Source organism: Streptomyces sp. JLSY215, assembly GCF_059682825.1.
Genome location: NZ_CM185022.1, coordinates 8,411,410 through 8,640,989, shown reverse-complemented (window position 1 = coordinate 8,640,989; position 229,580 = coordinate 8,411,410). Strand labels below are relative to the sequence as shown.

Below are 229,580 nucleotides of genomic sequence, written 5' to 3'. Positions count from 1 at the left end.
GGTGTACCGGGGCTGCCAGCTCTACGAGATTCTGGCGCGTCGGCGGGCCTGGAATGTGCGTGAGCGGGAGTTGGTGGTGCCGGAGGGTGGGGTGCAGCCGCAGGAGTGTACGGGGCGTGCCGGGCGGCCCTGTCCGCTTCCGCCGGGGCCGGTGGAGAAGGCCGCCGACCGTACCGCGCTCGGGCAGTTGCTGGGCGGCGCCGCGGTCCTGCTCAGCACGGGTGACCCCGGCGCGGCCGGGGACGCGATTTTGGCTACCGTCCCGAAAGCGGCCCGGTTGGGGCGTGAGGCGTTCGCCACGGTGCTCGGCCATGACCTCGCCCGGCGCGGTGTGGTGGTGCTCGATCCGGTCGCGTTGCGACGTCTGGACCGTATCGACGCGGTGGTCATCGACTCCTCCGTGCTGTGCAACGGGGAGCTGCGGCTGCTGTCCGCCGTCTCGACCAGCGATGCTTTTGACGACGCGAGGGTGTGGCGGCTCGCGAGCGGCCTGTTGGGCGACTGTGGCGAGGCCGGCCTTCGCGGCGACGGCCCCTGGCCGGAGCAGGGCGGCGTGTCCGAGGCTGGTGGCGGCGACTGGCGGCTGGTGCGGCCGCCGGACGTGCCGTTGGGCAGCGGGCCGGATGATCCGGCCGGAGTGACGCTGGATTTGGTGGACCGCGAGGGCCGGTGCGGCGGCAGGGTCCGGGTGGGCACCTCGCTCGACCCGCTGGCGGAAGCGGTGCTCTCGGCGGCACACGAGGCCGCGGATACGGTGGTTCTCACCCAGCACGCCAGCGTGGCCGAGCTGCTGGCCTGGGGTGATGAGTCCGCGCCCGAGGCCGACCAGCTCGCCGAGCAGGTCCAGACCCTGCAACGCGACGGCCACGGCGTGCTGGTGATCGCACACGACCGGCAGCGGGCTCTGGACGCCGCCGACGTCGGCGTGAACGTACTGCGCCACCCGGGGGCGACCGACTGGTGCGCCGATCTGGTGTGCGGGCCGGGCCTTGCCGAGGTGTGGCGGCTGCTCGGAGCCGTACCCGCCGCGCACCGCGCCTCCGGGCGGGCCGCCCGGCTCTCGCTCAGCGGCTCGGCACTCGGCGCGCTGCTCGTAGCCAGCCGAAGACGCCGCCACAGCCGGGTGCCGGTGCCGGCGGTTCCCTCCTGGCGTAGCCTCCCACCGGCACACACCGCCTGCCTGACCGCGATGCTGGCCAATGCGCTCACCGCCCGTCGGCTGGACCACCGGCCGCTGCCGCCGCCCGTGGTCCGTGACGCCTGGCATGCCCTCAGCGCGCAGGAGGTCCACCGCCGGTTGCACCACAGCTGCACGGTTGCGGCGCCCGACGTCAGGGGGACGTCGACGGCCCTGCGCGAGCGCGTACACCGGATCGTGGAGCAGGGCCGGGCCAATGCGGTGCTCGACCGCGCCGTGATCATTCCCGTCCGTGGTGCGGTGCGGTTGGCCGCCGCCGTGCAGCACGAGCTCGATGACCCGCTGACTCCCGTACTCGCCCTCGGCGCCGCGGCATCGGCCATCGTCGGATCCGGCATCGATGCGCTGCTGGTCGTCGGTGTGATGGCCGGCAATGCCGTGATCAGCGGAGCTCAGCGCCTGCGGGCCGAGCGGGCCCTCGGGGAGCTGATGTTCGGTCAACAGGTGACGGCAAGGCGGCTGCGCCCGGACGAGCGGCGGCCCGGAGCGGAACCGCTCGCAGATCTCCAGCACGCGCCCAGCGAACGCATCCCCTGTGAGTCGCTGCGGACCGGCGACCTGATCGCGGTGCGCGCCAACGACGTCGTCCCGGCCGACGCCAGGCTGCTGCTCACCGACGCCTTGGAAGTCGACGAGGCGGCTCTGACCGGCGAGCCGGTGCCGGTGGAGAAGACCGCCGAACCGGTGCCGGGCGCCGAGCCGGCCGACCGCTCCTGCATGGTCTACGAGGGCACCACCGTGCTGGCCGGCAGCGGCATCGCCATCGTCGTGGCCACCGGCGCGGCCACCGAGGCCGGGCGGGCCGCCACCGTTGCCGGGCGCATTGACGCGTCCTTGGGCATGCAGGCCCGGCTCGCCGAACTCACCCGGATCGCCCTGCCCGCCACCGGCATCGGCGGCGCCGTCGTCACCGGCCTGGGCCTGCTGCGCGGGCTGTCGCTGCGCCGGGCGCTGGAGTCCGGAGTGGCGGTGGCGGTGGCCGCCGTGCCCGAGGGGCTGCCGCTGGTCGCCACCGTCTCGCAGCTGGCCGCCGCCCGCCGGCTGTCCCGTATCGGCGTGCTGGTGCGGTCCACCCGGGCGCTGGAGGCCCTCGGCCGGGTGGACACCCTGTGCTTCGACAAGACCGGCACGCTCACCGAGGGCCGGCTCCGGGTCACCCGGCTGGCCGGGCCCTCCGGACCGGTGACGCCCGGCAGCCAAGTGAGCGAACGCGTGTTGCGCACCGCGGCCCGAGCCTGCCCGCCGACGGAACACAGTGCCCTGCCGCTGTCCCACGCCACCGACCGGGCTGTCGTGGCGGCCGCCCACGACACAGCCGAGGACACCACCTGGACGCTCGTCGAAGAGCTGCCGTTCGAAACCGGCCGCGGATACGCCGCTTCGCTCGGACGGGACGGTGATACGGCGGTGCTCGCAGTCAAGGGCGCCCCCGAGGTCGTACTCGCCCGCTGCACGCGCGTACTGGGACCCGGTCACGACGACCGGAAGACGCAGCCATTCACCGACTCCCGGCGCTCGGCCGCGCAGCACACCGTGGGTCGGCTGGCGGCCCAGGGCCTGCGGGTGCTGGCCGTAGCCGAACGGACAACCCCCGACGCCGACTTGGTGCGGGGCCGGCTCGCCGAGCACGTGGACGACCTGATCCTGCTCGGCTTCGTCGGCATCGCCGACACCCCTCGGAAGGCCGCGGACGACACCGTGCGTCAACTCGGAGAGGCCGGGGTCCGAGTCGTCATGATCACCGGCGATCACCCGGACACCGCCACCGCCGTTGCCACCGAGCTCGGCATCCCCCACGCCCAGCGCGTACTCACCGGCGCCGAACTCGACGCGCTGCCCGCCCCTGATCGCATCGCCGCGGTCAGCGAAGCCGCCGTCTTCGCCCGGGTATCACCCGCACAGAAGGTGCGGATCATCAAGGACCTGCGCAAGGCCGGCCGCGTCGTCGCGATGGCCGGGGACGGTGCGAACGACGCCGCCGCGATCCGCCGCGCCGACGTCGGCATCGCGGTCGCCGGACGCGGCTCCGGATCCGCCCGGACCGCCGCCGATCTGGTCCTCACCGCTCCGGACACCGGGCTCATCCTGGACGCGCTGCGCGAGGGCCGGGCCCTGTGGGAGAGCGTGCGGGACGCCGTCGCCATTCTTGTCGGCGGCAACGCGGGCGAAGTCGCCTTCACCGTACTGGGCACCGCCCTCAGCGGCCGGACACCGCTGAGCACCCGTCAACTGCTGGTGGTGAACATGCTGACCGACATGCTTCCCTCGCTGGCCGTGGCCCTCACCCCCGCCAGACGCGGCGGCGACCCGCAGGACGTCCGCCCGCTCAGCGCCGGCCCGGCACGCGGCTTCGTCGGCACGGACATGGCCCGCGCACTGGCCGTACGCGGCGGTGCCACCGCCCTCGCCGCACTGACCGCCTGGCAGATCGGCCGCCTCACCCGCCTCGTCCCCGGCGGCAACCGCCGCGCCTCCACCATGGGCCTGGCCGCACTCGTCGGCGCCCAACTCGGCCAGACGCTCCTCACCCGCTGGCACAGCCCCCTCGTCCTCGGCACCAGCACCGTCTCCGCCGTCGCGCTCCTGGCCCTCGTCGAGACCCCGCTGGTCAGCCAGTTCTTCGGCTGCACCCCACTCGGCCCGTTCGCCTGGACGGTCGTCGCCGGCTCCGCTACCGCCGCCACCCTCGGAGCGGCACTCGCCTCACGACTCCTGCCGCAGGACTGAGTTCCCATCGCACTACGTCGCGCATGAGGCACAGAGCAGGTACGAGGCACAGGGCAGGTACGAGGCACAGGGCAGGTACGCGGACTCGGCTGCTGAGCGCTCGCGAACCGGGACTGACGGCAGCTGGCCTGGTCGGTGGCGCTGGCAGGTTTCGGCCTCGACTCCCTCATCGAGATCGGCACATCCAGCGTGGTGATCCGGAACCGTCCGGCGTTGGTAAGGACCGTCAACCCGAGCTGCACAAGCCCCTCCGTGCTGTTCCCCTGCTGTCCCAGGTTCTCCGTGGCGCAGGGAGCCCAGCCACAACCGAAGCGCCGCTGAGCTCCGTCCTGCTGTCGCTTCCCCAAGGGCGTGCCTCACGCCACGTCGCCGAGACAGGCCCTGGGAACCGCCCGACGGCGTGGTGAATGCTCACCGCGGACGGAGACCTCCGCGTGCCCGTCCCGGACGAAGGGACCGTAGTAGGCGGCCAGCCTGAACACCGGCGCCTCATGCTTGTCCACGAGGAAGGGCGTTGCCGAGGCCGGTCCGTGACTGAGCTTGAAAGCGTGATGTCGTTGCAAGGAGGCGGCCCGGTCGGTCCGGGGCCGCCTCCTTGCGTGTTGTGCTGCGGCCGGTCGTTGTCGGCTTGGCCTAGGCGCCGAGGGACTTCGCGGCCTCACGGATCACATCGAGGACGAAGTCGGGATGCGAGAGCATGGGAACGTGGCTGCTGTCCACGGGACGGATTTTGGCGCCCATGCGCTCGGCGGCGGACCGCTCCAGGTCGGGGTGCACGGTGCGGTCGTTGTTGGCGACGATGTACCAGCTTGGCTTCGTCCGCCAGGCCGTGCCGGGAACCTGCTGGTTGAACAGGTCCGCCACTGGCACAGCGCCCGTCGCCAGGACGAGCTTCTGCTCCGCTTCCGGCAGGTCGCCGCAGAAGTGCGGGACGCCTGAGGGCTTGAGCCACACGCGGCCGTCAGCAACGTCGACGTGCTCGAAGATGGGCGTGCGGGGGAATTTGTCCTGCTGTTGCTGCGACGTCTCGTCCTCGTCCGGGGCGAGCGCGGCGATGTACACCAGAGCGCCGACGCGGTCGTGGGTGCCCGCTTTGGTGATCAGGGTCCCGCCGTAGGAGTGACCGACCAGCACGATCGGGCCGGGGACGTGGTTGAGCGTGAAGTTGACGCACGCGACGTCGCTTTCGAGCGAGTCGAGGCCGTGCTGTGAGGCGAAAACCTCGTGCCCTTCAGCCTGGAGCGTGGGGATGAGCTTGTTGAAGCACGACCCATCCGCCCAGAGTCCGTGGGCGAAGACAATGCTGGGCTTGCCCGCCATGACGCTTCTCCTCCTACAGAGACATCAAATATCCAATAGTGCACCATATTGTGCGGTCGGTGCCTATTTGTACGTGATGGCCAGGTGTGTCGCCCCATCCCCATCGTTGGTCCTACGAGGTTGAACGTGTTCTCGTGGTGGTCATGTGCTGATGATCAGGTCCGCTTCGGCGAGGCAGCCGTCTATGAGGTCGCCGCGGTACGGGATGTGGCGCAGGCCGCGTCGGATGCGCTGGATGAGGTGTTCTGGCGTGCTGAAAGCGACGTTGGAGAGCCGGCCCCGCCGCAGCCGGGACCAGATACCCTCGACGGGGTTGAGGTCGGGCCGTAAGGCGGCAGGCAGCAGATGGTCGGCCAGTCGCGCGAGGCTGCGAACTCCCGCAGCGCGGCGGCCTTGTGGACGTTGAGGTTGTCCCAGACGAGCACGATCGGGCCGCCGAGTTGCTGGTACTCACCCCGGGCGAACCGCTCGGCCGCCTGAAGCCGCAACTCCTCACGGAACTGCCGCCGTTCGGCGGTAAGCCCGCCTCCCTGTGGATACGGCCTCCCCTGGTGGTACCGCACGGACGACAAGCCGTCAGCACCTACGACTCCACGAGTTCAACCTCAGGAGTTGGTGGGGTCCTCGTCGTATTCGTCCAGGGTGGTGCCTTGTGCAGCGCCCTGGGACTGCTCGGTGACGTGGACGTCGGGCCAGTCCCGTTTGTCCTCTGCTCGCCGCCGTGCGCCGGATCGAGATAGCGGGTCGAGGTACCGGGGTCCTTGCTCATGATGCCGAGCATGTCGTCGACGGGATCCCGGCACTCCTGCGGCTTCGCATCGGCGGCGCCGTAGCTGATGGTCTGCGCTTCGTCCCAGATATCCGGGTGCTTCTTCTCGGCCTCGATGATGTCATCGGTCAGGCCCGTCGTCATGTGTGCCGGATAGTCCTCGGCATCGCCGTGTTCGAGCAGGCCGGTCAATGCCTGGTAGCCAAGGGTGTTGTAGGAATCGCCCGAGTCGTCGGTGACCGGCTCCGTCACGAGCCTGCGCATGTCCGCGCGCCACTTCCCGGAAAACTCCTCGTCCTTGTTGGCGGTCCCGATGCTGTTGGCCAGGCCCTGCTGGATGTTTCCGAACTGCGCGTCGGTACGGCCGTCGGACTTGGCGCCGCGCTCGGCCTGGTCGAGTTCGTCGGCGACTTCCAGTTGACGGGATCGCGGGTCGGCCCCAGCTTCGGTGACGCGCGGCGCGCACCTGCGCGAGCTGCCTGGCCTCCCTCGACGAACAGCGCTGTGGGCAGGTCGGACGACGCCTGGATCGGCATCTCACCGAGTGCGGGCGGGGGCTCGGCTGGACGGCGTCCCCAGGCCGAGATCAGCGGCGCGAGTGTCAGGTCGAGTTCGCCGGCGTGGATGGCGGCCAGGTGCGCGTCGATCTCGGCGTCGTCGGTCAGGCCGGCCGCGAGCAGTTCGCCGCGCACGTGCCGGATGGTCGCCGCCTCCAGCCGGTCGCAGGCCGGCCCGCCGAATGGGAAAGAGCCCTCCGCGGCGACATCTACCAAGCCGGCCTCACGCAATGCCCGCGGCAGTGTCCGGCCGTAGCGCAGGTCCGCGCCGCGGCGCGTCAGCAGCTCCCGGACCGCGTCGCGCAGCCGGTTGGCCCGCCGCTGCGCAGGGCCGCTGTCGTCCAGGCATGCCAGTGGCTGCAGAGCGGTATCGGCGTCCTCGACCAGCAGCCAGCCGCCGGGCCGTAGCGCTGCCGCCATCGTGGCCAACGCCCGAGCCCGGTCGGGTACATGGACCAGCACGAGCCGGGCGTGCACCAGAGCGAACGTCCCTGGCTCCGGGGGCGGATCAGCGGCGACGTCGTGCCGGCGCACCTCGTACCCGTCGCCTGTCTTCAGCCACGACGGGTCGATGTCCGTGACCAGCACGTGCCCGGTCGGACCGACGGCCGCCGCGAGTGCCTCCGGGATACTGGGGCCACCGGCCCCCACTTCCCAGCAGCGCGAGCCGGCCCCGACCCCCAGTCGATCGAAGTGCCCGCGCGTCACACCGTCGAACAGCTCGGCCAGCCAAACGAATCGCTCGCCCGCCTCGGCGCGCGCGTTGTCCAGCAGGTACCCGCGGGCGGGAGCGGACTCTCCACCGAGCGCGGTAGTCCCGTCCAACGGATCCGGTCGGCCACCGACGGGCGGCGGGCGGGGCGAGGAGGTCATCACTACATGGTCAACCTCCCCAGGGGACCAGCGCCACGACGGCGGGAGAGAGACATTTCACACAGCCGGCGAACCCCGCACGTCCTGCAGCACGGTTCTGCACCGTGACGCGCCGGAAGGGGTACATGCACTCGGCACCCACGGCCAGCGCACCAGGCGCGGTACAGCGCGCGGATCGGACTGTCGGCTACGGCCGGTTCGACCTCGTACCGGACGCCTTCGATCACGACGTGAAGTCGGGGCCAGCGGATCCAGCAGATGCACGTCCCCGTTCATGACGGGTGGCGCCTCTTCTCCAGTTCGGGATCCGGGCTGAGACCACACACCGACGCTGTCTTACTCCCAGGGCTTCCCACCCGACAGACCGTCATGAACCGGACACCATCCGGCTACGCCGAAGCCCTGGACCGCCGGCGGCCTCGCCGACAGTCCATTCCCGCACGCGTCGCTCCTCAATGCCCCCAATGTCCCCCGGCCCGGATCCTCCGCCATCACCCGATAGGCCGCAGAGCGTCAGAGCACCCCCAGAAGCGGCCTGAGGTAGCGTCAGAAACGTGCTGGCGCGGCTGCTCATAGGCGGCCCTCAACGCGCCCAATGGAGTCGGCGTCCGCCGACGGGCGATATCGGATCGGCACCTGCCACACCCGTCCAACGGGCGGTACCCAGCGGTCCCGTCCCCGATAGACCTGCGGGGTGTCTCGCACATGCCGGACCTTGCATACATCTGCCTCACGGTCCTCGTATTCGTCCTCATCGGCCTGGTCGCCAGAGGAGTCGGACGCCTGTGACCGGGGAAAACCTCGTCGGCCTGATCGTGGCGGTGAGCCTCGTGATCTACCTGATCCTCTGCCTGGTCTTCCCAGAGAAGTTCTAGGGAGGGATCCGGATGAACGACACGCTCGCGGGCTGGCTCCAGGTTCTCGCCCTCGTGGTTGCACTGGCCTTGTCCTTCCGCCCGCTGGGCGACTACATGGCGCACATCCTGACCACCGCCCGCCACTGGCGGGCCGAGCGCCTGATCTACCGGACGGGTGGGGTGCACGGCGACGCGGACCAGAAGTGGTCCGTCTACCTCCGCAGCGTGCTGGCCTTCTCCCTTGTCTCGGTGCTGTTCCTGTACGCGTTCCTGCGCCTGCAGAACCATCTGCTGCTGTCCCTCGGGATGAAGGCGGTGGCCCCGGATCTGGCGTTCAATACGGCCGCCTCCTTCGTCACCAATACCAATTGGCAGTCGTATTCGGGCGAGTCGACGATGGGGCACCTGGTCCAGATGGCCGGTCTCGCGGTGCAGAACTTCGTCTCCGCCGCGATGGGCATCGCCGTCGTTGCCGCGCTGATCCGGGGATTCACCCGCAAGAAAACCGACCAGGTCGGGAATTTCTGGGTCGACCTGACCCGGATCGTGGTGCGGTTGCTTTTGCCGGTCTCCCTCGTGTTCGCGACCGTTCTGGTGGCCGCCGGCGCCGTCCAGAACTTCCACGGCGTCAACGACATCGTCACGATTGCGGGCGGCCACCAGACCATCACCGGCGGACCGGTCGCCTCCCAGGAAGCAATCAAGGAGCTCGGCACGAATGGTGGCGGTTTCTACAACGCGAATTCCGCTCACCCCTTCGAGAATCCCAACGCCTTCACCAACCTGATCGAGATCTATCTCCTCCTGGTGATCTCGTTCGCACTGCCGCGTACCTTCGGCAGGATGGTCGGGGACCATCGCCAGGGCTATGCGATCGTCGCCGTGATGGCGCTGATCTGGGCCGCCTCGGTCGCGATCGTGACCGTCAACGAGCTGCACAGCGTCAGCAGCACGGCCGGTCACGCGGCTGGCGGGATGATGGAGGGCAAGGAGGCCCGGTTCGGGATCTGGGCGTCGGCGCTGTTCGCGGTGTCCACCACCCTGACGTCATGCGGGGCCGTCAATTCCTTCCATGACTCGTACACGCCCGGCGGCGGCGGAATGACGATCTTCAACATGATGCTCGGGGAGATCGCGCCCGGCGGTACCGGCTCCGGGCTGTACGGGATCCTCATCCTGGCGATCGTCGCGGTGTTCGTCGCCGGTCTGATGGTCGGCCGTACACCCGAGTACCTGGGCAAGAAGCTGCGCGGCCGGGAGATGAAGTTCGCGTCGCTGTACATCCTGACCACGCCCGCGGTGGTGCTGACCGGCGCGGGACTGGCAATGGCCTTCCCGGGCGAGCGGGCGGCCATGCTCAACTCCGGTCCGCACGGCTTCTCCGAGGTGCTGTACGCCTTCGCCTCCGCTGCGAACAACAACGGATCGGCATTCGCTGGACTGAGCGCGAACACCGTTTGGTACAACACCGCGCTCGGCCTGGCCATGCTTGTCGGCCGCTTTCTGCCGATGGTGTTCGTGCTGGCGCTCGCCGGATCGCTCGCCCAGCAGCAGCCCGTCCCGGTCACCGCCGGCACCCTGCCCACCCATCGGCCGCAGTTCGTCGGGCTGTTGACGGGCGTGGTCCTCATCGTCGTCGGCCTGACGTACTTCCCCGCACTCGCGCTGGGCCCCATGGCCGAAGGTCTGGAGGGTCTGCGTTGATGTCCACGACCGGCGTTCCCGCCCCCGCCCCGCCGACCGGGCCGTCCGCCGGCCTTCAGCGGCACCGGGTCTCGGGCGGGCTGCTCGACCCCACACAGCTGCTGAGGTCGTTTCCCGATGCCTTGCGCAAGCTGGACCCACGCACGATGTATCGCAACCCCGTCATGTTCGTCGTGGAGGTCGGGGCGGTCCTGACCACACTGTCCGCGATCAGGACGCCCAGTGTCTTCGCCTGGGTCATCACGGCCTGGCTCTGGCTGACGTCGGTCTTCGCCAACCTCGCCGAGGCGGTGGCCGAGGGCCGCGGCAAGGCGCAGGCGGAGACCCTGCGGCGGACCAAGACCATCACCATGGCCCGACGGCTGGTCGGATGGCAGCCAGGAACGGCCGACTTCACCGAGGAGGAAGTGCCCGGCGCCGACCTTAGGTTGAGCGACCATGTGATCGTCGAGGCCGGGCAGATCATTCCCGGTGACGGCGATGTGGTCGAGGGCGTCGCGAGCGTCGATGAATCGGCGATCACGGGTGAGTCGGCGCCGGTGATCCGAGAGTCGGGCGGCGACCGGTCGGCGGTGACCGGCGGCACGAAGGTGCTGTCGGACCGGATCGTCGTGCGGATCACCTCGAAGCCGGGTGAGACCTTCATCGACCGGATGATCGCGCTGGTCGAAGGCGCGGCCCGGCAGAAGACACCGAACGAGATCGCGCTCAACATCCTGCTGGCGTCGCTGACCATTGTCTTCCTGATCGCGGTGACGACGCTTCAGCCCTTCGCCCTCTTCGCGGGGGCCGAGCAGTCCCTCGTCGTCCTGGTGGCGCTGGTCGTGGCCCTGATCCCGACCACCATCGGTGCGCTGCTCTCGGCGATCGGCATCGCCGGTATGGACCGCCTCGTCCAGCGCAACGTCCTGGCCATGTCCGGGCGCGCGGTCGAGGCCGCGGGCGACGTCAACACCCTGCTGCTCGACAAGACGGGCACCATCACCCTCGGCAATCGCCAGGCCGCCGAATTCCTGTCGGTGGAAAAGGTGACCACCGAGGAACTCGCGGACGCCGCCCAGCTGTCGTCGATCGCGGACGAGACACCGGAGGGCCGCTCGATCGTCGTCCTCGCCAAGCAGCAGTACGCACTGCGCGGCCGGAGTGAAGGAGAGCTGGCCCAGGCGGAGTTCGTGCCGTTCACCGCTCAGAGCCGGATGAGCGGGGTGGACCTCTCCGACACCGGTGGCTCAGGGGAAACCCGGTCGCTGCGCAAAGGAGCGGCGACGGCGGTGATGAGCTGGGTGCGTGACAACGGCGGGCACCCCACCGCCGATGTCGGCTACCTCGTCGACGGCATCTCGGCAAGTGGCGGCACACCGCTGGTCGTCGGCGAGGTGATCAGGCGTCCGGACGCCCAGCCGGCCGCCCGCGTCCTGGGCGTCATCCGCCTCAAGGACGTCGTCAAGGAAGGCATGCGCGAGCGCTTCGACGAGCTACGGCGGATGGGCATCCGCACCGTGATGATCACCGGCGACAATCCGCTGACCGCGCGGGCCATCGCGCAGGAGGCCGGGGTGGACGACTTCCTCGCCGAGGCCACCCCCGAGGACAAGATGGCCCTCATCCGACACGAACAGGGGGGCGGCAAACTGGTCGCGATGACCGGCGACGGTACGAATGACGCCCCCGCCCTCGCCCAGGCGGACGTCGGCGTGGCCATGAATACCGGCACCTCCGCCGCCAAGGAGGCCGGGAACATGGTGGACCTGGACTCCAACCCCACCAAGCTCATCGAGATCGTCGAGATCGGCAAGCAACTGCTCATCACCCGGGGCGCGTTGACCACCTTCTCCATCGCCAACGACGTCGCCAAGTACTTCGCGATCATCCCCGCGATGTTCGCCGGCGTCTATCCGGGCCTGGACAAGCTCAACGTCATGCGGCTGCACAGCCCGACCTCGGCGATCTCCTCCGCGATCGTCTTCAACGCGCTGATCATCGTCGCGCTGATCCCGCTTGCGCTGCGTGGAGTGCGCTACCGGCCGTCCTCCGCCGCGAAGCTGCTGAGCCGGAACATCTGGATGTACGGACTCGGCGGTCTGGTCCTGCCGTTCGTCGGCATCAAGCTGCTCGACCTCGTCATCCAGTTCATCCCCGGCCTGCGCTGAGGAAGGCGACCCCACCATGCGCACCCACCACCTCCCTCCCCTCTTCCGGCAGCATCTGGCGGCGCTGCGGATGCTGCTGGTGTTCACCGTGCTCACGGGAATCGCCTATCCACTGCTCGTCACCGGTATCGCCCAGGTCGCATTCCCCCACCAGGCCAACGGCTCCCTGCTGACAAAGAACGGCAAGCCGGTGGCCTCCAGCCTGATCGGCCAGAACTTCGCGCTCCCGAAGAAGAACCCCGGAGACCCGAAGGAGGAACTGCGTCCCGACCCCAAGTGGTTCCAGCCCCGCCCGTCCGCGGGTGGGTACGACCCGCTGGCCTCCGGTGCTTCCAACCTCGGCCCCAACAACCCCGATCTGATCTCGACGGTCCGCGGACGCCGCGCCGCCGTGGCCGCTTTCGACGGTGTCTCGCCTTCCTCCGTCCCCATGGACGCCGTGACCGCCAGTGGCTCAGGACTCGACCCCGCGGTCTCCCCCGCGTACGCATACCAACAGGTCCACCGCGTGGCGAAGGCCCGCCACCTCTCCCCCGCCAAGGTCAAGAAGCTGGTCGCCGACCACGTCCAGCGCCGGGTCCTGGGATTCCTGGGTCAGGAAAGCATCAACGTCGTCGAGCTCAACCGCGGTCTTGCCCAGCTGATGTGACCATGGACCACCACCTGTGCCGCTCGGCCACGCGAGGTCTCCCTCGCAGCACCAGGCGGCGTGGGGCTGTGCAGGAACGGTGAGGTAGGGCTTTCGGTGGCGCCGAGGGTGGCAAAACCGGCGTCGGCCGAGTCCCAGGGGCTGGCGGAGATCTGCGACGTACTCGCGGATCCGCCCCTGCTGGGGCGCGTGATCGCCAACCTGGGGCTGCCGGCCCGCCTCGACCAGGCCGACCGGAACAGCACACTGGTGATCACCGTGCCCAGGCCGAGCCCGCCGTCGGCGGTCGGCTGGGAAAGGTAGTCGCCGATCGACGCACCCAGCGGCCGGGTCAGGATGTGCGGTCGGTGAGACCGCGGCGGACCCGCTCGATCCCGCCTGCCCCTGCGCCGATGGGGCCCGGCTCCCCGCGGGAGGCGGACCCATCGGCGTTTACGTTCAACCAGCACACTGGTAACCGCTGCCGAAGGACACACCATCGTGCATGATCAGACCGGGATCGCGTGGACAGAGGGTCGGACGGTAACGAATTTTCGGCAAGGGCGCAGACGCACCGAGGGAAGTCCCCCTCCCCCGCGCCTCAGCACGCGGTCCGTCATCTCCCCGCCGGGGGCCGCCACCGTTCGCCAGCGAAGCGTACGAGCGCGTCGTGCAGTTCAGGCGGGGTCGTCGCGTCGTCCGGGTCTTTGGTGGGGCTGTCCAGCGGCCACAGGGCGATCCAGCCCGTGCTGTTGACACGGATCCGCTGCCCGGGAGTGATTTCGGTTCTCAGCCGCAGGTGGAGCATGACGGTGCCGTCGTTGTTGCCGATCGGCGGTTCGTAGAGCCGCACCGCGACCTCAGCGGTGTCCCGCCACTCGAAGCGTAGCGTTCGTTTGCCCAGGGCGAACTCGATGCCGCCGTTGTCCAGGCGCAACTCGGCCCTGCGCCAGGTGAGTGGCGGGATCAGCAGGTCGGTGACCAGTGGAAGCGCCACGAAGAAACCCACGATCCGCCACGCGTCGGGATCGTGCCAGCCGTCCTCGACGGTGATGACGCCGATCCATACCAGTGCGATCGTCCACATCCCCACGTAGATGCTCGGCTGACCCCCTCTAGAGCGCCGGAGTCCGACGTAGCCGTGGATGCGAACGGACTGTGGGGTGTTGCTCACCGCAGGAAGCGGGCGGACCGGCCAGGGCGCGCGGGTGGTGTCGCGCCGCTGACGGGGCGCCGGGGCGCCGCCGCGCTTGTTGGCCGCGAGGCGTGCCTGGAGTTGGGCGTGGCGGAACTGATAGACGCCGCCGACCTGCCGCAGCAGGCCCACCCGGCGCGCGTCCTCGAGGAACGCCATGGTCGACCACGGTAGTCTCCCCATGCCCGCGAGCGTCACCTTCGCGAGCAGCCACTGCGTCCAGGGACTGAGCGCCACAATCACCGCAGCCGCACCCGCGGTTCCGGAGAGCCAACTGCCGAGCAGCACGGTGTGGTCGGAGGCGTGGACGATGGCCAGGGTGCCGATGGCCCCTATCACGGGCGCGACGCACAGCAGCATCAGCATCGTGCTGGCCCGCTCGCCGCTCAGCAATGCCCGCGGTCCGACGGCCTGCGCGGTGTCGGCAGGCGCGCCGACGACCATCATGAGCAGCGCCGGGACGATGAAACCCAGTGCCTGAATCGGTTCGTCCCGGGTCAGGAGGAGGGCGATGGGAGCCAGGAACACAAGGAGCCAGAACAGGCCCGGGATGCGGGAGCGGTGCCTGCCGAACGCGGCGAGCCGACGGGGCAGAGGCCCCTTCCACAGCTGCGAGAGCAGCAGGAGCATGCTGCCCACGAGCCCGAACATCGTGGCGGCCCAGGCTCCTGCGGCTACCTGGAAGGCCCGAAACGGATCGCCTTCGGTGAACCAGTCCTGGAACCATATGGAGCCTGCTTCCAGCAGCACGTAGCCGAGGACCAGTGCCGGCGCCTTGAGGACCGTTGGTGGCTTCGCGCGGTGCAGCTCCCACCAAGCGAACTCCCTTGTCTTTGCCGCGGTGAGGTGGGCTGCGAGGAAGCCGAGGGCGCGCTGCGCCTGCGCGTGCCCCCACTCACGTACAGGGCGGGGCTGGTGGGGCGAGGCCGGCCCGGAGGGGAACGCCGCGGGAACAATGGAGTCGAGCAGGTGCCGCTCGATGGCCGCCACGTCGGAGAAGCGGGACCCGTCGGCGAGTTCGCCGGGGTTGGCGTCCGGGCGGTCGTACACCGTGCGGGCCAGCCACAGCATGAGCGGGGACGAGAGGGCTCTGGCCGCCGTGGCTTCGGGGTGGTGTGTGAGGTGGTCGAGGAATGCCTGCCACTGCCGGGTGCGCTGCGGATGCGAGGAGCCGCGCAGGTACTCCGCCGCCGCGGCTCCCTCCACGGGCTGTGCCCTGATCACGGCCGCCGCCTGCAACACGGCCTCCTCTTCGACGAGTTCGGTGTACTCCGCTGTGCGGGAGGTGAGGATCAGCGGCGCGCCGTCGGCGCCCGCTTTGTTGAGCCCCGCCAGCGCCGCGGACCGGAGCGGGCGCGGGAGTTCGTCCAAGCCGTCGAGGACCGGTAGTACCCGGCGGTCGCGTACCAGTTCGCGGATCCGGATCCGGTTGAGATCCTTGGTCAGGCCGACGTATTCCTCGTGGATGCGGCGCGCGAGCCAGACGTCGAAGTGTTCCTTGCCCGCGTCCCAGGACGACACCAGCAGCGGGACGGGGACGGGCTTCATCCCGTCCTGCAGGCTCAGCAACTGCAGCGTGAGAAGGATCGCCAGGGATGTCTTGCCCGCGCCGGGAGCACCGATGATCACCAGGCGCTGGGCGGACAGAGTTTGGAAGGCAGCGACGAGTTCAGCAAGGCCCGCGGTGCTGCCCGTGACGTCGGCGCCGACGTGCTCGCGGTGGTCGGCGACCGTCCAGTCGGCCCTCCAGCCCACCGCGAGCCTGGCGCTTCCGGTCAGACCCAGGGACCCCGCCTCGCCCCGCCACTGGGCAAGCACCACGCGCGCTAACTCGGTGGCGGCACGGTCCTGCGGCGTCTGCGGCGGCGGCAGATGCAGGTGTACGCCCCCGAAGTCCCGGCCCTGGATCACATACGTCGCACTGCCGCCGGAGAACACATTGTGCACGTCGCCTCGTGCCTGGTCCGACATGGCCGCTCACCCGGTCTTGCCCTGCAGCCTGCAGGAAAGCTCCACCCCGTACACCCCCGTCACGCCCGCGTTGCGCTCGTTTCCCCGCCCCGACACCCGGCCTGGGCATGCCCGCACGGGGAGGCATGCTGCTGGTTCCATCTCAGAATGTCACAGCCCCGTCGAGCTGGCGATGCTTTTGTGTCATGGCTGGTTGAAGGTGATGGGGCCGTGGAAGTCCCGCCCCGTGATGACGGTACCCTGCGTACCGCCCGTGATCCGGCTGTGGACGTCTCCCCCACTGGTGCGCGCCGCAGCGTCCTCGGCAGCGCTTCGCCATGCCGCGAGGTCCTCGCGGAAGGCATCGTCGTACATGGCCCGCAGCACCAGCACACGGGCGAGCGTACGCGCACGCTCCAAGCTCTCGGCCTGCTCGTCCAGGGCCGCGAACTCCTGCTCCCCTGACGGGATTTCCTCCAGTGCGTCCGGCCTCGCGTCCGGTGCGGTGCGGCGCCGCACGAGGTCGCGCAGTGACGCCCAGGCCTGCTGTCCCGCCGCGCCTGCCGTGCCGCTGGCCAGGGCCATCAGAAGATCGCCCGCAATCGCTTCCATAGCGTCCTCCGTTCCCCGTCTTCCCTTCGGAAGCCCTCGCATTCACCGGAATTGAACCCGACGGAGGATATCTGGTCACTGCTCAAACGGCACCCGGCCGACCCTGGTTCTTCGGCACCCCGGCCCACACCACCCGGCGCCAGCAGGTTGCGCCGCCCAGACCAGGTACTTCGCGGCGCGATAGCGGTCCAGGACGATGTGCGTCACCACGATCACAGCCGGCGCGAGCGGAGACTGTGTGATCAGCAGGAACGGCAGTCCATAAGTGATGCCATGCACGATGGCAGGACACCAACGCTTGACCGCCTACCAGACCCCGGCCTACGAGATGGCCGTCTCAACCGCATGCGGCTGGCTCCCGGCGGCCGGTCCATGGACCTCGGCGTACGGCAGAAGACGTCAGACCTTCCCGATGCCGAGCGTGGTCTCGCGGGGCAGCATTCCTGAGCCGAGGACCTCCAGCCAGAGCGGGCCAAGGAGCTCAGCGAGCCGCGCGGTGTTGTCGGCGCCGAGCGCGTGCCAGGGGGCAGCGGCCAGTTCGTCAGTGCGGCGCTCGACCTCGGCGCGCAGAGCGCGGCCCGCGTCGGTCGCCGCGCCGTCGGCGTCCAGCAGCCCCCGCGCGATGAGCCGTTCGCGGGCGGCTGACCACTCATGCTTGCTCCAGCCGCGGCTCGCGAAGACCTCGGGCGGCGCCGCGCCGATCGCGGCGAAGGACACCAGCGCCTCCAGAGAGTCGAGTCCCGCGGTCAGGAGAGCGGCGAGATGGCCGTCACCGCGGTGCTCGCGCAGGATCGTCGCGGCCTGCCACAGCACGAGGTGCGGCGCCTGGGGCCAGGGCAGCGCGGCATTGGCGGCGGCGAGCGGGCGCCCCTCGGTGGGCACGGCCTCCGCCGCGCGGCGGGCGAGCGCGGCTGCCTCGACGAGACCGGGACTGCCCGTGCGCTCACCTAGGAGCGCGCGGTACGCCCGGTCGACGCCGCGTGTCCGGGCAGCAATCACCTCGTCCGGTGCGGCGACGTCCCAGGCGGCGGGGATGTGCTCGGCGACCATGCGCGGACTGAAGCTGTAGAACGCGGAGGCCACCTGACGGGATCCCGGTGCCCCGAGCGGCCCTGCCCGCAAGGCGAAGTAGCTCGGCCAGCGCTCGCTGGTGCCGTAACCGAGCGCCTTCACCTCTTCGAAGACCTCGGGAGCGTAATAGAGGACGGCGTGCAGAGGCTCCAGGAGGTGCCACATTTGCCGTACGCGTCCATTGTCGATACCCATGACGATCCCTCTTCCCCTGACCCGCACATCTTGACGCTGACTAGATTGCATTCGGCGGGCAAACTTGTCAACGGCTAGATTGTGCGTAACCTGCTGACCATGACCACCGAACGCGCCTACCATCACGGGGACCTGCGACGGGCCGTACTCACCGCGGCCCTCGACGTCATCGCCGCCGAAGGGCCGGCGGCCCTGTCCCTGCGCGACCTGGCCCGCCGAGCAGGCGTCTCCCACGCCGCGCCCGCGCACCACTTCAAGGACCGCGCGGGCCTGCTCACCGCCATCGCGGTCGAGGGTTACGGCTTCCTGTCCACCGCCCTCGGCGAGGCGGAGGACCTGCGCGACCTGGGCGTCCGGTACGTGCGCTTCGCCACTGCGCACCCGGCGCACTTCCAGATCATGTTCCGCCCGGAACTCCTGCGCCCTGACGACCCGGAGCTCCTCGCGGCGCGCGAGCGGACGCGGAGCCGGCTCCGTACGGTGGTGGAGGGCTACGGCGACGACCCGGTCATCGGCTTCATGGCTGCCTGGTCGGTGGCCCACGGCTTCGCGACGCTGCTGCTCTCACACAATCTGGACGGCCCGCTGGACGGGCGGGACCCCGGAGAGACCTTCCGGGCGCTGGCGTCCCAGATGTTCCAGCCTGCGGAGGACCCCGCGACAGGCTGACCCATACCTACAGAGCCAACGGAGCGACGGTCATGCAGCATGCGGTGTTCATGACTCGGCCGGGCATGGCGATCCTGAGCTCGTCGCCCGGGCGGCCCGAGCCTGGGGAAGTGCCCTCACTGCCCCATCTGCGCGGGAGATGGCCTCAGCAACCATGACGCGATGTGGCCGAAGCCCCCGGCGCACGGCCGTGGCCTGAGTGAGCGGCCGTCTCGGCGTGGCGTCGTTGCCGACCTATCCGCAGTGCCGACAGGAGCCGGCCGTGGCACTCGACCACCGCACCGTCAGGCAGGTGCCCGTTGCGAGCGAGCGATGCCCAACTCGGGCGGTACCGGGTGCTGTTGACCGGGTCGGCCTCGCTCTTTCCGCTGACGGGCAGGGGTCCAGGAACCAGGTACTGGACGTCGTCGCCGCCCAGCGCAATGCGCTGAAAGTGTGGGCTGCCCCGCTCGTTGACCTGGACGGCGAGGGCCGGCATCCGCCGCCGGCGTAGGCGCCGTGGTCATCGACGAGCTGCCGGAAACCCCGAACACTCCCTGCACCTGCTGGAGGCGGCCGATGACCGGCTCCGGGCCGTCACCGAACTCCTGCACGCCGATCCCGCCCGGCCCACGACCCTGGCCGAGCTCGGACGCGTCACGGGAGCCAGCGGTCGCACCCTGAGCCGTCCCTTCCACAGCGAACTCGGTATGAGCTTCCACCGGTGGCGCACCATCCTGCGCATCCACCACGCTCTGGCCCATCTGACGAGTGGCATGTCGGTCACCGATACCGCGATGGTGTGCGGGTGGTCGAACCCGTCCAGCAATCACCCCGGCGTTGTTGACGCCGTAGCCGGTCGACCAGGGTGACGGCGACGCCGCGGGCGGCGAGCGGCCGTGCCGTTGCCGCGCCCATACCGCTTCCGGCGCCGGTGATCAGCGCCACCTTGCCGGCCAACCGCGTCATGACCGGGCCTCCTGCTCCTGCTCGGAGGCGGAGGCGGGGAGATCCACCGCGTCCTGGTCGAAGTCGGCGGACCGGCTCACCGCTTCCCAGGTGGCCGCCTCGTCCAGCTGACGTCGCGAGTAGTCCTGTGCCATCCGGACCGCTCCGGCACCGATGATCAGGTGAGTGGGCGGGGTGGGGTGCTTGACGACACGGACGATGATCTCTCCTGCCCGCTTCGGATCGCCCAGGGCGGTGGCCCCGCTGAACAGGCGCGCCATCTCGCCGACCGTCGCGTCGTACTCCGGTGTGACGTCCGGTACCTGCATCGACGCTCCAGCCCAGTCGGTGGCGAACCCGCCCGGTTCGACGACCAGGTACTTGATGCCGAACGGCGCGGTCTCGGCCGCCAGTACGCGGGTGAAGCCGTCGACGGCGAACTTCGCCGCCTGATAGGAGCCGAGGCCGGGGGTGGCGCCGACACGGCCGCCGATGGAGGAGAACTGCACGATGGTGCCGCCGCCCTGGGCGCGCAGGACGGGCACGGCTTCCACCGAGACGTTGTAGACACCCCAGAAGTTGGTGTCGAACTGGCGGCGGAAGTCGTCCTCCGGCGTGGTCTCCACGGCCGAGGCGTTGGCATAGCCGGCGTTGTTGACCACGACGTCGACCCTGCTGAACCGGTCGAGGGCCGCCTGCAGGCCGGCCGCGGCGGCGGACCGGTCGGTGACGTCGAGGGCGATGGGCAGCACCCGATCGCCGTACTGCTCGACGAGGTCGCCGAGCTGTTCGGGCTTGCGTGCCGTGGCGATCACATTGTCGCCGGCCTCAAGGGCGGCGATCGCCAGATTGCGGCCGAAACCACGCGAGGAGCCAGTGATGAACCAGGAGTGGGTGTGTGCACTCATACCTCTACCAAAACACCGTTGCGTTATTACCACAACCCTGTTGCGGTAACGCCTCGCGCCTCGCACCGGCGATGCCGTCGTGGCATTAGTGCAACCTGGTTTCGTTAAGCTTGGCATCATGACCGGATCTGACTTCTTGCGGGCCCGCAGCCCCGAGGCCAAAGCCGCCCGGGAGACGGAGATCCTCGCCGCAGCGGCACGCCTCGCCACGACGGACGGCGTACGGGAGGTGACCATGACCGCCATCGCCGACGAGGTCGGCATGCACAAGTCAGCGATGCTGCGCTATTTCGAGACGCGCGAGGGCATCTTCCTGCGTCTGGCCGGCACCGCTTGGCACGGCTGGTCGGCCGAGGTACGCGACCGCCTCGAGGCGACCACCTCCTGCCCCGACGCAGGCACCGAGAACTGGCACGAGAGCGCCCGCTCCATCGCTTCCGTACTGGCCGGGTCACTGGTCGCCCGCCCCCTGTTCTGCGATCTGCTCGCGCACACCCCGCTGAACCTGGAACGCAACGTCTCCACCGGCACCGTCCGGACGTTCAAGAAGGGCGTGATCGCCGAGGTCGAGCGGACCGCCGACACGCTCTGCGCGATCACGCCGCTCGAGGCCGGTCAGGCGCGAGCCGTCGTCACGACCGCAACCTCGATGGCCGGCGCCCTGTGGCAGATGGCCGCCCCCGGCACCCAGCTGCGCGCCTTCTACGAGAGCGACCCCGAACTGTCCCACTCCGTCGTTGACGTCGAACCCCGCCTGACCGACATCCTGACCGCGCTGCTCACCGGCTACGCCACCGCCTCGAACCGGCCGGCGGAGAACTGAGGATCCCCGGAGCAGGCGCCTCAACCCCTCGTGCGACGGCGAACGGGGCGGGGCGGTGTAGGCCACGAGCATCTGGTCGGGGTGGGTGTCGACGGTGAACTGCTGGACGTCCAGGGTGAGTCGGCCGACGACGGGATGGAGGTACGTCTTCGTGAGCTGCCGCGGACCGCGTACCTAGTGACCTGCCCACCAGATGCGGAAGTCCGGGTCCCGTGCGGCCAGTTCCCCGACCAGCTGCGCCAGGGCCGGATCATGCGGCGCGCGGCCGGCTTCCATCCGCAGCACGGCGACACATTCGCGGGCGACCAGGGGCCAGTCCGCGTACAGGGAGCGGAAGGCGTCGTCGAGGAAGGTCAGCCGGATCAGGTTCCGCTCCCCGCGGGCAGCACGGCAAAGTCGGTCAGGAGGGCCGACGCTCCCCGGTTCCACGCGAGGACGTCCATGCCGCGACGCAGCACCAGGGCGGGCACGTCGTGCATGGTGTGGAGCAACTGCTCGAGGCGGGGCGCGACTTGATGTCGTTCGGGTGAACTCTGCGAGGTGGCGGGCACGGCGTCGGCCAGAGTGAAGACGTAGGCCCTCGCGTCCGGGGCGAGTTGCAGCGCGTCGGCCAGCTCATCCAGTACGGCGCGCGAGACCCGATGGGTGCGACCCTGTTCGAGCCGGACGATGTAGTTGACGCTGACATGGGCGAGCTGGGCCAGTTCCTCCCGGCGCAGGCCCGGCACCCTCCGCAGCCGCCCGTCGTCGGGGAAGCCTGCCTGCCGCGGGTCGCACTCCGCGCGTCGGGCCCGCAGGAAGTCTCCCAGCCCGCCGCCGAGATCCGCGGCGCCGTCGTCTGCCATGCCTCCGGTGTGGTCGCTGCTGCGGAGACCTGCCTGGTACTGGGCTCCATAGGCAGGGTCGTCCCTGGCGGGGCCATCCCGACGCGGGCGACGGTGAGTCCGAGGCCGCCTGATCCCGGCGACCGGACGCCCAGTTCGGGCACACATACCCACGTCTTCGACGGGAGTGCATCACCATGCGCAGCGACGTCACCTTCTCCGGCAACGGACTCAAGCTGGCAGGCCATCTCCACACGCTCGACGCCCCCGCCTGCGGCTCCCGCCCGGCGATCGTCGTCGGCCACCCGGGCAGCGGAGTCAAGGAACAGGCCGCAGGGCTCTACGCCCGGCGCCTCGCCGAGCGCGGATTCGTCACGCTCGCCTGCGACGCCGCGTATCAGGGTGCCAGCGAGGGAGAACCGCGCGGTCTGGAGGAACCGGGCCAGCGGGTGGAGGACCTCAAGGCCGCGGTCTCCTTCCTCTCCGCCCGCGACGAGGTCACCCCCGACCGGATCGGGGCACTCGGGATCTGCGCCTCCGGTGGCTATGCCCTGGCCGCCACGGCCACTGACCACCGCATCCGGGCCGTCGGCACTGTGAGCGCGGTCGACATCTCCCGGCAGTTTCGCCTCGGCGCGGACGGCACGCAGGCCCCCGACGCGCCGCAGAGCATGCTCGCCGCGGCCGCGGCGGCCCGCACCGCCGAGGCCCGCACCGCCGAGGTCCACACCGCCGAGGTCCGCGGGGAGGGCGTCCAGCGTTTCCCGCTCTTCCCCGCGACCGAGGCCGAGGCGCGCCGCGCCGGCCCGCACGTCCATGAGGGCTGGGAGTACTACTGCACACCGCGCGCCGAACACCCCCGCTCCGCCAAGACCCTGACCTGGACCTGGACCTGGACCTGGACCTGGACCAGCGTCGACCGCATCGCCGCCTTCGACGCCTTCCACGCTGTCGGACTCATCGCACCGCGCCCGCTGCTGATGATCACCGGACGTCAAGCGGTGACGTCCTGGATGAGCGTGGAAGCGTTCCAGAAGGCGGGCACCCCGAAGGAGCTGCACTGGATCGAAGGCGCCGTGCACAACGACCTCTACGACAAGGACGGCTACGTAACACCCGCCGTCGACAGGCTGACCGGCTTCTTCGAAGCCCATCTGGAGTCGTGAGCACCCTGACCGCCCCTGCCGGTCGGCCGCATGCCGCACAGCGCACCCGTCCCCGCGTGGCTACGGTGGATCCGCACGGCGAAGGAGGTCGGGTCGGTATGGGTGACGGGCGACTGTCCGGGCCGTCCGAGCAGCGCAGCAGAGCGCGCCCGGGGCGCCGAAGGCGGAGCGCGAGTGCGTCCTGGCCGTGTTCCGCGCCGCGTACGAAGCCGGGGAGCCGGCCGGTCTGGTGGGTCTTCTGCACCCGGGCGCCGTCTACGTCACTGACGGTGGCGGCGAGGTCGCCGCGGCGCGCAAGCTCATCCACGGTGGTGAGCGCGTGGCTGAGGTGACGGTGTGGGTGGGCCGCCGGTGGCGTCCGGACCGTATCGACCTCGTCGAGGTCGGCGGCGAGCTCGCCCTCGTCCTCCACCGAGCCGGCCGGGTCTACTCCGTGGACACGGTGCAGGTCACGGGCGGTCTCATCACCGCGTACCGCCACGTCGTCAACCCCGGACAAACTTCCCACCTCCGAGCCGTCACACCCTGAGGGGTCACCTCGTCTCCCTGATCAGAACGCGGCGGTCATGCCCGGTACGTGAACGGACCGCATGCCCGCCGACCGCCCTCCCAGTAAGGACTGTCATGCGAGCCATCACCGTTCGGGACCGTGCCGCCGGTCCCGCCGGGCTGTCCCTGTCGGACATGCCCCACCCCCACGCCGCCGAGAACGACGTCATCGTGCGGGTGCACGCCGCGGGCTTCACCCCCGGAGAGCTGGACTGGCCGGGCACCTGGACCGATCGCGCGGGCCGCGACCGGACACCGAGCGTGCCGGGACACGAGCTGTCGGGGGTCGTCGCCGAGCTGGGGTACGGAACCACCGGCCTGAGCGTCGGCCAGCGGGTGTTCGGACTGGCCGACTGGACGCGCAACGGCAGCCTCGCCGAGTACACGGCGGTGGAGGCCCGCAACCTCGCTCCGCTGCCGGCGGACATCGACCACACGGTGGCGGCCGCGCTCCCCATCTCCGGGCTGACCGCCTGGCAGGGTCTGTTCGACCACGGCCGTCTCGCCACCGGCCAGACCGTCCTGATCCACGGTGCCGCCGGCGGCGTCGGCTCGATCGCGGTCCAGCTCGCCCGCGAGGTCGGCGCCCGGGTCATCGGCACCGGGCGTTCCGCCGACCGGGAGCGGGCGCTCGCGCTCGGTGTCCACACCTTCCTCGGTCTGGACACCGAGAAGCTGGAGGACGCCGGCTCGGTCGACGTCGTGCTCGACGTGATCGGCGGGGAGATCCTCGACCGCTCGGCCGCCCTGGTGCGCGCCGGTGGCACGCTCGTCACCATCGTCATGCCGCCCACGGTCCGGCCCGCCAACGGGCACGCCGTCTTCTTCGTCGTCGAACCCGACCGCGCCCGGCTCGCCGACCTCGCACAGCGCGTGCGGGACGGACGGCTCGAACCGTCCGTCGGCGCCGTACACCCCCTCGCCGAAGCACCTGCCGCCTTCACGCCCGCAAGGCGCGTCTCCGGAAAGACGATCATCCGGGTCACAGAGGAGGAGACCGGGAGCTCCCTGTGATCGCCATACGGAGGACCCAGGACCTGCCGGCCGGGCCCCACAGGCCAACGCACCGTCCGTAATCCCAGCCGGGAAGATACACAAGTAACTTTGGCAAGTTACTTGTGTTGTTCTACGCTGGAGACATGGACAAGAACCCCGAGTCGCAGGAGTCGACCGCGACCGCACAGCGCCTCCATGACGCAATCAAGCGGCTTCGCGCGCGGATGCGGGCGGAGTCGGGCCAGCACGCGACTGGGCTGAGCGCCACGCAGTTGGGCGTACTGGCGAGCGTGGTCCGTGAGGGCCCGGTCACCGCCGCCCGGCTGGCGTCGATCGAGCATGTCAGCGGTCAGGCGATCGCGCAGAGCCTGGCGGTGCTGAAGGCCGCAGGGCTCGTGCACAGCGAGCCCGACCCGAAGGACGGGCGCAAGAAGCTGATGAGCGCCGACGCGTCCGCGACGGAACTGATCGACAGACTGCTCATGGGGCGCGCCGCCTACCTGGCGCGCGCCATCGACCAAGTGGTGGCACCGCACGAGCGCCCGGACCTGGACAGGGCGATCGAGCTGCTCGAGCGGCTCGCCGGCACAGACCTCGACGAGGGCGCCATATGAGGGCGGATGCTGCCGAGGCCGTGGCCCCGCCGACCGGGACCACCCGCCAGCCCTTTGCCTGGACCTTCACCACGCCGTTGTACGTGGGCGCGAGCCTCAACCCGATCAACAGCTCCATCATCGCCACCGCACTGGTGCCCATCGCGACCGAACTGAACGTGGCGGTGGGTGCCACCGCCGTACTGGTCTCCTCGCTCTACCTCGCCAGCGCCGTGGCCCAGCCGACGGCCGGGAAGCTCGCCGAGGTCCTCGGCGCCCGGCGCGTCTTCCTCACCGGGATCGTGCTCGTGCTGCTCGGCGGTGTCGTCGGCAGCCTGGGACGGAACTTGGCCGCGCTCACCATCGCCCGGGTCCTCATCGGGCTGGGCACATCGGCCGCGTTCCCCTGCGCCATGGTCATGATCCGGCGCCGCGCCGAACAAGCCGGAGCGGACCGACCACCGGGCGGAGTGCTCGGCGGACTCGCCATCGCGGGAATGGCCACCGCCGCCATCGGCCCACCCATCGGCGGCCTCCTCGTCGGAGCCGCGGGCTGGCGCTGGGCGTTCCTCATCAACATCCCGGTCACAGTCGTCGCCCTGGCCATGGCCGTACGGCTGCCCCCTGACCCGCCACGTGCCGTCGCGGACAGCGGGTTCGGCCTCGTGGCACGACGGATCGACCTGCCCGGCATCCTCGGCTTCGCCATCACGATGACGTCCCTGGTCATCTTCCTCATGGCCCTCCCCCACGTCCGGTGGGCTGCCCTCGCCGTCTTCACCCTGGCCGCGGTCCCCACCGTCCGGTGGGAGCTGCGCCACAAGGCACCCTTCTTCGACCTGCGCGGCCTGGCCTCGAACGGCACTCTGACCCGCACCTACGCGCGCCAGGCCCTCACCCTCCTCGGCGTCTACTCGATGATGTTCGGCCTGACACAGTGGATGGAGGCCGCCTACGGCCTGTCCGCCCTGCAGACGGGCCTGATGCTCCTTCCCATGGGCGCCGTCTCGGCCCTTCTCTCGCGCCCCCTGGCCCGCCGCAATCTCGTACGCGGACCACTGATCGCCTCCGCGCTGAGCATGCTGCTCGGCTCCATCGGCATCATGCTGCTCGACTCCCACAGCCCGGTGACCGCACTCATCCTCGTATCGCTGATCTTCGGTGTCACGACCGCGACCACGACCGTCGGCAACCAGACCGCCCTCTACCAGGCAGCACCTGCCGACCAGATCGGCACCGCCTCCGGCCTCTTCCGCACCTTCGGGTACCTCGGCACCATCACCTCGTCCGTGATCGGCGGCATCGTCTTCCGCGACGGCGCCGACGACCACGGGCTGCACAGCCTCGGCCTCGGCCTGGTCGCCGCAGGGGTCGCAGTCCTGCTGCTGACCGTCCTGGACCGCGGCCTGCTGCGCCACAGCCCCGCGGCCGCTTGAGCAACACCACCTCACCTTCCGGCAAGGAGAAGCACCCGCATGACCACCCCCTCCATCCCCGCCCTCACGCCCGCCCGGACCGCCCTGCTGGCCATGGACTTCCAGAACGGCATCGTCCCGCTCGCCCCCGAACCCGACGCGCTCCTGACACGAGTACAGAACGCGATCACGGCCGTACGGGCCGCCGGCGGCACCATCGGCCACGTCCGCGTGGCCTTCACTCCCGACGACTGGGGCGCCGTCCCCGACCACAACAGGACCTTCAGCGCGATCGCCGCTGCCAAGGCCATGCACCACGAACACGACACCACACAGATCCACGAGGCGATCGCCACTCAGGACGAGGACATTGTCGTCCGCAAGATCCGCTACGGCGCCGCCTCGACCACCGACCTGCACGAGCAGCTGGCGGACCGCGGCATCGACACCCTGGTCCTGGCCGGGATCAGCACCAGCGGCGTGGTCCTGTCCACGCTCATGGACGTCGCCGACCGCGACTACCGCGTCTACGTGCTGTCCGACGGAGTCGCCGACCACGACCCCGAGATACACCGCGTCCTGGTCGACAAGGTGTTCCCCACCCGCGCCCACGTCATCGACACCGCAGGACTGCACGTACTGCTGCAGGCAACCTGACAGCCGCCCCCGTACTCCATCGCCTTGGTGAACTCCGGTTCACCGAGGCGGCGTTCCATGTCCCGCGGGGACAGGTCCTCCACCCGGGTCTGGATCCAGTAGAGATTGCCCGGTGGGTCGCGCACCCAACCGACCCGGTCACCGAAGAACAGGTGGGTGACCTCTGTGACCGATGTGCCGTCGGCCGCTACGGCCTTCCCTTCCGTCCCGGCCCGCCGGGCACGCCGGCTCCTCCGCGCCGAACGCCCTCTTCATGAAGTCGATGAGCTGCACTTTCTCGTGAGAGCTGATCCACGGCGTCACGGTGTGGTAGCCCTCGGGGACCGGCTTGACGGACCTCTGCTTGACGGACATCTGCTTGACCTACATCCGAGTGCCTCCCGCGGTGCTAGGTCAGAGCCTGACCCAGACGGCCTGACGGACGCCTGCGCGTATTCCCATCGGATCAAGTCCTGCACCGGATGATGCTCGATGAACGACAGCGTTCGTCACATCGCCCGGGTCAAGACGCAGTACGTATCTGATCCTTCGGGTAGATGACGCGCAACTGCATGACCCGTCGGTCCTGGCGGAACATGAGCCAGGTCAGGGTCGGCGGGCAGTGGTGAGCGTCCGTGAGTGGCGTGACAGGATTCATGGGTACCCTCTCGCAGCGGCAAGATCGCGATGCCGTCAGGGAGTTGTGCGCAGACTCCCTGACGGCATCGGGGCAGCGCAGTCCCGGTGGGAGGGACTCCTCAGGCCGCTGCTCGTCCGATCAACGCGGCGACCTCATGTGGCTTGGACACGTACACGGCGTGTCTGCCACTCGTCTCCACGACAGTCGCCCCGGCACGATCGAGGGGCTGGTTCTGCCATGGGAGCACACCGTCCCATGACCGTGTCGGTGACGGTGACGGTGACGGTGGAGATCGTCTGCTTGGCCACCTCCGGCCTGCACATCTCGGCCGGCAGCCCAAATACGCCCTACGCGCCGGAGCCGACGGCACGATCAGCAGCACGCATTCTCTTCCACGGCGGTCAACGCGATCAGACTCGACGTGTACTGGACCGGCCAGCAGCCCCGCCGTTTGGAAGCCGTTGTCGTTCGGATCTTGAGGGGTGGCCGCCGAACGGGAGTCTCGATCGGGTGATCGCAGCTGGTTCCGGGCATGAGTGCAGGGCCTCTCGGTAGCTCGGGGTTGCGAAGCCAACCGAGATCCAGGAGACCCTGTTGCCGCAGATCCGCTGCCTGGTGGACAACGGCATCAAGTGGCGGCCGACGCCCGGGGACTTTCCGCCGTTTATGTGGAATCCGATTTGTCAAGATCATTTGCAGTGCCGACGATTGCCGGCCCGCACTCGGAGGGAAGGTGGGCGACGACCAAGGCGACCGCGTCACGCGGATCTTCAGCCTCTCCGATGTCTGCCGGTCCGTGAGGCGAGTGAGTCTTCGACCAGGCAACGTGGTATTTCCCGTCCACGGGAGTAATCACTGGAACGTCGTGGGTGTAGGGGAATCCGGTGCAGCGGCTGAAGTTCAGCGACTTGTGGCTGTGGAAGGGGAACAAGGCTCGCAGTTGCGGCTCAGCGTAGGCGGCCTCGATAAGGTCGTGTTCGACGTGTGACGCCGTGGTCTGACGGTAGATTTTCCACATGGTCTCGACCGCGGTGTCGCGCTCGTGGGCCTCGGCCAGCGGGCCATAGTGGACGAACGGGCAGGCGGATCGCAGATCTTCCAAGTTGGCGCCGGACTGCCAGACTCCGGTAGCTGTGGCAGCCTCGTTCAAATTGGTTGTCGCGCCCTTGGCCATCGTGACACCGCGCTCCCAGAAGCTCATGACGAAGCAGCGGTTCTGTATGCCCAGGTGAGCACTCGTCGTCCGGCTGTCACTGTCCGCCCGGGCTCCTGTCCGCTTCCACCCTGGAGCTCGTTCGGGGAGCACGTCGAACCGATATCCGGCCTGATGAACGGCTTTCTGTAGGGCGATCTGGAGCGTGCCGTCCTGGCCGAGTTCAGGATAGAGACTGGCCAGGTTCGGGGCAGGTTGAGACGTCACGCTTCGCCCTTCAGTTGGTGCCGCCGGTTGTGAACGGCTCTTCGTAGCTCTCAGCCGGCTGCTTGCGGTGCCGGACCTCGACGAGGGGAAGCAATGTGGCTGTCGTAGGTATTCCGAGCTGGCGGGGTGTCGGGCCGGCCGGTGTGGGGACGCCAGTGAGTCGTTCGAGGAGTCGTTCGAGGGCGGCCTGGCCGTCGTCGGCGGGGGCGCGTTCATCGTCGGTGAGTGGGAAATTGGCCGGCATCTTCTGCAGGTTGTCTTTCACCTCCAGCAGTTGGCCCTTGCTGGATTGCTCCGGGGTGTAGAAGTCTCAGCGTGCGCAGGCCATGCGGTGCTGGCGCTGTTCGAAGAAGGTTAGGTGCACCGGCCGTGGCCGAGGTCGTAGTACTGCCAGGGTTCGTCGCTGGCGGCTGTGCCGGAGGCGACCGCGTCGCGGTCGACGAGGACTTCGATGGTGCGTACGTTCCTGGCGAAGTAGCCGACCTCGTTGTAGGCCCCGGCCAGGGTGTCCGGGGTGAGCTTCGCGTAGTGCGTGGTCGCTTCCGGGGTCCGGTGGCCCAGCCGTTCCTGCGGCTCGAAGAGAGTCATGGGCTCCTTTCCGATCCGAACCATCACCAGATGTCCGGGGTCGGGATCGCTTGTCCGAAGTCGCCGGACCGGAGGGCTTGCGTAGGAATCGACCAATGCATCCAGCCACCGTCGCCCCCGATGCGCCACTCGTCCAGATCAGATAGCTGGAGCAGATGATGGTAGAGGTTTGGGTCCTCACCGTTGCGACGGATCGGCGAGCCTCCTGTTGGGAAGATCGGCCAGCCGAAAGCGAGGTTCTCCGCGAGGAGCGCTCCGGGCCGTGACGCCCAGTCGTTGTCCGGATCGAGGTTCGAGATGCTCGCATAGTCGCAGATGTACTCGATGCCCTCGCCGTAGGCGTCCGGTTCCGTGTAGAGCGTTTCCCACGCCGGGTCAAAAGTGTCGGGGAAGGCAAATCCGGGTGAGGCCGCCCAGGCTATCGGTGCGAATGCACTGGAGCGGGCGGGGTGATCCGCCTCGACGGCATGCCCGGAACGGGCGGCGATCACCGCGCCCAACTCCGGGGCGTCCCAGAAGAACTCGCTCGCCACCTCGACGGCGGCAGGGTCACACAGCTCGGATTCGGAATCGAGGTAGAAGAAGTTGAGCAGGCCCGTTCCGGCCGGAACGAGGCCATCGAGCCACGGAGCCAGGGCATCGGTGTCGAGGACTGCAAACAGACTCAGCGGAACGCCTTCGCAGGTAGGCCAAGGTGTTCCCGGCTCGAGCAGAGGACGACCACCGAATCGGCTGTTCCCGGCCGCCTCGCTCGGCGCGGCTCTGGTCAGTTCGAACCCAGGCCGGGCGAGGCTGACGACGCGGGTGGCGAGCTCCGCGCCAAAGCGAGCAGTGCAGAATTCGTGCAGTTCGGCCCGTGTTGTCGTTGGCTCCACACGGGCATCTAAGCATCCGCCTGTGACAACCCTCTCCCACCCTGCTGAGGATGCCTCCAGAGCCAGATCGTTGAGCTGGGCAATCAGGCGGTCCCTGCAGAAGAGCTGCACCCAGTCCGGTCTGCGCTCACCGGGTCGGCATCACCGGACGCAGGTGGGAATGCCCGCACTACCACCACCGATGGGCCCTGGATTGGAAACACGCACTAACGGTCGGCAGTCCGTGCGCGAGTTCAAACACATCGTCCTGATGAACCGGAGCCAGTATTCGGCGGGCGTGAACGGTTCGATGGTCACTTGTAACGTTCGACGCGCAGGCCGCACTGAGGAGTATGAGCCATGACGACCTGCGTGCGCTGTTCCTCAACTGCACGCTGAAGAAGAGCCCGGAGCGCAGCCACACGCAGGGCCTGATCGACCTCAGCTCGCGGATCATGGAGAAACAGGGTGTTCGGGTCGAGCACCTGCGGCCGATCGACCATGAGATCGCCACCGGGGTGTGGCCGGACATGACCGAGCGGGGCTGGGAGCGCGACGCGTGGCCGTCGATCTACCAGCGGGTGATGGCCGCCGACATCCTCGTCATCGCCGGGCCGATCTGGCTGGGTGACAACAGCTCGGTCACCAAGCTGATCATCGAGCGGCTCTATGCCTGCTCGGGCCTGCTCAACAACGCCGGTCAGTACGCCTACTACGGGCGGGTGGGCGGCTGCCTGATCAGCGGCAACGAGGACGGCGTCAAGCACTGCGCCATGAACGTCCTGTACAGCCTGCAGCACCTGGGATACACGATCCCGCCGCAGGCGGACGCGGGCTGGATCGGGGAGGCCGGGCCAGGCCCGTCCTGTCTCGATCCCGGCTCCGGCGGTCCCGCCAACGACTTCACCAACAGGAACACCACATTCATGACGTGGAACCTGCTGCATCTGGCCCGGCTGCTCAAGGACGCCGGTGGCGTTCCGGCGCACGGGAACCAACGGTCGCAGTGGGACGCCGGGTGCCGGTTCGACTTCGAGAATCCCGAATATCGCTGAGCCCGAATACTGCCAACTCACCAACGAAAGGCCGAACATGACCGTCGAAGCCGTCGAGACCGTCCCCACCTGCGCCTACCCGGGTTGCGCCAATCCGCCCGAGCCGGCCGCACCCGACGGGCAGGGGCCGGCTCCCCGCTATTGCCGGCACCCCGAGCACAACGCACTCGGTGCGTTCAGGAAATTCCGCGCCAAGCGGCAGCAGCGCAAGGAGGACAAGCGCGCGGCAGCCCACGCCAAGGAGGCGGCAAAGGCGGCCCAGGCACCCGTCGCCGAGCAGTCCTGGCCCGCCGCCTCCGGGCACGCATCCGCTGCCGGTACGGCGCACGGTGCGCCCGGCACCACGCCCGCCACGGAAGCGGTGCCCCCGGCGTCCGGGCAGGTCCCCGGCGCTGAGGTCGTGCCCCTGCAGCCCGGGCGGGCCCCTGTCGCCGATGCCTCCGAGCAGGCGCCGGCGAAGGCCGTGAACAGTCAAATGACGGCTACGGCAACGGTCGACGGCGACCCTGCCGCTCGGTCACGCGACGCCCTCGTCGCGCTCATCGAGCAGCTCGCCACCGATCTGCCCGCCTACATCGAGGAGTTGGCGATCATCACGGACTCCGCGGCGGCCGAGGCCCGGATCGAGACGGTCACCCGCGCCTCCGCGCAGCGCATCCTGGCCGCCGAGGAGCGCGCCACGCTCGCCGAGGAGGCGGGCGACATGGCCGTCGCCGCGCTCGATGCCGCACAGCAGAAGTTCGCCGAGGAAACCGCCTCGATCCGCGAAGAGACGGCCCGTCGGGTGGCGGACGCCGCATTCGTCCGGGCCGAGCTGGAGCGCTACCGCGAGCGTGTCGGCATGCTTGAGGTCCGGCTCGACGCTGTCCGCGACGAGGCCGATGAGCTGCGCCGCGCGAGGGCCACGCACTCCGTCGAACCCGAGCGGCCGCGCTCCGCTGAGGAGTGCTGATGGTCGTCGCCCCGCCTGATATCGGCGTTCCCGTCAAGACCTACGGCAGGCGTGGCCACGCCGTCTTGATGCCCGCACCCCTGCGGCGACAGCAGTCCCGCACGGGTGCGGCAAGCATCACCTCGGCGAAACGTCGGCCCGAGCCGGTCGTGTGGTCCGACGCGTCAGCGTTGATCCGTCCAGCGAGACGAAGGGCGATGAAAGGCGCCGGCGTTCGATGTGTAACGTTCGCCGCTCTCTCCGTCTCTGAGTGCGATGTGGCCAAGACGTCGAGGCCATCGCCGACACGTGCCTCGGCGCCACGCCCGGCCACCGGTCCGGAGTGAACATCAAACAGAAACGGAAATCCTCATGTGCCGAACCAAGCGTCCAGTCCTCTGGATCACCACCGCGGTGGTCGTCGTTGCGGCGGCCGTCGGGCTCTATCTCTTCCAGCCCTGGCGGCTGTTCACCACGGACCGCGTGAATGAGGCGGCTCCCGTGGCCACCGGTCAGCAGGGGGCCGCGGCCAAGCCGTTGGCGACCGGTAGCTTCATCTCCCACGAGCACGAGACCAGCGGGTCGGTGGAGGTCCAGCAGCTCGAAGGCGGAATGGCGACGCTGCGCCTGACGAATCTGCGCACCTCCGACGGCCCGGCCCTGCACGTGTGGCTCAGCGACCAACCGGTCGAGCAGGACGGCGGCGCCAACCTCGACGACGGCACGCACGTCGACCTCGGCGACCTGAAGGGCAACGAGGGCAACCAGGGCAACCAGAACTACGCGATCCCGGCGGGCACCGACCTGATCAAGTTCTCCACGGTGACGATCTGGTGTGAACGCTTCAGCGCGTCGTTCGGCGCGGCCGAGCTGAAACAGCGCGCCTGACGGAACCGGGTCACGCGGAGAAGCCGTGGAGTGGGTGGCGTCGCCACCCACTCCACGGCTTTCCGGATGCGGTCCGCCCCGGCTGCCCAAGGGCTGTCCTGTGGGTCATGGGTGACTCACAGGACAGCCCGGGACCGTAGCTCGGCGAGTCGCGCCAAAGCCTCGGAGGCCGACGCACGTTCCTCCTCGGTGAGCTGGAGCTCCGCGGCCTGCATCAGCAGCCGCCCGGCCAACGCGCCGTCGCCGAGCCGCTGCGCGATGTCCCCCCCGCCCCCCGCAGCACCAGCAGGCGCAGATGTTGTGCGGGCGTGGGGCGCTCGTCCTCCGATCGCGGAACACCATCTACCGCCGCGTCCGAGCCCGCGCCGAGCACACTCTGGCCCGCATGAAGAAGAACTGGAAGGCTTTGCGCGACTACCGCGGCGCCGCCCACACCCTGGCCGACACCGCCTCCGACACCGCCTCCGGCATCGCCCACCTCCACAACCTCGCCCTCACCGGCTGACCGACGACACCTTGAGCACCACCACAAGATCGATTGCGCGACGGCCCGTAGTTGCCGCCGGGACGGCGGCGCACTCGAATAGGTTGCCGCGGCGGTCAGTACATGTAGCGGCTCACGGTCTCCGGGTGGATGACGAGACGAACCCAGTCCGCGGCCAGGATCCCGGCGAGGTCGTCGGCGCGGGCTGGGTCGTCGAGGTTCCAGTAGCGAGCGGCCAGGCGGGCGGCCAGGTCGTGTGCTCCGTCGGGCTCCACCGTGGTGCGGCCGGCGATCGACAGCCAGCGCTCGCGTTCACCCACTGGGGCGGCGACGACGATGGAGGCGCGGGAGTCGCGGCGCAGGCGCCGCACCTTGAGCGTGTCCGGACCCGTGAACAGCTGGATCGTGTCCTCGGCGGTGACCTCGAACCACACCGGCCGAGGTTGTGGCGGGAGAGGCCCCCCGGCCACGGACAGGAACCCGTACAGGGGGCGTCGGAGAAGCTCCAGGTCCTGGGCGGTCAGCGAACTGGCATCGGTGCTCATCACGGTCCTTCCGATAGCTGGGGGAATGGTTCCGAGGTTGCTGAAGGAGGCCTCGACTCGTTCGGAAACAGGGCGGGGCCGTGGGACGTTCATCGCCGCCAGGCTCCCGCCGCCGCGGCCCGCACGACGTACTCCTCGAAGGTCCGAGGCGCCCGCCCCAGCACAGTGGCGAGGTCATCCGTCGTCGCCGCGATCAGGCCACGTTCCATCAGCACGAACATCTCGGCGACGTGGCGGGCGTCGTCCTCGCCGAAGCCCTGATCAACCAGCGTCCTGGCGTACTCGTCGGGGGAAATCTGTCGGTAGGTGAGAGGCCGCCCGGACGCCCGGGAGATGAGCTCAACGGCCTCACCGAAGGTGAGCGCACGCGGTCCGGTCAGTTCGTAGACCCGTCCGGCGTGCCGACCGGGTTCGGTCAACACCGCGGCCGCGGCGTCGGCGACGTCCTCGATGTCGATGAACGGCTCGGGGACCGTGCCGGCCGGGAGCGCCAGTTCCCCGGCGACCAGCGGGGCGTGGAAGAGGTCCTCGTCGAAGTTCTGGGCGAAATTCGACGGTCGCAGGACGGTCCACTCCAGTGCCGAGCGGCGTACGGCATCCTCGGCCGAACGCATGTCCAGTCCGAAGGTGGAGTCGCCCCAGGTGTCGGCGCCACGCCCGGAGAGCAGGACCAGCCGCTGCACCCCGGCGGACTCGGCCCGGGCCACGAAGTCGTGAACCGGGCCCGGCACGCTTGGGGCCACCACGTAGGCGACGGCGATGCCCCGCAGGGCCGCGTCCCAGCCGCCGGGGTCGGACCAGTCGAACCGGGTCGGGCTCGATCGGGAGGCGGCGCGGACCGGTGCGCCGCGCAGCCTGAGCCGGGCGACGATCCGCCGGCCGGTCTTGCCTGATGCACCGAGGACGAGAGTGATGCCGTTGTTGCTCATGCCGCCAATGGAACACGGCGGATCCGGACGATCCCATGGGTGAGGAGCCGGATCGCCTGTGTATTCGTCTACCCTCGCTGAGGTGGACGTGTTCAGTGACCTGATCCGCGGGGTGCGGGCCCACGGCTCGTTGTTCGGCAGCTCGACCCACTCCCCGCCCTGGGCCCTGCACTTCGTGGACGGGGCGCCGCTGACCCTGTGCACGGTCCTCACCGGGGCCGGTTGGATCGTGCCGGAGCACGGAACGCCCGAGCCCCTTCGCGCCCGCGAGACGATCGTCATCCGCGGTCCTGCGACGTTCACCTTCGTCGACGAGGTCGGCACGCGGGCCGAACCGATCGCGTGCGGCGAGCACTGCGCGACGCCCGAGCAGGGCGGGACCCGACACCGGCTCGGCTGGCACGACCCCGGCGGGGACGCCGGCGACGGCCGCGCCGCAACGACCCTGATCGTCGGCGCCTATCCAGTGCGCGGCGAGATCAACCGCCGACTGCTGGACGCGCTGCCCGTCGTGCTGCGCGCGGCCACCGGGGGCACGAGTGACGCCGTACTGGACCACCTCGCCGCCGAGGTCGCCGTCGACACGCCGGGCCAGCAGGTCGTACTCGACCGGCTGCTGGACTGGATGCTGGTCTGCACGCTGCGCGAGTGGTTCGACCGGCCCGGCGGCGAGCCCCCGGCCTGGTGGGCCGCCCAGCGGGACCCAGTGGTCGGCGACGCGCTGCGCCTGCTGCACGCCGAACCTGCGGCACCATGGACGGTCACCGCGCTGGCCGAGCACACCGGAGTGGCGCGTTCGACGCTGGCCAAGCGGTTCGCCGAGCAGGTCGGCGAACCGCCGCTGACCTACCTCACCCGCTGGCGCATGACGCTCGCGGCAGACCTCCTGGTCGAGCGGGAGACCGCAACCGTCGCGGACATTGCCCGCAGCGTGGGATACTCCGACCCTTTCGGGTTCAGCGCAGCGTTCAAACGGGTCCGAGGCGTCAACCCGAGCGATTTCCGGCGCACCGCCACCACTGCCTCCCCAGCGGCCGAGCGGCCCGTTTGAAGAGTGCGATCCACTCCGATCCGGAGTGCGCGGCCCATGGGATCCACGGCGGATTCGTCACGACCGCCACGATCGCCCCTGCGGGCAGTCCGGCGATGATGCCGAACAAGAGTCTTCTGAGCAGAGTCATGGACGTCTCCGGTAGTCGCATGACCTCTGCCCGGGGGGACGAGGGCGAAGGCCATGCGAAATCTGAGGGCTCCAGCGCCCGCTGTCGGACGTTCAGAGCGGACGCGCCTGCCGGGCGTTACAAGTCCCTTGGAGAGAAGGGCGCCGGCGAGGGGGTGGAGCGCGCGGAGACGTTTCGAGCACGCCGATCGGGCCGACCGGGCCCGGCGTAGGGAAGACCAGGTGGCATCCCGGCAGGAACCCGACGTGCGTGGAGAGTTGAACCCAGGCCCTACTGAGTACAGGGGATCACTGCCGCCGCCAGTCCCTGAAGGCGGTGAGCAGCTGCTGCCTGGCGTCTGGTGTGATGCTGTCCGGGGTCAGTTCGCCCGTTGCGGCGATCGTCTGACGGAATTGATCGAGGTAGCGCTCGCACCCGGAGCATTCCGCCAGGTGCTCGATGAAGCGCCGCTCGTCGTCTTCGGGCAGGGCGCCCTCGAGAAAATCGGTCACCAGCTCTACGAAGTCAACGCAGTCCACGGTCGTTCCCTCCCGCCGCGACATCATGGGCATCGGACAAGTAGACCTCCAGCCTACGACGTACGAAGGCTCTGGCCCGATGGAGGAGGACGCGTTGGTTTCCAGGCGAGATCTCCAGCAGGGAACAGACTTCCTCCGAGCCGTACCCTGCGACATCGCGAAGTGTGATCACCGTGCGGAGGCGGGGCGGGAGCTCTTCCAGCGCCTCCGTGATCATCTCGCGGACTTCGCCGCGCAGCACACGGTCCTCGGGAATGTGCCAGTGCCGCGGTTCCTGCCCGACGGCCCAGTGGCCGGCGTACCGCTCGCTCGGGCCGCGGAACCGAGCGGCGTCCACCGTCGGCCCTTCCTCCTCCGGCAACAGGCTGGCGAAGGGAACGGTCTTGCTCTCCTTCGCACCGCGCGCCCTGGCCGTGTTGACCAGGATCCGGTACACCCATGTCTTCAGGGATGAACGGCCTTCGAAGCCGCTGATCCCCTTGATGACCGCCAGCCATGTGTCCTGGACGGCCTCCTCTGCGGATGCCTTGGTCGACACGAACGACATGGCCAGCCGGAGCATGCCCCCTGACCAGCTGTCCAGCACCAGGCCGAACGCCTGCTCGTCACCGTCACGCAGCCGCTGGACCAGGACCTCGTCCGGCGGCAGTTCGCCTGCGCCCCCCATTCGCCTCTCCCCCTTGCCGGCCGTCAACTGGGAAGGTCAGCTTAGGGCAGCTCAGTGTGCGAGCTCTCATGCCGGTGCCCTCGTCATGTGCCGGTAAGGACATTCGCACCCGTGGCGATCGGGAGCGGGTGTGCCGGCCTCGCCGCAAGGCGCAGGAATTGCCCAACCGGGACCGTGTCCTCGAACCTGGCCCTCGCGCAGTCCAGCAGCGGACGCCGCCGACGCCGGCATATGGCATACCCGCACGACACCTCGACGTACGGCGCGGCCCAGTCCGCCGCGGTCGCTACTCGTCACCGCCGGTCAGCGGCATGACAGTCCGCAGTTCCCGCCGGTCCTGGAGGCATCCGGGTACCGCGAGAATCGCGCCTCCCCCACGCCGACGAGGCGTTCCCTGCACCATCCCCGAGAAGTCCGCCACGTCCGCAACCGCAAGAAGCTCGGCTCCCGTGGCGGCCGTCCTCCCGGCTTGCGGTCCGCTACCAGGCGACCGCGCTGGTTGCAGCCATCAACGAGTGGCTGTGACCGCCTGCCGTTGGCCAGTCGGGTCACGTTGCACTTGAACCATCTGCGGCCAAGGCTCTCGGGCGCCGGCAGACCGCCCGGCGGATCAAGCTTGGCGCCCATCTGGCCGCCAGCCGTTTTCGAGCAGGTCGAAGGCCCGCGTGATGGCCTGGCGGGCGTCGTCGTGGCCGCGGGCGGCACGAGGGGCTTCGAGTGCGAAGTGGGCCAGGGCGGCGCAGGCGGGGTCGCCCTCAGGAAGGCCGCTCTCCTGCGCGATGACCTGAGCAAGGGCTGCGGCATGCCGCAGCCACATGCCTTGGGCGTAGACGCATAGTGCCGGGGTGTTGTTGACCAGCTCGAAGAAGGCGGCGAAGTGGGCGTCGCCGTCGGCTGCGGCCATGCGGTAGCGCAGCGCGTGGTCGCGCAGAGCTGCCGGGATCGACTGGCCGCCGGGGCGTTCGCGTACGGCGGCGAGCAGTCGTGCCTCCTGGTCGGCGTCCTCGTCGAAGACAAGGGCTTCCTTGACGGGGAAGTGCTTGAACAGGGTGGTGGTGGACACGTCCGCGGCGTCCGCGATCTCGCGGATGCCGACGTCGTCGTAGCCACGCTCCAGGAACAGGCGCATCGCGGCGTCGGCGATGGCCTGCCGGGTGGCGGCCTTCTTGCGCTCACGGCGGCCTACGGGAGCGATCCCGCTGCGGGGGTCTGCCATGACTGCCATCCTACCGTCTTGGTTGAGCAGTTTAAAAAGTTGCATCGTTGCACTTATTGAGTTGGTGTGCTCTTCTGGAGTGGTGGCTGCGGGGCCTGCCGGGTCCCGTCCTCACTTCCCCCGTCCGAAAGGAGTGACCAGCCATGTTCACGACTGTGTCTCTTCCTCCCACCGCGATGCCCACGATCGTCAGCGACCTGGAGCACATCTCCTGGGTCGCGACCGCGTACACGCTTGCCACCGCCGCCATCACCCCGATCTGGGGCAAGTTGGGTGACCTGTTCGGACGCGAGCTCACGTATCTGGGCTCGATCGCCGTCTTCATCGCCGGGTCCGCCCTGCGTGGGGCGTCCCGGTCCATGGGCGAACTGACCGCCTTCCGCTTGGTGCACGGCATCAGTGCCGGCGGCATCGGTGCGGGCGCCTTCGCGCTGATCGACGCCCTCGTGCCGCCCGGCGAGCGCGGCAGGCACCTGGGCATGACCGCCTCCATGACGGCCAACTGACACCCCCTGCGCACCGCAGCACGCTGCCGCGCGACACGAACGGAGCACCACCATGACCACCACCCGCACCCCCCGCATCGCGATCATCGGCGCCGGTCCCGGCGGCCTGACCTGCGCCCGCATCCTCCAGCGCCACGGCTTCACCGCCACCGTCTACGACCACGAGACCGGCCCCCACGCCCGCAACCAGGGCGGCACCCTCGACCTGCACGAGGACAACGGCCAGATCGCCCTGCGCGAAGCCGGCCTCCTTGACGAGTTCTTCCGCCTGTCCCGCCCCGAGGGACAGGAGATGCGCCAGCTGAACCCGGCAGGCACAATCCTCTTCCACCACACCCCGGAAGAGGGCGAACGCTTCAAACCGGAGATCGACCGCGGCCACCTCCGAAATCTCCTCCTCGACTCGCTCCAGCCCGGCACCGTGCGCTGGGGCCACACCCTGCGATCCGTCAACGGCTCCTCCGAAGGTCCCCGCCGGCTGCACTTCTCCGACGGCATCACCGCCGAAGCCGACCTGGTCGTCGGCGCCGACGGCGCCTGGTCCAAGGTGCGACGCGCCCTCTCCGACGCCACCCCCCAATACAGCGGCGTCAGCTTCCTCGAAGCCTGGTTCCACGACGTCGACAACCAGCACCCCGACATCGCCGGACTCGTCGGACAGGGCGGCGCCGCCGCGGCCGACGGTGAGCGCGGCCTGTTCGCCCAGCGCAACAGCGGCGACCACATCCGCGTCTACATCATCCAGAGCGCCCCCGCCGACTGGATTGCCGCCGCCGGCCTGACCATCAAAGACACCGACAGCATCCGGACACTCCTCCTCAAGCAGTACCGCGACTGGTCACCGGCCTTGCGTCGCCTGATCACCGACAACGACGGCCGCTACGTCGACCGTCCCATCTACGCCCTGCCCGTCCCCCACACCTGGGACCACAACCCCACCATCACCCTGCTCGGCGACGCCGCCCACCTCATGCCCCCGCTCGGCGTCGGCGTCAACCTCGCCATGCTCGACGCCTGCGAACTCGCCCTCGCCATCGCCCACCACCACACCATCGACGACGCCCTCCGCGCCTACGAGAAGACCATGCTGCCCCGCTCCAACGAGATGCAGCGGCTCCTCGACCACGGCGCAGCGGATCTGCTGTCCGCCGAACTGCCGGACTTCGCCACCGCCGACACCCACTGACATCCCTGAAAGGGCGGATCCGGTCAGGCGCCGTCCGCGACCGAGCTTGGACTCTTGCCTGAGCCGGGCATCGGCATCGTGCGCACCCATCAGGAGCAGCGGGTCGCGCAGCGGGCGCAGGCCCTGGCCGGGGCCGCTGGCCTCGATGTTGCAGAGGTAGCGGCCCAGGGAGTTGATGTGCCGGTCCTTGAGCGGGGAGAGGCGGGCGACGTCCTCGTCCTTGATGTCGTGGCCCTCGACGCGGAGCTGCAACACCTACACCCGCGGCGAGGAGGTGCCTTGCGGTAGTTGCAGCCCGCGCAGGCCATCACGATGTTGTTGTCGTCCCGGCTCAGGCCACCTCGTGAGATGGGTATGACGTGATCGTTGGAGGTGCAGTTCCGCACTCGGCTCTGACCGGGAACGTTCACCGGGTCCGGTGATCAGGCTGTGGCCCTCGTGACCACTGGCCCCAGCGGATCCCCTTCTCACTGCGGATACGTGCGCGCTCGCGGCGCTGGGCGGCGAGGACGTCGGGGCGGCGGGCATGGGCGTTGCGCCGGCACAAATGCGGCCGGGACTTCGGCACGCTCCCGAACTCCCGCGGAGGGAGCGGGCGCACTGTCCGCCGATCAGCGGACTGCGCGCAACGAGGCCCACTCGGCGCCGCCCGCCCGCTCAGCTGTCGGGGGCTGATGACCGGGACGATCGCGGTCCGCCCCGTGGACTGCCGCGTGGGTCTGCCACCGTGGTCCGGCGCGCTCGGACCATACAGAAGCCAACTCCGGTCGCTTCCATCGCTTCCATCGCTTCCATCGCTTCCGACGCTCCCGTCACGCCTGCCCCCGTCACTCCCCTCACCCCTGACTCCCCTCGCCCCGGACGCTCCCGCCCTCATACGCTGCCCACTGCTCACCCAACGGTGGCTCGATGTGGCGTTCATCGACCGGTCCGTCGAACCGGGCGTCGTGGCGGGGCTGTTGCCGCCCGGGACGACGTCGGACGTGCAGGACGGGGTCACGTATGCCGGGCTTGTGGCCTTCCGGATGCGCCGGGCGGGCCGGCTCGGGCTCGCCGGCGTCGGTGGTCGAGGTGTCCTGAGCAGTGGTGCCGGCGCCGTCGACGAGGACGCACACCCCGCCGCCCCCCGCCTGGATACGCACCAATGACGCGGCTGCCGACGTCGAACTGCAGACCGCCCCGTCCGCTGACCACCTCACCGTTGGGAAGGACGGCGACAGTCTCGTGGATACTGAGGCTTTCGGCTCGGGGCGATGTCATGGCGGACCATCGGCGTAAATGCCCCTGCCGCAACGACGAACACTGACGGGCCGGGTGGTTTCGCACGTGCGGTACCAGACCGCCCCGCCGAGCAGCAGTGGTGTCAGCGGCTGCTGCCCGTCAGACCACCACTTCGACTCGCGAGTTCACGCCGTCCCCGCGTCCTCGGTGGTCATTGCCAGCAGGACCAGGGCGTCGTGCTCGGCCGTCCCAGGCGGGGCCTGGTAGATCAGCATGCGCTGGCCGTCGCCGGCACGGGTGAGCACCTCGTTGGCGAGCCTGATCGGACCGACCGCCGGGTGCCGGAACGCAGTCTCGCCCCCACGCTTGACCCACACCTCGTGCCGGCACCACAGAGCGGCGAACTCGCCGCTGGCCGAAGACAGTTCGGCAACCAGCGCGGCGGTGCGCTCCGGCGCGGTCAGTTCAGCGGTGTGCAGGTGCGCGACGCAGTTACGCGCCACCCGATCCCAGTCGGCGAACAGGATTCGCGCGGCCGCGTGCAGAAAGGTGTACCGGATCGTGTTGCGCTGCCCTGCCGGCCAGTCACTGAGCCCCGGCATCAATGCGAGGCCCTCAGGATTGGCGGCCAACACATCGTTGATCTCGTCGAGTACGTACGCCGGGCTGGGTCGGACCGACTCCAGCAGCAGCCGCAGGCCAGGGACGGCCTGTTGGGAATCACCCAGCTGGCGACGCGGTGTCCGCCCGGCGACCTGGTCGGCAAGACCGAGCAGGTGGGCGTGCTCGTCAGCGCTCAGGCGCAGAGCCCGAGCCAACGCGCTCAGTACCGCGTCGCTGGGCGCAGTCTCCCGCCCCTGCTCGATCCGGATGTAGTAGTCGACGCTCACACCGGCCAGCGCAGCCAACTCCTCGCGGCGCAGCCCGGGTGTGCGCCGGATGCCCGGACCGGTGGGCAGCCCGACATCGGCGGGGCCGATCTGCCCGCGTCGGACCCGAAGAAACGTGGCCATCGCGTTCACGGCTTCGATTCTGCCACCGATCGATGCGCGCCTGGGTGGCCGCGGCACGGCTAGGAACCACGCGGCCTCCCCGGAACCGATTCGGCGGTGCAGCCTCGCATCATGACCAACGCGATCATCATTGGTGGCGGCTCCGGCATGGGCCTTGCCCTGGCCCGGAACCTGCTCGCCGAGGGCATGGATGTAACCATCGTCGGCCGATCCGCGAACCGGCTCGCGGCGGCTCGGGCGGAACTGGAGGCTGCCGAACGCGGCGAGATCAGCACGTTCGCGGCCGACATGGCGCGGGAGGAGGATGTGGCCGAACTGTTCGCCCAGGTGGAGCGAGTGGACCACGTGGCGGTCACCGCCGCGGACGCGACGGGCGTGTACGGGCGGACCGCCGACGTCGCCACCGCAACCGCACGGTCCGTCGTGGACACCAAGCTGCTCGGTGCCTGGCTGATCGGCAAGCACGCGGCCGGGAAAGTCACCGGCTCGATCACCTACACCTCGGGCATCAACGCCTACCGACCGAACGGGTCGAACACGATCATGGCCGCAGCCAACGGCGCGCTCGCATCGCTGGCCTACGGGCTGGCGATAGAACTGGCGCCGGTGCGAGTGAACGTGATCTCCCCCGGCTGGGTGGACACCCCCATCTGGAACCAACTCGGCATGGACAAACAGGCAGCCTTCGCCGAGCTGGCCGAGCGACTCCCCGTCCGCCGTGTCGGCACCCCCGACGACATCGCCCAGGCATTCTTGTCGTTGATGCGCAACGGCTTCATCACCGGGACCGTGCTGCACGTCGACGGGGGACACCGCATCACCTGATCCGGCACCAGGACGCCCACACCCCGCGCCGCCCGCCCCCCCGGAAAGGGATTCACGCCAAGCTGTGAATCCCTTTGCGCGTAACGCTTCAACCCGCTGGTGAAGGTTTCGTCGGTGCCCTCGATCGTGGACCGGCTTCCTCCCCGAACCCGACAGCCCCCCCGCAGAGGGAGGGGAGCTTCGTGGCCAACCGAGTCCCTTTCGGTTTCTCCCGTCTCACGGGATCTGGTCTGGATCTCAGTTGATCTGGCCCCATTCCTGCATGCGCAGGGCCGCGGCGGTGCGGTCGGATCCGGGCTGCGAGATCACTGGGTGGGAACCGGAGCCGATCAGCGCCCGGAAGGGGGAGGGGCGGCTCGCCGCGGCCGCGTTGCAGAGGTCGCCCGCGATGACGTCGCCGGAGGCGAGCGGCTGACCGCGACCTGGGCGGCCAGGCTCTTCCATTCGTCGCCGGTCCGGTCGTACGCCCCGTTCCTCCGGGCAATTGACCCAACTTTCCGGTGCTGAAATGGCCTGGCCAGTGGGGCACTTCGGGCCGTAGAGTCATGATCATGACTGAGGAAACCACCCCCGCCACCACTCTCCCTGCGGTGCTGACCCGCCACGCGGACGCTGAGACCTGCGCCGACCCGAGCAGTGTGATGACCCTGCTGGCCGAATCGGACGCCACCGGCGCCGGCGGCTTCACCAGCTACCGATCCACCTTCAGCACGGGGGCCGTGGGGGCGCCGGCCCACTTCCACACCAGGGCCACGGAGCTGTTCTTCGTGATCAGCGGGTCCCTGCAGGTGCTGGTGGGAGACGAGGTCACCGTCCTGAACACCGGCGACTTCCTGGCGGTGCCGCCGCACACCCCGCATGCCTTCGCGGCGGCGCCCGGCGCCGAGGCCGACGTCCTGTTCGTATTCACCCCGGGCATGGGCCGGTTCGACTATCTGCGCCTGCTCGGCCGGGTCATGCGCGGTGAGGCCGACCCGAAGGAAATCGCCGAATCCGCGGAACGCTTCGACAACCACTACGTCGACAGCCCGGTATGGCGTGCCGCTCTGGAGCGCTCGGCGTGATCGACTCCACGAGCCACATCCGCGTGGCCCGCCCCTCGCGGGACCTCGCCGCCGCGGAACGCTTCTACACGGACGGCCTCGGACTCGAAGTCCTGTGGCGCACCACCGAGCACACGCCGGGCGAGCACGACCTCCTCATGGTCGGACTGCCCGGCGGGTCCTGGCACTTCGAGCTGACGCACGACCCCGAGCGTCCGCTGGAGCCCACCCCGACCGTGGACGACCTGTTCGTGGTCTACCTGGGGACCGCGGTGGACGAGGCCCTGATCGCCCGGCTGGTCGCTGCCGGCGGAGCCCGGGTCCCCGCGCACAACCCGTACTGGGACGAGCACGGTGTGACGATCAGCGACCCGGACGGCTACCGCCTCGTCCTGTGCACCCGCACCTGGGGCTAGTTCACCTGAAACGTGCGGCATCCCCCCACGAGGCTCTGAACCTCTTCCGGGCGGCAACAGCACGTTCGTCGCCACCGGCCCAGATCAACTGAGACCGGGCGGCGATCCATGCGCCGCAGACCAGATCAATCCAGATTTCCCAATGCCCGGCATCTCGGTTGATCTGGTCGTGGCCGGTCACAGCCAGGGGCTCGGACCGGATCAATTGCGATGGGACACGGTTCTCCCGACTGACACATCACGTTCTGCGTCACCACCCCGGTCGAGGTGCTGCACGGCATCCATCGTGGCTCGGCGAGGTGACAACTTCCCAGGCAGCCTCGCGCGGCGGCACGCGGCTGCCGACTAACTTGCTTCGCCGGCCTCTATCGCTTTCGTGGTCCGGGGCTCATCCCGGTGAAGATCGCTTGCAGGACACGGTCGATGTAGTCACGGGTGATCGGCTGCTGCGTGATCAGGAGTCTGTAGTACAGGGGGCTGGACAGGATGCCGAACGCCAGGTCGAGGTCGAAATCGGGCGCGATTTCCTCCTGCTCCTTGGCGGCTTTGAGGCGCGCCAGCGTGTCGGCGGTTTGCGGCTCGATGAATCGCTGGTTGAGCGCGGTGGCGAGCGGACATGCCCCGCGACGAGAACACCCGCTTCGGTTTCACCATCGAGACCACCGCACTGGCATCGCCCGAGCCGGGAAGCATCGAGGCCGCCTTCGCCGATGCCGAACTCGGGCTCAGCATCGCCGATCTTCACCAGGCACGCCCGGAGGTCCTTGGCGACGCCGGCCTTGCCCCGGGCCCCGATCGCATCCGGAGGGTCGGGCCCGTCGTGCCGCCTCCCCCACCAGCAGTGGCCCGAAGATGCCGAGCGCGCCGTGTTCGGCAAGGATGGGCAGTGCATCTTCTCGTGCACCTCCCCGCCTCCGGAACCCGCGCCGGCGGCGGGGAGAATTCTGCACGGGCGAGCGGAGGGCGCAACAGACTTGCCGCAGAGTCCGAGGCCCCAGACGCCTCCGGATCCGCACGTCGACGGCAAGCACCAGGGCATCGCTGCAGGCCCGATCTCGCCAACGCCAACGCCAACGCCCGCTCCGCCCGTCTGGCCGCCCGGGTCCAGCAGCTGGAGAACCCCCCGTCCAGACGCCTCGGGGAAAGGGCGCGGAGTGAATCCGGACTGGGTGCCTGCGCCGACGTTGCCGAACTGGGGTGAGGTGTACGTCCCGTGGGGGCGGGGTGGACAAGGTCATGGCCATGTCGAGGAGGATCATGGCCTCGTGGTCGGGGTACCGGGTTCGCGCCTCGGGCCGCTCCCGGGAGCGGGTACGCCCGGCCCTGCGTCGACGCGGTCGCCCGGCACCTCGCCGAGCGAGGCCCGGCCGCCCGCCGGAGGGGAGACGCCGTACGGACAACGGGAGGCCAACGGCATGAAGCTCCGGTTGGACGGAGCGCCCTGATCTGCCGCCTGCTCCGACCGGAGGTTCGCTGCGTACGGGCGGGCCGACGAAGGAGCGTCACATCCCTCGGCGCCGCGGTCAGGTCAAGACGGCTGTGCATGTCCAGCTCAAACCGGCCGTAGGGGTTCAGGTGCGTCCAGCACAGCGGGGACAGCGCCCGCCGGTCCGCGTCGGTGAGCACGTCGGCATGCCAGACCGCGCACGAACCTGACGAAGCCCCACTACTGGCTAGCTGAAGAAGGGGTCGTCCACCACGTGCGCCCAGCCGCCGTCCGGCTGGCGTCGGAGGATCTCCGTGGTGGTGGAGACGACCGGCTCGGGGCCGACACCGGTGAGGGTGGCGGTGTTCGATACCAGGGCGACGTCGTCCACCTGCCGGATCTCGCGCAGTTCGAGCTTGAGGCGGGCGCCCGTGTCGATCAGCTGTTGCAGGCCCTCCCGGATGGGCGCGGTGCCTACGAGGTGGGTTCCAGGGGTGGGGACGAAGTGGGCGTTCGGCTCGTACAGCGACATCAGGCCCTCGATGTCACCCGCCTCCAGGTACTCCGTGAACATGGCCCCCACCTGCTCGGGCGTCTCGGCGCGGCGCCGGGCCGCGGCGCCGACGGGCTTGTCGCCCCAGCCTGCCGCGGGGAGCAGGTCGTACCAGTCGGGGAGGACGCCATAGGGCAGATGGTGGCGGAGCAGGGAGCCCGGGAAGGTCATCGGGGACGCCTTGTGGGGCTTGGCCTTCGCCTGGGTGACGATTGCGTCGCTGAGCGCGTAGGCCAGGTCCATGCGGGGGAGCAGGGCGTGCACCTCGTCGGCGAGGCCGGGCGGAAGGTCCTCACGCCGGATTCCGAGGATGTCGGTGCCGATGCCGGCATGCGCCAGCGCCACCTCTGTGCCCTTCCGCCCGGCGATGCCTTCCGAGGTGTGCAGGGCGATGGCGTCCCAGGCGATGGCGATGCGCCGCTCCTCGACGCCGCGTTCGCGGAGGAAGGCCGCTGCGGTGTCGGCGCCGTCGACTTCGAATCGCTGGTCGCCGTTGCCCTCCTCGCTGATCCCGATGTCGTGCAGGACGCAGCTGAGGAACAGCAGTTCATCGTCGTAGTCGGTAGTGGCGTTCAAGCCCTGGCTCTGGGCGTGGGCTCGGGCGAAGACGTAGCTGCGCACGCTGTGATGGAAGACGAAGTCCGGCGTGGCCCTGGCCACGTAGGTGTAGGCGTCCCGGGTGAGGCCGGTGTCGGGGAGGCGGAGCTGCGCGAAGACGGGCAGGGTTGCGTCAGTGGTCATGGTGTGGCTCTTTCGTTCGGGCCGTGCGACGGAAGCGGAGTGCGTGCAGGCGGGTGGTGAATGGGCAGATCCGCGCGGCCACTTGTTCGGCGCGTCGATCGACGGCACGCCGGTCGGCGGTGCCGGCGTGACGAGCGTGGCCTACGTCCGGTGATGGCGGCGGATCACATCGTGCGGGTCCAGGCTGCTTCCTGGACCTCTTTGATGAGCTCCTCGGTCGCCGGGGGCCAGACGTTCCGGTACTTTCCCTGCTCGGCGCCGATGATCTCGACCATCTTGTCGATCATGTCTTGCGGCTCGTACTGGTCGGCCAGGATTTCCGCGAAACGGGCCCTCACGTCCTCGGTCCGGTTGAAGTTGACCGCGTCGTCCAGCCAGTGGAAGGTCGTGTCCGCGATGCGGTCGTTGAACCCGGTCAGGTACGCCCCGGGGTTGATGGTCTGAACGGTGATGCCGGTCGGCGCGAGCTCGTCGCGCAGGGTCGCCGCGATCGCCTCGAGCGCGTGCTTGGTCGCGCAGTACGGCCCAAGGTCAAACGCGGTGAGCATGCCTCCCATCGAGCTGACGATGACGACGCGGCCCGCCGTGCCGGCGTCCACCCAGGTGCGGATCACCCGCTGGATGAGTTCCAGGTTCGCGAAGATGTTCGTCTCGAACGTGCGCCGGACCAGCTCGACCGGGATCTCCGCCAGCGGCCCGCAGTCACCGATCGCGGCATTGCTGACGAAGGTGTCGAAGTCCCAACCGGAGACAGTCGCGATGTCGCGCGCGTCCAGGACGTCCAGATTGACGACCGTGACGCGGTCCCGCAGGCCGAGTTCCTCGATGTGCTTGCGCAGTTCGGTCACCTGCGGCCAAATTTCCGTGGTGGCGATGACCTGGTGCCCGGCTCGGGCCAGGCCGATGACGGTGCCGCGTCCCAGGTCGGTGCCGGCGCCGGTGATCAGGATCTTCTTCAGGACCGACCCGTCCATGCGGGCGAACGCGACCAGGTACCCGCCGCCGACGAGGACCGCGATGTTCATCGCGACGCCGGTCTCCACCGCGTGGGCGCTCGCCCTCTCGATCACGGTGAGGTCTCGCGGTGCAGGTCCGGTCATGCGTCTTCGACGACGCTGTGCACCATCACGGTGCCCGGGAGCGCCAGGCGACGTCTTTACCAGTCATGAAGCGACCGTAGGCGCGATCCGGGCGAAGGAGTCAGTGGCATGAATGCCATGTAGCGATAGAATCGTGCCATCGGCTGGGAGGTGAGATGTCAGGCGAAAAGCACCGCGTGGTCGTGGTGGCTCTCGAGAACGTCCTCGCACTCGACATCGGGATCCCGTTGCAGGTCTTCGGCAGCTGGCCGGATGGGCCCTACACGCTGACGGTGTGTGCGGAACAGCCCGGGCTCGTTGCGATGCACGGCGGCCCCGTCTTGTCGGTCGCCGATGGGTTGGACGCCCTGGCCACCGCAGACACCGTGATAGTCCCGGGATACCTGGAACCCGACACCCCCTCCGCAGCGGTCACCGCCGCACTCGCGGAGGCCGCGGCGCGGGGCAGCCGCATGGTGTCCATCTGCTTGGGCTCGTTTGCCCTCGCCGCCGCCGGCCTGCTCGACGGCCGACGGGCCACCACACACTGGCAGTACGCAGCAGCACTGGCGAAGCAGTACCCACAGGTGACCGTCCAGTCGGAGGCTCTGTACATCGACGAAGGCCAAGTGCTGACCTCCGGCGGCGTCACCGCCGGCCTCGACCTGTGCCTGCACCTCGTCCGCCGCGATCACGGCACCCGACTGGCGAACCAGCAAGCACGTCTGCTGGTCGCCGCACCGCACCGCGCGGGCGGCCAGGCCCAGTTCATCGACCTGCCGGTGCCCCCCGACCCGGATGACGGACCGGCGCCGGTGTACGAGTGGGCCCTGCACAACCTGCACCAGCCGCTCACCGTCGACCAGCTGGCGCGCCAGGCCGGGATGTCGCGCCGCACCCTTATCCGCCGCTTTCACGCCGACACCGGCCGACCGCCCATGCGTTGGCTGCTCGACGCAAGACTCGGCCTCGCACGAGAACTCCTGGAATCGAGCGACCTGACGGTGGAAGCGGTCGCACGGCGCTGCGGCCTGGGCACGCCGGCCAACTTCCGGACCCTGTTCAAAGCCCACGCCGGAGTACCACCCCGCGCGTACCGCGAGACGTTCACCTCGGCCCCGCTGAGCAAGGATTGATTCGCCGAGAACGACGTGCGGGCCTGACTGGAGCAGTGGCCCCGCTCGACTCCGGCAGCAGAGGACTCGATTCCTGGCCCGACGAGCCGGAGATGGAGCGGAACGTCAACTGCATGAGGGCCCCAGGTGCGGCCGCCCCGCGGAGCGGGGGCAGGCGGTGCGTGGGTCGGGCTCCCGGGCGCGGCCGTCGTCGCGGGCGCATGGCTTCACCCTTGGTCGCGGCGTTTCACATACAGGCGGTTGCCCTCGGAGCCGGTCCACTCCAGGCGTACGACGCCCGCGACTGCGGAGTCGGCGCGGCGCGAGGGGTCCGCCCAGTAGCCGTGGGCCGGGTTGCGGAAGAACGTCGCCCACAGGCCGCCCTCGTGGTCCTCGAAGAAGTTGTTGTGCCCGGCCCCTACGCCCGCGGTCCAGCGCCGCGAGTACGGGCCCTCGAAGCGGTCGGCGACCGCGACCACCGCGTCGTACTGGTACTGCGCGCGGCCGTTGCCGGGCGGGTCGTAGGCATGGCGGGTGCTGCCGTCCGTGTTCTTCGAGGTGCAGTCCCAGGCGGCGTGTACCAGGAAGTACTTGCCGCCGTGCTTGAAGACGTGTGCGCCCTCCAGATAGGGCTCGGGTGTGTATGGCTGCTGCTGGAACCGCGGCAGCCCCGTCGTCGGGACGATGTCCTCCATGTCGTCGCGGAACTTGGCGTAGACGTGGTTGTGCAGTACCAGCCAGGCGTCGTCGCCCTCGGTGTAGAGGCCGCCGTCGATGTGATGGTAGGCACCGGGCTCGACGAAGTCCGGGCCGCCGGGGACGACGTCCCCGAAGGGCTTCTTCAGGCTGCCCTCGATCAGCCGGTACGGGCCCGCCACGCCGCCCTCGCTGACCAGCATGAACGTGCCGACCAGCTTGGAGTGGTCGCCCATGCACGCCACCAGGTACCACCTGCCGCGGAAGCAGTGCAGCTCCGGGGCCCAGACGTCGCCGCGCTTGCCGAACTCGCCGTCGTCCTCCCAGTGTTCCTGCCAGGGCGCGACGACGGTGCGGCCCGGCCGGTTCTCCCCGACGAACTCCGGCGACCAGACCTTGCCCTTCTCCGCGCCGGGCCGGATACCGGTGGTGTCCGCGAGCTTCCATGGGCCGTCCACGGAGGGAGCCGTCCACACGAACAGGCCGTCGTTCCACGGGCCCGGCCCCTTGGTGCCGGCGGCGCGGGTGGTGCCCGTGGCGACGTACAGCGGCTTGCCGTCGACGACAAAGCAGTTGACGTACGTGTCGCGCATCCACACCCGGCCGAGCTCCTCGTCGCGGGGCCGGAGCTCCAGCGGCAGGATCCGCGAGTTGTCCTCCCGCGGCCATAGATCCTCGCGCGTGTCCGCCAGGCCGTACGGCTTGAGCTCGGGCCAGTTCGGCGGGAATGCCTGCCGCGCGTTCCCCGCGGCAGCCTGCGGCAGCACCCCCGCCACCCCCGCTACTCCTGCTACTACCGCCCCGGCGGCGCCGGCCAGCAGTGAGCGCCGGCCGACAGGTGCGCTGTTCTTGTCTTCGGTGGTCATCCGAGACTCCCATGACTATCCGTCAAATTGTTCACTGGTAGGTCAGTCGGTCACTGGTACGTCAGTCGGTCACTGGTTTTCATCCCGCGTGCTCCGGCTCCCGCTCCTCGGGCCCGAAGGCGGACAGCGTGGTGTCGTAGGCCATCTCGACGTCGCACATCGGCGCCATCCAGCAGTAGAAGTTGTCCTCCCGTTCGGGGAGCAGGTTGTACAAGCGCCGGGTGAGTACCGTGCGTATGCCGCGCATCTCCGGGTGTTCGTACTGGTTGTGCAGCTCATCGGGGTCTGTTTCAAGGTCGTGCGGCGCCGAAGAGGAGGTTCTGGCTGCCGACGGCGGCAGCGACCAGCAGGGCTCCGAACGCGGTCACAGCCAGGCCGATCGTGTTGCGGCGGCGAGGTCCATCCTTCGGTGTGGTGGGCGTGCCGCGGCTCCACCAAAATGCCGAAGCGGCCGCTTCCCTCCCTCGGTCGAAAGGCTGACGTGGCGGGCACGGCGCTGTCGTAGCGTGACCTGCCATGAACTCCTCCTTCCGGGACCGTCCCCGTACCCGGCAAGCCCTCTTGTGCCTGGTCGGCGCCGGCCTGGTCGTCCTCGTGGCGCTGGAGGGGCTGAACGCTCCGTACCTGCCGGTGGCTGCGGCGACGGCAGTCTCCGGGGTGCTGTGCCTGGCCGCCCTGGTCGTGCCGGAACGTCTGTTCGCACGGCAGGTCGCACTCGCCGCGGCCGTCTCGTCCGCCCTGACCGTGATGGAGACGCAGCTGCCCCACCGTCCCGTGAACACTCCGGGTCTGGTGGAGCTGTGCGCACTGCTGCTGCTGATCACCCGCGCCGTGCGGCGCCACCCTCCGCGGAAGGCGGTCGCACTGGCCGCCGGACCGGCTCTCGCCGCCATCCTGCTGCCGTTGCGGATTGCCGAGCGAGACCACCATCTCGTGAACCTGATCACCCTGATCGCCGTGTACGCGGTGCCGTTCATGGCGGTGCTCGGTTGGTGTCTGCGCCTGTGGGACACGCTGCGCGACAGGGAACGCGAGGCCATCCGGCAGGCCCAGCGCCTGGAGCAGGCACGGGAGTTGCACGACTTCGTGGCGCACCACGTCACGGCGATCGTCGCTCAGACCAAGGCCGCGCGCTTCGCGGCCGCGGCCGGCCACTCCCAGTCCCCTGAAGACCTGGACCGGATGCTCGCCCAGATCGAGCGGGCCGGATCTCAGGCGATGGGGTCGATGCGCGCCATGGTCTCCGAGCTTCGGGACACCACCGCACCCGCCGCGACCCGCCCCACGGGCGACCTGGGCGGGCTGCGCGACCTTGCGCAGGAGTTCTCCGCGGCGGGACCGCCCACGACCCTGACCCTCGATCCGCAGCTCGCCGACCGCCGGCTCCCGCCCGAGATCACCACCGCGGTTCACCGCGTGGTGCAGGAGGCACTGACCAACGTCCGCAAGCACGCAACCGGAGCCAACCGGGTCGAGGCGCGGGTCGAGGTGCAACCCGGCGCCCCGGACCGGCTGGAGGTCTCGGTGACCGACGACGGCCGGGGCAGCACTCCGACCGCCAGTGACAAGGCGGACGGCCGCGGCTACGGCCTGATCGGCCTCGCCGAGCGGGTCGAGGGACTCGGCGGGCGCATGACCACCGGGCCGCAGGACGGCAGCGGCTGGCGCGTCCTGGCCGTCCTTCCCCTGGACCCCGAGTCCTCCGCCGGCCGATGACCGGCGTACCTCCTGCGAACATGTCCGGCATGACGATCCGGGTTCTCATCGCCGACGACCAGGACATGGTCCGTGCCGCGTTCCGTATGATCCTCGACTCCCAGCCGGACATTCAGGTCGTCGCCGAGGCGGCGGACGGGGCCGCGGCGGTCGAGCAGGCCCGGCGGCTACGCCCCGACGTCTGCCTCCTGGACATCCGCATGCCCGAGCTGGACGGCCTGGAAGCCACTCGCCTCCTCGCCGGGCCGGGCGTCCAAGACCCGATGAACGTCCTCATCGCCACGACCTTCGACGTCGATGAATACGTCTACCGCGCCCTCCGCAACGGCGCCTGCGGCTTCCTTGTCAAGGACGGCGCCCCCAGCCTGCTCATCGAAGCGGTGCGCGCCGCGGCCGCGGGGAATTCGCTGATCTCCCCTTCGGTGACCGTCCGCCTGCTCGCGCACATGGCGCCGCGTCGCAGGCGGCCGACCGCCTCTGAGGTCCGTCCGGTCCGTGGGGGAGCGCGCGGACCGGGTGGGCTGGTCGAGCCTCTGACCCAGCGTGAACTCGATGTCGTACGCCTTGTCGCACGCGGACGTACCAACGAGGAACTGGCCGCCGAGCTCTACGTCACCCTGTCCACGGTCAAGACCCACCTCGGCAACGTCCAGCGCAAGCTCGCCGCCCGCAACCGGGTCGAGATCGCCGCCTGGGCCTGGGAGAACGGGATCTGCACCAGCGGCCAGGACTGAGGGTCTCCTACGGGGCTTGCGCCGCGACGACCGACCATGCCGTGACGGCATGGTTTCGGATGACGTGAGTCAGGGCGGCCGACCGATACCCGAGCAGTCGCCGATACCCGAGCAGTCGGAACGGAGTGCGGGCCATGGCATGGAGCACGCGTGAGATCGCCGAGCTCGCGGGCACGAGCCTGCGAGCGGTGCGGCATTACCACGAGGTCGGCCTGCTCGACGAGCCGGTGCGCCGCACCAACGGCTACAAGCAGTACGGCGTCGCCCATCTCGTCCGGCTGCTGCGCATCAAGCGCCTTGTCGACCTGGGGTTCTCGCTGTCCCGGATCGCCGAGATGGGCGATGCCGACGATCATCCGGAGGAGGCATTGCGTGCGCTCGACGCCGAACTCGCCGCCACCATCGAGCGGTTGCAACGGGCCAGGACGGAACTCGGCTTCATACTGCAGAAGTCGGTTCCGACCGACCTGCCGCCGGAGTTCGCCACGGCCGCGGCCGGCACTCCCATGCCCGAGGCGGAGCGCTCGTTCGTCACCGTGATGAGCAGGGTGCTCGGCCCGAAGGGCATCGCGGCCTACGCCGAACTGTTGCGAAACCCCGTCGAGGATCCTGCCGGCGACGCCTTCGCACGGCTGCCCGCCGACGCCGACGAGCAGACCCGTGCCGAGGTGGCCGAAGGCCTGGTCGCCTACGTGCTGGAGCTGTGGCGGCAGAACCCGGGGCTGAGCACACTGTCCGCCGACGCCCCGCGCGGCGAGAAGTACGCGAAGAAGACCGTCGGCAGCGCCTTCCAGGAGATCTACAACGAAGCCCAGGCGGACGTCCTGCACCGGCTTGGCGCCCTGCTGACCGAAGCGCGACGCACCCCGGCCTCGCGACCGGCGGACCCGAGCGAGGAACATGAGGCGACGCCGAAAGGCCGAGTGCTGAGTGCCGAGTGCCGAGTGCTGAGTGCTGAGTGCTGAGTGCTGAGTACGATGTCGGGATCGGTCAGTCGTTGTCTCCCGACTTGCCGAACTCCTCGATCAAATAAGCCATCGCGCGCGTCGGTCTCGAGCGCCGCGGCCCCGTCCATACTCCTTCCCGCCGACTCAGCCCCCGCTACGAGTGCAACTCCCGCAATTACCTCGCCTTTCTCGGCCTCGCAGCACCCTGTGCCGCTACAGGCGGTTCCTCAAACTGACCATGTAGCACACGGTCTGAGGAACAAGCTCAACGACCGGTGGCGAGCATCCAGATCCCGATGGCCGTGAACAGGGTGCCGCCCGCGAGACGAGCCGCGACCTCCGCAATCCGTCTCCTTGGGAGGTCGATTCGCGCGCTCTTCGGGGCCTCGGGAAGGTAGCGCACCGGGACCCCACCGCCCACGGGAAGGCCCTTGACTCCGGATGACCCGGCCTGGAACGTGTGCCGACTCCCCTGCGCATCAACGAATTCGACCACCGCGAAGTAGACAAGGCCACCATCATTTTCGGAGCCTTCCACGTGGTGGCGGACCACCAGGCCCCCGACGCGGATCCCCTCGCGCTGGAGGCGGTACTGGACCACGGCCTCATGGGTGCCGAACCCGAGGCAGGTGAGACCTGCCAGTAGCGACATCGCAACCCACACCGCTGCCTCCCCTTCCATGCTTTGCACGACCCTTCGGGTACCTCCTGTCGCAGGAGTGGACGCTACGTCGGCTGGGGGCGGTTCCTGGTGAAAACCCGGGCTGTGCGCAGACGCCGACGAGGCCATAGCGGTCCAGCATCCGCCTCACCACGTAGGACACCCCATGCGGCCGGCGGCCGAGCCGCCTGGTTGTGCGCCGGCCACGCGGAGGCCTACACCCTTCAGAAGACCCTCACCGCCTACGGGCAGCAGGTCTACCGTCTTCGTCCCGGCGACGACTCGATGGTCGACACCTGGAGCGGCGTCGCCAACGGACACCTGATCACTGCCAGCCGCTACGACGGGCTCGACCTCGCGGGCGACCTCTGCCATCTGGTCATCATCACCACGGTCCCGCAGGCCAGCGGCGAGTTCGAGCGATCCGTCGTTGCCTACCTCGGTGACGCCGGCTTCATGCGCCACCGCGTCGGCCAACGAGTCACCCAGGCACTGGGACCTGTCCTGTCGATCTTGACCACCCAGCGGTCACACCCCGATGAAGCTCACTGTTTCCGTCATGTCCGCCCGCCCGGTACGCAGCCGTGGCACGCCTTCCTTTTCGAACCCCACCGAGACACCGCAGAACAGTACGAGCCCGCCATCAGCTCCGACTGTCCGGCGGACAGTCTTGCGATACATGGTCCACATCACCTGGGGGCAGCTGTGCAACCCCTCCGCCCTCAACAGCAGCATGACCGTCTGCAAGTACATCCCCGCGTCAGCCCACTGTCCGGGCCCCATCGTCCGGTCGACGTAGCAGAACAGGACGACCGGCGCACCGAACGCCTCCGAGTTCAAGGCGGCGATCTTCTTGGGCCTATCGGGGTCGTCGCGCTCGATTCCCAGCGCTTTGTACCGCTGAGCGGCCGCGGCGGAAAAACGGTCCAGATACGGTGACGTCAGTTCGGCCGGGTACATCGGGTACTCCCGTTCATCACCTGGGTCTCCCCCCAGCGCCCTGGCCGTCGCGCGCCTCTTCAGTTCGGCCAAGGGCTCGCCGGTCACGACATACACATGCCACGGCTGGAGGTTCCCACTCGACGGAGCCCGCGTTGCTGCAGTCAGCACTCGTTCGAGTATCTCTTTGGATACCGGCTCATCGCTGAACGCCCGCACAGCCCTGCGACTGTCCACGGCCTCATATACGTCCACGTCTTCGCGTCCTCTCACTCGACCGGGCCCCGCTACCGTATTGAGCGGTCAGTACCGAGCATCGCCAGGCCCTGGGCAGCGCCCTGACGACCAGTCCAGTCGTTGGTAGGACTGTGGGAGACAGAGGTGACCTGACGGACGCTCAGTGGGAGCGGCTTCGGCCACTCCTGCCGGTGAGTAACGGCGTTGTGACAGGTGGCGGGATCACCAGCAGGTGATCAACGGGGTGTTGTACCGGATCAGGACGGGTGTGCAGTGGCGTGACCTGCCGGAGCGATATGGGCCGTGGAAGACGGTGCACGCGCGGCGTCGCCGCTGGTCGGCAGGCGGCACTTGGGAACTCCTGCTCGAGCGGGTGCAGGCCGAAGCCGACGCGGTAGGCGATATCGACTGGGACATCGCCGTGGACTCGACCTCGGTACGGGCCCACCAGCACGCGGCCGGAGCACGAGCTGCGCCGCCGCCGAGCCTCAAAGGGGGCCTTGCAAAGGCGATCAAGACTGCTCGGATCCGAGTGGAACTGGTCGACCTCCCGGCGGAGGTGGTGCAGAAGGCGAGGCACTCGGCCGCTCACGCGGCGGCTTCACCACCAAGCTCCACCTGAGTGCGGGTGGCCGCAGCCGCCCGCTATCGATGCTGGTCACGCCCGGACAGCGGGCGGACTGCACTCAGTTCGAGCCGGTCATGAATCGGATCCGTGTCCCGCGCGTCACCGTCGGCCGGCCCAGGACGACGCCGGACAGTGTCAGCGCGGACAACGGCTACAGCAACCACCACACCCGTTCCTACCTGCGCAGACGAGGCATTCTGCACGTCATTCCCGAGAAGGCCGACCATGCGGCGAACCGCCGCAGGCGCGGCAGCAGCGGCGGCAGGCCGCCTGGTTTCGATACGGAGCGGTACCAGAAGCGCAACACCGTCGAGCGGGCGATCAGCCGGCTCAAGAACTTCCGCGCGGTTGCCGCCAGGTACGACACACGTGGCGACGTCTTCCTTGGCACGGTAACCGCCACGGCCCTCACGATCTGGCTTCATTCATGATCGCCAGGACATTCCCTAGGCCGCGCCAGCCGCGAACGGACCAACCGTTCTCTCCACCTCGGACTGGACCCGAGTTTCGCCCAGGTGCTCGCCGACCCGGCCGCCCGCTGGTCGATCCCCGCAGGCACCGAACCCACGATCCGCAGCGCACTGGAGATCTACGACCAGGGCTGGGAAGGCTCACTGCGGGCCTGCGCCACCCTGTGGCAACAGGTCGCGCAGCCCTCCGCAGCGGCCGAAGCCGCCGCCCCAGCGGGCCCTCGTCGCAAGGCTCGGTCCGGCTGTGGCGCCAGCGGGAACAGCAACGTCTCCAGCGCCGGCTCCGAAGTCTCGGCAACGACCGACCCCTGGCTCGGCAACCACGCGGGAGCGGCCCAGAAGGCGGGCGAAGCAGCCGCCCAACTCGCCACGGCCGGAGAAACCGAACATGCAACGTTCTGGTGCTACGTGGCGGCCCACGCGCACTTCGACCCAGGACGCCCCCAAGACCTGGCCGCCGCGCGCAGAGCACTGTAGGACGCCATCGATGGCAGGCCGCAGACCACCTGGTTCCGCCGCCTGGCTCGCACCGTCGCCGACCTCGAAGGCTACGAACACACCGCTACCGGTCCGGGCGAGGAGCGTGGTGGGGCCGAGCGGGATGGTGTCGGCCGGATCCTCAGGGAGCGCTTGCGGGGTGAGGCCCGTTCGAGCCCTCCCGGATGCGCCTCCCGTGCGACGCGAACTGACTGCTCCTACGTGTCGGCTCAGCGGCGGACGAGCTCCCAGAGCGCGAGGCCCGCGAACAGACAGCCGAAAGCGAGGCATGGCACGATCCTGCTCAAGCTTCTCCAGACCACGTCGATCCGCGCGGTCCCCGGGGCGCCGGGAAGGTAGATCACCGGGGCCGGACCTCCCAGGCGCAGGCCCGAGCGCGCCGTTTCCCGGTCCGTAAACTCGCGCATGCAGCCCTGGTCGTCGACGAATTCGACCACCGCGTGTCGGGTGGCGCCACTTCCTCCTGCGCCGGAACGCGACTCGAAGCGGGCCACGAAACCTCTGGCGCGGATCCCGTGGCGCCGCAAGCGGTAGCGGAGTACGGCCTCATAACCGCCGTACCCCATGAGGGCCAGACCGATCACCAGGAACACCACATAACCCATCGGCGTCTCTCCTTCACTGCCTCGCGGCACTAGTGCCGCATCAGGCAACGTTCGCGCTGTGACGGTTGCACTCGCTCTGTCACCTCACCAGCAACCTGCCACAGATAGCCAGGGCGCCCGCGGCACACACCTCCGCAGGCGCCCCAAGACGCTGACCGAACCCCCGCATGACGGCAACCTGACTGCCACGATGCGGAGACCGGCGACTACGCCGCTACCTCCTGAGCCCTGGGCGCGCCGTCGGCTGCGGCTGACCGGGCACAGGACGGTCAGTCAGCAGGCCCGGATGCTGCTCGTCTTGTTCCGGTCCCTCACGTACAGCAGGCCCCCTACCCCCGGCTTGACCTTCTTCAGCATCCTCCCCCGGTAGTACTTGCCGTCGTACAGACAGAACGCGATGCGCCCCCTGTTCTGGACAGTGTCGATCTTGTTGTCGAAGTGCCCGAGAGTCGGCATGCTGTTGCCCGGGGCCATGTTGAACAGCCCGCGATCTTCTTCACCGAAGCACCAACTCATCTGCGTGCATGGGGGCAGGCCCTTCATGTCCACCTCTGCCGCCGACACCGCGGCGGGTGTCCCCGACGCGGCCGTTGCCGTCGGCGTCGCCAGGAAAAGCATCGGCGCCGCGGCCATCACGGCCATAACGCCCCGAACAGGCTTTCTCATCATGGGCACGCTTTACTCCGTCCTCGTTGAACGTGTGGACTTCCGCACGCGGCAGTAGGTGATCCGCGCGCAGCGGCAGAACTAGGGATCTACCCCCGTGCCCCAGTACAAACTGTGCCCTTGCGGCACAGTCAACACTCGGTGGGCTCTGCCTTCTTGACCGACTGTGGGTATCCGGCTGGGCGTCGGTCTGTCGGCGACGTTCCCGGGCTGCTGATGATGTCTGTCGTCGCGGCCTCGAGAAGATCGGCCGGACAGGGCTAGCACACGTCACCGACAACACCACCCCAAGGGGCCCGCCAGGAGCGGGCCCCTTTCGCATGTCCGCACGCGCCTGCCAGGAGCAGGCACCCACCGCATCGGGAGTGCACCATGAGCGACTCAGCGACGAGCAGCACCCCCGCCGCGGCGCCGCAGGGAGACCCGGCCACGCCGCCGATCAGGCAGCCTCCGACCGGCACCGCGCCGAACCCGACCGCGCCGCCCGCCCCGGCGCAGGGCGAGGACGCCGCCGCGACCATCACCCGACTCGAACCGAACTCGCCGCCGCCCGCGCCGAGGCCGGAATGAGCAGGGTCACGGCCAAGCAGCGCGCCGCCGACGAGGCCCGCACGCAGTTCGCCCAGGACATCGGCCACGCCCTCGGCATCATCCCGGACGGCCAGGAGGCCGACCCCGCGCAGCTGACAGCACAGCTGACCGCCTCGCAGGCGCAGGCCCGACAGACCGCCGTCGAACTCGCCGTCCACCGCACTGCGCCGGACGTCGGCGCCGATGCCGAGGCCCTGCTCGACTCCCGCGCGTTCACCACCTCGCTTGCCGACATCGACCCGATCGACGCCATACAGGCCGCGACCACCGCGGCGATCACCGCAAACCCGAAGAGGCACCGCAACGAGCCAGTCGAGGTTCGCCACATCGCACCGCTCCTGCACATGCGCCGGCGGCTGGTGAAGGTGGCCTCCGGAGCGCTCAGCGGGGTCCGCCATCGAGTCCGCCAGGGAGCCCTCTACGAGTCTCCGGCTCTGGGACGTTGTAGGGCAGGGAAGCCACCCAGCGACCTTGCACAGAGCCTTGCCCCGGCGCTTGCACAGGACCTTGCATCAGATTTCGCCGGCCACCTGAACGTCGGCTGCACCACCTGGGGTCCCGGACGTGTCGTGGGCCTGGGCGAACGGCCGCCGTTGGAGCCGGCGGCCGTGCGCTGTGGGGGCGGGGAGGAGGAGTGGGCGGGCGTGCGCTACGGGTAGTCCACCACGTAGGCCTGCTGGTGGTCCGTGTTCGCCGGGCCGCCCTGGTCGTTGATGACATGGTTGATCGTGCCCGTACCGCCGAGCGAGACCGCCACCATGTGGTGGAGCTTCACGCCGTTCGCGCGGGGTACCTGGAAGGCGCGGTCGGCGGCGACGGACTTGTTGACGTTGAAGTAGCAGTAGCTGCCCAGCCCGTACGCCTGGTGGTCGGTGACGTTGTCCGCCACCTTGTACGCGGCGTAGCCCTTGGTGTCGCCGTCCATCCAGGCCGCCTGGTCCGGCGGGTCGTAGGGCATCTCGTTCTGGAAGAAGTACGTCCGGCCGTGGTTGCCGTTCCAGACCACCTGGTCCTTCTGGTAGTGCTCGACGAACAGGCCGTACATCGTGACGTCGTCACCGTTGACGGTCAGTCCGCTGTCCGCGGTGTTCTGCGTCCAGCCGACCCCGTCGCCGTGGTCGGCCCGCCAGATCCAGGTGTGGTCGCCGATGACGTCCGAGCTGTTGACGACGAGGCTCTTGGTCGCCTTGCCGACGCCCGCGCCGCCGACCCGGAAGTAGACGTCGTGAAGGGAGGAGGGGTTGCCGGAGTGGTGCGCCGAAGCACCCTTCGGGCCCATCTCCATCAGCGTGTCCGAGCGCTCCCGGCCGGCGTCGATCAGCAGACCCGCGATGTTCGCTCCGTCGACGTCGGCGACCGAGAGGGCGGTGACCCCGCCGTCGGGGACGAGGGTGGCCAGGCCGAGGCCGAGCACCACGGTGTTCGGCTTCGTCACCTTGATCGTGTCGTCCAGGTGGTAGACACCGGGCGTGAACAGCAGGTGCTTGCCCTGGTTCAGCGCGCCGTTGATCTGGGACACCGTCATGCCTGGCTTGGCGATGAAGAAGTCGCTCAGCGGCAGGGAAGTGCCTTTCGGGGTGCCGCCGGACCAGCTGGTGCCCCGGGTGTCCGAGGCGACGTCGGGGACGAAGACCTTGTAGGTGTCGGCGTCATCGACGTAGAGGAACGGCTTCTCGCGGGACTTGGGAGTCTTGTCCACCGTGGTGTACGGCGGCTGGGGGAAGTTGCCGGCCGGCGGGTTGGTCGCTCCGACGAACACCATGTTCCAGTTGGAGCCGTTCCAGCTGCTCCACTCGGTGTTGCGGGAGAGGTACTGCTGCTGCGACCCGGAGGAGACCGAACCATCCACCTTGGTGTCGGCGAGCAGGCCGCCGCTGGACCAGCCGTGGTTCCGCGGATCCAGCTGCAGATTGCCCTTCACATGCATCCGGCGGAACGGCGCGGCCTGCGAGACGGCCCACCGGTCGGTGCCGTTCGCCGGGGTCACGGCCATGTTCTCGGCGTCGCGCCAGAAATTCTGCGTCGCATTGTCGCCGAACCAGTCGGCCTCGGCGTGCACATCGCCGTTGATGTCGGTGTCGTCGGGCGACAACCCGAGCCCGGCGATTTGTGTGGAGAAGCCGATGTTGGCATCCACGTCGTACTTCCCCGGCTTGAACAACAGCGCATGCCGTTCCTCGCCGAACTGGTTCTTCTCCTGCTCCTTGAAGACCGTGTCGAGCCGGGACTGGATCCGGTCCTTGGACATCGACGGGTCGAAGATGTCGACGTTGGGGCCGAGGTCCGGAGCGTTGGCCGCGGTGATGTGCTTCTGCGGTGTGCTGTGTTCGGGCCCTGCACTCGCGCTCTGGGGGGAAAGGAGGGCCACGGTGCCGGCCGCGAGGGCGAGGGCGGCGGCAGCGGCGGGCAGGCCGCGGCGCCTGCGATGGCGCGGCCGGCCCGACTCGTCGCGGGTCATGTTCAGCTTCACGATGCCTCCCTCAGCCCGTGTATCCGGCGAAGATCTTGGTGAACTGCCAGGGTTCCTGGTCCACGCCGGAGCAGGTGTCGTCGTTGGGATAGGCGCCGGGGCACGGGCGGTCGCGGTTGGCCGACCAGTAGGTGAGGCGGGCGAGGTGGTGTTCCTGGGCGTAGGCGCGGATGGCCTCGAAGTTCTGCGGTGTGACCCGCTCCTGGGCATCGGTGATGCCGTTCATCGACGAGATGCCGCTGTGCCGGTAGGCCGCGTCGTCGCTGTAGCCGTATGCGTCCTTGACCGTGTTCTTCAGACCCTCGGCGGCCTTCTTCGTCAGTTCACCCATGTCCTGACCGCCCGCGTCGCCGAAGTCGAACGGCATGATCGTCCAGCCATCCACCTCCAGACCGGAGCCCGCGGCCCGCTTGATCATGCTGTCGTCCGGGCCGTTCTGGGCGCTGGGGAACGTGACGTACGTCGTCAGGCCGGAATTGTGGGCCTTCACCTGCTTCAGCGCGTCGATTGTCTTCTGCTGCACCTGGGGGTCGTCGTAGGCATCGCCCTCGATATCGATGTCGATCGCCTTCAGGCCGTAGGCGTCGATCACCTTCTGGTACGCGCCGGCCAAGGCCGAGGCGTCCGGGCAGGTCTGTTCCAGCTTGCTGCCGCCGGCCCCACCGAAGGAGGGGACGACGTCGCCGCCCTTGGCGCGGATCGCGTCCACGGTCCGCGCATCGACGCCGCCGGTGAGGGGACGGCTGCCGTCCCACTGCGGATCGCATGTACCACCGCTGAGGACGAAGGCCAGGGTGAACCACTTGACGCCGGTGGCGTCCATCACCTTGCCGGGATCCGGCGGGTTGCCCCACCCGTTGTACAGGTACGGGGCCACGGCCTGCGGCACGTCGGTCGCCTTGGGCCCGTCGGACGGTGCGGCGCCGACCGCCGCGGTCGTGGTGCCGCCGATGAGCGCAGCGGCGACCACGCCGATCGTGCTTCGGCGGGCGCCGCGTATGTGCCGTGACCGCGATCTGCTTCCGTGCCGTGCTGGTGAACTCATAAGGGCTCCTGTGCGGTGGGGGGAGCGGGCGTCGGCCCGGGGCGGTCGTGCTGCCGTCAGAGGTGCGTGTACACCGGAGCGCTGAAGGGGCGTTGAAGACCTGGACGCTCAAGGCATGGCTGGCTGCCCTCCGAGAAGCGGTGCACAGTCGGATCGGCCGACCGGAAACGACGTCGGGACCAGAGCGGTTCAGGCTGGTCCAGACCTGTTGCAGGGCTTGAGTTAACTCGGCGTAAAGATGGGCGTCAAGACCGCTGGCATCACTTCAAAAAGTGAACGCAGTGGCCAACAACAGCCCCTGCACCGGAGAGACCAACTACAAAGCAATCGCAAGGCAATTGGGTGTCCTCAGCTATGCGGCACGGTCGCGATGGAGACGTGGGCCTCCGGTCACGACGCCCTCGCCCTGGAGCACTTCCGTTCCGCCTTCACTTCATTCACTGCCTCCACACCGACCGCTCCCCCGCCATCAGCAGCGAAGACTCCCGCGCCGCCCTGACATCACGTCCACCTCGGCGAGCGTCCGGTGGCCGGCCTTACCTCCTCCTCGCCTCGCCAGTTGCGATCACGGCTGCGGAGCAGTCGATCGGTACGCCACAGTCACCACACCAAAGTCCCAACGGCCCCCAGAACAGCAATCCCCACCACGTACGGCCAGATGGTCGATCAGAACGCCACCAGCAGAATGAGCAGCAGCGCATCCCCCACAACGGCCGACCGCTGTAATGCCTGACGTCGCCTGCGCGCCGCGGAGCGACGCCCCCGCCGCGTAGCCATGCCTCATCTCCCCCTCAGTCCCTCGGGAGCAGTGTGGGCAGCACATGCGGCGGCCGGAAGAACGCCGCATGGGGATCGTGGCGTGATCCTGACTATGACAGGCAGCTGCCGCACCGGCGATGGGCGACGAGAGTCGTATCGCCATCCGTGGCCTGCACCGGACGCGTTGCGTCTATGCCCTCCCACAGCCCCTTCGCCGGCCGTGGGATCCATCCCCAACCTGCGTCTCGATGGCTCTGCTCCGGATGGTGGTTGCAAGCATCCGGAAGGTGAGCCACCCCGCGTGGAGAGATCAGGATTCTGTCTGGAGGAGCAATGGGCTGTCGCCCAGCCTGTGCGGAGGCTGTTCCGGCATCGGCCCGTGGGACCGATCCGTCTGGTGGGCAGACGCAGCCTTCGCCAATGAACAGCTCACAACGGTCGCATCTCTTGGCAGCCATGCCGGCCATGGTGACAGCTGCCTCGCACAGCCACGCCACTTTCCCAACTTCGAAGCCGATTCCCCTACTTGAGAGACCGGTCCGGACCGCGAGCAGCGCAGCGACCAACGAAGATGCTGCGAGCGCGGCGATCGTGCCCGAACCACCTTCTGGCGTCGGTGTGAACGATCGAAGCACGCACCGGAGGTGACCGCGTGATGAGAGTCGGCGTGCTGGGAACGGGCAACATGGCGTGGCCGGCGGCGTCTCGACCGTGCGGGGCTCCTGGAGGCGACCGCCGCGCTGTTCATCACGCTGTGGGTCAGCGAGGGAGCGGACGCGCAGGCGATCGCACCTCCGCCGGCATACGCAGCCGGACCGAGCCGCCGGGAAACGGCAAGCGGCACCGGGTCATTCCGTTAGGGGTTCCCCTAACGGCTCGGCTCGACTCACAGTGGCTGCCATTCTCTCGGCACTCGGGAACTATCGCGAACCCCGATGGATTCCATGGGTTTTGCTGGTGACGGCGAGACTCCGCTGCGTAGAATGTCGCGCGCTGCTCGTGATGGCGGCGGCCTGTGAGGTCGGCGGTGGGGGGCGAGGGTGCCGTGATTGAGCTGCAGGAACACACCATGCAAGGTGATGCCGCCCGAGGCACTGAACGCGCGTTCGCTTTTCCCGGCCTGCGGTGCTTACGGCTCGCCCGCGAATTTCTCCAAACGATCAGCGCAAAGCGGTCCACGCAACAGCAGTGGGCCCTTTTTCTTTTCCGTGGTGCGCCAAAGGCGTTCGCGCCCGAGGCGCAGTGGACGTGCAGCGCGTAGCGGGGGCTTCGTTTTCAAGACAAGAGAAGTGTGGAGCGTGATGCCATGAAACGAGTTGGCAAGGACTCGCGCCGGTCGGCCCGGACGCTTGTGGAGCCGCTGGCGCGCATGGGGTTGTCTGTCCTCTTACTGGCAGGCGGCGCCGTGGGAGCGACGGCTGGACCGGCCGCCGCTTCGACCGCCGACGGCACGCTGACGGTTGAGGTCCTGCGCGACTTCTTCGGCACCGGCGTGATCAACGCGACGATGGACGTGCCGCAGCGGGGCATGAAGGTGGAGGTCTCCGACCCCGCTGGGCACGTTGTCACCGGCGTCACGGATGCCACCGGAAAGGTCGTGGTCGCGGGGTCGACCGTGCTGAGCGGCGGCCAATACCGCGTTGACGTCAGCATCCCGGCGCCGTACAGCAACTATCTGCGGGCGGCGCCCGCTTCAACGGCGGAGAACCACTTCGACAGCTTCACGTCGTTCGTGGATGTGTCGGACGGAAAGAACGCCTCGGTGGCGACGGGAGTGTGGGACCCGGCCGACTACGCACTGCCGGACTCCCGCTACTTCGCGCCGATCCACAACGGCGCCAACGGGACCGACAACCGGGCGTTGGTGGCGTTCGGGACGAAGACCCGGGGCACGTGTCCCACCGATGTGGCGTGCCCGACCACGCTGGCCACGCAGGACCAGGTGGGCACGACGTTCGGGTTGGCGTACGACCAGCACCGGACCCGGCTGTTCCAGAGCGCGTTCGCCCGTCGCTACGCCCCGTACGGGCCGCAGGGCGGGGGCGCGATCTACACGGTGCCGGTCAACGGCTCGGGTGCGCCGGAGCTGTTCGCGCGGGTGCCGGACGCCGCGGTGACGCGGCACGACACCGCCAACATGATCAAGGATCCCGGGTTCACCGACGTGCCGGGCAAGGAGAGCATCGGTGGCCTGGCCCTGTCGGAGGACGGCGCCACGCTGTACGCGGTGAACCTGCGGACCCGCAGCCTGGTGAGCTTCGACGCGACAGGGGCCACCGCCGCGGCGCCCAAGTCGACGGTCCCGATCCCGGACCCGGGGTGCGCGAGCCCCGACGACTGGCGGCCGTTCGGTCTCCAGGTCCACAACAACACGCTGTACGTCGGCGGCGTGTGCAGCGCGGAGAGCACGCAGCAGCGCGCGGACCTGAAAGCCTTCGTCTCCACCTACGACGGCAAGCGGTTCACCACGGTGCTGAGCCACCCGCTCACGGCCGAACGCGGCAGCGTCTTCGGTTCCGGCGACAAGGCCACCCACTGGAACCCGTGGAACACCAGCCTGGACACGTGGGACGACCGGAAGGCGGGCAACGTCTTCATCGATCCGCAGCCGGAGCTGGCCTCCCTCGCCTTCGCCCGCGACGGCTCGATGATCCTGGGTTTCCGCGACCGATTCATGGACGTGCTCAGCTGGGGAGGGCTGGACCCCCGGCCAGGGAACGACACGGCGGAAAACGGCATGTCCGGTGGTGACATCACCATGGTCTGCGCCACTCCCACCGGTGAATACCGGTGGGAAGGCACCGGGAGCTGCCCCAACCACGCCACCCCCGCCAACAATGGCGGCCAGGCCGCCGATGTCGTCGAGTACTTCCCGGGCGACTTCTACGCCAACGCGCACCAGGAGACCGCGCTGGGGTCGGTGGCCTATATCCCGCAGCAGGAGTGGGTGGTCAGCACGGAGTTCGACCCGGTCGTCAACGTCGCGACCTCAGGGACCGGTTACCACAACATCACGACCGGTCAGGGCCCGGGCAACAACCCGACCGCCAACGGGTTCCAGTTCGTCAGCCGGGAACAAGGCGGGTTCGGCAAGGCCGGCGGGCTCGGTGACATCGCGTACGCGGCGGCGAACGCGCCGATCCAGATCGGCAACGTCGTGTGGTTCGACGGCGACCACAACGGGATCCAGGACCCGGCGGAAGTGCTGCTGCCGGGGGCGACGATCAACCTGCTGGACGCGGACGGCAAGAAGGTCGCCACGACCAGGACCGATGCCGCCGGCGAGTACTACTTCGGTGGGGTCGGCGCCGAATACCGGCTCACGCCGGGTGCGAAATACACGGTGCAGTTCGACGTGTGTACCGCGGACACCGGCAAGGTGCCTGGCCGGCCCCCGACAAGCGAGGTGCGGTTCACGCTCCCGCGAACCGGTGCCAACCGTGCGCATGACTCCAATGTGACCCCGCCGACCACCGGGCGGTTGTGCAACGGCTACGCGCCTGTCACGGCGCCGGTCAAACCGGGCGGCGTCGATCACACGATTGACGCCGGCGTGTACATCCCGAAGGCAACGCCGACACCGACACCGACCCCCACCCCGACCCCGACCCCGAGCCCGACCTCACCCCCGGCCTCTACCCCGCCGTCATCCGCGCCGCCTGCCAACCCGGCCCCGTCCGGTGGGGGCGGGGGCTCGCTGGCGCACACCGGTCTGTCCGGACTGCCAGAGACGATCGCCCTGGTCGGTCTGCTGGTGGGTGCGGGCCTCATCGCGTTCATGAGCCGGAAGTGTCACGCCCGGAAACACTGAACGAACCGAACACAGTGATCTGCTCGCCCGCGGCCCGGATGGCGCGGTCGGGCGGATCACGTCCCGGCCGGTCCACGAGGGCCGGCCTCGGCGTCGTCCGTCACCGAACTGCCGAGCGCCGCAGCGACCGCACGGCGGCCGAGCAGTGTGGTGAGCGAGAGGGTGAAGCAGAAGAGTGACAGCGTCGAGCCGCGTGCGGAGCGTGAGAATCCAGCGAGCTCTACCGGGCCGTGCCGCTGAACGGCGCCAATGGCCGCGGCAGCGCTGGGCGGCAGCCGTCATCAGCACAGCTGCCGTCGCGGTGGCCGCGGTGGCAGCTGTGCTGATCGCCGACGGCGGCTCTGGCCCCGGCGGTCCGCGCGCACTGTCTTCGGACGAGGCGAACCGGCTGGCGATCACGCGGTTCCGCAACTACGAGGCGCACGGCCGCGCGGTGACGATCACGGTGCCGGGTACCGCCGGCCGGCTGATCGTCACCGGGTCCGTCGACTACCAACGCAAGCTCGGTTACGGCGTGGTGCACGGCACCGGGCGCGACACCTCCAGCGACGGGCTGATCAAGTGGACGGCCACCTCGGTCTTGGTCCACCCGATGGCGAACGCCCCGGCGCACGCTCCCGCGTCGCCGCCCCGCTCGGCCTGGTACAGCCGTCCGCTGCTGACATCCGGCAGCGCGCTGGACAGTTCGCTGGCCATCGCGCTCCGCCTCGGCAGCGACCGGCCGGACAACGCCGAACTGCTGCCGCAGAACGGCGCCGCCTGGCTGGGACGAGACCAGGTCGACGGGCATCGGGTGGACGTCATGACCGGACCGTCCTCCCCCGACCGCGCCGGTACGGCGGGCCGCGTGCGCTACTGGGTCGGCTCTGACGGCACCATGTACCGGGTCCGCGTCAGCGTGGGTTCCGAAACGCAGCCGGTGGTCATCGATTTCGACACCCATAAGTACGTTCCGGTCAAGCCGGCACCCGGAGTCACCCCGCTCCGGTAGCCGCTGTTCAGGACGTCCGCACCCGCGCGTTCCCGGCGAGCAGGGACGCTGACGGCAGCGCGATGCCTGCCGTCTTCGGCAGGACCGGAACGGCCGGGACGGCGGTGGCACCCGTAGTGGCGGCGTTGGGGAACTGCGGCTGTGGCCCGGGCGCCGCGACCTCGGTGAACGGGATGCCACCGGGCGCCTTCGGCGCCGCCCACCTGCCGCCCGGCGAGGACGCCCCGGCCGGAAGCGGGCAGGTCGCGGTCGTCGCGAGCCGGGCGGGCACGGTGGTGCGCAGATCGTTGCCCCGCAGGCAGTTGCCCCGCCCCCGTGTGGCGCTGGGGAACATCCAGCCGACGTCGAGGCCGTTGCCGGTGAACGTGTTGTCCACGATCTGGTTGCCGACCGGAGGCAGGTCGGCGGTGGCGGTGATCGTCAGCCCGGCGTTGCTGTTGTCGGCGATGCGGTTGCGGATGAACTGGTTGTCGCTGCCGCCGTCGATGCCGACGCCGATGCCCCACCCGCCGTCGGCCTGCTCCGGGGTGGCCTTCTGCTGGTTGGCCGCGACCAGATTGCCCGCGATGACGGAGCCCTGCTGCGGGAGCAGTTTCTCCTGGTGGTCGGAGTTGGTGGTGAGTCCGACCCGGTTGCCGACCAGGCGGTTGCCGACCACGTACATCTCTTCGCTGGCGTTGGTGCCTTCGTAACCGACCGCGTTCAGTTCGGCGATGTTGTCCCGCACGACGATGTGACAGGGCTTGCACTGGCCGACATAGATCCCCGAGTCGGCCGCGCCTGACGCGTACGAGTGCTCGATGACACCGTTCCGCGCGGAGAACGCGTAGATGCCGTACAGACCGTTGCGGGTCGCGGTCACGTGGGAGACCAGGAACGACTTCAGGAAGGTGACGGGCTCGTCGCCGGTGTCGTAGCCGCCGCTGTGCCCCGGCAGGCCGGTGGCCGCCTTCGCCGAACCGGTGACCAGGACCCCGTTTTGCGTGTTGTTCTCCACGGTCAGGTTCTCCACGGCCACCCCGGGCGCCGAGACGACGACGCCGTTCGGCTGCTGCAACCGCCCGTCGATGACGACCTTGTCCCGGGACGCACCGCGAAGAGTGATGCGCGCCGTGTCGATCTTCACCGACTCGTGGTACACGCCCGGCGCGACCAGCACCAGGTCACCGGGCCGAGCCAAGGACACCGCATCCGAGATCGTCGGGGCATCGGCAGGCACTCCGATCGTCACATGCGCACCGGCCGGACGCCGGCCTGCCCGCGATCCGCCATCGTCGCCGCAGCCTGCCACCAGTGTCAGCGTGCCCACTACCGCCGCCAACACGCGAAGAGCTAATCGAGGCATGATCCCAGTCTGGCATGATGCCCAATTCCCCGCCAGAATCGCGAGGTTGACCGTCACGCGCGATTCGGCTGTGGCACTCTGCACCCCATGCGCCGAGCCGATCACCACCCGTCACGCCGCACGTTCCTCGATGTCACCGGCGCCATGATGGCCGCCGGTCTGACCGCCGGGTGCACATCGGACTCCGCCCAGCACGCCTCTACCCCAGGGGCCACGCCAAAGCCGGTTCCGGCGACGGGCCGCCATCAGGCAGGCATCACACTCCCCCAGCCGGCCCAGCCCAACCTGCTCGCCGTGGTGGCCGACCTCGGTGCCACCGTGGCTCCCGGCCCGTTACTGGACGAGCTCGGCCAGGCCATCCGCACACTCACCGCGGGGACCGACACGCGGCTGCTGGGCCTGCCGCCGGGCGACCTCACCGTGACCGTCGGCGTGGGCCCCCGGCTGGTGCGCACGGCCGGTGCCTCACTGCCCGGCGCGGCCGACCTCCCGCGATTCTCCCGCGAGCGGATCGCCCCGCAAGCACGCGGCGGTGACCTGCTGATACAGATCTGCGCCAGCGACGCGCTGCTCTTACCGGTCGTCGCCGCCGCGCTTCTGGACCAGGCCGGTGACCGCATCCGCGAACGCTGGCGCCAGTCCGCACGCCGCGGTACGAACGTGTCCGTCGGCAGCGGCCTTACCGCGCCACGCAACCCGCTAGGTTTCATCGATGGCATCGTGGGCCCGCACACGGCCGCCGAACGACAACGCGACCTGTGGCTGGCGGGGCCCCCTGCGGTCGCGGGCGGCACCCTTGCCGTGCTGCGGCGTATGGAACTCGACCTGCCGCGGTTCGCCTCCCTGTCCGTGGCCGAGCAGGAAGCGGTCTTCGGGCGGCGCCGGGCCAGCGGCGTCCCCCTCTCCGGCGGCACCGCCGCCTCGGGCCCGGAACTCGGGGCCAAGACACCGGACGGGCGCTATCTCGTCCCTGCGGACGCCCATGTGCGCAGGGCGCACGCCACCGTGGTCGGGGTCGGGCTCATGCTCCGCCGCTCCTACAGCACCGACCAGCCCGCCCCCGGCCTGCTCTTCATCAGCTTCCAGAACGACCTGCGGACCTTCACCGCCACCCTCACGCACATGGACACCTCCGACGCGCTGCTGTCCTTCACCATCACAACCGCCAGCGCGACATTCCTGATCCTCCAAGGCTTCGACCGGCAACACCCGCTCGGTTCCCAGCTGTTCGTCTGAGCACGATCAACTTGAGGGCGGGGACGGACGGCGGTCCGAGGAATCCGCTTGCGGCGGTCTGCGTGCTGTTCAGCCGTGTATTGGCGCGTTGCAGCTGTGCAGGTTCCCGCTGGAGCAGTTCCGGCAGATATGCAGCGGCCGCGGTGTCGAACAGGATCTGGCCGATGCACAGCAGAAACGCGAAGACGATCACCAGCGGAACATCGAGAAAACCGGCCCAGAACGCGATTGCCGCCGCGACCAGCAGCGCGGCGCGCGCGGTGTCGGATATCCACATGGTGCGTCGCCGGTCCCAACGGTCCACGAGCGCGCCGCCCATGAGCCCGAAAAGCAACCACGGAACCCGGGAGGCCGAAGTGGGAGGAGAGCCGCAGGGCCGGCCCGCCTGCATGCGGTCGCGGCCGTGCGGATGCGGTCCGGGTGCGTGCCCCGCGAAGGTACCGCCTCGCCTGCCCCGAGCGGCGGGCCGAGCGATGCCCTGGCCACCTCGTCGATCTCGGACACGCTCTCCTCCTCTCCCCCAAACTCGCAGCATGCCCAGCCGCCGCCGGATCGCAGCCGCCGCCGGATCGAGCAATCAGGCGCCGCCCGGCCCGGCGGGATCTGCGCCGGGCGCGCCTCTCGGCCGCGCGCGGGCGGATGACGTCTGGCATCCGGCGGGAGCCGGCGGCCGGGACCCGCCCCTGACCGGGCCGGCCACGGGCGGTGACGAACGGTTCCCGCCGGACCGCCCCGGAGTCGGTCAGGTGCGCCTCGCGTATCCGCAAGCTGACGAGGACGCCGCAGGCCGCGCCAGGAGTCACCCGGTCCCGCACCATCGCCACCAGCACCGATCCCGACCCTGAGACGACGCTCACCCTCAGCGTCCGTTGAGGCAGCGATGTCCGTCCCTGCGCGTAGCGTTCAGCCCATGACCGACACGATTGGCTGGATAGGCCGGTACACCAACAGCGACCAGGCCGCGCCGGGCAGGGGCATGCTGAGCGGGATCTCCCTGACCCTGGCCCGCGGCTTCGACAGCCACGACGAGTTCCTCATCAGCCTCGGTGCGGACCTCGACGAGCTGGCCGCCCGCACCCCCTACCAGGACCGGGGCGCGCCGGCCGCCGACCAGCACCCGGCGATGTACGGGACACACGGTGAATGGCTGTACGTCCTTGAGGACTGGGGCCGGGCGACCTGGTACACGGGCTACCAGGGCGGCGTGAAGTCGATGCGCCCTTACCCGGACGAGGAGATCATCTGTGTCACCCTCAACGAGTTCAGCCCGCCGAAGATGATCGTTCACGCGCCCGGCGACGGGAACGCCTACCGGGCCGAGTTCACCACCGACACGGGGCAGGGATCCGCCCTTGACGCCGCGCTCCAGGAAGCCGGGGCCGTCCTGCCCCCGCGCCCCCAGGACGACGCGGACATTCCCGCGTACGAAGACCGTCTGGTGAACATCGCGGGCCCGGTGTTCGCTGCGGTGGGCGCCTACACCGGAGTCGTCATCGACCAGGGCGCCGTCACCGCCGGCACTTTGCCCTATGTGGCGCTGCCCGCCGTCTGACCTGGTACAACGAAGTCCGGCCCCACCCCCGTGCTCTTCCGTTCGAGCGGGGTGGGGCCGGTCTCCTTCTACGACGTTACTGCGCGGTCAGCTTGCAGATCACCGGCGTGCCCCCGCCGAGGCACGTGGTCCCGGGCGTGATCCGGGTATCCAGCCAGTACGCATCTTTGTCTCTCAACCGCATGTCCGTCATGAAGGTGGCGAAGTGCCCACCCATGGACTCCTGGTTCTCCTTGCCGGAGATCGCCGAGCGGCCGCACACTTCCTGGAACGTGGGATCCGTACCGTTCAGGCTGAACAGGTGCACCGAGGCGCCGAGCTTCTTCGCGAAGGTGCCCAGGCACGCGTCACCGGTTGGCGTGGTCTTGCCCGGCAGCAGGGCCGGGTTCAGGCCGCCCTCCGCCGACGACATGCCGCCGCTGTTGTACGAGGACGCGAACGCGAACTCGTCGCAGTTCAACTCGTCCGACGCATCCGTCAGAGCGGAAGCGTCACCGTTCTCCGCGGCCCACCCGGTCGGGCAGATGCGGCCACGGCTGCGGTCGTTCTGCGCCTTGTCACTCATGTAGTACAGCGGCTTGCGCTCGGCCTCCGAGCCGGGGTGCGTCGGGTTGTACGTCTGGATCAGCCAGCCGTGCGCCGCCGCCTGCGGGAACTTCTTCGCGTTGAACTCGTACGTGGGTGCGGAGTTCACGAACACGCAGCCCGAGGTCACACCCTTGTCGGCGTCCTTCGTGTCACAGCGGATCTGGTCCAGCTCGGACGTGTCCCCGCGGTAGTCCAATGACCACTGGTAGCCGGTCATGAACGGGCGGATCTTCCCGTCCGACGGCAGGATGCTCCCGTCGATCTTCACGTCCGGCTTGAACAGCTCCTGCGTGTTGACGCCCGAGGCGTCCCACGTGTACGGCGTGGTGATCTCCGCCGAGTGCATCTCACCGGGAACCCACCAGTTCTTCCCCTTCCACGCCGAGGCGTCCGGCTGGATGGGCTTGCACGATCCCTGGCAGATGTGATCCCCGAGGTTCAGGTCGATCTCGGCGAAGTCCAGCGGGATTTGCTGCGCGGGTTCGATCAGGAGGTGCTCGGTGAAATTGTTCGCTCCGTCGAGTTGCAGGGTCCGCACGAACATGAAGTACGCGGTGGCGTCGGGGACACCGTCGGTGCGGATGATGACCGGCACCGACCGCACGTCACACTGCGTCTGCCGGGTGGACAAGATGGAAGGGAAGTCCGTGTTACACCACGGGATTCCGGCGATCTCGTCGGATGCGGCGGTCATCTTTGCGGCGACCTTCTTAGGCGCCTCGTCCCGCGTGAGCTGCGTGCCGAAGCACACTTGACGGCCCTTGTCGTCCTTCGCGCTGCACTGCTCCGTGGCCGTCTTCGTCTTCGCGGCCAGCGTCGCGCCGGCCTTGTGCGGCTTCGTCTGAAGCCCGGACGGCGGGTTGTCGAACGCCGACGGATCCGGTGACGTGTAGTCCGGCGCCGGGAGTGTCAGGTCCACGGGCGGCTCCACCCGGAACGGCGCCCACGGCGACCACGTCGTTTCGTACAGGGATCCGTCGAACGCCGAGGTGTGGAACACGTAGTTCTGGTGCAGGGACAGCTTCCCCGCAGGAACATCCACGGTGACCAGGGATCCCGAGGCGACGTAGGGGGAGACGATGACGCCGTACTGGCTGTCGTTCAGCTTGACCTTGGTCAGCGGCTTGCCGACCGCGTCCGCCGTCCACACCTCGAACGTCAGCGTCGACTTGTCGCCGTCCGCGTCGGTCACCTTGTTCTTCAGCTGAACCTTCTGCGAGACGACGAGCTGAAACCCGTCCGCGTCCTTGCGGAAGGACGGTGCCGCCGTCGGGCTCTTTCCCGACACCGGACGGGAACCGGCCGCGGCGGCCGACCTCACCTCGGGACCGGCGGCCGGACGGCTGGACGGTGCGGCGTTCGGGTCCGGATCCCCCGTACCCCCCGCGCCGGCGGCGCTGGCCGCGGCGCCGGTACTTGCGAGCAACAGCATGGCAACGCCGATGGCTATTCGGGAAACCATGCGTTTTCTTCTGGATCTACCAGACAAAACGTGCCCCTTCTGGCCCTGCCCACTTTCACCCAAGGCAGGACTGGACGGTTGGATATGTCGCGCCACGGCAGTAGAACACGATCACCAACCGGCAACCTATGAACTCCCTGTACATATCGGCGAGTTAGTGCACTCGCACGGAAGACCCCGAAACCTTCTGTTCATCCTGCGACTTGTCAGTAACCCTGGATAACCAGGTCATACCTCGAACAGTGCCGCGTGATTCCGTCAGCGTTACTTGATCTTGTGCGGCAGGGTCTCTTGGTATGGAGCTGTCCGTTGAACAGGCCGCCGATTTGCGCGAGTTGGTGAACAGCACGGAGGTACCTGCGGACATAGCCACGCGGGGCCGGAACGTGCTGTGGTCGGGCGAGGGGCGTCGACGCAAGGACATCGCCGAGCCGCTCGGGGCATCGCTGCCGACCATCGACCGCTGGAAGGCACGCTATGCCGAGCGGGGCCTGGCGGGGCTGGACGGAGAGCGTCCGGGTGGCGCACGGGAACCCCCGCGTTCGCGAAAAAGGTGGCCAATGCGATCGGCCTGTATCTGGCCCCGCCGGGCGGTGCGGTAGCTCGCTCGATGGATGAGAAGACGCAGATCCAGGCGCCGGACCGGACCCAGCCGGTACAGCCGGTCGCCTTCGCGGCGTGCGAGAAGCGCACCGCCGCAGATTCAGATAACCGAACTCGTCCAGACAGAGAAGGTCGACTTTGCTGTAGCGGGCGATCACGGAGGACAGCCAGCGGGCCGCATCGGCCTCGGCGAGCCGTTCACCAGGGCCGAGGTGGTGGTGTAGCGGACGGTGAGGCCGGCCTCGGCGATCGCCGTGCCCACGCCGATCAGCAGGTGCGATTTACCGGTGCCAGAGTCACCGATCAGGACCAGCGGACGGCCCTCGCGCACCCATGACGGGCTCTTGAGGCGGGGGAATTTCGCTGAGCGAACCAACCACTAATGGCGGCGGAGATCCCGGTCGGCGACTTCGACCTGCAGCAGGTGCAGGAGGAATGTTGGTAAAAGGCCTGTTCACGCCGGGCGGCGGCCGATGTCCTCGCCGGCCCCCTGGACATCAACTGGCTCACCATCCGTCGGAGGTCCGGCCGGTGATGGTCGCCGCGGCCGCTCCCGGGGCACGCCGGCAGATCGGCTTCAACACCGAGCATGCGGGCTACCCGGACGTGGCCCGCGCCGCCTGGCAGGACGAGGCGGACCAGGGCGACCTCGACGGCGCGCACCATTGGTATCGCCGCGCCGCCGAGGCCGGCGAGGTCTTCGCCATGACCGGGCTCGGGGAGTTGCTCCACTCACTGGGCGAGCGGGAAGAAGGCCTGGACTGGGTCCGCCGCGCGGTGGAGTACGGCGGGCAGCCCGCCATGACCTCATACGCCCAACTCCTGCACGCCGAAGGCCAGGTCGCCGACGCCCGCCACTGGCTCGTGCAGGCGGCCGAGCGGCAGTACTCCCCCGCCCGCCAGTTGCTCGCCGCCCAGCTCTACCAGGACGGCGACATGGCCGGCGCGCGGCAATGACTGGCCCTGACGGCTGAGGACACCGCGTCATGACCGCACCGGTGAAAGGCTCCGCCAGCTACTTCCCGTCGATCGAAGAGAAATATGGCCGCCCGATCGAGCAGTGGAAAGACCTGATCCGCACCTCGCCCCTGACCAAGCACAGGGAACTCGTCGCTTGGCTCAAATCCGAGCACGGACTCGGCCACGGGCACGCCAACGCCCTTGTCGCCCACACCCTCGCTGAATGCGGCGAAAACTGACCCGGACAAGGGTGCTGCGCGGCCGATGTGCCTGCACAACCCGTGCCCGGCCCGGGTGATGTCGGATTTCGGGGGCGACGGTCGCCCGGAGCCGCGTACTACGCGCCCCCGCCTGCCCCGCACCGGGTCCGGCGCCCTCAGGTGCCCTGCACACCCAACGACACGTAGTCGTAGCTGCCGTAGGCGCCGGAGACATAGACGTTGGTCAGGCGCGGGCTTCGCCAGCTGAGGTATTTTCGGTGGATGATCGGGAGGTAGTAAGCCCCTTCCGAGACCTTGTGGTTGATCTTCTGGGTGAGATCGTCGGCCTCGTCCGGGCTCGTCGTGGCGGCGGCCTCGTCGAGGAGCTTGTTGATATCGGCGGAATTGATTTCGGCGAGGTTGGTGTTTCCGCTCTGCCTGATGGCCCGGCCGTCGACGAGCGGTTGCAAGAAACCCTGTCCGTTCGGGTAGTCGGCAAGCCAGCTCCCGGGGACGATGCCGTAGCCCTTCTTTTTCACCTCCGCGGGCGTACCGATCGTGTCAAGGAAATCGCTCTGGTCGGACTGCTCGATCCGTGCGGTGATGCCCACCTTTTTCAGGGAATTCGCCAATACTTCGGCGACCGCCTGCTCCTTCGAATCGCCGCTGCGAGCCGCGATTGTGGTCGCAAAGCCGTTGGGCTCACCACACCGTTTCAGCTCGTCCTTCACCTTGGCGACATTCGGCTGTCCGCTGCCCTTGAGCACGCCATACGGGTCGTAGGTCGAGTCGGCGCCCCTGATTCCCGGAGGGAGGAGGCTCGGCGCGATGGCGCCCACTGTCGGTCCGCCGAACGCGGTTTGCAGCGACGCGTGGTCGGCCGCATAGATGACCGCCTTACGGCAGTGAAGATTGCCCATCGGCTTGACGCCCTGCGGAAACGCCACGTACTTGGTTTCGGAAGTCTGCGGGTTGTCCATGTTCTTGGCACGCTCCGGACTCGATCCCACCAGGGCCCGGGCGGCGTCACCAAGGCCCGGGTCCAGTGCCAGGTCATAGTCGCCGTGGAGCAGCTTGCTGTCCACGGCGCCCGGGTCCACGATGGTGACCCGGATCTCGTCCGGCAGGGCCTTACGGACCGGATCGGATGAGGCCTTCCAGTTGTGGTTGCGTTCCAGGACCAGTGACCGGCCCGGCTGGTACGACTTGAAGACGTACGACCCGTTGGAGAACGGCGCGTTACCGTACTTCTCCTTGGTGTCGTGCTTCTGCGGCACGGGGGAGGCGGCGGGCATCGCCAGCAGCTGCTCGAAATCATTGCGGGCTTTGGGCAGGTGGAAGACGATGGTGTGTTCGTCGGGCGTCACGATCGCCGCCAGGCCCCGCTTCGACGTGTCGTCATACGGGCCGCGGTATTTGCCGTGCGGATCAAGAGCTTCTCGGAGGTACGTCGGCCCGCCGGAAATGACGTCCTGCGCCCAGAGCCGCTCGATTCCGTACTTGATGTCGGCGGAGGTCACGGGTGTCCCGTCCTGCCAGGTGACACCTTTCCGCAGCGTATAGGTGTAGGTCTTCCCGTGATTGGTGATCTCCGCCCGGGAAGTGGCGAGATCCGGCGTCAGTCCTGCGCCCTCGACACCCGGTTTGGTGGCGTAGGTGACCAGTTGACGGGTGTAGTACCGGGAGAAGTTCCACACCTGGCCGTTATACGTTCGCTGCGGATCCCAGGAATCGACGTCGTTGGCGGCGACGAATTTCAGCGTGCCGCCGCCGACGGTCGATGGTCTGAGGATTCGTTGCGAGGCAATGTTGAATGCGGCTTTGGCGGCGGTGCCCGGAGAGCCGGAATTCTTACCCGCGGGTTTCTTGGCGTCACGGTCGGAACCGCCGGGCGGTCCGTTCAGCAGCATGATCGAGGCGGTGACTCCGCCGCTGACCAGAACCGCCGCCACCGTGGCCGCAACGATCCTGGTCCGTGCGGGGCCCCATCGGCCGGGGCGCCGGATCCGGTCGCGAGGGGCGTCGGCCGCGGCAACCGGGGCCGGAGCATCGGACGGCCACGCACCGTCCGGCGTCTCGGTGTCGGGTGGGCGGACGGACGGAGACGGCGGTGGCGGCGGTGCGGTCACGGCGGATCGCCGAGGCGGTGGCGTTGGTGGGATGACCTCGGACGACTGAGGTGAGCGGTACGGCCTCGGTGGTGGAGGCGACTCGACCGGCTCGGGCGGCAGCACGGGGCGGGCGGGGAGGTGGGCGCGGTTGCGGGCCAGCGCGATATGGCCGCCGGTGTTCCGGTTGCGCTGCTGGGGCAGGGGACGCGATTTGGCGGCCAGTTGGACGTGCAGATGGCGGTAGAGCGTGTGCATGTCCAGCAACGGCGGGCCACCGGTGATCCCGTCGGTCAGGGTGGTGACCAACTCCCCGGTGAACGCGGTGAATTCCTCACCGGGTGGGGACAGCGCCCGGCGTGTCTCGGCGGAGGCCGCCATCAAAGACGTACCGTCGATCAGCGCCTGGTCGGCGACCTGACCCGTGGCGCTCATCCCGCCCAACAGGGCCCGCCCGCTGTAGCAGCAGTCCAGGATCACCACCTTGTGCCGGGCGCCGACTCGCGGATCCAGGATCGCCCGCCGCACCCACTCGTAGGGCAGCGCGCTGTAGAGGCGCTCGTGGTCGGAGCCGGGCAGTGCCAGGTACAGCTCATCGCTGTGCGGGTCGGTGAGCCCGTGACCGGCGTAGTACACGACCAGGGTGTCGGTCGCCCGCCGGGCGAGGCCGCTGAGGGTGTCGAGCACCTCCTGGGCGTTACGCGGCTGGGACAGCGCGACACAGTGCGTCTCCGGCAGCCCCCACAAGGCCGGGTCGGTGAACGCCTGCGCCAGCCCGGACAGATTGCGGGAGACTGCCGGTAAGTCCTCCAGATGCTCGTAGTCATGGACACCGATGAGGAGCGCGTACGAGGCGCCAGGATCGGGGAGGCCGGTCATGGCGACGGCCTGTTCGGTCCGACGCCCCGGGCCGCACCGTCCGGTGCGTCTCCCCCGCCGTCGGGGCCTCCCGCTCCGCCCTGCGCCAATTGCGGTGATCGCGACCCGGGCGGGGTCTGCCCCAGGGCGGCCACGATGCGGCTCACCGTCTCCGGTGAGCCGTCCTCCACGGTGACCGTCACCCCGTCGCGTTCGATCCGCACGACCGGGGCCCCGGGCCGCGCGTCACGCCAGGTGGCGCACGCCACGGCCAGCCCGCCGAGGGCGATGGCATTGGCGACGACGGCGTTGATCACCTCGAAGGCGCCGCCCATGTCGCCGGCCCCAGGCGCTCCGGGCGCCAAGGAGATCGTGGTGTGCCCCGCCGTATCCGGGTCTCGGGCCAGCCAGCGGTACAAGGACGTCAGCGCTCGGTCGTCGCTGTCCCCCTCGGCTGCCGGCTCGACGAAGATGTCGACCTGCACGCTCGCGTACCCCTCCCTCGGCCGTACCGCCGGCCGCGCGAACCCACCAGGAATGCCGATGGTAACCACCTGTCCCTTGGCGCGCAGGGAGAGTCACAGAGACACAACAGCTGCCCCTGTGACGGAGGTCATGATGGTGAGGGCCTGACCAGGTTGAAGACCTCTCGGGCAACGTAGCGTTCGAGGCCGTCGTCACTACCGGCACCTTGCTCGGCGTGGGCCCCGCGGACTCCCCCGACCGAGTCACCGGGGTCCTGGGGCCGGACTTCGGTGAGAACACCTTCGGCAACCGCAGCATGTGCCGTGACTACGGCCTCGCCGGGTTCCACTGGGACCGCGCGTGCGCCGACCACCCCTGGTCGGGCCACCACTTCACCCTGCAAGTGCACAGGCTCGCGCACCGGGACCGCGCCCTCGTCAACGAGACGCTCCGCGCCAAGTACGGGCGGTTCACCCCCAGGCCTCGATTCAAAAAGCTGCAACGCCTACTGGAGCGGCGCGGCGTCCCCCTTCCGGAGATCGCGGAAATCCCGGCGAACGCCCCGTACTTCCGAACTTTCCGGCAGCCCTGCCCATGGCACCTTGCTGGGTGGTTCCGGTGTGCGCCCCCTGAGTGCGCCCGGCGTACCGCCACGCCCCTCGTATGGGGCAACGTGGGCTGGAGTCGGCTCGGGCAAGATCCCCGCCGGTGACCTTGCCTTCGCGTGGCATGACCTGTGTTGTTCCGACGCTGCCGGGGGTGCGCTGTGCTGCGACACGCTGACCGCCGCCCTTACCGGGGCCAGGCCATGAAGGTCGCCTCTATTCATCGACGAGGACGGAGCTGTGCTGTGGCATTGACGACGGCGAACATTGCGGCCGAGCTGGAGGCCGCGAACAAGGTCGGTGACCCGGCCGCCGACACCCTGGTGTCCGATCTGATCGACAACCGGGAGGTCGACGGGGTCAACCACCTGTTCCGCACCATCAACAAGCTGGGCCCCGGCCAAGACCTCTCCCAACTGCCCGAGCGCCTCGCCCAGTTCCTTCGGGAGGCGCAGGCACCGCCGCCGGGCTGGAGCGAGGCGGACGTCAAGGCGGCGGAGAGCTTCTTCCGTCACCATCACGGGGAAGCGTCCATGCTCCAGGGCACCGTCGGCCTCATTGGGACCTATCTCTCGCCCACCGGCGCCTTCACCCTGCGCTCCACGGGCCGACTCGGAGGCGTGAAGGGACCGGGCCGGCGGCTTTCGCAGTCCTCGCGTCTGTTCCTCGGCATGGGCAACGAGAACGCCATGCGCGACGGCAGTCTTGCCGCCACCGTGACCAAGGTCCGCATGGTCCACGCCTCGGTGCGGCAGCTGCACAAGAAGAGCGGCGAGTGGGACTACGGCAAGTGGGGTGAACCGGTCTCCCAGAAGTACACCACCGGTGCCACCTGCGTCTTCAGCACCCAGATCCTTCAGGGCATGGCAAACCTGGGCCTGCACGTCTCCAAGGACGACGCGAACGGCTTCGTGGGCGCCTGGCACTACGTCAACCACTACCTCGGCACCCCGGAGAAGTGGCTCCTGCCCAAGAATGCGGATGAGGTCGAGCGCCTGTGGAACCAGGTGCGGGACGAGGAGTGGAAGAAGACCGACGACGGTGTGTTCATGACCGCGCAGGCCATCAAATTCTACCGGGACCTTGTCGGGCCCGGAGCCAGTGACGCCTACATTGCCTTGACCCGCGTGGCGCTCACCGACAAGTACGCCGACATGGCCGGCATCCCGAAGAGCCCCATCGACCTCGTGGCCGAACCCGCCGCTGTCGGCCACGGCCTCATCAGCAACACGGCCGGCGGACTGTTCGGCGAGACCGCCAAGAAGACCGTCGGCGTCAATCCCTACAAGGACATCCTCGGCGTCGCCTCCAAGGCGTTCAACGAAGTCGAAAACTACGCCCTCACCCACAACGAGGACGACCAGCCCCAGATGCACCAGGAACTGCACGACGACCGCTGACCCAGCAGGACAGCCCACGCGTGGGACATCCCGTCGGTCAATACGGGATGTCCCAGCACGGGGGCCGGTGCCCCTACTGCCTGGCCGATGTCGGGCGACGGGGCGCGGGCACCCCGTCCCCGGCGCCCAATCACCGCTGAAGTGACGCCCGCACCGCAACGGTATGCACCTTGCGCGGGAGCTGCCGGAAGATGAACGGCTTGCCTGCGGCGACCACATCCTCGACCGGATCGTAACCAACTCCCGTCTCCCCACCGCCGGCATCGGCACCATCGACCCAACTGCACCGCCGTCCAGCTACACCCCACCGAGCTCCGCCGCCAGCGCCTCCCCGGCCTCCGCCCTGCGCCGTGAGTGCACGACGGCCCGCATCCCGTCCGCAGCCAGCCTCCGCGCGACGGCCTGCCCGATCCCCGACGAGGACCCGCTGACCAGGGCGACGGGCCGATCCGCTTGTTCAGTCCTCATTGCCCGCGGATCCCGCCACGGCCTCCAGAGACCGAGCACCGGCGGAACCGCCCACCTCCACGAGCGACGCGAGCGGATGAACCGCGCTGCCTCTCCCACCGCCCGGAGTTCATCACCATCCGGCCAGGACCAAACGATCACGTTCGGAAAGCGGATGGCTTCTCAGAGATTTCCTGGTAGTTCTTGGGACTGTCTGGGCTTACAGAAGGACCGGCCTCCTCGTGGGGCAAGCAGCTCGGGCGTACCGCCCGACCCCTTTGGCGTCACCGAACAACGTCATGCCGGCCGCCCCTCACGATCCCCACTGACAACGTGCCTGGTGCGGAGGGTGTTCCGGGAGGGGACGGCGGGTTGTTCAGGCGGAGTCGATGTTGTCCAGCACTGCGCGCAGCAGTCCAGGGAATCGTTCCTCGAACTCGTCGGTGCGCAGTCGGGCGCTCTGTTTCTGACCTCGTTGCAGCCGGAGGAGGATCCCGCACTCCCGCAGAACGCGGAAGTGGTGGGAGGCGTTCGACTTGCTGATGTCCAGGGTGTTGTAGATGTCGGAACATTCCGTCTCGCCCTGGTGGGCGAGGAGTTCGACGATCCGGAGTCTGAGCGGATCACTCAGGCCGTGCATCGCGTCGGCAAGGCTGACATTGGCCAGCTCGGCGTGAAAGGTGTCTCGCATGGTGGGTGGCCTTCTTCAACCTCGCACCGAGGTTGTGTGGTGATGGGTACGGGTCGCCATTATTGACGCCTTTGCCGTCGCAGCCCATCACTGGAAGGCGGGCGCCATGGTCGATGGCTGGACAGCCCCTTCAACAGCGCGCGGGATATACGAGTTGAGCTAGTCCGGACGAAGCGCTGCCCTTACGAAGGTTCAATGATTCTTGTACTGTTGGACCATGAACTCAAGGATCTACCTCCTGGCTCTCGGTACGTTCACAGTGGGAACCGAGGGGTACGTGATCGCCGGCGTACTCCCTGATGTGGCGCACGACCTGCATACATCACTCTCCGTGTGCGGGCAGATGGTCACCATATTCGCACTGGTCTACGCACTCGCCGGGCCGCCATTAATCGGGCTGTTCCAGAACGTGCGGCCCAAACGGCTGCTCATCGGCGCCGCGTTGGGGTTCGCCGCGGCCAACCTGATCGCCGCGGTCGCGCCCGACATCGCCGCTCTGGCCGGCGCGCGCGTACTGGCCGCGATGGGGGCCGCGCTCTTCGCGGCTCCTGCGGCAGCGGCGGCCGCCGCCCTGTGTCCACCAAAAGACCTGCCACGGGCGTTCGCCGTGACGGCCGGGGGGAACGCACTTGCGCTCACCCTCGGCGCTCCGATCGGCACCATCGTGGGCGCCGGGTTCGGCTGGCGGGCGGCGTTCGGCTTTGTCACCCTTCTCGCACTGATCACCGCGGCGGCCGTGTGGGCCTGGCTCCCCGAGGTTCCCCCGTCCACGGCTTCGGCTGCCGGACGGCTCAACCTCCTGCGCCGGCCCCCGATCCGGTGGGGGCTGCTGACCACGCTGGGCCTCTTCCTGGCCGCGTACACCGTCTACACCTACCTATCGCCCGTGGTACACAAGGCAACCGGGCTCGGCAGCGAGGGCGTGGCCGCACTGATGATCGTCTTCGGCGCGGGCGGATTCCTCGCGGGACGGCTGATCGGCTCCGCGCTCTCCAGACATCCGATCGCGACGGTCCTGCGCACCGCCCTGCTCGTGATGGCCCTGCTCCTCGCGGTCCTCACCCTCACAACGTTCATGCACGTACCTGCCGTTGCCAAGGTCATTGCATTCCCGCTGCTGTTCACCCTCGGCGCGGCATGGTGGTCCGGTGGCATCAGCCAGCAGACGCGGCTCGCCGGCCTTGCGCCGCAGCAGCGGTCCCAGGCCCTGGGCCTGCACTTCTCCGCCCAGTTCCTGGGCGTAGCCATCGGTGGTGCGGTGGGCGGGCTCGCCCTCTCGGTGGCCGGTCCCGGCGCGGTGCCGACGGTCGCCGGTGGCATCGCTCTGCTCACCATCCTCAGCGTCCGGCAGCTCGTACCGGATGCGCGGCCGGACGGCTCCGCGGCCGCGGACCGCGGGCTGTCCAATGACGCGACACCTGTGTGATGAGCGGTGAGCCGCGGGCTCCGGAGTGCGCCCCCTCCGGAGCGACCCGCCTCATCAAACCTCGGCTCAACTCCCTTAACCACCAACAGCGTTACGCCAGCAAGGAGGCACCCATGGGCACAAACCGGCATGACTGGCTGTTCGGCACCGGTGCAACCTCCACCGAGAAGCTCCTGGCGCACGCGACGGCGGGGCTCGGTGCACTGGCACTGGTCCTGGCCGGGCGCCACGTGGGCTGGTCCTGGTGGCAGTGGGCCCTCGGACTGGCGTTGGTCTGGGACCTGGTGGGGGGCGTCGTGGCCAACGGACTCGACTCCGCCAAGAGTTTCTACCACTCGCCGCTGCCCCCGACCGAGCGGAGGAGCGTCCGCTTCATGCACCATCCGATCGGATTTACCGGCCTCCACATCCAGCCGATCCTCGCCGGGATCCTCTTCCCGGGCGGCACCTGGTGGTGGGGAGTGCTGTGGTGGGGCTGGGCCCTCATCGGAGCCATCGCCGTCGAAGCCGCACCAGAGCGGTTGCAGCGGCCGATTGCGCTGGCCGTCGTGGTCGCCGGCGCGATGGTCTCCCCGCTCCTTCCCGGCCCGGCCGGTCTGAGCTGGCTTCCTGTCGTGCTCCTGCTCAAGTTGGTGCTGGCACACGGTGTACCGGAAGGGAAAGGGGCGCCCCAAGGGGCAATCTCGGCGTGAAGTTCCGACGCGCGGGTTCAGGACGAACGGTGTTCTTGCCGTCGGCTGTCGACCGATCCGATCCGTTCTTCATCGACAAGGTCCGTGACGTCGTCGGATCTCTCTCGATCCGCCGGAGAAGGCTCTGGTCCTGTGTGTGGATGAGAAGTCGCAGACCCAGGCCCTGGGCCGGTGCCAGCCGGTGTTGCCGATGATGCCGGGACTGCCTGAACGCCGCAGTCACGACTACGTCCGGGCCGGCACCACAACCCTGTTCGCCGCCCTGGCGGTGGCCACCGGCAAGGTCAGCGGCTCCCTTCACCGCCGTGACCGGGCAGTCGAGTTCAAAAAGTTCCTGGCCAAGGTCGACAAGGAGGCCCCGGCCGACCTCGAAGTGCACCTGATCCTCGACAACTACGCCACCCACAAGACGGCCTCCATGACGACCGCGGAGTGGGTCCGGATGAAGCCGCCGCATCTGCCGAAGTCCGGTCGGCGGGGAGGCCGTTGGGCCGGCCACCGCAGAATCATCAACGAGATCCTGTCCCGCCATGGCACCGGGGTGCCACGGCGGGATCTGCCAGCGCGTTTCGGTCCGTGGAAGACCACGTACGAGCGGCACAGACGCTGGTCGGCGGACGGCGCGTGGGACGAGATCTTCGCGGCTGTCCTGGCCGACGCCGACGCGGAAGGCCGGATCAACTGGTCGATGGTGAGCCTCGATTCGACCTCCTGCCGGGCTCACCAGCACGGCGCCGGAGCCCGCAGGAGAGCGCCGCGGGTGGCCGGGAAAAAAGGCGCACCCCGGCAGCAACGCCCCGACGAGGGACTCGGACGCTCCCGGGGCGGCCTGACCAGCAAGATCCATCTCGCCGGTGACGGCGGACGCCGCCCTTGGCCCTGCTGATCACGCCCGGCCAGTGGGGCGACGCCCCGCAGCTCATCCCGATCCTGCTCCACGGCACCGTCACCGTTACCGCGATCCGACTTTGGCTGCGCCCATGATCCGGCGGACGGTTAGCCTTCTGGGTAGAAGAGGAACAGCGTGCAGCCGGTGGTGGTCGAGGGTACGTGCCACGACCCGGCCGGGGCGTGCAGGAACGTGCCGGCAGGGTAGTCGCGTGCTCCGTCGTTGAAGGTGCCGGCAACCACGTAGACCTCCTCCGGGCCGGGCTCGTGGACGTCTCGGTGCGGCCAGGAGGTACCCGCCTCCATCTCCAGCACGTTGGCGTGCGCGCCGGCCGGTCCCCGCCACAGAGGGTGCAGCCTGATCCCGGGGAACAGCTCACGGACCGGGGATTCGTCGACGGAGACGGAGGTGTAGCCCTCCTGCGCAAGGATCTCGGGGTGCATGCCTGCAACAGTGCCGTGCGCGGGCCGCGGCGGGACAGAGTCTGCGATGACATCGCGGGGTACTTTCCTGCCATGCATCGCGTGGTGGCCCTGGTACGGCCGGTGCAGTCGGTGTTCGAGCTCGGCTGCGCCGTCGAGGTCTTCGGTACGAAGCGGCCAGGAGTGCCGCAGCACTACGAATTTGAGGCGTGCACGGAGACGCCCGGCCCAGTGCCGACCACGGGCGGGTAGGCGATGTCCGTTTCGCAGGGCCTGTCGGCGCTCGAGGCTGCGGACACCGTGATCATCCCGGGTCGGCTGCCGGTGGAGGAGCCGCTCTCAGATGCCGTGCGCTGCTGCGGGCGCACGCGTGTGGGGCTCCCTGGCCCGACGCTTCGCCGAACAGCTCGACACGAGCCCGGGAGCATGGTTGCTCTCCCTTCGGGTGGCCGCAGTACGCACCCTGCTGGAGGAGACGGACTTGCCGGTCGAGGCGATCGCGGCCCGCGTCGGCCTCACCTCCGCGGTCAACCTGCGCCGCCGCTTCCGCGCCCAGACAGGCACGACCCCGGGAGCCTACCGGCGAGCGTTCCGGGTCCCGTGATCCGCCGGACACGCCCTAAGGTCTTCCGGGCGTAGCCACCCGTTTCGATAAGCGGGCGCACGTGTTTCACGGGACCGTGACCCTCGCTGCGGTCCGGCTGTGGCTCCGCTCCTGACCCGCCGGGGCCATGCGCTCCGTTGGCCTGCCGAGAGCTACGTGGATCACTGGCGACGTACCCAAGGGGGAGGCGCCCCGGCCTCGACTGACAACAGGGGAGGGATGGATGAGGCCCTCATCGTTGCGGAGTCTCAGCAGGCCGTCGCAAACAGCGATCGAGCTGAGGCTGCCTGCCGACCGACCAGCCTCATGGCAAGGCGCCGACCGGTGAGGCCGACGCCCGAGAACCAAGAGCCAGTGCCCAGGCGTCTCCCGAAGGCTTCGCCTCAGCGGCCCGTCGCAAGATTGGCACCGCCGGTGCAGTCCAGCACGACGCCGGTGACGAAGCCGTTCCCGGCGAGCATCCGGATGGCGCTCGCCACGTCCTCCGCCCGGCCGACACGGCCGGTCGGCGTCGTGGCGGCCAGGCCGTCGAAGAGCTCCTTGCGCTGATCGGCCGGAACGCGGTTCCACCACGGGGTGTCGATGACGCCCGGTGAGACCGCGTTGACCCGCAGCGGGGCCAGCTCGACGGCCAGTGGCGGCACCATCGCCTCCAGCGCACCGTTGATCGCGGCGAGTCCCGCTGTGCCGGGGAACGCCGCACGTGCCGATGCCGCGCCGACCAGGGTCACCGAACCCTCCCGGCGCATCCGGGGCAGGGCGGCCTGCAGGATGCGTACGTACGGCCAGAACTTGCCGTCGAAACCGGCCGCGAGGTCCGTCAAGTCCAGTTGAGCGAAAGGGCCACTACCCGCAGAGCTGCTGAGCGCCAGCACCAGATGGTCGACCGGCCCCGATTCGGCGAAGAAACCGTCGACGTCCGTCTGGTCGGCGCCGTCCATCCGGTACGCCGTCGTCTTGCCGCCGATGCGCTCGACTGCCTGGTCGAGTCGTTCCCGGCTGCGCCCGGTGACGATCACCTCCGCACCGTCCGCGGCGAACCGCGCTGCCGTCTCCTCGCCGATGCCGGAGCTGCCGCCCATGACGACGACGCGCTGTCCGGTCAGTTCCCCCGTGCCGTTTTGAAGCATGGCTTGCCCTTACCTGTCGATTTTGACGAGACTATCGGTCTCGACAAATTCTTATCGAGACTGCCGGTCTCGTCAAGGGTTTAGGATCAAGACGAGGGCCAGCCGCCGAGTACCAAGGATCGAGTCATGGACAACCACCGCCCCCACACCGGTCGACGCCGCAACGAACACGTCCGTCAGGCGATCCTTGACGGCGCGCTGCGTCTGCTCGCTTCCGCGCAAGGCAGCCCCGTCACCGTGGAGGCGATCGCGCGTGAGGCGGGAGTGGGAAAACAGACCATCTACCGCTGGTGGCCCTCGAAAGGTGCCGTCCTGCTGGAGGCGCTGACCGACCGCGCGGAAGAAGCGGCCCCGTCACCCGACACCGGCAGCCTCCACGGCGACCTCCGCGCCGTCATCGCCGCGACATTCGTCGGCGCCCAGGACCCGTCTACCGCCCCCGCCCTGCACACTCTCGTACGCGAAGCAGCCCGCGACCCCCATCTCGCCGAGTTGATGCAGGCGTTCACCGGCACCCGACGGGCCGTGCTGCGAGAAGTGCTCACCCGCGGCCGGGAACGCGGTGAATTGCCCGCCGGGCGCGACCTCGACCTGATGGTCGATCAGGTATACGGGGTGTTCTGGTACCGCTTCCTTCTCGGGCACGCCCCCCTGACGGAGGAGATCGCCGACCGTCTCACCGACTCGCTCATCGCACCGGGCTGCACAGGCGGCCCGGCCGGCGCTTGAGGTCCCCACCTCGGAGCGGCGGCGCCATGACCCGCCTCGGACGTTTGCCCGGGAGAGCATCAGGCCCCACTGGGCAGGCGTCCAGGACCGTCCGACGCCCCGCTCCGGCGCTACCCGCTCCGCCTGTCTCCCCCGCCCCGTAGTCACCTGCGAGGCGCCGCAACGGCCGCATTCCGGAGGCCGACACGTTGTTCGGGCCCGGCAGAGACGCCAGCCGGGTCGGCGCACCTTGGCGTCCGTGCCGCCATGGGGTCGTCACGCGACGCGAACGTGCAAGGCAGCAGCGGTGAATACCGTGAGGATCACCAGCGTCGCGTCCACGGCCGACACTGCTTTCACCAGCCACCGCCGTCCGCGGCGCGACCGTGCAACTGCCCTCGGCTGCCGGTCAACCGTCACCCTGCTCGACGTCCAGATGGAGCGGCCCCCGAAGAACGGGGCTGGGCCGGTACGGCGGCGGGTCGGCGACCAGCCTGGGTCGGTCGAGACGCCGCACCAACTCGGTCAGCGCGATCTGGGTTTCCCGTCGGGCCAGCGGGCCGCCGAAGCACAGGTGGATGCCGCTGCCGAACCCCAGGTGCTGGTTGTCATGCCGGTCCGGGTCGAAGCGGTCCGGGTCGTGGAAGCGCTTCGGGTCGCGGCTGCCCGAGGCCAGCATGAGCATGATCTGCGAGCCCTTGGGGATGACGGTGTCGGCGACGGTGACGTCGCTGTACGCCGTCCGCCAGGGAATGATCTGCACGGGGGGCTCGTAGCGCAGCAGTTCCTCGACCAGCGGCACGACCAGATCCGGTTCGTCGCGCAGTCGCTGCAGCACCTGCGGGTGGCGCAGCAGCGTCAGCATGCCGTTGGTGATGAGGTTGACGACGGTCTCATGGCCGGCGACGAGGAACAGTCTGGCGGTGGCGACGATTTCGGCGTCGGCCATCCGACCCTCGGGACCGTCGTCGTTGGCCAGCCGTGACAGCAGGCCGTCTCCCGGCCGGCCGTGACTCCGCTCCACCAACTCGCCGAGGCATTGGAGCAAGTCCTTGCGGGCCTGTACGCCCTTCTCCAGTTTCTCCTTCGGGTCGGTCTCGGGGTCGTAGTCGATCGAGTTCATGATGTCGTGCACCCAGAAGTGGAACCTCGGCTCGTCCTCGCGTGGCACGCCGAGCAGGTGACAGGTCACGGTTACGGGGAGCGGGAAGGCGAAATCGTCGACGACGTCGATCTGCTCCTTGCCCGCCAAATCGTCGATCAGGCTGCCGACGGTGGCGGTCAGGAAGCCGTCAAATCCGGTCACCAGCCCAGGGGTGTGCGGGGGGCCGAAGTGACGCATCGCCATACGCCGCAGGCGATCGTGCTCGGGCGCGTCCATGTGGATGAACGACGACGTGGCCACTCCCTCGGGTGCAGGCGGCGGACGCGACAGATTGCACAGGTCGGAACTCAGATGCGGGTCATTCAGTACGTCCGTGATCTCGCGATAGGTGCTGATGACGTAGCTGCCGTCCTCCTGCCGGGCCACCGGCGTCCTGCGCAACTCGGCATACAGCGGGTAGGGGTCGGCCCGGGCGGAGTAGTCGAAGATCCGTTGCAGCGTGTTGGGAGTCCCGGTCGCGGTCGTCCGGCCTTCCTCCTGCCGACGCTGGCGCACGGCCGTGACGCGGCGCTCACCCGGGTCATGGCCTGTGACGACCACCGTGGCGCCCTGCGCGAGCAGGGCGGGGCCGGGGAAGTCGACGGGCACCGGTTTCCTGTCGGCCGGCTGGTCCGGCGTGGGGCAGGGGGGCGGGAAAGGTGCGGCCGTCTCGATCAGCCGTCGGTAGTGGTTCAGCCACTTGCCGTTGTTGAAGCTCACCGCTGCGGTGACCCGGCCCTGGTAGCCGTATGCGGTGACGAATCGGTGGTCGTCCAGCGATCCCTGGGTGACGACCACCTCGTCGGCGAAGGTCGGCACGCCGACGGACTTGATGTTGACGCCGAACTGGATCGACCAGAACAGCGGGATGGACAGGTGAGGCCAGTGGTCCGCCTGGGCACTGACCATGTTGTGTGCCGCGACCTCTGCTTGCTCCACGGCGTTGGCCCAGTGCTCCTGTGAGATGAGCCGGTGTTCGTAGATGGGGCTCGGGCAACGTGCCACGTCTCCCGCGGCGAAGACGTCGTCGGTGACGCGGCCATTGATGTCGAGGGCGCGGCAGCCCGTGTCACAGGTGATTCCCCACATGCCCGCCGCCAGCCCCGACTCCCGCAGCCACTCGGTGTTGCGGATGCTCCCGAGTGCCACCACCGCCACATCGGCGTCGACCGTGCTGCCGTCGTCGAAGTGAGCACGGCGAAACCGTCCCTGCGCGTCGCCCTCCAGCCGGGCGACCTTGGCACCGCACCGCAGGTCGACACCGTGAGCGCGCTGCATATCGGCCGCAACCTCGCCGATCATGGCGCCGAGCGCCCCGACCAGCGGGGCCGGCGCGAGTTCGGCGACGGTCACCGGGATGTCCCGCTCCCGGCAGACGGAGGCGACCTCGGAGCCGATGAATCCCGCACCGATGACCAGCACACGGGAGGGCCCGGCGGCGAGGGCCCGCTGCAGGCCCTCGGCGTGCTCACGCTTCCGTACGACGAACACGCCCTCCAGGGCCGCCTCGGACTCGACGAACCACGGCCGGGCCCGTACCCCGGTGGAGATCAGCACCCGGTCGAAGGGAACCTCGCGTCCGTCGGCGAGACGCACGTGATGCGTCGCGAGGTCCAGCCCGCTGGCGGGCACGCCCAGCAGCCACTCCGCATCGATGCCACGGCTGCGGGGCAAAGTGGTGCCCCCGGCCGGCACCCACCCGGTCAGTACCTGCTTGGAGAGGGGAGGCCGGTCGTAGGGCTCGCCCAGCTCGTCACCGATCATGGTCAACGATCCGGTGAAACCCTCGTCCCGCAGAGCCTCCGCGGCCCGCAGCCCCGCCAGCGAAGCCCCGACGACCACGATGCGGCCATCGCGCTTGAACGCACGCAGGTCGTCGGCACTGGTCATGACGGCGACGCCTCCGCCGGTGCGTGCCGCGCCTCCAACTGGTCGACCAGGATCGCCTGGACCGGGCAGGCCGCCGCGGCGCGTAGCACCTGGTCACGCTGGGCGTCGTCGGGGTTCGGGGCGTACATGAGCGCTTCCTCACCGTGCATCCGGAACGCCTCCGGAGCCAGGAACGCGCACTGCGCATACCCCTCGCATCGGGAAAGATCAACGACGACTTTCACCCCGACCTCCACAGGGAGTGGGAGCTGCAGACCTCAAGCCGGCGCCACTCCGGCGCGCCACGAGGGAGGATCCGGCCGCTGCCGACCCCTGCGAAGTACGAGGGGGCGCACCGCGCTCGTCGGGTCTCCACGGAAAGAATTGATCATCGCGGCCAAGGCGCTCGACGCCTGACCGGGGACGGACGTATCCCTGGTTGCGGCTGCATTTTGGTTACGCAAGCGGCGCTCTTTTGGATTGCCGTTTCGACGGAAACCGTGTGGCACGGTGCGCCGGAATAACGTCAGAGAACCAGCGTAACAGCGGCACCGATACCGGCGAGTCCGATGGCCTGGGAGACGAATACCTGCCATCCAACGTTGACCTCAACAACGCTGGACAGCGGCGTACCTCGGTAGAGAACCGGCGTACGCGGCACGGCAGCGAGACGCCGAGTCTGCGGAGGTCGGATCGAACTCCTGAAGCGGTGACCGGCGGCATCCCCATGCCCTTCGCGTGCCCACTCGCCAGGACTCGGGCAGCGGCGCTTCGAGCCCGACGATTGGACGGCGTTCGCGCGTTTCGCCGACGATGACGGGCCGCGAGGGGGCCGGCTGGATCTGCCGCGGTCCGCCGAGAACTACCCTGCCTGGGCGAAGGCGCTTCATGTTCGCCGAGCGGCGCCATCACAAAGGTCTGGCGGCGGTTTTGGCCCACGCGGTGATGGCCCACAACGAGGCATCGCCGGCACTTTTTCGTGGGCTCGGCTTCACCGAGGAGGGGCGCTTGCGGGAACACGTTTTCTTCGCCGGCCAGCACCACGACCTCGTCATGATGGGCATGCTCGTCAACGAGTTCGACCGGTGACACACGATGAGCGAAGCATGAACCGGTGATCCGAGAGCGTGCGGAACGACACTCGGGCTTGATCGACGTTCGTTGTACGCGGGTGGAGGCGGCTGCCACCGAAGGCAGAACTGCCCTCAGCCGCGCAAGGTGGCACGCAGGTGCAGGCCGGTGGTTGCGAGGCCTTCGAAGGTGGTGAGCCGGTAGCCGGGTTCCGCGCCGGGCGGCTCGCTCAAGTGGTAGAGGCGGGCGGTCTGCGCGGTCATGAGCGTGAGCATGGCCATGGCCAGTGCGGCTCCCTCGCAGCCGTGCGGCCCGGTACCGAAGGCGAGGAAGACCCCGGGTTTCGCCGGCGAGCCCGAATCGTCGAGCCAGCGTTCGGGCCGGAACCGGTCCGGCTCGGGGTGTTCCCGTGCGTCGCGGTGGGCGGTGTAGGGGCAGACGAGAACGGTGGACCCGGCGTCGATGGTGTAGTCGGCGAGCTGAGTCTGCCGCGTGGCGCGCCGGGTGAGCAGCCAGCTCGGGGGGTGCAGTCGGAGCACTTCGCGCACCAGCGCCTGGGTGTATTGCAGGTTGTCGAGGTGGGTGCTGGTCGTCGTGGCCGGGTCGGCGGGCAGCAGGGCGGCTTCGGCCGCGACGCGGTCCGCGGCCTGGGGGTATCGGGCCAGGTGGAGCAGGATCCATCCGGCTGCCCGGGAGGGTGTCTCGAAGGTGGCGACGGTGATTCCGGGGAGGGTGTCGAGGACGGCTTCTTCCGACAGCGGACCGTAGCGGGAGGAGGGCCGGAGCAGCTGTCCCAGCACGTCGTCACCGAGCAGCCCCGATGAACGGCGTCGGCGGACGATGGGCCGCAAAGCGTTGGTGAAGGCAACTTGCCGCCGTGTGCGGAACCGCCGTGCCGGTGTGGGCATCCAGCGCGGCCACACCCAACGCGAGGGACGTACGAGCACCTCCCGCGCCACGAAGAGCTGCCAGGCGAAGGGCAGCAGGGCGGGAGCGTCCTCGGAGAAGAGGAAGCGCACGCCGATCTCTGCCAGGACGGGCCGGACCAGGGGCAGAATCTCGACGTCCCGGCCCGTGGGCCACTGATCGGCAAATCGAGCGGTCCCCGGCGCGATCTCGCCGATCCGGGCCGCAACCGCCTGCGGCCGCAGTCCGCGCATGCGAGCGGCGCGAGCGTGCGCACGCTCCTCGGGCATCGGCGCTCCGCCGGCGCCTTTCAACGGCGGGAAGAGGGGCGAGGACGGCTTGGGGAAGTCCTGCGCGCGGCGCAGGGCCGCTTCACACACCCCGGCCGTAGCGGCTACGTAGACACCCGGCTCCAGCTGCCAGACGTCCCCGCACTCGTCAGCGCCACGGCGCGCCAGTCCCAGCCGGTCGCGGCTCCAGGCCGCGAAGCTGCCTCCGGCCAACCGCGGCGGCTCATTCACTCGGCCCATGGGATCGCCCCCGACATCTCGTACCAGTCAGGCCGAGATCGCTATCGCCGGCAGCGCGGCCAGGAGCCGGCGGAAACCCGGGGGCGCCCGCCGACCGTGTGGTCACACCCTGTCGCCGGTGTGCGTGCCCCAGTCGTGGGCCCCGTACGCACCGTAGTTGCGAGTGAAGGACAACTTGGCGAGCAGCTTGGCAATCATGAGGCACTCCTCTCGCTTGCCTTCAGCGCCATGTGCCGTACGTTCACGTTTTTCACACATAGCACATATGGCGTATTTTAGAGCATTGGCCGCACACGTGGATACATGGCGCGTGCTTGCGTGCCGGGCCTGGACACCCGGAGTGTCCACGCGGCCGCCGGGGTCCCGCGTCCGCGACGGGCCGGGACGCGGCGAAACGGGTTCCGGGCCGCAAGCGGGGCCTTGCCGTGGACGTGCTCGGACTGGTCATCGCGGTGGTTGCCCTCGCCACGAGCGCACGCGACAACGCCGCGGGCATCGCCCTGCTCGACGAGGTCGCCGAGAACGGCGAGAACGCCGACGGAACCGTCGAGAGGGTGCTGGCCGATCAGGGCTTCAAGAGCCAGCTCGTGATGCGCGGCACCCGTCTGGGCATCGACGTCGACATCGTCCAACGCAATCCGCAGGAGACGGGGTTCGCGCCACAGCCGAAGCGGTGGAGGGTCGAGCAGACCTGACCTGGCTGCTGCGCTGCACAAGTCGCTGAGGGTGAAAGTCAGCGATGTCGGGCGCGGTAGAGGTCGCGCAGCAGGGCGATCTCGGCCCCGTGGTGCAGCAGTTCCTGGTTGACCCACCACACAATGTCGATGAACGGCTCGTCCGGGTCACTGCCGTGCGGGTAGGTGCAATACCCAATGGTGTCGAGTGCGGCGTCGTCAACGCTCATCAGCGCCGTCCGCCAGGCCGCGGCACCGGCGCCGAAGGCGGCGACCGCCCCTGCGGCGTCCCCGCTGGCGGAGTAGTCGTCGCGAGTCAGCGCGTGCCCGCCGGCCGTGTGGTCGGCGCGCAGGGTCAACATCTCGCTGAGGTGGCTCAGGCGCCATGCGATGGTGGTGAAAGGCGGGGGCCAGGGGTGCGGGTACGAGGCGGCGTCGCGTCCCCAGTCGCCGGTGCCGGCCAGGAGCGTCGCGCGAGGCCCTGGCCCGTTCACGCGCCGCCGTACCGACCAGCAGTCGGGCACCGGCTCCCAGAGGTATTCCTCGTCGGTCATAGGGCCGACCTTGGTATCCGTCCCGTCGCCGCTGTCCATGACGGGCCCTGTCATGCGGTCGGCGAGGCGCTCGCATGCGAAGTCGAACTGATCCAGCAACGGGGACAGGCGGGAGGGTGTCGTCATTGGATGCTCCTGTGCCGAACTGGTCCGGGGCGATCCGTCAGCGTGGCACAGCCGGCACCACAGCCGCGAATCATTTTCTGGGGTCCCAAGCCTGAGCGAAACAGGCTCGCCGGCCGGACCGCCCGTTGGCGAACGACGTGATCACATCTCATCCAGCAGTTACAGGACAACGCTCAGCTATCGGTGCTGGAGTAGTAGCTGTACTTGTCTGCGAGGACCATGCCGTGTTGCCAACTCCTCTTTTACACAAGGCAGTTGAAAAGCAAATCATTGACACCACCGGAGCCGAAACCCTAGGCTCGGCCGCCAACTACCGGCTATGGAACCGTTATTCACCATCTGGGTGAAACAACTGTGGAGGTAATTCAGTGAGGACCAAGCGACTGGTCGGTGCGGCCATTGCAGGAGTAGCGTTGTCGGCTATTGTCGCCGCGCCTGCGATGGCGGATACCGCGGTCACCGGCGGCAACGTGGAAATGGTCATATTCGGCAGCGGCTACCACGTCAACAAGGTGACGATTCACGGCGTTCCGGAACTTCAGGGGCCCGCGCAGTACGAGTTCATCTACTCCGCCACGACCTCGCCGACCAAGACGTACACGATGATTTGCGGCGGTAGCAGCACGGGCAACAGCTGTAGTCACAACTTCACCATCAACGCCACGTACTCGCACGGGGTCGGCATCAAGAGCTGCGGTCAGATCAAGCGCATCGACAACAATCAGAGCATGGGGGTTGCCTGCAAGAAGTGGTGATTCGGTGAACTCGGCTGAGCAGAGCCGGCCATGACGCGGCGGCATTGCTCAGCCGTTCCCATGAGTGGGTTGATCGTCCGGTTCCATCCAGGCCGATGACGGCGGCGGGCGATAACGAGGGGCAACCGGGCTCGTGCGTCGGCTTGTCCGAGGCGTCGTGCACCGGCTTGGTCGCGGTCTTGGAATTGGTGACGGTCACGGCCACCGGGGCGCCGGGGACCGCGGTGAACGTCTTGGACGGCTTTGGAGGTCGTGGCCGGCGGGAGCCTTGATCGGCTTGACCCAGAAGTCCGAAGCCCGCGACCTCATCAGCCAGATGGCGAAGCCCTGGTCCGCTCTGGGCCCGCGACATCGGGCTGTGGGCCCGGTGCGGCTCGCCCCGCGACGGGAACAGGTCCACGAACTCCTCGTCGGTGAGCAACCGTCCCGGCTCGGCCCAGTCCCGGATCGCCAGGGTTCCCTTCGCCGCACAGACATCGTCAGCCGCCACATACGGCAATGTCGGCCTTCACGACCACAACCAGGTCTTGAAGGCCGACGTCACACAGGACCCTGAATTACCCCACGCCGGCCCGCGGTGGTGCCGCGGCCCAGTGGATGAGCACCGTGCTAGCTCTGTATCTCAGCCGTGGATCGGGCCCAGGGGGATGTCGGAGACCGTGAGGCTGACGGACTTCACGGAGCCGCCGGTCAGGACGGGGATGCCATTGGGGCCGGGGGCGAACGTGGCGGTCAGGCCCTCCACGGAGCCACTGACGGAGAGACCACCCGCGACGCTGTCGAGGTCGTCGTCGGCTATCTCACGGGTCTCGATGCGGGACGTGTTGCTCATGAAGTTGAGCGTCCTTCCTCTGTAGTGGTGGGTCGCACATGCGTGGCGCACTGCGGCGGAACCCACGGACGGCGTCGACGCTAACCATGGCTGATCAAATTCCGGTGAAATCGCTGGTGAGTGTGGTGATGCTGCGTGGATCGCCGTGGGGCAGGCTGCGGTGCTGAGTCCGCTCGGGACGTTGGGGGCCTGGCAGGGTGGGCAGGACCGGGCAGGTGCTGTGTCCGGTCCGGTGCAGGTCTGGGAGGGTGGGCCACTGGGCATCCGCGCCAACATCGTTGCCGCAGGCGTCATCGAGACCGATTTCCTCGACACGATCCGCTCCGACGGCCGTGCCTACCTGGCGTCCTTCGCCGACACGCAACCCCTGGGCCGAGTGGCACAGCACGAAGAGATCGCCGAAGTCCTGTGCTTCCTCGCCTCACCACGCTCCAGCTTCATCACAGGAACGCGGCCGGCGCCCGGCAGTTGGGAGCCGTGGTCGCGGCTGACGGCGGCTTCACCGCGCTCCAGTGCCGCATCAGGCAATGTGTCTGTGGCGAGCTGCAAGCGGACCAAGTGCGTCGTCCGTCAGGAACTCATCGACGTCGTCGCCTGCATCCAGCGAACAAACCGGCCGAGCCCCGAGGCGGCGATAGTCACCCGCACCGCCCCACACCGCCCCACACCGCCCCCGCGCACAGATCGCCGCGGAGAAGACGCAGCACTTCGAGGAGGTGCTGCAGAAACTGACGGAGCGGGAGCGGTGTCAGGCACAGGCGCTGGAGCGGCTAGTTTGTGTGCAGGACTGGTACGCAGGCCCGTGGTGGCAGAGGTGCACGGGGGACGAGAGGTCGGGAAGAGTGTCGCTGCGCGAAGGTGATCCAGCCGAGATCGGTGGTTATCCACTTGAGGCCCGGCTCGGCTCGGGTGGCATGGGCACCGTCTTTCTGGCCCGTACGAGTTCCGGGCGACCTGTCGCGATCAAACTGATCCACCCGCAGTTCGCGGCGGACGACGAGTTCCGCACCCGCTTCCGACAGGAGGTGGCGGCGGCGAGGCGGGTGAGCGGCGCGTTCACCGCCGCCGTGGTCGACGCTGCCCCTGAGGCCGAGCAGCCGTGGATGGCGACGACCTATATCCAGGGGCACACGCTCTCCCGGCGCATCGCCACGAAGGGCCCGCTGAGCGGAGCGGACCTGAGGAGGCTCGCCATCGGGCTGGCGGAGGCGTTGCGGGACATCCACCGGGCGGGGGTCATCCACCGTGACCTGAAGCCCTCGAACGTCGTGCTCTCGACCGAGGGCCCACGCGTCATCGACTTCGGCATTTCGCGCGCCGTGGACCAGCAGACGCTGACGGTGACAGGGCGGGTCATCGGTACGCCGCCCTTCATGTCTCCGGAGCAGTTGCTGGCGCCACGTGATGTGGGACCGCGGTCCGATGTCTTCTCGCTGGGGACGCTGCTGGCGTACGCGGCGACGGGCCACGGGCCCTTCGACGCGGAGAGCCCGTACATAGTTGCGTATCAGGTGGTCCACGGGGTGCCGTCGCTGGAGGACGTGCCGGTGCCCTTGCGTACGGTCGTCGAGTCGTGCCTGGCCAAGGAGCCCGATGGGCGCCCCTCGGCGGACGAACTCCTCGTGCTGCTACGGGACCTGCCGGCCGACCTCGGCCAGACCGACGCGAGCGCAGTTGGCGCGAGCCGCACCCGCGACATGATCACCCAGCATCACTTCGCGACGCCTGCCACCCCGACGCCTGCCACCTCGACGCCGGCCACCCCGGCGCCGACCGCCCCGACCACCACCTCGGCCGGTCCCGATACGGGGACCGCCGACACCCCCGTCGGCCGCCGACTGCGTCGCCGATGGCGTCCCGTGCTCGCGGCCGCGGTCGCGGTCACGGTGGCAGCGATCGGCGGAGGGGTCGCCGCACTGATGGCGGGCGGCTTCGGGGGGAACGGCGGCGGCGACAAGGGCAACAGCCTTGCGGCGCCGGCTGCCGCACTTCCGGACGGCTTCCAGCCGTGGCACAAGACCGTGCCGGGCGGTCGCGAGGACATACCCGACGAGCTGCGTTGCGTCGCGCGCGGCGACGCGCTGTTCTGCGGGGGCGGCGGTGTTGTCGCGACCCGTATCAGGGCCGGCGACGGCTCGCGGGTGTGGACGGCGAAGAGCCCCGGCGTCCCCGCCAACGGCATGCACATGGTGGGCGCCACCGACGACACGGTGCTCGGTTACCGCATCGCCGCCCAGGACGCCCCGCAGAACCCTCCCAGCGAGGTGGTGGCCATCGACGCGAACACCGGACGGGAGCTGTGGTCCGTGCCGTCCGGCGCCCAGTCGACGGCCGTCACGGGCCGGACCCAGGACGCCGTTGTGGTCGGCTCCGACGTCGTGACGGTCGACGCTTCCAACTCCCGCTTCGAGGCCCGCAACGCGCACAGCGGTCAGGTCACATGGACGTCGTCATTCCCCGTGGGTACGCAGTGCGCTCCGGTCCCGGTCGGCCCACAGCTCGTCGCGATGTGCGCGACGGATGCGGAGGTGAATGCCTTTGCAGTGCGCCACCCCACCCTGTACCCGGTCGACCGCGCCTCGGGGACACTGGGCAGGCCCATCAAGGTCAACGGCCGCGCCGTGCCGATGGGCGTCGCCAACGGCAGGCTCGTACTCCTGCAAGTACACATGGAGGGAACGGATCCGGCCGGCTACAACGGGGTGGTGCGGGTCGACCCGGCCTCGCGGAAGGTCACGTACTCCCGACTGGCCAAAACATACGCGGGGACGCCCGGCCTGGCGGACAGCACCGTCTACGTGAGCGGGCAGAGCGGTCTCATCACAGCACTCGACCCCGCGACCGGCCGGAAGAAGTGGTCGCGGCAGACTGCCGTGGAGGGCGCGTCGGGGCCTGTTGCGGGAGCCGACGCACTGTATTTCAGCTCGGCCACCGGCCGGGTGGTCGCGCTGTCGCCGGACGATGGCAAACCCCTGTGGACGACAGATCCGCAGGTCGATGGTTTGACGGGCGGGCAGGGCGCAAGCCCGCGGGTGACTCTTGCAGGGCGCGCGGTGATCGTGGCCGCGGCCAAGAACACGCTCTTCGCCTTCGACACGCAGAAGCCGCCGAAGTCGGGCTGACCCGGGTGGCTGGACGGCGGCTGCAACATTGCCATGGAGTACCGCGGGCAGCTCCGCCGCGCCCACGGCCTGAGCCCGCACCGGGCCAACTGCCGCTTCGCGCGCCCGATCTGACTGACGACGGCGATGACGCGCCGTCGCCCGAACTCCCGCCGGAAGCCCGGCCATCGCCTCGCTGCGGCACTCTGGCGTCTATCGCGCGGCGACCAGGACGAGAGACGCGGTGGCCAGCCCCAAATAGCCGCCAGGAAAGCTGCTGCGCTGCTTCGTCGCCGTGGCGGACGAGGGGAGCCTGACCCGCGCCGCGGAACGGCTGTTCGTCTCCCAGCCGGCGCTGACCAAGCAGATCAAGCAGCTGGAGACCCGGCTCGGAGTGCCGCTGTTCACACGGTCCCGGACCGGCATGGCTCTCACCGAACCGGGCCGGGCCCTGGCGGAGCGAGCGCCCGCCCTGCTGGCCGCGTGGGACCGGATCCTGTGGGAGACGAAGAGCACGGCCGGCCGCGCGGCCCGTGTGCTGCGAGTCGGCTTCCTGGCCAGCGCCGCCAACGAGGCGACCCAGCACATCATCGCGGAGTTCGCCCGCTGCCGGCCGGGCTGGCGGGCCGACATGCGGCAGGCCGCCTGGTCGAACCCGTCCGCCGGACTCGTCGCCGGAGACGTCGACGTGGCCTTGGTGCGGCTGCCTTTCCCCGGCCAGGATGCCCTGCGCGTGTCGGTGCTGTTCACCGAGCCCCGCTGCGTCGCACTCCCCACTGCACACCCCCTGGCAGCGCGCGACGTGATCCCCTTCCGGGACCTTTGGGACGAGCCGTTCGTGGCAGCCCCGCCCGAATCGGGCCGATGGCGGGATTACTGGCTGGCCACCGACGAACGCGACGGCCACCCGGTCCGCACCGGCGCCGTCACCGACCAGCCCGACGACTGGCTCAGCGCGATCGCCAACGGCTACGGCATCGCCCTCGCCCCCGAATCCGCCGCCCGCTTCTACGCCCGCCCCGGCGTCACCTACCGCCCTGTCACCGGCGTCAGCCCTAGTCAGGTCGGCGTCGCCTGGGCCCCCGCCGACGACTCCAACCCCATGGTTCAAGACTTCGTCCGCTGCTGCCTGGACAGCAGACCCCGGCAAGACGAGACCACCACCTGACCACACGCCCGGCGCCGACTGCACAACACCATCGCGCCCCAACCGCCCGGTGCGGGAAAACGACCAGGTCAACCGCCCGCCGTGAAGTAGCCCGGCGCGAACTGACCTCCTCCTGCTGTCGGTTGGCGTTCTTGCCGGCTCGGATGTACGCGGATGCCGGACGATATGCGTCGGCCCACCGGCACTTCACCACCGCGGCTCAGCGCGCAGAAGCGGCGGAGGAGCGGATCTTATGGGTCATGGCGCTGCGTGCCATGGGCACCCTCGCCTTCTCGCAAGGGCACCGCCGCTCAGCGATGGAATATGGGGCACGAATCCCACGCAGCCGACTCCAAACCCCAACGTCTCCAGGCCGACAAGGCATATGCCGTCCCACCGGCCGGTCCGTGCCGCCTCGCGGATCTCTTCCAGCATCCCGTGCCGCCGTACCGCGTGCCGGAAGTCGGGCACGATCGACGTTACGTTATTAGATCTGCGCTCTGCCGCCATCAACGAAAAGTTCGATCCCCGTGACGAAGCTGGAGTCATCCGAGGCCAGGAAAAGCGCCGCCTTGGCAACTTCATCGGGCTCCCCCATGCGCCCCATCGGAATGGTGGACGCAATCTTCGCGATGGCATCTTGAGGTTGCGCAGCCACGAGTGGCGTTTCGATCGGGCCAGGGCTGAGGACGTTGCACCGGATACGGCGATCCTTCAGTTCCACCGTCCACCCTCGGACGAAATTTCGGACGGCAGCCTTGCTCGCACCGTAGACCGAGAACGCGGGGGTTCCCTTGACGCTCGCAACGGAGCCCGTGAGGATGACAGAGGCGCCGTCATTCAACAGCGGCAGGGCCTTTTGCACGGTGAAGAGCGCCCCCTTCACGTTGATGTTGAAAATTTTGTCGAAATGTTCTTCCGTGATGTCTTCCAACGAAGCGAACTCACCCAGACCTGCGTTGGCGAAAACGATATCGATTCGCCCCTTCGCCTTGACGGCCTCGTAGAGGCGGTCAAGGTCGGCCAGTTCGGCGACGTCGCCTTGAACGCCGGATACGTTGCCACCAATTAGCGCCACGCTTTCATCGAGTTCCTTCTGGCGGCGACCCGTGATGAAGACATAGGCGCCCTCTCTGACGAAGAGCTTTGCTGTGGCCAGTCCGATCCCCGCGGTGCCGCCGGTGATGACCGCCACCTTTCCCTGCAACTTGCCCATAGTCGCCACTCCCGACATTCTCAAGCATGACCGGCCGGATGGCCCGGGTTCATCCCGGAAGCCGCGGACATCTTAGTTCGGGGAGATCACCTCGAGCCGATATACCGACATCCAGGGGAAGAATTCTCCCCCCGAGGTGAACGGAACTTCACGCAGCGGCACGGCTTCTGCGGCAGAAAACCAGTCGATCCCGCGCTCTGCGCACCACGCTGGACGGTCGTCGAAATACCACAGCTCACGACGTGGGTTCTGGAAACCCGTTGACACCGGTCATTCACTTCCATAGCCCACTTTTGTGACCCGGTTGGCGTACGTGGCCGCGCCTGCCGGTGCGGATGGGTGAACACTCAGATGCCGTAGGCCTCACGGAAGGCGAGAAACGGTATGGCAGCATTTCCGGTCCCCGGCTCACGGCGCCGAATACGTCGCACACACGTCATCGCGGCCGGGTGCGCCCTGGCCCTGTGCACGACCGTGGCAGCCCCTGCCGCCGCGGACGGCGGCACGGCCACGACCAAACCCACCATCGTGCTGGTGCACGGGGCGTTCGCGGACGCCTCCAGTTGGAACGGGGTCGTCGAGCGGCTCGAACGCCGTGGCTACCCCGTCATCGCCCCCGCCAACCCGCTACGCGGGCTGTACAACGACTCCACCTACATCGCTTCGGTGCTGGACAGCGTCAAGGGCCCGATCGTGCTGGTGGGTCACTCGTACGGCGGCTCCCTGATCAGCTCGGCCGCCGCGGGCAACCCCCGGGTGAAGTCCCTGGTGTACGTATCGGCGCTGATGCCCGACGTGGGCGAGAGCGGCATGTCCCTGGCCGCCAAGTTCCCCAGCGAGCTCGGCACCGCCATGAAGTCCGTTCCCTACCGGGCCGGCGGCGTCAGCGGGACCGACCTCTACCTCAAGCCCGACAGGCTCCATCAGGTTTTCGCCGCCGACCTGCCGGAGAGCACCACGAGGCTCATGGCGGTGACCCAACGGCCCGCGGCAACCACCGCGTTCTCGGAGAAGGCCAAGGTGGCCGCCTGGAAGCACATCCCGTCGTGGTTCCTCGTCGCGAAGCAGGACAAGACCATCAACCCCGACCAGGAACGCTTCGAGGCGAGGCGCGCGGGTTCCCACACGGTGGAGATCAACTCCTCCCATGTGGCCATGATCGCCCACCCCGAAGCGGTCACCGACCTCGTCCTCCAAGCCGCCATGGCCGCCGATTCCGCCCGGCACGCGCTGGCCGCCACGGGGTCTACCCATGACGACCGGGCCGAGATCGCACTCGCCGGCATCGCCGCCGCCTTGTTGATCGCGGGCGCAGGAGCCATCCTCCTCAGCCGCCGGCTGAGGCGCGCCGCGCTCTAACGGCGTTCCAGGGTGGAGTACCTTCCTCTGCCACCGACGGCCGTGAGGGCATACGGCCGGCTTCGATGCAGTTCTCAGCCGCGCACCACCGAAGCCATCACGGGACTACTGCAAAGACACCTCGGCCTCGGTGATTGCTGTCGCATGAGGCCAAGGAGAGAAAGATGCGGAAGGCAGGCATCCCGCGGGCGCTGGTCCTCGGGGCCACCGGCCGCACCGGAGCGGCAGTCGTGAAGACGCTGGAGGCGACGGCCGGCCAAGCGGTTCCGGTGCGTGCCTCACGCAGCACGGCGACCGTCGAGCAGTGGAACAAGGAAGGGAAGGAAGCGGTCCGCATCGATCTCGACGACCCCGACACCTTCCCCGGCGCGCTGGAAGGCATCGACCGGGTATTCGTGATGACCGGATACACCTCGGCGATGAACCACCAGACCAAGACGTTGGTGGACGCCGCCGAGGACGCCGGCGTCGGCTTCCTGGTCCACCTGGGTGTCTTCGGCGACGGGCGGTCCACCGACCCGCACTTCGCGTGGCACGAACTGGTGGAGCGCTATATCGCGGGCTCCAAGCCGGCCTGGGCAAATGTGCATCCGCATGTGTTCATGGAGAACCTGCTGGGTATCAACCGGCTGCGCGACGGCCAGATGGTGTGGCCGATGGGCGACAAGCGGGTCGGCTGGATCGCCAACGACGACATCGCTGCGGTCGTGGCCAAGGTCTTGGCCGAAGGCCCCAAGACGCATGCCGGTGAGGATTACTACCTTTCCACCGATCTCCTCAATGGCGCTGAGGTGGCCGAGGTCCTGTCCGCCGCCCTTGGGCGGGAGATCCCCGCGCTGGTCCTGACCCCGGACGATCTGCAGCGCATGATCGATGCGGGGCTGAACACCGCGCCCGCCACCATGGACGCCGCGTACGCCGCCAGCACGCTGACGTGGGCGCGACAGACCTACGAGGGCCGGATGGACTACTCCGCGGTCACCACCACCACGGTCCAGGACCTGCTCGGCCGAGAGCCCATCCATCTCGATTCGTGGGCCGCCACACACCGTCAGGAACTGCTCGACCAGCTGTCCTGACAGCGATAAGCGAGAAAGGCATCCGCTGGGGCGGACGCCCACTCAATGCCGCGTGACGGGTCGCTGACGATCGGCGGCACTTCCGGACACGACCCGGGCCTTGCCATGCTCCAGGAGTACCTGGACCACAACGAGCCGGGGCTCGCCTTCGACTGTCGCGTCGACCTCGGCGACGAGCGGGATCTCCCCGTGCCCTTCTGTCAGAACCTTGACCAAGGCGCCCGCGAATGAAGCTTCATTCGGCCGCACTCCGCAGACCACACCGTGAATGGCGCGTTCTCCGCCGCCACCGTCGCCGGCGGCCCTGCGAGATCTGCATCGCCGACCGGCTACTCAGCCGCGCTCAGCTCCTGGGTGAGGAGGGCGGCGTGATGGCGGCGGGCGACCTGCGGGTGGGCACGCAGCCAACCCTTCAGCTCGTTGCGCCCGTACTCGGCGAACAGAGGGTTGGCCGGGTCCTGGGTGACGCCGGGGGCGTGGCCGGCGTGCGGGAACGGCAGCGGTGCGATGCGCGCGTCCAGGCGCGGGTTGTAGAAGAACGGCACGGAGTACCGCTCCACGGCACCGGGCGGGCTGACCACGTGATGGTTGGTGGCCTTGAGGTAGCCGTTTGTGGCCACCTCCAGTAGCTCCCCGAGGTTGACCACGAACGCCCCCGGCAGCGGCGGAACATCGTGGAAGTCCCCGTCCGCGCGCTGCACCTGGAGCCCACCGACCTCGTCCTGCAGCAGCAGTGTGAGAAAGCCGTAGTCCTTGTGGGCGCCGACGCCCTGCCCAGTGCCGTCGGTGGCACTGCCGGGGTAGCGGACCAGCTTCAGGTGCAGGTGCGGGTCGGTGGCGAAGACATTGTCGTAGAAGTCGGCAGGCGCGCCGATCGAGGCGAGCAACTCGTGCAGCAGCCGGTTGGCGACCTCGGTGAGCCGGTCCACCCAGGCCAGGGCCGCGGCACGCAGCTCCGGCAGGGCGGCCGGCCACTGGTTGGGGCCCTCCAGCCACAGGTAGGCGGGCTCGCTCGGACCGGGAGCGCGGGCGGGGCGCTCGGCGCCTATGTCGAGCTGGTCGCGCCAGTCGCGGCTGCCGCCGGTGTGCTCGTCGCCGATGCGGGTGTAGCCGCGGAAGTGCGGGGACTTGAGGTTGCTCACGGCGAAGCGGTCCGCCTCCGGAAGGGCGAAGAAGCGGCGCATGGCGCCAAGGAGCGCATCGGTCTGGGCCGGGGGGACCCCGTGGCCGGTGAGCTGGAAGAAGCCGACGTCTCGGGCGGCCGTGTGGAGCTGCGCGTGCAGGTGGGCGCGCTCCTGGGGATCACGGGACGCGGCTGACAGGTCAATCACGGGAAGCTGCTGCGACATGGTTTTTTCCGCGGGTGAGGGCCAGGCCGAACTCGGTGATGGCCGAGGATGCCGCGGCAGACCCGGGTAGGGCGGGCCGCGAGGCCGGGCAGATGTGCAGAGGGAAGACCGCCTGCGCGGAAGGGCCGGGCGGGCGGAGCGGAAGTCAGCCGGAGCGTCGACAGGACATGCTCGTGACGCGGAGGAGGTCCACGTGGCGGCGTCGAACGAGCAGGAGCATGGCAGGAAGGATACTGCGCCGGCCAGCGGGCCAAGCGTGGTGCACGTCACGCGAAGCAGCGCTCGGGAGGTGAAAAGGGAACCGCCCGTCCTGCTTCCGCGAAGTCACTGCCCGAAGGTGGCTGTCGCAGGTCTCGAGCCCGGCGGCGCCGATGCGAGTGCGCTCGGTGGGCGGTTGCGGCATTGCGCAGGGTGGAGGAACGCGAGCGGGGCGGGGACCAGGCCGGCGGGACGCCGCCGTCCTGCCTGACCCGCCGATGTTCGGCTTACTGATCGTGAAGGGCGCTGCGTTTCCTTACCGGGGAAGACCCGGGTGCCAGCGGAAGATGGATGAGGGGAACAGAAAGGGAGCTCCCATGTCTCACCCTTCCACCGTCGCCGTTCTCGGAGCAGGCGCACTCGGCTCCGCAATGGCGATGCGGCTCGGAGATCGTGGCCACGAGGTTCGGCTGTGGAACCGTACGGAGGAGAGGGCCCGTGCGGTGGCGGAGCGCGCTACCGGGGTCACGGCAGCGAGCGCGGTGGGCGATGCGGTCTCCGGCGCGTCCGTCGTCATCACGGTACTCCGTGACGGCGATGCGGTCGCGGAGGTCATGTCAGATGCCATCGGCCGGCTCGACGACGACGCCGTCTGGGTACAGGCGAGCACGGTAGGGCCACGGAACGCCGACGCGCTGGCCGGTCTGGCTCGTGATCACGATGTTGCGTACCTCGATGCACCGGTCTCGGGAAGCACCGCTCCCGCACGGGAGGGCAAGCTTGTCTGGCTGGTTGCCGGTTCCGAGGACGTCCTTGGACGGGCGCGTCCGCTGCTCGACGATCTCGGTTCGTCCGTGCTCCACGTCGGGACGGGGGTCGAGGGAAACGCCGTCAAGCTCGCGGTCAACGCCTGGATGGCTGCCTCGACGGTCGCCATGAGCGATGTCCTTGCACTGTGCGACGATCTCGGCGTCGACCACGCGACGTTCGTCCGGGTGCTCGAGGCGGGCCCGCTCGCCATGCCGTACGAGTTGCAGAAAGTGCGCGTCATGGACGACGCCTCATACGCGCCCGGATTCGCGGTGCAACTCGCCCTGAAGGACATCGAACTGGCCGCGGCGGCCGCCGCCCCCAGCCCTCTGCTCCAAGCCGTCCGCGACCGCCTGGAAGCAACCGTCGCCGCCGGTCACGACAACGACGACCTCGCCGCCGTCGACTACCTGAGGAAGCCACCGTCGTAGTCCGCCTGCGAATCGTTGCTCATCGGCCCTTGCCGGTCGTATACCCCCCTCCGGCCGGTCGACTGCGGGGCCGCACCGGTCGAGTCGTCGTCCAGGATTGAGGTACAGAAAAATGACGCTTGCCGCCCAGGACCGCCGGCGTATCGGCTGGGTCGGTGTCGGCCGCATGGGCTTCCAGCTGGCTGCCCGCCTGCTGGACGCGGGGCACGACGTAGCCGTCTACAACAGGACCCGCGCCAAGGCCGAACCGCTGGCTGAACGGGGAGCGACGATCGCCGACCGGCCGGCTGATCTGGCCGACCGGGACGTCGTCTTCACCATGGTGACCGCCTCGGCCGCCCTGGAGGCGGTCACCACGGGCCCCGGCGGCATGCTGACCTCGTCGGATACCGCGCCGGAGGTGGTGATCGACTGCTCCACGGTGTCCAGCCAGGTGTCCGCGCTGATCCGGAACGAAGCCGCCAAGCGCGGGACCGACTTCCTGGCCGCCACAGTGAGCGGGAACCCGAAGGTGGTCGCCGCGGGCAAGCTGACGGTCGCGGTCTCCGGCTCACCCGAGGTGTTCGGCCGGGTTGAACCGTTGCTGGCAGTGCTGGGACGGGGGGTGACCTACGTCGGCGAGGGCGAAGCCGCCCGTCTCGTCAAGATCGCGCACAACGTCTTCCTCGGCGTCGTCACCCAGTCGCTCGCCGAGATCACCATCCTCGCGGAGAAGGGCGGTGTCAGCCGCGCCGCGTTCCTGGAATTCCTCAACGACTCCGTGATGGGCTCGGTCTTCACCCGTTACAAGTCGCCCGCGCTGGTCAACCTGGACTTCGAGCCGACGTTCACCATGCCGCTGCTGCGCAAGGATTTCGACCTTGGGCTCTCCGCGGCCCGCGAGCTGGAGGTCCCGATGCCACTCGCCGCCGCCACCGCTCAGCTCGTCGCGGGGGCCGTCGGCGCGGGGCACCTCGAAGAAGACTTCGCGTCCTTGATCCTCGAGCAGGCCAGGAACTCCGGCATCACGCTGGAAGCCCAGAACGTGCCAGTGGACGACGGTCTGTCACCTCAAACCTGACCTGCCGACCGCCACCACCGGTGCGGTCCGCGGGCCCCGACCGGCGGTTGCTCGACGATGCTCTCCTACATACGGGCGAACGTGTGCCCGCCGCGCGCGGACCTGGTGCGCCTCACCGGCACGCCGGGCTCCCGGGCCCGTCGGGCTGCCGGTGACGAGAGCACCGAGCCCGCACGGACTCAGGGGTGAGCCGCTGTCTCCGGAGACAGCGGCTCACCCCGAACACGGCCCCGTCTCCGCTCAGCGGTGGACGAAGTCCGGCGGCCGCTTGTCGACGAAGGCGCTCATGCCCTCCTTCTGGTCCGCGGTCGCGAACACGGCGTGGAACAGGCGCCGTTCAAAACGGACTCCCTCGGCGAGAGTCGTCTCGAAGGCCCGGGAGACCGCCTCCTTCGCCATCATCGCGACGGGCAGCGACATCCCCGCGACGGTCTCGGCGACCGCGAGGGCCTCGCCGAGCAGGTCAGCCGCTGGGACGACCCGAGAGACCAGCCCGGCTCGCTCCGCCTCGGTGGCGTCCATGGTGCGGCCGGTCAGACACATCTCCATCGCCTTGGCCTTGCCCACGGCGCGCGTCAGCCGCTGGGAGCCGCCGATGCCCGGGATGACGCCCAGCTTGATCTCGGGCTGCCCGAAGACGGCGGTGTCGGCGGCCAGCAGGATGTCGCAGAGCATGGCCAGTTCGCACCCGCCGCCCAGCGCGAAGCCGGAGACCGCCGCGACCGTCGGGGTGCGCAGCTGTCCGAGCCGGTCCCAGGCGGTGAACCAGTCGCTCAGGTACATGTCGAGGTAGCCCTGCGGGGCCATCTCCTTGATGTCGGCGCCGGCCGCGAACGCCTTCGCCGAGCCGGTGAGGACGATGCAGCCGACGTCCGGATCCCGGTCCAGGACTTCGGTGGCCGCGACGACCTCCGTCATCACCTCCAGGCTGAGGGCGTTGAGCGCCTTGGGGCGGTTGAGGGTCACCAGGGCCGTGCGGCCCTTGCGTTCGACGAGGATGGTTTTGAACGTCGTGTCGTAGGGGTGGGTCATGCGGGGGTGCCGCCTTTCGCATCGCTCCTGGGTCCGGCTCCGGGCTCGCCCGCCACTTCGTCCCGCAGGGTCCGCAGGATCCCGGAGAAGTCCTCGTCAGCCCCGGTTCCCGCTGCATAGGCGGCATACAACTCCGCTGCTTTCAGGCCGAGTTCGGCACGCACTCCGCCCGCACGGACCGCATTGGCGGCCAGGCCGAGGTCCTTGGCCATCAGCGGTGCGGCGAAGCCGGGGAGGTAGTCGCGGTTGGCTGGGCTGGTGGGGACGGGGCCCGGCACGGGGCAGTTGACGGTCAGGGCCCAGCACTGGCCGGACGCGGTGGAGGCCACGTCGAAGAGCGCCTGGTGGGACAGGCCCAGGCTCTCGCCGAGGACGAATGCCTCGCTGACGGCGATCATCGAGATGCCGAGGATCATGTTGTTGCAGATCTTCGCCGCCTGTCCGGCCCCCGCGGCACCGCAGTGGACTGCCTTCTTGCCCATCGCGGACAGCAGGGGCTCGGCCTCGGCGAACTCGGCCGCGCCGCCACCCGCCATGAACGTCAGCGTCGCCGCCTCGGCTCCCACCACGCCGCCCGAGACCGGTGCGTCCAATGCCCGGTGGCCGGCAGCGGTGGCAGCCGCGTGAGCGGTGCGGGCGTCCGCGACGTCGATGGTGGAGCAGTCGATGAACAGCGTGCTCGGCCTGGCCGCTGCGAGCAGGCCCTCGTCGCGGTAGAGCGCGAGGACATGCCGGCCTGCGGGGAGCATGGTGATCACCACGTCCGCGCCGGTCGCGGCCGCCGCAGCCGACCCGGCGGCCTCGATGCCTGCCGTGGTGGCCGCCGCCAGCGAGTCCGCCGCCAGGTCGTAGCCGAGGACTCGGTGCCCGGCCTTCACGAGGTTGGCGGCCATGGGGCCACCCATGTGACCGAGCCCGATGAAGGCGATGACCTTGCTCACCACGGAACCTCCTGCGGGGAGTCGCCGGTGATCAGGGTCAGCTCCCGGTCACCGAGGGGGGCGAAGAAGCGGGCCACGTCGTCGTCCGTCACCTCGGTGAGGGTGGCGGGCGACCAGCGCGGCGCGCGGTCCTTGTCGATCACCTGCGCACGGATGCCCTCCACCAGGTCCGGTGCGGACAGCGCCGCGCACGAGACGCGGTACTCCTGTTCAAGGACTGCCTCCAGCGGTCCCAGGCCGCGCGCCGTGCGCATCGCGGCCAGCGTGACCTTCAGCGCGGTGGGCGATTGGGCGAGCACCGATTCGGCTGCCGCCTTCGCGGCCGGGGCACCGCTCCCGAGGAGCCGGTTCACGATCTCCTCGACGGAGCCGGCGGCGTAACAGTGGTCGATCCACTCCTGGTTCGCGGCCAGTTCGCCGGGCGGCGCCTCGCCTACGAATGAGGGGAGTACGTCGGTCACCGTCCTCGTGGCGAGGGCCTTGAGCAGTTCCGGCAGCCGGTCCGCCGGGACGAAGTGATCGGCGAGCCCGCACAGCAGCGCGTCCGCAGCTCCCACGGCCGTCCCGGTCAGTGCCAGATGGGTGCCCAACTCCCCCGGCGCCAGGGCCAGTAGATAGGTTCCGCCCACATCGGGCACGAAGCCGATGCCGGTCTCCGGCATGGCGATCCGGGAGCGTTCGGTGACGATGCGTACGCTGCCGTGCGCCGAGACGCCGACTCCACCGCCCATCACGATGCCGTCCATGAAGGCCACGTAGGGCTTGGGATAGCGGGCGATCCGGGAATTGAGCCGGTACTCGTCGCGCCAGAAGGCGGCCGAGGCATCGCCGCCGCCTACGCGTGCGTCCTCGTAGATCCCACGGATGTCACCGCCGGCGCACAGACCGCGCGCTCCGGCCCCGGTGATCACCACGGTCTCGACCGCCGGATCGTGTTCCCATTGGTTGAGGGCGGCAGCGATCCCGCGCACCATCTCGTGGGTGAGGGCGTTGAGGGCCCGAGGCCGGTTCAGGGTGATACGCCCCGTGCGGCCCTCGACGCTCGTCAGTACGGTGTCCTGGTGTCCGCTCATCGGACGGCCTCCGCGAGCCCGCGGGCAACGATGACGCGCATGATCTCGTTCGTCCCTTCGAGGATCTGGTGGACGCGGAGGTCCCGGACGATCTTTTCGATGCCGTACTCGCTGAGATAGCCGTAGCCACCGTGCAGCTGCAGTGCCCGGTCGGCGACGGAATAGCCGGTGTCCGTGGCGAACCGCTTGGCCATCGCGCACTGCTGCGGCGCCTGCGGATCGTCGCGGTCCAGCGCGTCGGCCGCCTGCCGCACCAGAGCGCGGGCGGCGGCCAGCTCGGTCGCCATGTCGGCGAGCCGGAACCGGAGCGCCTGCGCCTCCAGGAGAGGAGCACCGAACGCCTCACGGTCGGCGAGGTAGGACAGGCTGCGGTGCAGTGCGCTCCGCGCACCGCCGAGCGAGCAGGCGGCGATCCCGAGGCGGCCGCCGTTGAGGCCCGACATGGCGATGCGGAAGCCCTCGCCCTCGGCCCCGAGGAGGCGGTCGGCGGGGATGCGTACGTCGTCGAGGATCACCTGTCGGGTGGGCTGGGCGTTCCAGCCCATCTTCTGCTCGTTGGGGCCGAAGGACAGCCCTGGGTCGTCCCGTTCGACGACGAACGCGGAGATCCCGTCGTGGCCGGTCCGGCCGGTGCGGGCCATCACGACATAGACCTGTGAGGCGCCCGCTCCGGAGATGAACTGCTTGACGCCGTTCAGGACGTAGTGGTCGCCGTCGCGTTCGGCGCGGGTGCGCAGTGCCGCGGCGTCCGAACCGGCGCCCGGTTCGGTCAGGCAGTAGCTGCCCAGCGCCTCCATGGAGCACAGATCCGGGAGCCAGCGGGCGCGTTGGGACTCGTCGCCGTACCGGTCGATCATCCAGGCGACCATGTTGTGGATGGAGAGATAGCCGGCGATGGACGGGCAGCCGGTCGCCAGGACTTCGAAGACGAGGACCCCGTCGCCGCGGCTGAGGCCGGAGCCGCCGGATTCCTCGCGTACGTAGACACCGCCGAGGCCGAGGCCGGCGGCCTTGCGCAGGACATCGACGGGGAAGTGCTTGTCGCGGTCCCAGGCGAGGGCGTGCGGCGTGAGGTGTTCCTCGGTGAAGTCGAGGGTGACTTCGGCCAGGGCGAGCTGGTCCTTGGTGAGAGTGCTGTTCATCGGGCTCATCCCATCGTCGGGATGGTGAAGCTCGCGCCTTCCTTGACCCCGGAGGGCCAGCGCGAGGTGACGGTCTTGGTGCGGGTGTAGAAGCGGATGGCGTCGGGGCCGTGCTGGTTGAGGTCGCCGAATCCCGAACGCTTCCAGCCGCCGAAGGTGTGGTAGGCGACGGGGACCGGAATCGGTACGTTGACGCCGACCATGCCGGTGTTGACCCGGCGGGTGAAGTCGCGGGCGGTGTCGCCGTCGCGCGTGAAGATCGCCACTCCGTTGCCGTACGGGTGCTCGCTGGGCAGCCGTAGTGCCTCCTCGTAGTCGGCAGCGCGCACCACGCAGAGGACCGGGCCGAAGATCTCCTCCCGGTAGATCCGCATCGCCGGGGCGACCCGGTCGAAGAGCGAGGCACCGGCGAAGAAGCCGTTCTCATACCCGGGCAGGGTGAAGTCGCGCCCATCGACGACGAGTTCGGCGCCTTCGTTGACGCCGATGTCGACGTAGCGGCGTACGCGGTCGAGGGTGTCCCGGCTCACCAGCGGACCGAAATCGGCGTCCGGGTCGTCGGAGGCACCGATCCGTAGCGTGGCGATACGGTCCTTGAGGCGGGCGACCAACCGGTCGGCGGTGTCCTCGCCCACGGGAACGGCGACGGAGATCGCCATGCAGCGTTCGCCGGCCGATCCGTACCCGGCGCCGATCAGCGCGTCCACGGCCTGGTCGAGGTCGGCGTCCGGCATCACGATCATGTGGTTCTTGGCGCCCCCGAAGCACTGGGCGCGCTTGCCGTGCCGAGCGGCGGTGGCGTAGATGTCGGCGGCGATCGGGGTGGAGCCGACGAAACCGACCGCTTGCACACGCGGGTCCGCGAGGAGGGTGTCGACCGCCTCCTTGCCGCCGTTGACGACGTTCAGCACGCCGGGTGGCAGGCCGGCCTCAAGGAAGAGTTCCGCGAGGCGCAGCGGTACGGACGGATCGCGCTCCGACGGCTTGAGGATGAAGGCGTTCCCGCAGGCAATGGCCGGGGCCGCCTTCCACAACGGGATCATCGCGGGGAAGTTGAACGGGGTGATACCGGCGACGACACCGAGCGGACGACGCAGCGAATGGACGTCTATGCCGCTACCTGCGTTGTCGGTGAACTCCCCCTTGAGCAGATGCGGGATCCCCGCGGCGAACTCCACGACCTCCAGGCCACGCTGAAGGTCACCATGCGCGTCGGCGACGGTCTTGCCGTGTTCGGCGGAGAGCATCCGGGCCAGTGACTCCCGCTCTCCGTCGACGAGTTGGAGGAATTTCAGCAGCACCCGGGCGCGGCGCTGGGGATTCCACTCGCCCCACTCCTGCTGCGCCGACTCGGCGTCGGCGATCGCCTGCTCGGTGTCGGCCGGGCCGGCCAGCGGGACCCGGGCCTGGACCGAACCGGTGTTGGGGTCGTATACGTCGGCGAAGAGCCCCGAGGTTCCCGGGGTGTGCTTGCCGCCGATGAAATGTGTCAGTTCACGGACCATGAGAGCCTGCTCTCGTCAGGTGCGATCCGGGGATGGCACGGCGGGCCGAAGAGCGCACCCGGTGGGGTGCGTGTACGGGCAGGCCGTGGGACGCGAAGGCCGAAGAGCCGTCGCGGAGCTAGGGGTTGGCGTGGGCCACCGCTTGCTCCGCCGGATCACCTGGGTCGTGGGTACGGACCGGTGCCATGCGTGTCTGCTCCATCCTCGTGGACAACACGGAACACCCCGCGGCCGGTATCCTGACTCCCGGATCAGCGCGCACCCTCCGGCCTTCCCGACGGATTTCTCCGTCAGTGGCCTGTCCTGCTCGAAGAGCACACTTCCCGGTCACAGTGGCGGGACCGCGCCGGAATCGCACCGGCTTCCCTGCACCGCGGGCCTTGCCCACGAACATATAGTTGGACGTCCTAGTAAGTCCACCCCGCCCCGCCGCCCGACGTCAGCGGGGTCGTGCGGACCCCGCCATGGATGACCTGGCTACCTACGGGGACGCAGTGGACGAGGTCATCGGCGAGGTGGAGCTGGTGGTCGTCCGACGGCCGGCACGGTCCGCTGGTCGGGTCCGGTGTAGGCACCCAGGGGACGGATCAGAGCGTTGTGGGCGAGCTGTTCGGTGATGTGGGCGGTCCAGCCGGTGATACGGCTCATCACGAAGATCGGTGTGAAGGTGGGGATGCCGAAGCCCATGAGGTGGTACGCGAGCCCGGCCGGGTAGTCCAGGTTGGGGTGGATGCCCTTACGGGTGATCATGGCGTGTCGCAGGACGGCGTGCAGGGTGGCCAGTCGCGTGAGGTCCGGGTCGGCTGCGTGTGCGACGAGCCGCTCGGTGGCCTGCTGCATGATCGGCACGCGAGAGTCGCCGTGCTTGTAGACGCGGTGGCCGAAGCCCATGATCTTGCGCTTCGAGGCCAGAGCTTCATCGAGCCACTCCTCGGCCCGGCGCGGGTCACCGATCTCGTTGAGCATATGCATCACGGCTTCGTTGGCGCCGCCGTGCAGCGGCCCCTTGAGGGCCCCGATGGCGGCGGTGACGGCGCTGTAGAGGTCGGAGAGCGTGGAGGTGACGACGCGGGCGGTGAACGTCGAGGCGTTGAAGCTGTGTTCGGCGTACAGGATGAGCGAGATCTCGAAGCAGCGGACCACTTCGGGCTCGGGGATCCGGCCGAAGCACATGTGGAAGAAGTTCTCGGCGTAGCCGAGGGACGGGTCGGGCTGGATCGGAGCGAGGCCGCGGCGCCTGCGGTGGTCGGCGGCGACCACGGTCGGCAGCTTCGCCAGGAGGGCGAGGGACTTGGTCCGGTTCGCGGCCGGGCTGTCGTCGTCCTCGGTGGGGTCCTCGGCACCGAAGAAGCTGACGGCGGTGCGCAGGACGTCCATGGGATGGCAGCTCTCCGGCAGCCGGGCCAGAAGGTCCCCCGTGGTGCGGTCCAGGGGTCTCAACGCGCGTTCGCGGGCCCGGAATTCGCCGAGCGGTCCGGCGTCGGGGAGCTCTCCGTACCAGAGCAGGTGGGCGACTTCCTCGAAGGAGCAGCGGGCGGCGAGGTCCTGGACCGGATAGCCGCGGTAGGTCAGGGAGTTCGTCTCCTGGATGACGGTGGAGATCTCGGTGGTGTCGACGACGACACCGGCGAGGCCACGGCGGATGTCCGGTGTGGCGGGCGAGGCGGTGGTGGTCATGGGGACCTCCGGCGACGAGGGCGGGCTCCGGCTATGGGGGCGCGCCGGGTGAGTGGGCGGGTCAGGTGCCGGGCGGGAGGGTGAAGTCGAAGACGGCCGAGTCGAAGGCGGTGTAGTCCTCGTAGCCCAGGACCTCGTAGAGCCGGGAGCGGGTCTGCATGCGGGGCAGCAGGGATTCCTGGGTGCCCTCGGCGGCCAGCGTCCGCAGCCCGTCCTCGATGGCGCCGTTGGCCAGACGGAACAGGGTGACGGGATAGAGGGCGATGTTGTACCCGAGGTTCTCCAGGGCGGTGGCGGTCAGCAGCGGGCCCTTGCCGAACTCGGTCATGTTGGCGAGCAGCGGCACGTCGAGGGCCGTGCGGAACGCCTCGAACTCGGCCTCACTGGCAAGCGCTTCGGGAAATACGGCGTCCGCGCCGGCCTCGACGTACGCCTTCGCTCGGTCGATCGCGGCACCCAGGCCCTCGACGCCGCGGGCGTCGGTACGGGCCATCAGCAGGAAACCCTCGTCGCGCCGGGCGTCGGCCGCGGCACGGACCCGCTGCACCATCTCGTCGCGCGTCACGAGCGTCTTGCCGTCGAGGTGGCCGCAGCGCTTGACGCCGATCTGGTCCTCCAGGTGGAGCCCGGCGAGCCCCGCGTCCTCGAAGAGCTGCACGGTGCGGGCAGCGTTCACGGGCGCGCCGAAGCCGGTGTCGGCGTCGATGAGGACCGGCAGGTCGGTGACCCGGGTGACCTGCTGGGCCCGCGCGGCGATCTCCGTGGAAGTGGTGAGACCGATGTCCGGCAGGCACAGCTCGGCGGCGAGCACGGCGCCGGAGAGGTAGGCGGCCTTGAACCCGTGCTCCTCGATCAGTTTCGCCGAGTACGGGTTGATCGCCCCCGGCATCGGCAACAGCCGTCCCGAGGCGAGGTGTTCGCGCAGCGTTCGGCGGCGCTCGGCGGGTGTGGTGTGGGTGTGCAGCATCAGAACAGACCCTTCGGGAGCCGCGCGTCGTACGCGGCGACCGCCGCGGTGTCGACTGCCGGGAACAGGTCCGCGAGCCCCGGCGTGTCCAGCTCGGCCAGCCGGCCCGCCGCGTCCAGGAAAGCGTCCTGCGCGGCCGGCTCGACGATGCCCTCGGTGAGGGTGCGGAACTTGGCCGTATAGCCGTCACGGCCGAAGGGCCGGGCGCCGGCCGGATGGGCGTCAGCGACGGCGAGTTCGTCCTCGATGGCGGTGCCGTCATCGAGGGTGATCACGGCCCGGCCGCCGAAGGCGCGTCGCTGCGGGTCGGGGTCATGGTAGCGGCGGGTCCACGCCGGGTCCTCGACCGTGGAGATCTTCTTCCACAGCTCCACGGATTGCGGGCGCCGGGCGCGATCAGGCGCGTAGGAGCGTTCGTGGTGCCAGGTGCCGTCCTCCAGAGCGACGGCGAAGATGTACGGCACGGAGTGGTCGAGAGTCTCGCGGCTGGCGGTGGGGTCGTACTTCTGGGGGTCGTTCGCGCCGGATCCGATGACGTGGTGGGTGTGGTGGCTGGTGTGCAGCACGATGGACGCCACCCGGTCGAGCGGGCCGGTCTTCTCGCGCAGCCGCCGCGCGAGGTCGATGATCGCCTGTGCCTGGTACTCGGCGGAGTGTTCCTTGGTGTAGGTGTCGAGGATCGCCCGGTGCGTTTCGCCTGGTTCCGGCAGGGAGACGGTGTACGACGCCTGGGGACCGTCGAGCATCCAGGCGAGGAAGCCGTCCTCCCCCTCGTAGATCGGCGACGGTGCGCCTTCTCCGCGCATCGCCCGGTCCACGGCCTCGATCGCCGCCTTGCCGGCGAAGGCCGGGGCGAACGCCTTCCAGCTGGAGATCTCGCCCTTGCGGGACTGCCGGGTCGCGGTCGTGGTGTGCACCGCCTGCCCGACGGCCTGGTACACGGTCTCCGTCGGCAGTCGCAGCATCGCCCCGATTCCGCAGGCGGTGGCCGCGCTCAGGTGCGCCACATGGTCGATGCGGTGGGCGTGCAGGCAGATGCCTTTCACGAGCGCGACGTGGATCTCGTACGCGGCGATGATGCCGCGCAGCAGATCGGCCCCGGAGCGTCCGGTGTGCTGGGCGACGGCGAGCAGCGGCGGGATGTTGTCGCCGGGGTGGGAGTAGTCGGCGGCGAGGTAGGTGTCGTGGAAGTCGAGCTCACGCACCGCCGTGCCGTTGGCCCAGGCGGCCCACTCGGGCGGCACGCGCGACCCCGGCTCCGCGCCGAACACCGAGGCGCCCGGGGTGGCCGTGTGCGTCATGGCCTGGGCGCGGGCCACGGCGACCGGGCGGCGGCGCAGGGCGGCGAACGCGACCGAAGCGTTGTCGATCACCCGGTTGACCGCCATGGCCGCGGCTTCCGTGTCCGGCGCGGCGGGCTCCTGGGTTCCGGTGGCGACGGCGGCCAGCTTCCAGGCGAGCTGCTCCTCGCGGGGCAGGCGGTCGGCACTGGGGTGGACGCGTACCTGGTGGTCGATCACGGGACTCCTCGCGGGGTGCGGTTTCGCGAAGGCCTCCCTCGCCTGGGGGCCTCGCGTTCTCCCTACCGATCATTCCCACACCCGGCACCGTTGGCGACGGCTCCAATCTGCGAAATCCGTACGGCCGAGACCTGCGAAGCTGCGAATTCTGCCAAATCTGCGGATGGTAACTTCACAAGAGCGGGGCCGAGCGGGCACCGAGTGGAACGCGAGCGGGAAGGGGCGCATCACCCATGGCACGGCGTCCCGAACGGAAGATCTACGCACACGCCAAGCTGCGGAGGCTGCGCACCGAGCGCGGCATGAACCAGGTCGAGCTCGCCCGTTCGCTCGGTATCTCGACGAGCTATCTGAATCAGATCGAGCACAGCCGGCGCCCGCTGACCGCACCGATCCTGCTGCGCATCGCCGAGGTCCTCGGCGTGGACCCCGAGTTCTTCTCCGAAGCCGCGGAGGAACGCCTCGCGACCGACCTGCGGGCCGCACTCGGCGACGAGGCCACCGGCGTGTCCGCGTCGGCGGAGGAAGCCGTCGAGGTGGCCCGGGACCATCCTGAGGTGGCCCGTGCGCTGGTGGCCCTGCATCAGCGCTACCGGGACGCTTCCGAACAGGTGGCCGCGCTGGCCTCCGCCTCCGCCGACACCCCCGCTACCCCGCACGCCGCCCTGCCCCCGGCCGAGCCGCACGACGAGGTACGCGACTTCTTCTACACCCATCACAACCACATCGAGCCGCTCGACAGCGAGGCGGAGCGCTCGGCGCAGGAATGGGGGCTCGGCTCGGCGCACCCGGCGGCGGACATCCTGCGACGCAGGCTCGCCGACCACCACCACGTCACGGTGGTGCGGGCGGCGCCCGAACGTTCGGCGGACGCGCGCCGCTTCGACCGCGCGAACCGCCTGCTGTTCTTGTCGCCTTGGCTGACGGAAGGCCAACGCGCCTTCCAACTGGCCACCCAGGTAGCCCTGTTGGAATGCGGCCCGCTGCTCGATGCTCTGGTCGGCGGGGCCGGGCTGACCTCCGCGCAGGCCACGGCCTTGGCCCGCATCGGGCTCGCGAACTACTTCGCCGGGGCCCTGCTGATGCCGTACACGGTGTTCCGGTCCGCCGCCGAGGAGCTGCGCTACGACATCGAGCTGCTCCAGGCGCGCTTCGGTGTCGGATTCGAGACCGTCTGCCACCGCCTCAGTACGCTCCAGCGCTCCGGCCGGCGCGGCGTGCCCTTCTCGTTCCTTCGGGTGGACCGCGCCGGCAACGTCTCCAAGCGACAGTCCGCCACGGCCTTCCACTTCTCCCGGCTCGGCGGCACATGCCCACTGTGGACGGTGTACGAGGCGTTCTCCTCCCCCGGCCGCATCCTCACCCAGGTCGCCGAAATGCCCGACGGCAAGCGCTACTTCTGGGTGGCACGCACCGTCACCCGGGGCGGAGCCGGGCATCACGCGCCACGCGCCGAGTTCGCCGTCGCGCTGGGCTGCGAACTGCGCCACGCCCATCGACTGGTCTACGCGGAAGGCATCGCCCTGGACGATCCCAGGGCCGCCACCCCGATCGGCCTCGGCTGCCGGATCTGCGAGCGCCGCGACTGCGCACAGCGGGCCCGTCCGCCGGCCGGTGGCCGACTGGCCGTCGACCCCGACCGACGCACCTACGTCCCCTATCCGGTGGAGACGTCGGGCAGCGACAGGGGGTGAGGCGCCGCAGCGGGCGCCAGAGGTGATGTGGGCCCGGGTGGTGCATGTACTGGGCACACCTGGGAGTGCGTTCCGGGGCCTGGACGCACCGCCGTTGACAGCGACGGAGGTCAGCGGTCGGTTCGGGTGCTGGAAGCTGTGGCTCGGACGCGGTCTTGTCTCCATGCGGGCGAACCACCGCGCTGATGCCGGTCGACGCCCGGTGCTCCCCTTGTTCCACCTCGACGCCCACCGCTCGTGGCATCATCCGCCGTCCGTCACTGTGGCAGCCGGCCCGTTCTGAGCGCTTCCGAGGCCACAAGGTTTTTCGGATTCGCCCCTGCTCCAGGGGGCGGCACCGAGGCCCACCGCTGTCCGGAGTCGCCGAGGAACAGGCTCTGGAGGGTGGAGGCTGGAGGCTGGAGGCCACGTCATGGCATGGACCGTTGCGCGGTGACAGTGAAGTAGTCGAGGATGCCTGCACGGTAGGCCCGCAGGAAGTTGCGAGGCCAGGTGCCGGGCTCCCACATGCGAGCCAGCCAGCGGTCCCAGCCAGGCCACACCGAAGGCCCGATCGAGGTGGCACGAACCCCCGTCAGTCCGGCCCGTTCGAGGCTGCTGGTGAGCGCCGGAATGCTGTGTGCGACGTCCAGGCCGGTGGTGTAGGTGTCAAGCAATGCGGCCAGCCGCTCGGGGTGGGCCGGGTCGTCATCGGGGACGAAGAAGCTGGCGATGACAGCGCGGCCGCCGGGCCGCAGCACGCGTGCGGCCTCCCTGGCGAATGCGTCGAGGTCGCGGAAGTGCTGGGCGGCTTCCACGCTGTACAGGCAATCGAAATCTGCATCCGCGAAGGGCATGCTTTCGGCTGCGCCCTGCGCGAAGCGCAACTTTTCGGGGCGGTGTGCCAAGAGATCGGCGTTGGCCTGTTCGGCCCGTTTGAGCTGCTGCGGATGGATGTCCATGCCGGTGACGTGCGCGAAGCCGTACTCCTTGAGCGCAACGGCGCAGCCGACACCCAGCCCGGAGCCGACCTCCAGGGTCCTCGGCCCCTCTGCGGGCGCCAAGGCGGCGAGCACGTGGCGGTACATGGCCTGCTGGCTGCTGATCCGGTCGTCTTCGGTCAACGGCTGGTCGAGGTCGATGCCCTGCCAGTGGCCGAAGTTGATAAACCCCCCGCCGAACAGGGACATCGAGCTGAGATCGGCCGGACCGTACGCTTCCTGGACGGCGGGTGGGATCGGGTACGGGGTCGGGGTCGTCCCGGAACACTGCGTCATCTGCACCTCCGCGATGTAGAGCGCGCCGCCACGGGGCGACCGCACACCCAGTCCTACCCATCCGCAGACCGCCCAGCGTCGGCGCGCCTTCCACCTGTTGCCCCGCCGAGGTCAGCCCGCCACCGCCGTGGGCGCCGACGGGCGGTGCTTCGTCGAGTTCGGACCAGGGAACTCGGTCAACGGCAAGGTAGATGGGGCGAGTTGGCCGGACCCGACACGGGGCCGGAGCCACTGGGCGACGGCCGAGAGACGGGCCTCCTGGGCGTCGTGGAGTTCCTTGCCCTGGGCCATGCCGTAACGGGGGCCGGTGGGACCTTTCGGGAGGGACGACACGTCCCGCCGTCGCCCGCCGTCTGCCGGAAGCTCCGGCGCCGGTCACTCCGTAGACTGGTTGTCGGTCCTCCGAATGTCGGCATCCGGTTGGCGACCGCAAAGCGTCGGGTCAGTCTTGGCCGGTGAGTTCCCACAGTGCCATCGAGCAGTCGGTTCAGAAGTCGGCGTATGTCTCTCGCCGGGATGTCGCGCTCCACTCGGCGGCATCGGGCATCACCATGTGCGGCGACATGATCGCCAACAGTGCCGTGCTGCTCCACGTCCACGCGGTCGAGCCCGGCGAGTGGCCGGTCACTGTCCTTCTCGCCGGTAACGCGTTACTCATGGTGGCCACCGCCCCGCTCTCAGGGCGGATGACGGACGCCATCGACAGCCGGCGCCTGCTGACAGGGGCGTCCCTCCTCGCAGCAGTGTGCTGCGCTGGTGTCATGTCCGCGTCCGGGTTCGTCGAGCTCGCGGCAGCCGTCGCTGTGCTGAACGTCATGTCGGGGCTGAACCTGACGGCCCTGAACGCGCTGCTGCCGGTGCTCGCCGGCAAGGGGCGCATTGTCAGAGCGGCCTCCCGACAACGGACGGCCATACTGCTGGGAGGAGGAATCGGCTTCGCGGCCGGCGGCACGCTGTTCGGGCAGTACGGGCTGGACCTGGCCATGACGGTGGACGCGGTGAGCTTCCTGGCTTTCGGCGCATGCTGCACGGCCCTCCACGGCCGACGCGGTGGCAGGCCGGCCCGCGAAAGCTGCGGTGAGCGGCGGACGGACTCACCGGATCCGGCCCGTCCGTCTGCGGGGCCGCGCAGTCAGATGTCGCCGCTGGGCTTCGGCGGAGTGCTGTGGCTGCTCGTCGTCGGCTCGGCGGCGGTTGGTCTGTTCGTCTCCAGTACCCACCTCACGCAGGTGTTCTTCCTCAAGGACCAACTCGGTCTCGACGACACCGGGTACGGGCTCGTCAGCGCCTGCTGGATGGTGGGGATGGTCGCCGCGGCCCCCCTTATGGGCCGTGTCCCTGAACGTGTCCCGGTGCTGGCCACGGTAATGGTGATGTGCGAGATGGCGACCGGTGCCGCAATCGGGCTGTGCGGGCTGCTGGCGACCGTGCCCGCGGCGGTGCTGTGCTACGTCGTCGCCGGCTGCGCAAGCAGTGCCCTGCTGGTCACCCGTGGGGCCCTGATGCATGTCCTCACACCCGAGGAGCGGCGCGGCCGGGTCGTGGCCACCGGTGCGTCCCTGCGGGGGCTGTCCATGGTGGCGGCACTGTTGCTCGGCACCGCGCTCAACGAAACGCTCGGCCCCGGGAACGCCTTCGTCGCTGCGGGTGTCGGTTCAACGCTCGTCTCGCTCACTTGTGGTCTCCGGCTGTGGAACCTGACCCGACCGCCCGCCGATTCCCCTGGCCGCGTCGGGCAGGCCGCCGCCTGAGGGGCGGACTAGGGCCTGTCCGGCGGATATCAGTGCGGGGCCGACCGTCAGAACAGCATCGCCGGGAAGGGCCACCGGTGCGGCCGGCACGGCAGCCAGAGGACATGGGGGCCGACAGCGAGGAGCCAATTCCGGCGGAGCCAGTCGGCGGGCAGGTCCGCCGGGAGGGCCTGGGCCGTTGTACCGTCTGCGGCCGTGTGCTGTGCGGAGAGGGCCGCAGGCCCGTCCAACAGCTCCACTCTCGCGGGATCGCCACGGTGGTCGCGGATCTCGACGAAACCGGGCCCCTTGCGCCAGATGCACATGCCCGGCAGGTAGGCGGCCCGCCATGCCCGCAGCGCGTGCCCGGCGCCCTCCTTCGGTTGTCCCGCCAGGTGCAGGTGCCGGGGCGGCGTCAGATGGCCGAGCCGTCTCCAGTCGTCGGTCGTTCGCAGCCGTACGGACCAGTCGACCGGGATACCCATGCCGGTCAGTTCGCGTACCACGGCGAGGCGGCGCACCGCGGTGGCCGGGGCAGCGGCGCCGGTCAGGTCGACGGTTCCGTGCAGGGTCGCGTGCCTGGCGCCTGCCCGGAAGTGGTCGAGGGCCCAGCCGTCCAGGGGCCCGCACGGCAGCGGTGTATGCCATGTCGCGTCGGTATCTGTGTCCGGTGGCCGAGGCCTGTAGTCACGTGACCATGTGAGGAACCCGGCCGCGGTCTCCTTCATTGTGCGCATTCCTCCTCGCGGGGCTGCCGCAGCGTGGTGTCGCCCGGCTTCCGTACGGGCAGGCGGAGCAGTTCGGCGTTGGTGGCACGCGGCACGACATGCACGACCTGGCCGTTCTCGCAGAACAGCAGGCCCAGTTCGCGCCAGTGGTCCAGGAGCTGCTCCACGCGAGGCTGCTCGGCGCCCAGGCGCCGGGCCAGACCCTTCGGTGTACGAGGGTCGTCCAGCAACCGGAACGCGGCCACCTCGGAGGGGTCGGTGAGCCGGAGCACCGACCAACGGAAGTGCGGTCGAGTGTTGACCAGTTCGATCACCTCACCGTCGTCGTGCCGGGTGAGGCGGGCCGTCGGGTGGCCCTCTTGCCAGGTGCGCAGGGCGCGGTCGAGACGGGTGGCCGTTTCGGGGCCGATGCCTCGCTCCGGGGTTTCGAACAGGTAGGCCAGGGCGTGGAGTTCCGCTTCGGGGAGATCGTAGGCGAGCGCGTACCGCGGATCGGGGCGCAGCTCGGGGAAGCCCAGATCGGGCCGGTCGAAATAGGGGCTGAAGCGCTCGACGCGCAGGCGTCCCGAATGCCGTGCGGGCTGGAGGTGGTGCAGTACGGGGAACTGGTCGATCACGCCGTCGTAGTGCTCCGGCGCCTCGCCGGGAAATCCGTACAGGTAGTTCCATGAGACCGTCAGTCCGGCTTCCTCCGCATCCCGCAGGAAGCGCACATTGAGGCAGCCGGTGACCCCCTTGTCCATGATCGAGAGCACTCGGCTGCTCAAGTTCTCGATGCCGGGCTGGACGTGCACCATGCCGGCGGCCGCCAGGCGCCTGAGGGCGGCGAGGCGGAGGTTGGACTTGATCTCCACGAACATCCGGAGGTCATGGCCCGCCTCCGCGAGCAGGGGCAGGGCGGTGTTCAGATGGGCGGGGCCGAGGATGTTGTCGACGACCCAGAAGTCGAGCGTCCGGTGGCGTTCGGCGAGCCGGATCACCTCGTGGGCGAACGCCTCGGGCGCCTTGGCCCGGAACTCCATGGTGGATCCGTTGAGTCCGCAGAATGTGCAGTGGTGCTTCTCTCCCCACCAGCAGCCCCGCGACCCCTCCACCACCAGCGTGGGCGCGACCCGCTGTGCCACCGGCGAGCGGGCGAACCGCTCGAAGTAGTCGTCGTAGCTGGGGTCGGCGATGTCCGCCGGGGACAGCGGCCCGGTCGACAGCGGCTGGACGACGCTCTGCCCGTCGGCCGAGCGGTGGCATACGCCCGGCAGTCCGGACAGGTCGGGCAGGTAAGGCAGGCCGGGTGGCTGCGCACTGCCTGATGCCGGACCGCGCGGCCGGGCCCTCCGCAGCCGTTCCAGCAGGTGCGGGAAGACCAGGTCGCCCTCGCCCCGCACCACGACATCCACCCACGGGAAGTTGCGGTGCAGCGCCGCCCCCTGCTCTCCTTCGCAGTTGGCGCCGCCGAACACGGTCACCACGTGCGGCAGGTCCCGCTTGAGGCGGCGGGCCACGGCCAGTGCCGCGGTGTTCTGCTGGAACGTCGAGGTGAAGCCCACCACGTCCGGCCGCCACCGCTGGATCCGGCGGGCCGTCAGCTCGGTGAAGTCCGGTGCGGCGCTGTGCAGTCGGCGGGCCAGCCGGTCGGTCCGGGCGGGCAGGTCGAACTGCTCGGCGTACCGGTCGATGTGCCAGTCGGGGTCGTCGTAGAGCGCGGAAGAGAATACCCAGTCACCGAGGCCCTCTTCGTAGGTCCGCAGCGCGAAGAAGGAGTAGTCGTCGAAGGTGAAGTCACCCTCCGCCATGGCCTGGTCGAGGTAGTCCAGATTGGCGTACAGGGTCGCGACCTCCGCGTCCGGAACGGCGGCCCGGACCGCGGAGGCCAGGATGCCCAGGGCCAGCGAGGGCACCTCGACCAGTGCCCACGGCATGTTGACCAACAGGACGCGCATGGCCTCTCCCTTCGGGGATTCAGCGGTGCCCGGTCACGGTGCGCAGGGCATCCCGCAAGCCCGCGGTGGTGAGTCGGGAGCGCCACGATGCGAGAGGTTGCCAGCGTGTGCCGCAGAACCGTGGATCGTGGTACGGCACCCAGCCGGTGCCGTGCCGTGGGTAGCGCGGTGGCCCCAGGCACAGGCGTTTGGTGAGCACGAAGCGGGTCGCATCGGTGTCGTTCGGTTGTGAGGCGTGCAGATGGTCCCCGGCGAACAGCAGGATGTCCTGGGCGTCCATCTCCACATCCACGGGATCGCCGACGTCCTGGCCGGGCAGCAGGTCCCAGCCGTCGTGTCGCAGCGGGCGGCGGTACGCCCGCGGGTAGAACAGCAGGCCGTTGCCCCGTTCCACGCGGGTCAGGGCCATCCAGAGGTTGATGGAGTTGACCGGTGTGTTGAACCACGAATCGACATGGGCGTCGCGCGGGGTGAGGAACCCGGCGAGGCCGTCCGGGGCGCCGCCGGGGGCGATGGAGGAGCGCGGCGGCATGATGCGCACCCCGAGGTGGTCGCTCAGGTATGTCCGTCCGGGCTGGGGTGTCAGCGCGGTCGTGAAATCCCGCAGCACCGTGCCGGCGAGGGGCCGGATCCGGGTTTCCAGGTCGGTGCGGATGCGGGCCGTGAGGGCGGTGTCCGCGTGTCGGTGCAGCTCCTCGAGGGGGCGGTCGGCGGCCGGGCTGTCCGGCAGATACGTGTCGAGGGCCGCACGAACGTGCCGTAGCAACGACTCCCCTGCGCCGAGGTGCGCCATCCCCCCTTTGAGGAGCACCAGCCGGCCGTCGAGGACGGCGCGCAGCGGGACCGGGAGGGTGCCGTTCAGACCCGGGGCGCGGTGCTCCCGCGGGGCGTCGGCCGGGCGCCGGGACGGCTCGACGACATGCAGGTCGGCGGCGCGCGGCGGAGGCGGGGCCGGGTGCCGTTCCGCCGGCTCGGACCGCTTCACCACGGTTCGCCTCCTGTGGGTGCCATCCGGTGACGGTGATCGGGCGGAGCATGCTGTCCGGCCATCTCCGCCAGTCCCTCGCGCAGTCCGACCGAGGGCCTGAAGCCGAACGCCGCCCGCGCCAGCCGGATGTCGGCGCCGGTGTGCCGGGCGTCGCCCGCGGACGCCGGTCTGCGCACCAGGGCGATGGGGCCCACCAGGCGTTCGACGGCGGTCACCGCCTCGTGCAGGGTCACGGCACTTCCGCCCCCCAGGTTCGCCACCCCCGTGAACCCGGACTCGGCGGCATCCCGCATGGCCCGTACGACGTCGTGTACGGAGGTGAAGTCGCGGGTCTGGTTCCCATCGCCGTACAGGACGAAGGGCCTGCCGGCGGCCGCAGCGGCGATGAGCCGGGCGAACGCCATGTCGGGGCGTTGTCTGGGTCCGTACACGGTGAACAGCCGCAGCGACACGGCCGGTACGCCGTACGCCTGCCGGTACACCTCGCACAGCCGCTCACCGGCGAGTTTGGTCACTCCGTAGGGCGAAACCGGCTGGGGGCAGACGGTCTCCGCGGTCGGGAAGGAGGAGGCGTCGCCGTAGACCGACGAGCTGGAGGCGTGGACGAGTTTGCGCAGGGAGCGGGCGCGGACCGCCTCTAGGAGGCGCTGGGTCGCGAGCACGTTGCGCTCGGTGTAGAGGGCGAACTCCTTCCCCCAGGAGGTGCGTACGCCGGGCTGGCCGGCCAGGTGGAAGACGGTGTCCACACCGTCGAGCAGCGGGGCCAGGTCCGCCTGGAGCAGGTCCGCGCAGTGCAGGGTGAAGCCGGGACGCAGGCGTGCCGACACCAGATTGCGGGCCTTGCGTGCCGGGTCGTAAGTGTCGGTGAAGGCGTCGAGGCCGATGACCGTGTCGCCGCAGGCCAGCAGGTGGTCGCACAGGTGGGAACCGATGAAACCGGCCGCGCCGGTGACCAGCGCATGCATCAGCGTCCCCCGCCGTCCACCGGGGCGAGCGCGGGCAGGACCCGGTCGACGCGGGCCCGCCAGGTGTACTCGTCCCGCGCCAGCCGCCGGGCCGCGCCACCCAGGCGCGCCCGCCGTGCGGGGTCCGCGGCCAGATCCCGGACCGCCCGCACCCACGCCTCGACGTCGTCGCACGGACACAGCACGCCGGTGACCTCGTCGGCGAGCACCTCCCTGAGCACCGGCAGGTCCGATGACACGATGGCCTTGCCGTGCGCCATGTACTCGAAGAACTTCATCGGTGACACCCAGCGGCTGATGTCCCCCACGCCGCCGCAGCACGCCACCCGCTGCTGGTAGGGAGCGAGCACGATGTCGAAGGCCCGGTAGTACGGGTGCAGCCGGGCCGGGGGCTGATGGCCGTGGAAGTACACATTGGGTGTGCGCGGACGGGCGCGCCAGTGTGCGAGGTCTTCGGCGGTGCCGCCCACCAGGTGAAAGTCCACCTCCGGCAGCAGCTCGGCGACCCGCAGGATGAGATCGGTGCCGCGGCCGGGGTAGAGGTGCCCCACGTATCCGACCGAGGTCGCGTCCGGGCGGCCGGGCAGCGTGGCCGCCGGGCCGTCCGGCGGCGGATCGGCGCAGTCGGCCGCGGCCACCAGCTCCGGCCCGTCGGCGGCGCGGAGTGCGGGGAAGGCACGCCGGTAGTCCTCGGCGAGTGCCTGCGAGACGAAGACCACCCGGCGCAGGTTGGGGTGCCCGAACAGCCGGCGTTCGACGGCTCGTGTGCGGCGGTCGTCCCAGAGCAGATGCGTCTCGTACACGGTCGGGGCGAGCGACACCGAAGCGGCCAGCGCGTGCAGATCGCGCCCGTACAGCAGGTCGGGGGGCGTGCCGCGGCGCAGTGCGTGTCGGATGCGCAGCGCCCGCAGCCAGGGATGCGAACGGCGGGCGGACGGTCCGGCGACGGTGCGCACCGGGAAGCGGTTACGGGTCCCGTAGTAGGCATACAGGTCGTCGGCGGGCGCGGTGCCGGGCAGGGCGTACAGGGTGACGTCGTGCCCGGCGTCGGTGAATGCGTCGCACATCCGCATGACGTGCACCCCGTTGGCGTAGACGGAGGGGATGCTTCCCGAGTGCAGGTAGGCAAGGCGCATGGGCGGGTCGGCCTCCGGGATGGGGAGTACGGAATCGCGTCGGGCGAGGGGCTCCGGGCTCACCGGCCGGGCTCTGGTGGGTCGTGTGGTCTGCGGGCGCGCAGGGAGAAGGAGAGCGGCATGGCCGGCAGGCCGTCGGGCAGACGCCACCAGCCGTCCGCACCGCGCTGCATGAACGGGAGCATGCGCCAGCCGACGAACGGCCATTCGTGGAGGAATTCCAGATGGAGTCCGGCCTTCAGCAGCGAGGTGACGATGTCGCCGAGCGAGTGGCCCCAGCCGTACTCGGCCTCCGGGATCCGGGTCCCGGGGACGGAACAGGGGCTGCGGTACTCGAAGGCCAGTGGTTCCGGCTCGCCGAAATAGGAGTAACGAGGCTGTAGTCGGGGAGCGGTTGCGGTGTTGTCGAACGTCCAGGCAACGGGGTGGCTCTCGAAGACGTAGAGCAGGCCGCCCGGCGCAAGGTGGTGGGCGGCCACGGCGGCCCAGGCATCCAGGTCGGGGAGCCAGCCGAGGACGCCGTGGGAGGTGTAGACGATGTCGAAGGTGTCCTTGAGCACGTCCGGCAGCCGCAGCACGTCCGCCTCCAGGAACGTCGCGCCGGGCGCGACGTCGGCGGCGAGCGAGCGGGCGATCCGTACGGCCTCCGAGGAGAAGTCGACACCGGTGACGCGGGCCCCGAGCCGGGCCCAGGACAGGGTGTCGAGGCCGACGTGGCACTGGAGATGGAGCAGGCTACGGCCCTCGACCGGGCCCACCTCGGCCCGTTCCAGCGGCCGCATCCGGCTCTCGCCGCTGGTGCGGAAACCCTCGAGGTCGTAATCGGCGGAGGCCGCCTTGAGGGGCGTCCACTGTTCCCACAGACGCCGGTTGGCGGCGACGTACCGCTGCGGGTCGCGCGCGTGCGCGGGGTGGGCGGTCATGCGGGCAGCTCGTAGACGGAGACGTGGTAGGTGCTGGTGTCCTTGAACGGGGCTCCGGACCAGCCGCCGCAGCGTCGTCGCAGCCGCAGCCCGGCGGCCTCCGCCATCAGGTCGAGTTCGCCCGGGGAGGCGTAGCGGAAGGTGACACGCGCATGGCGAAGACGCCCGTCGTCGAGGACCACGTAGTCGGAGGTGTACGTCTGGGTCGCGGGGTGGAGAGCGCGGGTGCGCAGGACGAAATCGGTGTTGCGTGCGTCCACCGGCTGGGTGCCGTTGGAGACGGTGGCGAGCGCCTCGGGCAGGTGCGCGTCGAGGACGAACAGCCCTCCTGGCAGCAGGTGTTGGGCGGCGGAGCGGAAGCAGCGGCGTTGCGCCTCCTGTGTGGTGAGCTCAGCGAAGGTGCCACCGGCCGCGTAGACGACGGAGTGCCTTCCGCGTTCCGCCGCATCGGGCGGAGCGGAGAAGTCCCCGAGGGTGACCGGTATATCGGCCCCTCCTGCCTTGGCGTGCAGCCGCGCGGTCATCTCCGCCGAGGCGTCGATGCCGTGCACCGCGTACCCGAGCGAAGCGAGGGGGATGGCCACCCTGCCGGTGCCGGAGCCGAGTTCGAGGAACGGTCCGTGCGGGGCGTCCTTGGCGAGGGAGACCAGGAACTCGACCGTGGCGTCGGTGGCGGCATGTGCCGCGAACCAGTCGTCGTAACGGTCCGCGAAGGCGGCCGCGTAGGGCGGCTCCGGTCGGGTCCGGTCAGGGTGGTGTGGTGGCATCGGCGGGCCTTCCGGGATCGCGGGGGGGGGCGGCGTCGGCAGGAGGGAGTGGAGGGAAGGAGGCGGATTTCTGGCTGCTCTCAGCCGAAGGGGTGCGGTGGCACGTTCGCCACAGCGCGCGCCGGCAGTGGCCGGGCGCCGGGGGCCACCAGCCGCACCACGGTGACCTCGTCGCGGGCGGGTCCCGTGGAGCACTCGACGGCGACGACGTCCAGGCCGGTGTAGCGAGCGAGTTCGGCCACCGGGGAGCTCGGTCGGGTGGCGTTCCCGTCGGACACGGTGCCCGGGGCGGTGCCGCTCAGCCACCACCGCAGCGAGTCCTGACGGCGGTACGCCCACAGCGCGTGTTCGAGGCCGGTGCGTGGCACGCCGGTGCGGTCGAGCGTCGAGCGAGCCCGTTCCGCCGCCGGTACGCCCATGCTCCAGCGGACCATCAGCGCCTCGTCGGCCGCCTTGGCGAGCGCCGGTCCGTCCGCCGTCGCCCCACAGCGGGCACCGAAGCTCTGGTGCCGGCCGTCGGCGGCGTGCAGGCAGACCACGACGGCGGCCGTCCCGGCGGGCGCGGGCGGTAGCAGCGCGGTGGCGTGCAGGCCCTCGCGGGTGAGCAGGTTTCGCAGCCGGTCGGGGAGACGGGGCAGCGCGTCAGTGCGTTCGGGCGGATGCCGCAGCGGATCACACCAGCTGCGCCGTATCAGTTCGCGCTCCAGAATCTCCCAGGCGGCGTGGTCCACCGCCGACTGCCACCGCGGATGAGCGGCGACACCGGTCGATCCGGCGCGGACGGTGGCCGTACATCCGACGGGCGGACGGTGGTGCAGGAAGGCGGCCCCGGCGGGTACCCATACCGTGCGGTCGTCGAGCAACGAACGTCCTGTGCACCACAGTTGGCGTGCCTGGCGTGCCTCGATGGGCGTGTCCGGCGTCCACACCGCCGGGTCGAGCGCCGGTACGCCCCGGCGGCGCAGCTCGTCGTACGAACAGCGCCGTACCAGGCGCACGGCTCCTTGCTCCGCGGCACCGTCGGCGGCCCGCTCCGCGGCACGCCCGGTGAGCACGTTCCCCATCCGCTCCAGCAGCTCTCCCCTCGCCCGTACGGCGGTGCCGTCGGCCGGTCCGCCGGCCGCGCTGCCCACCAGGACGGGGCTGCCGCCGGTCGCGCTGGTTGCCGCGAAGACGCGGGAACGGGCGGCCACCCGGGCGAAGACGGTATCGGGGCTGTGGAGGTACGGGGAAAAGACCTCGGGAACCCAGTCACGGGTCGCCGGGTTCGTACGACCACCGGCCGGTGACGTGGCGGTCATATGCGGCCCTCGTCCGCCCGGTCCGCCGAGGGCCCCGGCCCCCGGTCGGGGACCGAGGCGGCCGACAGCCGCCCGACACGCTCTTCCTCGCCCCGCAGGTACGCCTCGGCCGCCACGAGCACGTCGTAGCCGTGGCCGGTCAGGGCGGCTCGATGCCGGCGCAAGGTGCCGGTCGCCTGGTGGGCGGCGCCGACGAGATGCACCAGGCGGGCGCGCACCGCCTCGTAGGCCGACGGCGGGTCGTCCGGTGACGCCCCGCATGCCGACGGCACGCCGTCCGGGGGCGCGCAGCGCGCCGGCGACGCTACGGCACCGCTCCCCTTGTGCCCCTCCAGCAGCCTCCGATACAGCATCACCTGCCGTACGAGCACCACCATCTGCTGGAACAACCCCGTGAAGGGCCGAGGGTCGGCACGGAGCGGTGTCATCACCGACTGGGCGGCAGCCGCGGAGCCGGCCACGAAGGGTGTGCTGAGCGAGGCGGCATTGCACCGGGTGTGGGTCCCCTCATGCACAAGCGCGTCAGCCATGCGGATCCAGCCGGGCAGGCCGTCGCGTCGGTCGCCGAGCCGACGTGCGTGGACAAAGATCGCGCCGTGCACGGCGAAATCGGTGAACCCGTCGATCGCCCCTCCCTCCAGCAGCGCAATCTGGGTCACCCCGGTGCGCAGCTCCGCCATCATCTGCGGCCAGAGCGACGCCAGCCGTGCGACGGCCTCGGCGAAGACCGCCTCCTGTTCGGGTCGCCACGCGTGCACCCATGACCGCCGCGCCGCGGCTCCGTCGTGCGCCCCATCGGGGCCGTCCCCGCGCGGGGGGACGGCGGCGAGCGCCCGCGCGACCGCCTCGGCGAGATGCGGCTGATCACTCGGTAAGTCCACCGGCCACTGCGGGCCGGCCGTCCGAGGCGCTGGAATCAACCGGCGCAGCGAGGCCGCGTCGAGCGCGTCCTTCGGGCGCCCCTCGCGCTCCAGGCGCTGTGCCCGCTGCCCGGCGCGCATGACGGCGGGGTGGCGGGGCACCGGCCCGGCGGCCCCCAACGCGGCTTCGACCGTCCGCCACACGGCGTCCTCGTCGCGGCTCGCCGCCGCCGGATCGGGTGTCACACGCAACGTTGATCTCCACGGTTCGGCCGTATGCGGGTGGGCGGGGAAATATCGGGACGGCGTAGAGCGGCCTGCTGTATGCGGGCCGCCCACGTCCGATGAGCGCTTGGTGCGCTGCCCGAGCAGGGCGGACCGGTTCTCAGTCCTCGCTCGGGATGTCGATCATCAGGGCGTATTCGGGCAGTTCCTCCGTGACCTGCTCGATCTCCTCGTGCTCCATCGCAGACCTCATCTCATCGTGCGTTCAGGGAGTTCGACGGCCTCCTTGCCGCCGCGAGCCAGCTACCCGAGCGCCATGACGCGGAATCCGGCGTCTCGGCCGTCGGACGGCCGCTTGCTGCGATCCGGTCGTCCGTGGATGCCCTCTTGACCGCCGTCGTCCGATTGGCAGGAGAGGGAGCGACCCACAAGACCCACCTGTACCGACCGCTGCGGGTGGGTCCGGGCGATGGTCGCGTGGTGTCTGGGACGCCTGGGGCGTAGGAAACGGGCCACCGCGCACGCATACGGCAACCAGGCAACTGTCCGGTTCCCCGCCGTCGAACCGGGCGCAGTGCGCCCCTGTGCGCCCGTCGTGCTCCCGATACCAGCCCTCCGCGCCTGCCGCGCCGGGGCCCACACCGGACACGATGTGCGGCTGTGACGCCCCCGAATCCCCCTCCCGCGCCGGGCAGTGCCCGAAAGACGGTCGACGCGCACGGCGACGTCTACGTCATCTCGTTCCCGAAGTGCGGCCGCACCTGGCTGCGTGTGCTGATGGCCAAGGCCGTCTCGGATGCCCATGCGATCCCCATGACTGTGGCACGCGACCTCGACCTCACCGCATTCAGTGCGGCCGATCCACGGGTGCCGCGGATCGTCTTTTGGCACGACGACCGCGTGGGCCTGCGCTCACCCGGGCAACTCTCCACGGACAAGGGCTTCTACCGGGACCGCAAGGTCGTCTTCCTGCTCCGCGACATCCGGGACACCACCGTGTCGCACTACTTCCAGCGCACCCGGCGGGAGTCCGACCGATACGTCGGCACGCTCGGCCGGTTCCTGACCGAGGAGGTCGGCAGCGTGCGCACCTGCCTCGCCTTCTGGAACATCTGGTACGCCGAACAGCACATTCCCACGTCGTTCCTGCTCACGTCGTACGAGCGGCTCAGCGCGGACACCACCGGTGAACTCGGCCGCATCCTGCGCTTCTGCGGACTCCCGCAGGCCGCGGACGCCGCGGTCCTCTCCCGCGCCGTCGAGTTCGCCGGCTTTGACGCCATGCGCTCCATGGAAGCCACCGACGCGCTGGGCACCGACAAGCTCCGCCCGACGGCCGCCCACGACACTGAGAGCTACAAAACCCGGCGGGGGATCGTCGGCGGCTTCCGCGACTATTTATCCCCGAAGCAGATCGCCCTCGTCGACGAAATGGTGCACGACCTGCTCGTCCCCCCATGGTGGTCCTCGGCCTTCGCCGCCGACGGCCCGCCAGGTGAACCCCTCCCCCATCCGGACGGCCGTGCACCGAAGACCCTGCCCTGAGAATTCCGAACAGAAGTGGCTGCTGCGTGCCTTCGGTTCGGATGGGTCCCTGGTTCTTCCGTGGGGAAGAGCGGCGCGACCTGCAACGACGGTGACGTCTTCCGTGCAGCAGCAACGGCTCCCCGGTACGCCGTGGAGCTCAACGTGGTCGAAGGGCTTGCCTGCAACTGAGAGTTGGCGACAGCGCGCCCACGTGCGTGCTCCTCTTGGATACGGATACGGGTACGGCTACGGGTAGCGCCGTCTACTTCCGGCCATTCGGGGCGCCGGCCTACGCCGCTTCGCGAACGGTGAGTTTGCCATGGGACCGCCGAGTGCAGACATGGACCGCAGGAGGAGGACCGTTCCGAGGAGCCTGTTGCGAGCGAGGGCGGACGACGATGGCTACATCAGCACAGACCAGCCTCGCCGGCGATTCCACTACCTGCGGGCAGGTGACGACGCAGCTGATCCAGACAGCGCCGGCTTCGCCGTGGGACGGGCCGGAGGCAGCTCCGGGGAGCGGTTGCTCGTCGGCCTGAAGCCGGCCTCCCGGGCGGACCGGATCCCGTTCACGCGCGCCGCAGTGGTCGCCACGTCCTGTGCGAGCCGTTCGGAGGCCTCGCGCTCGCGCTGCTGCGGGCTCCGTGGCCCGCCGGGTTGAGAGCCAACCACCGTCATGGGGACCACATCCTGAAACGCCGTCGAGTGAACGCCGTACCACCCACGGCCTCAGCCACCCTCACGTACCAGGAGGAATGATCGGGCATGCACCACGACCAGCCGCGTAGCGCCATTGCCATCGTGGGGATGAGCGGCCGCTTTCCCGGGGCGAGTGGCACCGACGAGTTGTGGCGCCTGTTGGACGAGCGACGGGAGACGGTCGCCACGGCTCCGGCGGAAAGGGCGTGGATGCATGAACTGCACGCACGGGAGCCCCGCACCCCTGGCCGTATCCCCACCGACCGCGGCGGATTCCTGACCGGGATCGATGTGTTCGACAACCGCTTCTTCGACATGTCCCCACGCGAGGCGGCACGCACCGACCCACAGTTGCGGCTGCTCCTGGAGACGGCACACGAGGTCCTGGAAGATGCCGGCATTCCCCGGGATCGGCTCGCGACCGCGCCCACAGGGGTGTTCATCGGCAATATCTCCGGGGACTACTGGTTACGGCATGTGCCGGATCTGGACTCGCTGGACATCTACTCGGAGCTGGGGACGGCCCGGGCAGCCTATTCGGGGAAGCTCTCCTACGCCTTCGGCCTGGACGGGCCTTCGCTGTCGGTGGATTCGGCCTGCTCCTCGTCACTGCTCGCCGTTCACCTCGCGTGCCAGAGTCTGCGGGCGGGCGAGTGCGACGCGGCGCTCGCCGGCGGTGTGAACCTCATCCTCACCCCGCACATGCACCTCACCTTCGGCTGGGCCGGGAGCCTGTCGCCGGACGGCAGCTGTAAGTTCGCCGATGCCTCGGCCAATGGATTCGTCCGGAGCGAGGCCGTGGGCCTGGTCCTGCTCAAGCCACTGGAGGCCGCGCTCGCCGCCGGTGACCGGGTCCGTGCGGTGATCCTGGGTGACGCCGTCAACAACAACGCTTTCACGGGCAACGGACTGGCCGCGCCGAGCCATGCGGCTCAGGTGGCTGTGGTGCGGCGGGCACTGCGGATGGCGGGCGTGGAACCGGCCGATGTGGACTTCGTCGAGGCGCACGGTACCGGTACCCCTCTCGGAGACCGGGTCGAACTGCGTGCGCTCGGCGACGTGATGGCGGTACCGGCGGCGAGGTCGTCCCCGTGCCTGGTGGGATCGGTGAAGACGAACATCGGCCATACGGAGGCGGCGGCCGGGGTCACCGGGCTCATCAAGGCCGTGCTGTGCATGGAGCACCGCCGGTTCCCCGGCAACCCGCATCTGTTGACGCCGAATCCAGAGGTGGACTGGAGCAGCGGAAGGCTGACCGTTCCTGCGGACACGGTCGATCTGCCGCCGCGGGATGAGCCGTTGCTGGCCGGCGTCAACAGCTTCGGTGCAACCGGAACGAACGTGCATCTCGTGCTCGCCTCCGCCCCGGAGCCGACGGCTTCGAGAACGCCGAAAACCGCGGCGACAGCGGCGGATCGGCGGCCGATGCTGCTGCCCTTGTCCGCGCGGAGCGGGGCCGCACTGTCCGAACTTGCCTCAAAATACGGTGAGTTGGCGTCCGGGGGGCGTGGGGAGCAGTACGTACGTGAGGTGTGCTCGACGGCAGCGCACAGCCGTACTCACTGGGAGCGAAGGCTGGCGTTCGTCGCCGGGACCGCCGACGAGATGGCCGAGGGGTTGGCACGCGGGGCCCAGGACGCCGCGGCCGGCCGGCTGCCTGCCGCGCCCGAGGGAAGTCCGAAGGTGATCTTCGTGTTCCCGGGGCAGGGCTCGCAGTGGCTGGGCATGGGGCGTGAACTCATGGACCGGAGCGAGGCCTTCCGGTCCACTCTGGATCAGTGCGGCGAGATCATCGCCGAGCACACCGGCTGGTCGCTGATGGACGCGCTGCGCGGCGACGATGTCGCGTGGCACCAGCGCACCTCCCTGGTACAGCCCGCACTGTGGGCGGTGAGCGTGGCGCTGTCCGATCACTGGCGGTCCTGGGGGATCAGGCCCGCGGCCGTGATCGGCCAGAGCCAGGGTGAGATCGCCGCGGCGTACTGCGCCGGGGCGCTCGGGCTCGCGGAGGCAGGGCGGCTGAGTTGCGTCCGGGCTGAGCTCATCGAGAAGCTGGCGCCCGCCGGTGCGATGGCCTGGGTAGGCGCCGGCACGCGGGAGGTCGGCTCACTCCTCACGGAGCTGGACGTGCATGCCTCGGTCGCGGTCGAGGAGAGCCGGGCCGCCACCGTCCTCTCCGGTTCGCAGGAAGACATCGACCGCTTGGCGCGCGGCTGCGAGGAGCGCGGCCTGGCCTGCCGGCCGGTCCAGGTCTCGTACGCGGCCCACAGCGCCCAGATCGACCCGGTGCGCCGTCCCCTGCTCGACGCCCTCGACGATCTGGCCCCGACCGCGACCGGGATTCCCTTCCTGTCCACCGTCACCGCCGCCGAGACCGAGGGAACCACGCTGGACGGCGCGTACTGGTGGCGCAATCTGCGCGAGACGGTGCGTCTGGAACCCGCGGTGAGGGCCGCGATCGGGACGGGCCCCACGGTCTTCCTCCAAATCTCTCCCCACCCGCTGCTCACCCCGGCCCTCGACGCCAGTGTCGGCGAACACGATCTGGTCCTGGGGTCACTGTGGCGCGAGGAGCCCGAACTGCTCTCGCTGTACCGGTCTTTGGGCCGGTTGTACGAGGCCGGGGCCGACGTCGACTGGACCGCTGTGCACGGCGCCGCCGACCGGTCGGTGCCGCTGCCGCGCTACCCCTGGCAGCGCGAACGCCACTGGTACCAGGCTCCGGGCTACCGCTGGCCGGAGATCGGCGCGGCCCGGCAGGAGCCGGCGCATCCGCTGCTGAGTGACCCGCTGGACCCGGCGGGCGAAGCCTCGTACCTGCTCGGCCACCGGGTGGGGCGGACCGCGATGATGCCCGGTACGGGCTTCGTGGAATTGCTGCTGCATGAGGCCGCTCCCTCCCGTGAGCTGACCGGCATCGACTTCACCGAGGCGCTGCCCCTGGACGGGGACCTGGGGCTCAGGCTGCGGGTGGTGCGTGACGAAGCCCCCTGCCCCGGACCCGGCACGCTCACCGTGGAGAGCCGATCCGCCGCCTCGCGGAACTGGACCCGGCACGCCACCGCAACCGCCACCGCGGTCTCCTGCGCCCGGGAACCCACCCCCGCCGAGGACCCGAACACCGTCCGCGAGCGGTGCACCGGGCTGTCCGGCACCGAGTTCTACCGTCGGTACTCCGGCAGCGGGAACACCTGGGAGGGCGCCTTCACCGGCGTACGGGAAGCCTGGCTCGGAGCCGCCGAGTGCCTCGCCCGCGTCGCCGTACCACCGGCCGACCGGCACCGCGTCCACCCGGTACTCCTGGACGCCTGCCTCCAGCCTGTGGCGGCGCTCGTCGCCCACGCCGACCGGGCCGGCAGGCGGGGATTCGTGCTGGCCGGAATCGACCGGCTGTGGACTGGTGACCTGCCGGAGAGCGGCCATCTGTGGTCACACGTCCGGCTCGCCGAGCTCGACGGTGACGGACTGACCGCGGACGTGACGGTCAGCGATGAGGAGGGAAACATCGTCATGGAGTTGACGGGCGTTCGGTCGGTCGCACTCGCCTCCGCGGCCCCGGTCGGCAATACCACCACCCCGCGCCAGGAGAACGACACCGCTCCCGAACCGTCCGCCGACTACACACAGTGGGCGCAGACCGTGTCGTGGCAGCCTGCCCGGCTCCCCGGCTCCACGAGTCGACAGGGCGGCGGCAACTGGCTGTTGCTCGGTGCGGACGGGCCGCTCGGGCGACGGCTGGCCCGCTCGCTGGCGCGTTCCGGCGGCACCGTCACGCAGGTCGCCGAGGTGCCCGACTCCGACTCCGCCGTCCAGGCCCTCCTGCTCGAAGCCGCCGAGGACACCCCGCTCGACGGTGTGATCGTCCTGTGGACCTCGCCCGTCGCAGCCGTGGACGCCAAAGACGCTTCACCGCGACAGATCCAAGAGGCGGCGGTACACGGCTGTGCCGCGCTGAGCACCCTGGTGCGCACGCTTTCCACCCCCGCGGAGGCGGCCGACGGGGAGACCGCCCGGCTGTACGTCGTCACCCGGGGCACCCAGGACACCCCGGCGGGCGCCCACGCGTCGGCGGCCGTTCCCTGGCGTGCCGCCTTGTGGGGTCTTGGTCTGGTGGCCGGCCGGGAGAACCCGGCGCTGCGCCTGACCCTGGTGGATCTGGACCCCGCCGAAGCCGTGGTGGACGACAGCGCCCAGCTGGCCCGGGTAGTGCTGGCCGACGTGGCGGAGAACCGGATCGCCCTACGAGGGGCGGACGTCCTCGCTCCCCGGCTGGCCCCGGACCCGGCGCAGCCGCCCGGCACCCCTGCCCGGGAGCTGTACGGCGACGGCGGGATCGGCTCGCTCGTGCTGCGCGATCTGGTGCGGGAGGAACCCGGAACCGGCGAGGTCGAGATCGAGGTGTCGCACGCCGGTCTCAACTTCCACGATGTCCTCGCGCTGACGGGCACCGACCGCACTCACACGGGCGGAACGCCCAAACTGGGCTGCGAGTGCGCGGGCATCGTGACGGCGCTCGGCGACGGCGTGACGGGGCTCGCGGTCGGCGACCCGGTGCTTGCCTTCGTCCATCCGGCGCTGCGCAGCCATGTCATCGCCCCGGCGGCCCTCGTGCGGCGCAGGCCGCCGCACCTCACCCCGGCCGAGGCCGCCGCCTTGCCCGCCGCACACGCCACCGCGTACTACGCGCTGGTCGACCGGGCACGTCTCGCCCCCGGGGAGCGCGTCCTCATCCACTCGGCCACCGGCGGCGTGGGGCTCGCTGCGATCGACGTCGCCCGCATGTGTGGCGCCACCGTCTACGCCACTGCGGGCACCCCTGCCAAGCGCCGGCTTCTGGAACAAATGGGGGTGGAGAACGTCGGCGACTCCCGGTCCACCCGGTTCGCCCAGGAGTTCCGTGACCCACGGGATCCCGACAACGGCGGCGTCGACGTCATCCTCAACACTCTGGTCGGCGAGGCCGTCGAGGCCAACTTCTCGCTGTTGAACCCCTTCGGACGCTATATCGACCTGGCCGTCAACGACATCGCCGACAACCGTCCCCTGCCCATGGGGGTGTTCGCGGCAGGCCGCTGCTACCTTCCGGTCGATTTCGCCGATCTCTACGAGCGTGACCGGGAGCGCCTGGCCGACCTGATCCACACGGTGACCGACCTCGTGCAGCGGGGTCAGCTCACACCTCCGTCTCCTCGCGTCATCCCCGTGGAAGACGCCGCTGATGCCTTCTCCCTGCTCGCCCGCGCCGGTCACACCGGCAAGGTCGTGCTCTCCTTCCCCACCCCCGGATCCCCCCGTCACCCGGCTCCCGCACGGATCCGCTCCGACGCGAGCTACCTGGTCACCGGCGGACTCAGCGGCGTCGGCGGACTGGTGTCCCGGTGGCTGGCCTCGCAGGGCGCGGGCCACCTGCTGCTGACCGGACGCACGGACGAGTCCGAACTGGCCGCGGACGACCCCCGCGCCCGGCTGCTGGAAGACCTGCGTGCCACGCGCACCCGCATCGAGTACGCGGTCGTTGACGCGGCCGACGCGGAGGCGCTCACCGCCCTTCTCGACCGGCGTGGACGAGACGGGATCCCGCCGGTCGCCGGCGTCGTCCACTCGGCGGCCGCCCTCTCCACCGGGCCGGTGTCGGAGCTGACCGCCCACGAGCTCAGGGAGACGTTCCAGGCGAAGGTCGCCGGTGGCTGGGCCCTGCACCGGACTCTCGCCGACGAGCCACTGGAGTTCTTCACCCTCTTCTCCTCCGTCGCCTCCGTGCTCGGCGGCCTCGCCCTCGGGCACCACCTGGGCGCGTACGCCGCCGCCAACGCGTTCACCGACGCTTTGGCCACCTACCGTCTCGCCCAGGGGATGCCCACCACCGTCGTCAACTGGGGCTACTGGGACGAGGTCGGCCTCGCCGCCCGGCTGACCGCGCAAGAGGGGCACGACGTACGGCCGCGGGGCATGGGCGCCATCGCGCCCGACGACGCACCCGGACTGTTCTCCACCTACCTGACCGCGCCCGGCCACCACGTGGTGTATCCTCCGGCCGACTGGGGCCGCTATCTCGCCGGCTACCGGGAAGACGCCCGGAATCCGATCCTCACCGACCTGGCCGTCGAGCCGGACACCACCCGCCCCGGCTCCCACGCGCTCCGCGCACCGCGCCGTACTCCGCCCCTTCGAGCGGCACGGCCGACCACCGCCCCGGCCACCCCCCGTACCCCTTCCGTGCCGGCTCCGCACAGGACCGAACGGCACGCCACCACAAAGCCTGCTGCACACCGGGAAGCGGCCGAGCCCCCCACCGGCCCACAGCCGGCTCCGACCACGCCATCGGCACCGGACACCGCGGCGCAGCGCGATCCTGCGGAGGTGGTCGAGTACATGAAGAACCGGTTGGGCCGCATCCTCGGACTGCGCGCCGACCAGATCGACACCTCACGGCCCATGAACCGGCTCGGTCTCGACTCCCTGATGGCCACCGAACTACGCGCCGGACTACGGAAGGACCTCGGCATCGACGCCCAGGTCTCCCGGCTGATGAGTTCCGGCAGCCTGCGCGGCATCGCCGCCGAACTGGCCGCCGGTACACCGAGGACGACCGCATGACGCGCGCGAGGACCCGCCTCCCCCACGCGGTCCTGCTCACCGGAGCGACCGGCAGCCTCGGCAACAGGATCTGCGCGCGACTGCTTGCCGACACCGCCGCCACCGTCCACTGCCTCGTCCGTGCGGCCGACACCGCCTCCGCGTCGGCGCGGCTCGCCGCCAAGCTGCGCGGCACCGGCCTGCCCGAGGAGATTTACCGTGGCCGGGTGGTCGCCGTACCGGGCGACCTCGCCGGCTCCCGGCTCGGGCTGGCCACGCGCTCCTACGACGCGCTCGCCGAGACCACCGGCCTCATCGTGCACTGCGCGGCGACCGTCAACCTCGCCGCCGACTATGAGCAGTTGGCCCCCGTCAACCTCGGAGGCACCCGCGCCCTCATCGCCTTCGCCGAGCGGGCCGCGGCGCTCACCGGACGGCCGCCACATCTGAGCTACGTCTCCACGCTCGGCACCTTGCTCGGCGCGCGCGCCGCCGGCCACCATGTCGTCGACGAACACACCGAGGCAAGTCCCGCGACCGCCGGTCCGCTGGGCTATCCCCGCAGCAAAGCCGCGGCCGAGCGGGAGCTGCGGGCCGCGGCAGCCCGCGGTGCCCGGGTGACCATCTTGCGCCCCGGCGTCATCACCGCCGACGGACACACCGGCACCGCCTTCGACTCCGACCTTCTGGTACCGCTGCTAGGCGCCGTCATCGCCCTGCGCGCGGCGCCGCGGACCGACGCCACCCTTCCCTTCGACACCGCCGACACCGTCGCCCGCGCCGTCGTGCGGCTCGTCGGCCTGCCGGAATCGGCGGACCGCACGTTCCACCTCGTCAGGCCCCGACCACTGGCCCTGGCCGACCTGTTCGACGCCGCCCGGCGCGCGGGACACCACCTCGATCCACTCCCGGTCGACCGGTGGTGGCAGCTGCTCGACGCGCACGCCGACCATCCCGCCGCACGGGAGATGATCACGCTGAGCGACGTCTACCGCTACACCCTCACCACCGACACCGCGCGCAGCGCTCCCGACGTGCGGTCCGACGAGACATGGCACGTGCTCAAGAGCGAGGGAATCGACCCACCCGACGCGTCTGCCGCCTTCCTGGACTGCCTGCTCAAGACCATGATCGGCGACGGCGTGCGCCCCGCTCCAGTCACCGGCATCGGAAGCCGCCGCGCCCCGGCCACGAGGACGAAGACCCCATGAAGCGCTCCGAACTGCTCGACATGAAGCGCTCCGAACTGCTCGACCACGTGCGCGCGGTCGCGGCCGCACAGGTCCGGGACCAGGAAACGGCACGGGAGCACCACGACAACGCCCTGCCGCCGGTGCCCACACCGGTTCAGCGGCAATTCCACCAGGACGGCATGGCGAACTGGTGGCTCCCCCCGGACTGCGGCGGCCTGGGCGTGTCCCTGGAGGACAGCGTGGACATCGTCTCGGAGCTGGCCTACGGCGACGCGGGCACCGCCTTCACCTTGTTCATCTCGATCCTGGGCACCACCATGGTCGACCTCTACGGATCCGCCGCCCTGCGCCGAAGGTTCCTCGAACCGCTCGCGCTGCGCGGTGGCTACTGCGCGACGGCCGCCAGCGAACAGCAAGCGGGCAGCGAACTGCTCCGCACCGCCACCCTCGCAACCCGGCGGGGGGACGGCCTGTCCCTCACCGGCGAGAAGTTCTTCTCCACCAACGCCGAGTTCGCCGACCTGCTGGTCGTCACCGCCGTCGACGAGAACCAAGAGCATCTCGCCATCGCCGTTCCGCGCGACACCCCCGGCGTGCACATCGTCAAACGCTGGGACCTGCTCGGGCTGCGCACTTCCGCCACATACCAAGTGAACCTGCGGGACTGCCGGGTGCCTCGGGAGAACGTGCTGGACGGCAACGGGCTGCGGGTGCTCGAAGTCGGCCTGAACACCAGCCGGATCCTCATGGCCGCATCCGCGGTCGGCATGGCCCGCCGCATCCGCGATCTCTGCCTCGACTACGCCGCCGACAAGCACATCAAGGGCGCACCGTTGGAGACACACCCGGTGTTCGCGGCCAAACTCGCCCGGATCGAGACGACGATCACGGTCATGCGCAACCAGTGCCTGAGCGCCGCCCGCGAGTACGACGCACTGGCCTCGTCCGCTGACGGCGCCACCGCACTGCTGCGAGCCGGCAGCCTGAAATCCGCAATCGCCGGCAAACTCTTCTGCGGCCAGGCAGGCCGGCAGATCGCCGGCCTCGGCACGGAGATGTTCGGCGGCCTCGGCTACACGCACGACTCCCCCATCGGACGGCTGGCCGACGACATGCGCTACGTCTCCATCGTGGAAGGCGGCGACGACGTGCTGCACGAGCTGATGTACGCCCGGTACGTCATCCCTCCGGAGCGCAGGCTCTGACGGACATCGAGCCACCGAACTGCCCACTGCGCTCCTCGCCCGCACCCTCGGCATCGACATCACCACCGCTGTCAATTGGCAGCGAGCCGCCGCCGGAGACTGGGCACCTACGCCGCCGACGTCAGCCGGAGGCTGTCACGTCAGAACTGAGGATGAGAGAGGACACGCCAGTGGGCACTTACGTGTCGATCAGAGGGTGGCTGGAGTGCGACGAGACGCAACTCGCCGCCATCCAAGAGATCATCTCCTCACACGAAGACAACCACTACGCCAACGGATGGGGCTCACCCCGCCAGCACGTCAACTGGACCCACTACATCTTCTACGGCGCTGACATCCGTGAGTCGGCCCTGAGCTGGTTCACCGACCAGATCAGAAAGATCGCTCGGATCCCCCCTTCCGACGATGACGGAGACCTTGTCCAGGGACTGTTTCTTGCCGGCCACGAAGTCGAGGGGACGACCGAATGGCAGGTCCGCGACGGTGAACTCTTCATCACACCCGCCGACATCAGACACCAGTACCTCGATGGATAGCCCTACTCGTTCAGAGAGTTCCCATGCCCGACTCCACCATTGCGCGCCGGCACGGAACGGCGCCGTGAGGCCGTCGAACGGTCGCCTCCCTCCAGTTCGACCGGCACGGCAACCGAGTCCGGCGCGCGGCGCAGAACCTGCTGGACTCCGAGCACGTCCGCCGCGCGATCGGTGAAGTCGCCACCCCCCTGTGGGGTCTGCCGCAAACCTCCAACGTGGCGGCGGGCGGGAGCTCCGTCCGAGTCACAACCGGGCCGAGCGTGCTGTGTCCGCAGGCGTGAGCGTATGGACCGGTGGTCCCGCCAGCAGCGGCGCGGACCGGTCTTCTCCAGCCTGATCGGACTGGTGTAGGTCAGTAGGTCAATAGGTCAAGACAAAGGTTGCCCGCCGGAATCCGGGAGGGACCCCAGGCCGTCGCGCAGCAGGTCGAATGCCTGATTGGCGGCTCGGACCGCTTCCGGGTACCGGTCGGCGGCGGACGTCCCGCCGGCCAGGGCTTGATGATTCTGGTCGGCGAGTTCACGTATCACCGTGATCACCTGTGATGCCGCCAGGCGCGCGGTGAGCGGATCGAAGGCGGCTTCTTGGAGCGCGGCGGCCAGCGCGTCCATCCCGCGTGACGTGTAGTGCGTCAGCCCGGCGGCCAGGCACTCGGTGCCGCTGACGAGCTGGTAGAAGGCCAGGCTCTCGGTGCTGTCATTCAGGCCGGTATTCGCATCGCGCCGCCGCAGGGCGTCCAGCAGCGCTATCCGCAGCGCGTCCAGTGGTGGCTGCCCGGGCCGGCGCGCCCGGACGGCCCGGGCGGCTTCGTCCTCGTGGTCGGCGAACAGCTGCAGAACGAGGTCTTCCTTCGTGGGGAAGTACGTGAACAAGGTTCGCCGGGAGACCTCCGCCTCTTCGGCGATCTGCGTGATCGAGACCTTCCCGAACCCGGACTCCAGGAACAGGCGCAGTGCCGTAGCGGCGATGGCCTCGCGGGTGCGCGCCTTCTTCCGCTCCCGCAGCCCCGCCCCGCCCGCTGCCTGCAGCATCAGGGACGAGTTGGCACCGGGCAGCACCGGCGCCTTCCTGGCCTGGGGCGCCCCCCGCGCTCTGCGACAGAGGTGGATCTGAGCAATCCGACCGTGTCGGCGCAGCTCCTCGATTGCATCGAGCATGAGTGGGTAAGCGACCGCGCTGGTTCTCGGTCATGTGCGAGATCGTCGACTCAGGGCTGTTGGGCACCAGGGCAGAGAGTTTTGGCTGGCTCGCAGTCAGTATGCGGGCGGCCTTTCAGGATTCGTCGGCCGCAGTGTCGCAGTTGGTCGTGGCGGCTTTTCTGCGCCGATACACCATCACGCCACTCACCGCGAGGAAGAGCGCGGTGACCGCGCCCGCGCCGATCACGGTCTGCTCGGCAAAAAGCCTTGCCAGCAGTTCCAGCGCGCCGATCCCTACCGTCGCGTAGACCAGCGCCCAGCCCGCTCCGCCCACGAACAGTGCCGGGAGGTAGCGCGACAGAGGCATGTGCATACTCCCCGCGAGGAAGTTGGCAGCGGTCTGGAATCCGACGGTCAGGAATGAGACGGCCACCACCGGTGCGCCCCACCGCTTGATCGCCCGTTCGGCGCTTCGGAACTTGGGCGTGGAGATCCGCTCCGCGAGCCTGCCGCGCCTGGCACCGGCCCCGGCGAGCCAGCCGACGGCGAAGGTCCCTCCGGCGCGGAGCAGGACGATGGTGTAGAGACCGGCAGCTGTGAGCGCGACCTTATCCACGACGTCTCACCCCCCAAGCCGGGCCCCCGCCGTAGATTGCTTCTCCCGTCACCCCATGTCGCGATTCTCGCCCCAGCGGGCCTGCAAAGGGCACGAGGCCGGTCTCATACCTCACCTGCATCTGCTGGTCCGTCCCTGCATACGTGTCGAAGCGGCATCGGTGCCCCAGCACGACGCAGCGCATTCCTGCGTCCAGGGGCCTTCCGGGTACGGCCTCCAGTCAGGGCCATCCGGCACGCCCAGATTAAGCGAACTTGCGTGCCCCGGGTACATGGCCGTCCTACGGCCGACGCGACGGGCACTCCCGCTTCGCCAAGAGCCGTACAGCGCGACGACCGCCTTCACCAGTACTTGAACCAACGACCGCGACGCGGTCGCCTCCGGCGCCGCTGCCAGCGGCGAGCCCTGGCAGTACTACGACCTCGGCCATGGCTGGTGCACCTCCACCTCCTTCGAGCAATGCCAGCACCGCATGGCTGCGCACGCTGCGACTCCTACACTCCGAAGGAATCCAGCAAAGGCCAACTGCTGGAGGCGAAAGACAACCTGCAGAAGATGCTGGCCAACATCCCGCTCACTGACGTCCCCACACCTGCCGGCCCGATACCCCGCCAGCTCGGTGCCCCCACGACTGCGACTCTGCTGCCGGTCATCGACCTGACCACCCGCACGCGATCGTGCCGACCTGGTGAGCCGTGCTGAGGACCCTCCAGCATTATCCAGGTGTGGGCCGGCACGAGAAGATGCCAGAGTCAGCGTCGTGACCTTGATGAACGTGCTCGTCGACTTCGCCCGGACCGGCAGTGTCGGCCCGCTTCACTGCGGCATGCCGCTGACCGAGGCCGAGGATCTCCTGGGCCCAGGACGCCCGCACCCCGCCATCCGGATGAGACCGGACATCGACGGCTACCCCCACGCTTGGAACGACCTGGAGCTGGTCATCACCCAACGCCTGGTAAGCGGAATCTGGATCAGGCTCCGGCCAGGCTCGACGGCCAAGTTGCCGCCCCTGGTCCTGCCCGACTCGGAGTCCTACCCGTCCACGGTGCTCCGAGAGGACCTGATCGCCGGCCTTGACGCAGTCGACTGCCGCCACGACATCAACGACCGCCTCACGTTCGGAGAGCAATCCAGCATCCTTACCCAACCCGCCGCGGTCTGCGCGGTGTTCTTCACGCCTGGCCGCGACGACCACGTCCCCCATCGTGAACGCCACTACCTCGGCGTGATCCACAAGCACACCGCTTGACATCGACATCTCTGATTCCACGGAAGGGGCGGGAAGTCGTGTGGCAGGTAACGCCACTGCACACCGGTCCGGTCCACGTACAGGATCGCGTTCATGATTTCGCGCAGATCGTGCTCGGGCGGGCGGCCGATGTCCAGGGCATGCCGCCGCCGCTCGGCCCGCCAGGAAGACAGCACCGGCTCGATCAACGCCCAGCGGGCATCGGACAGATCACTCGGATACGGACGTCGCTCACTCATGTAACCGACGTAGCGCCCGGAGGCGAGTGCGCCCAGGCGTGCCTCTTCGGCTCTGGAAGCACGGCCAACGAGGGTGTTTCAGGCGTCCAGTGGTGTGCAGCACCTCATGAATCGTGATCGATGCAGGTGGACCGCCGGGCGGGCGGGCGGGTGTTTCACGAGCCCTGTGAAACGCGTCCGGCGGTGGGGCTTTCCTTGACACCTGGGTGTGGTGGGTTGGAACCAGCAAGGGATCGCCGATGATTGCGGAAAACCGCAGTCCGATCGGGTGGTCGACCGCATGGTGGGCCTCCTGGCCGCGGCCTAGCGTGAAGCGCATGTTCGCAACCCCGGCCTTCGCGCCGCTCCTCGCCTCCTCCGCTGAGCCAGCCGGCGGCATCGCCGGATGGGCCGTCGAGGTCATGGACTCACTCGGAGCCGCCGGTGCCGGGCTGACCAACCTCGTCGACACGGTCCTGCCGTTCATCCCCAGTGAGATCGTCCTCCCTGTTGCCGGATTCGCTGCCGGGCAGGGGCGGTTGAGCCTGGCGGCCGTCATCGTCTGGACCACGGTCGGCTCCATTGTCGGATCCTGGATCGTGTATGCCGCGGGCGCTCTCCTCGGCCGCGAACGCACCCGCGCGCTCGCCGCCCGCATCCCCTTCGTCCGCCCGCACGAGATCGATCGCGCCGAGGCGTGGTTCGCCCGGCGCGGCCGCGCCGCCGTACTGCTCGCCCGCATGGTGCCGGTGGTGCGCAGCCTCATCTCCGTCCCGGCCGGGATCCAGCGCATGCCGGTGGCGGCCTTCACCGCCCTGACCGCCCTCGGCAGCCTGACCTGGAACACCGCGTTCGTCCTGCTGGGATACTGGCTCGGCGACAACTGGCAGCTGGTGGAGGAGTACGGGGGATGGGTGTCGAAGGCAGTCGTGGCGGTGGCGGTGCTGGCCGTCGCCCGTTGGTTCGCGGCGCGGCTGCGCCGCCGCCCCGGCGCCCGGCACCGGGCATGAGGCCCGCACGCGCCGCGGTCGGCATCATCCTCGGCGCGGTCTCAGCGCTCGCCGCGCCCGCCGTCCTCGCCGCGGCGGGCCTGGCGCGCTCCCCCGGGTTGCCGGTCCGTCTGGCCGAGCTGGAACGGCGGCGAGTGGCCGCCCTGCTCGGCGGGGGCGCGGCGTCCCCGGGGGGTATCGAACCGCGCCGGGCCGTTGCCTACTTGTGGTGCCGCATCCCCGTGGGCCTGCTCGGCGGCGGGGCGCTGTTCCTGCTGGCGGCGGGCGGCTGGACGGCCGCCTCCGGACTGTCGCGCTGGCTGACCGGGCATGATGTCGACGGTATGGGCCCCACCTGGCCGGTCGCCGGGTACCTCCTCACCGCCGGGCTGCTGCTGCTCTTCCTCGACCTGGCCGGCCTGGCTGCCGTCGCCGAACTGGAACGGCGGCTGATCAGCCGTTTCCTCCGCCCCGACGAGCTGACCCGGATGCGCCGCCGGATCGACGAACTCGCCGCCTCGCGCTCGGGGATCGTCGAGGCCGTGGATGCCGAACGGCGCCGCATCGAGCGCGACCTGCACGACGGGCTGCAGCAGCGGCTGATCGTGGTGGCGATGCTGCTCGGACGGGCACGCCGCAAGAACTCCGAGGAGCTGTGCCGGCAGGCACAGACCGAGGCTGAGCAGGCGTTGGAGGAGCTGCGGCAGGTGGCGTGGCGGGTGTATCCGGCATCGCTCGACAAGCTGGGGTTGCGCGAGGCACTGGCCGTGGACGCCGAACGCTCGCCCATCCCGGTGCACCTCAGCGGCGACCTGACGCAGCGGCCGACCCCTGCCATAGAAACGGCCGCCTATTTCGCGGTGCGCGAGGCCCTCACCAATTCGGCCAAGCACGCCGGGGCCACCCGGATCGAGGTGGCGATCGGCCAGGATGCCGACGTGGTGAGGGTGTCGGTGCGCGACGACGGGCATGGCGGCGCCGATCCCGCCGGGCCGGGACTGACCGGCCTGGCACGCCGCATCACCGCGCTGGACGGGCGTCTGACCGTGGACAGCCCACCGGGCGGCCCCACGCATGTGGTTGCGGAGCTGCCATGCGGTTGATGATCGCCGAGGACTCCGCGCTGCTGCGCGCGGGTCTGGTCCGCCTGCTGGTCGACGAAGGGCACGAGGTGACTGCCGCGGTGGGGGACGCGGACGCGCTGCTGGCCGCAGTGGCCGCCGGGCCCCCGGACGTCGCCGTCGTGGACGTGCGCATGCCGCCGAGCCACACCGACGAGGGATTGCGGGCCGCGCTGCGGCTTCGGTCCGAGCACCCGCAGGTGGGAGTCCTGGTGCTGTCGCAGTACGTCGAGCAGCGGTACGCCGCCGAGCTGCTGGCGGCCGACACCCGGGGCGTGGGATATCTGCTGAAGGACAGGGTGGGAAGGGTGGAGGAGTTCTTGTCCGCGCTGGAGCGGGTGCACGGCGGCGGCACGGTGTTCGATCCGGAAGTGGTGCGCCGCCTTCTGGCGCGCACGCGCCACACCGATGATCTCGATCTGCTGACAGACCGTGAGCGCATCGTGTTGACGCTCATGGCTCAGGGTTGCACCAACACGGCCATCGCACAGCAACTGTTCGTCTCCAGGAGCTCGGTGGAGAAGCACACCAACGCGGTGTTCGACAAACTGCGGCTGCCGCGGGATGACGGCACCAACCGCAGGGTGCTGGCGGTCCTGCGGTTCCTGGGGAGCTGACTGACGCGGCCGGCCAATCCGACCCGCCCCTGCTCCGAGACAGCCGCCGCGCCGCGACGGGCGCAGCACTGACCCGTTCTCCGCTGCGTCAACGCGCCCGGTGCTCTCTCCCCCGAGGACCAGGCCGTCGTCGAAGCGTTCCGCGCGATGCTCGCCACGCTACGCGCCCCGGAGCCCCTGGATGCCCGGCCTCGCCCAGGACGTCGCCGTGAGGGTCGGCCCGTTCATCGAGCGCGCACCCAAGCTGAATCGAGTGCGCACACAAGCTGAGGAGCCGGCGAAGGCCGACTGGACTCAGGGCGACCAGACATACGGTGTCGTCGTCGTGACCACGTGCAGACCAAGGCGGGTGAGGACCGGGGCGCTGTCGGCTGAGGCGTCGACGTAGACGTACGGAACATCGCGGGCAGCAGCGAGTTGGGCTCGATGGGCGACCATGGCCCGGTAGATGCCCCGTCCGCGCCATTCCTTGAGCGTGGAGCCGCCCCAGAGGCCGCCGAAGTCGACGCCGTCGTTGAACACCAGCCAGGCGGCGCAGACGACTTCGGTGCCTGCCTCGGCGACGAGGACGATGGTGTTCTCCGGGGCGTTCTCGATCCGGGCGGTCAGGTCGTCGGCGAGCCAGCTCCAGTCCTCGCCCCAGACGGTGCTCTCCATGGCGGCGATGCGCTGGAGGTCTGATCTTGCGGTGACACGGCGGAGGGTCACGCCGTCGGGCAGGACGGGGTTGGCGGCAAGGTCTGCGGACTGCCCGATGAGCACGGTCTCGCTGTCCTCGGCGGCGAAGCCGGCCGCCGTGAGTCGGTCAGTGAGGTCGGCGGGGAGATCATGAGCGCGAGTCTTCCATTCGACCGCCTCACCCCGGGCAGCGTAGAAGTCACGCTGCCGCGCAATGAGCGAGTCGAGTTCTGCCCCGCACACACCGAGGTCGCGTGGGCCCGTGACGAAGCCACGGCGCCAACCGACGACACGGGTCAATGGGCCGTCCCTCTCGATGCGAGCGCTGCCGCCAGGCGGGGTGACACCACGGAGTTGGGCGTCATACGCGGTGCGGAGTTCGTCGATCGGAATGCCCTTCACACGAACACCGTACGGACCGGGTCAAGTGATTAAACGCCGATCGAAACCGCGCGAACATCAAGGGCTGAACTCTCTCCCCCGGCCACCGGAGATCAGAAACAGGTACTGACCTTGTTTCCTTCATCGCCTCGGGCAAGGTCGGGCCGGCGTGTACCGATCTCCGGCCGCCGGGCGATGAGTTGACCGGCCAGGTACCTCAGAGTGCGGGCCGGCAGATCGATCGATGACGCGCAGACCGGCACGCGAAGCTCCTAGCGGCACAGGTGATCTTGGTCGAGAACCCGGCTACCAGGAGCTTCGTCACGTCTGTGGACCGCGGTCGGCCCTCAACTCCCGCCATCTGCGGTCAGGTCGGAAGTCGATCTCAGTGGGTCGGGCGCTGCGGGGCACTTGCCACCCCTGACTCCCGGCCGCTCAGCGCGGCGTCCAGAGTCTCCTGGGCCGTGCGCATCGCTTCGGCGTACTTCGGCTCGGACATGCGCTCCCAGGCCCGGTCCGGTGCGATGTCCTCGACCCGGCTCATCACCCACCAGATGTTTCCGAACGGATCCCGCACCCGGCCGCCGCGATCCCCCCACGCGCTGTCGACAGCCTTGGTGACCACCTGGGCCCCGTGCGCGACCGCGGCCGCCATGGCGGCGTCCGCGTCCGGGACGTAGACCCGCAACAGCGAAGGCATCACCGGCCAGTCGGGCCGTCGGTCGAAGGCCAGCACGACCGTGTCGCCGACTCGGATCTCGCCATGGCCGATGCTGCCGTCCTCGACCGGCACCCGTGCAAGTTCTTTGCCGTCGAACGCGGCGGTGATGAAGTCGAGCAGTGCACCGGTGTCGTCGGTGACCACCCACGGCGCAACGCTGGTGTAGCCCTCGGGCGCAGTGTGGTCCATCGGTCTTGTCCCCTCGTGTGGTTCCTCGTGATGTGACGACACTAGGAGTCATCTAGGGCAGCTACGGTCCTAGATGAGCCACGAAATCAGCACCACCCTGGTAGTTGTGAACCAGATCAGGTGTAGCGCCCGCGAGCACTAGCAGGCATGGAGCCCGGCGACGATCAGGTTGTGGACTGGCTGGCTGGATGAGGGCCAGCCCTTGGTCGCGGTGACTTGTACGAACCTGTTGATGCCGGCCCGCAGGCGCATACCGGGCTTGAGGCGCTCGGCGTCGAGCCAGGTCTTACTGTCGCCATCCACCTAGTAGGGGTTCTTGGGGGTGGCGACCGCAGTGCGGTTGCTCCTGCCAGAACCGGTGACACCCAATACGGTCGGGTCAGGGGGCGAGATCCTCCTCAACGGCTTCGGCGCTTGGGGACCGCCCTGGCCTTCGGCAGAGGTCAGGACGGTGACCTAGAAGCCATTCCGTGGCAGGCGCGGACCATGGCGGAGCCGCGCGAGGCGCGCTCCCACAGCACGTTGTCGACGGTCTTCTCATCGCCGGAGCGGTAGGCATTGAGGGCCCTGGTGGCGCCGTCCAGGTCCTTCTGCAGCTCCGCCTTGACCGCCGGTGCCGTCGCCTTGGCCAGGTTTGCCCTTTCCAGGTCCTGTATCTCCTGGAGCAGGTCCTCGACCGGTGCCTGGCCGTTGCCGTAGCGGTTGGATGTGACAATCCTGTCCCACTTCCCGATGACCTTGGACAGGTTCTCGCAACCGGCCTCGGTGGTGATGCCGCCGCTGCCGCCAGGTGAGGATCCCAGCTCGTCACCCCCTCCGGCCCGGTCCGAGGCTGAGGAACTCGGTGGAGTGCGGCTCGCGCCGGTGTCGGGGGCCTCACCGTTGCCGCCTGCCGTGATGGCGATGATGCCCCCGATGACGGCCGCGACGGCGACCGCGGCGGCTGCGATGGTGCGCGCGCGAGGGCGGCGCGGGCTCGGCTCCGGCGGCGGGGGGAGAGGGAGGGTGGGTGCCGCTGGGGGGACGGGCCGAGTGGGTGCCTCGGAGGCCTCCAGAGAAATCGGTGCCACCTGGGGCTCCTGGGGCTCCTTGGGCTCCTCAGCCGCTCCGGGATCCGCCGCCTCCCCCCGATCCGCGCGTTCTCCGGGGCGCTCCGGAGACGACGGGGTCCCGTCGATCACGGCCTGGGCCTGCGCCACGGTTGGCCGGTTGGCGGGGTTCTTGTCCAGCAGCTGTGTGATCAACGGCTCCAGGCGGCCCGCGCGTTGAGGGGCCGGTGCCTGTCCGAGTACCACGGCGGTCAGAGTCTCCGTGGGGGTGTCGCGGTGGAACGGGGACACCCCCTCCAGCGCCTGGTACAGCGTCACCCCCAGGGAGTACAGGTCTCCCGCGCCACCGGAGTCGACGCCGTCGAACCGCTCCGGTGCCATGTATTCCAGCGAGCCGATCAGTCCCCCGGTCGTGGTGACGGCCGTATCGCCCTTGTGGACGGCGATGCCGAAGTCGGCGAGCAGGGCCCGGCCGTCGTGGGCGAGCATCACATTGGTGGGCTTCACATCCCTGTGGACGATTCCCGCCTTGTGCGCGGCTCCAAGGCCTGCCAGCAGTTCGGTCGCGATCCGCGCGACGTCCTCCACCGGCATCGGCCCGTTCTCAGTGAGCCGGTCGGCCAGGTTGGCGCCTTCGACCAGTTCCATGACGATCCACGGCGCCCCCTCCTCGATGACCACGTCGTGGACGGCGACGACATGGGGGTGGGAGCGCAGCTTGGCGGCGTTGCGGGCCTCCCGCTCCGCACGTACCAGTCGTTGCGCGTGCTCCGTCTCGGATGCCGCCGGGGGGAGCCAGACCTCTTTGACGGCGACGTCGACGTCGAGGGTCTGGTCGTGCGCTCGCCAGACACGGCCGAACCCTCCGCCGCCCAGGGCCTCCTCCAGGCGGTAGCGCCCGCCGACCAAGCGGCCCGGTTGTGTCTGCTCGGCCACTGCTCCCCCTATTTGTGTGTGATGTGCTTCAACTGCTCTTGTTCATATGCCAATTGGCTTCAGTGCACTACCCGTTTCCGGGTGACCCCGCGCGCCCTCTCCCACCCCACGGGCACAAGCACCACTATGACGTACGGCACTCTCTCTCAGGGGCGGACCAGCGGAAGACGCCCGCGATGTGGAGGTGGCGGGCCAAGATTCTTGACCTGCGAGTCCAGCAAGGTGCTACCGATCCGATCGCGGGAAGGCCGAAGCATTTAGATCCGGACGCCGCCGTCGGGCAGGCCGCAGGCACCGGCTCCGATCGAAATGCTTGAGAAGCCGGGAGGACCCGTAAAGGATCGACTGCGCAAGGCGCTGTGGATTCTCGCCGCGACGGACCTTGCCGATCCGGGCCGCCGCGGTTGTCCGGCCGTGAACATCGCGGAGGCCCGGCGTGATATCGCACGCCGGGCCTCGAAACATTCGCCGGCCGTCACGGGTCAGCTCGAGCAGTTGGCGACCTTGTCGGGCAGCTTTCCGCCGACCAGATACCTGTCGACGGCACGGTCGGTGCACGTGGACGGATTCTCCGAGGCGTACGCCCCGTGCCCCCGGCCCTTGCGTACGAGCAGCGAGCTGTTGTCCAACTGCCGGTGCACCGCCTGCGCGTTCGTGAGCGGAGTTCGCGGATCGTCGGTGTACGAGACCAGCAGCACGGGTGCGGCCCCGGATCCCTTGATCGGCTCGACCACACCGGTGGGGGCGAGCGGCCACGTCGCGCAGTCGATCATCTGCCAGGCGAAGATGCGACCGAAGAGCGGCGATTGTTCGGCGAACGCGTCGGCGGTGCGGAGCATCTCCTTCGGGGACTTCGGCGCTGACGGGGAGTCCAGGCACAGCACCGCCGGCATGCTCAAGGAGGTGTTCTTCTCGGCCTGCTCCTCCTGCGGTGTCGGCCTCCCGCCGCCGGTACCGGATTCAAAATTCTCGAAGGCGCTCACGTCCCCGTTCAGGGCGGCCACCAGCGCGTTGGTAAGTCGCTTCCAGCTCTCTTCATCATTCAGGGCCGTTCTCAGAAACCTGGACAAGGTGGCGTCGGTGAATTCCGCACCGTCGGCCCCTTGCAGCGGCTTCCGCTCCAGCTCCTTGGCGAACTGGGCGAGCCTCCGCACGACCTCCCCGGCCGTGTCCCCCAGCCGGTCATCGCCGCGCGCGACGAGGTTTCGGGCGTATCGACGCAATGCGTCTTCGGAGGTCTTGACGTCGAGTAGGGTGACCTGCTGCATATCGGCGGCGGGATTGACCACGCCGTCCAGCACCATCCGACCCACCTTCTCGGGAAACAGCTTCATGTACTGCTGGCCGAGGAAGGTGCCGTAGGAAACACCGGTGTAGTTCAACTTGGCGTCGCCGAGGACCGCACGCAGCACGTCCAGGTCGCGCGCAACGCTCACGCTGTCCATGTGCGCGAAAACGTCGCCGCTCGCCCGTTGGCAACCGCGGGCCCGCTGGGTCGCGTCGGCGAACGCCTGCTCGGCCTCCGCTTCGGTACGCGGCGAATTCTCGGGCTCCTGCGGCGCACCGTCGGGGCACCTGATCTGCCCGGAACCGGCTATGCCTCGCGGATCGAAGCCGACCAGATCGTAGCGGGCCCGAGCCGTTTCACCGGCATGCCACTGTCCATCGGCCACGAAGCCCGCACCGCCCTCGCCGGGCCCACCGGGGTTGAAGATCAGCGACCCCAGCCGACGGCTGGGGTCTTTGGCCCGCACCCGCGACACCCGCAGCTCGACGGTCTTCCCGTCCGGGTGGGCGTAGTCGAGCGGCACCCTCACCCAGCCGCACTCCGCACCGGGCACGGCCTTGGGGGTGACGTCCGCGCCACAGGCCGTCCACTGGACTTTCTGCTGCGTGAAGTGCGCGGGCAGAGCCGGAACGGAAGTGTTCCTGCCCTTGGCCTGGTGGGGCTGGGACGCCGCGGCGCCACCGACACCGCACGCCGTCACCACGAAGGTGGTGACGGCCAACACACCGGCCGTCAAGGATTTGGACTGGCGGGGAATGGACATTGCCGTTCTCGCTCTCTCGCTGACTCCCGGGGAGCATGCTCACAGTCGCGGCTATTGCGCTGTTTCCTCCGTCACAGTCGGATATGGGGCCTACGCAGCGTCGATGGGTGATCACGTGGCGCCATCATCTGGGAGGCGACACAGCCGGCGAAGACCGAGACCGCTCCGCGCCGTGACCGACTGTGGTCACGGAGCGGCGTGACGGGGACAAGCAGCGGCACGATCAGAGTGACCAGTGCTCGGCGAGGCAGTCACAGGACGCGAGCAGCAGGTATGGCGGGCGCGGTCGGCGGGCGCCCACCGCCGGGTCCGCCGCCCACAGGCCTCGTCTGTTCGGCAGGAGGCCGGCTACCTGCGGGCTGCGGTGACGGAGGGAAGTTCGGCGAAGCGCTTGCGGTACTCGCCGGCGAAACGGCCCAGGTGGGAGACGCCCCACCGGTAGGCGATGGTGCCGGCGGGGTCGGTGGAGGGGCCCCCGCGCCGCCGGCGAGTGCGTCGTCGTTCTGCGGCGGGAGACGGGCCTGGCCTCACCCCACGGACCGGGGCCATGCGACCGGAAGCCGAGACCGGACCAGCCGCATGACCCCGCACGTAAGCCCTGGCCGAAGCCCTAGCCGACCCGCACTTCAGTGTTCTGGCATGCCTGCAGCAGCCATCTCCCGTCGTCCTGCTTGGTCATGACGTACAGCGGAGCGCCCTCCGTGTCGCCCTCCGTCGAGTGGTAGATCTGGCGGACCTTGACCGCCGCCACGTCGGGCCGCAGGAACTGCGTGTACACCGCTTCGTAGGTGACCTCGCCGTCCCAGGTCGCGGCCGGCAGCACGGTGCGGGTGAACTCGGCGATCGCATCGAGGCCGATGAGGACCTTGCCGTGCGCGGTCGTCCAGAGGGCATCGGGATGGAACAGTGCGAGGAAGCCCTCCACATCCTTGGCACGCTGGGTGCGCTCGACAGTGGCAACGACCTGTTCAATCGCCTTGATATCTGCGGTTTCGGTATTCATGTGGATCACTCTGGTGCCTCAAGCAAGGTTGAGGTCAAGGCCGAAGTCGAATCAATCGCAGAGGCAGGTCCTGCACCAGCGCTTCGGCGCTCCGGTCACGGCACTCCGCAGGCACCGGCTCCTGCGCACCTCGGGATCGCTTCCGGGTGCGGCGAACGACTGCATCCCTCGCGTCCACGCATCCGCCGGGCGGCTTCCGGGGGAAGGTACAGCGGTGCGGGTGATCGCACGCGGGCAGCACCGGACGGAGGGAACGAGATGAGCAGCCCACATCATGACCGCACGGAGTGGGATGTCGTCGTGGTGGGCGCCGGGCCGGCCGGACTGGCCTGTGCCCGGGACCTGGTCACGGCGGGGCTGCGGGTGCGGCTGCTGGAGGCCGAGGACAGGCCCGGTGGACGCATGCGTACCGACCTCGTGGCGGGGTGCACGGTGGATCGGGGTTTCCAAGTCTTCAACACCGCCTATCCGCAGGTACGGCGCCGGATGCCGCTGGGGCGGCTGCGCCTGCGTCCCTTCACGCCCGGCTTCCTGGCCTGTGACGGTGACCGGCGACTGCGGTTCGCCGACCCCACCCGCGCACCTCGGCAGACCCTGGAGGGGCTGGCCGGCGGGCTCGCGGGGCCGCGTGACCTCGCCGCTCTGGCCGCCCTGGCCGGGCGGGACGCCCTCGCGCCCGCGGCACTGCTGCGGTGCGGCCGGGAGACCACGACCCGGCGGGCGCTGGCCAGGGCGGGCTTCACCGACGAGTTCGTGGAACGGTTCTTCCGACCGTTCCTGTCCGGAGTGTTCCTCGAGGACGAGTTGGAGACCTCCAGCCGGTTCTTCCACCTGGTGTGGCGGAGCATGGTCCGCGGCACCCTCTGCCTGCCGGCCGGGGGCATCGGAGCGGTGCCCGAGCTGCTGGCCACGCAACTGCCGCTTGGCACCCTGGCCCTGGAATCACCGGTGACGGAGCTGACGCACGACGGTGTCCTGGTCGACGGGGACCGGACCGTGGCGGCGCGGGCAGTGGTCGTGGCGGCAGGGCCCTCGGCCGCGGACCGTCTGCTGCCGCGGCTGACCACTCCGCCGTACCGCGCCGTGACCACGTATTACCACCTCGCCTCCCGCTCTCCCCTGCACGAGCCGACATTGGTGACGGACGTGCGGGGGCGCTTTGTGAACAGCTGCGTGCTGAGCGAGGTGCACTCCGGATACGCCCCGCACGGGTACGCGCTGATGGCGACCTCCGTGCTCGGCAGTGCCGGTGCCGAACGGGAGACGGCGGTCCGGGCGGCCCTCGCCGAGTGCTACGGGACCGACACCGACGACTGGGACCTGGTCGCGACACGCGCTGTGGACGAGGCACTGCCCGCAATGCCTCCGGGGCTGCCGCTCAGCCGCAGCACCCGCGCGGGCGCAGGCCGCTATGTGTGTGGCGACCACCGGGCAACGGGATCGGTCCAGGGAGCACTGGCATCGGGAGCACGGGCGGCGCGGGAGGTCATCGCAGACCTGGCGGGGGAGGAACGGAGCCGCCCCGACCGGCCATCCGCCTGACTTACTCTCAGGCGGCCGGGCATACGCCGAATGCCACCTCGGCCAACCGTGCGCGTCCGGACCACAGCCGTACGGCCGGCATCCGGCATCGAGCCGGATTCGGCCGCCCTGCGACCGGGGTCTGTCAGTTCCCCCAACTACCTTTGAACTACGAGGGTGTTGGCCCAGCCGCGCACGCTCCCATCCGGTGCCAACGGAACCAGGACCGGGCGGTGGGCGTCGTTGTCCATGCACCCTATGAGAAGAACGGGGGCTGATAGGACATGGGGCGCCGAGAGACAGACGTGAAGAGATGTCCCTTACGCATCGTCGCCGTCGCCGGAGTGCTCGTCGTCGCCGCAGGTTGCGCGCACGGAAGCCCCGGCGAAGCCGGATCGGTGCGGCCGTCGCCGGCCTCCAGTCCCTCCTCGGCAGCGGGTGGGGCGGAGAGCGGCGCGGGATCCGGCGGGGCTCTGGGAGGTACCTCGGGCGAGGATTCCTCGGGGGGCAGCGTGCAAGGGGGCAACTCCGCCAACGGCGGCACGGGCGGCGGCAGCATCGGTGACGGCGGACCCAGTTACGGCGGGGATCCAGTGCCGCCGGTCGAGACGCCGCCCAAGGGTCACGGCCGACCGCCGGCGGGCGGCGGCGTGGATCCGACCGGTGGTGGCGACGGCGGCAGCGGAGACGTGGGGGGCGGCAACGGTGACACCGACGGTGTGCCGGGCGGTGAGACCTGCCCGCCCTCCGACGGCTCGCCTTCACCGTCCGAGTCCTCCGACGACACGCCTTCGGCCTCCCCAGAGGCCTCCCCGAAGGCCTCCCCGTCGCCGACCGATACCTGCCCCTCCCCGTCCGCCACATGAGCGCCACCCCAGCGCCCCCGCCCGCGCCCTCCACGCCACCGGTTCAGGGCGCGTCCGCCCCTGGGCAGCGCACGGCAGCAGGCCTCCTCGGCATCGTCATAGCCCAGGCCTCCTTCCTCGTGGCCATCATGTACTTCCTCGGCGCGGTCTACCTGACGGCCTACTACAGCTACTTCCGCCTGGACGCCTTCAGCCTGGGCTTCGGCTTCGCGGAGACGGCGATCCAGAGCCTGAACATCGTCAGCGCCCCGATGGCGATCGTCTGCGTCCTCGCTGTCCTGACGGCCCGCCACCTTGCCTCCGCGCCACCCCCCACCACGTCCTCGGACACCGACGGGGAAACAGCCCGGGAACGCCTCATACGCACAGCGGAACGGGCCCTGCGAGCCGTCGCCCGCGCACACCTCTATGTCATCGGAGCCGGCATCGCCCTGCTGTTCCTGTGGACCTGGCTCGACGTGTTCAGATGGACGGCCCCGATTCTGCTGGGAGTTGGCATACTCCTCGGCCAGAGCCCATGGGCCACACGCCGGGCCCCTCACGGGCGGGACACTGACGGCGACTCCCCCACCCCGCAGGCCGCACCAGAGACCGCGCCCTCCCCCACCTGGAGCCGGGCGGTGCCGGTCTTCACGGCCGGCCTGCTGGTGATGTGGGGGCTCAGCCTGGCCACCGGCTCACTGGGTGAGGAGGAGGGCCGGGAGGCCGCCGCCAACATCGTCAGCCGTCCCTCCGTCGTCCTCCTGAGCACCGACCGTCTCAGCCTGGCCGGGCCCGGCCTGAAGGTGACGGACCTGGGCGCGAAGACCCACTACCGGTACCGCTACACCGGCCTCCGCCGCCTCATCGAACGCAATGGCCGCTACTACCTCCTCCCCCTCGGCTGGACCCATGCGACCGGCCCCACGTACGTCATCCAGGACGGCGGCGATCTGCGCGTCGAGCTCTACCCCGGCACCCAGGAACGGTGAGGGCCGGATCGGGGTGGGTGGCGATGGCCGCCGGGCGTCAGGGCTCCGCGGGCGAAGGTGACCGGACACGGGGCGACGGCCGCGGACCACGGTCGGGGAAAAGGGAAGTTGAGTACGACAACTCATGCCACGGCGGTGGTCCCCGGCGATGATGAAGATCACCACCGTCCCGCCGGGAGACCGTTCATGCTCAGCCGTATCGCCGACGCCCTGGTACCCGCCTTCGGCACCCTGTCGGTCACCACCGACCCCGGGTCCGCGTTCGCGCCGGGCACCCTGATCGTCGCCAACCACACGTCCTTGGCGGACCCGGCAGTCGTGCTCGCCGCCCTGCACCGCCTCGGTGCCCGGCCGCTCATCATGGCGGCCGCCGGCCTGTGGCGTATCCCCGTGCTCGGCCGCAGCCTCCACCGCGAGGGCCACATCCCCGTGCACCGGGGCGACCGGAGGGCCATCGCCGCACTCGACGACGCCGCTCGGGCCCTGGAAGGAGGACGGGTGGTCCTGCTCTACGCCGAAGGAGGCCTGCCGCGACGCAAGGACGCTGCCGAGGCAGCTCCGGGCGCCTTCCGCAGCGGCCTCTCCAGACTGACCGAGCGCACCGGTTCCCCGGTGGTGCCGGTGGGGCAGGCCGGCGCGCGCAGGCTCGCCTCGGGCGGCGCCGCCAAGCAGCTCGCAGGCCTGATGACCGCTCCGTTGCGCCGCCCCGACTTCCACGTCCACGTCGGAGCGCCGCTGAAGCTCACCGGTGACCGCCCCGCACGCACAGCCGCGGCCCGGACGGCGGTGACGGCCGCCTGGCGCACGGCAGCCGCCCACCTCGCAGAGCCCGCCGCGCTCGCCGCATGAGCCGGCCGGCCGACGGCCGGAGACGGGTGCCTTGTGGGCCGCGTGCTGTCGCGCCGTTCAAGCCGTCATCGCCCGCATCCGCGTGGCCCCGCCTGGCCCGGGAAGCCCTCGGAACCGCCCCGACTACGTGGTCGCGGAGCGCTCCCTGACGTACCGGTGGGTCGTCCGGCGCCGCCACGCCGCGGGCCAGGCCTGCGCCGCCGACCTGCACAAGCACTCCCGCGATGCCACCCGCCCACCGGACACCCTCGGCATCACGCGATCACAGCCGCGCAACCGCGCAACCGCGCAACCGCGCAACCGCGCAACCGCGCAACCGCGAGAACGACACAGCCCTGGCCAGGAGTCTTTGTCGTCAGTTGAGGATGCGGCGGGCTGCCTTGAGCTGTACGTCCTTGGTCACCTTCAGCGCCCGGAAATCCTTGGGGTGATCGCGAATGACGTCGCCCTGGATACGTTTCTCCGCCGCCATCCAGATGGCCGCGAGGTCCGTCTTCTCCTTGCACCGCACATCCGCCTGAGCCGCGCGGATCTCCGTGCTGGAGGGCTTGCCCGGTCCCCACCGCCTGTCGGTGACGGCGGCCAGCGGATCCTTGTAGCGGAAGCCCGCGTCCTTCATGCAGGCGCTCCAGGAGCGGAAGACACGCTTGACCTGCGCGTCGCGCTGGGAAGCCTCGAAGGCCTGCCTGCTGCGTTTGTCGAAGAGGGGGACGTTGATCTTTGGTGCCCCCTTCATCATCTGGTCCCGGGCCTTCCTGAGACAGCCGCCGGGGCCGGGCTTGGACGTGTCGCCGTACGCGGCCCGCTGGACCTTGGGGGACATCTTTTGGCCCCTGGTGTCCAATTCCTGGTTGCGCCGGGCTACGGACGGCCTGTCCTGCGGGTCGTGGAAGCCGAAGACCCGGGCGGCGTCCGGCTCAACCACGCCGTAGCGACGGCGATTGAGCGGGGCGATATCGCGCTCGGCGGGCAGCGGAGCCACCGTCCATGGCATGCCCTGATCCCGCATGCACTTGCCGACCAAGGAGTCCTCGGCCGTGTCCATCCGTATGCCCTCGGCCGGGGAGATTTTGTATTCATCGAACGGCACGGTGATTTCCCGCGCCTCCTTGCCCGGCACCGGAACGGTCCCGCTTTCCCAGCCTCCGCCGGACTGCTGCGGCCCGGACGGCGAATCCGGCCCCGACGCGGAACACCCCACGGCCGCGACAGCGAGCAGCAGGGCAACACCCCACAGCCGAACGGACACGCTGTACTCCTCCTGTACTCCTCGTGCTTTACGCACCGCGTGCAGGGTGTAGCGCCGCTGGCGGCACCACACGCCGCCTTACATCGCTACGGATCGAATCGACTTCTGCTGCTGCTTCATGGAACTCGTCCGGTTGCCCCAGCCGTTGTCAGTGAATTCTGCGCCGCAGCTGCTGGCGGGTCTTCCCGCGGTAACCATTCGAGCCCGGCGCAGCCAGTCATGTCGTAGAGATACACACTTCGGCTCGGCCTATGTGATCCCGAGCTCGCGCAATTTCCGATTCCTGTCTTGCGGAAGCGGCCTTTCAGAATCGCGCTCCGCTCGCCGACGGTGCCGCCCGCGCCTCCGATCCAGTCATTGTGAGCAGCGCGGCGGCGTCTCGTCCGGACCCACGAACCGCCCCCGCCTGGGGGCCGGTTCGTGAACGGCCTGGTGGTCCGGATTTACGGTGAGGCGTGAGCGTTGATCACTCGATCCGACGGCTACCTGATAGACCTGGTGCGGTTGTCCCAGTCGTTGTTCGTCAGGTCCTTGTCCTCGCTGTGAGGCCTCGCACGGTAGCCCGGATCGCCGGTGCAGCGGTCCCCGTCGTAAAGCCACACACTCCGGTCCGAGTCGTTCTTCATCGAACTCGCCCAGTAGCCACTCGGGGTCCAGCAGTTGTTGTCCGGATAAGTACTCCAGTGGCGACCCTTGAAATCATCGTGCTCATACAGGGTGAATTTGCCGACGCGGAGGTCGCGCTGGTCGGAGTCCGCCTGCGCGACGGCACTGAAGCCGATTGCACCGGAAACGGCCAGCGACAGCGCGCCGACGGCAACGGCAATGGTGCGCTTCATAAGCTATCCCCCATCTTTCGTACCGATAAATGCAACGTGACGGAACCGGTCTTGTTGTCACGGTCGAGAAAGTCGTGCTCTGGCGACGCAGATGCGATAGGCGAGTTGGCGAGGATGCACACAGTGATGGTGCGATAACGAAACCGGCCGTGTCGCATGTTCCCCTACTTCTGCAAGCCGGAGATCGTCGAAAGTATATCCACGTAATGCCGCCCGTCCACCCCTTCTTTCCTGGCTCACTGAGCTGTTGCCGGCAACGATCGTTGACGCTGCACCATCCCCGTGCGTCGGCGACGGTCCGTCAGGACCTCCGCGATCGAGCGGGCGTTGGGATCTGTGACCGGTTCACAGTCAACTCGCCGGGTCGGCCTTCGCGCCCTGTTCCAGCGACGCCGGTGCGGAGTCCGCGTAGTGCGTCGCGGTCTTCCCCTCCAGCCCTGAACCCGTCATGCAGCTCACCGCCGCTCTTGCCGCGGCCACGAAAGCGGCGATCGCCGGATGAGTACCGCCGCCCGCGCGGAAGGCGACCTTCGACCGACGGAACAACGGCAACTTGGTCAACACCACACCTGCAGGGCTTTGCACAGTGGCCATTTCCGGTAGAAGCCCGGCCCCTTGCCCGGTGGCGGCCAGAGCCAGCACTGTGCGGAAATCGTTGACCTGGTGGCGGATTCTCGGCTGGAACCCGGCCGCCTGGCAGGCGCGTACGGCCATCGCGTGACCGGTCGTGCCGTCCCGTGCGGTGATCCACGGGGCCTCGGCATAGGGGCCGAGCAGCTCTGCCAGCGTGTCGCTGCGGCTGGTGTTCTCGGCCGCGGAATGGGTGACGAGGTACATCGGCTCTTCCAGCAGAGGCACCTCGTCCACCGTGGTGTCCGGCGACGCGGGTACGAAGTCGTAGTCGTGGACAAGGGCCACGTCGAGTTCGCCGGCTCGCAGACCGTCGGAGACGCGGGCGGAGTCGATTTCTTGCACCATCGGTTCCAGCGCGGGATGCCGTTGAGCCAACTCGGCCAGCGTGGCGGGAACGATGGTGTGACCGCCGGAGGGAAAGGTCCCGATACGAAGTGGCCCGCCGATGCCGTCCCGCGCGCCGGCCAGCTCGGCGACCGCCAGCTCGAGGCGCTGCAGCACGGCGTCGGCGTGTGCGACGAGGGACCGGCCCGCGGGCGTGAGGATCACGCGCCTGCCGCTGCGTTCCAGCAAGGCCACGCCTGCCTCGCGTTCCAGCACACCAAGTTGCTGGGAGACGGCAGATGCGGTGAAGGTCAGCGCCTCGGCCACGGCCGCGATCGTGCCCCGCCGGTCCAGTTCGCGAAGCAGGTAGAGACGACGAACATCGAGCATAAGTTCAGCTTAGGCATGAAGGTAGAAATCGGAAATGGATCTACTGGGTCAGTGTGAGCCAGGCTTGAACCATGAATCCCAACCCGATCTTCAACGGCCTGTATGTCCCCTTGGTGACTCCGTTCACCAACGACCTGCGTTTGGCCCCCGATGCACTGGCCCGACTCGCCGACGAAGCGCTGTCGGCCGACGCCTCCGGCCTCGTCGCCCTCGGCACCACGGCGGAATCGGCCACGTTGACCGCGGAGGAGAAGCAAACGGTGGTGCGCATCTGCTCGGCCGCCTGCCGAGCGCACGGCGCCCCGCTGATCGTCGGGGTCGGCACCAATGACACCGCCGCCGCCATCAAGTCGCTGCGCCAGCTGGCGGACACCGGCGACGTAGCCGCGGCGCTGGTTCCCGCGCCGCCCTACATCCGGCCCGGTGAAGCGGGGACACTGGCGCATTTCACCGCGCTGGCCGAACACGGCGGCATACCTCTGATCGTGTACGACATCCCCTACCGCACGGGACAGACTCTCGGCGCCGGCACGATCGCCACGCTCAGCCGCCTACCAGGGATCGTCGGGATCAAGCACGCGACCGGCGCGATCGACGCGACCACGGTGGAGTTGCTCGGCAGCCCCCCGCCCGGCTTCGCCGTGCTCGGCGGCGACGACGTCGTCCTCTCACCGCTCGTCGCGGCGGGCGCCCACGGCGGAATCGTCGCATCGGCCAATGTGCGCACCGCCGACTACGCCGAACTGATCTCGTTGTGGCATCGCGGCTCCGCCGCACCCGCCCGCAGGCTCGGAGCCGAGCTGGCCCGGTTGTCCGCTGCCCTCTTCGACGAACCGAACCCGACAGTGATCAAGGGAGTGCTGCACGCTCAGGAACGCATTCCCAGCCCGGCCGTCCGAATGCCGCTGCTGGCCGCCTCCCCCAGTACGGTCCACCGAGCGGCGCTCCTGGCCGGCGGCCGTGCACGCCACGTGGCCCCAGCCTGACGCGCTCTTCCCCGCTCCCGGCTCGGCGACCACCAGCGGCACCGTTCTCCGCCGGCCGGCCACGCTGCCACCTCGTCCCGAGCCCACACCCGGCTGGTGAACTCATCCGACCGGCCGCGACCTCGTCCGGGATCGCGGCCAGAGACACTCGCCCACGGGTTCGCTCCCTCGCCCCGCCGACCGTGTGGGTTCGGTCAGCGGGACGAGGGTATTGACGGGGCTTGTGTGGTGGGGGTGTTCAGAAGGTGATGGTCTCGCCCTCACGTTCGGCTTGTCGCGCGGTGTAGGAGACGCCGTGGACCTTGAGGCCGGACGGGTCGAGGAGGGTGATCGTGCCGCCTCCGTTACCCAGATGGAACCCGTTGCCCGCCGGGATGGTGAGGGTGTTGCCGGGCTGGAGCAGGTCGGAAGGGAGCGGGAGGGTCTGATCGTTCTGGTCGGCCAGATGCCACCCCTGGAGGTTGACCGGCGCGGGGGACGCGTTGAGCACCGTGACGGTCTCGGCCTCGGGCGCCGGGCCGGTGGGATTGACCAGTGCGGCCATGACCCGTACGGGTTCCGTCCGCGCGCCGGGGCGGGGCGGTGCGGTGCCGATGGGGTGGCCGGTGCTGTCGTCGGTGTGCCATGCCTGGGACTGGAAGGCCAGGAAGACGGCGACCCAGCGCGATTCGGCGGGGAGGTGCACCAGCAGGCCACCGTCCTGCCAGACTCCGTTGTCGGAGCGGAATCGCCCGCTGTTGCCCTGGTTCATATGGACATCGTGAACGCCGTTGCCGGGCCGGAAGCCGAACACCTTGTCCGCGGTGGCCGGCTCGGGACCGAACCGCTGCCCGAAGATGTAAAGGGGCATGGCGGGATCCGAGATCGCCCGCTGCACGTAATGGTCGAGCAGGTCGGCCAGGTCGTTGTCGGGACCCTCAACATCGGGTGGAAGCAGCCGCATCGAGGCCGGATCGAAGAGGTTGCCGCGGATGAAGTCCAGACTGGCCTTCCCCGGCAGCGACGGCAGGGCCGTCCATCCACTTCCGGCCGGCGGGAGCAGCTGCGTCATCGGGTGACGGAAGTCGTCGTCGGCCAGGTACAGCAGCTCCGAGGGGGCCTGCTGGGACTGGACGTTGAGGGCGGCCCGGTAATGGGTGCCGGCGTCGTCGGTGAGGTGGATCTGATAGTGCGGTGTGTCGGTGGCTCCCTCACGGCGCCGGTCGACGGCGCGGGCGGCCAGTACACCGTATTTCTTCAGCGGCATGGTTCGTCCTCCGGATGCGATGAGATCGGCACGGCCAGGTGCGGACGTGCGGGCGGAGAAGACTCGGCGCGGGACGTTGCCCCCACGGCGGCGGCGTAGTAGTGACCGTTCAGCTCGGCTGAACGGTCAGCTCCCGCCTTGGGCAGGGTTCGCACCGTTGGCCCGTTGCGACTGTCCCTCCAGTGGACTACCGCAGGACGAGCACCACTCCTCACGTTCGGCCGAATGGGTGAATCCGCGCCTCGCGTAGGGCAGGGAGACGCCGATATCACCCACTGACGCCGACGCCTCCGAGGCAAGCCCGGCGCCAGGCCGCTGCCACAACGAAAGGCCACAACGAAAGGCGGCGCTGTGATTACTACGAGTGGTCACGTCCCGCAAACCGCCGGTGCCCCCAACCGGTCTTCTCCGGTCTCCCGGATTCAGGCGATGTCGGCGGCACGGGACCAGCCGGAGCCGTTCCGCCCTCCGACCGGGAGCCAGCTGCACCCTCCACCAAATCCGTTCGGGAAAACAGGAGTTGGGCGCCGGGTCCCGGCGTGGCGGCGTGGCTGCGTGGCGGCGTCAGAGCTCCAAGTCGCGGGCGAGGACGGTCAACACGGCCCGGGTCTTGGTCTCGCCCGATCGCGGCGGGGCGACGTCGCGCTTTCGCAGGGCCGCTTCGAGCAGCTTCTCGGCCCCGGCCGCGTCAGCCGTGCTCGTCCGCACCGAGACCTCCAGGAAGCGCAGGTCCTTGGTGATCCACTCCTCGATGGCCACGGGACCGGCCAGAGCGTCCCAGTCCTGCTTCCACTTGACGGCAAATACCGGGCCGAGCGCCCTCAGATCCCTGAGGTCGCCCTTCTTCAGTCCGACGGCGTCTTCCAGGAGGTCACGGTGCGGCTTGGCAAGGAGGTGGTCCAGCACTCCCCGCTCCGGCGTGAGCACCGACTCGACGAGCTTCTCCTCGACCTTCCGGTCGGCCTGCAGCGAGGCGGAGACCACGGGTGTGAAGGCGGGACCGGTCCGGTCCTCCTCGATCGTGAACTCCCAGCCCTTGTCCTCGTCCTTGAGGTTCTTCTGCCAGTCGGGCGGCAGCGGGGGGCACGGCCGCAGCTTGACGGTCATGTCCGCTTTCCGCTTGGACCCGTGGTCCTCGTCGTCCACACGCAGCCGGAGGATGACCCCACGGTCGAGGAAGGGCAGCGAGACGCCGTCGCCGTCCCTCCTCGGGCTGTCCCAGAAGTGGATGGTGCGACTGCGGCCCTTGTCCCCCTGAAGCTCAAGCGCACGGGCCGCCTTCCGGGCCTCGTCTCCGGAAAAGCTGATCTTGATTTCCGCGGCCGTGGCCGTTGGAGTCTCTGCCATGGTGCCGTTATCGCACGTCGCATAGGGTCGCGCACCCTGCGTCACCGGTCCGGTGGAGCGGTAGCGCCGCCGGTTCGCCTTCGCGGAGCACGCGGTCGGCCGGTCCGTCCTGGGCTCCACCGAGCTCCGGATCGGCGCATTCGTCGGTGCGGCCGTCCATGGTCGGCACGCGGGAGGCCGTCCGGCACGCCAGGGGCAGGCTCGGCCAGGGGCAGGCTCGGCCAGGCCGCCGCTCCTGGTCACCCGTATGCGCATGACACTGGCGCAACCGGGCAGCTCAGGAATCGCGATGAGACCGGATCAGCCCTTGATGCTCCCGTTCGCACCCACTTCGCACCCACCTCGGATCACGCCTTGAGGAGCGCCTTGAGGACCGCCCGCTCGACGTTCCGGCGGCGGCGGGCGCGCTGCTTGACCGGCGAGCCGGAGACCTCGGGATCGAGTCGTCGAGGGCGCCGGGCCGGTCCTGATACACGAGTTCCGCAGCGAAGTGCGTGACGCCGTGCGTGAGTTCGCGGGCGGCGATATCGCGCAAGCTTGCCGGTCCGCGTACGCCGATGAGGGGGCGAGGGCCCCGCCCCGTCGCAGCTCGTCCGATGGCCACGGCCGGGTCGGCGCCGCGGAGCGGGGGCGAAGCCGCACGGCAGACAAGGCGACCATGACCTCAAGGTGCGTGGGGGCGGCCGTACTCATAGTGTGGTATGTGGGGCGTTTTGAGGGGATTTCCCTCTTCGCTGTCAGGGGATTCGCGGGGGTTCCCGTCACGGCAAGAGTCACCGCATCCTCAGGAGACATCATGGCCAAGCAGCGTGCCGCGCGCCGGCCTGCCACGGTCTACGCACTCGCGGGAGTCCGGCTCGTCAACGGCGTCACCGGACTGCTGGCACCGGCTCTGCTCATCCGGCGCCTCGACCCCGATCGCGAGCCGCTCAGCCCAGCAGCCATCTACGCCTTCCGGCTCTTCGGGATCCGTACGATCCTGCTCGGCCTCGATCTGCTGACCAACCGCGGCCCGCGGCTCCGGGAAGACCTGCGCGAGGGCGTCCTGATCCACGGCAGTGACACCGGGACAGCGGCCATGCTCGGCCTCCGCGGCCAGCTTCCGCCCCGCACCGCGGCGCTGACCACGCTCATCTCGGCCGTCAATACGGTCCTGGCCGCCACCGCCACCACCTCCCTCACCCACTCCGAGGAGGGGAACCGCAAGTGACCGCAGAGCTCGGCGCTCCCCCGGCCGAGACGGGTTTCGACTACATCGTCGTCGGTGCGGGCGCGGGGGGCGGGCCACTGGCGGCGAACCTGGCTGCCGCGGGCATGCGCATCCTGCTGCTCGACGCGGGCGGTGCCGAGGAGAACGACAACTACCTGGTACCCGCATTCCACGCAGACGCCTCCGAGGACCCTGTCCAGCGCTGGGACTACTTCGTACGGCACTACGCCGACGAGCGGCAGCACCAGCGCGACAGCAAGCTCGTGCCGGGCAAGGGCATTCTCTACCCGCGTGCCGGAACGGTCGGCGGCTGTACCGCGCATCATGCGCTGATCACCGTCTACCCGTACAACCAGGACTGGGACGGGATCGCGGAGGAAACCGGCGACGCCTCATGGCACAGCGCGGCCATGCGCCGGTACTTCGAGCGGCTGGAGCGCTGTACGTACCGGCCCAGGCCCAAGGAACCGCCCGGCAACCCGCTGCTGGCCGCGTTGCTGAGACTCCTGCCCTTCACCGCCCCCCGGTACCGTAACGACTCCCGGCACGGATTCGACGGCTGGCTGTCGACCGCTCTTGCCGACCCCGCACTGGCCGTCCAGGACAAGCAGTTGCTGACGGTCGTCCTCTCCGCCGCGCAGGACGCGCTCGCCGACTTCCTCGGCCGGCCGCTGTCCCCGCTGGAGGGGTTCGGCTCGTTCGTCGATCCCAACGACTGGCGGGTGCAGGCGCGTGCTCTGCAAGGGCTGTGGCAGATCCCGATCTCGACGGCGAACGGACGGCGCAGCGCCGTCCGCGAGCGCGTCCAGGCGGTGCAGCGCAGCCATCCGGACAATCTGGTGGTCCGTACGAACGCCCTGGCGTCCCGGATCGTGCTGGACGGGAGCGGAGCGGCAACAGGTGTCGACTATCTGGACGAGCCGCACGCATACCGGGCCGCCCCCGGCCGCCCGCACGGCACCGGGCCACCGGTCCTGCGCACAGTCCTCGCCTCCCGTGAGGTGATCCTGGCCGCGGGTGCCTTCAACACGCCCCAGCTACTGATGCTTTCGGGCATCGGCCCGCGAGAGGAGCTGCAGCGGCACGGCATCCCCGTACGGGTCGATCTCCAGGGCGTGGGTGCCAATCTGCAGGACCGTTACGAGGTCGGCGTGGTCAGCCAGATGGACCGTGAGTTCCCGGTCGTCAAGGACTGCGACTTCCACGCGCCGAAGCCCGGAGCCGAACCGGACCGCTGCTACCGGGCCTGGCAACGCGGCGAGGGCCTGTACACGACCAATGGTGCCGTCGTCGGCGTCACCCGTAAGTCCCGCCCGGAGCTGGACGCTCCGGACCTCTTCATCTTCGGCGGCCCCTTCGACTTCCGCGGCTACTACCCGGGCTACTCGCTCGACCTGACACGCCACCGGGACCGCTTCACCTGGGCCATCCTCAAGAGCCGCACCCACAACACCGGAGGCAGGGTGCGGCTGCGCTCCACCGACCCTCGCGACACCCCGCTGGTGAACTTCCACTACTTCACCGAGGGCACGGACAAGGACGGCATGGACCTCGAAGCGATGGCCGACGCCGTGGAGTTCGTGCGCGGCATGAACCGCAGGGCCGACTCCGTGATCCTCAAGGAGCTGTTCCCCGGCGAGGAGGTCGGCGGCCGCGACAGCGTCCGCCGTTTCGTCCGGGACGAGGCATGGGGCCACCACGCGTCCTGCACCTGCCGGATGGGACGGACGGACGATCCCTCGGCCGTCGTCGACAGCGGCTTCCGGGTACGCGGAGTGGATCGCCTGCGGATCGTCGACGCTTCGGTCTTTCCCCGTATTCCCGGCTTCTTCGTCGCCACCCCCATCTACATGATCAGCGAAAAGGCGAGCGATGTGATCCTCAGTGACGCGGCCGCCGCCTGAACCGGCACGGCCCCGTCTCCCCACCGCGCGAAACGACCAGGAGCGACCCAAGGAGTATCGCGATGAGCACGCAACGAGGCGCCGCACGGCGTTCCGGAGCCGGATACCGTACGTCCCTCCCCTGGCGGGTCGTCACCAGCGTCGCCGGCTATGTCGACCGGCGCATCGGCTGGGACAAGCTGCCCGTCATCCCGGGCCTGCTGACGCTCCTCGGCCTGCGCGTCAAGCTCCGGCAGAAGAACCTCCACGACACCGGCCAACTGCCCTCCGCCCATCTCCCCGATCCCGCGCCCCCCTCCGAAAGCCACAAGGTCAACCGGACCGCTGATGGCAGCCACAACGATCTCGACGAGCCACGCATGGGCATGGCGGGTACCCGCTTCGGCCGGAACATCCCGCTGGACCGGATCGCCCCGGCCACGCCCGAGGACGTACTGTCCAGGCCCGACCCACGCCAGGTCAGCCGCACCCTGCTCACCCGCAACGAGCTGACCCCGGCCGAATCGGTCAACGCGCTGGTCGCCGCCTGGCTGCAGTTCATGGTCCGCGACTGGTTCAGCCACGGTACGAGCCCCCAGGAACGACCGTGGGAAGTTCCCCTCATGGACGACGACCCCTGGCCGGAGCGCCCGATGCAGATCATGCGGACACCGGACGACCCGACCCGGGACCCGCAGGCACCCGCCGGGACACCGGACACCCGCGTGAACGTCTCCTCCCACTGGTGGGACGCATCCCAGATCTACGGGTCGAACGAGGCGGAACAGCGCCAGATGCGCACCGGCGAGCTGGGCAAGCTGCACCTGTGGGACGGCGAGCGGACTCCGTTCCCCTCGGACCCCGCCCGCGATCCCTCACGCGTTCCCGGCTTCTGGCTGGGCCTCGCCATGATGCAGAACCTGTTCGCCCGGGAGCACAACGCGATCTGCGACCACCTGCACGGCGCGTACCCGTCCTGGGGCGACGAGGAGCTGTTCCAGCGCGCCCGGCTCGTCAACGCCGCTCTCCTCGCCAAGATCCATACCGTGGAGTGGACACCGGCTGTGATCAGCCACCCCACCACCGTCAAAGCGCTGCGAGCCAACTGGTGGGGCATCGCCGGTGAGCGCGTCCACAACCTCTTCGGCCGGATCAGCGGGAGCGAGGTCGTCAGCGGCATCCCCGGCGGCGGGACGGACCACTACGGCATCCCGTACTCCCTCACCGAAGAGTTCGTGGCGGTCTACCGCATGCATCCGCTCATCCGCGACGAGTGGCATCTGCGGGCCGCCGCCGACGACACCACCCTGCGGCACTGCACCCTCCGCGACATCGCCGGTCCCGGGGCGCTGAAGGTCGTGGAGACCACGGCAATGGCCGATCTTCTCTACAGCTTCGGCACGCTCCACCCCGGACTGGTGACCCTGCACAACTTCCCCCGGTTCCTGCAGGAGTACGAGCGTCCGGACGGGCATCTGCAGGACCTCGCCGCCACCGACATCCTGCGCACTCGCGAGCTGGGCGTCCCCCGCTACAACGAGTTCCGGAGGCTGCTGCGGCTGAAGCCCGCGCAGAGCTTCGGGGAGCTGACCGGCGACCAGGTGTGGGCCGATCAGATCGAGCGGCTCTACGACGGCGACATCGAGAAGGTCGACCTGATGGTCGGGATGTACGCGGAGAGGCTGCCTGCCGGATTCGCCTTCAGTGACACGGCGTTCCGCATCTTCATCCTCATGGCCTCACGCCGGCTGAACAGCGACCGCTTCTTCACCGAGTACTACACGCCCGAGGTGTACTCCAAGGCCGGCATGGCCTGGATCGACGACAACACCATGGTCACCGTGCTGCTGCGGCACCACCCGGAGTTGCGTACGGCCCTCGCGGGGCTGGCGAACGCCTTCGTGCCGTGGCATTCCGCCAGTGAGGCGGTGAACTGACATGGGAGCCACGGACGGGACCTCGGCGGAGCGGACGCGTCAGGTCGCGGCGGCTGCCAGGCGGTATCGCGAGACCAGCGCCGAGCGGCAGGCGGTCGAGCGACAGCAGGACGCCGGGGTGGACTTCCCGGATTCGCAGGAGGCACTGGCCTCGCGGGCCGCACGCCTGCTCAACCGGCATGCGGTGCCGGCCGCGCTGGCGGTGGAGGCCGTCCGTGCGGAACCGCTGGTCTCGACCGCCGCGTACGAACGCATCCTTGGGGTGTCCAAGGAGCTGCAGGCGTGGAGCTTCCTGCCGCGCGGTGCCCGGGCGGCACGTACCGTCGCCCGGATCTCGGCGCGTGAGAACGGCCGGGAGCTGCCGCTCGGAACCGGCTTCCTCGTGTCGCCGGGCCTGCTGATGACCAACCATCACGTGCTCGCCGACGCGGAGGCCGCCCGGCAGTGCTTCGTGGAGTTCGACGCCCAGGTCACGGTCGACAACACACCGCAGCCGCCGACCCGGCTCGCGCTCGCCCCCGACACGTTCTTCGTGGCGGACCAGCGCCTCGACTTCGCCCTGGTGCTGGTCGGCCCCGGCCCCGACCAGCGGGCGCCAGGGGAGACGTTCGGCTGGAACCGGCTCAGCGCCCAGCCGGGAAAGCTGGTGATCGGCGAGCCGGTCAACGTCATCGGCCATCCGATGGGCCGTCTGAAGGAGATCGCGGTACGCGACAACATGCTCCAAGTGCGCCTCGATGACTTCCTCCACTACAAGACCGACACCGAGCCCGGTAATTCGGGCTCCCCGGTCTTCAACGACCAGTGGGAAGTCGTCGCACTCCACCACAGCGGTGTGCCCCGGACCGACGACCAGGGCCGCGTCCTGCGCCCCGACGGACAGGTCTGGCAGCGCGGTGACGGCGACGACGCCATCGACTGGGTGTCCAACGAGGGCATACGAACCAGTTCCATCCTCAAACACCTCGCCGCGCTGCCGCTCACCTCCCAGCAGCGGGCGCTCCTGGCCGAGATGGGCCCGGAGTCCGGCCTGCAGCTCCTGGAGGGCGCCGCGGGTCCGGCAGCGGCTCCCGCCGTCACCACGCCGCGCCCGGCCGGCGAGAGGACCACCACGCGTGCGGGCCTGCCCGCCCGGGCCGGCGCGTTCGGCGGCAGCCGCCATCTGGTCTTCCTGCACGGCCGCTCCCAGGAGGGCAAGGATCCCGAGAAGCTGCGCCGCGACTGGGCGGCCGGACTCAACCAGGGACTCGTCCGTGCCGGGCTCCCCACGGTCGACCCGGCCGACGTCTGGTTCCCCTACTACGGCGACAGACTGGTGGAGGCCCTCACCGCACACGAGGCCGTCCCCCGCTTCGTCGATCCGACGGCCATCACGGCGGCGGAGGCGGCCGCGCCCGCCTCCCCCACCGCCCTCGCCGTGTACAAGGAGATCGTCGGCGAGGCAGCCACGAAGGCGGGCATGCCGTGCGAGGGGCAGCCGGCCACGGAACGGTTCGGCCTGGACGACGTGGTCGGGGCCCTGCACAGGCAGTTGAGCTGGCTGGCCGCCACGAGCGACGTCGACGCGTGGGCCATCGCCCTGGTCTTCCGGGACGTGGCCGCATACCTCGACGACCAGCGCATCCGGGAAGAGGTTCTGGACTGCGTGGGCGAAACGATGCCGGACTCGGGAGACGTGGTCCTTGTCAGCCACAGCCTCGGCACAGTCGTCGGCATGGACCTCATCACACGGCTGCCCGCCGGTGTGAACCTTGTCCACCTCACCACGGCGGGAAGTCCGCTCGGTCTCGACAGCGTGTACAGCAAGCTGCTCATCGGCGGACCGAAGCGGCCCGACAAGGTGGCCGACTGGCTCAACGCCTGGTCCCCGACCGACGCGGTGGCCATCGGATGCCCCTTGGCGGACGACTGGTCGGACGGACTGGCCGACATCGCCGTCATCAACGCCCGCGACCGGGCACACAGCATCGTGGAGTACCTCTCCCACGCCGAGGTCGCCCGGACGATCGGCAGTCCCCTTGCCGGCTGAGACGACGCCCCCCTCCTCGGTGCCACGACGGACGTGAGCGGGCCGGGCCCCGGCTGGGGCCCGACCCTTGGGGGGTGCCGGCTCTCGGGGCTCAGCGCTTGATGAGCTTGCCGACCGCGTTGGCTTCCCATGTCTGGTCGGTCAGGAACTTCCAGGACAGGTTGATGAATCCGCGGTCGCCCCAGCCTGAGCCCCAGGAGTTCTCCACCCGTACTCCCTTGCTGGTGTAGCCGACGATGGCCATCGCGTGGCCGCCGGCCATGGGGTCACCGGCCGTCGGGTAGTAGCTGTAGGAAGCCGCCGCTTGGGGTGTGACGTCGAAGAAGCTGTTGTGTACGGGCATCGCGACGGTGACCGGCAGGCCCTTGGCGAGCGCCGCCTTCACATCGGTCTTCAGCCGGCTTCCGGTGTGCAGCGGGGTGTAGCCGGACAGCTTCCACTTCGCTGCGTTTCTTGTCTCGCCGGCCGTTGGCTGGGATGTGTAGTCGAAGTCCCCCTGCCAGTAGTGCGACTTGGCATCGACACCCTGCTTCATCGCGATCCTGAAGTGATCGGCGAGGGAGGTCCCCCGCTGCTGCCCCTTGACGACCTGGGCGTAGGTGAACATGGGTGCCTGGGGCCCACCGGCGATCTTCTGCTCGCGCTCCAGGACGCCGTAGGCCGTGTAGTCGACGGCCCATGCGGCGCAGGAGCCGACCTGGCCCTGGTTGCCGGGGGCGGGCGCGTACTTGCTCAGGTCGACGCTTGCGGGAAGGGTGGCCTGGGCCGCCGACGGCTTCGCTCCGACCGTCGCGGAGGGCGCGAGCGCCGCCAGCCTGGGCTTGAGGGCCTTGCCGAGCGCTGCCTTCCGCCAGTCCTCCCGGGAGGGCACTGCGCCGGTGCCGAAGCGTTTCGGCTTTCCGGCCACCGTGCGGGGTATCTGCGAGGGCCGGGCGGATGCCGCAGGGTGGCCGGGGGGAGTCGGGGTGACCGCCGAGGACACTCCGACGGTGACGGCACCGACCACGCCTGCTGACGTGAGCGCAATGGCCGTGCGCAACCTGCCGCTCATCGCCTTCCACCGGTGCGAACCGTGAGTCATTGATGTCCTCATTCCTTAGTGGTGTCAGGGACCTGACACCTCTTGCTGTGGGGGCACGGACGCGAGCTGGGCCGGCCGCCGGGTTCGGCGCCTCCGCTCCGCGAAGCCCTCTTCCGCAAGGCCCTTATGACGCCTACGCCTTGGGAGATCCCTTGGGACGCGACGGATAACAGAAACCTGGCGCTGAATCTCTTTACCGCCCCGGAAGGGATGGACAGGAAAAGGCGGCCGACGCGCCAATTCCCGGCCATGGATACGTAACTCGGTTAAGAGAGGGGGGTGTTGGAAGCAAGGCGCTCGGCTGCCGGTCCGGAGAGAAGGTGCGGGCCGGCGATGGCCGCCACCCGCCTACTCCCGCTTGCGCCCGGTGAACCGTCGGTCAAAGTGCTCAGTCGGAAAAGTCCTGAGTGAGCCAGACAGTGCCCTTGGCATCCCGGTGGACGCCGATGCCGACGTGGTGGAACGACGTGCTGAGAATGTTTTGCCGGTGCCCGTCGTTGGGCGGCTTCTCGTCCAGCATGGACTGCGTCAGGCCAACGGCAGCGGAAGCGATCTGCTGAGGATCCGGCCCCGCCGATGCCTGCCCGATGTTCTCTCCGGCCGCTCCCCAGTGCACGCCCTGGGCCGTCTCCCGTTCGCCCAGAGCCGCTTCGCCAGGGCACTGGTGGGACAGGCCGCATCCGTCGTCCATCACGGAGTTGTGGGCCTGTGCGCTGCGGGTGAGCCCCGAGGCGAGGGTGTAGGGCGGCAGACCGTGGTCGGCCCGCGCCTTGTTGATCAGGGCGAGGACCTGCCGGGCGGCATCGACCGTGCGGCTCGGCCGGGGTGTCTGCACGGGCGATGCGGTCAGCGGCGGGCGGGAGGCCCGCTCGTCCCGACTCGCCGCGGCGGTCGCCCTGCGGCTCGGCGTAGCCGTCGGATGCGAGGAAGGGGCGCTGGTGGAACGGGGGGCCGAGGGTGTCGGGCTGGGTGAGCTCGCCGACGTCGCCGACGTGTGCCGGGGCACCGCCGCCGCGCTCGTGGTGTCGTGGCCGCCGCCGGACGAGACGAGAGCGATGGACAAGGCGGCTGCGGCAACGGTGGCGGTCGCCGCGGCGCCTCCGGCGGCCGCGGTCGCGCCCCGGGGGCGGGCCCGCAGGATACGGCGGACACCCCCGCCGCCCGGCTTGTGCGCGCGATGCGCTCCCCGCCGCACCGCTGCCTTGACCACCTGCTCGCTGCCGTTGGCGGAAATGCCCTGCTGGGAGGCCACGTTGACGATGGATGCACTGTGGCTGCCGGTCACCAGCCATATCAGGCCGGCCGCCGGCGGTACCAGGCCGAGACCGACGAGAAGCCCTTCCGCCGGTACCAAGCCGATCCAGTACCCCGAACACGCCGCGCAGCCACGCGCGTGCCGGGCTATTCGCTTACGCCACAGCGCGGAGGGGACGCCGTCCCAGTGGGCCACCATCGTCAGCAGTTCCTCGCAGCGCGGCTCTGCCGACAGCGCTCGCACGACGACCCTGGCCGTCTCCAACTGGATCTTCATCCGCTGCACCCGTACCGCTGTGTGCTGCGGGGACAGTTCCAGGGCGGCGGCTACCTCCTCACGGGTGAGCTCGCCCGCCGCCTCCAGCCACCACAGCGACAACAGTGCGCGGTCGTCCTCGTCCAGCCACCGGGTCGCCTCGGCGACCTCCCGGCGCTGACCGGCAAGGCCCAGGCGGATGATGGTGAGATCGACGAAGTCGGTAGCAGGATCGGCGAGGTCGGCGACGTCGTCCACCCGTGTATCGGCCGGTGACGCCTGCTTGCTGCGCCAGTGCCGGCGTATCTCGTTCATCGTCACGGCCACCAGCCATGAGCGGAACCGGTCGGGATCGCGCAGCCCGTCGAGCCCCTGCAGCATGCGGAGCATGGACTCCTGCACCACATCATCGACATCGGCATGGCCGCGAAGTGCGCGGCCCACGATGTTGTAGACCAGCGGCAGAAAGCCGGCCACAAGCTCGTCCTGCGCCTGCTGATCCCCAGCACGCGCGGCCATCACAGTCGCTTTTCCAGGATGTGAGTCCACGTTCCGGGTTCCTTCCTCGCTGTGCAATCGGTCGTTCTCTGGATGGGGATCCTTCCGCCCTGGCCGGATAACAGAAAACCGTCGGAGTATTTCCATGCGGCCGGCTTCATGCGCGACCGAAGGGGGCGAGGGCACTCATCGACGTGAAATGGGTAAAATCGCGGAGAAATCACTGCACAGTCGCATGTGCTTGACAGTCGACGTACGTGACGCCCTTCACTCCGGGCCGGGCAGTGCGCGAACCGCCATGGCCGCCGGAGCGAGTGGACGACGCGTCCGAATTCGTCGACTTCTCCCGTGCCTTGCCGCGTTTGTGGCGATTGCGCGACGCGCCGGGAGGACTGCCGCAGCAGGGCTCCGGGCCGAAGGAGATTCCGGGGGCAAGCCTGCGAGCTGCTCATGGAGGCGGGGCCCCGCCCAATGGGGCGCAATACGTGGACGTCCGGAACGGAGACGGATTCCTGCTGTGGCAGGGCGAGGACATCAACACCCTCGGCAACCGCCGCGCCGAGGTCGGCCCCGGCCCCCTCGGGGACCACCAGTCCCCGAGCCACACAGCTCATCCCTGATCACAGGGTGAGGGCCTCGGCAGCCGAGCCACCGGCCGCGCTCCAGGCCGCCTACGCGGAGCTCTACCGACGTAACCCCAGGGTGACGGAGTTCCCCGGGCCGTCAGAGAGGTCCCGCGCGCCATCGCATCCGTACTCCGGAGGCACCTGGAATACCCGGACCCTGGATCGTCGACCGCCTGGTTGCGCTCATCGGACTCTCCCAGCCGCACAGTAAGGAGCAGAGCCGCAGAAAGCGGTAGAAAGGGGGTATGCGCGGACTTCCGGGCCAGCTGTGGCACAGGTTTCTCCACTCGTGCGGGAACCTCCGTGTGCCCGGCCGACACTCTCGCCGGGGACGTGCGCGTCAGACTCGCCAAGAGCGCAAACAGCCCCGTGCGCACAGGGTGCGCAGTCTCGCCGGCCAGGTGTTCATCCTCCAACTGGTGGTTGTGGTGCTGCTCCTCGCCGCCGCCGTTGCGGCCCTCGTGGTGCAGGCTCAGCACGAGAGCACATCGGACGCCCGGCACCGGACGCTCGCCGCGGCCCAGGCGTTCGCAAGCGCTCCGGGGATGCTCACGGCACTGCACAGCTCCCATCCGTCCGCGGTGCTCGAGCCGCGTGCCAAGGCGGTCCAGAAGGCCGCCGACGTCGACGCCGTCATCGTGTACGGGCTGGACGGGATCACCATTGCCCACAGCAGCGAGCCGGCCCGGATCGGGCAACAGGTCGTCGGCCCCTACTCGGAGGCGGCCGCCGGCCGGGCGTTCACCAGGACCTTCGAGAGCTCGCTGGGGCGCTCCGTGATCTCGGTGGTCCCCGTCAAGGACACCGACGGCTCGGTCCTCGCCATCGTCGCGGCCCCGGTCACGATCGAGAATGTGCAGCACGCGGTCAACCGACAGCTGCCCGTCGTCTTCGGGAGCGCGGCAGTGGCCCTCGCCCTCGCGGCGGGCGGGGCGGGACTGGTGAGCCGTCGGCTGCGGCGGCAGACGCACGGCCTGGACCCGTCCGAGATGACTCGGATGTATGAGCACCACGACGCCGTCCTGCACGCGGTGCGTGAAGGGGTTCTGATCACCGGTGGTGACGGGCGTCTGCTGCTGGCCAACGACGAGGCCCGCCGCCTGCTGGACCTGCCGGCGGACGCGGAGCGGCGCCCCGTGACGAGCCTGGGGCTGGATCCGGGCCTCGCCGGGCTCCTGTCGTCCGAGCATCCGGCCACCGACGAGGTGCATCTGGCGGCCGACCGGCTCCTGGCGGTCAACAAGCGGCCCACCGCCCCTTACGGGCCGGCCGGCAGCGTGGTGACGCTGCGCGACACCACGGAACTGCAGGAGCTGAGCGGCAGGGCCGAGGCCGCCCGCGGTCGGCTGAATCTGCTGTACGAGGCCGGGGGGCGGATCGGGACCACGCTGGATGTGGTGCGCACCTGCGAGGAACTCGCGGAGGTGGCGGTCCCCCGGTTCGCCGACATCGTCACGGTCGAGCTGCTGGAGCCGGTCCTGGGCGGCGAGGAGCCGACCGGGGTGAGCACCGAGATGCGCCGCACCGCGGCCGTAGGTCTGGGGAAGCAGCACCTCTACCCCGTCGGCGAGCTGATCCGGTTCGTGCCCTCCAACCCCATCGCCACCGGGTTGGTCAGGGGGTGTCCGGTCGTCGAGGCGGACCTGAGCACCTCCGCAGGCTGGCGGGCCCAGGACCCCGAACGTGCCCAACGGGTCCTGGACCAGGGCATCCGCGCCCTGGTCACGGTGCCGCTCCAGGCCCGCGGGGTGGTGCTGGGCGTGGCGAGCTTCTGGCGTGCGCAAGTCTTGCCGCCGTTCGAGGACGACGATGTGTCCTTCGCCGAGGAGCTCGCGGCCCGGGCGGCGGTGTGCATCGACAACGCGCGCCGGTTCACCCGGGAGCATGCCGTGGCGGTCACGCTCCAGCGCAGCCTGCTGCCGCGGAGCCTGCCCGAGCAGACCGCGGTGGAGGTCGCATACCGCTACCTGCCCGCGCGGGAAGGGGTGGGCGGGGACTGGTTCGACGTCATCCCGCTGCCGGGGGCCCGGGTGGCGCTGGTGGTCGGCGACGTCGTCGGGCACGGTCTGCATGCGGCGGCAACCATGGGACGACTCCGCACCGCGGTGCACAACTTCTCCACCCTCGACCTGCCGCCCGAGGAACTGCTGGCCTACGTGGACGAACTGGTGGCCCGGATCGATTCCGACGAGGCCGCAGCCGAGGAGGACGGGCAGGGGGTCACCGGGGCCACCTGCCTGTACACCGTCTACGATCCCGTCTCCGGGCAGGTGGTCACCGCTACCGCCGGCCACCTGGGACCTGCAGTGGTCCACCCGGACGGAACCGTGGCTTTCCCGCAACTGCCGGTCTCCCCGCCGTTGGGCCTGAGTGCAGGTCTGCCCTTCGAGAGCGCCGAGCTGACCCTGCCCGAGGGCTCGCAGCTGGCGCTCTACACCGACGGGCTGGTCGAGGACCGCGACCGCGACCTGGACGCCGGCCTGGCAGCCCTGCGCCGGGCCCTGGCCGGGCCCGGGCGGGCTCCGGAGGCCACCTGCGCCGCGGTGATCGAGGCCATGCTGCCCGCCCGGCCCAGTGACGACATCGCGCTGCTGGTGGCCCGCACGCATCGGCTCGGCTCCGAGCGGGTCGCCGAGTGGGACGTGCCCCGCGATCCGGCGGCGGTGGCCCCCGTCCGCACCGCCTGCATCCGCCGTCTGGCCGACTGGGGCCTCGCCGAGATCGGCTTCATCACCGAGCTGATCCTCAGCGAACTGATCACCAACGCGATTCGCTACGGCGCCGAGCCGATCCACGTCCGGCTGTTGCACGACCGTACGCTGATCTGCGAGGTCTCCGACGGCAGCAGCACCTCCCCGCATCTGCGCCGGGCCAAGACCACCGATGAGGGCGGCCGCGGGCTGTTCCTCGTCGCCCAGTACGCCCAGCGCTGGGGCACCCGCTACACGCCCACCGGCAAGATCATCTGGGCCGAATGCTCCCTCCACGACGAAGGCACCCCGGCCGGGGAAGGCCTCGGCGAGATCCTTCTCGGCCAATGGGACGACCTGGCGCCGTGAGGTGGGCGCGGGGGCGCCGCACGACCTTCCACACCGCCCCACCCGGGACCACGCCGGGCGCAGCTACGGCCACCGGCCAGGCAGCCGACTTACGCTGAGCCTCGTGACCCCGCCCACTCGGCCCCCACGTGCCCGAGCGGCGGCCGCCGTCGCCGGCTGCTGCCTCACCCTCTTGGCACTGGCTGTGAGTGCCTGCGGCGAGCCGTACAAAGCTCCGCCCAAGAGGTCGTCGATGGCCACCTCCGCCGAGGACATGGGCGGTATGAAATCCCTCGTCGCCGCTGCCAAAAAGGAGGGCACCCTCAACACCATCGCCCTCCCCCGCGACTGGGCGAACTACGGCGCGCTGATCGACGGCTTCGAGCGGAAGTACGGGATCCGGGTCAGGGTCGAGAATCCGGGGGGTTTCAGCCAGGACGAGATCAACACGGTGAAGGCGCGCAAGGGCCAGGCCACTGCCCCCGACGTGCTCGACGTCGGCGACTCGTTCGCGGACGCCGGTGCCCAGCAGGGCCTGCTCGCTCCGTACCGGGTGGCCGCGTACGACAGCATCCCGGAGAACCAGAAGGATCCGGGCGCCCGCTGGTACAACAACTACGGCGGCTATATCTCCATCGGCTGCGCCGCCGAGCTCGTCAAGACCTGCCCCAAGACCTTCGCCGATCTGAAGAAGCCCCAGTACAAGGGCAAGGTCACGCTGGACGGCGACCCCACCCGGTCCGCGTCCGCGTTCGCCGGGGTGTACGCGGCCGCCCTCGCCAACCACGGATCGTTCGACGACATCCAGCCGGGCATCGATTTTTTCGCGGAGCTCAAGAAGGCCGGCATTTACAGCCCCGTCCGCACCACCGTGCCACCGGTCGACGAGGGCGGGTCACCGATCATCATTGGCTGGGACTTCCTCAACCTCAGCCGCACCGACCCGCTCCGCCGCAAGGGCGTGGACTGGCGGGTCTCCATCCCCTTCGACGGGAGCTTCGCCGAGTACTACGCGATGGCGATCAACAAGTACGCCCCGCATCCGGCGGCCGCGCGTCTGTGGCAGGAGTACCTCTTCAGCACCGAGGGCCAGAACCTGCGGCTCTACGGCTACGCGCGTCCGGTTCTGATGGCCGTCATGGCGGAGGACGGGACCCTCGACAAGGCCGCCGCCGCAAAGCTGCCGACCGTCGAGGGCACGCCGGTCTTCCCGACGGAGACACAGATTCAGAAGGCGAGGGAGGCCATCGCCCGGGGCTGGACCGATGCCGTCTCGGACTGACCCGCCGGGGCGAAAGACGCCGTGTCAGGCGAAAGACGGCGTGTCAGGCGCCAGGCGGGAAACCTCGGCGTCTTTGCTGACCGCCACGGTGGTCTTGGAGGTCTGCATACCGGCCCGGTACTGAATCGCGCCGGAGACACCGCAGGCGGTGTACGGCGCGGCGGGGCACCCGTTCCTCACCGGCTTCGAGCCGGGCGAGGGCCGGTCCTGGAACGTCGGGACCGGCGAGTACGACGACGGGCCGCAGTTGCGCCGGCCCGTCGCCCACCGCTCGGACCGGCCGACGCCGGGCCCTGGGACAGCACACATAGGTCCCCGCGGGCTGGGCGCGTCAGCTGCATCGATCCCCTGGTCTTCGGCCGGAGGCGGGTTCAGCCCTGCCGGGCTGTCAGCTGTGGGTCCGTCACCCCGCCGGGGCAGGCGAGCCGTTCGATGTCCCAGCCGGCGCGCCCGGCGCCGGCCCGGTACGCGCTTTCGTAGAAGGCGAGGCCGGCGGCACGGGGATCGCTCTGGACCCGGGCGTCGTCGTAGCGCAGCACGGCCAGGTGGCTACCGCCCCGCGCGTGCCAGCGTGCCGCCGTGGGCACGAGCGGCTCCTCGGCCAGATGCGCGGGCTCCGGAGCGGTGTAGGAGTAGAACGCGGGCTCGGCGAAGGTGTCGTCCCCGAACCAGAAGCCGAAGCTGATCACCTCCCGGGAGTACGCCTCCCGGGTCACCGGGTCGACCTGCGGCGGCTGGTCGACGCGCCGCTCGGAGAACCGGGTATGGGCGATGTCGAAGGTGTGCCAGAAGTGGTGCACCGGGCTGGATTTCCCCGAGAAGCCCGTCGCGAACTCCTCCAGCACCGACGCCACCTGGCTGAGGACCCGCCAGTAGCGGTTGGCATGCCGGGGATCGTACGTCGCGTGCTCGGTGTCCTCGGCGAACGGCCGGGCGGCGTCGGGCAGGTCGAACGGCCGGGGGATGTCGAGCCGCACCCGGACGCCCAGCGCGGCCAGCGCGGCCATGACCGCGTCGTGGAAGGACGCCACGGACCGGCCGATGAGCGGGAGGGAGATCTCCCGGCCGTCCAGAGTCGAAACCACCAGCTGATGGCCGACGAAGTCGAAATCCATCGTGTAGATCGGATTGCCGTCGGCCTGCCCCATCGGGCGAGTGGTGATGCCGCGCCCGGTGAGGTGGAACGGGACATTCCACCAGTGATTGCGCCGGGTGCTCCCGGCGAGGCGGACCTTCCCGACGACCTGCGCGAAGCGGTGGAGCGTTTCCTTGGTGTCACTCCACTCGGCGAGCGGGATCGGCGGGAACAACTCCATCGTCAACACCTTCCCCTTCCCTCCCGACGCTCCTGACGGCCGGACGGGGCCTGGAAGACCATGATGACCAAGCCGGACAGACGCGGCATCTCGTCAAACCCGGGAGGCGTATCGGCGTGCGTGCGCGGCACCGCCGCAGTTGGCCGAGCGCGTCTTCGGAATCGGCTCGGATCGGCCCACGGATGGTCCTGTCCACGAGCTCGTGCGGCATTCGCGGATGACGGACATCAGCGATGCGTGGAGGAGGCCGACACCTGTCGCCGTGAGGTGCGGCATGCAAGTGCCCGGCACTCGCGCTTCAACGCCAACCATCCGGGGTACGCGTCTCTCCCTCCCCACCGGAACTTCGCACTGAAGTGGGGTCAACCGGCCGGGGCGGCGTCCGCGTTGTCGCGTACGCCGAGGCGCAGGTGCTCGATGTGGTAGACGGCTTCGTCCAGCAGTTGGGCGACGTGGTTGTCGTAGAGGCTGTAGACGATGCTCCGTCCGGTGCGACGGCCGGTGACGAGGCTGAGTGCGCGCAGCAGTCGCAGTTGGTGGGAGACGGCGGACTGCTCCATCCCGACGGCTGCCGCGAGCTCGGTCACCGGCAGCGGCCCATGCCGCAGCCGGGTGAGGATCAGCAGCCTCGACGGCGTGGCCAAGGCCTGGAGGGTCGCCGCGATATCGGCGGCGCTGTCCGCATCCAGCTGCGCAGGCGGAGTGGCCCGGCCGTCAATTCCGTGTCCCATACGACCACCCTACCGGGAGCAATACATGAAGACCTCTTCATTATTTCCTGTACCGTGTCAGGGTCCCACCGCCACGCTCCTCGCGAAGGGCCTCTTTCCGCATGTCCTCGACCCTCACCGAAGCCCCGCAGACCACCGGCGTCGGCCAGTCGGCAACCCCGCGACGCCGCACCCGGGTCTTCGCGCTGGCCGAAGCCCGTTGGGCCGCCTTCGCCACGGCCGCATTCCTCCTTGCGCTGTCACTGCAGCTGACCGGCGTCAGCGCCTGGACCTGGGGCCCGCTGTACGCCGTGACGTATCTCGCCGGCGGATGGGAGCCGACCCGGGAGGGTCTGGGGGCGCTGCGTGCGAAGACCCTGGACGTGGACCTGCTGATGATCGTCGCGGCGCTCGGGGCAGCGGCGATCGGTCAGGTGATGGACGGCGGCCTGCTGATCGTCATCTTCGCCACCTCCGGTGCCCTGGAGGCCCTGGCCACTGCCCGCACGGCGGACTCGGTGCGCGGACTCCTCGACCTCGCCCCCGCCACCGCCACCCGCCTGCACGACGACGGCCGTGAGGAGACAGTGACCAGCCAGGAACTGGTGATCGGCAACGTGATCCTGATCCGGCCCGGGGAGCGCATCGGCGCCGACGGGCGGGTCCTGGACGGGGCGAGCGACGTCGACCAGGCCACCATCACCGGTGAGCCCCTCCCCGCGGCCAAGGAGGTCGGCGACGAGGTGTTCGCCGGCACGCTGAACGGCACCGGCGCTCTGCGGGTGAGGGTCGAACGGGACGCCTCCGACTCGGTGATCGCCCGCATCGTGAAGATGGTCGAGGAAGCCAGCGAGACCAAGGCCCCGACCCAGCTGTTCATCGAGAAGGTCGAGCGCCGGTACTCCGTCGGCGTCGTCTTCGCCGCCCTCGCCGTGTTCGCGGTTCCGCTCGGCTTCGGCGCAGACGTGACCGGGGCCCTGCTGCGGGCGATGACGTTCATGATCGTCGCCTCGCCGTGCGCAGTGGTGCTGGCCACCATGCCCCCGTTGCTGTCCGCCATCGCCAATGCCGGCCGTCATGGGGTGCTGGTCAAATCGGCGGTCGTCATGGAACGCCTCGGTCGGATCGACGCGGTGGCGCTGGACAAGACGGGCACCCTCACCGAAGGCACCCCGTACGTCACGGACATCCGCCCGCTGGCCGGATCCGGCCTGACCGAGAACGCGCTGCTGGCCCTGGCGGCCGCGGCCGAGCATCCCAGCGAACACCCCTTGGCCCGCGCGGTGGTCGACGCTGCCCGGGAACGCGGCCTGAGCCTCCCGCCCGCCGAGGACTTCACCTCCGTACCCGGAGTCGGCGTCACCGCCACCCTCGGCGGCCGGAAGATCTCCGTCGGCGCTCCCGCCCGGCTTTCCGGAGCCGCAGACGATGAGCCCGGCCCGGTCCGGGCCGTCTCACGGGGCCTGGAGGACGAGGGGCGCACCGCCGTGGCCGTTCTGCGGGACGGCACACCGGTCGGTGTCCTGGGCATCGCCGACCGGCTGCGACCGGACGCCTTCGCCACCGTGGCCGCCCTCGGTGAACTCACCAGCACCTCCCCGATGCTGGTGACCGGCGACAACCCTCGCGCCGCCGCCCGCCTCGCCGAAGAGGTCGGTATCGCCGATGTACGCGCCGGACTGCTGCCCCACGACAAGGTCAGCGCCGTTCGGCAGCAGGAACAGGCCGGGTGGAAGGTCCTGGTGGTCGGCGACGGCATCAACGACGCCCCCGCCCTCGCCGCGGCCCACACCGGCATCGCCATGGGCCGGGCCGGCTCCGACCTCGCGCTGGAGACCGCCGACGCCGTGGTCGTCCGCGACGAGCTGGCAGCCATCCCCACCGTGGTGGCCCTCTCACGCAGTGCCCGCCGTCTGGTGGTGCAGAATCTGGTCATCGCGTCGGTGTGCATCTCCGGCCTGGTCATCTGGGACCTGGCCGGGCAACTGCCGCTGCCCCTGGGCGTCGCCGGACACGAGGGCTCCACCGTCATCGTCGGCCTCAACGGGCTGCGCCTCCTGCGGGACGCGGCGTGGAAGCGCGCCGACAGCCGGCCCCGGGCGACGCGATGAGCGGCGCCACGCCGTTGGGCAGCCCGCTCCGATCCCCGCTCCTCTCCATGAGCGAGACCGTGAACGGGTGCCGCGGCTCGGTCAGTATGCGGTGGGCCGGGCCCTGTTCGACCAGCTCGCCCGCCTCCACTACCGCGATGCGGTGGGCGAGGCGCGCGGCGTCAAGGTCGTGGGTGATCAGCATGAGGGACATGTCCGCACGGTCGCGGAGCAGATCCGCGAGGGCGTCGAGGATGCCGCGGCGCGTGACGGTGTCGAGGCCGGAGGTGATCTCGTCGCAGATCAGGACCCTGGGCCGGGCCAACAGGGCGCGGGCCAGGGCCGCCCGCTGGAGTTCGCCGCCGGAAAGCTCCCGGGGCAGGCGGTGGGTCGTTTCGGGTGGGAGGCCGAGGCCGGTCAGTGTCGTCAGGGCCTCCTGGACGGCTGACCGAGGGTCGACGCCGCGCAGGCGTACCGCGGTACGGGCGACCTGGTCGAGGACGGGACGGTGCTCGTCGAAGGCGGCCCGCGCGTCCTGGAAGACGTACTGCACGGCCGCCAGCTGCGCGCGACCGCGCTGCCGTACGCTGCGCGGCAGTGGGGTGCCGTCGAGGTGGACGTGGCCGTCGTGGTCGCGGTGGAGGCCGGCCAGGCAGCGCGCGAGGGTGGTCTTTCCGCTGCCTGAGCGGCCGACGACGGCCAGCGACTCACCAGGGCGCAGGGCGAGTTCGGGGGTTCGTAGCACCACGGCGGCACCATGGGCGCCGTCGCGGTGGCGGGCGGTGAGATGGCGTACGTGCAGGACGGGCCGTCCGGTGTCGGACGGGGGCTCGGGCCCGGTGAACGAGGTCCGGGTGTCGAGCAGTTGGCGGGTCCACTCGTGACGCGGTGCGCGCCACAGCCGCTGGACCGGGCCCGATTCCACGACCCGGCCCGCACGCATGACGAGGACCTCGTCGGCGAGGGCATGCACCACATCGAGGTCGTGGCTGAGCAGCACGACGGCGATGCCGCGTGCCGCCAGCGCTGCCAGTTGGTCGACGAGGCGGCTCTTGGTCAGCGCATCCTGTCCGGTGGTGGGTTCGTCGGCGACGATGACGCGGGCACCCAGCAGCAGCGCCTGCGCGAGGACGACGCGCTGCTGCTGGCCCCCGGACAGCTGGTGTGGATAGCGCCGCAAGAGGGCCTCGGCGTCCGGGAGCTGGGCGTCGGACAGGGCTCGCAGGATGCGTTCGCGGGCGGCCGCCCGGCGCTGGGTACGAGGCAGGTCGCGCACCTGGACGCGGGCGATGTCGTTCAGCAGTGCCGAGATCCGGCGGGCGGGGTTGAGGACGGACGCCGGATGCTGGGGCACGTAGCCGACCGGGCCGTCGGAGGCGACGCGGACGTCACCGGTGACCTGGGCACCCGGCGGGTACGCGCCGAGCAGGGCGAGGCCCGTGGTGGTCTTGCCGCTGCCGGAGGCTCCGACGAGCGCCGTCACCCTGCCGGGCAGCGCCCGCAGCCGCACGCCGTCCACGATCGCCCGGCCGTCGATCTCCACACGCAGGTCACGGATCTCCGCGACGGGGGACGGTTCGGCATCGGTGCTTGCGCCCGTCGTCGGAGCGGTCGTGTCGTTCCGTTCGGTCACGGCCGTGGTTTCCTCTCTCCCCGGCGCCGGCCGGGCTTGTGGAGCGCCGCGTCGAAGAGCAGGTTGCTGCCCGTGGTCAGCGCGACGATCAGCAGCGCGGGCACCACCACGGCCCACGGCTGCACGAACAGTCCGGTGCGGTTGCGGTCCACCATCACCGCCCAGTCGGCGGCGTCCGGCGCGACGCCGACGCCGAGGAAAGCGGCGGTGGCCACGAGGTACAGCACGCCGGTGAGCCGGGTGCCGGCGTCGGCGGCCAGGGTGCGCAGTATCGAGCGCCCGACGTAGCCGACGGCCGCGCGCCACCACGTCTCGCCCTGCATGCGCAGCGCCTCGACCGCCGGGCGCGCCGCGGCTTCGGCGGCGGCCGCGCGCACGATCCGGGCCGCGTCCGGGACGTTGACCAGCGCGACGAGCAGGGCGAGCCCGACGGCGCCCGGTGTGAGCACGGATGCCACGAGAAGGATCAGCAGAAGGGACGGCACCGCCAGCAGGACGTCCAGCGGCCGCAGCAGCGTCTCCTCCAGCCAGCGGCGGTGGGTGAGCGCGCCGATGAGTCCGACGGGCAGCGCCACGAGGTAGGCCAGGGCCGTCGCGGCGAGCGCGGTCAGCACCACCGGCCGGCCGCCGAGCAGTACCTGACGCCCTACGTCACGGCCCACGAAGTCGGTGCCGAACCAGTGTCCGCCGCCGAGGGTGAAGGAGGCGGTCCGCGCGCCCGGGTCGCCCGCGAACAGCGGCCCCAGGACGGCGAGGACGAGGGGTACGGAGATGACGGCGAGCCCGAGGGCGTAGCGGCGCAGCCGTACGGCCTCACAGGAACCGGACAGGGGCGTGGAGGACGTGCGGGTCACGCGGCCACCCCCGACCGCGGTGCGAGTCGGTGGGCGACCAGATCGGCGCCGAGGTTGAGTACGACGGTCAGGACGCCGAAGACCACGGCGAGGCCCTGCACCACCGGTACGTCGCGTTCGGCGACGGCGTTGAGCAGGACGGTCCCGAGTCCGGGGATCACGAAGAGGGCCTCCACGACGATGACGCCGCACAGCAGCCAGTCGATGGTGCGGGCGAGCTGCTGAACGGCCGGGGCGAGGGCATTGGGCAGGGCATGGGCGTAGCGGACGCGGGCGCCGCCGATGCCGTAGCGGCGGGCGTGCACCGCGTACGGCGCGGCCAGGGCGTCGACCATGCCGGCGCGGACCAGGCGGGCCAGCGAGCACACCGGCCGGGAGAGCAGTACGAGGACGGGCAGGAGCAGCGCTGCGGGGTGCGCGAGCAGGTCGGTGCCGTAGCCGACGGCGGTGGGTGGCAGCCAGCCCAGGTGGAGGGCGAAGACGGTCACCAGCAGCACTCCGAGGGCGAATTCGGGGACCGCGTAGACCGCGAGTGTCGCGGAGCTGATCAGCCGGTCGGCGAACCGCCCTTCGTGGCGGGCGGCCAGTACGCCGAGGCCGAAGCCGGCCGGGACGAGCAGTGCCACGGTGAGCGCGGCCAGCAGCAGGGTGGGGCCGAAGCCGTCGGCGAGGTACTGGCTGACGGGCCGTCCGGAGGTCACGGAGGTGCCGAAGTCGCCGTGCAGCAGGCCCGCCGCCCACTCGGCCAGCCGCTCGTATGCAGGCCGGTCGAGGTGCATGGCCTCGCGGATGGCCGCGATGCGGGCGGGGTCGGGCTGGTCGCCGGCGAGGGCGACGGCGGCGTCGCCCGGCAGTGCCTCGGTGAGCGCGAAGACCAGCAGCACGACGGCCACGGTCTGTGCGACGCCGAGGAGCAGCCGCCGGGCGACGAAGGAGCGCAGTCCCGTCACGCCAGCCACACCTTGTCGAACCGCGCCCAGTCGAGCGTGTTGGCGGGCGCCTTCCGGTCAACCCCCTTCACCTTGCGGGCCGTTCCCAGGATCCAGTCGGCGAAGCCCCAGATCAGGAAGCCGCCTTCGGTGTACAGGCGACGCTGCATGCGCGCGTAGACGGCCGCCCGGTCCTTGGTGTCGCGGGTGGACTGTGCCTGCTGGTAGAGGGCGTCGAAGTCCTTGTGGTGCCACTTGGTGGCGTTGGTGGTGGAGCCGGTCAGCAGCCGTTGGGAGATGTGGGCCTCGATGGGCATGGCTCCGGAGCGGTAGCAGCACAGCGTGCCGGAGTCGAGGATGTCGCTCCAGTACGTGTCCTTGCTGCCCGTCCTGACGTCGATGGTGACGCCCGCCTTCTCGGCCTGGTCGCGGAAGATGCCGGCGGCCTCGGTGAATCCGGCGGCGACGGCCGAGGTGTCGAGGGTGACCTTGAGCTTCTCGGCGCCGGCCTGCTTGAGCAGGGCGCGGGCGCGGCCCAGGTCCTGCTCGCGCTGGGCGAGGCCGTCGGCGTAGTACTCGTAGCCCTTGCCGAACAGGTCGTTGCCGATCTCCCCGGCGCCGGACAGGGCACCGTCGACGAGCTCCTTGCGGTCGGCGATCAGGAAGAACGCCTGGCGCACCCTCTTGTCGTCGAACGGGGCCCGGTCGGTCTTCATCGCGAAGCCCTGCATGGCGCTGTTGCGCAGCCGCACGATCTCGATCCGGCCCTTGCCCTCGTGCGCGCGGGCGGTGGTGGGGGCGAGTTCGTGGGCGTACTCGACCTGTCCGCCGAGGAGTGCGTTGACGCGTGCGGACTCCTCGTTGGCGACGACGAATTCGATCTCGTCGAGGTGCGGGGCGCCCTCCCAGTACTCGTCGTAGCGGCGGAAGACGGCCGAGCGGCCGGGGGCGAAGGAGACGAAGCGGAAGGGGCCGGAGCCGATCGGCTTCCTGTCGAAGGCGGTCGCGTTCTCGGGAACGATGTACGCGCCGAACGCGGCCAGGATGTTGGGGAATTCGGCGGTGGGACGCTTGAGGACGAACTCGATGCTCCGCTTGCCGGTGGCGCGGCTCGCGTCGAGGTCGATGGGCTCCAGGGACGCCTTGGCGCGGAAGGCCTTCTTCGGGTCGGCGATCCGGCGGTAGCTGTACAGGACGTCCTGGGCAGTGACCGGCTTGCCGTTGTGGAAGGTGGCCTTGCGCAGGGTGACCTGCCAGCGGTCCAGGGTCTTGTTCGCCTGCCACTTCTCGGCGAGGCGGGGTTGCGCGGACAGGTCGGCGCCGTAGTCGGCGAGTTTGTCGAAGAGCGCCTTGGCGCGGGCGACGTCGGCGAAGAGGTTGGCCAGGTGGGGGTCGAGGGTCTCGCCGGCGCCGCCCCCGGCGAAGGCGGCGCGCAGCCGCCCGCCCCGCCGGGGCCTGCCGTCGCCCTCACCCGTGCCGTCGTCGGAACCGGGGCCGCCGCAACCGGTGAGCGCGAGTGCGCCGAGCGAGGCGGCGCCCGTGGCGGCGAGGAAGCCACGGCGGCGCAGGCCCGGGAAGGAGTGTTCGGCCGGGGAGGGGAGGTGGCGGGCGAATTCGTCGTTCATGCGGGTTTCCTCGTGGTGTGGATGGGTCACGGTGCCGGCTCGGTGAGCCGGGTGAGCCGGGCGACGACGTGCAGCCGGTCGGCGTCCGTCGCGTCGCCCGGGGACATGCCTTCGTGCCAAGGCGGCTCGGTGCGCGGGCCCGGACCGTCGTGCAGGTCGAGGACGTCGAAGCCGTGCGCGGCCAGGAGACGGCGGAGTTCCTGCGGGAACAGCAGCCGCCATGCGGAGCGCTGTTCGACGGGCGGTGATCCGTCGTCCGCGGTCCATACGCGGGTTCGGCGCAGGAGTTGGGCGGTGCGGTCCACCGTGAGCGTGGTGGTGGACCGGTAGGCCGTGCCCTGCCAGGCGAACTCGTGGACGGTGGGGGTGTCGAGCAGGTCGGTACGGCCCAGGAAGTAGGCGCCGTTACGCATCTCCGCGACGAGCAGGCCGCCCGGGGTCAGCGCGCGACGGCAGGAGGTCAGAAAGCCGTCGAGCTGGGCGTTGGTGTGGCAGTACAGCAGGGAGCTGTCCAGGCAGACGACCGCGTCGAATGCGCTGTGGCCCAGGTCGAACCCGTGCAGGTCGGCACGGACGTACGCGGGACCGGGGTGGTGGGCGCGAGCGTGGGCGAGCATCGCCTCGGAGAGGTCGGCGCCGGTCACCGTCCGGCCGCCGGTGTGCAGGTGGGCGGCGTCGCGGCCGGTGCCGCAGCCCATGTCCAGGACCCGGGGTCCTGCGCCGTACCGTCGCAGGCAGTCCTCCGTCCAGCGTGCGGCCAGCCGGTCGGCGTCGGGGAAACGGGCCTCGTACAGCTCGGGGTTGTCGGTGAGCAGGTTGCGCAGGCGCTCGGTGTCGGTGCGGCTCATGTCGTCTCCTTCCTCAGGCCGCCGCCGTCACGGCGGGCTTCGGCGTCGTCGGCAGCGCGTTGCGCCGGTGCAGCCAGGCCACGCCGCATGCGGAGGCGAGACCGAACAGGGCGCAGCAGGCCCAGGGCAGCCAGGGGGCGCCGTGTTCCCCGGTGTCCATGGCCCAGCCGACGGCGGCGTTGCCGGCCGCGGCGGCGATGCCGGAGACCGCGTAGAAGATCCCGTAGTAGGTGCCGGTCAGCTCCGGGCGGCCGAAGCCGGGGATGAGCTCCAGCACGAAGGGCTGGGCGATCATGACGCCGAGGTAGAGGAGGAGGACACCGAGCAGGACGGGGAGCGTGCGCAGCACCGCGTCGGCGGTGCCGTCCGGGGCGCCGGATCCGCCCGCCGCCAGTGCCGGTGGCAGGAAGCCCAGCGCCATCAGGGCGAGCCCCGCGGTGATCCAGCGTGCCCTGTCGCCGCGCCCCTTGAGAAAGCGCGTGATGCGCAGTTGCAGGGTGAGGTTGGTGACGGTGCCGACGAGGAAGACGAGGCCCGCCGCGCCGTCCCAGCCGGTGGTCCGCCGGGCTCCGTCGGGCAGCAGCAGGTAGAGCTGGTTCTGCAGGGTGAACATGCCGACCATGGCGAGCGCGAAGGCCAGGAAGGCACGGTTGCCGAGGACCTCGCGCCAGTCGGCGAGGACGCCGCCCTCGCTCGGCTCCACCTGGCGCGCCGGCAGGACCAGGGCCTGCGCGACGGTGAGGACGGCGAAGATCCCGGCGGCGGTGAGCGCGGACGTACGGAAGTCCACGAGGAGCAGCGCGCTGCCCAGCAGCGGGCCGATCAGCGCGCCGGTGGTGGCGAAGACGTTGAACAGGGCGAACGCCTCGGCCTTGCGCTCTCCCGCCTCCTGTGCGAGGTAGGCGCGCACGGCAGGGTTGAACAAGGCGCCGGCGAGCCCGCTGAGCACCGAGGCGGCGAGCAGCACGGCCGGCCCGTCACCCAGCGCGAACAGCGCGAATCCGACGGTGCGCAGGGCGCAGCCGGCAATGATGACGCCGCGCGCGCCGAGCCGGTCGGAGGCGGAGCCACCGATGAGGAAGAGGCCCTGCTGGCTGAGGTTGCGGACGCCGAGGACGATCCCTACGACGGCCGCCGACATGCCCAGGTTCTGGCCGAGGTGGGTGGCGAGATAGGGGATGAGGAGGTAGAAGCCGGTGTTGACACCGAGCTGGTTGGCCAGCAGGAGGCGGATGGCCGGAGGGAACCGGCGCATCTCGTGCCAGATCTTCATGCCCCCTCCTCCATGCTCCGCCGAACTCCCAGGCCGGGTCGGTCACTTGCCCGTACGAAGCCGTCGGTGCCGCCGATCCCGGTCCACGGGTCGTGGGCGAGCAGCAGGTGTCCGTCGAGGTCGGCCCAGCGGGCGCGGTCGGCCAGGTGGACGGCGGGGGCGAGGCCGAGGCTGCTGGCCGTCAGGCAGCCGAGCATCAGCGCGGTGCCGCTGCCCTCGATCGCCTCGGCGATGCGCAGGGCCGCGTGGACGCCGCCGCACTTGGCGAGCTTGACGTTGACACCGTGCACGCGTCCGGCCAGGCGGCGGACGTCCTCCAGGCTCACGGCGTCCTCGTCGGCGATCACCGGGAGCGGTGAGCGGGCGGCGAGCGCGCCGAGCGCCTCCGGATCACCCGGTGCGAGGGGCTGTTCGACGGCCTCGACACCGAGGTCGGCGAACCGGGGCAGCAGGGCGTCGGCCTGGGCCGTGGTCCAGGCGCCGTTGGGGTCGAGGAGCAGCCGGGCCCGGGGCGCGGCCGCACGGATGACGCGTACCCGCTCCACGTCGTCCTCGGGGTCGGGCGCTCCCGCCTTGACCTTGATGACCTCGAAGCCGCTCGCCGTGAGGCGGCGCGCCTCGGCCGCGGCGCGCACCGCCGAGGTGATGCCGATGGTGCGGGCCGTGGCGGCCACCGGAGCGGTGGCGGCCCCGAGGAGCCGGTGGACCGGACTGCCGGCGCGCCGGCCGGCGAGATCGAGGAGCGCGGCCTCGACGGCGGCGGTCACGGCCGGCGGCGTGTCCTCCCTGGCCAGTTCGCCCGCGCGCAGGGCATCAAGGACGCTTTCGGGGTCACGGAAGCGGAGGAGGTCCGTGTCGACGGCCGCGAAGAGCCGTTCGAGGGTGGCGGCGTCGAGCCCGTAGTAGACGCTGGTGACGGCCTCGCCGTGGCCGCGCAGCCCGGCGTGTTCGACGGTCAGCCACACGGCGTCCCGTGCGGCCATGGTGGAGCGGGAGATGCGCAGCGGCTCGGCGAGGTCGAGGCGTACGGTGCGCTGGGTGGCCTTCACAGGTTCTCTTCCGGAGGGTGCGGGGATATGGGGGCCCGGAGCGGGTCGGTGACGCGGGTGCAGCGGACCCATCCGGCGGCCTCGGCCGCGCGGGGGTGCGGTATTTCGACGGGTCGGGTGGCCGCGGCGGACGGGTCGAGGCCGTGCGCGGCGGTGAAGTCGTCGTCGTAGACCGTGCCGAGGTAGCGGTGCGGACCGTCGGGGAAGACGGTGGCGACCGCCGCCCCGGGGTGGACGCGGGCGGCCCAGGCCGAGACGAGGGCGACCGCGCCGGTGCTCCAGCCGCCGCTGACGAAGCTGCCCCGGGCGAGCCGCCGACAGCTGTCCACGGCCTCGGCCGGGCCGACCCAGTGGACTTCGTCGAAGGCGTCGTAGGCGACGTTGCGCGGATGGATGCTGCTGCCCAGTCCGCGCATCAGCCGGGGCCGGGCGGGCTGGCCGAAGATCGTGGAACCGGTGGCGTCGACGCCGATGAGCCGCAGGGCGGGCCAGCGCCGCCGCAGCGGACCGATGATGCCCGCGCTGTGGCCGCCGGTGCCGACGCTGCACACCAGGACGTCGAGGTGGTCGAGCTGGGCCGTGAGTTCGGCGGCCAGTGAGGCGTAACCTGCGGTGTTGTCGGGGTTGTTGTACTGGTCGGGCCAGTAGGCGCCGGGCAGTACGGCGAGCAGTTCGCGCAGCCGGGCGAGGCGGGCGGCCTGCCAGCCGCCCTCGGGGGCCGGACGGTCGACGAGTTCAAGGTGGACGCCATGGGCACACAGCAACTGCCGCATGGAGGGCTCCAGTTCCCGGTCGCCGATCAGCACGACCGGGTGGCCGAGTGCCTGCCCGGCGAAGGCCAGGCCGATGCCGAGGGTGCCGGAGGTGGACTCCACCACCGGTGCACCGGGCCGTAGTTCGCCGCGCTCGCGGGCACCGAGCAGCATCGACATGGCGGCCCGCGCCTTCATCCCGCCGGCGGCGAGTCCTTCGAGCTTGGCCCAGAATCCGGGGTGGGGGCCCGGCAGATCAGCGGTGATGCGGACCAGTGGCGTACGGCCGAGCAGGGCGAGCAGCTCCGGGCGGGCGGCGGGGCGGACAGCGGTCGCGGTCATATGTCGCCTCCCGGACAGGTGCTGCCGTACGGACCCCGGTAGCGGTGGACGGCTCCGGGCCCGCCGTCGAGCCAGAAGAAGGGGTACGGCTCGGCGCACACCGCGCTCACGCCGTGGCCGAGGAAGCGGGGCAGCACGGCGCTGCCGGTCTGGGCGAACATCACCAGCTGCTTGCCGTGCAGCAGAGCGTGCCGCCGCAGCGGTTCGAAGGTGCCGTTGCCGAGGGTCATACCGGAGACGAGGAGCGCATCGCAGCGGGCGGCCTCGGCGAGCGCATCGGTGACGACCGGCTCGCCCCACTCCGTGATGCCGCCCTTGAGGTCGCACGGGACGTACCGGAGGCCGCGTGCACGCAGCGCTTCCAGGAGCGAGTTGACGACTCCGATCACCAGCACCGTGGCCCCGGGCGGCAGGTCGATCAGCTCGGCGACCGCCTGCGCCCGCGCCCGGGACTTCTCCAGCGACGACCCGGCGGGCAGCGGGAAGGGACGCGCCCCGTTCTCCGGGCTGTGCGGGCTGACGTGCATCAGGTACGCATCCAGGGCGGCCACCCGCACCGCCGGCAGCGGATGCTCCAGAAGCCGGGCCACATCCGCACCCACGCAGTCGTCGAGCGCACTGTCGGGCAGCGCGCCGGGCTCGACCGCGCAGGAGCCGACGGCATCGGCCAGGCGGAGGCTGAGCACCTCGTTGCGATAGCCGGTGCCGCGCCCGTCGTGCCGTACGGCCTGCCTGGTGGTGAAGGCCACGGCGATCCGCTGCGTGGCCGGGTCGGGGCCCAGCCCGCCCGTGCGGACGCGGTCCACGAGCTCGCCGTACGTCCGGCACGTCGCGTACTCCACCGTGCCGGCCGCGCCGGTGACGGCGGTCATCGGATCACCAGCCCCGCACGCAGCCCGGCCAGCAGGGCCTCGACGCGGTCGCGGGCACCTGGCCCCTCGGCGTCACCGGCCATGACGTGCCCGAGGTACTCGTTGTTGCTGCCCGCCGCCTTCACCACCTTGCCGGGGTCGGCGAGCTGCACCTCCAGCACGTCCGGTGCGTCCCGCAGTTCGCCGCCGTCCAGCGCTTCGAGCGTGCCGGTGGTCCCCGGCACCACAAATCCGATGGCGGCGCTGCGCAGTCCGGTGTCCGTACGCCGCAACTCGGGTTGGCGGCCCAGCGCGACCTCCACGCAGGCCGCCGCGAGGTCGATGCCGGTGACGTGGCGGATCAGTTCGGTGATGCGGTTCCCGGCGGGACGCGGGTTGACCTCGACCACGCGCGGGCCGGCGGCGGTCAGCTTGATCTCGGTGTGTGCCACGACACCGTCGACGAGCCCGAGCGCCTTCAGGGCGCGCAGCGCGGTCCGCTCGGCGGCCTCGGCGTCGGCGGGTGTCAGGGCGGCGGGGAACATATGGCCGGTCTCGATGAAGGCGGGCGCCCCGCCGACGCTCTTGTCGGTCACGCCGACCACGTGGACCGTCCCGGCACACGAGACGGTCTCGACGCTCACCTCGGGGCCGTCCAGCAACTCTTCGAGCAGGACGAGGGGCGCGCGCCGCTGCCCGCGCGCATTGACCGGGAAGTCCGCCAACGCACGGTACACATCGGCGAGTTGTGCCTCGTCCTCCACACGCCGTACGTACATTCCGGCGCACAGGTCGACGGGCTTGACCACCAGCGGGTATCCGATCTCCCGGGCGGCGCCCGCGATGTCGATCCATTCCTCGTGTACGGCGAAGCGCGGCCCCGGCACCCCGGCATCGGCGAGGACGCGGCGGGTGGCGTCCTTGCGGCAGGCGTGCTCCATCGCTTCCGGGCCGGGGCCCGGCAGACCGAGCCGCTCGGCGATCCGCGCCACCGTCGGCAGGTAGTAGTCGCAGGACGTGACCACCCCGTCGAACCCCCACACCGCATGCAGCCGCTCGGCTTCGGACAGCAGGGCCTCGGTGTCGTTGGTCTCGGCGGTGATGATGTTGCGGGCACCGAGCAGCGGGTGCGCCGTCCCCTCGGGCGCCGAGCGCAGGTAGTGGTGCAGGTCACGGGTGAGGAACGTGAACGTGTGCCCGCCCTCCCGTATCGCCCGCGGCAGCAGTCGGCTCATCGCACCGACCCAGCTCTCGACCACCAACAGATGAGCCACAACTCCCCTTCCGGGCTTGGAATTCAGACATGGGACAGCCCAGCGCGCCCCCCCGTGGAAGGGGTCCGGGTTGCCTGGCGAGAACATTAACGATAATCATTTTCATTGTCATCTCGTGGGCAGTCCTTTGCCGCCCCCTTGTTCGCCGAACCTCCAGGAAGGCCCCGTGCCCCCTCCCCTGCGCCGCACCGCCCTGCTGTGCGCATTGCTGACCGCCGCCACCCTCGCGCCCGCCGCCCCGATCCAGGCCGCCACCCCGACGTCCCCCCTGCGCTTCGGCGCGTGCCCCGCCCCCCTGCCGAACCCACCGGCCCCGGAACACGTCGAGTGCGGACGGCTCCGGGTGCCGCTCGACTGGCACCATCCCCGGGGACCGCACATCGAGGTGGCCGTCTCGCGGGTACGCGCATCGGGCTCCCCCACCGAGCGGCGCGGCATCCTGCTGGTGAATCCGGGCGGACCGGGCGGCTCCGGACTCTCCTACGCGGTCACGAAGCGGGCCAAACTCCCCGAGAGCGTGCGACGCGCGTACGACGTCATCGGCTTTGACCCTCGTGGCGTCGGACAGAGCGCTCCGGTGAACTGCGGCCCGATGGGCGGCCTCTTCACCAGCCCGGGGGCGAACCCCGTACCCGTAGACGCGCCGACGGAGAAGAACTACCTCACATCGCTACGGAACATGGCCGACGACTGCGCCGCGGGCGCCGGCGAAACGCTGCCCCACCTGTCCACGGAACAGACGGCGCGGGACATGGACGCCATCCGTGCCGCCCTCGGCGAACGCCGGACGAGCTTCCTCGGAGTCTCCTACGGCAGCTACCTCGGCGCCGCGTACGCCGCCCGGTTCCCGCACCGCGTGGGCCGCATGGTTCTCGACAGCGTGGTCGGCCCCTGGGACTGGTACGACTTCGACGTCATCCAGAGCCGCGCACTGCTGCGGCAGCGCGACATCTTCTTCGCCTGGACCGCCGCCCACGCGGAACGCTTCGGCCTCGGCGGGAGCACGGACGCCGCGCGCCGGGCCTATCTGCGCGTACGCCACGACCTCACCGCGCATCCCTTGGACGGTTTCGGGCCCGCCGAGTTCGACCGCACCGTCTACCGCGCACTGGGCCGCACCGAACGCTGGGCCGGCCTCGCCGAGGGCCTGCGCGACTACCTGCACGACGGACGCCCCGACGGACTCCGCCCCGCCACCGCCTTCGACGGCCCCGACTCACGTAACTACGAAGCGGCGAACCGTGCCGTCAAGTGCGCCGACTCCCCCGCCCCCGCACCCCGCCGCATCCTGGCGGACATCCACCGCACCCGCCGACTCGACCCGCAGCCGGTCCTGACCGGCATGGAGGCGTCCACCTGCGCCTACTGGCACCACAAGCCGGCCCACCGCACCCCGCTCGGCAGCCCCGACGCCCCACCCGTGCTGCTGGTGGCCTCCGCGCACGACCCCGTCACCCCCATCGAGGGCGCGCGCAGCCTGCGCCGACTACTGCCCGGCTCGCGCCTGGTCACGCTCGACAACGACTACTCGCACGGCGTGTTCGCCAGCCGGGGCAACGCATGCGTGGACGACACCGCGGCCGCCTACCTCGTCAACGGCACGCCTCCGAAGACGGACGTGCACTGCACCGGCCCCGGACTGCCGAAAGTGCCGTGAACGCGGAGGCGACAAGTCTCCGTTTCTTGAAAATCACCAACGCCTGCCGAACAGGAGAGACCCATGCCCGAGACCGCGCACCACGGATACACCGTGCGCCCCGCGACACCTGCCGACGTGGACCCCGCCCGCCGCGTCATGCTCGACACCCTGTACCGCGAGTTCGGATACGGATACGTACCCCGCTGGCACCACGACGTGGTGGACATCGAAGGCACCTACCTCGACGACCCCCGTCACCTGCTCCTCGTGGCCGTCCACGACGGCGAAGTGGTCGCCACGACCGGAGTACGGTCCGCGGGCCCGGCCCACCCGCCGCACCCACGCCGGCTGGCCGAACGCTACCCGTCGGGAACCACCGCCCAATTGGTCCGCGTATACGTACACCCCGAACACCGACGCCGAGGGCTCGCCCGCACCCTGGTCCACACAGCCTGCGACATCATCGCGGACACACCCGGATACGAACGCATCTACCTCCACACCAACGTCAACGTCGAGGGCACGGAAGCCTTCTGGCGGAGCATGGCCGAGGAGGTGTTCGACGCCCGCACCACGGGCGAGCACGGTCCGGGCGTCGCCACCGTGCACTTCGAGATCCCGATGAGGCGCCGACCGGCCGGCGAAGCAGCGCAGCACTCGACCGCCGGCCACACCCCGTAACCTCTCCCCCTCCTCGGCTCGATCGCCTTCTCCACCGACGCCCGGTGGCCGGGGCGGCGTCCAACAGGACCTCCGGTGCCCGGATATCGGGCGGCGCCTGCCATTTTCCGACAAACACCGCTCCGCGTGGGAACTTCCGTTGACGCCGCGCCTGTCGCGATGTGATGGTACGGCGGCTCGGTCATGGACATGTCGTCCTCGGTCATCGGTATGTCGTCCGCCTGCCGTGCCAAGCCCCACCTCGTCAACGACAGCAGGACGACGACAGGACGCTGCCCCGACCCGGCGTTCCACCAGAACCTCCGTCGGCGAACTCGCTACCCCCTCAAGGAGCCATGGTGTTACGAAGACTCGCGGTGGCCGGTGTATCGCTCGCCATCACCCTCGGAACGGCGGTGCTGCCCGCAGCACCCACGGCAGCGGCCGCACCGCAGGCGCAACCGGCCACCACCCCACCCGTCGTCGGCAGGGCCGCGGTCGGCGACGCCCCGGACATCGACGTGGCCAAGGTCCAGGCACATCTCACCGAGCTGAACGCCATCGCGACCCGCAACGGCGGCACCCGCAAATCCAGCGGCCAGGGCTACCGGGACTCCGTCGCCTACGTCAAGAACAAGCTCCAGGCGGCCGGCTACACGGTCACCGAGCAGCCCTGCACCTCCGGCTGCGCCACCGGCGCCGGACCCAACCTGATCGCCGAATGGCCCCAGGGTGACGCCGGCACGGTGTACATGTTCGGCTCCCACCTCGACAGCGTCGGGGCCGGACCCGGCATCAACGACAACGGCTCCGGCTCGGCCGCACTGCTGGAGACGGCTCTCACCCTCGCGGAGCAGAACCCCGCCATGGCGGCCCGGGTCCGCTTCGGCTGGTGGACGGACGAGGAACAGGGCCTCAACGGCTCCGACTTCTACGTCAGTTCCCTGTCCGCCACCGAGCGCTCAAAGATCAAGGCGTACTACAACTTCGACATGATCGCCTCGACCAACGGCGGCTACTTCATCAACCACATCAACTCCGCCGCCGCCCAGCCGATGAAGGCGTACTGGGACTCCCTCAGCCTCCAGCCGGAGGAGAACACCGAGGGCGCCGGCCGCTCCGACGACTACTCCTTCGAGCAGGCGGGCATCGCGACCTCCGGGTACGCGATGGGAGCCGGCGCGAGAAAGACCTCCGCACAGGCGGCCAAATGGGGCGGCACGGCCAATCGCGCCTACGACTCCTGCTATCACCAGTCCTGCGACACCACCAGCAACATCAACAGCACCGGACTGAACCGCAGCGTGGACGGCATCGCCTACACCCTCTGGAAGCTCGCCGTCGCCAATTCCACCCCCGCGAACGACTTCTCCCTGGCTGTCGCCCCCGCCACGGGCAGCGTCGACCCGGGCGGCACGGTCACCGGCACGGTCTCGACGGCGACCACCAAGGGCTCCGCCCAGACCGTGAAGCTGTCGGCATCCGGCGCCCCGGCGGGCGTCACCGTCTCCTTCAGCCCCGCCTCGGTGACCTCCGGCGGCAGCTCCACCATGACCGTCGCCACGGCGCCGAGCACGGCCCCCGGCACCTACCCCCTCACGCTCACCGGCACCGGATCCGTCGCCCACAGCACGACCTTCACCCTGACGGTCAAGGGGACCGGAAGCTGCACCGGCCAACAGCTCCTCGCCAACGGAGGGTTCGAGAACGGCACCGCACCCTGGACGGGTGACACCGGCACGATCGGTGCCCACTCGGGTCAGTCCGCCCACAGCGGCAGCCGCTTCGCCTGGCTCGGCGGCTACGGCTCCTCCGCGACCGACTCCCTCAGCCAGTCGGTGACCCTGCCCTCCGGGTGCGCCAAAGCCACCTTGACCTACTGGCTGCACATCGACACCGACGAGACCGACCGCGTCGCCTACGACACTTTCAAAGTCAAGGTGGGCAACACCACCCTGACGACCCTCTCCAACACGGACGCCGCGACCGGCTACACCCAGCGCACCGTGGACCTGACCCCCTACATCGGACAGCAGATCACCCTGACCTTCACCGCCACCGAAGACGCCAGCCTCCAGACCAGCTTCGTCATCGACGACGCAGCGCTGCAGACCGGCTGACTCCCCACTACCCGGAGGGGCACGGCACCTGCACACCGCCGTTTGTCCCTCCGGGCACGCCGGCCGCTGCCTCCGGGCGGATCTGCTCCTGCAGCCGGCCGATTTGGACGTGGGGCGGCGTCACCCGGTTGCCGGTGCCGTCGCACTCCATCCGCTGCCGACCGCCGGCGGCCCCAGCGACAGGTGATCCACCGCCCGAGATCACATGAAGACGACCCCAAGCTAGGGGACGCGGCGGGCCAGGACGTACCCGCGCCGGGTCTCGGCCTCCTGGGGGTAGTGCGTGCGCTCCAGCTGTGCCTCCACGGTGAAGCCGGCGGCCTGGAGTGCCTCGGTGACGGTTGCGTTCTCGAAGAAGTGGAAGGCGACGTCGACCTGGTGTCCCCACCACTCGGTCAGGTGCCGCACCTCGGCGCCGAGGTGAAAGGCGAGCAGGAGCAGGCCGGACGGTCGCAGGACGCGCCGCATCTCCTCGAAGGCGGGGCGCAGTTCGGACGGTTCGAGGTGGATGACCGAGTAGAGCGCGATGGCCGCGCCGAACTCGGCGTCGGCTGCGGGAAGGCGCAGGAGGTCGCCTTCGCGGAACTCCGCCCGAGGGCGTTCGCGGCGGGCGAGCGCGACCATCGCCGGGGAGAGGTCTATCCCGACCGACCGGACGCCGCGGTCGGCGAGCCACGCCGTGACGTGGCCGGGTCCGCACCCCAGGTCCGCGATCGGCGCGCCGTGGTCCGTCTCCTCGATGAGCGCCGCGAGGAGTGCACGGTCCAGCGGCTTGTGCGCGAGCTCTCCCCCGATGCGGTCCCGGTATTCGCCGGCCACGGTGTCGTAGCTCCGCCGCACCCGGACGTGATCTTGTGCGCTGGACATGGGCCCAGCATGCCACGGACCGGAGGCGGGAGGGGCTGGATTGACGCCCGCTGAGAGGCCGGACGTTGAGTGGCATCGCGGAGCGGTCACCACCCGCCTGGTCCGTGCTTCAGCCGCGCACGGCGGAGGCGAAGATGGCGGGCAGTGCCTGCCACCGCGGTCGGGCGGCGAATGCGGTGAGGAGTCGGCCGGTGCGCGCGGCGGTCCTGTTGGTGACGAACCAGGGCGGCTTCGGGGAGATGGACGTCTCGCCGTGCAGGACCGAGCGTGGTGCCGGCCGGAAGGGTCCCGTGACGACCGTGCGCTCGGTGTCCGCGAGCAGCAGGGCGTTGTGGACGACACCGATGCCGCTCTGCACGTCCTCCAGGGTGTGTCCGGGGAAGGCGCCCCAGGTGGCGCGAGGGGTGAGGTACCCGACGCCGGTCCAGGCGTTGACGCCGATGGTGCCGTAGCGGAGGTCGGCGACGGCCGCGCGGAGACGGTGTCCGAGCGACTTGATCGTCCGGGGGTGGGCGATGAGGTTGGCGCCCAGGGTCCCGTGGAGGCGGTCGTTGGCGGCCGCGACCGCGGCGTCGAGGAAGTCGGCGCCGGTGCCGGGCAGTTCGGCGACTCCGAGTACCGGGCCGAAGTACTCGGTCGAGAAGGCGGACTCGTTCGCGTCGGTGAGGTCCAGGCCCGTGAGGAGGGTTCGCTCCGGGGTGCCGCCGACCTCTTCGGCAGCGGGGTGAAGGGTACGGGCGGACCGCACCCGGTTCTCGCAGCCGGGGTACCAGGCCGGGCGGGCGGGCGCGTCGGCCAGCGCCCGGCGGAGCGCGGTGAGGAAGGCATCCTTCTGGGGCCAGTCGGAGCTGAGGATGACGATCTGGCCGGCGATGCAGTTGCAGCCGCTGTTGTGCAGGCGCTGGGTGGCCACGTGCTCGGCCTGGAAGCGCAGGTCCGCCGCGGACCACTCGCCGGGAAGGACGATGACCGGGGCGACACCGCCGAGTTCACTGGTCATCGGCTTGTCCAGCTTCGGTGTACCGGACGCCTTGGCGGCCGCCGCCTGGTCACCCGTCCCCCAGACCACCGCGTCGTGCGTGGCTTCGCTGCCGGTCATGTGGACGGCGGAGATGCCGGGGTGGTTCGCGAGCGCCCCGCCGACCTCCGGTCCGCCGGTGACGACCTCGACCAGATTGCGGTCGGCCATCGGCTTGAAGACCGCCCGGAGGACGTCGGCCAGAGGGTCGGTGGTGGGGTTCAGCTTGAGCACGGCGGTGCGGTTCTCGGCGTAGAGCTGATACAGCACGTCCAGGAGAGATATGGAGAGGATATTTCCGGCGCCGAGGACCAGGGCCACGCCGTGGGTGTCCTCCGGCGTCCTCTGTCCGAGGCCGGCCTTGGCCCGGAGGTCGTGCTCGGTGGTGCCCGGTGTCGTCCAGACCTCGGCGTGGAATCCGTTCAGGAGCAGCTTGTCGAAGGTGTTGTACGGGAGGACCTGGACGGCGAGCCTGCCGCCCGGAGCCGGGCCGACCCGGCAGTCGGCCAGGACGTCGGATCCCTCGTCCAGGCGCCGCAGGGTGTCCTGGAGCGCCTGAACGTACGTGATCATGGCGTACGGGCCGCTGATCCACTCTTCTCCGACCAGCGGCGACGCGGGGTCCAGGCCCTTGATCCCGGACGCGATCCGGACCCATTCGTCGGCCACGGCGGACACCGCGGCGCCCACTTCGAGCAGCAGCTCGCGCCGCTCGGCGAGGGCGGTCCCTGCCCAGGCGTCCTCCCCGGAGGCGAGTCGCGCGACGATGGCGTCGATGTCTGTGTCGGGGCTGACTGTGTCGGGGCTGGGGCTGACTGTGTCGGGGCTGACTACGGCAGGCTTGTTCGTCATGATCGCGGTCTCGCTCACGGTCGGGAAGGTGTCGGACGGGGGTCAGATGCTGTCGGACGGGTGTCAGGAGAGCTCGGCGATGATCTCGTCCGCGGCGCGGCGGCCCGAGCGAATCGCACCGTCCATATAGCCGTTCCAGGTCGCGGACGTCTCGGCGCCGGCCCAGTGGATGCGGCCGACCGGTGCGGAGAGGGCGGTTCCGTACTGGGTCCAGGCACCGGCGCCGAGCCGGCCGCCGTAACAGCCTCGGGTGAACTCCTCGGCGTTCCAGTCCTGTTCCACGACGTCGAACGGATGGGCCGCCTCGGGGCCGAAGTATTTCACCAGGGCTCCGACGACGAGCTCGCGGCGCTCCGCGACGGTCAGCAGACCGGCCTTGCGCGCGTGGGCGCCTTCGAGGAAGCCGACGAGCACGCCGCAGGAGGCGTCCTGCGGGGAGTTGTCGAGGACGACGCCGAACGCGTCGTCGACGCTGAGGACGAGGCCGTTCAGACCGTCCGCGCGCCAGAACGGCGTGTCGTAGCCGACGTGGAACTTGATGACCGATCCCGCGGGCATCTGCTGGGTCAGTCCGTCGCGGAGTGGGGGCAGTGCCGGGACGTAGCGCAGCCGGCCCGCCAGCGTCGGGGGAACGGCGACGACCACACGACGGGCCGTGACACTTCCTCCCTCGAAGTCGACGACGACGCCGTCCTCCTTCTGCCGGATGGTCCGGACCACAGCGTTCAGCCGGACCACGTCCCCCAGCTCGGCAGCCATCCGCTCGCTGATCCGGTGGGTGCCGCCGACCACGCGGCGCTCCTGAGCGCCGCCCGTGGTGGCGACGAGCGTCTGCAGACTCGTGCCGGACCTGATGTAGAACAGGAAGTGCAGCAGGGAGAGTTCGGGGGATTCCGCGGAGAACAAGGACGGCACCAGCAGACGGAAGAACCGTCGCGCGACGCCGTCCTCGGTGTTCGCGACGAGCCAGCCGTCCAGCGTCTGCCGGTCCAGCTCCTCGGCGCCCTCGGTCGTCCACGGCGCTTCCGTCGGCACCGTCGAGGCCAAGTTTTCCAACTGCTCCCACAGCCGGCCGACCTCCACGGCCGTCTCCAGGGGAAGGCCGAAGGTCTCGTCCGCGTACCGGACGGCCTTGCCGTCGTAGACGGTCAGGGCCTCGCCCTCGTCAAAGCTGGGGAAGGTCTCGAGGCCCAGCTCCTCGATCAGCTCGAGCACCACGTCCTGCGTGGGGCCGACCCACTGACCGCCGAGCTCCACCGGAACCCCGTTGCTGAGAAAGCCTCCGAAGGTGCGGCCGGCGACCCTGCCGCGGGCCTCCAGTACGGTCACGGTCCGGCCCGCCGCCACCAGGGACCGTGCAGCGCTCAGCCCCGCCAGCCCGGCGCCCACCACGACAACGTCGACGTCACCCATCCCGCACCCTCCGGATAAGTCAGTCGTTTGACTGAATCCTCGGAAACGGTAGCCCCGCGTTCAGCTCGCGGCAAGGGTTCAGATGGCGGAATTGATACGGGCGACCGAGTGAGGAGTGTGGACCGGTCGGCAGCGCCGCCACCCGCTAGGCGCTCCGCCGCACCCCGGCCAGCGAGACGATCATCTCGGCGATCGCGTCGAGGTCCTCCCGCGCCCGCGTGTCGTTGGGGTCGCACACGTACTGCAGGATGAGCCCGTCGAGGCTCGCGACGACGACCCGGGCGAGGCGGGCGAACGGCACCGCGCAGGTCTCGCCGGCGTCCTGGGCGGCCTGCTGGCACCATTCGGCGACGACCGCGCAGTACCGCTCGTACTGCCAGCGGGCCAGGCTCTCCTGGCCCGCGGCGCGCAATGCGTAGGTGGTCAGCTCGTACTGCATGACCTGCAGGTCCGTGCTTCCGGCGACCAGCTGCGACCAGAACTCCGCGAGGGCCCGGCGCACGGCGTGCTCCAGCCCCTTCCCCAGATCGGCGGCGCCACGGAGGACCTCCGCGATCTCGTTCACCACGTCCTCGATCACCGCACGCAGCAGCAGCTCCTTCGAGGGGAAGACGTACTGCATCGTGCCGAGGGACACCCCGGCCTCGGCGGCGACCGCACGCAAGGAGGTCCCGGGCACCCCGTCCCGCGCCAGGGCGGCGCGGGCGGCCGCCACCAGCTGGCGGCGGCGCACCGATGCTTCGACGTACGGCATCACGTCTCCTTCTCGGTCGGTTGACCGACAGCATCGCGGCAAGGGCCCGACCCGGGCAACTTCGGCTGCCGCGCCCCTCAAGCCTCTAGGCCGTCAAGCGCCTCAGACAGCGCATCGCTGGGCCATGCGAACCTCCGGTCAGCCCGCTGCCTGGTGGGGGCGGAAGGTGCGGCGGTACGCCTGGGGGCTGACACCGATGGTGGCCTGGAGGTGTTGGCGCAGGGAGGCGCCTGTGCCGAATCCGGCCCGGTGGGCGACCAGGTCGATCGGCCAGTCGGTGGTCTCCAGGAAGTGGCGTGCGAGGTCGACGCGCTGCCGGGTGAGCCACTGTCCGGGCGTGGTGCCGACTTCGTCGCGGAAGCGGCGGCTGAAGGTGCGGACGCTCATGTTGGTGTGGGCGGCGAGGTCGGCCAGGGTGAGCGGTTCGGCCAGGTGCTGCATGGCCCATGCCCGGGTGGTGGCCGTGCTGCCGGTGGACGGATCGGGGACGGGGCGCTGGATGTACTGGGCCTGGCCGCCGTCGCGCCATGGCGGCACGACGCAGGACCGGGCGACCTCATTGGCGATGTGGCTGCCATGGTCGCGGCGGACGAGGTGCAGACACAGGTCGATGCCCGCGGCGACCCCGGCGGAGGTGAGGACATCGCCATCGTCGACGTAGAGGACGTCGGGGTCGATGCGGGCTCTGGGGAACATCCGCTGCAGCCGGTCGGCTTCGCGCCAGTGGGTGGTGGCGGGACGGCCGTCGAGCAGGCCGGCGGCGGCCAGGACATACGTGCCGGTGCAGATCGCGACGATCCTCGTTCCGGGGCGGATGGCGGTCAGGGCGTGACGCAGCGGGCGGGGCAGACGGCCCTCTTCCCGGATCGGTCCCAGTCGGTGCGAGGGCGGGACGACGATGGTGTCGACGGTGGCCAGCAGCGAGGCGTCGTGGGAGACGGCGAGGCCATAGTCGCCCTCGGCGCGCACGGAACCGCCGTCCAGGCTGCAGGTGGCCACGGAGTACAGCGGGTTGCCGTCCCTGTCACGGGCGGCGTTGAAGATACGGGCGGGGATGCCGAGCTCGAAGGGAACGACGCCGTCCAGGGCCAGAACGCCAACACGATGCATGGCCAGATCCTTTCAACACATGGCCATCACGCCACCACCGGGGGCGCTGCCGACCAGCCAGTCTTGGGCCATGTCGGGACCACCGGCACGAGAACCCGATACGCCCCCGGAGAAGGAACGCCCTCATGCCCCAGCCCACCACCACCGCCCCTTCGACCATGCGCGCCGTGTCCCAGGACCGGGCCGGCGCCCCCGACGTCCTCAAAGTCGTCGAGACCGAGCGACCGGAGCCGGGCCGGGGCGAGATCCTGGTCCGTGTGCGCGCGGCGGGCGTGAACCCCGCCGACTGGAAGACCCGCGAGCGCGGCGTGTTCGCCACCGGAGCGACGCCTCCCTTCACCCTCGGCTTCGACGTGGCCGGAGCCGTCGAGGCCGTCGGCGCCGGCGTGACGATCTTCCAGCCCGGCGACGAGGTGTTCGGGATGCCTCGCTTCCCGCACCCGGCGGGCGCGTATGCCGAGTACGTCACGGCACCGGCGCGCCACTTCGCCCCGCGCCCACGCGGCCTCGACCCCCTCCAGGCCGGCGCCATGCCGCTGGCCGCGCTCACCGCCTGGCAGGCCCTGGTCGACACCGCTCATGTCCAGCCGGGGCAGCGCGTGCTGATCCACGCCGCGGCCGGCGGTGTCGGTCACCTGGCCGTGCAGATCGCCAAGGCCCGCGGCGCGTACGTCATCGCCACCGCCGGCGCCGCCAAGCACGACCTGCTGCGCACGCTCGGCGCCGACGAGCTCATCGACTACCGCACCCAGGACGTCGCCGACACCGTCCGCGACGTCGATGTCGCCCTCGACAGCATCGGCGGACCCAACTGGACACGCTCCCTGCGCACCCTGCGCCGGGGCGGCATCCTCATCTCCCTGCTGCCGCCGGACGACACCTTCCCCCGCCAGCAGGCTGAGAAAGCCGGGGTACAAGCGGTGTTCATGCTCGTCGAACCCGACCAGCAGGGGCTGCGCGAGATCAGCGCCCTGGTCGAGGACGGCCACCTGCGGGTGATCGTCGACGCGGCGTTCCCCCTCGAACAGGCCGCCCAGGCACATGCGTTGGGCGAGAGCGGCCACACCACCGGGAAGATCGTCCTGACGGTCGCACCTGCCCCCGAGCAACCCTGAGGCCCTGTCTTCCGGGAAGATAGCGCTATGCAATTCGACGACCCTGCCGGCATGCACCGCATATGCATCGAACGGCTCGGCGAGAAGGCCGGCCGGCAGTTCGCGGCCATGGCCCGCCGCGGCTTCCAACTGGCCCCTCCAACGGACAGGTCCCAAGCCACCGGCCGATGCCGCCTCGGTGGCCCTGCCCTACTCGAACCGGGCACCCCCTGGCCCGAACTCGGCGGCTTGCCGCTGTCTCTGCACGCCGTACTGGACACCGACGCCCTCGCCCCATGGCTCGGCGACCAACTGCCCACGCGGCCGGGCCTGCTGAACTTCTTCTCTCTCGATCCGGACGTGCCGTACGAGGAGTACCGGCATCTGGACCTGTCGCCGCAGGCGGGTTGCGTGATTGCCGCCGATCCGGCACGGGCGGTCGAGACAGCCGCCCCCGAACCGGCGCGGAGCTATCCGGCCACCCCCGTCCACGCGACCGAGGTGACCATGCTCCCGGACTGCTGGGACGTCGAGAACGACGACGTCGAATTCGACAGGAGCGAGCACTGGGGGGCGCCCTCACTCATCCTCAACGCGATGGGCGACCTCGACGCGAGCACCGCCGGCAGTCATTGCGCTTTCGGCTGGCCCGACACCTCGTACGCGTCCCCGGTGACCAACCGCGACGCCGACGGTCCCGCGATCCATCTGCTCCAACTCGCAGGGGACGCGGAGCTCGGCTGGGGCTGGGGCGACGCCGGAACGATGTACTTCACGATCCCGGTGCAGGCGTTCGCGACAGGCGACTTCAGCAAAGCCGAAGCGGATATGCGCTGCTGCTGAGCCGGTCGGGCTGAGCCGGTCGGCGGCAGCTCTTGGTGAGGGGCGCCCTTGGCAGTGAACTTGCCGCGTTTGTCCTGCGGGTGCAGGTCCTCCACGTTCAGGCACAGGATCTCGTCGGCTCGGGCCGCTGATTCATAGAGGATCTTCCGGAAGGTCTTCTCCCGCAGGGCCGCGTCCAGCCGCCGCAGGGCGCCACAGGGCGGCGATCTGGCTCTCGGCCGTGGCCTTGGTGCGGACCGGCGGGGCCGGCGCCGCTCGATGCCGATCGTCGGCCATCGGGCGCGGACGAAGACATCGGGGGCGAACGAAGAGATCGGGGGCGGACGAAGACATCGCTCAGCGACGCGCTCTCATCGCAGCTTGAACCTCCCGTCTCGGCGGCTCTTCAGGCTCGCACTTGTTCAGGTCTGAGCGCCATGGACATGCAGGCCGTGCCGATGTCGACGTCGTCGCCATGGGCGTCGCCGTGCGTCGGAGGACGTCATGAGAAGTGCACGTCACTCAGGTCGATGCTCACCATGACGTGATCGTGGTCGGGACGTCCGTCGGGCCCGCGCCGATACGCGCGACGCCTGGTCGGGAACTTGATGCCGTCCCCTTCCTCGATGTCAGAGACATACTGGGCGGCCGCGAAGCCGCCGGCGATGTCCACGTGGTAGTCGTGCCGTCTGAGCAGAAGGTCATCCCCGAAGTAGAAGTCCTGGACCGTGCTGTGGCTTGCGATGCCGTCCGGGAAGGTGACCCGGAGATGGCGCCAGCGCTCGGTCGGCGATTCGGTCCAGGGTTCCTTTTCCTCGGTCCAGGGTTCCTTTTCCTCGACGGTCATGCCGTCCATGATCATGAGGAAGGGTGTGGTCAGGTACGTCCACAGCGCGTAGCCGTTGAAATAGGCGCGGTCCAGTGGATCCCAGGGGGTGTCCAGGACGTGCCCCGAGAAGGACTTGCGCGGGTCGAGACGCTCGGCCACGACCGTGCCGTCGCTCCGCATGATCGATGTACGGCCGGGTGTGAAGTCGGTGTGCTGATCGGGGGCGCCGAAGGGGCTCACCGACGCACGTTCCTCGTGCAAGCTGAGTGTCATGCGGCGCGGCCGGAGGTCCTGAGGCAGGCCCTTGGCCGCGAAGAGTTCGCCGTCGCTGACGATGGTGGCCGTCGCGGTCGTCAGCTGCTCCCACCGCTTCACGCCGCCGTGCGCCTCGAGGATGTCCGAGAGCAGGCCGCTCATTCCTTCTCCTCGACACCGTGGCACCGGAGGCTGCGGTGTGCGCCGGATTCGAAGGGCTCCCGGGAACCGGGGGGACCGCGTGCGTGGCCCAGGCTCGGACCCGCTGCTCTTTCTCCGTCTGTGTTGAACGCGGGGCGTCCGGACCCGCAAAGTCTAGGCCTGGGCGGTTCCCAGGGCGTTGCGCAGGAACGCTGTTGCCTGGTCGATGGCTCCGCGGGCGGCTTTGGACTGACTCAGCGAGTTGAGCATCATGAAGTCGTGGACCGTGCCGTCGTAGCGCACCGTGGTCACCGGAACGCCGGCTGCTCGCAGCTTGGAGGCATACGCCTCGCCCTCATCGCGCAACACATCGGCCTCGTCGACGATCAGCAGAGCGGGCGGCAGACCGGAGAGCTGCTCCATGGTGGCCTGATTGGGAGACGCGGTGATCTCCGCGCGTTGTTCCGGGTCGGTCGTGTAAGCGTCCCAGAACCATTCCATCAGCTCGCGGCTCAGGTAGTACCCGGTCGCGAACTGATCGTAGGAACCGGTGTTCATGGCCGCATCCGTGACCGGGTAGTACATCGACTGCTGTACGAACGTGACGTCACCGCGCTCCTTGGCCATGAGGGCGAGTGCGGCGGTCATGTTCCCGCCGACCGATTCCCCGGCCACCGCCATGCGCTGTGCGTCCAAACCCTTGGACGCCCCCTCGCGGACGATCCACTGCGCGGTGGCGTAGCCCTGCTCGATGGCCACGGGGTAGTGCGCCTCGGGCGACGGCGTGTACTCCACGAAGACCACTGCCGTACGGGCACCTACCGCCAACTCGCGCACCAGGCGGTCGTGAGTACCGGCGTTGCCCAGCACCCAGCCACCGCCGTGCATGTACAACACGACGGGCAGCGTTCCGGTGGCGCCCTGCGGCTTGACGATGCGTACCCGAACATCGCCCACGGCCGCGGGAACGGTGACCCACTCCTCGTCGACCGGCGGCTTGTCGACCGGCGCGGCCTGGAGGTCGTCGAGAACCTTGCGCGCTGCGGGCGGATCCAGCTCGAAGAGGAACGGGTGTTGTGAGGTTGCGTCGGCGAGCTCCTGTGCCTCGGGCTCGAGGACGATTGTTGCGGTTTGACCAGCCATGGGAATGCTCCCTGGGAAATCCGAGAAACGCAGGGAGAGCGGAGCGGGAGCTGAAAGGTGCCGTAATGCGTTCAGGCCGTGGGGCGGCCGACACAGCCTCCGCCCTCGTTGCAAGCTCCCGATGGGTATATACGTCCACCTTAGTTGCCCATCCGCCGCCGATGCATCCCGAGGGCCTGCTCGATCCGTACCGCACCGGCTGCGCGGCTCGGTGACGCCACCTCCTCGGCGGCAAGAACACCGGAAACGCCCACACAGTGACCCCCCAGTCCGCGAGCGCGGACGGGCGGCTTGACTGCATCGGGCAAGCTGCAGATTGCCGCCCAGCGGATTCGATGGCCGCGAAGTCAACGCTCGGCGGCCTCCTTGCCCGCCGCCGACGAACGAATCATGGTGCGTAACCGGCCGACGACAGCTTGTGACCAGCGCGGTGGCAGGCCGGTGGCCAGGTCGCGCAGTTGTACCCGTCCGACAGCCCGCCGGCTGATCACCCCCACCAGCCAACCCGCCGGGCGAGCACGCCCCGCCCGCAACTTCCCCCTAGGTCGTAATGCGCCTTCGGCGCCGCTCAGGTGCGTGGGCCCCTCGGGTGTGGTGGCACCCCCGTCATCAGGAAGTCCAGACCGCGCCGGGTCGATGCCACCACGACCCGGTCGCCCGCGCGCAGGATCCGGCCGTGAGAGGGCCGCCAGTCGAAGCCCGGCCGGTCGAGACGGAGGCCGCCGAGCGTGTCCCCCGAGGCGGGAGAAGGCTGCGCGACCGCGGAGCCAATGGCCAGCACCCGCCATTCGTTCTCGCGGAAGGCCTGGTGGAGGGAGCGGCCCTCCAATTCCGGGTGGCCGGCCACGTCGACGGTGGTGAAGAGCAGCGAGCCGCGTTCCACCGGCATGACGCCCAGGACATGACGGCCCATCATGGCGGCAGCGAAGGAGGGCGCGGCGAGCGCCGAGACGCTGCGGCTGCGGGTGGTGGCGTCGGGGTAGGAGGCGCGCATCGTACGGGAGACGGTGGCGGCGAAGTCGTCGTCGTAGAGCCGCATCACGACCCGTACTTGGGGGTTGCTCTCGCGGGCGGCCATCGCGATGTCGAGGTTCTCGCCGTCGTCGCGGGTGAGGACCAGCAGCGATTTGCTCTGGCCGATCCGGGCGCGGTCGAGGACGCCGGGCGCACCGGCGTCTTCGAGCAGGAGTGGTACGCCGAGTTCGCGGGCGAGTGCGACGCCGCGCGCCTGTGGATCGCGCTCTATGACAACCACCTGGTGCTCGGTGGTGCGCAGTTGGGCCAGCACGCGGGTGCCGATCTTGCCGAGGCCGACCAGCACGATGTGGTCGGACAGGTCCTCGGCCGGCGGGTGTCCGACGGAGGCTTTGCGGAAGGCGTCGGTGGCGTTCATCGTCGCGGCGACCACGAGCGGCAGTACGGCCAGTCCGACGAAACCGGCGATCAGCTGGAGTACCCGGCGGGCCGGGGACTCGTTGGTCGCCGGGTCGCCCATGGTGAAGATGTCCAGCAGCGGCAGATACACCGACTTCCACAGCGGCCCGGGCTCGGCCAGCGCGGTAGCGACGGTCAGTACCGCCACGATCGCGGCCAGCGCGCCGAAGACCGCGAGGACTTCGCGGGAGAGGAACACCTTCCAGGGCAGATGCGCCAGCCGGTCGCGCAGCCAGGCACCGTAGCTGCGCCGGTCGCGGGGCGGGGCCTCGGGCGGGTGGTGGTGGGTGACCTCCTCCAGCATCAGCCGGCCGTGGGTGAACTGCCGGTGGTACGCGGTGAAGGTGTCGGGCAGCAGCTGGGTGCCCTCCTCCCCCGGCGTCTCGGGACTGTCCTCGCTCGCCGGGTCGTCCTGATGGGCGCCGGACAGTACCGCCAGCGTGGCCAGGTCGGCCGACCCGAGCGGGGTGCGTGCGGGGCGGACGACACCGCGGAAGACCTGCCCCTCGACCTGGAGGGTGTGCCCCTGGCCGACCGCGGCGGCGGACACCAGCTCGGGTACTGCGGTGTCGGTGTCGGAGAGCACCGTGGTGGACATGTCCAGCGCCGTGTCGTCGGTCCGGCCGAGCGCCAACACGGCCCGGTCCAGGAGACGTTCGAGGTGCTCGCCTCGTTCACGGTTGTACATCCGGATGACCAGGCGGATCGTCGGGTTGAGAGTGCGGGCGAGCAGTGCGCCGGTCACGTTGACCTGGTCGTCACGGTAGGTGAGCGCGAGCGCGGCCGCCCGCTCCACCCCGGCGGCGCGCAGCGTCTGTTCGTCCGGATGAGTGGCCACCAGCAGCTCGACCGGCGACTGCGGATCGCGATGCAGAGCGGCGATCTCCGGCGCGTGCCCGTCGCGCCCCGAGGGCAGCACCACGGTGACCGCCTCACCGCAGACAGCATCCAGAGTCACCGCCAGACGGTGCGCGAGCCCGTCGTTTCCGCAGATCACCATGTGCTGCGAACGCTGCCCGAAGAGCGTACGCAGATGGAGAGTTGACATCACGTCATCAAGATTGCCGGGGCGGGGCGTGCGGTTCCGATACGTACAACCGTTCGGCGTCAAAGTTTCGTAGGGAGGGGCTCTGGGCTCTGGGGCTCTGGGATTCCCACAGACGGTCAACGACCGGCATCCAAGGGGGCATGGGGCGGCGCGGTTTCGTGGCGCCGCACCTCCGGACCGGGAGCCTTCGGCCAGCGAGTGGCCCATGTCGTGGGGAGCGCGATCAGCCCGCACCCTGGCCTGCGCCGGCTCCTCGGGTACAGCCGGCCGGCATGCGCGACTGCCGGGGCCGAGCAGTGAGCGGGGCGGGCCCGGTCGGTGCGGCCAAGGCCTCGTCATGTCACGCCACGTCACGTCACGTCACGCCCCATCAGCATCCAATTTTCGCCCCGGCTCGATCACTACGCCGGGCCGCCAGCACATCTGTTCACATCTTGCGGTATTTTCACTCAACGTCAGGACATTGAAGGGTCAGTAGCCCACTCATGCATGAGCAATTCGACACGGTCGGTGGGACAGCGCCCTCCGACACCGAGCTGGTCCAGCGCATTCGAGCAGCAGCCCGGACCGGCCGCCAGGCGGCGGCTGTTCCGTATGACGCGCCGACTCCAAACAGCGCAGCCGAGGCAGGCGAGGAAGCCCTCAACGAGTTCCACCGCCGGCACTACGCCGCCGTACTGGCCTACGCCCGCGCCTGCACCAGATCCTCCCAAGCCGCAGCGGACCTGGCGAAGGAAGCCATCGACCGCGTCCTGCACTCCCCCGAGCCGGGAGAGGGGGCTGATGCGGCATGGCGGGACAGCTTGCTGACGGCGGTCCGCCACACCGCCGCCGCCTGGCACCAGAATTCCCGGAACACCGAGCTGCGCGATGGCTTCGACTCCTGGCTGGCCAACCAGTCCGGGGGCGGCCCCGATGCCTCCGACAGCGACCGGGAGTCCCCCACCGACGGCGAACCCTCCGTCGCCGTGCGCCCCGTGGCGCTGAAACGGTCCGCCGGACCGCGCACGGCCCAGGTGTCCCGACTCTCACCGGCGCGCATCGCCGTGCTTGCCGGTGCCGTGACCGTCCTGGCCGGCGTTGCCATATCCGTCGGCACCCTGCTCGGAACGGCGCGCCACGACGCCTCGGCCGGCAGCCCTGGACCGTCCGGCCTCTCGTCGGCCACCACTCCGGACCACCCGCCGACGGCTTCGCCCAGCGGCTCGGCGAACGCCTCCAGCACAGCGACGGGCTCCCCGTCCCCCACCCGCACCACGGCGTCGAAGCATCCGAGCTCCCGGCCCTCGTCGTCGGCAAAGCCGTCGCCCTCCACGCACCCGGGCTCCGAGGGCAAGCCGTCGACCGCCCGAACCACCGCATTGGGCGCCCGGCCGTGGACCTCCAGCAAGAACGGCTGGGGGCCGGTAGGGATGAATCGCAGCATCGACGGACACCCCCTCACCATCCAGGGAACCAGCTACACCGAAGGACTGGGGGCGCACGCCTTCAGCGAGATCACCTACCACCTCGGCGGCGCCTGCTCCGCCCTCAGCGTGGACGTGGGCATCGACGACGAGGTGGGCGCGAACGGCTCAGTGGTCTTCCAGATCTACCGGGACGGCACGAAGGTCGCCGACAGCGGGCTGATGACGGTCGACCAACCCGCGAAGCACCTCACCGCCGACCTGACCGGCGGCACCGATATGCGTCTCGTGGTCACCGACGGCGGCAACGGCAACAACTCCGACCACGCCGACTGGGCCGGTCCCCTCATCACGTGCCGCTGAGGGGTCGCCGGCAGCAGCTGCTGTGGCCACACCCGCCAGGACCGGCAGGGAGGGAAGAGTCAGCGGCCCGTTTCGGTGCACGAGGTCTATAGGCAGCGCCGCAGCGCAACACCGTCAGGCAGTGGCGAGGCATTACCACCCTCGTTGTTCACGCGGCTGATGGGTCGCTTGCCGTTGAGTGCGGTGTGGCAGCGATGTTGCGGGTGGCGCGGACGGCCTGGCGGCCGAGGAAGTTGTGGCCGCGGCCGTTGCTGACGCACTTCGAGACTGTCGACAGCCGCGTGCGCACGGGATGCCGACGCGGGCGCGAGCCGTTCCTGCATCTCCCGCCCTGCGGCGAGCCAGCGCATCGTCAGGGCGGGGGCGGCCCCCGAGACCCGGACCAGTCGACAGGCCAGGCCAGTTGCGTCTGAAGGCGCCGCTGTTCCGTCAGGGACGGACGGCCCCCCGCTGCCGCCCTTGTGCGCTCCTTGCCGTGCTTCGCCTCGGCCTTTATCGTCATAGACAGATTTTTTGGCATGTCGTGCCGAAAAAGCGTACGTTGATCACCGCCTGATCAGGAGTCGATCAGCCAGTGCCCGACTTGCCGCTACGCCCCTGCCGTCGCGCTCTCCCCGCCTGCCCGCGCGCCGGTGCAGCCGCGCGACGACCGGCCACTGCCGATCGGTGAGCGACGACCGTCGCCAGGCGACCGGCGATTGGCGATTGGCGACCGGCGATTGGCCACCGGTGGCGTCCGGCCAACGGCCGAAACGCGCAGTGATCAGCGACCGGGGAACGTACAACATCAGCGAAGGAGCAGACCATGTCCCGCACTTACCTCATCACCGGAGCTTCTTCCGGCATCGGCAAGGCCACCGCCACCCGGCTCAAGGAGCAAGGGCACACGGTCATCGGCGCCGACCTCAAGGACGCCGATATCGTCGCGGACCTCGCCACCCCCGATGGCCGGACCCATCTGGTCGAGCGCGCAGGCGAGTTGAGCGGTGGACGGCTCGATGCCGTGATCGCGGGCGCCGGCCTCGCCGGTTTCGAACCGCGCGCCGTCAGCGTCAACTACTTCGGCGCGGTCGCCACCTTGGAAGGGCTGCGCCCCCTGCTGGCCGCCGGCACGGACCCGCGCGCCGTCGTCATCGCCTCGGTCGCCTCCATCCACCCTCACGACACGGCCATCGCCGACGCAGCGCTCGCCGGCGACGAGGAAGCAGCGCTGGTCGCCGCCCAGGCCGCGGTCGACCGGGGAGAGGGCTATGCGATCTACGGCTCGACCAAGGCCGCCATCGCCCGATGGATACGCCGCACCGCCGTCACCGCCGACTGGGCGGGCGCCGGTATCCCCCTCAACGCCATCGCCCCCGGAACCGTCGTCACCCCCATGACCGAACCCATGCTGTCCAGCCCCGACATGCGCGAGATCGTCGACACAACCGTCCCCATGCCGCTCCACGGCCACGCCCAGCCGGCGCAGATCGCTCCCCTCCTGACCTGGCTCACCTCTCCCGAGAACGAACTGGTCACCGGCCAGGTCGTCTTCATCGACGGCGGCGCCGACGCCGTACTGCGCGGCGACGGCACGTGGTGAGCCGTCCAGGAAAACGGCGGATCAGAGACCACCTCCAGTCATCGCAATCCGAAGTCGATCAAGTCAATCGCAATCCGAAGCCACCGGAGGCCTGACCGTGCACACGCTCGCCCGCACCGCCGTCGTCACCGCCGACCCCGATGCCGTCTGGAAGATCATCGGCAAGTTCGGTGGCCTCGCCGACTGGCACCCCTTGCTGCCGCCGTCAGTGATCGAGGACGGCGCCGATCCCGAGACGCCCGGGGCGATACAGGCGTTCTCCGTCGACGGCCAAGTGGTCATCCGCGAACGGCTCTTGGAGAAGGATGACTCGCGCCGGATGCTCCGTTACACCATCCATGAATCCGCCGTCCCCGTCTCCGACTACGTCTCCACGCTGTCCGTGCACCCGCACGAGGCGGGCGCCGAGATCCGCTGGGCCGCGACGTACGAGGCCGCCGACGAACTCGTCCCCGAGATCGAGAAGCACTTCGGCGACACCATCTACGCCACCGGCCTGAACGCCCTCAAAGAGCGCTTCGCCTTGCCCGTCTAGGTTCCGTCTGGCGGGTCACGCACAAGGCCAGAGGCGCAGGGCCGCGACGGTCACGGTGCCGTGAAAGGAGTACGCCCTCTCGTCGAAGGGCGTGGCCACCGCCCGGTTGATCTTCAACCGCTCGCCATCGGGCTGGGTGAGCGCGTGGGCCGCGTCCGCCCGGTTGTGGGAGAACTCGGCACTGTACGGGGCGAATTCGGTGCCCTATTGGGCTCCTGCGGTTCCGGAACACCGCACGTCCCCTCCGGCAGGAGGCCCGCTGCTGGGCTGGACCTTCGAGCCGGACCCCGGCTCCTCCCACCAACGGAAACATCTGCCTCCGCATCCTCGCCCCCGGCATGGGCGCACAGGTGGCGGTGCCCGGCCACCCGGGTCGGCGCGCGCTCCCTCCAGGCCATCGGGTCGGGTCCAATGCGGGCAGCAGTGCGGCCGACGGATCCGGCGCGGCGACCTGTGCGTCCAAATGCTCTGCCAGCGCATAGCCGGTTCCGTCGTCCAAGCGGACCTCGATCGCCTACGCGGCTCGAACGACGGCTCACAGCGTGGATCGAGACGTAACTCCCTTCCTCGGAACGGAAATTCCTTGGGCAGACCGAGGAACGGTACGGTTCCCTCCTTATGGTGACGCCGACTCAATGCTGATAGCGAGGAGCAACCATCCATGGCGGACTCGATCGGATTGCATGTCAGCCCGGAATTTCCCGCGATGCTCGAGCGGATTGACGCACTCGGCGGGGCGCTCGATGCGGACGCGGACGCGGCCGAAGAACTCGGCAGACTGACCGAGGACATCGCGCGCGCATTGCTGGGTGCCGGGGTCGTGGGGGCCGCACTGCCGCAGAGCCTCGGCGGCTACGAGTTCTCCCCGCGCCAATTGATAGAGACGGTCGAGCGGCTCAGCTACCACGATTCCGCGGCCGGTTGGACGATGATGGCGCTGCAGTTGATGACCGGCACCACTGCGGCCTATCTCGATGCCGTTGCGGCGGCCGAATTGTTCCCGGATGTCGCGGGTGGGGACCACGCGTTGTTGTCCGGGCACGGCACCCGGCCCGGCCGCGCCGTCCCGGTGGAGGGTGGCTATCTGGTGAGCGGTAGTTGGCAGTTCGCCTCCGGTATGGCGCACGCCACCCATATCCACAGTGCGATCCAGGTCGAGGGCACCGGTGAACTGCGGGTACTGGCGATGCCGAAGTCGCAGGTGGAACTCGTCGACAACTGGGATGTGCTCGGGCTGCGTGCGACGCACAGTATTGATTACCACTGCGCCGATGTGCTCGTCCCGGCGACGCACACGTATCTCGCGACAACGACGGACCCGGCCAACGGCGGCGCGATCTACCGCCTCGGATTGGTCAACATGTCCGCAATCGGGCACACCGGCTGGGCGTTCGGTGTCGGGCGGCGTCTACTCGATGAAATGAAGTCGGTCGCCGCGGCCAAATCCGGCACACGTAACGCCGTCGTCGACACCGCGCAGTTCCACGCGGAGTACGCGACCGCCGAAGCCAAGCTGCGTTCGGCACGGGCGTGGGCGATGGAGGTATGGCGAGATATCGAAGAAACCCTTGATGCAGGCGATTTGACGAGTACCGAGCAGGACACTCTGCTCCGGCTGGCGCTCAACCACGCGACGTGGACCGTGCAGGACGTGGGGCAGACGGTGCACCGATGGGCGGGGACGGCGGCGATCCGGCGCGGGCCGATCGACCGGTTTCTGCGTGATCTCGGCACAGGTACCCAGCACATCACCTCAAGCCCCACGGTCCTGCAAAACTGCGGGAAATGGCTCAGCGGCGCGCAAGCCCAAGCGCACTGGGAATTCCTCGACTTGACGCCGTGACCACCAGGTCAGCGAGTGCGCACCGGCCGAAGGGGCGCCCGGCGAGCCGGCGTTCGCCCGGCTCCCGTGGAACGACCAGATCCGCAACCGGCTCCGGCGCGGCAGCCGCACCGGGCGCCCGGCGGCCTTCGACAGGCAGCTCTACAAGCGGCGCAACGTGGTCGATCGCTGCTTCAACCGTTTGAAGCAGCCGCGATCTGGTCGGCCCGGCCAGGCCGGCCGGCCCGGTAGGCGGCGACGTCGAGGTCCCCGGTTACTAGCAGGACGGCCGCGCCGTGTTCGCGGACGAGGGCGCCCATGCGGTCAAGGATCTGTCGCTGGACGGTGGCGTCGAGGGCGCTCGATTGAACGGAATCCACCGCCCCGCCGTATAGACAGGAGCGGCGGCTCTGGCCTCGCAGGTCTGGTCTGCCGTGCCACCCCCGCGCCCGCACGGAAGGACCTTCGCTTTGTCACTCTCCACGCGCTGTCAACAGCAGCCGAATGCGGACTCGGCGGCTACGGCGGACGAGGCAGTCCCAGCCGACGGACCCGGCACGGACGCGGGCCCGCCGCCGGACGGCACTCCAGAGCGGGTCCCGGACGATATCTCCGCGGGTGCGGACGCCGCAGGTGGCAGCACCTGGCGCGACCGTCACCCGGCCACCGCACGGACCCTCTCCCACGCCACCACAGCCCTCTCCACCCTCCTGATCCTCCTCGCCCTCCTCCTGCCGAATCAGCTCGGCCTCCTGTCCCCCGGTCAGTTCGCGCGCATCCCCGTGGAGGGCATCTTCGGTGCCGCGCTGCTGCTCGTCCTCCCACCGAAGGCGAGGCGGGTGGCGTCTGCCGTCGCCGGGGCCGGTCTCGGCCTGCTGACCGTGCTGAACCTCCTCGACATCGGCTTCAACGAGACTCTCGGCCGAGGGTTCAACCCGGTGTTCGACTGGCCCCTGCTCGGCGATGGCGAATCGTTCCTCGAGGACTCGATCGGCCGGGCAAAGGCGATCGGTGTCGCGATCGGAGCCCTGGCCGTCGTTCTCATCCTGCTCGTCCTCATGACTCTGGCGGTCGTCCGGCTCAGCAGTCTCATGGCCCGGCACAGCGCCACCGCGACCCGTACGACCCTGGTGCTGGGGACCGTCTGGGTCGCCTGTACGGCGCTCGACGTGCAAGTGGCCGGCGTGCCGGTCGCCGCAGAGAGCGCGGCCGGGCTCGTACAGAACCGTGCGCAACAGGTGCGGGCGAGCCTGGCGGACGAGCAGGCGTTCGCGAAAGAGGCCGCCGCCGACGCGTTCCGCAACACCCCGGGCGACCAACTGCTGACCGGACTGCGCGGCAAGGACGTCATCTTCACGTTCATCGAGAGTTACGGACGCAGCGCCATCGAAGACCCCTTGATGGCGCCGGGAGTCGACGCGGCCCTCGCGGACGGGACCAAACGGCTGCGCGCGGCCGGGTACTCCGCACGGAGCGGCTGGCTCACCTCGTCGACCTATGGCGGGAGCAGCTGGCTGGGCCACTCCACGTTCATGTCGGGCCTGTGGATAGACAACCAACAGCGCTACCGCACCCTCACCGCCGGCGACCACCTGACGCTCACCGACGCCTTCAAACGTACCGGCGCCTGGCGAACGGTCGGCATCATGCCGGGTCTCACCAAGGGCTGGCCGGAGGCATCCTTCTACGGCCTCGACCACGTCTACGACTCCCGGGACCTCGGCTACAAAGGCCCGAAATTCAGCTGGTCAACGATGCCTGACCAGTACACGCTGTCGGCCTTCGAGCGCCTGGAACACGGCAGGAAGCACGCCAAGGAGCAGGACGGGCGACGAGCCGGGCAGCACCCGAAGCCGCTGATGTCGTTCGTCATCCTCACCTCCAGCCACAACCCCTGGGCACCCCTCCCCAAGATGATCGGCTGGGACGAGATCGGTGACGGCTCCGTCTACAACGCCATCAACAAAGCGGGCAAAAATCCCGTGGACGTCTGGCGGCACACCGCCCAAGTACGCACCGAGTACGGCAAGTCCATCCAGTACTCGCTGCACAGCCTCATCGCGTACCTGCAGAAGTACGGCACCAAGAACACCGTCCTCGTCTTCCTCGGCGACCACCAGCCCCTCGCAAAGGTCTCCGGCGATCACGCGAGCCATGACGTCCCGGTCACGCTCGTCGCCCACGACCCGGCGGTGCTCAAGCGCATTTCCGACTGGCACTGGACGCCCGGCCTCAGGCCCGGCCCGAAGGCACCGGTCTGGCGCATGGACACCTTCCGCAACCACTTCCTGACCGCTTACGGACCGCACTCCGGTTCCGCTCCGTCCCGGCCCGCGCCATAAGCGGCACGTCAGCCGCCTGCCGGCGAACCTCCGCTCCCCTCGTGGCCCGGTCGTGCCGGTCGTGGGGCCCAGCCCGTACGGCCGAGATCCGGACCCTGCACGGTCCAGCAGCCCGCCCGGTCACAGAAGCCCGACGCACGCCAGATATGTCCCGCGCCGGCCTGGGGCGCCTACCGGGCATCGTGAGGATGCGCGGGCGCCCCGCTGGGACGCCCGCGCATTGGCAGTCAGCCGAGATGGGTGAGGGCAGCAGGCCACGCTCGGCGAACACCTTCTTGGCCACGGGCGAAGCGTTGATCGAACGCGGCACGCCACAGTACCGGTCATCCGGCAGGCGGAGCCCGGCCGTCCGGATCGGTGGCGCTGCTATTCCGCCCCGGCCAGCTTGGCGAAGACCACCACGTTGTCCGGGTAGTAGTGCTGCGACGCGCGGTACTGACCGCCGCACGTGATAAGGCGCAGCCCCGCATGATCGATGTTCTTGTAGACCTCGATGGTGGGGAACTTGTTCTTCGGGTACTGGGCAATGCGGCTGACGGTGAACTTCGCGGATTTCCCGTCCGCCCGTGCGACCTCGATCGTGTCACCGGCTTTCAACGAGGACAGCCGATGGAATACCCCTGGTTTTCCGTTCCAGGTGACATGACCGGCGATGACCGCCGGGCCCTTTTCGCCGGGAGCCGGTCCGGGCGTGTACCAGCCCGCCTTGTCAGGGTCAGCGGGCGTTTCCATCGTTCCGTCCTTCTTCCGCCCCAACGGCACAAGCGCGGACGAGATGTTGAGCGACGGGACGGAGATCCGCTGTGGGGCCGACTCCCCCGCTGCACCCCCCGTTTCCCGCTCATCGCCTTGACCACTCTCAGATTGACCACTGTCAGATCCCGTTCCTGTTCCTGTTCCTGTTCCCGTTCCCGGCGCGACCTGACCGCCCCGAGCGTGCTGCTGTTGGACAGGCGGTGACTGCGGGACCGGCGTCTGGCCTCCGCATCCGCCGAGCAGCACCATCGCTGCGACGGCGGCACAGGATACGGCTTCGCGCTTGCCCCAGCCCCTCACGCGGCGCTCCGTCCGGCCGGCTCGGCAGAGGCCGTCGCGCGCCTCCTGCGGTTCAGGACCAGCGCTCCGGCCAGCGCTACGACGGCAAGCCCGCCGGCGCCCGCCAGCGCCCCGGGGACCCCGTCGCTTGTGGCCGTGCCGCCACCCGTCTCCACGCCGCCCACCGGAATGGATCCGACCGCCGCGCCCTCCACGATTCCGCAGTCCGCGGGCGCGGTGGCCTCCTGGGGCAGCTTGGGATCGAGCTCGCTCTTGCCCACGCCGAAGTCGTACTTCTTGTTGCCGTTGGGGTCGATGCCGTGCTGCACGATGTGGAGGTCCTTGATGTGATCGACCACTGCTTGGGACACGGGGATGGTGCGCTCGTAGGAGAGGTTCCCCTGAGCGTCCGCCTTGGGCATGCGGTCGACGGCGAGCCCGCTGGCCGGGCCGGTGTCTCCTTCGGTGGTGAGCGAGATGTTGATATCGCCGTAATGCACCGTGGCTTCGGTGTTGTTGATGATCCCGTCGCCGTCCGTGTCGGCGCTTGCGTCCGGGCACTGGAAGTCATGGCCGTCGGTGGAGCCATGGAGGTGCTGTGCGTGTGGCTGGCCCGGCACAAGCCCCTCCGACTCGATCTTCACGGTCAGCCGGGTGCCGTTGAGACTGAGCATTGCCGTGCCCTTGCCCTGAGAGTGGTTCAGCTGATCCAGGTTGATCTGGTACGCCTTGTCCCCGGCCGTGGCCGGAGCGGCGGCGGCACCCGAGAGGACCAGGGCGGCGGGCAGGGCAAGGAGGGCGGCGAGGCGAGCGGTGCGCTGGGATGTCACGATCGTTCGTTCCCTTCCGGCGGTGTCCCGTCCGGGATCGCCGTGGTCTCGTTCGAAAGGCCCGTACGACGACGCTTCTCACGGCTGGGGGCCGCTTGTTGTTGTCCGGGCGCAGGTAGTCCGTAGTACGACGCCCGCCGATGCCGCGCTCAGCACACCGCTCGATGTGGCGCCTCGTCTAAATTCGACGGATTCTCTTGACAGGCGCATCTCTCATATGCGGCACACAGGATCCGTTCTCGCGCGGCGCCGCGGTGGCCGCAGACGGTCGTGTCCGAGGCGGGTGTCTTCACTCGTCGTCCATGAGGCAGAGGTCGCGAGGCTGCTGTACGTCGAGGGGATGCTGCGAGGCGCGAGGCCGCCCCCGACCCCGTGCGCGGCGATGGTGATGGTGGTGGTGATGGCGATTGATGCCTGGACCTCGTCGGCATCCCACCAGGTCCGTCCGGACTCGTTTTGTCATCCCACAGGTCGGGCACGCTTTGACAAGCGTGGCCGAGATCTGACTAACTTGCGCCGCAGATCGGTCATGAGTGTCAGCGACAAGCCCTGGCTTGCTGACCGGCAACCCTCGCGCCGCGGTGGGGTGCCCCAGGTGACGACCGGACCGGAAGACCTTCGGTAAGCGCGAGCCCCCATGGGCCGGAACAGTGACGGTGACGGAATGTACGCAGCTTCGGGGACAGCCGCATGGCGGCGCCGTGGCTGCCTGCTGCTGTGCGCGAACCGGTCGGTCGATCTGCTGCGCGTCAACAGCGCTCTGTGTACCGGCACCTGCCGTGCGTTCCGCCAAGGCTGAAGGCTGACGGTCTTCTGAATCTCTGACGCCACCGCTGTCGCGGTGTGCGTCCTCCTTGCCCGAGCCCCGTTCCGCGCGTCCCCGTGCGCGACGTCACGCAGAGCCCATCGACCCGGCGCACCGTGCCGTTGCGGCATCCGTGGTCCGGGCTGTCCGAATTCGCTGGAGTCCTCCATGAGTGAATCCCCTGGCGCTGCGGTACCCCTCGCCTCAGCGCCTCCTGCCGAGGAGACCGCTGAGCCCCCCGGCCTCTCCTCCCCGCCTCGTACTGCTCGTACCGCACGTCCTGCCGAGGCCGAACGGCCGGGCGACGGCACCGCACCGCGGCCGCCGGCGGCGCAGCGGGTGCTGCCGCTGCGCAGGCCAGGCCGCTGGATCGCCACGGCGATCGTGCTGGTGCTGGTCGCCCAGATCGCCCACGGCCTGGTGACCAACCCCTTCTATCAGTGGGACCGGTTCCAG

At 69.7% G+C, this 229,580-nt stretch carries 190 protein-coding genes, 22 pseudogenes and 2 riboswitches (2 of these 214 only partly in view); of the genes and pseudogenes, 98 read left to right on the top strand and 114 right to left on the bottom strand.

Annotated features, from left to right (window positions below; all coding sequences use genetic code 11):
* Positions 1–3,925: the 3' portion of an HAD-IC family P-type ATPase gene (locus tag AC5677_RS38115; protein WP_497192449.1), read on the top strand. It extends 629 nt beyond the left edge of the window; the window shows 3,925 of its 4,554 coding nt (coding positions 630–4,554); its start codon lies beyond the left edge, outside the window; the stop codon is at positions 3,923–3,925.
* Positions 3,926–4,558: 633 nt separating this feature from the next.
* On the opposite strand, the gene AC5677_RS38110 is transcribed toward AC5677_RS38115, so the two are convergent.
* From AC5677_RS38110 to AC5677_RS38095, 4 genes and pseudogenes are all read right to left on the bottom strand, one after another.
* Complete coding sequence (locus AC5677_RS38110) at positions 4,559–5,245, bottom strand: alpha/beta hydrolase (protein WP_497192448.1); 687 nt, start codon at positions 5,243–5,245, stop codon at positions 4,559–4,561.
* 141 nt (positions 5,246–5,386) lie between these two features.
* A pseudogene (locus tag AC5677_RS38105) lies at positions 5,387–5,694 on the bottom strand (transposase); the annotation flags it as partial.
* Positions 5,695–5,828: 134 nt separating this feature from the next.
* Positions 5,829–6,266, bottom strand: a complete 438-nt coding sequence (locus AC5677_RS38100) for a hypothetical protein (RefSeq protein ID WP_497192447.1) — start codon at positions 6,264–6,266, stop codon at positions 5,829–5,831.
* Positions 6,267–6,577: 311 nt separating this feature from the next.
* Positions 6,578–7,396 (bottom strand): annotated as a pseudogene (locus tag AC5677_RS38095) (methyltransferase domain-containing protein); the annotation flags it as partial.
* 833 nt (positions 7,397–8,229) lie between these two features.
* Here AC5677_RS38095 and AC5677_RS38090 point away from each other — a divergent pair.
* From AC5677_RS38090 to kdpC, 4 genes are read left to right on the top strand one after another with little or no spacing between them, the layout of a single operon-like run.
* The gene (locus AC5677_RS38090) at positions 8,230–8,319 is read left to right on the top strand and encodes a potassium-transporting ATPase subunit F (RefSeq protein ID WP_497192446.1); all 90 of its coding nucleotides are present in this window, start codon (positions 8,230–8,232) and stop codon (positions 8,317–8,319) included.
* Positions 8,320–8,331: 12 nt separating this feature from the next.
* The gene (gene kdpA, locus AC5677_RS38085; RefSeq protein ID WP_497192445.1) at positions 8,332–10,005 is read left to right on the top strand and encodes a potassium-transporting ATPase subunit KdpA; all 1,674 of its coding nucleotides are present in this window, start codon (positions 8,332–8,334) and stop codon (positions 10,003–10,005) included.
* On the top strand, positions 10,005–12,155 hold the full coding sequence (kdpB, locus tag AC5677_RS38080; RefSeq protein WP_497192444.1) for a potassium-transporting ATPase subunit KdpB: 2,151 nt from the start codon (positions 10,005–10,007) through the stop codon (positions 12,153–12,155). The genes kdpA and kdpB overlap by 1 nt, the downstream gene beginning before the upstream one ends.
* A 16-nt stretch (positions 12,156–12,171) precedes the next feature.
* Positions 12,172–12,804: a potassium-transporting ATPase subunit KdpC gene (kdpC, locus tag AC5677_RS38075; protein WP_497192443.1), complete on the top strand. Its 633-nt coding sequence runs from the start codon at positions 12,172–12,174 to the stop codon at positions 12,802–12,804.
* 236 nt (positions 12,805–13,040) lie between these two features.
* Here kdpC and AC5677_RS38070 read toward each other — a convergent pair.
* From AC5677_RS38070 to AC5677_RS38050, 5 genes and pseudogenes are all read right to left on the bottom strand, one after another.
* Positions 13,041–13,145, bottom strand: a pseudogene (locus tag AC5677_RS38070) (hypothetical protein); the annotation flags it as partial.
* A 254-nt stretch (positions 13,146–13,399) separates the two neighbouring features.
* On the bottom strand, positions 13,400–15,949 hold the full coding sequence (locus AC5677_RS38065; RefSeq protein WP_497192442.1) for an NACHT domain-containing protein: 2,550 nt from the start codon (positions 15,947–15,949) through the stop codon (positions 13,400–13,402).
* A gap of 183 nt (positions 15,950–16,132) precedes the next feature.
* On the bottom strand, positions 16,133–16,540 hold the full coding sequence (locus AC5677_RS38060; RefSeq protein ID WP_497192441.1) for a hypothetical protein: 408 nt from the start codon (positions 16,538–16,540) through the stop codon (positions 16,133–16,135).
* Positions 16,541–16,615: 75 nt separating this feature from the next.
* Positions 16,616–16,819: a hypothetical protein gene (locus AC5677_RS38055; RefSeq protein ID WP_497192440.1), complete on the bottom strand. Its 204-nt coding sequence runs from the start codon at positions 16,817–16,819 to the stop codon at positions 16,616–16,618.
* A gap of 120 nt (positions 16,820–16,939) precedes the next feature.
* The gene (locus AC5677_RS38050) at positions 16,940–17,806 is read right to left on the bottom strand and encodes an SCO6745 family protein (protein WP_497192439.1); all 867 of its coding nucleotides are present in this window, start codon (positions 17,804–17,806) and stop codon (positions 16,940–16,942) included.
* 99 nt (positions 17,807–17,905) lie between these two features.
* Between AC5677_RS38050 and AC5677_RS38045 the strand changes: the two genes are divergently transcribed.
* Complete coding sequence (locus AC5677_RS38045) at positions 17,906–18,475, top strand: TetR/AcrR family transcriptional regulator (RefSeq protein ID WP_497192438.1); 570 nt, start codon at positions 17,906–17,908, stop codon at positions 18,473–18,475.
* 689 nt (positions 18,476–19,164) lie between these two features.
* Positions 19,165–19,221 (top strand): annotated as a pseudogene (locus AC5677_RS38040) (hypothetical protein); the annotation flags it as partial.
* Positions 19,222–19,237: 16 nt separating this feature from the next.
* Here AC5677_RS38040 and AC5677_RS38035 read toward each other — a convergent pair.
* Both AC5677_RS38035 and AC5677_RS38030 read right to left on the bottom strand, forming a co-directional pair.
* On the bottom strand, positions 19,238–19,423 hold the full coding sequence (locus tag AC5677_RS38035; protein WP_497196957.1) for an SDR family NAD(P)-dependent oxidoreductase: 186 nt from the start codon (positions 19,421–19,423) through the stop codon (positions 19,238–19,240).
* A complete protein-coding gene (locus AC5677_RS38030; protein WP_497192437.1) occupies positions 19,420–20,310 on the bottom strand; it encodes an SDR family NAD(P)-dependent oxidoreductase in 891 nt (296 codons plus the stop codon). The genes AC5677_RS38035 and AC5677_RS38030 overlap by 4 nt, the downstream gene beginning before the upstream one ends.
* Positions 20,311–20,428: 118 nt before the next feature.
* Here AC5677_RS38030 and AC5677_RS38025 point away from each other — a divergent pair, with 118 nt between their 5' ends.
* Positions 20,429–21,133 (top strand): TetR/AcrR family transcriptional regulator, encoded by a 705-nt coding sequence (locus tag AC5677_RS38025; RefSeq protein ID WP_497192436.1) that lies wholly within the window; start codon positions 20,429–20,431, stop codon positions 21,131–21,133.
* 72 nt (positions 21,134–21,205) lie between these two features.
* On the opposite strand, the pseudogene AC5677_RS38020 reads toward AC5677_RS38025, so the two are convergent.
* A pseudogene (locus tag AC5677_RS38020) lies at positions 21,206–21,978 on the bottom strand (helix-turn-helix domain-containing protein); the annotation flags it as partial.
* A 176-nt stretch (positions 21,979–22,154) separates the two neighbouring features.
* Here AC5677_RS38020 and AC5677_RS38015 point away from each other — a divergent pair.
* From AC5677_RS38015 to AC5677_RS37990, 6 genes are all read left to right on the top strand, one after another.
* Positions 22,155–23,123, top strand: a complete 969-nt coding sequence (locus tag AC5677_RS38015) for an alpha/beta hydrolase (RefSeq protein WP_497192435.1) — start codon at positions 22,155–22,157, stop codon at positions 23,121–23,123.
* 187 nt (positions 23,124–23,310) lie between these two features.
* A complete protein-coding gene (locus AC5677_RS38010; protein WP_497192434.1) occupies positions 23,311–23,652 on the top strand; it encodes a sigma-70 family RNA polymerase sigma factor family protein in 342 nt (113 codons plus the stop codon).
* A gap of 95 nt (positions 23,653–23,747) precedes the next feature.
* The gene (locus tag AC5677_RS38005; RefSeq protein ID WP_497192433.1) at positions 23,748–24,686 is read left to right on the top strand and encodes an NADP-dependent oxidoreductase; all 939 of its coding nucleotides are present in this window, start codon (positions 23,748–23,750) and stop codon (positions 24,684–24,686) included.
* 125 nt (positions 24,687–24,811) lie between these two features.
* The gene (locus tag AC5677_RS38000) at positions 24,812–25,282 is read left to right on the top strand and encodes a MarR family winged helix-turn-helix transcriptional regulator (protein ID WP_497192432.1); all 471 of its coding nucleotides are present in this window, start codon (positions 24,812–24,814) and stop codon (positions 25,280–25,282) included.
* Positions 25,279–26,697, top strand: a complete 1,419-nt coding sequence (locus tag AC5677_RS37995; protein WP_497192431.1) for an MFS transporter — start codon at positions 25,279–25,281, stop codon at positions 26,695–26,697. Before AC5677_RS38000 ends, AC5677_RS37995 begins: the two co-directional genes overlap by 4 nt.
* Before the next feature lie 39 nt (positions 26,698–26,736).
* A complete protein-coding gene (locus AC5677_RS37990) occupies positions 26,737–27,333 on the top strand; it encodes a cysteine hydrolase family protein (protein ID WP_497192430.1) in 597 nt (198 codons plus the stop codon).
* 1,283 nt (positions 27,334–28,616) lie between these two features.
* On the opposite strand, the gene AC5677_RS37985 is transcribed toward AC5677_RS37990, so the two are convergent.
* From AC5677_RS37985 to AC5677_RS37970, 4 genes are all read right to left on the bottom strand, one after another.
* Complete coding sequence (locus AC5677_RS37985) at positions 28,617–29,372, bottom strand: DUF6193 family natural product biosynthesis protein (RefSeq protein ID WP_497192429.1); 756 nt, start codon at positions 29,370–29,372, stop codon at positions 28,617–28,619.
* Positions 29,373–29,382: 10 nt separating this feature from the next.
* Positions 29,383–29,637: a hypothetical protein gene (locus AC5677_RS37980; RefSeq protein WP_497192428.1), complete on the bottom strand. Its 255-nt coding sequence runs from the start codon at positions 29,635–29,637 to the stop codon at positions 29,383–29,385.
* An 89-nt stretch (positions 29,638–29,726) separates the two neighbouring features.
* A complete protein-coding gene (locus AC5677_RS37975; protein ID WP_497192427.1) occupies positions 29,727–29,960 on the bottom strand; it encodes a hypothetical protein in 234 nt (77 codons plus the stop codon).
* Between the two features lie 23 nt (positions 29,961–29,983).
* A complete protein-coding gene (locus AC5677_RS37970; RefSeq protein WP_497192426.1) occupies positions 29,984–30,835 on the bottom strand; it encodes a DUF1963 domain-containing protein in 852 nt (283 codons plus the stop codon).
* 332 nt (positions 30,836–31,167) lie between these two features.
* On the opposite strand from AC5677_RS37970, the gene AC5677_RS37965 reads away from it, so the two are divergent.
* From AC5677_RS37965 to AC5677_RS37955, 3 genes are all read left to right on the top strand, one after another.
* On the top strand, positions 31,168–31,869 hold the full coding sequence (locus AC5677_RS37965) for a flavodoxin family protein (protein WP_497192425.1): 702 nt from the start codon (positions 31,168–31,170) through the stop codon (positions 31,867–31,869).
* A 37-nt stretch (positions 31,870–31,906) separates the two neighbouring features.
* Positions 31,907–32,821, top strand: coding sequence for a hypothetical protein (locus tag AC5677_RS37960; RefSeq protein WP_497192424.1), 915 nt, complete (start codon positions 31,907–31,909; stop codon positions 32,819–32,821).
* A gap of 351 nt (positions 32,822–33,172) precedes the next feature.
* A complete protein-coding gene (locus AC5677_RS37955; RefSeq protein ID WP_497192423.1) occupies positions 33,173–33,688 on the top strand; it encodes a DM13 domain-containing protein in 516 nt (171 codons plus the stop codon).
* Between the two features lie 116 nt (positions 33,689–33,804).
* Here the strand turns inward: AC5677_RS37955 and AC5677_RS37950 are convergent, their stop codons facing one another.
* Positions 33,805–33,903: a hypothetical protein gene (locus tag AC5677_RS37950; RefSeq protein WP_497192422.1), complete on the bottom strand. Its 99-nt coding sequence runs from the start codon at positions 33,901–33,903 to the stop codon at positions 33,805–33,807.
* A 119-nt stretch (positions 33,904–34,022) separates the two neighbouring features.
* Here AC5677_RS37950 and AC5677_RS37945 point away from each other — a divergent pair.
* A pseudogene (locus tag AC5677_RS37945) lies at positions 34,023–34,193 on the top strand (IS5/IS1182 family transposase); the annotation flags it as partial.
* 95 nt (positions 34,194–34,288) lie between these two features.
* Here AC5677_RS37945 and AC5677_RS37940 read toward each other — a convergent pair.
* On the bottom strand, positions 34,289–34,717 hold the full coding sequence (locus AC5677_RS37940) for a pyridoxamine 5'-phosphate oxidase family protein (RefSeq protein WP_497192421.1): 429 nt from the start codon (positions 34,715–34,717) through the stop codon (positions 34,289–34,291).
* Between the two features lie 89 nt (positions 34,718–34,806).
* Entirely contained in the window at positions 34,807–35,646 is an 840-nt protein-coding gene (locus tag AC5677_RS37935) for an NAD(P)H-binding protein (RefSeq protein ID WP_497192420.1), read from the bottom strand.
* A gap of 82 nt (positions 35,647–35,728) precedes the next feature.
* On the opposite strand from AC5677_RS37935, the gene AC5677_RS37930 reads away from it, so the two are divergent.
* Entirely contained in the window at positions 35,729–36,697 is a 969-nt protein-coding gene (locus AC5677_RS37930; protein ID WP_497192419.1) for an AraC family transcriptional regulator, read from the top strand.
* 417 nt (positions 36,698–37,114) lie between these two features.
* On the opposite strand, the gene AC5677_RS37925 is transcribed toward AC5677_RS37930, so the two are convergent.
* The 3 genes from AC5677_RS37925 to AC5677_RS37915 all read right to left on the bottom strand — a co-directional run bounded on the left by AC5677_RS37925 (position 37,115) and on the right by AC5677_RS37915 (position 39,228).
* Positions 37,115–37,345 carry an anti-sigma factor family protein gene (locus AC5677_RS37925; RefSeq protein ID WP_497192418.1) on the bottom strand — a complete coding sequence of 77 codons (231 nt, stop codon included), beginning with the start codon at positions 37,343–37,345 and terminating at the stop codon, positions 37,115–37,117.
* Entirely contained in the window at positions 37,332–38,012 is a 681-nt protein-coding gene (locus tag AC5677_RS37920) for an RNA polymerase sigma factor (protein ID WP_497192417.1), read from the bottom strand. Before AC5677_RS37920 ends, AC5677_RS37925 begins: the two co-directional genes overlap by 14 nt.
* A 610-nt stretch (positions 38,013–38,622) precedes the next feature.
* A complete protein-coding gene (locus tag AC5677_RS37915) occupies positions 38,623–39,228 on the bottom strand; it encodes a TetR/AcrR family transcriptional regulator (protein ID WP_497192416.1) in 606 nt (201 codons plus the stop codon).
* A 143-nt stretch (positions 39,229–39,371) separates the two neighbouring features.
* On the opposite strand from AC5677_RS37915, the gene AC5677_RS37910 reads away from it, so the two are divergent.
* Positions 39,372–39,734, top strand: a complete 363-nt coding sequence (locus tag AC5677_RS37910) for an MFS transporter (RefSeq protein WP_497192415.1) — start codon at positions 39,372–39,374, stop codon at positions 39,732–39,734.
* 52 nt (positions 39,735–39,786) lie between these two features.
* Positions 39,787–40,920: an FAD-dependent oxidoreductase gene (locus tag AC5677_RS37905; RefSeq protein WP_497192414.1), complete on the top strand. Its 1,134-nt coding sequence runs from the start codon at positions 39,787–39,789 to the stop codon at positions 40,918–40,920.
* 99 nt (positions 40,921–41,019) lie between these two features.
* On the opposite strand, the pseudogene AC5677_RS37900 reads toward AC5677_RS37905, so the two are convergent.
* Positions 41,020–41,175 (bottom strand): annotated as a pseudogene (locus AC5677_RS37900) (Tn3 family transposase); the annotation flags it as partial.
* 35 nt (positions 41,176–41,210) lie between these two features.
* Positions 41,211–41,306, bottom strand: a pseudogene (locus tag AC5677_RS37895) (HNH endonuclease); the annotation flags it as partial.
* Positions 41,307–41,594: 288 nt separating this feature from the next.
* Between AC5677_RS37895 and AC5677_RS37890 the strand changes: the two are divergent.
* Positions 41,595–42,068, top strand: coding sequence for a DUF2071 domain-containing protein (locus AC5677_RS37890; RefSeq protein WP_497192413.1), 474 nt, complete (start codon positions 41,595–41,597; stop codon positions 42,066–42,068).
* A 258-nt stretch (positions 42,069–42,326) separates the two neighbouring features.
* Here the strand turns inward: AC5677_RS37890 and AC5677_RS37885 are convergent, their stop codons facing one another.
* On the bottom strand, positions 42,327–43,154 hold the full coding sequence (locus AC5677_RS37885; protein ID WP_497196908.1) for a helix-turn-helix domain-containing protein: 828 nt from the start codon (positions 43,152–43,154) through the stop codon (positions 42,327–42,329).
* Positions 43,155–43,265: 111 nt separating this feature from the next.
* Here AC5677_RS37885 and AC5677_RS37880 point away from each other — a divergent pair, with 111 nt between their 5' ends.
* Complete coding sequence (locus AC5677_RS37880) at positions 43,266–43,979, top strand: SDR family oxidoreductase (RefSeq protein WP_497192412.1); 714 nt, start codon at positions 43,266–43,268, stop codon at positions 43,977–43,979.
* A gap of 237 nt (positions 43,980–44,216) precedes the next feature.
* Here AC5677_RS37880 and AC5677_RS37875 read toward each other — a convergent pair whose 3' ends face one another.
* Positions 44,217–44,423, bottom strand: a complete 207-nt coding sequence (locus AC5677_RS37875; protein WP_497192411.1) for a hypothetical protein — start codon at positions 44,421–44,423, stop codon at positions 44,217–44,219.
* A 107-nt stretch (positions 44,424–44,530) separates the two neighbouring features.
* Between AC5677_RS37875 and AC5677_RS37870 the strand changes: the two genes are divergently transcribed.
* Both AC5677_RS37870 and AC5677_RS37865 read left to right on the top strand, forming a co-directional pair.
* Positions 44,531–45,043, top strand: coding sequence for a cupin domain-containing protein (locus AC5677_RS37870; RefSeq protein WP_497192410.1), 513 nt, complete (start codon positions 44,531–44,533; stop codon positions 45,041–45,043).
* Positions 45,013–45,438, top strand: coding sequence for a VOC family protein (locus tag AC5677_RS37865; RefSeq protein ID WP_497192409.1), 426 nt, complete (start codon positions 45,013–45,015; stop codon positions 45,436–45,438). Before AC5677_RS37870 ends, AC5677_RS37865 begins: the two co-directional genes overlap by 31 nt.
* Before the next feature lie 365 nt (positions 45,439–45,803).
* Here the strand turns inward: AC5677_RS37865 and AC5677_RS37860 are convergent, their stop codons facing one another.
* A complete protein-coding gene (locus AC5677_RS37860; RefSeq protein ID WP_497196907.1) occupies positions 45,804–45,998 on the bottom strand; it encodes a TetR-like C-terminal domain-containing protein in 195 nt (64 codons plus the stop codon).
* A gap of 1,113 nt (positions 45,999–47,111) precedes the next feature.
* Entirely contained in the window at positions 47,112–48,158 is a 1,047-nt protein-coding gene (locus AC5677_RS37855) for a YybH family protein (protein ID WP_497192408.1), read from the bottom strand.
* Between AC5677_RS37855 and AC5677_RS37850 the strand changes: the two genes are divergently transcribed.
* A complete protein-coding gene (locus AC5677_RS37850) occupies positions 48,151–48,312 on the top strand; it encodes a hypothetical protein (protein WP_497192407.1) in 162 nt (53 codons plus the stop codon). The two genes, AC5677_RS37855 and AC5677_RS37850, sit on opposite strands and share 8 nt — an antisense overlap.
* A gap of 10 nt (positions 48,313–48,322) precedes the next feature.
* Here the strand turns inward: AC5677_RS37850 and AC5677_RS37845 are convergent, their stop codons facing one another.
* Positions 48,323–49,258: an SDR family oxidoreductase gene (locus tag AC5677_RS37845; RefSeq protein WP_497192406.1), complete on the bottom strand. Its 936-nt coding sequence runs from the start codon at positions 49,256–49,258 to the stop codon at positions 48,323–48,325.
* 155 nt (positions 49,259–49,413) lie between these two features.
* On the opposite strand from AC5677_RS37845, the gene AC5677_RS37840 reads away from it, so the two are divergent.
* Positions 49,414–50,373: a GlxA family transcriptional regulator gene (locus AC5677_RS37840; protein WP_497192405.1), complete on the top strand. Its 960-nt coding sequence runs from the start codon at positions 49,414–49,416 to the stop codon at positions 50,371–50,373.
* 206 nt (positions 50,374–50,579) lie between these two features.
* Here AC5677_RS37840 and AC5677_RS37835 read toward each other — a convergent pair whose 3' ends face one another.
* Positions 50,580–51,914 carry a family 43 glycosylhydrolase gene (locus AC5677_RS37835; RefSeq protein WP_497192404.1) on the bottom strand — a complete coding sequence of 445 codons (1,335 nt, stop codon included), beginning with the start codon at positions 51,912–51,914 and terminating at the stop codon, positions 50,580–50,582.
* 79 nt (positions 51,915–51,993) lie between these two features.
* The gene (locus AC5677_RS37830) at positions 51,994–52,161 is read right to left on the bottom strand and encodes a hypothetical protein (protein WP_497192403.1); all 168 of its coding nucleotides are present in this window, start codon (positions 52,159–52,161) and stop codon (positions 51,994–51,996) included.
* Positions 52,162–52,430: 269 nt separating this feature from the next.
* Between AC5677_RS37830 and AC5677_RS37825 the strand changes: the two genes are divergently transcribed.
* The 4 genes and pseudogenes from AC5677_RS37825 to AC5677_RS37810 form a co-directional block, all read left to right on the top strand.
* Positions 52,431–53,630 (top strand): sensor histidine kinase, encoded by a 1,200-nt coding sequence (locus AC5677_RS37825; protein WP_497192402.1) that lies wholly within the window; start codon positions 52,431–52,433, stop codon positions 53,628–53,630.
* Between the two features lie 20 nt (positions 53,631–53,650).
* Entirely contained in the window at positions 53,651–54,364 is a 714-nt protein-coding gene (locus AC5677_RS37820; RefSeq protein WP_497192401.1) for a response regulator, read from the top strand.
* A 134-nt stretch (positions 54,365–54,498) separates the two neighbouring features.
* Positions 54,499–55,329 (top strand): helix-turn-helix domain-containing protein, encoded by an 831-nt coding sequence (locus tag AC5677_RS37815; RefSeq protein ID WP_497192400.1) that lies wholly within the window; start codon positions 54,499–54,501, stop codon positions 55,327–55,329.
* 119 nt (positions 55,330–55,448) lie between these two features.
* Positions 55,449–55,555, top strand: a pseudogene (locus tag AC5677_RS37810) (IS5/IS1182 family transposase); the annotation flags it as partial.
* Between the two features lie 21 nt (positions 55,556–55,576).
* On the opposite strand, the gene AC5677_RS37805 reads toward AC5677_RS37810, so the two are convergent.
* Positions 55,577–55,807 carry a DUF3592 domain-containing protein gene (locus tag AC5677_RS37805; protein WP_497196906.1) on the bottom strand — a complete coding sequence of 77 codons (231 nt, stop codon included), beginning with the start codon at positions 55,805–55,807 and terminating at the stop codon, positions 55,577–55,579.
* Between AC5677_RS37805 and AC5677_RS37800 the strand changes: the two genes are divergently transcribed.
* Complete coding sequence (locus AC5677_RS37800; RefSeq protein ID WP_497196956.1) at positions 55,772–55,957, top strand: hypothetical protein; 186 nt, start codon at positions 55,772–55,774, stop codon at positions 55,955–55,957. The two genes, AC5677_RS37805 and AC5677_RS37800, sit on opposite strands and share 36 nt — an antisense overlap.
* A 162-nt stretch (positions 55,958–56,119) precedes the next feature.
* Here the strand turns inward: AC5677_RS37800 and AC5677_RS37795 are convergent, their stop codons facing one another.
* Positions 56,120–56,449 (bottom strand): hypothetical protein, encoded by a 330-nt coding sequence (locus AC5677_RS37795; RefSeq protein ID WP_497192399.1) that lies wholly within the window; start codon positions 56,447–56,449, stop codon positions 56,120–56,122.
* Between the two features lie 51 nt (positions 56,450–56,500).
* Complete coding sequence (locus AC5677_RS37790) at positions 56,501–57,166, bottom strand: nitroreductase (protein WP_497192398.1); 666 nt, start codon at positions 57,164–57,166, stop codon at positions 56,501–56,503.
* A gap of 113 nt (positions 57,167–57,279) precedes the next feature.
* Here AC5677_RS37790 and AC5677_RS37785 point away from each other — a divergent pair.
* Both AC5677_RS37785 and AC5677_RS37780 read left to right on the top strand, forming a co-directional pair.
* Positions 57,280–58,207: pseudogene (locus tag AC5677_RS37785) on the top strand (IS5 family transposase).
* An 84-nt stretch (positions 58,208–58,291) separates the two neighbouring features.
* Entirely contained in the window at positions 58,292–58,723 is a 432-nt protein-coding gene (locus tag AC5677_RS37780) for a hypothetical protein (RefSeq protein WP_497192397.1), read from the top strand.
* 230 nt (positions 58,724–58,953) lie between these two features.
* On the opposite strand, the gene AC5677_RS37775 is transcribed toward AC5677_RS37780, so the two are convergent.
* A complete protein-coding gene (locus AC5677_RS37775) occupies positions 58,954–59,349 on the bottom strand; it encodes a DUF3592 domain-containing protein (protein ID WP_497192396.1) in 396 nt (131 codons plus the stop codon).
* Between the two features lie 273 nt (positions 59,350–59,622).
* The gene (locus AC5677_RS37770) at positions 59,623–60,024 is read right to left on the bottom strand and encodes a hypothetical protein (RefSeq protein WP_497192395.1); all 402 of its coding nucleotides are present in this window, start codon (positions 60,022–60,024) and stop codon (positions 59,623–59,625) included.
* A gap of 311 nt (positions 60,025–60,335) precedes the next feature.
* Here AC5677_RS37770 and AC5677_RS37765 point away from each other — a divergent pair, with 311 nt between their 5' ends.
* Complete coding sequence (locus tag AC5677_RS37765; protein WP_497192394.1) at positions 60,336–61,265, top strand: hypothetical protein; 930 nt, start codon at positions 60,336–60,338, stop codon at positions 61,263–61,265.
* On the opposite strand, the gene AC5677_RS37760 is transcribed toward AC5677_RS37765, so the two are convergent.
* Together AC5677_RS37760 and AC5677_RS37755 are read right to left on the bottom strand one after the other, a co-directional pair.
* Positions 61,256–63,064, bottom strand: coding sequence for a pectate lyase-like domain-containing protein (locus AC5677_RS37760; protein WP_497196905.1), 1,809 nt, complete (start codon positions 63,062–63,064; stop codon positions 61,256–61,258). The genes AC5677_RS37765 and AC5677_RS37760 overlap by 10 nt on opposite strands.
* A 22-nt stretch (positions 63,065–63,086) precedes the next feature.
* Positions 63,087–64,046, bottom strand: a complete 960-nt coding sequence (locus AC5677_RS37755; protein ID WP_497192393.1) for a chitinase — start codon at positions 64,044–64,046, stop codon at positions 63,087–63,089.
* A 1,538-nt stretch (positions 64,047–65,584) separates the two neighbouring features.
* Between AC5677_RS37755 and AC5677_RS37750 the strand changes: the two are divergent.
* The 3 genes and pseudogenes from AC5677_RS37750 to AC5677_RS37740 form a co-directional block, all read left to right on the top strand.
* A pseudogene (locus tag AC5677_RS37750) lies at positions 65,585–65,740 on the top strand (NADP oxidoreductase); the annotation flags it as partial.
* A 509-nt stretch (positions 65,741–66,249) separates the two neighbouring features.
* Complete coding sequence (locus AC5677_RS37745; protein ID WP_497192392.1) at positions 66,250–68,691, top strand: SdrD B-like domain-containing protein; 2,442 nt, start codon at positions 66,250–66,252, stop codon at positions 68,689–68,691.
* A 310-nt stretch (positions 68,692–69,001) separates the two neighbouring features.
* The gene (locus AC5677_RS37740; protein WP_497192391.1) at positions 69,002–69,682 is read left to right on the top strand and encodes a hypothetical protein; all 681 of its coding nucleotides are present in this window, start codon (positions 69,002–69,004) and stop codon (positions 69,680–69,682) included.
* Between the two features lie 7 nt (positions 69,683–69,689).
* Here AC5677_RS37740 and AC5677_RS37735 read toward each other — a convergent pair whose 3' ends face one another.
* Entirely contained in the window at positions 69,690–70,901 is a 1,212-nt protein-coding gene (locus AC5677_RS37735) for a right-handed parallel beta-helix repeat-containing protein (RefSeq protein ID WP_497196904.1), read from the bottom strand.
* A 213-nt stretch (positions 70,902–71,114) separates the two neighbouring features.
* Here AC5677_RS37735 and AC5677_RS37730 point away from each other — a divergent pair, with 213 nt between their 5' ends.
* Entirely contained in the window at positions 71,115–72,263 is a 1,149-nt protein-coding gene (locus AC5677_RS37730; protein ID WP_497192390.1) for a Dyp-type peroxidase, read from the top strand.
* Here AC5677_RS37730 and AC5677_RS37725 read toward each other — a convergent pair.
* Positions 72,184–72,654, bottom strand: a complete 471-nt coding sequence (locus AC5677_RS37725) for an MFS transporter (protein ID WP_497192389.1) — start codon at positions 72,652–72,654, stop codon at positions 72,184–72,186. The two genes, AC5677_RS37730 and AC5677_RS37725, sit on opposite strands and share 80 nt — an antisense overlap.
* A 519-nt stretch (positions 72,655–73,173) precedes the next feature.
* Between AC5677_RS37725 and AC5677_RS37720 the strand changes: the two genes are divergently transcribed.
* On the top strand, positions 73,174–73,815 hold the full coding sequence (locus AC5677_RS37720; RefSeq protein ID WP_497192388.1) for a hypothetical protein: 642 nt from the start codon (positions 73,174–73,176) through the stop codon (positions 73,813–73,815).
* A 76-nt stretch (positions 73,816–73,891) separates the two neighbouring features.
* Here AC5677_RS37720 and AC5677_RS37715 read toward each other — a convergent pair whose 3' ends face one another.
* Positions 73,892–75,835 carry a hypothetical protein gene (locus AC5677_RS37715; protein ID WP_497192387.1) on the bottom strand — a complete coding sequence of 648 codons (1,944 nt, stop codon included), beginning with the start codon at positions 75,833–75,835 and terminating at the stop codon, positions 73,892–73,894.
* 326 nt (positions 75,836–76,161) lie between these two features.
* Between AC5677_RS37715 and AC5677_RS37710 the strand changes: the two genes are divergently transcribed.
* Positions 76,162–76,467, top strand: coding sequence for a helix-turn-helix domain-containing protein (locus AC5677_RS37710; RefSeq protein WP_497192386.1), 306 nt, complete (start codon positions 76,162–76,164; stop codon positions 76,465–76,467).
* A 155-nt stretch (positions 76,468–76,622) separates the two neighbouring features.
* Here AC5677_RS37710 and AC5677_RS37705 read toward each other — a convergent pair whose 3' ends face one another.
* The gene (locus AC5677_RS37705) at positions 76,623–76,844 is read right to left on the bottom strand and encodes an ATP-binding protein (protein ID WP_497192385.1); all 222 of its coding nucleotides are present in this window, start codon (positions 76,842–76,844) and stop codon (positions 76,623–76,625) included.
* A gap of 155 nt (positions 76,845–76,999) precedes the next feature.
* Here AC5677_RS37705 and AC5677_RS37700 point away from each other — a divergent pair, with 155 nt between their 5' ends.
* Both AC5677_RS37700 and AC5677_RS37695 read left to right on the top strand, forming a co-directional pair.
* Positions 77,000–77,425, top strand: a complete 426-nt coding sequence (locus AC5677_RS37700) for a tetratricopeptide repeat protein (protein ID WP_497192384.1) — start codon at positions 77,000–77,002, stop codon at positions 77,423–77,425.
* 29 nt (positions 77,426–77,454) lie between these two features.
* A complete protein-coding gene (locus tag AC5677_RS37695) occupies positions 77,455–77,667 on the top strand; it encodes a DUF4287 domain-containing protein (protein WP_497192383.1) in 213 nt (70 codons plus the stop codon).
* 137 nt (positions 77,668–77,804) lie between these two features.
* Here the strand turns inward: AC5677_RS37695 and AC5677_RS37690 are convergent, their stop codons facing one another.
* Positions 77,805–80,615, bottom strand: a complete 2,811-nt coding sequence (locus tag AC5677_RS37690; RefSeq protein WP_497192382.1) for a caspase, EACC1-associated type — start codon at positions 80,613–80,615, stop codon at positions 77,805–77,807.
* A complete protein-coding gene (locus AC5677_RS37685; RefSeq protein ID WP_497192381.1) occupies positions 80,612–81,079 on the bottom strand; it encodes an effector-associated constant component EACC1 in 468 nt (155 codons plus the stop codon). Before AC5677_RS37685 ends, AC5677_RS37690 begins: the two co-directional genes overlap by 4 nt.
* A gap of 215 nt (positions 81,080–81,294) precedes the next feature.
* Here AC5677_RS37685 and AC5677_RS37680 point away from each other — a divergent pair, with 215 nt between their 5' ends.
* Both AC5677_RS37680 and AC5677_RS37675 read left to right on the top strand, forming a co-directional pair.
* A complete protein-coding gene (locus tag AC5677_RS37680) occupies positions 81,295–81,771 on the top strand; it encodes a hypothetical protein (RefSeq protein WP_497192380.1) in 477 nt (158 codons plus the stop codon).
* A gap of 138 nt (positions 81,772–81,909) precedes the next feature.
* Complete coding sequence (locus AC5677_RS37675) at positions 81,910–83,064, top strand: oxygenase MpaB family protein (protein WP_497192379.1); 1,155 nt, start codon at positions 81,910–81,912, stop codon at positions 83,062–83,064.
* A gap of 303 nt (positions 83,065–83,367) precedes the next feature.
* Here the strand turns inward: AC5677_RS37675 and AC5677_RS37670 are convergent.
* A pseudogene (locus AC5677_RS37670) lies at positions 83,368–83,532 on the bottom strand (SDR family NAD(P)-dependent oxidoreductase); the annotation flags it as partial.
* A gap of 355 nt (positions 83,533–83,887) precedes the next feature.
* Complete coding sequence (locus AC5677_RS37665) at positions 83,888–84,202, bottom strand: ArsR/SmtB family transcription factor (protein WP_497192378.1); 315 nt, start codon at positions 84,200–84,202, stop codon at positions 83,888–83,890.
* 217 nt (positions 84,203–84,419) lie between these two features.
* Here AC5677_RS37665 and AC5677_RS37660 point away from each other — a divergent pair, with 217 nt between their 5' ends.
* From AC5677_RS37660 to AC5677_RS37645, 4 genes and pseudogenes are all read left to right on the top strand, one after another.
* Positions 84,420–85,628, top strand: coding sequence for an MFS transporter (locus AC5677_RS37660; protein ID WP_497192377.1), 1,209 nt, complete (start codon positions 84,420–84,422; stop codon positions 85,626–85,628).
* A gap of 113 nt (positions 85,629–85,741) precedes the next feature.
* Positions 85,742–86,320, top strand: coding sequence for a hypothetical protein (locus AC5677_RS37655; RefSeq protein ID WP_497192376.1), 579 nt, complete (start codon positions 85,742–85,744; stop codon positions 86,318–86,320).
* Positions 86,321–86,376: 56 nt separating this feature from the next.
* Positions 86,377–86,741, top strand: a pseudogene (locus AC5677_RS37650) (transposase); the annotation flags it as partial.
* Positions 86,739–87,253: pseudogene (locus tag AC5677_RS37645) on the top strand (IS5 family transposase); the annotation flags it as partial. The pseudogenes AC5677_RS37650 and AC5677_RS37645, both read left to right, overlap by 3 nt.
* Before the next feature lie 63 nt (positions 87,254–87,316).
* On the opposite strand, the gene AC5677_RS37640 reads toward AC5677_RS37645, so the two are convergent.
* The gene (locus AC5677_RS37640) at positions 87,317–87,652 is read right to left on the bottom strand and encodes a cupin domain-containing protein (RefSeq protein WP_497192375.1); all 336 of its coding nucleotides are present in this window, start codon (positions 87,650–87,652) and stop codon (positions 87,317–87,319) included.
* A gap of 72 nt (positions 87,653–87,724) precedes the next feature.
* On the opposite strand from AC5677_RS37640, the pseudogene AC5677_RS37635 reads away from it, so the two are divergent.
* Positions 87,725–88,235 (top strand): annotated as a pseudogene (locus AC5677_RS37635) (helix-turn-helix domain-containing protein).
* Positions 88,236–88,266: 31 nt separating this feature from the next.
* Positions 88,267–88,350, top strand: a pseudogene (locus tag AC5677_RS37630) (IS5/IS1182 family transposase); the annotation flags it as partial.
* A gap of 268 nt (positions 88,351–88,618) precedes the next feature.
* Here AC5677_RS37630 and AC5677_RS37625 read toward each other — a convergent pair.
* Positions 88,619–89,365 (bottom strand): SDR family oxidoreductase, encoded by a 747-nt coding sequence (locus AC5677_RS37625; protein WP_497192374.1) that lies wholly within the window; start codon positions 89,363–89,365, stop codon positions 88,619–88,621.
* 126 nt (positions 89,366–89,491) lie between these two features.
* Between AC5677_RS37625 and AC5677_RS37620 the strand changes: the two genes are divergently transcribed.
* The gene (locus AC5677_RS37620) at positions 89,492–90,094 is read left to right on the top strand and encodes a TetR/AcrR family transcriptional regulator (RefSeq protein ID WP_497192373.1); all 603 of its coding nucleotides are present in this window, start codon (positions 89,492–89,494) and stop codon (positions 90,092–90,094) included.
* A 388-nt stretch (positions 90,095–90,482) separates the two neighbouring features.
* Here AC5677_RS37620 and AC5677_RS37615 read toward each other — a convergent pair whose 3' ends face one another.
* The 3 genes and pseudogenes from AC5677_RS37615 to AC5677_RS37605 all read right to left on the bottom strand — a co-directional run bounded on the left by AC5677_RS37615 (position 90,483) and on the right by AC5677_RS37605 (position 93,331).
* The gene (locus tag AC5677_RS37615; RefSeq protein WP_497196903.1) at positions 90,483–91,604 is read right to left on the bottom strand and encodes a cytochrome P450; all 1,122 of its coding nucleotides are present in this window, start codon (positions 91,602–91,604) and stop codon (positions 90,483–90,485) included.
* Positions 91,605–91,736: 132 nt separating this feature from the next.
* Positions 91,737–93,107 (bottom strand): annotated as a pseudogene (locus AC5677_RS37610) (NAD(P)/FAD-dependent oxidoreductase); the annotation flags it as partial.
* Positions 93,104–93,331, bottom strand: a complete 228-nt coding sequence (locus AC5677_RS37605; RefSeq protein ID WP_497192372.1) for a ferredoxin — start codon at positions 93,329–93,331, stop codon at positions 93,104–93,106. The gene AC5677_RS37605 and the pseudogene AC5677_RS37610, both read right to left, overlap by 4 nt.
* A gap of 643 nt (positions 93,332–93,974) precedes the next feature.
* Between AC5677_RS37605 and AC5677_RS37600 the strand changes: the two genes are divergently transcribed.
* A complete protein-coding gene (locus AC5677_RS37600) occupies positions 93,975–94,175 on the top strand; it encodes a GNAT family N-acetyltransferase (protein ID WP_497192371.1) in 201 nt (66 codons plus the stop codon).
* A 116-nt stretch (positions 94,176–94,291) separates the two neighbouring features.
* Here AC5677_RS37600 and AC5677_RS37595 read toward each other — a convergent pair whose 3' ends face one another.
* Entirely contained in the window at positions 94,292–95,593 is a 1,302-nt protein-coding gene (locus AC5677_RS37595; protein ID WP_497192370.1) for a cytochrome P450, read from the bottom strand.
* A gap of 327 nt (positions 95,594–95,920) precedes the next feature.
* Here AC5677_RS37595 and AC5677_RS37590 point away from each other — a divergent pair.
* Positions 95,921–96,285 (top strand): annotated as a pseudogene (locus AC5677_RS37590) (transposase); the annotation flags it as partial.
* 41 nt (positions 96,286–96,326) lie between these two features.
* Here the strand turns inward: AC5677_RS37590 and AC5677_RS37585 are convergent.
* Positions 96,327–96,947, bottom strand: a complete 621-nt coding sequence (locus AC5677_RS37585) for a DinB family protein (protein ID WP_497192369.1) — start codon at positions 96,945–96,947, stop codon at positions 96,327–96,329.
* A gap of 368 nt (positions 96,948–97,315) precedes the next feature.
* Between AC5677_RS37585 and AC5677_RS37580 the strand changes: the two genes are divergently transcribed.
* Complete coding sequence (locus tag AC5677_RS37580) at positions 97,316–97,702, top strand: hypothetical protein (RefSeq protein ID WP_497192368.1); 387 nt, start codon at positions 97,316–97,318, stop codon at positions 97,700–97,702.
* A gap of 622 nt (positions 97,703–98,324) precedes the next feature.
* On the opposite strand, the gene AC5677_RS37575 is transcribed toward AC5677_RS37580, so the two are convergent.
* The gene (locus AC5677_RS37575; RefSeq protein ID WP_497192367.1) at positions 98,325–98,534 is read right to left on the bottom strand and encodes a hypothetical protein; all 210 of its coding nucleotides are present in this window, start codon (positions 98,532–98,534) and stop codon (positions 98,325–98,327) included.
* Positions 98,535–98,778: 244 nt separating this feature from the next.
* Here AC5677_RS37575 and AC5677_RS37570 point away from each other — a divergent pair.
* From AC5677_RS37570 to AC5677_RS37560, 3 genes and pseudogenes are all read left to right on the top strand, one after another.
* Positions 98,779–99,044: pseudogene (locus AC5677_RS37570) on the top strand (SDR family oxidoreductase); the annotation flags it as partial.
* A 332-nt stretch (positions 99,045–99,376) separates the two neighbouring features.
* Positions 99,377–101,656, top strand: a complete 2,280-nt coding sequence (locus AC5677_RS37565; protein WP_497192366.1) for a protein kinase domain-containing protein — start codon at positions 99,377–99,379, stop codon at positions 101,654–101,656.
* A gap of 274 nt (positions 101,657–101,930) precedes the next feature.
* On the top strand, positions 101,931–102,803 hold the full coding sequence (locus AC5677_RS37560) for a LysR family transcriptional regulator (RefSeq protein WP_497192365.1): 873 nt from the start codon (positions 101,931–101,933) through the stop codon (positions 102,801–102,803).
* 466 nt (positions 102,804–103,269) lie between these two features.
* On the opposite strand, the gene AC5677_RS37555 is transcribed toward AC5677_RS37560, so the two are convergent.
* A complete protein-coding gene (locus AC5677_RS37555; protein ID WP_497192364.1) occupies positions 103,270–103,998 on the bottom strand; it encodes a glucose 1-dehydrogenase in 729 nt (242 codons plus the stop codon).
* A 384-nt stretch (positions 103,999–104,382) separates the two neighbouring features.
* Here AC5677_RS37555 and AC5677_RS37550 point away from each other — a divergent pair, with 384 nt between their 5' ends.
* From AC5677_RS37550 to AC5677_RS37540, 3 genes are all read left to right on the top strand, one after another.
* The gene (locus tag AC5677_RS37550) at positions 104,383–105,357 is read left to right on the top strand and encodes an alpha/beta fold hydrolase (protein WP_497192363.1); all 975 of its coding nucleotides are present in this window, start codon (positions 104,383–104,385) and stop codon (positions 105,355–105,357) included.
* Positions 105,358–105,521: 164 nt separating this feature from the next.
* Complete coding sequence (locus tag AC5677_RS37545; RefSeq protein WP_497192362.1) at positions 105,522–106,436, top strand: NmrA family NAD(P)-binding protein; 915 nt, start codon at positions 105,522–105,524, stop codon at positions 106,434–106,436.
* A gap of 45 nt (positions 106,437–106,481) precedes the next feature.
* Entirely contained in the window at positions 106,482–106,667 is a 186-nt protein-coding gene (locus tag AC5677_RS37540; protein ID WP_497192361.1) for a hypothetical protein, read from the top strand.
* Between the two features lie 98 nt (positions 106,668–106,765).
* Here the strand turns inward: AC5677_RS37540 and AC5677_RS37535 are convergent, their stop codons facing one another.
* Positions 106,766–107,785 carry an isopenicillin N synthase family dioxygenase gene (locus tag AC5677_RS37535; RefSeq protein WP_497192360.1) on the bottom strand — a complete coding sequence of 340 codons (1,020 nt, stop codon included), beginning with the start codon at positions 107,783–107,785 and terminating at the stop codon, positions 106,766–106,768.
* 371 nt (positions 107,786–108,156) lie between these two features.
* Here AC5677_RS37535 and AC5677_RS37530 point away from each other — a divergent pair, with 371 nt between their 5' ends.
* Positions 108,157–109,224: an NAD(P)-dependent oxidoreductase gene (locus AC5677_RS37530; protein ID WP_497192359.1), complete on the top strand. Its 1,068-nt coding sequence runs from the start codon at positions 108,157–108,159 to the stop codon at positions 109,222–109,224.
* Positions 109,225–109,336: 112 nt separating this feature from the next.
* Positions 109,337–110,284 (top strand): NAD(P)-dependent oxidoreductase, encoded by a 948-nt coding sequence (locus tag AC5677_RS37525; RefSeq protein ID WP_497192358.1) that lies wholly within the window; start codon positions 109,337–109,339, stop codon positions 110,282–110,284.
* A 240-nt stretch (positions 110,285–110,524) separates the two neighbouring features.
* On the opposite strand, the gene AC5677_RS37520 is transcribed toward AC5677_RS37525, so the two are convergent.
* The 8 genes from AC5677_RS37520 to AC5677_RS37485 all read right to left on the bottom strand — a co-directional run bounded on the left by AC5677_RS37520 (position 110,525) and on the right by AC5677_RS37485 (position 120,141).
* Positions 110,525–111,316, bottom strand: coding sequence for an enoyl-CoA hydratase (locus tag AC5677_RS37520; RefSeq protein ID WP_497192357.1), 792 nt, complete (start codon positions 111,314–111,316; stop codon positions 110,525–110,527).
* Positions 111,313–112,257 (bottom strand): 3-hydroxyisobutyrate dehydrogenase, encoded by a 945-nt coding sequence (gene mmsB, locus AC5677_RS37515; protein WP_497196902.1) that lies wholly within the window; start codon positions 112,255–112,257, stop codon positions 111,313–111,315. Before mmsB ends, AC5677_RS37520 begins: the two co-directional genes overlap by 4 nt.
* A complete protein-coding gene (locus AC5677_RS37510; protein ID WP_497192356.1) occupies positions 112,254–113,330 on the bottom strand; it encodes an enoyl-CoA hydratase/isomerase family protein in 1,077 nt (358 codons plus the stop codon). Before AC5677_RS37510 ends, mmsB begins: the two co-directional genes overlap by 4 nt.
* On the bottom strand, positions 113,327–114,472 hold the full coding sequence (locus AC5677_RS37505; RefSeq protein ID WP_497192355.1) for an acyl-CoA dehydrogenase family protein: 1,146 nt from the start codon (positions 114,470–114,472) through the stop codon (positions 113,327–113,329). Before AC5677_RS37505 ends, AC5677_RS37510 begins: the two co-directional genes overlap by 4 nt.
* A gap of 5 nt (positions 114,473–114,477) precedes the next feature.
* The gene (locus AC5677_RS37500) at positions 114,478–115,977 is read right to left on the bottom strand and encodes a CoA-acylating methylmalonate-semialdehyde dehydrogenase (protein ID WP_497192354.1); all 1,500 of its coding nucleotides are present in this window, start codon (positions 115,975–115,977) and stop codon (positions 114,478–114,480) included.
* A gap of 212 nt (positions 115,978–116,189) precedes the next feature.
* Positions 116,190–116,368, bottom strand: a riboswitch (cobalamin riboswitch).
* A 113-nt stretch (positions 116,369–116,481) separates the two neighbouring features.
* On the bottom strand, positions 116,482–117,654 hold the full coding sequence (locus AC5677_RS37495; RefSeq protein WP_497192353.1) for a bifunctional 2-methylcitrate synthase/citrate synthase: 1,173 nt from the start codon (positions 117,652–117,654) through the stop codon (positions 116,482–116,484).
* 61 nt (positions 117,655–117,715) lie between these two features.
* Complete coding sequence (gene prpB, locus AC5677_RS37490; RefSeq protein ID WP_497192352.1) at positions 117,716–118,621, bottom strand: methylisocitrate lyase; 906 nt, start codon at positions 118,619–118,621, stop codon at positions 117,716–117,718.
* A complete protein-coding gene (locus AC5677_RS37485) occupies positions 118,621–120,141 on the bottom strand; it encodes an MmgE/PrpD family protein (RefSeq protein WP_497192351.1) in 1,521 nt (506 codons plus the stop codon). Before AC5677_RS37485 ends, prpB begins: the two co-directional genes overlap by 1 nt.
* Positions 120,142–120,374: 233 nt before the next feature.
* Here AC5677_RS37485 and AC5677_RS37480 point away from each other — a divergent pair, with 233 nt between their 5' ends.
* Entirely contained in the window at positions 120,375–121,835 is a 1,461-nt protein-coding gene (locus AC5677_RS37480; RefSeq protein WP_497192350.1) for a short-chain fatty acyl-CoA regulator family protein, read from the top strand.
* Positions 121,836–122,245: 410 nt separating this feature from the next.
* Here AC5677_RS37480 and AC5677_RS37475 read toward each other — a convergent pair whose 3' ends face one another.
* Positions 122,246–123,091, bottom strand: coding sequence for a class I SAM-dependent methyltransferase (locus tag AC5677_RS37475; protein ID WP_497196901.1), 846 nt, complete (start codon positions 123,089–123,091; stop codon positions 122,246–122,248).
* Between the two features lie 551 nt (positions 123,092–123,642).
* On the opposite strand from AC5677_RS37475, the gene AC5677_RS37470 reads away from it, so the two are divergent.
* A complete protein-coding gene (locus tag AC5677_RS37470) occupies positions 123,643–124,842 on the top strand; it encodes an MFS transporter (protein ID WP_497192349.1) in 1,200 nt (399 codons plus the stop codon).
* Positions 124,843–124,889: 47 nt separating this feature from the next.
* On the opposite strand, the gene AC5677_RS37465 is transcribed toward AC5677_RS37470, so the two are convergent.
* From AC5677_RS37465 to AC5677_RS37425, 9 genes are all read right to left on the bottom strand, one after another.
* Positions 124,890–125,558, bottom strand: coding sequence for a DUF5825 family protein (locus AC5677_RS37465; protein ID WP_497192348.1), 669 nt, complete (start codon positions 125,556–125,558; stop codon positions 124,890–124,892).
* Positions 125,546–127,486: a RiPP maturation radical SAM C-methyltransferase gene (locus AC5677_RS37460; RefSeq protein WP_497192347.1), complete on the bottom strand. Its 1,941-nt coding sequence runs from the start codon at positions 127,484–127,486 to the stop codon at positions 125,546–125,548. Before AC5677_RS37460 ends, AC5677_RS37465 begins: the two co-directional genes overlap by 13 nt.
* Positions 127,487–127,505: 19 nt before the next feature.
* A complete protein-coding gene (locus tag AC5677_RS37455) occupies positions 127,506–128,474 on the bottom strand; it encodes a phytanoyl-CoA dioxygenase family protein (protein WP_497192346.1) in 969 nt (322 codons plus the stop codon).
* Positions 128,468–129,439: an NAD-dependent epimerase/dehydratase family protein gene (locus AC5677_RS37450; RefSeq protein ID WP_497192345.1), complete on the bottom strand. Its 972-nt coding sequence runs from the start codon at positions 129,437–129,439 to the stop codon at positions 128,468–128,470. The genes AC5677_RS37455 and AC5677_RS37450 overlap by 7 nt, the downstream gene beginning before the upstream one ends.
* Positions 129,439–130,638, bottom strand: coding sequence for a glycosyltransferase family 4 protein (locus AC5677_RS37445; RefSeq protein ID WP_497192344.1), 1,200 nt, complete (start codon positions 130,636–130,638; stop codon positions 129,439–129,441). Before AC5677_RS37445 ends, AC5677_RS37450 begins: the two co-directional genes overlap by 1 nt.
* Positions 130,635–131,498: a class I SAM-dependent methyltransferase gene (locus tag AC5677_RS37440; protein ID WP_497192343.1), complete on the bottom strand. Its 864-nt coding sequence runs from the start codon at positions 131,496–131,498 to the stop codon at positions 130,635–130,637. Before AC5677_RS37440 ends, AC5677_RS37445 begins: the two co-directional genes overlap by 4 nt.
* On the bottom strand, positions 131,495–132,265 hold the full coding sequence (locus AC5677_RS37435; protein ID WP_497192342.1) for a class I SAM-dependent DNA methyltransferase: 771 nt from the start codon (positions 132,263–132,265) through the stop codon (positions 131,495–131,497). The genes AC5677_RS37440 and AC5677_RS37435 overlap by 4 nt, the downstream gene beginning before the upstream one ends.
* Positions 132,266–132,345: 80 nt before the next feature.
* Positions 132,346–133,566, bottom strand: a complete 1,221-nt coding sequence (locus AC5677_RS37430; RefSeq protein ID WP_497192341.1) for a YcaO-like family protein — start codon at positions 133,564–133,566, stop codon at positions 132,346–132,348.
* Complete coding sequence (locus AC5677_RS37425; protein WP_497196900.1) at positions 133,563–134,672, bottom strand: aKG-HExxH-type peptide beta-hydroxylase; 1,110 nt, start codon at positions 134,670–134,672, stop codon at positions 133,563–133,565. Before AC5677_RS37425 ends, AC5677_RS37430 begins: the two co-directional genes overlap by 4 nt.
* A gap of 639 nt (positions 134,673–135,311) precedes the next feature.
* Here AC5677_RS37425 and AC5677_RS37420 point away from each other — a divergent pair.
* The 5 genes from AC5677_RS37420 to AC5677_RS37400 all read left to right on the top strand — a co-directional run bounded on the left by AC5677_RS37420 (position 135,312) and on the right by AC5677_RS37400 (position 146,387).
* Positions 135,312–136,196, top strand: coding sequence for a sulfotransferase domain-containing protein (locus AC5677_RS37420; protein WP_497192340.1), 885 nt, complete (start codon positions 135,312–135,314; stop codon positions 136,194–136,196).
* A 747-nt stretch (positions 136,197–136,943) separates the two neighbouring features.
* Positions 136,944–143,474, top strand: coding sequence for a type I polyketide synthase (locus tag AC5677_RS37415; RefSeq protein ID WP_497192339.1), 6,531 nt, complete (start codon positions 136,944–136,946; stop codon positions 143,472–143,474).
* Positions 143,471–144,664, top strand: a complete 1,194-nt coding sequence (locus AC5677_RS37410; RefSeq protein ID WP_497192338.1) for an SDR family oxidoreductase — start codon at positions 143,471–143,473, stop codon at positions 144,662–144,664. Before AC5677_RS37415 ends, AC5677_RS37410 begins: the two co-directional genes overlap by 4 nt.
* Positions 144,661–145,851 carry an acyl-CoA dehydrogenase family protein gene (locus AC5677_RS37405; protein WP_497192337.1) on the top strand — a complete coding sequence of 397 codons (1,191 nt, stop codon included), beginning with the start codon at positions 144,661–144,663 and terminating at the stop codon, positions 145,849–145,851. Before AC5677_RS37410 ends, AC5677_RS37405 begins: the two co-directional genes overlap by 4 nt.
* A 152-nt stretch (positions 145,852–146,003) precedes the next feature.
* Positions 146,004–146,387 carry a hypothetical protein gene (locus tag AC5677_RS37400; RefSeq protein ID WP_497192336.1) on the top strand — a complete coding sequence of 128 codons (384 nt, stop codon included), beginning with the start codon at positions 146,004–146,006 and terminating at the stop codon, positions 146,385–146,387.
* Positions 146,388–146,755: 368 nt separating this feature from the next.
* Here the strand turns inward: AC5677_RS37400 and AC5677_RS37395 are convergent, their stop codons facing one another.
* Both AC5677_RS37395 and AC5677_RS37390 read right to left on the bottom strand, forming a co-directional pair.
* Entirely contained in the window at positions 146,756–147,445 is a 690-nt protein-coding gene (locus AC5677_RS37395; protein ID WP_497192335.1) for a TetR/AcrR family transcriptional regulator, read from the bottom strand.
* 214 nt (positions 147,446–147,659) lie between these two features.
* Positions 147,660–148,142, bottom strand: a complete 483-nt coding sequence (locus AC5677_RS37390; RefSeq protein WP_497192334.1) for a DedA family protein — start codon at positions 148,140–148,142, stop codon at positions 147,660–147,662.
* A 760-nt stretch (positions 148,143–148,902) separates the two neighbouring features.
* On the opposite strand from AC5677_RS37390, the gene AC5677_RS37385 reads away from it, so the two are divergent.
* On the top strand, positions 148,903–149,391 hold the full coding sequence (locus AC5677_RS37385; protein ID WP_497192333.1) for a hypothetical protein: 489 nt from the start codon (positions 148,903–148,905) through the stop codon (positions 149,389–149,391).
* A gap of 26 nt (positions 149,392–149,417) precedes the next feature.
* Here AC5677_RS37385 and AC5677_RS37380 read toward each other — a convergent pair.
* Positions 149,418–149,630, bottom strand: a pseudogene (locus AC5677_RS37380) (transposase); the annotation flags it as partial.
* Positions 149,631–149,947: 317 nt separating this feature from the next.
* On the opposite strand from AC5677_RS37380, the gene AC5677_RS37375 reads away from it, so the two are divergent.
* The 3 genes from AC5677_RS37375 to AC5677_RS37365 are packed head-to-tail and all read left to right on the top strand — an operon-like array spanning position 149,948 to position 152,336.
* On the top strand, positions 149,948–150,619 hold the full coding sequence (locus AC5677_RS37375) for a DedA family protein (protein WP_497192332.1): 672 nt from the start codon (positions 149,948–149,950) through the stop codon (positions 150,617–150,619).
* On the top strand, positions 150,616–151,701 hold the full coding sequence (locus AC5677_RS37370) for a sensor histidine kinase (RefSeq protein ID WP_497192331.1): 1,086 nt from the start codon (positions 150,616–150,618) through the stop codon (positions 151,699–151,701). The genes AC5677_RS37375 and AC5677_RS37370 overlap by 4 nt, the downstream gene beginning before the upstream one ends.
* Complete coding sequence (locus AC5677_RS37365) at positions 151,692–152,336, top strand: response regulator transcription factor (RefSeq protein ID WP_497192330.1); 645 nt, start codon at positions 151,692–151,694, stop codon at positions 152,334–152,336. The genes AC5677_RS37370 and AC5677_RS37365 overlap by 10 nt, the downstream gene beginning before the upstream one ends.
* A gap of 294 nt (positions 152,337–152,630) precedes the next feature.
* On the opposite strand, the gene AC5677_RS37360 is transcribed toward AC5677_RS37365, so the two are convergent.
* From AC5677_RS37360 to AC5677_RS37335, 6 genes are all read right to left on the bottom strand, one after another.
* Positions 152,631–153,416, bottom strand: a complete 786-nt coding sequence (locus tag AC5677_RS37360) for a GNAT family N-acetyltransferase (protein ID WP_497192329.1) — start codon at positions 153,414–153,416, stop codon at positions 152,631–152,633.
* 364 nt (positions 153,417–153,780) lie between these two features.
* Positions 153,781–154,305 carry a VOC family protein gene (locus AC5677_RS37355; protein ID WP_497192328.1) on the bottom strand — a complete coding sequence of 175 codons (525 nt, stop codon included), beginning with the start codon at positions 154,303–154,305 and terminating at the stop codon, positions 153,781–153,783.
* A gap of 138 nt (positions 154,306–154,443) precedes the next feature.
* Positions 154,444–154,608, bottom strand: a complete 165-nt coding sequence (locus tag AC5677_RS37350; protein ID WP_497192327.1) for a hypothetical protein — start codon at positions 154,606–154,608, stop codon at positions 154,444–154,446.
* Between the two features lie 140 nt (positions 154,609–154,748).
* Positions 154,749–156,290, bottom strand: a complete 1,542-nt coding sequence (locus AC5677_RS37345) for a serine/threonine-protein kinase (RefSeq protein WP_497192326.1) — start codon at positions 156,288–156,290, stop codon at positions 154,749–154,751.
* 482 nt (positions 156,291–156,772) lie between these two features.
* Positions 156,773–158,341, bottom strand: coding sequence for an alpha/beta hydrolase (locus AC5677_RS37340; protein WP_497192325.1), 1,569 nt, complete (start codon positions 158,339–158,341; stop codon positions 156,773–156,775).
* Positions 158,342–158,951: 610 nt separating this feature from the next.
* Positions 158,952–159,344 (bottom strand): SgcJ/EcaC family oxidoreductase, encoded by a 393-nt coding sequence (locus AC5677_RS37335; RefSeq protein ID WP_497192324.1) that lies wholly within the window; start codon positions 159,342–159,344, stop codon positions 158,952–158,954.
* 258 nt (positions 159,345–159,602) lie between these two features.
* Here AC5677_RS37335 and AC5677_RS37330 point away from each other — a divergent pair, with 258 nt between their 5' ends.
* From AC5677_RS37330 to AC5677_RS37320, 3 genes are all read left to right on the top strand, one after another.
* Positions 159,603–160,886 (top strand): NAD(P)/FAD-dependent oxidoreductase, encoded by a 1,284-nt coding sequence (locus AC5677_RS37330; RefSeq protein ID WP_497192323.1) that lies wholly within the window; start codon positions 159,603–159,605, stop codon positions 160,884–160,886.
* An 841-nt stretch (positions 160,887–161,727) separates the two neighbouring features.
* Positions 161,728–162,702: a hypothetical protein gene (locus AC5677_RS37325; RefSeq protein WP_497192322.1), complete on the top strand. Its 975-nt coding sequence runs from the start codon at positions 161,728–161,730 to the stop codon at positions 162,700–162,702.
* Between the two features lie 186 nt (positions 162,703–162,888).
* Complete coding sequence (locus AC5677_RS37320) at positions 162,889–163,551, top strand: lysophospholipid acyltransferase family protein (RefSeq protein WP_497192321.1); 663 nt, start codon at positions 162,889–162,891, stop codon at positions 163,549–163,551.
* 355 nt (positions 163,552–163,906) lie between these two features.
* Here AC5677_RS37320 and AC5677_RS37315 read toward each other — a convergent pair whose 3' ends face one another.
* From AC5677_RS37315 to AC5677_RS37305, 3 genes are all read right to left on the bottom strand, one after another.
* Positions 163,907–164,800: a hypothetical protein gene (locus AC5677_RS37315; protein ID WP_497192320.1), complete on the bottom strand. Its 894-nt coding sequence runs from the start codon at positions 164,798–164,800 to the stop codon at positions 163,907–163,909.
* Positions 164,801–165,282: 482 nt separating this feature from the next.
* Positions 165,283–165,639, bottom strand: coding sequence for a peptidase inhibitor family I36 protein (locus AC5677_RS37310; protein WP_497192319.1), 357 nt, complete (start codon positions 165,637–165,639; stop codon positions 165,283–165,285).
* A 351-nt stretch (positions 165,640–165,990) separates the two neighbouring features.
* Positions 165,991–166,986, bottom strand: a complete 996-nt coding sequence (locus tag AC5677_RS37305) for a LysR family transcriptional regulator (protein WP_497192318.1) — start codon at positions 166,984–166,986, stop codon at positions 165,991–165,993.
* Between the two features lie 71 nt (positions 166,987–167,057).
* On the opposite strand from AC5677_RS37305, the gene AC5677_RS37300 reads away from it, so the two are divergent.
* Entirely contained in the window at positions 167,058–167,972 is a 915-nt protein-coding gene (locus tag AC5677_RS37300) for a 4-hydroxy-tetrahydrodipicolinate synthase family protein (RefSeq protein ID WP_497192317.1), read from the top strand.
* A 238-nt stretch (positions 167,973–168,210) separates the two neighbouring features.
* Here AC5677_RS37300 and AC5677_RS37295 read toward each other — a convergent pair whose 3' ends face one another.
* Entirely contained in the window at positions 168,211–169,218 is a 1,008-nt protein-coding gene (locus AC5677_RS37295; RefSeq protein ID WP_497192316.1) for a DUF2278 family protein, read from the bottom strand.
* A 564-nt stretch (positions 169,219–169,782) separates the two neighbouring features.
* Positions 169,783–170,565 (bottom strand): hypothetical protein, encoded by a 783-nt coding sequence (locus AC5677_RS37290; RefSeq protein WP_497192315.1) that lies wholly within the window; start codon positions 170,563–170,565, stop codon positions 169,783–169,785.
* 796 nt (positions 170,566–171,361) lie between these two features.
* Here AC5677_RS37290 and AC5677_RS37285 point away from each other — a divergent pair.
* The 4 genes from AC5677_RS37285 to AC5677_RS37270 all read left to right on the top strand — a co-directional run bounded on the left by AC5677_RS37285 (position 171,362) and on the right by AC5677_RS37270 (position 177,624).
* Entirely contained in the window at positions 171,362–171,775 is a 414-nt protein-coding gene (locus AC5677_RS37285) for a hypothetical protein (protein ID WP_497192314.1), read from the top strand.
* On the top strand, positions 171,772–173,679 hold the full coding sequence (locus tag AC5677_RS37280) for a GMC family oxidoreductase (protein WP_497192313.1): 1,908 nt from the start codon (positions 171,772–171,774) through the stop codon (positions 173,677–173,679). The genes AC5677_RS37285 and AC5677_RS37280 overlap by 4 nt, the downstream gene beginning before the upstream one ends.
* Positions 173,680–173,741: 62 nt before the next feature.
* Entirely contained in the window at positions 173,742–175,595 is a 1,854-nt protein-coding gene (locus AC5677_RS37275; RefSeq protein ID WP_497192312.1) for a peroxidase family protein, read from the top strand.
* Between the two features lies 1 nt (position 175,596).
* A complete protein-coding gene (locus tag AC5677_RS37270) occupies positions 175,597–177,624 on the top strand; it encodes a trypsin-like serine peptidase (protein WP_497192311.1) in 2,028 nt (675 codons plus the stop codon).
* Positions 177,625–177,715: 91 nt separating this feature from the next.
* On the opposite strand, the gene AC5677_RS37265 is transcribed toward AC5677_RS37270, so the two are convergent.
* Both AC5677_RS37265 and AC5677_RS37260 read right to left on the bottom strand, forming a co-directional pair.
* The gene (locus AC5677_RS37265) at positions 177,716–178,705 is read right to left on the bottom strand and encodes a C1 family peptidase (RefSeq protein ID WP_497192310.1); all 990 of its coding nucleotides are present in this window, start codon (positions 178,703–178,705) and stop codon (positions 177,716–177,718) included.
* A gap of 388 nt (positions 178,706–179,093) precedes the next feature.
* Positions 179,094–180,734, bottom strand: a complete 1,641-nt coding sequence (locus AC5677_RS37260; RefSeq protein ID WP_497192309.1) for a sigma-70 family RNA polymerase sigma factor — start codon at positions 180,732–180,734, stop codon at positions 179,094–179,096.
* A gap of 464 nt (positions 180,735–181,198) precedes the next feature.
* Here AC5677_RS37260 and AC5677_RS37255 point away from each other — a divergent pair, with 464 nt between their 5' ends.
* The 3 genes from AC5677_RS37255 (at position 181,199) to AC5677_RS37245 (ending at position 185,659) form a co-directional block, all read left to right on the top strand.
* Positions 181,199–181,333 (top strand): hypothetical protein, encoded by a 135-nt coding sequence (locus tag AC5677_RS37255; protein ID WP_497192308.1) that lies wholly within the window; start codon positions 181,199–181,201, stop codon positions 181,331–181,333.
* A 251-nt stretch (positions 181,334–181,584) separates the two neighbouring features.
* Positions 181,585–184,398 carry a SpoIIE family protein phosphatase gene (locus AC5677_RS37250; protein ID WP_497192307.1) on the top strand — a complete coding sequence of 938 codons (2,814 nt, stop codon included), beginning with the start codon at positions 181,585–181,587 and terminating at the stop codon, positions 184,396–184,398.
* Between the two features lie 232 nt (positions 184,399–184,630).
* The gene (locus tag AC5677_RS37245; RefSeq protein ID WP_497192306.1) at positions 184,631–185,659 is read left to right on the top strand and encodes an ABC transporter substrate-binding protein; all 1,029 of its coding nucleotides are present in this window, start codon (positions 184,631–184,633) and stop codon (positions 185,657–185,659) included.
* 371 nt (positions 185,660–186,030) lie between these two features.
* Here AC5677_RS37245 and AC5677_RS37240 read toward each other — a convergent pair whose 3' ends face one another.
* Both AC5677_RS37240 and AC5677_RS37235 read right to left on the bottom strand, forming a co-directional pair.
* Positions 186,031–186,975, bottom strand: coding sequence for a DUF5996 family protein (locus tag AC5677_RS37240; protein WP_497192305.1), 945 nt, complete (start codon positions 186,973–186,975; stop codon positions 186,031–186,033).
* Between the two features lie 362 nt (positions 186,976–187,337).
* Positions 187,338–187,706 (bottom strand): ArsR/SmtB family transcription factor, encoded by a 369-nt coding sequence (locus AC5677_RS37235; protein WP_497192304.1) that lies wholly within the window; start codon positions 187,704–187,706, stop codon positions 187,338–187,340.
* Positions 187,707–187,807: 101 nt separating this feature from the next.
* On the opposite strand from AC5677_RS37235, the gene AC5677_RS37230 reads away from it, so the two are divergent.
* Positions 187,808–189,796, top strand: coding sequence for a heavy metal translocating P-type ATPase (locus tag AC5677_RS37230; protein WP_497192303.1), 1,989 nt, complete (start codon positions 187,808–187,810; stop codon positions 189,794–189,796).
* On the opposite strand, the gene AC5677_RS37225 is transcribed toward AC5677_RS37230, so the two are convergent.
* From AC5677_RS37225 to AC5677_RS37180, 10 genes are read right to left on the bottom strand one after another with little or no spacing between them, the layout of a single operon-like run.
* On the bottom strand, positions 189,726–191,408 hold the full coding sequence (locus AC5677_RS37225; RefSeq protein ID WP_497192302.1) for an ABC transporter ATP-binding protein: 1,683 nt from the start codon (positions 191,406–191,408) through the stop codon (positions 189,726–189,728). The two genes, AC5677_RS37230 and AC5677_RS37225, sit on opposite strands and share 71 nt — an antisense overlap.
* Entirely contained in the window at positions 191,405–192,262 is an 858-nt protein-coding gene (locus AC5677_RS37220) for an ABC transporter permease (protein WP_497192301.1), read from the bottom strand. The genes AC5677_RS37225 and AC5677_RS37220 overlap by 4 nt, the downstream gene beginning before the upstream one ends.
* A complete protein-coding gene (locus tag AC5677_RS37215) occupies positions 192,259–193,212 on the bottom strand; it encodes an ABC transporter permease (protein ID WP_497192300.1) in 954 nt (317 codons plus the stop codon). The genes AC5677_RS37220 and AC5677_RS37215 overlap by 4 nt, the downstream gene beginning before the upstream one ends.
* Positions 193,209–194,816: an ABC transporter substrate-binding protein gene (locus AC5677_RS37210; protein WP_497192299.1), complete on the bottom strand. Its 1,608-nt coding sequence runs from the start codon at positions 194,814–194,816 to the stop codon at positions 193,209–193,211. Before AC5677_RS37210 ends, AC5677_RS37215 begins: the two co-directional genes overlap by 4 nt.
* 26 nt (positions 194,817–194,842) lie before the next feature.
* Positions 194,843–195,664, bottom strand: coding sequence for a class I SAM-dependent DNA methyltransferase (locus AC5677_RS37205; RefSeq protein WP_497192298.1), 822 nt, complete (start codon positions 195,662–195,664; stop codon positions 194,843–194,845).
* 13 nt (positions 195,665–195,677) lie between these two features.
* Complete coding sequence (locus AC5677_RS37200) at positions 195,678–196,937, bottom strand: MFS transporter (RefSeq protein WP_497192297.1); 1,260 nt, start codon at positions 196,935–196,937, stop codon at positions 195,678–195,680.
* Positions 196,934–197,986 carry a mandelate racemase/muconate lactonizing enzyme family protein gene (locus tag AC5677_RS37195; protein WP_497192296.1) on the bottom strand — a complete coding sequence of 351 codons (1,053 nt, stop codon included), beginning with the start codon at positions 197,984–197,986 and terminating at the stop codon, positions 196,934–196,936. The genes AC5677_RS37200 and AC5677_RS37195 overlap by 4 nt, the downstream gene beginning before the upstream one ends.
* On the bottom strand, positions 197,983–199,080 hold the full coding sequence (locus AC5677_RS37190; protein ID WP_497192295.1) for a PLP-dependent cysteine synthase family protein: 1,098 nt from the start codon (positions 199,078–199,080) through the stop codon (positions 197,983–197,985). Before AC5677_RS37190 ends, AC5677_RS37195 begins: the two co-directional genes overlap by 4 nt.
* Complete coding sequence (locus AC5677_RS37185) at positions 199,077–199,952, bottom strand: Rossmann-like domain-containing protein (RefSeq protein WP_497192294.1); 876 nt, start codon at positions 199,950–199,952, stop codon at positions 199,077–199,079. Before AC5677_RS37185 ends, AC5677_RS37190 begins: the two co-directional genes overlap by 4 nt.
* The gene (locus tag AC5677_RS37180; RefSeq protein ID WP_497192293.1) at positions 199,949–201,205 is read right to left on the bottom strand and encodes an ATP-grasp domain-containing protein; all 1,257 of its coding nucleotides are present in this window, start codon (positions 201,203–201,205) and stop codon (positions 199,949–199,951) included. The genes AC5677_RS37185 and AC5677_RS37180 overlap by 4 nt, the downstream gene beginning before the upstream one ends.
* A 166-nt stretch (positions 201,206–201,371) precedes the next feature.
* Between AC5677_RS37180 and AC5677_RS37175 the strand changes: the two genes are divergently transcribed.
* The 3 genes from AC5677_RS37175 (at position 201,372) to AC5677_RS37165 (ending at position 205,624) form a co-directional block, all read left to right on the top strand.
* Positions 201,372–202,862 (top strand): alpha/beta hydrolase, encoded by a 1,491-nt coding sequence (locus AC5677_RS37175; RefSeq protein ID WP_497192292.1) that lies wholly within the window; start codon positions 201,372–201,374, stop codon positions 202,860–202,862.
* Between the two features lie 63 nt (positions 202,863–202,925).
* Positions 202,926–203,525, top strand: coding sequence for a GNAT family N-acetyltransferase (locus AC5677_RS37170; protein ID WP_497192291.1), 600 nt, complete (start codon positions 202,926–202,928; stop codon positions 203,523–203,525).
* 335 nt (positions 203,526–203,860) lie between these two features.
* On the top strand, positions 203,861–205,624 hold the full coding sequence (locus AC5677_RS37165) for a M28 family peptidase (protein WP_497192290.1): 1,764 nt from the start codon (positions 203,861–203,863) through the stop codon (positions 205,622–205,624).
* A gap of 222 nt (positions 205,625–205,846) precedes the next feature.
* On the opposite strand, the gene AC5677_RS37160 is transcribed toward AC5677_RS37165, so the two are convergent.
* The 5 genes from AC5677_RS37160 to AC5677_RS37140 form a co-directional block, all read right to left on the bottom strand.
* Positions 205,847–206,491 (bottom strand): class I SAM-dependent methyltransferase, encoded by a 645-nt coding sequence (locus tag AC5677_RS37160; RefSeq protein WP_497192289.1) that lies wholly within the window; start codon positions 206,489–206,491, stop codon positions 205,847–205,849.
* A gap of 109 nt (positions 206,492–206,600) precedes the next feature.
* A complete protein-coding gene (locus tag AC5677_RS37155; RefSeq protein WP_497192288.1) occupies positions 206,601–208,379 on the bottom strand; it encodes an aldehyde dehydrogenase family protein in 1,779 nt (592 codons plus the stop codon).
* A gap of 45 nt (positions 208,380–208,424) precedes the next feature.
* The gene (locus tag AC5677_RS37150; protein WP_497192287.1) at positions 208,425–209,774 is read right to left on the bottom strand and encodes a flavin monoamine oxidase family protein; all 1,350 of its coding nucleotides are present in this window, start codon (positions 209,772–209,774) and stop codon (positions 208,425–208,427) included.
* A gap of 145 nt (positions 209,775–209,919) precedes the next feature.
* Positions 209,920–210,528, bottom strand: coding sequence for a TetR/AcrR family transcriptional regulator (locus AC5677_RS37145; protein ID WP_497192286.1), 609 nt, complete (start codon positions 210,526–210,528; stop codon positions 209,920–209,922).
* A gap of 138 nt (positions 210,529–210,666) precedes the next feature.
* Complete coding sequence (locus AC5677_RS37140) at positions 210,667–211,638, bottom strand: GlxA family transcriptional regulator (protein WP_497192285.1); 972 nt, start codon at positions 211,636–211,638, stop codon at positions 210,667–210,669.
* Positions 211,639–211,763: 125 nt separating this feature from the next.
* Here AC5677_RS37140 and AC5677_RS37135 point away from each other — a divergent pair, with 125 nt between their 5' ends.
* A complete protein-coding gene (locus AC5677_RS37135; protein ID WP_497192284.1) occupies positions 211,764–212,753 on the top strand; it encodes an NADP-dependent oxidoreductase in 990 nt (329 codons plus the stop codon).
* Positions 212,754–212,804: 51 nt separating this feature from the next.
* Positions 212,805–213,575: a DUF1963 domain-containing protein gene (locus AC5677_RS37130; protein WP_497192283.1), complete on the top strand. Its 771-nt coding sequence runs from the start codon at positions 212,805–212,807 to the stop codon at positions 213,573–213,575.
* A gap of 481 nt (positions 213,576–214,056) precedes the next feature.
* On the opposite strand, the gene AC5677_RS37125 is transcribed toward AC5677_RS37130, so the two are convergent.
* From AC5677_RS37125 to AC5677_RS37115, 3 genes are all read right to left on the bottom strand, one after another.
* Positions 214,057–214,800, bottom strand: a complete 744-nt coding sequence (locus AC5677_RS37125; protein ID WP_497192282.1) for a hypothetical protein — start codon at positions 214,798–214,800, stop codon at positions 214,057–214,059.
* Between the two features lie 153 nt (positions 214,801–214,953).
* The gene (locus tag AC5677_RS37120) at positions 214,954–215,922 is read right to left on the bottom strand and encodes an alpha/beta hydrolase (protein WP_497192281.1); all 969 of its coding nucleotides are present in this window, start codon (positions 215,920–215,922) and stop codon (positions 214,954–214,956) included.
* 568 nt (positions 215,923–216,490) lie between these two features.
* The gene (locus AC5677_RS37115; RefSeq protein ID WP_497192280.1) at positions 216,491–218,404 is read right to left on the bottom strand and encodes an NAD-binding protein; all 1,914 of its coding nucleotides are present in this window, start codon (positions 218,402–218,404) and stop codon (positions 216,491–216,493) included.
* Between the two features lie 485 nt (positions 218,405–218,889).
* Here AC5677_RS37115 and AC5677_RS37110 point away from each other — a divergent pair, with 485 nt between their 5' ends.
* The 3 genes from AC5677_RS37110 to AC5677_RS37100 all read left to right on the top strand — a co-directional run bounded on the left by AC5677_RS37110 (position 218,890) and on the right by AC5677_RS37100 (position 222,290).
* Entirely contained in the window at positions 218,890–220,173 is a 1,284-nt protein-coding gene (locus AC5677_RS37110; RefSeq protein WP_497192279.1) for an NPCBM/NEW2 domain-containing protein, read from the top strand.
* A gap of 805 nt (positions 220,174–220,978) precedes the next feature.
* Positions 220,979–221,755, top strand: a complete 777-nt coding sequence (locus AC5677_RS37105) for an SDR family oxidoreductase (RefSeq protein ID WP_497192278.1) — start codon at positions 220,979–220,981, stop codon at positions 221,753–221,755.
* A gap of 97 nt (positions 221,756–221,852) precedes the next feature.
* Complete coding sequence (locus AC5677_RS37100; protein ID WP_497192277.1) at positions 221,853–222,290, top strand: SRPBCC family protein; 438 nt, start codon at positions 221,853–221,855, stop codon at positions 222,288–222,290.
* A gap of 15 nt (positions 222,291–222,305) precedes the next feature.
* Here AC5677_RS37100 and AC5677_RS37095 read toward each other — a convergent pair.
* Positions 222,306–222,410: pseudogene (locus tag AC5677_RS37095) on the bottom strand (IS5/IS1182 family transposase); the annotation flags it as partial.
* A gap of 541 nt (positions 222,411–222,951) precedes the next feature.
* Here AC5677_RS37095 and AC5677_RS37090 point away from each other — a divergent pair.
* Together AC5677_RS37090 and AC5677_RS37085 are read left to right on the top strand one after the other, a co-directional pair.
* A complete protein-coding gene (locus AC5677_RS37090) occupies positions 222,952–224,133 on the top strand; it encodes an acyl-CoA dehydrogenase family protein (protein ID WP_497192276.1) in 1,182 nt (393 codons plus the stop codon).
* Positions 224,134–224,206: 73 nt separating this feature from the next.
* Positions 224,207–224,332: pseudogene (locus AC5677_RS37085) on the top strand (IS5/IS1182 family transposase); the annotation flags it as partial.
* Here the strand turns inward: AC5677_RS37085 and AC5677_RS37080 are convergent.
* Entirely contained in the window at positions 224,307–224,492 is a 186-nt protein-coding gene (locus tag AC5677_RS37080; protein WP_497192275.1) for a hypothetical protein, read from the bottom strand. The pseudogene AC5677_RS37085 and the gene AC5677_RS37080 overlap by 26 nt on opposite strands.
* A gap of 90 nt (positions 224,493–224,582) precedes the next feature.
* On the opposite strand from AC5677_RS37080, the gene AC5677_RS37075 reads away from it, so the two are divergent.
* Positions 224,583–226,454, top strand: coding sequence for an alkaline phosphatase family protein (locus AC5677_RS37075; protein WP_497192274.1), 1,872 nt, complete (start codon positions 224,583–224,585; stop codon positions 226,452–226,454).
* Positions 226,455–226,820: 366 nt separating this feature from the next.
* Here AC5677_RS37075 and AC5677_RS37070 read toward each other — a convergent pair whose 3' ends face one another.
* Both AC5677_RS37070 and AC5677_RS37065 read right to left on the bottom strand, forming a co-directional pair.
* Positions 226,821–227,459 carry a class F sortase gene (locus AC5677_RS37070; protein ID WP_497196899.1) on the bottom strand — a complete coding sequence of 213 codons (639 nt, stop codon included), beginning with the start codon at positions 227,457–227,459 and terminating at the stop codon, positions 226,821–226,823.
* Positions 227,460–227,506: 47 nt separating this feature from the next.
* The gene (locus AC5677_RS37065; RefSeq protein ID WP_497192273.1) at positions 227,507–228,319 is read right to left on the bottom strand and encodes a GVDTG sorting domain-containing protein; all 813 of its coding nucleotides are present in this window, start codon (positions 228,317–228,319) and stop codon (positions 227,507–227,509) included.
* A gap of 525 nt (positions 228,320–228,844) precedes the next feature.
* Positions 228,845–228,953, top strand: a riboswitch (SAM riboswitch).
* Between the two features lie 339 nt (positions 228,954–229,292).
* Here AC5677_RS37065 and AC5677_RS37060 point away from each other — a divergent pair.
* Positions 229,293–229,580: the 5' end (the start) of an amino acid ABC transporter permease gene (locus AC5677_RS37060; protein WP_497192272.1), read on the top strand. Its footprint extends 780 nt past the window's final position; the window shows 288 of its 1,068 coding nt (coding positions 1–288); it begins with the start codon at positions 229,293–229,295; the stop codon falls past the right edge of the window.

What these genes read in the sequence shown, in the direction of transcription:
- AC5677_RS37105 (WP_497192278.1), top strand. Translation starts at nt 220,979, where the DNA reads ATGTCCCGCACTTACCTCATCACCGGAGCTTCTTCCGGCATCGGCAAG.
- AC5677_RS37160 (WP_497192289.1), bottom strand. Translation starts at nt 206,491, where the DNA reads ATGTCCAGCGCACAAGATCACGTCCGGGTGCGGCGGAGCTACGACACC.
- AC5677_RS37375 (WP_497192332.1), top strand. Translation starts at nt 149,948, where the DNA reads ATGTTCGCAACCCCGGCCTTCGCGCCGCTCCTCGCCTCCTCCGCTGAG.
- AC5677_RS38110 (WP_497192448.1), bottom strand. Translation starts at nt 5,245, where the DNA reads ATGGCGGGCAAGCCCAGCATTGTCTTCGCCCACGGACTCTGGGCGGAT.
- AC5677_RS37965 (WP_497192425.1), top strand. Translation starts at nt 31,168, where the DNA reads ATGAGCCATGACGACCTGCGTGCGCTGTTCCTCAACTGCACGCTGAAG.
- AC5677_RS37915 (WP_497192416.1), bottom strand. Translation starts at nt 39,228, where the DNA reads ATGGCAGACCCCCGCAGCGGGATCGCTCCCGTAGGCCGCCGTGAGCGC.
- AC5677_RS37465 (WP_497192348.1), bottom strand. Translation starts at nt 125,558, where the DNA reads ATGCGCACAATGAAGGAGACCGCGGCCGGGTTCCTCACATGGTCACGT.
- AC5677_RS37260 (WP_497192309.1), bottom strand. Translation starts at nt 180,734, where the DNA reads ATGGCCGCGCGTGCTGGGGATCAGCAGGCGCAGGACGAGCTTGTGGCC.
- AC5677_RS37835 (WP_497192404.1), bottom strand. Translation starts at nt 51,914, where the DNA reads ATGACCACCGAAGACAAGAACAGCGCACCTGTCGGCCGGCGCTCACTG.
- AC5677_RS37295 (WP_497192316.1), bottom strand. Translation starts at nt 169,218, where the DNA reads ATGCCGCTGAAGAAATACGGTGTACTGGCCGCCCGCGCCGTCGACCGG.
- AC5677_RS37320 (WP_497192321.1), top strand. Translation starts at nt 162,889, where the DNA reads ATGCTCAGCCGTATCGCCGACGCCCTGGTACCCGCCTTCGGCACCCTG.
- AC5677_RS37265 (WP_497192310.1), bottom strand. Translation starts at nt 178,705, where the DNA reads ATGACTCACGGTTCGCACCGGTGGAAGGCGATGAGCGGCAGGTTGCGC.
- AC5677_RS37880 (WP_497192412.1), top strand. Translation starts at nt 43,266, where the DNA reads ATGACCAACGCGATCATCATTGGTGGCGGCTCCGGCATGGGCCTTGCC.
- AC5677_RS37840 (WP_497192405.1), top strand. Translation starts at nt 49,414, where the DNA reads ATGTCAGGCGAAAAGCACCGCGTGGTCGTGGTGGCTCTCGAGAACGTC.
- AC5677_RS37660 (WP_497192377.1), top strand. Translation starts at nt 84,420, where the DNA reads ATGAACTCAAGGATCTACCTCCTGGCTCTCGGTACGTTCACAGTGGGA.
- AC5677_RS37275 (WP_497192312.1), top strand. Translation starts at nt 173,742, where the DNA reads ATGAGCACGCAACGAGGCGCCGCACGGCGTTCCGGAGCCGGATACCGT.
- AC5677_RS37230 (WP_497192303.1), top strand. Translation starts at nt 187,808, where the DNA reads ATGTCCTCGACCCTCACCGAAGCCCCGCAGACCACCGGCGTCGGCCAG.
- kdpA (WP_497192445.1), top strand. Translation starts at nt 8,332, where the DNA reads ATGAACGACACGCTCGCGGGCTGGCTCCAGGTTCTCGCCCTCGTGGTT.
- AC5677_RS37415 (WP_497192339.1), top strand. Translation starts at nt 136,944, where the DNA reads ATGCACCACGACCAGCCGCGTAGCGCCATTGCCATCGTGGGGATGAGC.
- AC5677_RS37550 (WP_497192363.1), top strand. Translation starts at nt 104,383, where the DNA reads ATGGCAGCATTTCCGGTCCCCGGCTCACGGCGCCGAATACGTCGCACA.
- AC5677_RS38005 (WP_497192433.1), top strand. Translation starts at nt 23,748, where the DNA reads ATGCGAGCCATCACCGTTCGGGACCGTGCCGCCGGTCCCGCCGGGCTG.
- AC5677_RS37145 (WP_497192286.1), bottom strand. Translation starts at nt 210,528, where the DNA reads ATGCCGTACGTCGAAGCATCGGTGCGCCGCCGCCAGCTGGTGGCGGCC.
- AC5677_RS37910 (WP_497192415.1), top strand. Translation starts at nt 39,372, where the DNA reads ATGTTCACGACTGTGTCTCTTCCTCCCACCGCGATGCCCACGATCGTC.
- AC5677_RS37960 (WP_497192424.1), top strand. Translation starts at nt 31,907, where the DNA reads ATGACCGTCGAAGCCGTCGAGACCGTCCCCACCTGCGCCTACCCGGGT.
- AC5677_RS37435 (WP_497192342.1), bottom strand. Translation starts at nt 132,265, where the DNA reads ATGCCACCACACCACCCTGACCGGACCCGACCGGAGCCGCCCTACGCG.
- AC5677_RS38060 (WP_497192441.1), bottom strand. Translation starts at nt 16,540, where the DNA reads ATGGAAGCGATTGCGGGCGATCTTCTGATGGCCCTGGCCAGCGGCACG.
- AC5677_RS37205 (WP_497192298.1), bottom strand. Translation starts at nt 195,664, where the DNA reads ATGAGCCGCACCGACACCGAGCGCCTGCGCAACCTGCTCACCGACAAC.
- AC5677_RS37765 (WP_497192394.1), top strand. Translation starts at nt 60,336, where the DNA reads ATGTCCGCACGCGCCTGCCAGGAGCAGGCACCCACCGCATCGGGAGTG.
- AC5677_RS37695 (WP_497192383.1), top strand. Translation starts at nt 77,455, where the DNA reads ATGACCGCACCGGTGAAAGGCTCCGCCAGCTACTTCCCGTCGATCGAA.
- AC5677_RS37775 (WP_497192396.1), bottom strand. Translation starts at nt 59,349, where the DNA reads ATGGGTTATGTGGTGTTCCTGGTGATCGGTCTGGCCCTCATGGGGTAC.
- AC5677_RS37995 (WP_497192431.1), top strand. Translation starts at nt 25,279, where the DNA reads ATGAGGGCGGATGCTGCCGAGGCCGTGGCCCCGCCGACCGGGACCACC.
- AC5677_RS37310 (WP_497192319.1), bottom strand. Translation starts at nt 165,639, where the DNA reads ATGAAGCGCACCATTGCCGTTGCCGTCGGCGCGCTGTCGCTGGCCGTT.
- AC5677_RS37865 (WP_497192409.1), top strand. Translation starts at nt 45,013, where the DNA reads ATGGCGTGCCGCTCTGGAGCGCTCGGCGTGATCGACTCCACGAGCCAC.
- AC5677_RS37975 (WP_497192427.1), bottom strand. Translation starts at nt 29,960, where the DNA reads ATGACTCTCTTCGAGCCGCAGGAACGGCTGGGCCACCGGACCCCGGAA.
- AC5677_RS37885 (WP_497196908.1), bottom strand. Translation starts at nt 43,154, where the DNA reads ATGGCCACGTTTCTTCGGGTCCGACGCGGGCAGATCGGCCCCGCCGAT.
- AC5677_RS37070 (WP_497196899.1), bottom strand. Translation starts at nt 227,459, where the DNA reads ATGGTGCTGCTCGGCGGATGCGGAGGCCAGACGCCGGTCCCGCAGTCA.
- AC5677_RS37595 (WP_497192370.1), bottom strand. Translation starts at nt 95,593, where the DNA reads ATGGGCCGAGTGAATGAGCCGCCGCGGTTGGCCGGAGGCAGCTTCGCG.
- AC5677_RS37240 (WP_497192305.1), bottom strand. Translation starts at nt 186,975, where the DNA reads ATGGAGTTGTTCCCGCCGATCCCGCTCGCCGAGTGGAGTGACACCAAG.
- AC5677_RS37540 (WP_497192361.1), top strand. Translation starts at nt 106,482, where the DNA reads ATGCCGCGTGACGGGTCGCTGACGATCGGCGGCACTTCCGGACACGAC.
- AC5677_RS37990 (WP_497192430.1), top strand. Translation starts at nt 26,737, where the DNA reads ATGACCACCCCCTCCATCCCCGCCCTCACGCCCGCCCGGACCGCCCTG.
- AC5677_RS38030 (WP_497192437.1), bottom strand. Translation starts at nt 20,310, where the DNA reads ATGAGTGCACACACCCACTCCTGGTTCATCACTGGCTCCTCGCGTGGT.
- AC5677_RS37855 (WP_497192408.1), bottom strand. Translation starts at nt 48,158, where the DNA reads ATGACCACTGACGCAACCCTGCCCGTCTTCGCGCAGCTCCGCCTCCCC.
- AC5677_RS37730 (WP_497192390.1), top strand. Translation starts at nt 71,115, where the DNA reads ATGCGCCGAGCCGATCACCACCCGTCACGCCGCACGTTCCTCGATGTC.
- AC5677_RS37470 (WP_497192349.1), top strand. Translation starts at nt 123,643, where the DNA reads ATGTGCGGCGACATGATCGCCAACAGTGCCGTGCTGCTCCACGTCCAC.
- AC5677_RS37115 (WP_497192280.1), bottom strand. Translation starts at nt 218,404, where the DNA reads ATGTCAACTCTCCATCTGCGTACGCTCTTCGGGCAGCGTTCGCAGCAC.
- AC5677_RS37135 (WP_497192284.1), top strand. Translation starts at nt 211,764, where the DNA reads ATGCCCCAGCCCACCACCACCGCCCCTTCGACCATGCGCGCCGTGTCC.
- AC5677_RS37890 (WP_497192413.1), top strand. Translation starts at nt 41,595, where the DNA reads ATGACCGGGACGATCGCGGTCCGCCCCGTGGACTGCCGCGTGGGTCTG.
- AC5677_RS37410 (WP_497192338.1), top strand. Translation starts at nt 143,471, where the DNA reads ATGACGCGCGCGAGGACCCGCCTCCCCCACGCGGTCCTGCTCACCGGA.
- AC5677_RS37200 (WP_497192297.1), bottom strand. Translation starts at nt 196,937, where the DNA reads ATGAAGATCTGGCACGAGATGCGCCGGTTCCCTCCGGCCATCCGCCTC.
- AC5677_RS37235 (WP_497192304.1), bottom strand. Translation starts at nt 187,706, where the DNA reads ATGGGACACGGAATTGACGGCCGGGCCACTCCGCCTGCGCAGCTGGAT.
- AC5677_RS37125 (WP_497192282.1), bottom strand. Translation starts at nt 214,800, where the DNA reads ATGAGCGGCCTGCTCTCGGACATCCTCGAGGCGCACGGCGGCGTGAAG.
- AC5677_RS38015 (WP_497192435.1), top strand. Translation starts at nt 22,155, where the DNA reads ATGCGCAGCGACGTCACCTTCTCCGGCAACGGACTCAAGCTGGCAGGC.
- AC5677_RS37710 (WP_497192386.1), top strand. Translation starts at nt 76,162, where the DNA reads ATGGAGCTGTCCGTTGAACAGGCCGCCGATTTGCGCGAGTTGGTGAAC.
- AC5677_RS37250 (WP_497192307.1), top strand. Translation starts at nt 181,585, where the DNA reads ATGCGCGGACTTCCGGGCCAGCTGTGGCACAGGTTTCTCCACTCGTGC.
- AC5677_RS37305 (WP_497192318.1), bottom strand. Translation starts at nt 166,986, where the DNA reads ATGCTCGATGTTCGTCGTCTCTACCTGCTTCGCGAACTGGACCGGCGG.
- AC5677_RS37870 (WP_497192410.1), top strand. Translation starts at nt 44,531, where the DNA reads ATGACTGAGGAAACCACCCCCGCCACCACTCTCCCTGCGGTGCTGACC.
- AC5677_RS37500 (WP_497192354.1), bottom strand. Translation starts at nt 115,977, where the DNA reads ATGGTCCGTGAACTGACACATTTCATCGGCGGCAAGCACACCCCGGGA.
- AC5677_RS37325 (WP_497192322.1), top strand. Translation starts at nt 161,728, where the DNA reads ATGAGCGCCACCCCAGCGCCCCCGCCCGCGCCCTCCACGCCACCGGTT.
- AC5677_RS37285 (WP_497192314.1), top strand. Translation starts at nt 171,362, where the DNA reads ATGGCCAAGCAGCGTGCCGCGCGCCGGCCTGCCACGGTCTACGCACTC.
- AC5677_RS37600 (WP_497192371.1), top strand. Translation starts at nt 93,975, where the DNA reads ATGTTCGCCGAGCGGCGCCATCACAAAGGTCTGGCGGCGGTTTTGGCC.
- AC5677_RS37355 (WP_497192328.1), bottom strand. Translation starts at nt 154,305, where the DNA reads ATGGACCACACTGCGCCCGAGGGCTACACCAGCGTTGCGCCGTGGGTG.
- AC5677_RS37520 (WP_497192357.1), bottom strand. Translation starts at nt 111,316, where the DNA reads ATGACCCACCCCTACGACACGACGTTCAAAACCATCCTCGTCGAACGC.
- AC5677_RS37920 (WP_497192417.1), bottom strand. Translation starts at nt 38,012, where the DNA reads ATGGGGGGCGCAGGCGAACTGCCGCCGGACGAGGTCCTGGTCCAGCGG.
- AC5677_RS37955 (WP_497192423.1), top strand. Translation starts at nt 33,173, where the DNA reads ATGTGCCGAACCAAGCGTCCAGTCCTCTGGATCACCACCGCGGTGGTC.
- AC5677_RS37090 (WP_497192276.1), top strand. Translation starts at nt 222,952, where the DNA reads ATGGCGGACTCGATCGGATTGCATGTCAGCCCGGAATTTCCCGCGATG.
- AC5677_RS37905 (WP_497192414.1), top strand. Translation starts at nt 39,787, where the DNA reads ATGACCACCACCCGCACCCCCCGCATCGCGATCATCGGCGCCGGTCCC.
- AC5677_RS37430 (WP_497192341.1), bottom strand. Translation starts at nt 133,566, where the DNA reads ATGACCGCCACGTCACCGGCCGGTGGTCGTACGAACCCGGCGACCCGT.
- AC5677_RS37475 (WP_497196901.1), bottom strand. Translation starts at nt 123,091, where the DNA reads ATGACGCAGTGTTCCGGGACGACCCCGACCCCGTACCCGATCCCACCC.
- kdpC (WP_497192443.1), top strand. Translation starts at nt 12,172, where the DNA reads ATGCGCACCCACCACCTCCCTCCCCTCTTCCGGCAGCATCTGGCGGCG.
- AC5677_RS37245 (WP_497192306.1), top strand. Translation starts at nt 184,631, where the DNA reads ATGGCCACCTCCGCCGAGGACATGGGCGGTATGAAATCCCTCGTCGCC.
- AC5677_RS37845 (WP_497192406.1), bottom strand. Translation starts at nt 49,258, where the DNA reads ATGACCGGACCTGCACCGCGAGACCTCACCGTGATCGAGAGGGCGAGC.
- AC5677_RS37170 (WP_497192291.1), top strand. Translation starts at nt 202,926, where the DNA reads ATGCCCGAGACCGCGCACCACGGATACACCGTGCGCCCCGCGACACCT.
- AC5677_RS37140 (WP_497192285.1), bottom strand. Translation starts at nt 211,638, where the DNA reads ATGCATCGTGTTGGCGTTCTGGCCCTGGACGGCGTCGTTCCCTTCGAG.
- AC5677_RS37190 (WP_497192295.1), bottom strand. Translation starts at nt 199,080, where the DNA reads ATGACCGCGACCGCTGTCCGCCCCGCCGCCCGCCCGGAGCTGCTCGCC.
- AC5677_RS37665 (WP_497192378.1), bottom strand. Translation starts at nt 84,202, where the DNA reads ATGCGAGACACCTTTCACGCCGAGCTGGCCAATGTCAGCCTTGCCGAC.
- AC5677_RS37725 (WP_497192389.1), bottom strand. Translation starts at nt 72,654, where the DNA reads ATGCAGGCGGGCCGGCCCTGCGGCTCTCCTCCCACTTCGGCCTCCCGG.
- AC5677_RS37745 (WP_497192392.1), top strand. Translation starts at nt 66,250, where the DNA reads ATGGGGTTGTCTGTCCTCTTACTGGCAGGCGGCGCCGTGGGAGCGACG.
- AC5677_RS37330 (WP_497192323.1), top strand. Translation starts at nt 159,603, where the DNA reads ATGAGCAGCCCACATCATGACCGCACGGAGTGGGATGTCGTCGTGGTG.
- AC5677_RS37535 (WP_497192360.1), bottom strand. Translation starts at nt 107,785, where the DNA reads ATGTCGCAGCAGCTTCCCGTGATTGACCTGTCAGCCGCGTCCCGTGAT.
- AC5677_RS38065 (WP_497192442.1), bottom strand. Translation starts at nt 15,949, where the DNA reads ATGTCGGACCAGGCACGAGGCGACGTGCACAATGTGTTCTCCGGCGGC.
- AC5677_RS38050 (WP_497192439.1), bottom strand. Translation starts at nt 17,806, where the DNA reads ATGGGTATCGACAATGGACGCGTACGGCAAATGTGGCACCTCCTGGAG.
- AC5677_RS37875 (WP_497192411.1), bottom strand. Translation starts at nt 44,423, where the DNA reads ATGGAAGAGCCTGGCCGCCCAGGTCGCGGTCAGCCGCTCGCCTCCGGC.
- AC5677_RS38035 (WP_497196957.1), bottom strand. Translation starts at nt 19,423, where the DNA reads ATGACGCGGTTGGCCGGCAAGGTGGCGCTGATCACCGGCGCCGGAAGC.
- AC5677_RS37545 (WP_497192362.1), top strand. Translation starts at nt 105,522, where the DNA reads ATGCGGAAGGCAGGCATCCCGCGGGCGCTGGTCCTCGGGGCCACCGGC.
- AC5677_RS37620 (WP_497192373.1), top strand. Translation starts at nt 89,492, where the DNA reads ATGGACAACCACCGCCCCCACACCGGTCGACGCCGCAACGAACACGTC.
- AC5677_RS37365 (WP_497192330.1), top strand. Translation starts at nt 151,692, where the DNA reads ATGCGGTTGATGATCGCCGAGGACTCCGCGCTGCTGCGCGCGGGTCTG.
- AC5677_RS37625 (WP_497192374.1), bottom strand. Translation starts at nt 89,365, where the DNA reads ATGCTTCAAAACGGCACGGGGGAACTGACCGGACAGCGCGTCGTCGTC.
- AC5677_RS37505 (WP_497192355.1), bottom strand. Translation starts at nt 114,472, where the DNA reads ATGAACAGCACTCTCACCAAGGACCAGCTCGCCCTGGCCGAAGTCACC.
- kdpB (WP_497192444.1), top strand. Translation starts at nt 10,005, where the DNA reads ATGTCCACGACCGGCGTTCCCGCCCCCGCCCCGCCGACCGGGCCGTCC.
- AC5677_RS37450 (WP_497192345.1), bottom strand. Translation starts at nt 129,439, where the DNA reads ATGCATGCGCTGGTCACCGGCGCGGCCGGTTTCATCGGTTCCCACCTG.
- AC5677_RS37935 (WP_497192420.1), bottom strand. Translation starts at nt 35,646, where the DNA reads ATGAGCAACAACGGCATCACTCTCGTCCTCGGTGCATCAGGCAAGACC.
- prpB (WP_497192352.1), bottom strand. Translation starts at nt 118,621, where the DNA reads ATGCTGCACACCCACACCACACCCGCCGAGCGCCGCCGAACGCTGCGC.
- AC5677_RS37340 (WP_497192325.1), bottom strand. Translation starts at nt 158,341, where the DNA reads ATGTCCATTCCCCGCCAGTCCAAATCCTTGACGGCCGGTGTGTTGGCC.
- AC5677_RS37130 (WP_497192283.1), top strand. Translation starts at nt 212,805, where the DNA reads ATGCACCGCATATGCATCGAACGGCTCGGCGAGAAGGCCGGCCGGCAG.
- AC5677_RS37715 (WP_497192387.1), bottom strand. Translation starts at nt 75,835, where the DNA reads ATGCTGTTGCTCGCAAGTACCGGCGCCGCGGCCAGCGCCGCCGGCGCG.
- AC5677_RS37830 (WP_497192403.1), bottom strand. Translation starts at nt 52,161, where the DNA reads ATGCGCGGCATACGCACGGTACTCACCCGGCGCTTGTACAACCTGCTC.
- AC5677_RS37510 (WP_497192356.1), bottom strand. Translation starts at nt 113,330, where the DNA reads ATGAGCGGACACCAGGACACCGTACTGACGAGCGTCGAGGGCCGCACG.
- AC5677_RS37335 (WP_497192324.1), bottom strand. Translation starts at nt 159,344, where the DNA reads ATGAATACCGAAACCGCAGATATCAAGGCGATTGAACAGGTCGTTGCC.
- AC5677_RS37950 (WP_497192422.1), bottom strand. Translation starts at nt 33,903, where the DNA reads ATGCAGGCCGCGGAGCTCCAGCTCACCGAGGAGGAACGTGCGTCGGCC.
- AC5677_RS37480 (WP_497192350.1), top strand. Translation starts at nt 120,375, where the DNA reads ATGGCACGGCGTCCCGAACGGAAGATCTACGCACACGCCAAGCTGCGG.
- AC5677_RS37400 (WP_497192336.1), top strand. Translation starts at nt 146,004, where the DNA reads ATGAGAGAGGACACGCCAGTGGGCACTTACGTGTCGATCAGAGGGTGG.
- AC5677_RS37575 (WP_497192367.1), bottom strand. Translation starts at nt 98,534, where the DNA reads ATGAGCAACACGTCCCGCATCGAGACCCGTGAGATAGCCGACGACGAC.
- AC5677_RS37405 (WP_497192337.1), top strand. Translation starts at nt 144,661, where the DNA reads ATGAAGCGCTCCGAACTGCTCGACATGAAGCGCTCCGAACTGCTCGAC.
- AC5677_RS37825 (WP_497192402.1), top strand. Translation starts at nt 52,431, where the DNA reads ATGAACTCCTCCTTCCGGGACCGTCCCCGTACCCGGCAAGCCCTCTTG.
- AC5677_RS37555 (WP_497192364.1), bottom strand. Translation starts at nt 103,998, where the DNA reads ATGGGCAAGTTGCAGGGAAAGGTGGCGGTCATCACCGGCGGCACCGCG.
- AC5677_RS38000 (WP_497192432.1), top strand. Translation starts at nt 24,812, where the DNA reads ATGGACAAGAACCCCGAGTCGCAGGAGTCGACCGCGACCGCACAGCGC.
- AC5677_RS37820 (WP_497192401.1), top strand. Translation starts at nt 53,651, where the DNA reads ATGTCCGGCATGACGATCCGGGTTCTCATCGCCGACGACCAGGACATG.
- AC5677_RS37300 (WP_497192317.1), top strand. Translation starts at nt 167,058, where the DNA reads ATGAATCCCAACCCGATCTTCAACGGCCTGTATGTCCCCTTGGTGACT.
- AC5677_RS37525 (WP_497192358.1), top strand. Translation starts at nt 109,337, where the DNA reads ATGACGCTTGCCGCCCAGGACCGCCGGCGTATCGGCTGGGTCGGTGTC.
- AC5677_RS37110 (WP_497192279.1), top strand. Translation starts at nt 218,890, where the DNA reads ATGCATGAGCAATTCGACACGGTCGGTGGGACAGCGCCCTCCGACACC.
- AC5677_RS37530 (WP_497192359.1), top strand. Translation starts at nt 108,157, where the DNA reads ATGCGAGTGCGCTCGGTGGGCGGTTGCGGCATTGCGCAGGGTGGAGGA.
- AC5677_RS37120 (WP_497192281.1), bottom strand. Translation starts at nt 215,922, where the DNA reads ATGGCTGGTCAAACCGCAACAATCGTCCTCGAGCCCGAGGCACAGGAG.
- AC5677_RS38045 (WP_497192438.1), top strand. Translation starts at nt 17,906, where the DNA reads ATGACCACCGAACGCGCCTACCATCACGGGGACCTGCGACGGGCCGTA.
- AC5677_RS37270 (WP_497192311.1), top strand. Translation starts at nt 175,597, where the DNA reads ATGGGAGCCACGGACGGGACCTCGGCGGAGCGGACGCGTCAGGTCGCG.
- AC5677_RS37720 (WP_497192388.1), top strand. Translation starts at nt 73,174, where the DNA reads ATGACCGACACGATTGGCTGGATAGGCCGGTACACCAACAGCGACCAG.
- AC5677_RS37585 (WP_497192369.1), bottom strand. Translation starts at nt 96,947, where the DNA reads ATGACGACACCCTCCCGCCTGTCCCCGTTGCTGGATCAGTTCGACTTC.
- AC5677_RS37655 (WP_497192376.1), top strand. Translation starts at nt 85,742, where the DNA reads ATGGGCACAAACCGGCATGACTGGCTGTTCGGCACCGGTGCAACCTCC.
- AC5677_RS37290 (WP_497192315.1), bottom strand. Translation starts at nt 170,565, where the DNA reads ATGGCAGAGACTCCAACGGCCACGGCCGCGGAAATCAAGATCAGCTTT.
- AC5677_RS37440 (WP_497192343.1), bottom strand. Translation starts at nt 131,498, where the DNA reads ATGACCGCCCACCCCGCGCACGCGCGCGACCCGCAGCGGTACGTCGCC.
- AC5677_RS38025 (WP_497192436.1), top strand. Translation starts at nt 20,429, where the DNA reads ATGACCGGATCTGACTTCTTGCGGGCCCGCAGCCCCGAGGCCAAAGCC.
- AC5677_RS37815 (WP_497192400.1), top strand. Translation starts at nt 54,499, where the DNA reads ATGGCATGGAGCACGCGTGAGATCGCCGAGCTCGCGGGCACGAGCCTG.
- AC5677_RS37165 (WP_497192290.1), top strand. Translation starts at nt 203,861, where the DNA reads ATGGTGTTACGAAGACTCGCGGTGGCCGGTGTATCGCTCGCCATCACC.
- AC5677_RS37940 (WP_497192421.1), bottom strand. Translation starts at nt 34,717, where the DNA reads ATGAGCACCGATGCCAGTTCGCTGACCGCCCAGGACCTGGAGCTTCTC.
- AC5677_RS37370 (WP_497192331.1), top strand. Translation starts at nt 150,616, where the DNA reads ATGAGGCCCGCACGCGCCGCGGTCGGCATCATCCTCGGCGCGGTCTCA.
- AC5677_RS37460 (WP_497192347.1), bottom strand. Translation starts at nt 127,486, where the DNA reads ATGCGCGTCCTGTTGGTCAACATGCCGTGGGCACTGGTCGAGGTGCCC.
- AC5677_RS37760 (WP_497196905.1), bottom strand. Translation starts at nt 63,064, where the DNA reads ATGACCCGCGACGAGTCGGGCCGGCCGCGCCATCGCAGGCGCCGCGGC.
- AC5677_RS37150 (WP_497192287.1), bottom strand. Translation starts at nt 209,774, where the DNA reads ATGGGTGACGTCGACGTTGTCGTGGTGGGCGCCGGGCTGGCGGGGCTG.
- AC5677_RS37495 (WP_497192353.1), bottom strand. Translation starts at nt 117,654, where the DNA reads ATGACCACCACCGCCTCGCCCGCCACACCGGACATCCGCCGTGGCCTC.
- AC5677_RS37640 (WP_497192375.1), bottom strand. Translation starts at nt 87,652, where the DNA reads ATGCACCCCGAGATCCTTGCGCAGGAGGGCTACACCTCCGTCTCCGTC.
- AC5677_RS37690 (WP_497192382.1), bottom strand. Translation starts at nt 80,615, where the DNA reads ATGACCGGCCTCCCCGATCCTGGCGCCTCGTACGCGCTCCTCATCGGT.
- AC5677_RS37185 (WP_497192294.1), bottom strand. Translation starts at nt 199,952, where the DNA reads ATGACCGCCGTCACCGGCGCGGCCGGCACGGTGGAGTACGCGACGTGC.
- AC5677_RS37210 (WP_497192299.1), bottom strand. Translation starts at nt 194,816, where the DNA reads ATGAACGACGAATTCGCCCGCCACCTCCCCTCCCCGGCCGAACACTCC.